The sequence below is a fragment of the Caballeronia calidae genome (assembly GCF_900044055.2).
GTDB lineage: Bacteria > Pseudomonadota > Gammaproteobacteria > Burkholderiales > Burkholderiaceae > Caballeronia > Caballeronia calidae.
On the sequence record NZ_FCOX02000009.1, the window covers coordinates 1 to 187,586 of the forward strand.

At 61.3% G+C, this 187,586-nt stretch carries 157 protein-coding genes, 2 pseudogenes and 1 riboswitch; of the genes and pseudogenes, 85 read left to right on the forward strand and 74 right to left on the reverse strand.

What is annotated here, in order from left to right; translation table 11 throughout:
• A partial coding sequence (locus AWB78_RS11105) for a Re/Si-specific NAD(P)(+) transhydrogenase subunit alpha (protein WP_062604631.1) occupies window positions 1–1,069 on the reverse strand: 1,069 nt, incomplete at its 3' end.
• A 224-nt stretch (window positions 1,070–1,293) separates the two neighbouring features.
• Here AWB78_RS11105 and AWB78_RS11110 point away from each other — a divergent pair.
• The 4 genes from AWB78_RS11110 (at window position 1,294) to AWB78_RS11125 (ending at window position 4,978) form a co-directional block, all read left to right on the forward strand.
• Complete coding sequence (locus AWB78_RS11110) at window positions 1,294–1,776, forward strand: NUDIX hydrolase (RefSeq protein WP_062604632.1); 483 nt, start codon at window positions 1,294–1,296, stop codon at window positions 1,774–1,776.
• A gap of 42 nt (window positions 1,777–1,818) precedes the next feature.
• Complete coding sequence (gene mnmA / locus AWB78_RS11115) at window positions 1,819–2,949, forward strand: tRNA 2-thiouridine(34) synthase MnmA (RefSeq protein WP_062604633.1); 1,131 nt, start codon at window positions 1,819–1,821, stop codon at window positions 2,947–2,949.
• A 157-nt stretch (window positions 2,950–3,106) separates the two neighbouring features.
• Entirely contained in the window at window positions 3,107–3,664 is a 558-nt protein-coding gene (locus AWB78_RS11120; RefSeq protein ID WP_062604634.1) for a TetR/AcrR family transcriptional regulator, read from the forward strand.
• Window positions 3,665–3,943: 279 nt separating this feature from the next.
• Window positions 3,944–4,978 carry an alpha/beta hydrolase gene (locus tag AWB78_RS11125; protein ID WP_062604635.1) on the forward strand — a complete coding sequence of 345 codons (1,035 nt, stop codon included), beginning with the start codon at window positions 3,944–3,946 and terminating at the stop codon, window positions 4,976–4,978.
• Window positions 4,979–5,021: 43 nt separating this feature from the next.
• Here the strand turns inward: AWB78_RS11125 and AWB78_RS11130 are convergent, their stop codons facing one another.
• The 5 genes from AWB78_RS11130 to AWB78_RS11150 all read right to left on the reverse strand — a co-directional run bounded on the left by AWB78_RS11130 (window position 5,022) and on the right by AWB78_RS11150 (window position 9,514).
• Entirely contained in the window at window positions 5,022–5,633 is a 612-nt protein-coding gene (locus tag AWB78_RS11130; protein WP_198399250.1) for a glutathione S-transferase C-terminal domain-containing protein, read from the reverse strand.
• Window positions 5,634–5,777: 144 nt separating this feature from the next.
• A complete protein-coding gene (locus tag AWB78_RS11135; protein ID WP_062604636.1) occupies window positions 5,778–6,494 on the reverse strand; it encodes a PqiC family protein in 717 nt (238 codons plus the stop codon).
• Window positions 6,491–8,164 carry a PqiB family protein gene (locus tag AWB78_RS11140; protein ID WP_062604637.1) on the reverse strand — a complete coding sequence of 558 codons (1,674 nt, stop codon included), beginning with the start codon at window positions 8,162–8,164 and terminating at the stop codon, window positions 6,491–6,493. Before AWB78_RS11140 ends, AWB78_RS11135 begins: the two co-directional genes overlap by 4 nt.
• Complete coding sequence (locus tag AWB78_RS11145) at window positions 8,157–8,837, reverse strand: paraquat-inducible protein A (protein ID WP_082883287.1); 681 nt, start codon at window positions 8,835–8,837, stop codon at window positions 8,157–8,159. The genes AWB78_RS11140 and AWB78_RS11145 overlap by 8 nt, the downstream gene beginning before the upstream one ends.
• Window positions 8,834–9,514 carry a paraquat-inducible protein A gene (locus AWB78_RS11150; protein WP_062604638.1) on the reverse strand — a complete coding sequence of 227 codons (681 nt, stop codon included), beginning with the start codon at window positions 9,512–9,514 and terminating at the stop codon, window positions 8,834–8,836. Before AWB78_RS11150 ends, AWB78_RS11145 begins: the two co-directional genes overlap by 4 nt.
• A 457-nt stretch (window positions 9,515–9,971) precedes the next feature.
• On the opposite strand from AWB78_RS11150, the gene AWB78_RS11155 reads away from it, so the two are divergent.
• The 3 genes from AWB78_RS11155 to AWB78_RS11165 all read left to right on the forward strand — a co-directional run bounded on the left by AWB78_RS11155 (window position 9,972) and on the right by AWB78_RS11165 (window position 11,853).
• Window positions 9,972–10,541, forward strand: a complete 570-nt coding sequence (locus AWB78_RS11155) for a cytochrome b (protein ID WP_062604639.1) — start codon at window positions 9,972–9,974, stop codon at window positions 10,539–10,541.
• A 116-nt stretch (window positions 10,542–10,657) separates the two neighbouring features.
• Window positions 10,658–11,215, forward strand: coding sequence for a YceI family protein (locus AWB78_RS11160; RefSeq protein ID WP_062604640.1), 558 nt, complete (start codon window positions 10,658–10,660; stop codon window positions 11,213–11,215).
• 59 nt (window positions 11,216–11,274) lie between these two features.
• Window positions 11,275–11,853, forward strand: coding sequence for a YceI family protein (locus tag AWB78_RS11165; protein WP_062604641.1), 579 nt, complete (start codon window positions 11,275–11,277; stop codon window positions 11,851–11,853).
• Window positions 11,854–11,930: 77 nt separating this feature from the next.
• On the opposite strand, the gene secF is transcribed toward AWB78_RS11165, so the two are convergent.
• The 5 genes from secF to queA form a co-directional block, all read right to left on the reverse strand.
• Window positions 11,931–12,881 carry a protein translocase subunit SecF gene (gene secF / locus AWB78_RS11170; RefSeq protein WP_062604642.1) on the reverse strand — a complete coding sequence of 317 codons (951 nt, stop codon included), beginning with the start codon at window positions 12,879–12,881 and terminating at the stop codon, window positions 11,931–11,933.
• A 26-nt stretch (window positions 12,882–12,907) separates the two neighbouring features.
• Window positions 12,908–14,974: a protein translocase subunit SecD gene (gene secD / locus AWB78_RS11175; RefSeq protein ID WP_062604643.1), complete on the reverse strand. Its 2,067-nt coding sequence runs from the start codon at window positions 14,972–14,974 to the stop codon at window positions 12,908–12,910.
• A 127-nt stretch (window positions 14,975–15,101) separates the two neighbouring features.
• Window positions 15,102–15,431, reverse strand: coding sequence for a preprotein translocase subunit YajC (gene yajC, locus AWB78_RS11180; RefSeq protein WP_062604644.1), 330 nt, complete (start codon window positions 15,429–15,431; stop codon window positions 15,102–15,104).
• A 182-nt stretch (window positions 15,432–15,613) separates the two neighbouring features.
• The gene (tgt, locus tag AWB78_RS11185; protein ID WP_062604645.1) at window positions 15,614–16,777 is read right to left on the reverse strand and encodes a tRNA guanosine(34) transglycosylase Tgt; all 1,164 of its coding nucleotides are present in this window, start codon (window positions 16,775–16,777) and stop codon (window positions 15,614–15,616) included.
• 56 nt (window positions 16,778–16,833) lie between these two features.
• Window positions 16,834–17,880: a tRNA preQ1(34) S-adenosylmethionine ribosyltransferase-isomerase QueA gene (gene queA / locus AWB78_RS11190; protein WP_062604765.1), complete on the reverse strand. Its 1,047-nt coding sequence runs from the start codon at window positions 17,878–17,880 to the stop codon at window positions 16,834–16,836.
• A gap of 83 nt (window positions 17,881–17,963) precedes the next feature.
• Between queA and recG the strand changes: the two genes are divergently transcribed.
• The 6 genes and pseudogenes from recG to ubiA all read left to right on the forward strand — a co-directional run bounded on the left by recG (window position 17,964) and on the right by ubiA (window position 24,746).
• The gene (recG, locus tag AWB78_RS11195) at window positions 17,964–20,150 is read left to right on the forward strand and encodes an ATP-dependent DNA helicase RecG (protein WP_062604646.1); all 2,187 of its coding nucleotides are present in this window, start codon (window positions 17,964–17,966) and stop codon (window positions 20,148–20,150) included.
• 121 nt (window positions 20,151–20,271) lie between these two features.
• Entirely contained in the window at window positions 20,272–21,231 is a 960-nt protein-coding gene (locus tag AWB78_RS11200; RefSeq protein ID WP_062604647.1) for a hydrogen peroxide-inducible genes activator, read from the forward strand.
• A 218-nt stretch (window positions 21,232–21,449) separates the two neighbouring features.
• A pseudogene (locus tag AWB78_RS11205) lies at window positions 21,450–22,921 on the forward strand (catalase).
• Window positions 22,922–22,954: 33 nt separating this feature from the next.
• Complete coding sequence (locus AWB78_RS46440) at window positions 22,955–23,107, forward strand: hypothetical protein (RefSeq protein WP_157697457.1); 153 nt, start codon at window positions 22,955–22,957, stop codon at window positions 23,105–23,107.
• 179 nt (window positions 23,108–23,286) lie between these two features.
• Complete coding sequence (locus tag AWB78_RS11210) at window positions 23,287–23,775, forward strand: Dps family protein (protein ID WP_062604766.1); 489 nt, start codon at window positions 23,287–23,289, stop codon at window positions 23,773–23,775.
• Between the two features lie 113 nt (window positions 23,776–23,888).
• On the forward strand, window positions 23,889–24,746 hold the full coding sequence (gene ubiA / locus AWB78_RS11215; protein ID WP_062604648.1) for a 4-hydroxybenzoate octaprenyltransferase: 858 nt from the start codon (window positions 23,889–23,891) through the stop codon (window positions 24,744–24,746).
• Between the two features lie 73 nt (window positions 24,747–24,819).
• On the opposite strand, the gene proC is transcribed toward ubiA, so the two are convergent.
• The 6 genes from proC to AWB78_RS11245 form a co-directional block, all read right to left on the reverse strand.
• A complete protein-coding gene (gene proC / locus AWB78_RS11220) occupies window positions 24,820–25,632 on the reverse strand; it encodes a pyrroline-5-carboxylate reductase (protein WP_062604649.1) in 813 nt (270 codons plus the stop codon).
• 13 nt (window positions 25,633–25,645) lie between these two features.
• Window positions 25,646–26,341, reverse strand: coding sequence for a YggS family pyridoxal phosphate-dependent enzyme (locus AWB78_RS11225; RefSeq protein ID WP_062604650.1), 696 nt, complete (start codon window positions 26,339–26,341; stop codon window positions 25,646–25,648).
• 46 nt (window positions 26,342–26,387) lie between these two features.
• Window positions 26,388–27,614 (reverse strand): glycolate oxidase subunit GlcF, encoded by a 1,227-nt coding sequence (gene glcF, locus AWB78_RS11230; RefSeq protein WP_062604651.1) that lies wholly within the window; start codon window positions 27,612–27,614, stop codon window positions 26,388–26,390.
• A gap of 23 nt (window positions 27,615–27,637) precedes the next feature.
• Window positions 27,638–28,726: a glycolate oxidase subunit GlcE gene (gene glcE / locus AWB78_RS11235; protein WP_062604652.1), complete on the reverse strand. Its 1,089-nt coding sequence runs from the start codon at window positions 28,724–28,726 to the stop codon at window positions 27,638–27,640.
• 109 nt (window positions 28,727–28,835) lie between these two features.
• The gene (locus tag AWB78_RS11240) at window positions 28,836–30,380 is read right to left on the reverse strand and encodes an FAD-linked oxidase C-terminal domain-containing protein (protein WP_062604653.1); all 1,545 of its coding nucleotides are present in this window, start codon (window positions 30,378–30,380) and stop codon (window positions 28,836–28,838) included.
• Between the two features lie 67 nt (window positions 30,381–30,447).
• On the reverse strand, window positions 30,448–31,866 hold the full coding sequence (locus tag AWB78_RS11245) for an FAD-binding oxidoreductase (protein WP_062604654.1): 1,419 nt from the start codon (window positions 31,864–31,866) through the stop codon (window positions 30,448–30,450).
• A 245-nt stretch (window positions 31,867–32,111) separates the two neighbouring features.
• On the opposite strand from AWB78_RS11245, the gene AWB78_RS11250 reads away from it, so the two are divergent.
• The 3 genes from AWB78_RS11250 (at window position 32,112) to AWB78_RS46445 (ending at window position 33,559) form a co-directional block, all read left to right on the forward strand.
• Entirely contained in the window at window positions 32,112–32,675 is a 564-nt protein-coding gene (locus AWB78_RS11250; protein WP_062604655.1) for a cob(I)yrinic acid a,c-diamide adenosyltransferase, read from the forward strand.
• Window positions 32,676–32,756: 81 nt separating this feature from the next.
• Window positions 32,757–33,119 carry a hypothetical protein gene (locus tag AWB78_RS11255; RefSeq protein WP_157697458.1) on the forward strand — a complete coding sequence of 121 codons (363 nt, stop codon included), beginning with the start codon at window positions 32,757–32,759 and terminating at the stop codon, window positions 33,117–33,119.
• Window positions 33,101–33,559, forward strand: a complete 459-nt coding sequence (locus AWB78_RS46445; RefSeq protein WP_157697459.1) for a hypothetical protein — start codon at window positions 33,101–33,103, stop codon at window positions 33,557–33,559. Before AWB78_RS11255 ends, AWB78_RS46445 begins: the two co-directional genes overlap by 19 nt.
• A gap of 103 nt (window positions 33,560–33,662) precedes the next feature.
• Here the strand turns inward: AWB78_RS46445 and aroG are convergent, their stop codons facing one another.
• From aroG to AWB78_RS11275, 4 genes are all read right to left on the reverse strand, one after another.
• Entirely contained in the window at window positions 33,663–34,736 is a 1,074-nt protein-coding gene (aroG, locus tag AWB78_RS11260) for a 3-deoxy-7-phosphoheptulonate synthase AroG (protein WP_062604657.1), read from the reverse strand.
• Between the two features lie 335 nt (window positions 34,737–35,071).
• On the reverse strand, window positions 35,072–36,538 hold the full coding sequence (gene tldD / locus AWB78_RS11265) for a metalloprotease TldD (RefSeq protein ID WP_062604658.1): 1,467 nt from the start codon (window positions 36,536–36,538) through the stop codon (window positions 35,072–35,074).
• Window positions 36,539–36,680: 142 nt separating this feature from the next.
• Window positions 36,681–37,511: a carbon-nitrogen hydrolase family protein gene (locus AWB78_RS11270; protein WP_062604659.1), complete on the reverse strand. Its 831-nt coding sequence runs from the start codon at window positions 37,509–37,511 to the stop codon at window positions 36,681–36,683.
• Window positions 37,512–37,579: 68 nt separating this feature from the next.
• The gene (locus AWB78_RS11275) at window positions 37,580–41,869 is read right to left on the reverse strand and encodes a YhdP family protein (RefSeq protein ID WP_062604660.1); all 4,290 of its coding nucleotides are present in this window, start codon (window positions 41,867–41,869) and stop codon (window positions 37,580–37,582) included.
• A gap of 183 nt (window positions 41,870–42,052) precedes the next feature.
• Between AWB78_RS11275 and glnE the strand changes: the two genes are divergently transcribed.
• On the forward strand, window positions 42,053–44,848 hold the full coding sequence (glnE, locus tag AWB78_RS11280) for a bifunctional [glutamate--ammonia ligase]-adenylyl-L-tyrosine phosphorylase/[glutamate--ammonia-ligase] adenylyltransferase (RefSeq protein ID WP_062604661.1): 2,796 nt from the start codon (window positions 42,053–42,055) through the stop codon (window positions 44,846–44,848).
• 3 nt (window positions 44,849–44,851) lie between these two features.
• Here glnE and recN read toward each other — a convergent pair whose 3' ends face one another.
• Window positions 44,852–46,504, reverse strand: a complete 1,653-nt coding sequence (gene recN, locus AWB78_RS11285) for a DNA repair protein RecN (protein WP_062604662.1) — start codon at window positions 46,502–46,504, stop codon at window positions 44,852–44,854.
• Window positions 46,505–46,540: 36 nt separating this feature from the next.
• Entirely contained in the window at window positions 46,541–47,437 is an 897-nt protein-coding gene (locus AWB78_RS11290; protein ID WP_062604663.1) for an NAD kinase, read from the reverse strand.
• 174 nt (window positions 47,438–47,611) lie between these two features.
• Between AWB78_RS11290 and hrcA the strand changes: the two genes are divergently transcribed.
• The 3 genes from hrcA to AWB78_RS11305 all read left to right on the forward strand — a co-directional run bounded on the left by hrcA (window position 47,612) and on the right by AWB78_RS11305 (window position 50,262).
• Window positions 47,612–48,628: a heat-inducible transcriptional repressor HrcA gene (gene hrcA, locus AWB78_RS11295; RefSeq protein WP_062604664.1), complete on the forward strand. Its 1,017-nt coding sequence runs from the start codon at window positions 47,612–47,614 to the stop codon at window positions 48,626–48,628.
• Window positions 48,629–48,761: 133 nt separating this feature from the next.
• Window positions 48,762–49,829 (forward strand): ferrochelatase, encoded by a 1,068-nt coding sequence (gene hemH, locus AWB78_RS11300; protein ID WP_062604665.1) that lies wholly within the window; start codon window positions 48,762–48,764, stop codon window positions 49,827–49,829.
• Window positions 49,830–49,854: 25 nt separating this feature from the next.
• Complete coding sequence (locus AWB78_RS11305; protein WP_062604666.1) at window positions 49,855–50,262, forward strand: Hsp15 family ribosome-associated heat shock protein; 408 nt, start codon at window positions 49,855–49,857, stop codon at window positions 50,260–50,262.
• Here AWB78_RS11305 and AWB78_RS47605 read toward each other — a convergent pair.
• Window positions 50,234–50,395 carry a hypothetical protein gene (locus tag AWB78_RS47605; protein WP_198399251.1) on the reverse strand — a complete coding sequence of 54 codons (162 nt, stop codon included), beginning with the start codon at window positions 50,393–50,395 and terminating at the stop codon, window positions 50,234–50,236. The genes AWB78_RS11305 and AWB78_RS47605 overlap by 29 nt on opposite strands.
• 370 nt (window positions 50,396–50,765) lie before the next feature.
• Here AWB78_RS47605 and grpE point away from each other — a divergent pair, with 370 nt between their 5' ends.
• The 5 genes from grpE to pabB all read left to right on the forward strand — a co-directional run bounded on the left by grpE (window position 50,766) and on the right by pabB (window position 57,108).
• The gene (grpE, locus tag AWB78_RS11310; RefSeq protein WP_062604667.1) at window positions 50,766–51,368 is read left to right on the forward strand and encodes a nucleotide exchange factor GrpE; all 603 of its coding nucleotides are present in this window, start codon (window positions 50,766–50,768) and stop codon (window positions 51,366–51,368) included.
• Window positions 51,369–51,384: 16 nt separating this feature from the next.
• Window positions 51,385–51,792 carry a thioredoxin family protein gene (locus tag AWB78_RS11315; RefSeq protein WP_062604668.1) on the forward strand — a complete coding sequence of 136 codons (408 nt, stop codon included), beginning with the start codon at window positions 51,385–51,387 and terminating at the stop codon, window positions 51,790–51,792.
• A 163-nt stretch (window positions 51,793–51,955) separates the two neighbouring features.
• Window positions 51,956–53,911 (forward strand): molecular chaperone DnaK, encoded by a 1,956-nt coding sequence (dnaK, locus tag AWB78_RS11320; protein ID WP_062604669.1) that lies wholly within the window; start codon window positions 51,956–51,958, stop codon window positions 53,909–53,911.
• 238 nt (window positions 53,912–54,149) lie between these two features.
• Window positions 54,150–55,283, forward strand: a complete 1,134-nt coding sequence (dnaJ, locus tag AWB78_RS11325) for a molecular chaperone DnaJ (RefSeq protein WP_062604670.1) — start codon at window positions 54,150–54,152, stop codon at window positions 55,281–55,283.
• Between the two features lie 37 nt (window positions 55,284–55,320).
• Window positions 55,321–57,108, forward strand: a complete 1,788-nt coding sequence (pabB, locus tag AWB78_RS11330) for an aminodeoxychorismate synthase component I (protein WP_062604767.1) — start codon at window positions 55,321–55,323, stop codon at window positions 57,106–57,108.
• Window positions 57,109–57,114: 6 nt separating this feature from the next.
• Here pabB and dgoD read toward each other — a convergent pair whose 3' ends face one another.
• Window positions 57,115–58,263 (reverse strand): galactonate dehydratase, encoded by a 1,149-nt coding sequence (gene dgoD / locus AWB78_RS11335; protein WP_062604671.1) that lies wholly within the window; start codon window positions 58,261–58,263, stop codon window positions 57,115–57,117.
• Window positions 58,264–58,366: 103 nt separating this feature from the next.
• On the opposite strand from dgoD, the gene AWB78_RS11340 reads away from it, so the two are divergent.
• Complete coding sequence (locus AWB78_RS11340; protein WP_062604672.1) at window positions 58,367–59,083, forward strand: FadR/GntR family transcriptional regulator; 717 nt, start codon at window positions 58,367–58,369, stop codon at window positions 59,081–59,083.
• Here the strand turns inward: AWB78_RS11340 and AWB78_RS11345 are convergent.
• The 15 genes from AWB78_RS11345 to AWB78_RS11415 form a co-directional block, all read right to left on the reverse strand.
• Window positions 59,080–59,940: an MBL fold metallo-hydrolase gene (locus AWB78_RS11345; RefSeq protein ID WP_062604673.1), complete on the reverse strand. Its 861-nt coding sequence runs from the start codon at window positions 59,938–59,940 to the stop codon at window positions 59,080–59,082. The two genes, AWB78_RS11340 and AWB78_RS11345, sit on opposite strands and share 4 nt — an antisense overlap.
• A 136-nt stretch (window positions 59,941–60,076) precedes the next feature.
• Window positions 60,077–61,006, reverse strand: coding sequence for a DMT family transporter (locus AWB78_RS11350; protein WP_062604674.1), 930 nt, complete (start codon window positions 61,004–61,006; stop codon window positions 60,077–60,079).
• Window positions 61,007–61,181: 175 nt separating this feature from the next.
• The gene (gene gloA, locus AWB78_RS11355) at window positions 61,182–61,568 is read right to left on the reverse strand and encodes a lactoylglutathione lyase (RefSeq protein WP_008351454.1); all 387 of its coding nucleotides are present in this window, start codon (window positions 61,566–61,568) and stop codon (window positions 61,182–61,184) included.
• A 77-nt stretch (window positions 61,569–61,645) separates the two neighbouring features.
• Window positions 61,646–62,566, reverse strand: coding sequence for a M48 family metallopeptidase (locus tag AWB78_RS11360; protein WP_062604768.1), 921 nt, complete (start codon window positions 62,564–62,566; stop codon window positions 61,646–61,648).
• Window positions 62,567–62,650: 84 nt separating this feature from the next.
• Window positions 62,651–63,424 carry a lysophospholipid acyltransferase family protein gene (locus AWB78_RS11365; protein ID WP_062604675.1) on the reverse strand — a complete coding sequence of 258 codons (774 nt, stop codon included), beginning with the start codon at window positions 63,422–63,424 and terminating at the stop codon, window positions 62,651–62,653.
• A 12-nt stretch (window positions 63,425–63,436) separates the two neighbouring features.
• Window positions 63,437–64,009: a D-glycero-beta-D-manno-heptose 1,7-bisphosphate 7-phosphatase gene (gene gmhB / locus AWB78_RS11370; RefSeq protein ID WP_062604676.1), complete on the reverse strand. Its 573-nt coding sequence runs from the start codon at window positions 64,007–64,009 to the stop codon at window positions 63,437–63,439.
• Window positions 64,010–64,018: 9 nt separating this feature from the next.
• Complete coding sequence (glyS, locus tag AWB78_RS11375) at window positions 64,019–66,118, reverse strand: glycine--tRNA ligase subunit beta (protein ID WP_062604677.1); 2,100 nt, start codon at window positions 66,116–66,118, stop codon at window positions 64,019–64,021.
• A gap of 17 nt (window positions 66,119–66,135) precedes the next feature.
• Window positions 66,136–67,155 (reverse strand): glycine--tRNA ligase subunit alpha, encoded by a 1,020-nt coding sequence (glyQ, locus tag AWB78_RS11380; RefSeq protein WP_074173424.1) that lies wholly within the window; start codon window positions 67,153–67,155, stop codon window positions 66,136–66,138.
• Window positions 67,156–67,342: 187 nt separating this feature from the next.
• The gene (lnt, locus tag AWB78_RS11385) at window positions 67,343–69,016 is read right to left on the reverse strand and encodes an apolipoprotein N-acyltransferase (protein ID WP_062604678.1); all 1,674 of its coding nucleotides are present in this window, start codon (window positions 69,014–69,016) and stop codon (window positions 67,343–67,345) included.
• Window positions 69,017–69,093: 77 nt separating this feature from the next.
• The gene (locus AWB78_RS11390; protein WP_062604679.1) at window positions 69,094–69,999 is read right to left on the reverse strand and encodes a CorC family transporter; all 906 of its coding nucleotides are present in this window, start codon (window positions 69,997–69,999) and stop codon (window positions 69,094–69,096) included.
• Window positions 70,000–70,199: 200 nt separating this feature from the next.
• Window positions 70,200–70,838, reverse strand: a complete 639-nt coding sequence (locus AWB78_RS11395; protein ID WP_062604680.1) for a gamma-glutamylcyclotransferase — start codon at window positions 70,836–70,838, stop codon at window positions 70,200–70,202.
• A gap of 94 nt (window positions 70,839–70,932) precedes the next feature.
• Window positions 70,933–71,397, reverse strand: a complete 465-nt coding sequence (ybeY, locus tag AWB78_RS11400) for an rRNA maturation RNase YbeY (protein ID WP_062604681.1) — start codon at window positions 71,395–71,397, stop codon at window positions 70,933–70,935.
• Window positions 71,394–72,509 carry a PhoH family protein gene (locus tag AWB78_RS11405; protein WP_062604682.1) on the reverse strand — a complete coding sequence of 372 codons (1,116 nt, stop codon included), beginning with the start codon at window positions 72,507–72,509 and terminating at the stop codon, window positions 71,394–71,396. Before AWB78_RS11405 ends, ybeY begins: the two co-directional genes overlap by 4 nt.
• A gap of 21 nt (window positions 72,510–72,530) precedes the next feature.
• Window positions 72,531–73,892 carry a tRNA (N6-isopentenyl adenosine(37)-C2)-methylthiotransferase MiaB gene (gene miaB, locus AWB78_RS11410; protein WP_062604683.1) on the reverse strand — a complete coding sequence of 454 codons (1,362 nt, stop codon included), beginning with the start codon at window positions 73,890–73,892 and terminating at the stop codon, window positions 72,531–72,533.
• Window positions 73,893–74,005: 113 nt separating this feature from the next.
• Complete coding sequence (locus AWB78_RS11415) at window positions 74,006–74,977, reverse strand: LysR family transcriptional regulator (protein WP_062604684.1); 972 nt, start codon at window positions 74,975–74,977, stop codon at window positions 74,006–74,008.
• 110 nt (window positions 74,978–75,087) lie between these two features.
• On the opposite strand from AWB78_RS11415, the gene AWB78_RS11420 reads away from it, so the two are divergent.
• The 3 genes from AWB78_RS11420 to AWB78_RS11430 are packed head-to-tail and all read left to right on the forward strand — an operon-like array spanning window position 75,088 to window position 77,407.
• Window positions 75,088–75,492: a VOC family protein gene (locus AWB78_RS11420; RefSeq protein ID WP_062604685.1), complete on the forward strand. Its 405-nt coding sequence runs from the start codon at window positions 75,088–75,090 to the stop codon at window positions 75,490–75,492.
• Window positions 75,493–75,504: 12 nt separating this feature from the next.
• Window positions 75,505–76,683, forward strand: coding sequence for an MFS transporter (locus tag AWB78_RS11425; protein ID WP_062604686.1), 1,179 nt, complete (start codon window positions 75,505–75,507; stop codon window positions 76,681–76,683).
• 37 nt (window positions 76,684–76,720) lie between these two features.
• Window positions 76,721–77,407 (forward strand): HAD family hydrolase, encoded by a 687-nt coding sequence (locus AWB78_RS11430; RefSeq protein WP_062604687.1) that lies wholly within the window; start codon window positions 76,721–76,723, stop codon window positions 77,405–77,407.
• Between the two features lie 13 nt (window positions 77,408–77,420).
• On the opposite strand, the gene ribB is transcribed toward AWB78_RS11430, so the two are convergent.
• Window positions 77,421–78,158 carry a 3,4-dihydroxy-2-butanone-4-phosphate synthase gene (ribB, locus tag AWB78_RS11435; RefSeq protein ID WP_062604688.1) on the reverse strand — a complete coding sequence of 246 codons (738 nt, stop codon included), beginning with the start codon at window positions 78,156–78,158 and terminating at the stop codon, window positions 77,421–77,423.
• A 150-nt stretch (window positions 78,159–78,308) separates the two neighbouring features.
• Window positions 78,309–78,474, reverse strand: a riboswitch (FMN riboswitch).
• Window positions 78,475–78,591: 117 nt separating this feature from the next.
• Window positions 78,592–80,088, reverse strand: a complete 1,497-nt coding sequence (gene glpK, locus AWB78_RS11440) for a glycerol kinase GlpK (RefSeq protein WP_062604689.1) — start codon at window positions 80,086–80,088, stop codon at window positions 78,592–78,594.
• A 211-nt stretch (window positions 80,089–80,299) separates the two neighbouring features.
• On the opposite strand from glpK, the gene AWB78_RS11445 reads away from it, so the two are divergent.
• A complete protein-coding gene (locus AWB78_RS11445) occupies window positions 80,300–80,680 on the forward strand; it encodes a hypothetical protein (protein ID WP_062604690.1) in 381 nt (126 codons plus the stop codon).
• A gap of 72 nt (window positions 80,681–80,752) precedes the next feature.
• On the opposite strand, the gene AWB78_RS11450 is transcribed toward AWB78_RS11445, so the two are convergent.
• On the reverse strand, window positions 80,753–80,950 hold the full coding sequence (locus AWB78_RS11450) for a hypothetical protein (RefSeq protein ID WP_008351420.1): 198 nt from the start codon (window positions 80,948–80,950) through the stop codon (window positions 80,753–80,755).
• 461 nt (window positions 80,951–81,411) lie between these two features.
• Here AWB78_RS11450 and ggt point away from each other — a divergent pair, with 461 nt between their 5' ends.
• From ggt to AWB78_RS11470, 4 genes are all read left to right on the forward strand, one after another.
• Entirely contained in the window at window positions 81,412–83,049 is a 1,638-nt protein-coding gene (gene ggt / locus AWB78_RS11455; RefSeq protein ID WP_062604691.1) for a gamma-glutamyltransferase, read from the forward strand.
• A gap of 122 nt (window positions 83,050–83,171) precedes the next feature.
• Window positions 83,172–84,521 carry an MFS transporter gene (locus AWB78_RS11460; protein WP_062604692.1) on the forward strand — a complete coding sequence of 450 codons (1,350 nt, stop codon included), beginning with the start codon at window positions 83,172–83,174 and terminating at the stop codon, window positions 84,519–84,521.
• 351 nt (window positions 84,522–84,872) lie between these two features.
• On the forward strand, window positions 84,873–85,697 hold the full coding sequence (locus AWB78_RS11465; protein ID WP_062604693.1) for a ferritin-like domain-containing protein: 825 nt from the start codon (window positions 84,873–84,875) through the stop codon (window positions 85,695–85,697).
• A gap of 15 nt (window positions 85,698–85,712) precedes the next feature.
• Window positions 85,713–86,222, forward strand: coding sequence for a hypothetical protein (locus AWB78_RS11470; protein WP_062604769.1), 510 nt, complete (start codon window positions 85,713–85,715; stop codon window positions 86,220–86,222).
• A 47-nt stretch (window positions 86,223–86,269) separates the two neighbouring features.
• On the opposite strand, the gene AWB78_RS11475 is transcribed toward AWB78_RS11470, so the two are convergent.
• The 4 genes from AWB78_RS11475 to AWB78_RS11495 all read right to left on the reverse strand — a co-directional run bounded on the left by AWB78_RS11475 (window position 86,270) and on the right by AWB78_RS11495 (window position 90,866).
• Window positions 86,270–87,820, reverse strand: coding sequence for a DEAD/DEAH box helicase (locus AWB78_RS11475; protein ID WP_062604694.1), 1,551 nt, complete (start codon window positions 87,818–87,820; stop codon window positions 86,270–86,272).
• Between the two features lie 235 nt (window positions 87,821–88,055).
• Window positions 88,056–88,676 (reverse strand): PAQR family membrane homeostasis protein TrhA, encoded by a 621-nt coding sequence (gene trhA, locus AWB78_RS11485; protein WP_062604696.1) that lies wholly within the window; start codon window positions 88,674–88,676, stop codon window positions 88,056–88,058.
• Window positions 88,677–88,799: 123 nt separating this feature from the next.
• A complete protein-coding gene (locus AWB78_RS11490) occupies window positions 88,800–90,098 on the reverse strand; it encodes a c-type cytochrome (RefSeq protein WP_062604697.1) in 1,299 nt (432 codons plus the stop codon).
• A 21-nt stretch (window positions 90,099–90,119) separates the two neighbouring features.
• Complete coding sequence (locus tag AWB78_RS11495; RefSeq protein WP_062604698.1) at window positions 90,120–90,866, reverse strand: c-type cytochrome; 747 nt, start codon at window positions 90,864–90,866, stop codon at window positions 90,120–90,122.
• A 462-nt stretch (window positions 90,867–91,328) separates the two neighbouring features.
• Between AWB78_RS11495 and AWB78_RS11500 the strand changes: the two genes are divergently transcribed.
• Window positions 91,329–92,261, forward strand: a complete 933-nt coding sequence (locus tag AWB78_RS11500) for a CopD family protein (RefSeq protein WP_062604770.1) — start codon at window positions 91,329–91,331, stop codon at window positions 92,259–92,261.
• Between the two features lie 49 nt (window positions 92,262–92,310).
• Here AWB78_RS11500 and AWB78_RS11505 read toward each other — a convergent pair whose 3' ends face one another.
• From AWB78_RS11505 to hda, 7 genes are all read right to left on the reverse strand, one after another.
• Window positions 92,311–92,610 carry a hypothetical protein gene (locus AWB78_RS11505; RefSeq protein ID WP_062604771.1) on the reverse strand — a complete coding sequence of 100 codons (300 nt, stop codon included), beginning with the start codon at window positions 92,608–92,610 and terminating at the stop codon, window positions 92,311–92,313.
• A gap of 91 nt (window positions 92,611–92,701) precedes the next feature.
• Window positions 92,702–93,517: a 3-methyl-2-oxobutanoate hydroxymethyltransferase gene (panB, locus tag AWB78_RS11510; RefSeq protein ID WP_062604699.1), complete on the reverse strand. Its 816-nt coding sequence runs from the start codon at window positions 93,515–93,517 to the stop codon at window positions 92,702–92,704.
• A 36-nt stretch (window positions 93,518–93,553) separates the two neighbouring features.
• Window positions 93,554–94,234 (reverse strand): deoxynucleoside kinase, encoded by a 681-nt coding sequence (locus AWB78_RS11515; protein WP_062604700.1) that lies wholly within the window; start codon window positions 94,232–94,234, stop codon window positions 93,554–93,556.
• Window positions 94,231–94,800: a 2-amino-4-hydroxy-6-hydroxymethyldihydropteridine diphosphokinase gene (gene folK, locus AWB78_RS11520; protein WP_062604701.1), complete on the reverse strand. Its 570-nt coding sequence runs from the start codon at window positions 94,798–94,800 to the stop codon at window positions 94,231–94,233. Before folK ends, AWB78_RS11515 begins: the two co-directional genes overlap by 4 nt.
• A 78-nt stretch (window positions 94,801–94,878) precedes the next feature.
• Window positions 94,879–96,447, reverse strand: coding sequence for a polynucleotide adenylyltransferase PcnB (gene pcnB / locus AWB78_RS11525; RefSeq protein ID WP_062604702.1), 1,569 nt, complete (start codon window positions 96,445–96,447; stop codon window positions 94,879–94,881).
• Entirely contained in the window at window positions 96,440–97,126 is a 687-nt protein-coding gene (locus AWB78_RS11530) for a histidinol-phosphatase (protein ID WP_062604703.1), read from the reverse strand. Before AWB78_RS11530 ends, pcnB begins: the two co-directional genes overlap by 8 nt.
• Before the next feature lie 11 nt (window positions 97,127–97,137).
• A complete protein-coding gene (gene hda / locus AWB78_RS11535) occupies window positions 97,138–97,965 on the reverse strand; it encodes a DnaA regulatory inactivator Hda (RefSeq protein WP_062604704.1) in 828 nt (275 codons plus the stop codon).
• Between the two features lie 240 nt (window positions 97,966–98,205).
• Here hda and purM point away from each other — a divergent pair, with 240 nt between their 5' ends.
• Complete coding sequence (gene purM / locus AWB78_RS11540; RefSeq protein WP_062604705.1) at window positions 98,206–99,261, forward strand: phosphoribosylformylglycinamidine cyclo-ligase; 1,056 nt, start codon at window positions 98,206–98,208, stop codon at window positions 99,259–99,261.
• A gap of 61 nt (window positions 99,262–99,322) precedes the next feature.
• On the opposite strand, the gene miaA is transcribed toward purM, so the two are convergent.
• Together miaA and mutL are read right to left on the reverse strand one after the other, a co-directional pair.
• The gene (gene miaA, locus AWB78_RS11545; RefSeq protein ID WP_062604706.1) at window positions 99,323–100,270 is read right to left on the reverse strand and encodes a tRNA (adenosine(37)-N6)-dimethylallyltransferase MiaA; all 948 of its coding nucleotides are present in this window, start codon (window positions 100,268–100,270) and stop codon (window positions 99,323–99,325) included.
• Window positions 100,267–102,219 (reverse strand): DNA mismatch repair endonuclease MutL, encoded by a 1,953-nt coding sequence (gene mutL / locus AWB78_RS11550; RefSeq protein WP_062604772.1) that lies wholly within the window; start codon window positions 102,217–102,219, stop codon window positions 100,267–100,269. Before mutL ends, miaA begins: the two co-directional genes overlap by 4 nt.
• A 203-nt stretch (window positions 102,220–102,422) precedes the next feature.
• Here mutL and AWB78_RS11555 point away from each other — a divergent pair, with 203 nt between their 5' ends.
• Window positions 102,423–103,082: a DedA family protein gene (locus AWB78_RS11555; RefSeq protein WP_062604773.1), complete on the forward strand. Its 660-nt coding sequence runs from the start codon at window positions 102,423–102,425 to the stop codon at window positions 103,080–103,082.
• A gap of 59 nt (window positions 103,083–103,141) precedes the next feature.
• On the opposite strand, the gene AWB78_RS11560 is transcribed toward AWB78_RS11555, so the two are convergent.
• Window positions 103,142–103,393: a GlsB/YeaQ/YmgE family stress response membrane protein gene (locus tag AWB78_RS11560; protein ID WP_062604774.1), complete on the reverse strand. Its 252-nt coding sequence runs from the start codon at window positions 103,391–103,393 to the stop codon at window positions 103,142–103,144.
• Between the two features lie 379 nt (window positions 103,394–103,772).
• Between AWB78_RS11560 and AWB78_RS11565 the strand changes: the two genes are divergently transcribed.
• The 3 genes from AWB78_RS11565 to AWB78_RS11575 are packed head-to-tail and all read left to right on the forward strand — an operon-like array spanning window position 103,773 to window position 105,703.
• Window positions 103,773–104,708, forward strand: coding sequence for a peptidoglycan DD-metalloendopeptidase family protein (locus tag AWB78_RS11565; protein WP_062604775.1), 936 nt, complete (start codon window positions 103,773–103,775; stop codon window positions 104,706–104,708).
• A 29-nt stretch (window positions 104,709–104,737) separates the two neighbouring features.
• Window positions 104,738–105,298 (forward strand): hypothetical protein, encoded by a 561-nt coding sequence (locus tag AWB78_RS11570; protein ID WP_062604707.1) that lies wholly within the window; start codon window positions 104,738–104,740, stop codon window positions 105,296–105,298.
• Between the two features lie 18 nt (window positions 105,299–105,316).
• A complete protein-coding gene (locus AWB78_RS11575; RefSeq protein WP_062604708.1) occupies window positions 105,317–105,703 on the forward strand; it encodes a hypothetical protein in 387 nt (128 codons plus the stop codon).
• Window positions 105,704–106,077: 374 nt separating this feature from the next.
• On the opposite strand, the gene AWB78_RS11580 is transcribed toward AWB78_RS11575, so the two are convergent.
• Together AWB78_RS11580 and AWB78_RS11585 are read right to left on the reverse strand one after the other, a co-directional pair.
• Window positions 106,078–106,566 (reverse strand): hypothetical protein, encoded by a 489-nt coding sequence (locus tag AWB78_RS11580; protein WP_082883288.1) that lies wholly within the window; start codon window positions 106,564–106,566, stop codon window positions 106,078–106,080.
• Window positions 106,567–106,690: 124 nt separating this feature from the next.
• On the reverse strand, window positions 106,691–107,407 hold the full coding sequence (locus tag AWB78_RS11585) for a glycine zipper 2TM domain-containing protein (protein ID WP_062604710.1): 717 nt from the start codon (window positions 107,405–107,407) through the stop codon (window positions 106,691–106,693).
• 178 nt (window positions 107,408–107,585) lie between these two features.
• On the opposite strand from AWB78_RS11585, the gene AWB78_RS11590 reads away from it, so the two are divergent.
• Window positions 107,586–108,488 (forward strand): glutamate/aspartate ABC transporter substrate-binding protein, encoded by a 903-nt coding sequence (locus AWB78_RS11590; RefSeq protein WP_062604711.1) that lies wholly within the window; start codon window positions 107,586–107,588, stop codon window positions 108,486–108,488.
• Between the two features lie 36 nt (window positions 108,489–108,524).
• On the opposite strand, the gene AWB78_RS11595 is transcribed toward AWB78_RS11590, so the two are convergent.
• The 3 genes from AWB78_RS11595 to AWB78_RS11605 form a co-directional block, all read right to left on the reverse strand.
• The gene (locus tag AWB78_RS11595) at window positions 108,525–109,079 is read right to left on the reverse strand and encodes a carboxymuconolactone decarboxylase family protein (RefSeq protein WP_062604712.1); all 555 of its coding nucleotides are present in this window, start codon (window positions 109,077–109,079) and stop codon (window positions 108,525–108,527) included.
• Between the two features lie 37 nt (window positions 109,080–109,116).
• On the reverse strand, window positions 109,117–110,460 hold the full coding sequence (locus AWB78_RS11600; RefSeq protein ID WP_062604713.1) for an aspartate aminotransferase family protein: 1,344 nt from the start codon (window positions 110,458–110,460) through the stop codon (window positions 109,117–109,119).
• A gap of 128 nt (window positions 110,461–110,588) precedes the next feature.
• On the reverse strand, window positions 110,589–111,449 hold the full coding sequence (locus tag AWB78_RS11605) for a MurR/RpiR family transcriptional regulator (RefSeq protein WP_062604714.1): 861 nt from the start codon (window positions 111,447–111,449) through the stop codon (window positions 110,589–110,591).
• A 779-nt stretch (window positions 111,450–112,228) separates the two neighbouring features.
• Here AWB78_RS11605 and AWB78_RS43395 point away from each other — a divergent pair.
• From AWB78_RS43395 to AWB78_RS11615, 3 genes are all read left to right on the forward strand, one after another.
• Window positions 112,229–113,674 (forward strand): S8 family serine peptidase, encoded by a 1,446-nt coding sequence (locus AWB78_RS43395; protein WP_157697460.1) that lies wholly within the window; start codon window positions 112,229–112,231, stop codon window positions 113,672–113,674.
• A 78-nt stretch (window positions 113,675–113,752) separates the two neighbouring features.
• Window positions 113,753–114,052, forward strand: a complete 300-nt coding sequence (locus AWB78_RS11610) for a hypothetical protein (protein ID WP_062604715.1) — start codon at window positions 113,753–113,755, stop codon at window positions 114,050–114,052.
• Between the two features lie 233 nt (window positions 114,053–114,285).
• Window positions 114,286–115,479, forward strand: coding sequence for a hypothetical protein (locus AWB78_RS11615; RefSeq protein WP_062604716.1), 1,194 nt, complete (start codon window positions 114,286–114,288; stop codon window positions 115,477–115,479).
• Window positions 115,480–117,143: 1,664 nt separating this feature from the next.
• Here the strand turns inward: AWB78_RS11615 and AWB78_RS11625 are convergent.
• The 3 genes from AWB78_RS11625 to AWB78_RS46455 all read right to left on the reverse strand — a co-directional run bounded on the left by AWB78_RS11625 (window position 117,144) and on the right by AWB78_RS46455 (window position 119,280).
• Window positions 117,144–117,479 carry a DUF7673 family protein gene (locus tag AWB78_RS11625; RefSeq protein WP_157697462.1) on the reverse strand — a complete coding sequence of 112 codons (336 nt, stop codon included), beginning with the start codon at window positions 117,477–117,479 and terminating at the stop codon, window positions 117,144–117,146.
• A gap of 170 nt (window positions 117,480–117,649) precedes the next feature.
• The gene (locus tag AWB78_RS11630; protein ID WP_062604719.1) at window positions 117,650–117,973 is read right to left on the reverse strand and encodes a single stranded DNA-binding domain-containing protein; all 324 of its coding nucleotides are present in this window, start codon (window positions 117,971–117,973) and stop codon (window positions 117,650–117,652) included.
• 68 nt (window positions 117,974–118,041) lie between these two features.
• Window positions 118,042–119,280 (reverse strand): hypothetical protein, encoded by a 1,239-nt coding sequence (locus AWB78_RS46455; protein WP_157697464.1) that lies wholly within the window; start codon window positions 119,278–119,280, stop codon window positions 118,042–118,044.
• An 831-nt stretch (window positions 119,281–120,111) separates the two neighbouring features.
• Between AWB78_RS46455 and AWB78_RS11640 the strand changes: the two genes are divergently transcribed.
• Window positions 120,112–120,741, forward strand: a complete 630-nt coding sequence (locus AWB78_RS11640) for a hypothetical protein (protein ID WP_157697466.1) — start codon at window positions 120,112–120,114, stop codon at window positions 120,739–120,741.
• A 283-nt stretch (window positions 120,742–121,024) separates the two neighbouring features.
• Here AWB78_RS11640 and AWB78_RS11645 read toward each other — a convergent pair whose 3' ends face one another.
• The gene (locus tag AWB78_RS11645; protein ID WP_062604722.1) at window positions 121,025–122,512 is read right to left on the reverse strand and encodes a hypothetical protein; all 1,488 of its coding nucleotides are present in this window, start codon (window positions 122,510–122,512) and stop codon (window positions 121,025–121,027) included.
• 666 nt (window positions 122,513–123,178) lie between these two features.
• Between AWB78_RS11645 and AWB78_RS11650 the strand changes: the two genes are divergently transcribed.
• Window positions 123,179–123,562, forward strand: coding sequence for a nuclear transport factor 2 family protein (locus AWB78_RS11650; protein ID WP_062604723.1), 384 nt, complete (start codon window positions 123,179–123,181; stop codon window positions 123,560–123,562).
• 494 nt (window positions 123,563–124,056) lie between these two features.
• On the opposite strand, the gene AWB78_RS11655 is transcribed toward AWB78_RS11650, so the two are convergent.
• A complete protein-coding gene (locus AWB78_RS11655) occupies window positions 124,057–124,311 on the reverse strand; it encodes a hypothetical protein (protein ID WP_062604724.1) in 255 nt (84 codons plus the stop codon).
• Between the two features lie 1,188 nt (window positions 124,312–125,499).
• Between AWB78_RS11655 and AWB78_RS11660 the strand changes: the two genes are divergently transcribed.
• A complete protein-coding gene (locus tag AWB78_RS11660) occupies window positions 125,500–126,147 on the forward strand; it encodes a glycoside hydrolase family 75 protein (RefSeq protein WP_062604725.1) in 648 nt (215 codons plus the stop codon).
• A gap of 133 nt (window positions 126,148–126,280) precedes the next feature.
• On the opposite strand, the gene AWB78_RS46460 is transcribed toward AWB78_RS11660, so the two are convergent.
• Window positions 126,281–127,012, reverse strand: coding sequence for a hypothetical protein (locus tag AWB78_RS46460; protein ID WP_157697468.1), 732 nt, complete (start codon window positions 127,010–127,012; stop codon window positions 126,281–126,283).
• Between the two features lie 699 nt (window positions 127,013–127,711).
• On the opposite strand from AWB78_RS46460, the gene AWB78_RS11665 reads away from it, so the two are divergent.
• Window positions 127,712–130,111 (forward strand): hypothetical protein, encoded by a 2,400-nt coding sequence (locus AWB78_RS11665; protein ID WP_062604726.1) that lies wholly within the window; start codon window positions 127,712–127,714, stop codon window positions 130,109–130,111.
• 646 nt (window positions 130,112–130,757) lie between these two features.
• Here AWB78_RS11665 and AWB78_RS46465 read toward each other — a convergent pair.
• From AWB78_RS46465 to AWB78_RS11680, 4 genes are all read right to left on the reverse strand, one after another.
• On the reverse strand, window positions 130,758–131,498 hold the full coding sequence (locus tag AWB78_RS46465) for a hypothetical protein (RefSeq protein WP_157697470.1): 741 nt from the start codon (window positions 131,496–131,498) through the stop codon (window positions 130,758–130,760).
• Window positions 131,499–132,810: 1,312 nt separating this feature from the next.
• A complete protein-coding gene (locus AWB78_RS11670; protein WP_062604727.1) occupies window positions 132,811–133,338 on the reverse strand; it encodes a hypothetical protein in 528 nt (175 codons plus the stop codon).
• 143 nt (window positions 133,339–133,481) lie between these two features.
• Entirely contained in the window at window positions 133,482–134,513 is a 1,032-nt protein-coding gene (locus tag AWB78_RS11675; RefSeq protein WP_198399252.1) for an HNH endonuclease, read from the reverse strand.
• A gap of 337 nt (window positions 134,514–134,850) precedes the next feature.
• Window positions 134,851–136,401: a DUF2779 domain-containing protein gene (locus AWB78_RS11680; RefSeq protein WP_062604729.1), complete on the reverse strand. Its 1,551-nt coding sequence runs from the start codon at window positions 136,399–136,401 to the stop codon at window positions 134,851–134,853.
• 204 nt (window positions 136,402–136,605) lie between these two features.
• On the opposite strand from AWB78_RS11680, the gene AWB78_RS46470 reads away from it, so the two are divergent.
• From AWB78_RS46470 to AWB78_RS11725, 9 genes are all read left to right on the forward strand, one after another.
• Entirely contained in the window at window positions 136,606–136,857 is a 252-nt protein-coding gene (locus AWB78_RS46470; protein ID WP_157697472.1) for a hypothetical protein, read from the forward strand.
• Window positions 136,858–137,275: 418 nt separating this feature from the next.
• Window positions 137,276–138,202, forward strand: coding sequence for a helicase RepA family protein (locus AWB78_RS11690; protein WP_063958959.1), 927 nt, complete (start codon window positions 137,276–137,278; stop codon window positions 138,200–138,202).
• Complete coding sequence (gene repC, locus AWB78_RS11695; protein WP_062604732.1) at window positions 138,199–139,194, forward strand: replication protein C, IncQ-type; 996 nt, start codon at window positions 138,199–138,201, stop codon at window positions 139,192–139,194. Before AWB78_RS11690 ends, repC begins: the two co-directional genes overlap by 4 nt.
• A 1,926-nt stretch (window positions 139,195–141,120) precedes the next feature.
• Window positions 141,121–142,788 (forward strand): recombinase family protein, encoded by a 1,668-nt coding sequence (locus AWB78_RS11700; RefSeq protein WP_062604733.1) that lies wholly within the window; start codon window positions 141,121–141,123, stop codon window positions 142,786–142,788.
• A gap of 283 nt (window positions 142,789–143,071) precedes the next feature.
• Complete coding sequence (locus AWB78_RS11705; RefSeq protein ID WP_062604734.1) at window positions 143,072–143,368, forward strand: hypothetical protein; 297 nt, start codon at window positions 143,072–143,074, stop codon at window positions 143,366–143,368.
• 56 nt (window positions 143,369–143,424) lie between these two features.
• Window positions 143,425–144,480 (forward strand): BPSL0761 family protein, encoded by a 1,056-nt coding sequence (locus AWB78_RS11710; RefSeq protein ID WP_157697474.1) that lies wholly within the window; start codon window positions 143,425–143,427, stop codon window positions 144,478–144,480.
• A 117-nt stretch (window positions 144,481–144,597) separates the two neighbouring features.
• Window positions 144,598–145,065 (forward strand): hypothetical protein, encoded by a 468-nt coding sequence (locus AWB78_RS46475; RefSeq protein WP_157697476.1) that lies wholly within the window; start codon window positions 144,598–144,600, stop codon window positions 145,063–145,065.
• Between the two features lie 522 nt (window positions 145,066–145,587).
• Entirely contained in the window at window positions 145,588–146,907 is a 1,320-nt protein-coding gene (locus tag AWB78_RS11720; protein ID WP_062604737.1) for a type II toxin-antitoxin system HipA family toxin, read from the forward strand.
• A 196-nt stretch (window positions 146,908–147,103) separates the two neighbouring features.
• Complete coding sequence (locus AWB78_RS11725) at window positions 147,104–147,445, forward strand: hypothetical protein (RefSeq protein WP_062604738.1); 342 nt, start codon at window positions 147,104–147,106, stop codon at window positions 147,443–147,445.
• Window positions 147,446–148,063: 618 nt separating this feature from the next.
• Here the strand turns inward: AWB78_RS11725 and AWB78_RS11730 are convergent.
• Window positions 148,064–148,639 (reverse strand): LexA family protein, encoded by a 576-nt coding sequence (locus AWB78_RS11730; protein ID WP_232477669.1) that lies wholly within the window; start codon window positions 148,637–148,639, stop codon window positions 148,064–148,066.
• A gap of 337 nt (window positions 148,640–148,976) precedes the next feature.
• Here AWB78_RS11730 and AWB78_RS11735 point away from each other — a divergent pair, with 337 nt between their 5' ends.
• The 12 genes from AWB78_RS11735 to AWB78_RS11790 all read left to right on the forward strand — a co-directional run bounded on the left by AWB78_RS11735 (window position 148,977) and on the right by AWB78_RS11790 (window position 164,287).
• Window positions 148,977–149,993 carry a helix-turn-helix domain-containing protein gene (locus AWB78_RS11735; RefSeq protein ID WP_232477670.1) on the forward strand — a complete coding sequence of 339 codons (1,017 nt, stop codon included), beginning with the start codon at window positions 148,977–148,979 and terminating at the stop codon, window positions 149,991–149,993.
• Between the two features lie 415 nt (window positions 149,994–150,408).
• Window positions 150,409–151,302, forward strand: coding sequence for a dihydrodipicolinate synthase family protein (locus tag AWB78_RS11740; RefSeq protein ID WP_062604740.1), 894 nt, complete (start codon window positions 150,409–150,411; stop codon window positions 151,300–151,302).
• A gap of 14 nt (window positions 151,303–151,316) precedes the next feature.
• Window positions 151,317–152,642: an NAD(P)/FAD-dependent oxidoreductase gene (locus AWB78_RS11745; protein WP_062604741.1), complete on the forward strand. Its 1,326-nt coding sequence runs from the start codon at window positions 151,317–151,319 to the stop codon at window positions 152,640–152,642.
• 509 nt (window positions 152,643–153,151) lie between these two features.
• Window positions 153,152–154,441 carry a quaternary amine ABC transporter ATP-binding protein gene (locus AWB78_RS11750; protein ID WP_062604742.1) on the forward strand — a complete coding sequence of 430 codons (1,290 nt, stop codon included), beginning with the start codon at window positions 153,152–153,154 and terminating at the stop codon, window positions 154,439–154,441.
• Window positions 154,438–155,328 (forward strand): ABC transporter permease, encoded by an 891-nt coding sequence (locus AWB78_RS11755; protein WP_061170530.1) that lies wholly within the window; start codon window positions 154,438–154,440, stop codon window positions 155,326–155,328. The genes AWB78_RS11750 and AWB78_RS11755 overlap by 4 nt, the downstream gene beginning before the upstream one ends.
• Window positions 155,329–155,393: 65 nt before the next feature.
• On the forward strand, window positions 155,394–156,275 hold the full coding sequence (locus AWB78_RS11760; RefSeq protein ID WP_062604743.1) for a glycine betaine ABC transporter substrate-binding protein: 882 nt from the start codon (window positions 155,394–155,396) through the stop codon (window positions 156,273–156,275).
• A 169-nt stretch (window positions 156,276–156,444) separates the two neighbouring features.
• Complete coding sequence (locus tag AWB78_RS11765) at window positions 156,445–157,215, forward strand: NAD(P)-binding domain-containing protein (RefSeq protein ID WP_062604744.1); 771 nt, start codon at window positions 156,445–156,447, stop codon at window positions 157,213–157,215.
• Between the two features lie 134 nt (window positions 157,216–157,349).
• Complete coding sequence (locus AWB78_RS11770) at window positions 157,350–158,351, forward strand: 4-hydroxyproline epimerase (RefSeq protein ID WP_062604745.1); 1,002 nt, start codon at window positions 157,350–157,352, stop codon at window positions 158,349–158,351.
• Window positions 158,352–158,538: 187 nt separating this feature from the next.
• Complete coding sequence (locus AWB78_RS43405; RefSeq protein ID WP_074173427.1) at window positions 158,539–159,129, forward strand: dimethylsulfonioproprionate lyase family protein; 591 nt, start codon at window positions 158,539–158,541, stop codon at window positions 159,127–159,129.
• Window positions 159,130–159,200: 71 nt separating this feature from the next.
• A complete protein-coding gene (locus tag AWB78_RS11780) occupies window positions 159,201–159,926 on the forward strand; it encodes a GntR family transcriptional regulator (RefSeq protein WP_062604747.1) in 726 nt (241 codons plus the stop codon).
• 60 nt (window positions 159,927–159,986) lie between these two features.
• Entirely contained in the window at window positions 159,987–161,486 is a 1,500-nt protein-coding gene (locus AWB78_RS11785) for an aldehyde dehydrogenase (protein WP_062604748.1), read from the forward strand.
• Window positions 161,487–163,156: 1,670 nt separating this feature from the next.
• Window positions 163,157–164,287 (forward strand): NHL repeat-containing protein, encoded by a 1,131-nt coding sequence (locus AWB78_RS11790; protein ID WP_062604749.1) that lies wholly within the window; start codon window positions 163,157–163,159, stop codon window positions 164,285–164,287.
• Between the two features lie 65 nt (window positions 164,288–164,352).
• Here AWB78_RS11790 and AWB78_RS46480 read toward each other — a convergent pair whose 3' ends face one another.
• Window positions 164,353–164,559 (reverse strand): hypothetical protein, encoded by a 207-nt coding sequence (locus AWB78_RS46480; protein WP_074173428.1) that lies wholly within the window; start codon window positions 164,557–164,559, stop codon window positions 164,353–164,355.
• A 120-nt stretch (window positions 164,560–164,679) separates the two neighbouring features.
• Here AWB78_RS46480 and AWB78_RS11795 point away from each other — a divergent pair, with 120 nt between their 5' ends.
• The 16 genes and pseudogenes from AWB78_RS11795 to AWB78_RS11860 all read left to right on the forward strand — a co-directional run.
• Window positions 164,680–166,566: an RDD family protein gene (locus AWB78_RS11795; RefSeq protein ID WP_062604750.1), complete on the forward strand. Its 1,887-nt coding sequence runs from the start codon at window positions 164,680–164,682 to the stop codon at window positions 166,564–166,566.
• A 323-nt stretch (window positions 166,567–166,889) separates the two neighbouring features.
• Window positions 166,890–167,882 carry an alpha/beta hydrolase family protein gene (locus AWB78_RS11800; RefSeq protein WP_157697477.1) on the forward strand — a complete coding sequence of 331 codons (993 nt, stop codon included), beginning with the start codon at window positions 166,890–166,892 and terminating at the stop codon, window positions 167,880–167,882.
• Between the two features lie 1,104 nt (window positions 167,883–168,986).
• A complete protein-coding gene (locus tag AWB78_RS11805) occupies window positions 168,987–169,478 on the forward strand; it encodes a hypothetical protein (RefSeq protein WP_062604752.1) in 492 nt (163 codons plus the stop codon).
• A 49-nt stretch (window positions 169,479–169,527) separates the two neighbouring features.
• On the forward strand, window positions 169,528–171,051 hold the full coding sequence (locus AWB78_RS11810; protein ID WP_062604753.1) for a competence protein CoiA family protein: 1,524 nt from the start codon (window positions 169,528–169,530) through the stop codon (window positions 171,049–171,051).
• 358 nt (window positions 171,052–171,409) lie between these two features.
• Window positions 171,410–171,772: a helix-turn-helix domain-containing protein gene (locus tag AWB78_RS11815; protein ID WP_063958960.1), complete on the forward strand. Its 363-nt coding sequence runs from the start codon at window positions 171,410–171,412 to the stop codon at window positions 171,770–171,772.
• Window positions 171,773–171,801: 29 nt separating this feature from the next.
• A complete protein-coding gene (locus tag AWB78_RS11820; RefSeq protein WP_063958964.1) occupies window positions 171,802–172,797 on the forward strand; it encodes a hypothetical protein in 996 nt (331 codons plus the stop codon).
• Window positions 172,798–173,183: 386 nt separating this feature from the next.
• Entirely contained in the window at window positions 173,184–173,366 is a 183-nt protein-coding gene (locus AWB78_RS46485; RefSeq protein ID WP_157697479.1) for a hypothetical protein, read from the forward strand.
• A gap of 20 nt (window positions 173,367–173,386) precedes the next feature.
• Window positions 173,387–175,729, forward strand: a complete 2,343-nt coding sequence (gene zorA / locus AWB78_RS11825; RefSeq protein WP_062604756.1) for an anti-phage ZorAB system protein ZorA — start codon at window positions 173,387–173,389, stop codon at window positions 175,727–175,729.
• Entirely contained in the window at window positions 175,726–176,451 is a 726-nt protein-coding gene (locus AWB78_RS11830) for a flagellar motor protein MotB (RefSeq protein WP_062604757.1), read from the forward strand. The genes zorA and AWB78_RS11830 overlap by 4 nt, the downstream gene beginning before the upstream one ends.
• Window positions 176,451–178,343 (forward strand): EH signature domain-containing protein, encoded by a 1,893-nt coding sequence (locus AWB78_RS11835; RefSeq protein WP_062604758.1) that lies wholly within the window; start codon window positions 176,451–176,453, stop codon window positions 178,341–178,343. The genes AWB78_RS11830 and AWB78_RS11835 overlap by 1 nt, the downstream gene beginning before the upstream one ends.
• A 23-nt stretch (window positions 178,344–178,366) precedes the next feature.
• Complete coding sequence (locus AWB78_RS11840) at window positions 178,367–182,161, forward strand: SNF2-related protein (RefSeq protein WP_062604759.1); 3,795 nt, start codon at window positions 178,367–178,369, stop codon at window positions 182,159–182,161.
• 284 nt (window positions 182,162–182,445) lie between these two features.
• Window positions 182,446–182,614, forward strand: a pseudogene (locus AWB78_RS43415) (transposase); the annotation flags it as partial.
• Between the two features lie 309 nt (window positions 182,615–182,923).
• Window positions 182,924–183,382, forward strand: coding sequence for a hypothetical protein (locus tag AWB78_RS11845; protein WP_157697481.1), 459 nt, complete (start codon window positions 182,924–182,926; stop codon window positions 183,380–183,382).
• A gap of 33 nt (window positions 183,383–183,415) precedes the next feature.
• On the forward strand, window positions 183,416–184,333 hold the full coding sequence (locus tag AWB78_RS11850) for a glycoside hydrolase family 75 protein (protein ID WP_062604761.1): 918 nt from the start codon (window positions 183,416–183,418) through the stop codon (window positions 184,331–184,333).
• 466 nt (window positions 184,334–184,799) lie between these two features.
• Window positions 184,800–185,189, forward strand: a complete 390-nt coding sequence (locus AWB78_RS11855) for a hypothetical protein (protein WP_157697483.1) — start codon at window positions 184,800–184,802, stop codon at window positions 185,187–185,189.
• A 1,858-nt stretch (window positions 185,190–187,047) separates the two neighbouring features.
• On the forward strand, window positions 187,048–187,586 hold a 539-nt coding region (locus AWB78_RS11860), incomplete at its 3' end, for a transposase (RefSeq protein WP_198399248.1).

Sequence of the window (187,586 nt, forward strand, 5' to 3'; positions counted from 1 at the left end):
TGAGCGTGCCTTCCTTCGTCAGGATCAGTTTCAGGAAGTCCAGAAGGTTGCGGGCGTAGAGCGCGGAGGCATCGGCGCCGACCATCGAAGCGAGATTCGTGTGGCCGACGATATGCACGCCATGCTTCATCACCACCGTGTCGACTTCGGTGAGCGGACAGTTGCCGCCTTTCTTGCCCTCGAACTCGGGACCGCGACCGGCGGCGAGATCGACGATCACGGAGCCCGGCTTCATGTGCTTGACCGTTTCGACGGAAATCAGCGTCGGAGCGGGACGGCCGGGAATCAGCGCCGTCGAGATGACGATGTCCGCCGCCTTCGCACGCTCGTGCACTTGCGCCGCCTGCCGCGCGAGCCAGCTCGGCGGCATCGGGCGCGCATAGCCGCCGACGCCTTCGGCCGCCTCGCGTTCTTCATCGGTCTCGAACGGCACGTCGACGAACTTCCCGCCGAGCGATTCGATCTGCTCCTTCACGGCCGGACGCACATCGGACGCTTCGACGACCGCGCCGAGACGCTTGGCCGTCGCGATCGCCTGCAGACCGGCCACGCCCGCGCCGAGCACGAGCACGCGCGCCGCTTTCACGGTGCCCGCGGCGGTCATCAGCATGGGCATGAAGCGCTGGTAGTACTGGCAGGCCATCAGCACCGCCTTGTACCCGGCGATGTTCGCCTGCGACGAGAGCACGTCGAGGCTCTGCGCGCGCGTCGTGCGCGGCGCGGCTTCGAGCGCGAACGCGGTGACGTTCGCGGACGCGAGCCGCGCCGTGTTCTCGGTGTTGAAGGGATCGAGCATGCCGACGAGCACGGTGCCCGGTTTGAGCATCGCCAGTTCGCTTTCGCTCGGCGATTGCACTTTGAGGACGATCTCGGCGGAAAAGGCCGTGGCCGCATCGACGATATCCGCGCCCGCCTGAGCGAACGCATCGTCGATATAACTTGCCGGCAAGCCCGCGCCGCTCTGGACAGAAACGCGATGTCCTTGCGTAACGAGCTTTTTGACCGTTTCGGGCGTAGCGGCGACGCGCGCCTCATTCGCCCGCGTTTCAGCAGGCACTCCGATGTGCATCTTCAAATCCTCCTGTCTTTGTTGCCACCGTCGCCTGGGAAGGCTTAGGAAGGCTTAAGGCTGAGTTTTTATTTCAAATGCTGGAACTTACGGCTATCGCAACTGTAACCGAAGATTGCGCGCGCAAGAATCCGATCCGGCACTCGTTCCGTTTTGCCCACACTCGGCGCTTACCCTTAGGGCGGGTGCGCGGGATCTGTGCGGGGACGGTAAAATATCTCACCATGAAATCAGACACTTGGGCCCCCCACGTTACGGTGGCTGCCATCGTCGAGCGCGAAGGGCGCTTTCTCGTCATCGAGGAGCACACGTCGGCAGGGCTGCGAATCAACCAACCGGCCGGTCATCTGGAAGCGGGCGAGACGCTCGTCGAAGCGGTGATCCGCGAGACGCTCGAGGAAACGGCGCATCGCTTCGAGCCCGAGGCGCTCGTCGGCGCGTACATGACGCACTTCGCGCGGCCGGGGCGCGATGTCACGTATCTGCGCTTCACGTTCTGCGGCAAGTCGGCGGGCGAAGAGACCGGTCGTTCGCTCGATGACGGCATCGTGCGCGCGATGTGGCTCACCGCCGACGAGCTGCGCGCGTCGGCGCAAAGGCATCGGACGCCGCTCGTGATGAAGTGTGTCGAGGATTATTTATCCGGGCGGCGGGTGCCGCTCGATTTCATTCATACGCATTCGGTCGCGCCGGTGGTGCGGGCCTGAGGCTCGGGGCTTTGATCGGCCTTCAGCAAACGCGGTATCCCTATGAGCAAGCGAAGAGTAGTGGTGGGCATGTCGGGCGGCGTCGATTCGTCGGTCACGGCATGGCTTCTGAAGGAGCAAGGCTACGACGTGGTCGGCCTCTTCATGAAGAACTGGGAAGATGACGACGACGGCGAATACTGTTCGACGCGTCAGGACTGGATCGACGTGGTGTCGGTCGCGGATCTGCTCGGCATCGACGTCGAGGCGGTCAACTTCGCCGCGGAGTACAAGGACCGCGTGTTCGCCGAGTTCCTGCGCGAATATTCGGCGGGCCGCACGCCCAATCCGGACGTGCTCTGCAACGCCGAGATCAAGTTCAAGGCGTTTCTCGATCACGCGATGTCGCTCGGCGCGGAAACCATCGCGACGGGTCACTACGCGCGCGTGCGCGAGCACGACGGTCTCTTTCAACTGCTCAAGGCCACCGATTCGACGAAGGATCAGTCGTACTTTTTGCATCGGCTGAATCAGGCGCAACTGTCGAAGACGCTGTTCCCGCTCGGCGAGATCCCGAAGACGAAAGTGCGCGAGATCGCCGCACAGATCGATTTGCCGAACGCGAAGAAGAAGGATTCGACCGGCATCTGCTTCATCGGCGAACGGCCGTTCCGCGAATTCCTGAACCGCTATCTGCCGACCAAACCCGGCCCGATGAAAACGGCCGACGGCAAGATCGTCGGCGAGCATATCGGGCTCGCGTTCTATACGTTCGGGCAGCGAAAGGGCATCGGCATCGGTGGCGCGAAGGACGGCAGCGGCGAGCCGTGGTTCGTCGCCGGCAAGGACATGGCCAGCAACACGCTGTATGTCGTGCAGGGGCACGATCATCCGTGGCTGTTGTCGCCGACGCTCGTCGCCGGCAACACGAGCTGGGTCGCGGGCTTCGCGCCGCAAGAGGGCGCGGCGTGCGGAGCCAAGACGCGCTATCGCCAGCAGGACGCGGCGTGCCGCTTCGCCCGCGCGGACGATGGCCGCTTCGCGCTGCATTTCGACGACGCGCAATGGGCCGTGACGCCAGGCCAGTCCGCCGTGCTGTATCAGGGGGATATATGCCTGGGCGGCGGCATCATCGAGCAGGCGGCGGCCGGGCAGGATGCGCCGCAGGCCGCGGCGCTTGCCGCCGCGCGCTGATCCCGGCGACGAGCCCTGGCTTCGGCTGGGGCTTTTTTTCTCGCTGCGCGCAGGCCGCCCCCTATCGATCCGATAAAAACTTTTTTGATACAAGCGCTTGACTGTCTATCTAGTGATAGATAAATTAAGCGCACCGAATGCAGGGACATAGACGAAAATGGACAGGAACACGGTACGCGAAGCGCTGCTGGACCACGCTCAGACGCTCCTGATGACGCGCGGATACAACGGTTTCAGCTACCGCGACCTGTCCGATCTCGTCGGCGTGAAGACGTCCAGCATCCACTATTACTTTCCGACCAAGGAAGATCTCGCGCTCGAGGCGGTGAACGCGTACAGCGCGGACGTGATGTCGACGATCTACGCGATCGACAGCTCCGCCCCGGCCGACAAGAAGCTCGATCGCTACACGAAGCTGTTCGGGCGGATCATCGGCGGCGGCAACCAGATTTGCCTGTGCGGCATGCTCGCCGCGGATATCGAATCGCTGCCGGAGAAGGTGCGGCACGCGGTGCAGTCGTTCTACAAGGCCAACGAGAACTGGCTGGCGAAAGTGCTCGCCGAAGGCGAAGCTCAGGACACACTCGATGCGGGTGGACGTCCGGAAGCGGCGGCGCGCACGCTGTACGCGGCGTTTCAGGGAAGCTTGCTCGCGTGCCGCCTGTTCCAGACGCGGGCGCGGCTGGACGAAGTCGCGAACGCTTTCCGCCGGTAGATAAACCTGTGGATAACCATGTGAAAAACGTTTTGTTCATCGCCACGATGTCTATCTTTACATAGATAGATTTTGGCGAGAAAAAGCATGGGTTTGGTCAGCATCGCCAATCCATCCGTTGATATGGCCATATGACGGAGTGGCATCGAAGAAAAGCTGGAATTGCCAAGGCTCATATGATCTTGCCGTAACCAGTTATCTATCTAGCGGTAGATAAATTCATTAAACCAATATCGCTCACGTTTTCAAGTCGCCTGATCGAATCGAAAGGAGTACCTCATGAAGAAACTCGGAGCTGCCGTCCTCGCTACTGCCGTTGCAAGCGCCGTTCTGGCGCAGCCAGCCGCGCATGCGCAATCCGCTGCGCCCGTCCTGGAGCCCGCGACGCAGCGGTTCATCGACACCCTCGCGGCGAACAACGCGCCGCCGATCTACACGCTGTCGCCCGCCGACGCGCGCAACGTGCTCGCCGGAGCGCAGGCTCAGCCGGTCCAAAAGCAGCCGGCGAAGATCGAGGATCTCGTGATCGAAGCGGGGCCGACCGGCAAGATCGCGCTGCGTATCGTGCGGCCCGAGCGCGCGATCGGCGCGCTGCCGGTCATCATGTATTTCCACGGCGGCGGCTGGGTGCTCGGCGACAGGAACACGCACGACCGTCTCGTGCGCGAAATCGCCAATGGTGCGCAGGCGGAAGTCGTGTTCGTCGACTACGACCGCTCGCCCGAAGCGAAGTATCCGGTGCCGATCGAACAGGCGTACGCGGCAACGCGCTACGTCGCGGATCACGCACGCGAATTCAACATCGATGCGTCGCGTATGGCGGTCGCGGGCGACAGCGTCGGCGGCAACATGGCGGCGGCTGTGACCCTGCTCGCGAAGGAGCGCGGCGGGCCGAAGTTGCGGGTGCAAGTGCTTTTCTATCCGGTGACCGACGCGAATTTCGACGACGCCTCGTACACGCAGTTCGCGAACGGCCCGTGGCTGACCCGCGACGCGATGAAATGGTTCTGGGACGCCTACGCGCCGAACGCAGCGGATCGCGCGAAGATCACCGCATCGCCGCTGCGCGCGAGTATCGAGGATTTGAAGGGCTTGCCGCCGGCGCTCGTCATCACCGATGAAAACGACGTGCTGCGCGACGAAGGCGAAGCGTATGCGCGCAAGCTGACGCAGGCGGGCGTGCCGGTCACGTCGACGCGCTACAACGGCACGATCCACGACTTCGTGATGCTCAACGCGCTGGCCGATACGCCCGCGACACGCGCGGCTGTCGCCCAGGCGAACGAGACGCTCAAAGCCGCGTTGAAGAAATGAGGGAAGGACGCTCCCGCCGCGCGCGGGAGCGCTGTCGCGCGAATCAGACCGGCGCGGTATCGACGAACGACTGGCGCTGCGAAAGGCGCGCGAAGTATTTGTCGAGGTTCGGATGCGCTTCGCGCCAGTTCAGATCGGGCATGCGGAAATCCAGATAACCGAGCGCGCAGCCGCACGCGATATCCGCGAGCGTGAAGCGGTTCGCCGAGCACCACTGCTTCGAGCCGAGCCCGCGCGCCATCGCGCGCAAGCCGTTTTCCACTTTTTGACGCTGGCGCGCGACCCACTTCTCGCTGCGATGCGCTTCCTCGCGCACCACGCCTTCGAGACGGATCAGCACGGCGGCGTCGAGCATGCCGTCGGCGAGCGCTTCCCAGCAACGCACTTCGGTGCGCTCGCGCCGCTCCTGCGGCAACAGCTTGCCGACGGGCGTCAGTGTGTCGACGTACTCGCAGATGACGCGCGAATCGAACACCGCTTCGCCGTCGTCCAGGATGAGGCAGGGCACCTTGCCGAGCGGGTTGTAGTCATGGATCTTCGAATCGGATGCCCAAACGTCCTCGAGCACCAGTTCGCAGTCGATCTTCTTTTCCGCCATGACGATCCGCACTTTGCGGACAAACGGGCTGGGGTGCGAACCGATCAGTTTCATCATCAATTTTTTGCGTTTATTCGGAATGCAGGCGACGACGATCTTAACCGGGCGCGCACGGCCATCGGCAAATTCGAGACGGCGGCGCCCGACAATGTCGCCTGCGGACAACATGAAGCGCGCCCGGTGCGATGCCGGGCGCAAGGATCATTGCGCGTTGGCAGTCGCCGCCGCGCTCGCGGACGGGCACGGCAGGAGCGGCACGGTGGCCGGCGCGGAAGCGGGCTTCGCGGCCGCGCCGCCCTTGCCCTTCGCGGGCGCGACCGGCGCGTTCGCCGTCACGCGCGGCAGCGAACCCAGGCTGCGCACGCCGGCCGAGATCGCTGTGGCGAGTTCGCCGACCGCCTTGCGATGGCCATCGACGAGCGCGTCGTAACCGGTGCCCACGCGCTCCTCCGCGACGGTCCGGCATGTCAGCACGGTGTCCGAACCGGCGGCGCGCACGCTCCACACGGCGTCGATCAGCGCCTGCGAGTCCGGCCACGATTCGAAGCGCTTAACGTTCACCTTGACGCGATACACCGGCACCGATTCCGGATGCGGCGTGCCGTAGACATCGATCGCGCCCAACTGCTGCGTGAGATCGGAAGAAAGCGCGCGCCGCACTTCGTCGCCGGGCAGCGACGCCCAGCGCTCCTCTTCGAGCACGCGCACCTGCGCGGGACTCGTCTGCACGACCAACTGATTCTTCGCGACCTGCTGCGGCATGTCGACGGGCGCGAGCTCGAAATAGAACGAAGCGGGCGCGGAGGACACGGGGCGCGCGTCGCCTCCGCCGAGCGTGTAGAAACGGCTCGTCGGCGAAGCGCAGGCGGCGAGCATCGCGGCCGCGCCCAGAGTCGATATCAACGAGCCGAACTTCATGGTTTGTCTCCCGATTTTCCGCGCAAGAGCGATTCCGGATGGCGTTCCAGATAATCCGCGAGCGAGTTGAGCGATTGAAGCGTGCGCGTGAGTTCCTGCAGCGCCTGATGCACGTCCGACTGAAGCGGCGAGTCCGACTGCAGCGTGGATTGCGCCTGTCCGAAGGTCTTCCGCGCCTCCGTGAGCGTGTCGCGCATTTCCGGCATGACTTCCTTGTCGAGCCGGCCGAAGAGCGCATTCGCGTTCTTGAGCGAGCCGTTCAGGTTGTCGCCGATCTGGTCGAACGGAATCTTGTCGATCTTGCGCGCGATGTCCGCGATCTGCAGTTGCAGTTCGTCGAGCGTGTTCGGCACGGTCGGCAGTTCGAGCGGATCGTTGTGGAAGTTCACCTTCGCGGGCGCCGCCTTCGGGAAGAAGTCGAGCGCGATATACAACTGGCTCGTCAGCAGGTTGCCGGTGCGCAGTTGTCCGCGCAGGCCGCGTGTCACGAGCAGTTGCAGCATGTCCTGGCTTGCCGGCGACCCTTGCTCGGGCAGCACCTGCTTCGCGCGGCGGCCGAGGCGATCGGGATAGAGATCGATCGTGACCGGCATCATGAAGGAATGCGACTTCTGATCGTATTGCACACCGATGCCCGTGACCTGGCCGAGCACGATCCCGCGGAAATCGACCGGCGCGCCGACCGACAGCCCGCGCAGCGACTGATTGAAGTTCATCACGACGTGCACGGCCTGTCCGTCGGGATCGCGCATGGCGTCGGCCTGATCGGAGGCGAGGCGGAACGTCGCGCTGTTCTGCGCCTGCGGCCCGGCTTGTTGGTTCGGAGGCGTCTGGAACGCGATGCCGCCCAGCACGACCGTCGCGAGCGATTGCGTGTTGAGCGTGAAGCCGCTCGAGTCGAGCCGCAGGTCGACGCCGCTCGCATGCCACCAGCGCGAGTTGGTGCCGACATACTGATCGTACGGCGCGTTGACGAACACCTGCAGCGTGACGCCGGTGCCGTCCTTGTCGAGCGAGAACGCGACGACCTGCCCGACCTGCACGCGCCGGTAATACACCGGCGAGCCGATATCGAGCGAGCCGAGCGATTCGCCGTGCAGCGTGAAGGTGTGGCCCTTCTGATCGCCGGTGACCGCGGGCGGCGTTTCCATGCCGACGAAGTAGGTCTCGTCCTCGGTCGACTTGCCCGCATCGACACCGATATACGCGCCGGACAGGAGCGTCGAAAGCCCGGTCACGCCGCTCGCCGCGACGCGCGGACGCACGACCCAGAAGCGCGTGTCCTTCACCGCGAAATCGGTGGCTTCCTTGGTGAGCAGCACGTCGACGAGCACGCGCGAATGATCCTTCGACAGCGTGATGGTCTTGACCGTGCCGATATCCACGTCCTTGAATTTCACCTTCGTCTTGCCCGGCTCGAGGCCTTCCGCGGAGACGAAGCTGATGGTCACGGTCGGCCCGCGGCTCGACACCGTCTTCACGACGAGAATCACGCCGATCAGCGCCGCGACGAGCGGAATGACCCACACGAGCGAAGGCAGCCAGCGGCTGCGCGGCTCGATCACGGGTTCGGGGAGATTCGGCGGCAGGCCGCCGCCTTTGCCGTTGCCGCTGCCGGCGGACGGCGGTGCCGGCTGCTTCGGGTCGTTCGGACCTTGGGCACTAGTCATAAGTCTTTCCTGACGGTTCGATGTTGTCCCACATGAGGCGCGGGTCGAATTGCATGGACGCGATCATCGTCAGCACGACGACCGACGCGAACGCGAGCGCGCCCGGTCCCGGCGTGATGACGGCGAGCGACTTGAAGCGCACGAGCGCGATGGTCAGCGTGATCACGAAGACGTCGAGCATCGACCAGCGCCCGATGCCCTCGACGATGCGAAAGAGCGTCGTGCGCTGGCGCGGTTCCCACGTCGAGCGCCGCTGCACGCTGATGGTGAGAAACGCGAGCGTGACGAGCTTGAGCATCGGCACGAGAATGCTGGCGATGAAAATCACCGCGGAGAGCGGATAGTCGCCGTCGTTCCAGAAGAGCGCGACGCCGCTCATGATGGTGTCGTCCTCGGAGCCGAGAATCGACGACGTGTGCATGATCGGAAAGAGATTCGCGGGAATATAGAGAATCGCCGCGCTGATGAGCAACGCCCACGTGCGCGCGATGCTGTCCGGATGGCGCCGGTGCACGACCGCGTTGCAGCGCGTGCAGCGCTGCTTCTCGACGGTGTGCGCGAGCGGCTGCACGAGGCCGCACGCGTGACAGGACACGACGTTCGCGCGCGACGCCGTGGTGTACTGCGTCGTGCTCGCCCGCTCGCCAGCGGCCGGATCGATGGATTCGTTCACGATTTCTGCCTCGCTTCGGAAGTAGTGCGCTCGCTGCCGTTCGCCTGCTTCGTCTCGCCGCGCGGGCCGAGCCCGCTCGCGATATCCCACAGCGCGCGCGGATCGAAGCTCACGACGACCGCGAACATCAAGGTCAGCGCGCCGAAGGCGAAGAGCGCCGCTTCGGGAATCACGCGCGCGATGCTCACCATCTTCACGAGCGTGACGAGCACGCCGAGCATGAAGACTTCGATCATTCCCCACGGGCGCACGAACTGGATGCCGCGCAGAAGCGCGTTGAAGCCCGGCGGCACATGGCCCGAGCGCAGCGGAATCAGCACGTAAAGCAGCGCGAGCAGTTCGCACAACGGAAAGAGAATGGTCGAGCAGAAGACGAGCACCGCCATGATCTCCATCTGCTCGTTCCACAATGCGACGATCGCGCCGATGAGCGTCGTCTGCGACGTGAGCCCGTTGGCGTCCAGTTCGACGATGGGAAACCCCTGCGCGATCACGAACGTGACGAGCGCGGCGAGCGTCATTGCGCAGATTTTGTCGAGGTTCGATGAAATGCTGCGATAAAGCAGCGATCCGCAGCGGGGGCACTTCGCCGAAGTGCGCTGGGGCAGCACACGTTTGTGGAAGAGCGCGTCGCATTCGTGACACGCGATCAGATCGTCCGGTTCGTTCGCGTTCATGTTTCGAGGCCCGAAAATGTCGAGCGTATTTGTCGGGCCGCGAGGACCGGCTCCGACGGAAGTGAGCAAGCAGCGGGCCAGCGCGAATGGTAACAAATGCTGAGTGGCAGACGAACTGCGGGCGAATTGGAGAGGCACGTCGAGCGCGCGGAATGAAACCGCTTGTCCGCCCGTTATTACTTTGATGCCGCAATCCGTGGCGGTTCGCGCCGCTGTGTCGCGCCTGCGATCGACCGTTGCATGCGTGGAATAGTTCGTTGCATGCGCGGCACGTAAGGACGCGGCATGATGACGGGAAAGCCCGCCAAGCCGCGCCAGTCCTGGCTGTGCGTGCTCGCGGCGGGCCGTTTTGCTTGCTCTGGCAAATCGGTAGTGTTGATGTAGCATGGCGGCCTTGGATACCTGCCGTCGGCCGATGACAGGCCGGAGAACATCGAACACATTGGGTGAAAGCATGATGGAAAGCAGCGCACGCATCGCGACGACGGCGCCGGCGCAACGATACAGCGCCACGGCGATCGGTCTGCACTGGCTGATTGCGTTGTTGATCGTGGGCGGCTTCTGGCTCGGCTGGATCATGACCGACATTCCGGGCATCACGCCGACGAAGCTCAAATACTTCTCCTGGCACAAGTGGATCGGCGTGACGGTGTTCGCGCTCGCGCTCGTGCGCCTCGTCTGGCGCGCGACGCACCCGACGCCGCCGATGCCCGACGGCATGCCGCGCTGGCAGCAAAGCGCGGCCAATCTCACGCACTTCCTGCTCTATCTGCTGATGCTCGTGATTCCCGCGTCAGGTTATCTGTACAGCTCGGCCGCGGGCATTCAGGTGGTGTACCTCGGCGTGCTGCCGCTGCCGACGATCATCGGCCCGGACAAGGCGCTGAAGGCGACGCTGCGCATCGTGCATGTCGCGTTGAACTACACGCTGCTGTTCTTCGTCGTGATGCATGTGCTCGCTGCGCTGAAGCATCATTTCATCGACCGCGATGGCTTGCTCGCACGCATGCTGCCGTTTCTCAGATAAGCGCATCGTATTGTTTCCTCGCCGTTGGCAGGCCGTTTCCCGGCGGCTGATTGTTCTCGCGTTCTTTTGATTTCCAATACCGGTTTGCTGTTGCGAACCGTTTGAATAGGGCACACATGAAAGTGAAACTCAATCGTTGGATGCTGGCTGCGGCGGCTTCGCTCGCTTTGGTCGCCGGCGCGCATGCGCAGGTGGACATGAGCAAGAGCACGGTGATCGCCACCTCGAAGCAGATGAACGTGCCCACCGACGGCAAGTTCAACAAGTTCACCGCGCAGATCGCGTTCGATCCGGCAAAGCCGACGGCGGGCTCGGCGAACATCACCATCGACACCGGCAGCTACGATCTCGGCGACGACGAGTACAACAAGCAGGTGCGCGGCGCGGAATGGTTCGACGCAGCCAAGTATCCGACCGCGACCTTCGCCTCCAGCGCGATCGCACCGGCGGGCGGCAACAAGTACAACGTGACGGGCAAGATCACGATCAAGGGCAAGTCGCAGACGGTCACGGTGCCCGTGACGGTCACGCAACAGGGCGCGACGGAAACCTTCGACGGCGCGCTGCCGATCAAGCGCACCCAGTTCGATGTCGGAACGGGCGAATGGAAGGACACGTCGATCGTCGCGGATGACGTCGTCATCAAGTTTCACATCGTCGCCGCGAAGAAGTAAGCGGCGCTTCAGTCACACACGACGCATATTCAGCGTATCTGGTTAGTCAGGAGAAGAACTTGAAAAAGCTTTCGATCATCGCAGCGGGTGCGCTCGCACTGGGTCTGTCGGCAGGCGCGATGGCCGCCGACACGTATCAGCTCGACCCGAACCATACCTATCCGAGCTTCGAGGCGGACCACTTCGGCGGCGTGTCGACGTGGCGCGGCAAGTTCAACAAGAGCAGCGGCACGGTGGTGCTCGATCGCGCGGCGAAGACCGGCACGGTCGACGTGACGATCGACGTCGCCTCGGTCAACACCGGCAACGTGAAGCTGGACGAGCATCTGCAGAAGGCGGAATTCTTCGATGTCGCGAAGTACCCGACGGCGGTGTACAAGGGCACGTCGATCAAGTTCGACGGCGACAAGCCTTCGGAAGTGATCGGCACGCTGACGATGCACGGCGTGACGAAGCCGATCAACCTGAAGGTCGAGAGCTTCAAGTGCTTTATGAACCCGATGATGAAGAAGGAAGTGTGCGGCGTCGAAGCGACGACGACCTTCGATCGCGGCGACTTCGGGATGGACTACGGCAAGGCGTATGGTTTCAGCCTGAAGACGGTGCTGCATATCCAGGCTGAGGGCGTGAAGCAGTAAGTCGGGTGCCTCGAAAAAAAGCGGCCGGTCTGTGAAGACCGGCCGCTTTTTTTACGCCCTGACGAAACGCTGGAGACTCAAACCTGCGCCCCCGCGTTCGGATCGTTCGGATCGAACTTGTCCTTCTTGTCCTTCACGAGATCCTCGCGCTTCACGCCGAACCACATCGCGAGCGCCGCCGCGACGAACACCGACGAATAGATACCGAAAAGAATACCGACGGTAAGCGCCAGCGCGAAGTAGTGCAGCGTCGGGCCGCCGAAGAAGAACATCGACAGCACCATCATTTCCGTACAGCCGTGGGTGATGATCGTGCGCGACATCGTGCTCGTGATCGCGTGGTCGATCACTTCCTTCACGGTCATCTTGCGCTGCTTGCGGAAGGTCTCGCGAATCCGGTCGAAGATAACCACCGATTCGTTCACCGAGTAGCCGAGCACCGCGAGAATCGCCGCCAGCACCGACAGCGAGAACTCCCACTGGAAGAACGCGAAGAAGCCGAGAATGATCACCACGTCGTGAAGGTTCGCGATGATGCCCGCCACCGCGTACTTCCACTCGAAGCGGAACGACAGATAGATCACGATGCCGATCACCACGCACGCGAGCGCGAGCAGCCCGTTGGTGACCAGCTCCTTGCCGACCTGCGGACCGACGAACTCGACGCGCTGCAGCTTCACCTGCGCGTTGTCGGCCTTGAGCGCGTTCATCACCTGATCGCTCTGCTGGGCGGACGTCAGCCCCTGCTTGAGCGGCAGACGGATCAGCACGTCCTGCGAGGTGCCGAAGTTCTGCACCTGCGCATCGGCATAGCCGAGCTTCGCCATGGCCGCGCGCACGGGTTCGGGCGACGCGGCTTGCGGATACTGCACCTCGACGACCGTGCCGCCGGTGAACTCCACCGACAGATGCAGGCCGCGATGCACGAGGAAGAACACGGCCACGAGGAACGTCACGAGCGAGATCACGTTGAAGATCAACGCGCGCTCCATGAACGGCAAATCGCGGCGAATGCGGAAGAATTCCATTGTCTATTTCTCCGGACTCAGCGGAATCAGCGGGACTCGCCCGGTTTCTGTTGATCGACGCCCGGGCCCGAGCGGCGGCGTACCGTCGGTTTGCCGGAGCGTGCTTGCGCCTGGCCCGTCGCGCGCGGCGCGGCTACCGCCGTCTTGGTCTTGCCCTTCGCGGTCTTCACGATTTCGTCGACCGGCGATTCGTCGCCGCGCTGTGCGGCGAGATAAGCCGCCGCGGCCGCTTCGGCATTCGTGCCTTCCGGCCGCCACACCTGGCCGATCGCGAGCGTCTTCAGCTTCTTCTTGCCGCCGTACCACAGGTTCACGAGGCCGCGCGAGAAGAACACCGCCGAGAACATCGACGTGAGAATGCCGATACAGTGCACGACCGCGAAGCCGCGCACCGGGCCCGAGCCGAACGCGAGCAGCGCGAGACCGGCGATCAGCGTGGTGACGTTCGAGTCGAGGATCGTGGCCCACGCGTGCTTGAAGCCTTCCTGGATCGCGGTTTGCGGCGGCGCGCCGTTGCGCAGTTCCTCGCGGATACGCTCGTTGATCAGCACGTTAGCGTCGATGGCCATACCGAGCGCGAGCGCGATAGCCGCGATGCCCGGCAAGGTCAGCGTCGCCTGCAGCAGCGAGAGGATCGCGACGAGCAGGAGCAGGTTGACCGACAGCGCGAGCATGGAGAACAGGCCGAACAGCAGGTAGTACGCGACCATGAAGATGGCGATCGCGGCGAAACCGTACTGCACCGAATCGAAGCCCTTCTTGATGTTGTCCGCGCCGAGGCTCGGGCCGACCGTGCGTTCCTCGATGATGTCCATCGGCGCCGCGAGCGAGCCCGCGCGCAGCAGCAGCGCGAGATCGGCGGCGGCTTGCGGCGTCGGCTGGCCGGTGATCTGGAAGCGGTCGCCGAGTTCCGACTGGATGGTCGCGACCGTCAGCACTTCGCCCTTGCCCTTTTCGAACAGGACCATCGCCATCGGCTTGCCGATGTTGTCGCGCGACACCGCCGACACTGCGCGGCCGCCGGCGGAATCGAGACGGATGTTGACGGAGGGGCGCTGATGATCGTCGAAGCCCGCCGATGCATCCACGATGCGGTCGCCGGTGAAGATCACCTGCTTGCGCAGCAGCACGGTGCGGTCGCCCTGCTTGAACGCTTCGTCGCCGGCCGGCACCGCTTCGTTCGGGCCGATATACGTGTTGACCGGATCGGCGAGGCGCGCTTCGAGCGTCGCCGTGCGGCCGATGATGTCCTTCGCCTTCGCCGTGTCCTGCACGCCCGGCAGTTCGACCACGATGCGGTCCGAGCCCTGCTGCTGGATGACCGGCTCCGCGACGCCCAGTTCGTTCACGCGGTTATGCAGCGTCGTGATGTTCTGCTTGAGCGCGCCGTCTTCGACCGCCTTCTGCGTGTCCGGCGAGAAGGTGCCGACCACCTGGAAGCCGTCGCCGCCCTGGCGCGTGGTCCATTGCAGTTCGGACACGCCGGTCTGGAGCAGGGTGCGCGCGTTGTCGGCGGTCGCCTGTTCGGAGAAGCTCACGACGACCGACTGCCCGACGCGGTTCACGCCGCCATCGCGGACATTGCGGTCGCGCAGATAGGTGCGCGCGTCGGCGGCGTCGGAGTCGAGCTTCTTGTTGAGCGCGCCGGCCATGTCCACTTGCAGCAGGAAGTGCACGCCGCCGCGCAGGTCGAGACCGAGGTACATCGGCAGCGCGTGCAGGGCCGTCAGCCAGCGCGGCGAGGCGCTCTGCAGGTTCAGCGCGACGATGTACTGCGGGTCGCTCGGATCGGTGTTCAGCGACTTGCTGAGCAGGTCCTTCACGCGCAATTGCGTGTCGGTGTCCTTCAGGCGCACGCGGATGTTCGCGTTCATCTGCGAGTTGTCGAACGTGACTTCGTCAGCCTTGATGCTGTTCGCGGCGAGCGCGGCTTCGACATTCGAAAGCGTCGCCGAATCGAGCTTGACGGTCGCCTTGCCGCTCGATACCTGAACTGCGGGCGCCTCGCCGAAGAAATTGGGCAGCGTGTACACGAGGCCGATGACGAGCGCCACCAGCATCACGACATACTTCCAGAGGGGATAACGATTCATGGGGATGGGCCGACCGTAAAGTTGGCTTCGGAGGAGAGGGCGTCCGGCGATATGCGCGACGAGCCGGTCGGATGACTCGGATGGCTCGGTGAGCGAGGCCGCGCCGGACGCGGAAGAACGAGTGGCCTTACAGCGACTTGATCGTGCCCTTCGGGAGAATGGTCGTCACGGCCGCCTTCTGGATGGTGATTTCGGTGCCTTCGGCGATTTCCACGCCGACGTAGGCATCCGACACCTTCGTGATCTTGCCGACGATGCCGCCGTTCGTCACCACTTCGTCGCCCTTCGCCATGGCGGAGAGCATGTTGCGATGCTCCTTCTGACGCTTCATCTGCGGACGGATCATGATGAAGTACAGCACCGCGAACATCAGGATGAGCGGCAGGAAGCTCATCAGCTGGGATTCCGCGCCACCACCGGTTGCGCCTTGTGCGAAGGCATTGGAAATGAACGACACGTTGGTCTCTCCGTTGTTACATCGAAATAATGACTGGAAGTCAGCCCGGCATTCTACCACCCGCACTTGTCCTTAAATGCCCGAATGCGCTTTGTCATCAAGCCGTTACGGGCGGTTCGCGGGATTTTCCGCAAGCGGTAGAAAGCAGATTGTAAAGCTTGGCGAAACGAAGCCGCGCGTTTTCAGTCCACGCCGCGCGCGCGGTTCTTCGCGAACGTCTTGCGAAACGCCTCGAACGTATGATTTTCGATCGATTCCCGCACTTCGCCAATGAGCTGGAGGTAATAGTGCAGGTTGTGAATCGTGTTCAATTGCGCGCCCAGAATCTCGCCGACGCGGTGCAAATGATGCAGATACCCGCGCGTGAAGTTCTGGCACGTGTAGCAGGTGCAGCTTTCGTCGAGCGGCTTCATCGAGTTCTTGTGTGTCGCGTTCTTGATCTTGAGATCGCCGAAACGCGTGAAGAGCCAGCCGTTGCGCGCGTTGCGCGTGGGCATCACGCAGTCGAACATGTCGACGCCCGCCGCGACGCCCGCGACGAGATCCTCCGGCGTGCCGACGCCCATCAGGTAGTGCGGCTTGTCGGCGGGCAGCTTCGGGCCGATGTGATTCAGCACGCGCATCATGTCTTCCTTCGGCTCGCCGACCGAGAGACCGCCGATAGCGAGGCCGTGGAAACCGATGTCCGACAGACCCGCGAGCGATTCGTCGCGCAGATCCTCGAACATGCCGCCCTGGACGATGCCGAAGAGCGCGTTCGGATTGCCGAGGCGGCCGAACTCGTCGATGGAGCGCTTCGCCCAGCGCATCGACATGCGCATGGAATCCGCGGCGTCCTTGTGCGAGGTCGGGATGCCGTTGGTCGCGTAGGGCGTGCACTCGTCGAACTGCATGACGATGTCGGAGTTCAGCACCTTCTGGATCTGCATCGACACTTCGGGCGAGAGGAAGAGCTTGTCGCCGTTGATCGGGGAAGCGAACGTGACGCCATCTTCGGTGATCTTGCGCAGATCGCCGAGCGAAAAGACCTGAAAGCCGCCGGAGTCCGTGAGAATCGGACGGTTCCAGCCCATGAACTTGTGCAAGCCGCCGTGCGCGCCGATGACTTCCAGCCCGGGACGCAGCCACAGGTGAAACGTGTTGCCGAGGATGATCTGTGCGCGAATTTCTTCGAGCTCGCGCGGCTGGATTGCCTTGACGGTGCCGTAGGTGCCGACCGGCATGAAGATCGGCGTCTCGACGACACCGTGATTGAGCGTGAGACGGCCGCGGCGCGCCTGGCCATCGGTCGTCAGCAATTCGAACTTGAGCCCGTTTTCGGGCGGGGTAAATTGACCAGCGGTCATCAATGAAGCTCCGATGCAACCGGAAAACAGTCCGGCGCAAAAGTTGTTGAAGAAACTTATTTCTGGCGAGTCAGCAGCATCGCGTCGCCATAGCTGAAAAAGCGGTAGCGCTCGTCGATCGCGTGACGATACGCAGCGCGGATCGTCTCCATGCCCGCGAACGCGGAAACGAGCATCAGCAGCGTGGACTTGGGCAGATGGAAATTCGTCACGAGACGGTCGACGACGCGGAATTCGTAGCCCGGCGTGATGAAGATATCGGTTTCGGCCTGCGTCGCGGCGAGCGGGCGGCCCGCCACGGCGGCGTCGCGCGCGGCGGCTTCGAGCGCGCGCATCGACGTGGTGCCGACGGCGATCACCTTGTTGCCGCGCGCCTTCACCGCCGCGATGCGGTCGACGAGCGATTGCGGCAGGTCGTACCACTCGCTGTGCATCTTGTGTTCGGCGATGTTTTCCACGCGCACCGGCTGGAACGTGCCCGCGCCGACGTGCAACGTGAGCGTCGCGCGCTCGACGCCGCGCGCATCGAGCTCGGCGAAGAGCGCGTCGTCGAAATGCAGGCCGGCGGTCGGCGCGGCCACCGCGCCGGGATTGGCCGCATAAACGGTCTGATAACGCGTTTCGTCGTAGGCGTCGGCGTCGTGCTCGATGTACGGCGGCAGCGGCAAGCGCCCGTGCTGCTCGATGAGCGTCAGGCATTCAGCCGGAAAATGCAGCGTGTAGAACGGCTCGACGCGCTCGCCGACGGTCACGTCGAACGCATCGGCGAGGCGGATCGTGCTGCCTTGCGTCGGGCTCTTGCTCGCGCGGATCTGCGCGAGCGCCGTGGTCGCGCCGGTCAGGCGCTCGACGAGCACTTCCACGCGCCCGCCGCTGGCTTTCTGGCCGAGGAAGCGCGCCTTGAGGACTTTGGTATCGTTGAAGACCAGCAGATCGCCGGACTCGATCAGATCCGGCAGTTCGGAGAAACGCCGGTCGACGAGCGCGGCCGGAGTCGTGCCGTTGTCGACTTCGAGCAGACGGCTCGCGCTGCGCTCGGCGAGCGCACTCTGCGCGATCAGCTCGGGCGGCAGATTAAAATCGAAATCGGAAAGCGTGAACATGGCGTGAATGAAGCGCGAACAGGACGCGAACACGGCGCAAACGCGCCGAACAAACCTCATATTGTACTTTGCGAAGAGAGTCGATGCCCTTGTCCGACCGCCGCCCGGCTTCCCAGACCGATCCGCTGACCGTGGAGGAAAGCGAACCGCCGCGTGCCGCCGCGCCGGCGCGCAAGAAGGCGAAAGCGGAGGAAAAGCCCAAGCCCGTCGTGAAGACCGCGGACAAGCTCGCCAAGCTCGGCCTCAAATCCGACATCGATCTCGTCCTGCATCTGCCGATGCGCTACGAGGACGAAACCTCGCTCACGCCCATCGGTGAGCTGATTCCCGGCGATATCGCGCAGACCGAAGGCGTCGTGTTCGACAACGAGATCGCGTATCGGCCGCGCCGCCAGTTGCTCGTCAAGATCCACGACGACGCCGGCGACGAGCTCACGCTGCGTTTTCTCAACTTCTACGGCTCGCAGGTCAAGCAGATGGCGATCGGCACGCGTTTGCGTGTGCGCGGCGACGTGCGCGGCGGCTTCTTCGGGCTGGAAATGGTGCACCCGGCGGTGCGCCCCGTCGATGACGGCACGCCGCTGCCGCAGGCGCTCACGCCCGTTTATCCGTCGACGGCGGGCATCTCGCAGGCCTACTTGCGCAAGGCGATCGACAACGCGATCACGCGCGTCGATCTGCCGGAACTGCTGCCGGAGCCGATCGCGCGCGCGCATCTCGCGCCGCTGAACGTGCCCGGCCTGCTCGATGCCGTCAGGACGCTGCATCATCCGCGCGCGGATTCGGACGAAACCGCGCTCATCGACGGCACGCATCCGGCGTGGACGCGCATCAAGTTCGAGGAACTGCTCGCGCAGCAACTGTCGCTGAAGCGCGCGCACGAGGAGCGGCGCACGCGCGCCGCGCCCGCGATGCCGCGACGCCTTCCCGACGACGACGCCTCGCTCGTCGTGCGTCTGCTGCGCGCGCTGCCGTTCGCGCTGACCGGCGCGCAGCAACGCGTGGTCGCGGAAATCGCGGGTGAACTGACGCTCGCGCATCCGATGCAGCGTCTCCTTCAGGGCGATGTCGGCAGCGGCAAGACGATCGTCGCGGCGCTGGCGGCGGCGCAGGCCATCGACGCGGGTTATCAGGCCGCGCTCATGGCGCCCACCGAAATTCTCGCGGAGCAGCACGCGCGCAAGCTGCGCGGCTGGCTCGAGCCGCTCGGCATCACGGTCGCGTGGCTCGCGGGCAGTCTCAAGGCGAAGGAAAAGCGCGCCGCGCTCGAAGCGGCGGCGCTCGGCACGGCGCAACTGATCATCGGCACGCACGCGATCATTCAGGATGCGGTGGAGTTCGCGCGCCTCGGGCTCGTGATCGTCGACGAGCAGCATCGCTTCGGCGTCGCGCAGCGGCTCGCATTGCGCGCCAAGGCGCTGAACGCGGCGGACGGCCGTGCCGACTTCCAGCCGCATCAGCTGATGATGTCCGCCACGCCGATCCCGCGCACGCTCGCGATGACCTACTACGCGGATCTCGACGTCTCGACCATCGACGAATTGCCGCCCGGCCGCACGCCGATCCTGACCAAAGTGGTCTCGGACGGCAGGCGCGACGAGATCATCGGCCGCGTGCGCGAGGCGGCGCTGACCGGGCGCCAGGTCTATTGGGTGTGTCCGCTGATCGAGGAGAGCGAGACGCTGCAACTTCAGACGGCCGTCGAGACGTACGAAACGCTCGTCGCCGCGCTGCCGGAATTGCGCGTCGGGCTGGTGCACGGACGCCTCGCGCCCGCCGAGAAGGCCGCGGTGATGGATGCGTTCTCGCGAAACGAAGTGCAACTGCTCGTCGCGACGACGGTGATCGAAGTCGGCGTCGACGTGCCCAACGCGTCGCTGATGGTGATCGAGCACGCGGAGCGCTTCGGGCTCGCGCAGTTGCATCAGTTGCGCGGGCGCGTGGGGCGGGGCAGCGCGGCGTCCGTCTGCGTGCTGATGTACTCGAATCCGCTTTCGCAGACGGCCCGCGCGCGCCTGCAAACCATGCGCGAAACCACCGACGGCTTCGAGATCGCGCGGCGGGACCTCGAAATCCGCGGCCCCGGCGAGTTTCTCGGCGCGCGGCAATCGGGCGAGGCGATGCTGCGTTTCGCGAGCCTCGAAAACGACGGCTGGCTGATCGAGCCCGCGCGCGAAGCCGCCGACCAGATGCTCAGGTCGTTCCCCGACGCCGTCACGCGCCATCTCGCGCGCTGGCTCGGTGCGCGCGAGCATTATTTAAAGGCGTGATGGCTGAACTTGCGCGGGTCTCGTCGGTCCCTATTTGGGCTCACGCGGCCCGCTGTTGTCTAGTACGGGCGGCGGGTGTATAAGTCAAACCTATCGAATCAATGTATTTCATTGGCCTCCAATGACGCTCACTGAACTGAAGTACATCGTCGCGGTGGCGCGCGAACGGCATTTTGGCCGCGCGGCCGAGGCGTGCTTCGTGAGCCAGCCGACGCTGTCGGTGGCGATCAAGAAGCTCGAAGACGAACTCAACGTGCAGATCTTCGAGCGCGGCACGAGCGAAGTCAGCGTGACGCCGATCGGCGAGCAGATCGTCACGCAAGCGCAGCGCGTGCTTGAACAGACGCTCGCCATCAAGGAAATCGCCAAGCAGGGCAAGGATCCGCTCGTCGGACCGCTGCGTCTCGGCGTCATCTACACGATCGGACCGTATCTGCTGCCGACGCTCGTCAAGCAGATGATCAAGGCGGTCCCGCAGATGCCGCTAATGCTCCAGGAGAATTACACGCTCAAGCTGATCGAGCTCCTGAAGCAGGGCGAGATCGATGTCGCGATCATGGCGCTGCCGTTCCCCGAAACCGGCCTCATGGTGCGCGCGCTGTACGACGAGCCGTTCGTCGTCGCGATGCCGTCCGGCCACGCGTGGGAAAACCGCCCGAAGATCGATCCCGACGATCTCAAGCAGGAAACCATGCTTTTGCTCGGCAGCGGTCACTGCTTCCGCGATCATGTGCTCGGCGTGTGTCCGGAACTCATGCGCTTCTCGCAGAACGCGGACGGCATCCAGAAGACTTTCGAAGGTTCGTCGCTGGAGACGATTCGCCATATGGTCGCGAGCGGCGTCGGCATCACGGTGCTTCCGCGTATGTCGGTGAGCGAGGTGAAGCCGCATGCGCCGGGCATCGATTCCGGCCTGCTCAGCTACGTGCCGTTCGATGAACCGGTGCCGGATCGCCGCGTCGTGCTCGCGTGGCGCAAGAGCTTCACGCGCCTGCCCGCCATCGACGCCATCTGCGAGGCGATCGCCAATTGCGATTTGCCGGGCGTCAAAAAGCTCGATATGCCCGTCGCGGTGAACTGAGTTTTCCTTTGCAGACGCGCGGCCCCCGGTTTCCGGGGCGCCGCGCGTTTTTATTTCCCTACGCGAAACTCCGCCTATCGTATAGATAAAATTTATTGAATTAAAAATATCGATAGTTATAGTTAAGCTTTCCTCCATCGGTCGACGAGACCAGGACGCCTGAGCGCGTTCCCACCCGGATTCATCTCAAGCCATACCTCAAAAACAGGAGCATCACGATGACGACCCAACGACTCACGACCGCCGCCGGCGCACCCGTCGGTGACAACCAGAACGCGCAGACCGCGGGACCGCGCGGCCCCGTCACGCTGCAGGACTTCTGGCTCGTGGAGAAGCTCGCGCATTTCGACCGCGAAGTGATTCCGGAGCGACGCGTCCACGCGAAGGGCTCGGGCGCGTTCGGCACGTTCCGCGTGACGCATGACATCACGCGCTACACCAAGGCGAAGCTCTTCGCCGAAATCGGCAAGGAAACGCCGATCTTCATGCGCTCTCGACCGTCGCGGGCGAGCGCGGCGCGGCCGATGCCGAGCGCGACGTGCGCGGCTTCTCGATCAAGTTGTATACGGAAGAGGGCAACTGGGATGTCGTCGGCAACAACACGCCGGTGTTCTTCATCCGCGATCCGTTGAAATTCCTCGACTTCATCCACACGCAAAAGCGCGATCCGTACACGAACCTGCGCAGCAACGTCGCGGCGTGGGACTTCTGGTCGCGTCATCCGGAATCGCTGCATCAGGTGACGATTCTCATGAGCGATCGCGGCATCCCGAAGAATTATCGGCAGATGCATGGCTTCGGCTCGCACACGTTCTCGTTCATCAACGCGGACGGCGAGCGCTTCTACGTGAAGTTCCACTTCAAGTCGCAGCAGCCGCTCGAGCATTACACCGATGCGCAAGCCGCCGCCGTCATCGCGAATGACCGGGAAAGCGCGCAGCGCGATCTGGTCGGAAACATCGACGAGGGCAATTTCCCGCGCTGGCATTTCCGCATTCAGGTGATGACCGAAGAGCAGGCCGCGAAGTCGACGGACAATCCGTTCGACATCACGAAAGTGTGGCCGCACAAGGACTATCCGCTGATCGATGTCGGCGTGATCGAGCTGAATCGCAATGCGCAGAACTACTTCGCGGACGTGGAGCAGGCCGCGTTCACGCCGGCGAACGTGGTGCCGGGCATCGGCTTCTCGCCGGACCGGCTGCTGCAGGGGCGTCTCTTCTCGTATGGCGACGCGCAGCGCTATCGCCTCGGCATCAACCATCACCAGGTTCCGGTGAACGCGCCGCGTGCGCCGATTGCGAATTCGTTTCACCGCGATGGCGCGATGCGCACCGACGGCAATCTCGGCGGCCGCGTGAACTACGAGCCGAACCGCTACGGCGAATTCGCGCAGGACGCGAACGCGAACGAGCCGCCGCTCGCGGGCGGCACGGTGTATCGCTACGACCATCGCGAGGACGACGATTACTACAGCCAGCCGGCCGCGCTTTTCAGGCTCTTCGACGATGCGCAGCGCGAGCGCTTCTTCGGCAATATCGCGCGGCACATCCACGGCGTGCCGAACGAGATCGTCGCGCGGCAGATCGGGCACTTCCGCCGCGTCGATCCGGCTTATGCGGAAGGCGTCATCGATGCGCTCGCGCAGCTCGGCCAGCACGTCGACGAGCAAAGCATCGCCGCTCTCTGACAGCGGCGCTTCGAAACACACGGAGAAAACATCATGTCTCAGGCGTTGAACCACATTGCAGAGGCCGTCGAGCATATCGAAGCGACGAGCCTTCAGGCTTCACGCGGCGTGCGTGTCGCGATTGCGTTCGGGATCGTCGCGGCGGGGTATGGGCTCGTCGTGGCGAGCGGTGTCGTCGGCGCGTGAGCGTGAACCGGCGGCGCGCGGAAGGAGGCAGCGAGGCGCAGCGGCGAGCGTCCGGAAGGCCCGTGCCGCAAATGAATCGTCCCCGTTTCTACGATAAACTGTCGAGCGCTCGAAACGCCCGCGGCAACACGATGCACGCGGCGTTCGCACCGTTCGAATCACTCTCTCACGGAGTCATCATGGCGAAGAAAGGCACTGCACCTGCCGTCAATATCGGCATCAGCGACAAGGACCGCAAGAAGATCGCCGAGGGCCTGTCCCGGCTGCTGGCCGATACATACACGCTGTATCTGAAGACCCATAACTTTCACTGGAACGTCACCGGCCCGATGTTCAACACGCTGCATCTGATGTTCGAGACGCAGTACACCGAGCTTGCGCTCGCCGTCGATTCGATCGCGGAACGTATCCGCGCGCTGGGCGTGCATGCGCCGGGCAGCTACAAGGAATTCGCGAAGCTCTCGTCGATTCCGGAAGCGGACGGCGTGCCGGCCGCCGAAGACATGATCCGCCAGCTGGTGGAAGGTCAGGAAGCGGTGGTGCGCACGGCGCGCGAAATCTTCCCGGCGACGGAAGCCGCGAACGACGAGCCGACCGCCGACCTGCTCACGCAACGTATGCAGACGCACGAGAAGACCGCGTGGATGCTGCGCGCGATGCTGGCTTAAGCATCGGCTTGAATCGAAGAAGCCCCGCTTTGAAGCGGGGCTTTTGCTTTTCAGGACGTACGCGCGCGCTGTTCTAAAATACCCGCATCGCGTTTTTTCGCCTGCCTGCCTCCATGTTCGCCCGACTCCCGCTCTACATGCGCCTCGTGCGCCTCGACAAGCCCATCGGCAGCCTGCTGCTTCTATGGCCGACGCTCAACGCGTTGTGGATCGCGTCGGACGGCCATCCGTCGCCGATGCTGCTCGTCATCTTCATCGTCGGCACGATTCTCATGCGCTCGGCGGGCTGCGCGATCAACGATTACGCCGACCGCGACTTCGATCGCCATGTGAAGCGCACCGCCGAGCGGCCCATCACATCGGGCAGGATCAAGGCGTGGGAAGCCGTCGCGCTGGCCGCGGCGCTCTCGCTCGTCGCGTTCCTGCTGATCCTGCCGCTCAACACGCTCACGAAGGAACTGTCGGTGTTCGCGCTTTTCGTCGCGGGCACGTATCCGTTCACCAAGCGTTTCTTCGCGATTCCGCAGGCGTATCTCGGCATCGCGTTCGGCTTCGGCATTCCGATGGCCTTCGCCGCTATTCAGGACCATGTGCCGATGCTCGCGTGGATCATGCTGATCGCGAACGTGTTCTGGTCGGTCGCCTACGACACCGAATACGCGATGGTCGATCGCGACGACGACATCAAGATCGGCATCCGCACATCGGCGCTTACTTTCGGCCGCTACGACGTGTTCGCCGTGATGCTCTGCTACGCGGTGACGCTCGCGATCTACGTGGGAATCGGCATCGCGCTCGGCTTCGGCTGGTTGTACTGGCTCGGCTGGCTCGCGGCGGCGGGCTGCGCGGTGTATCACTACGGGCTGATCCGAAACCGCGAGCGGATGGCGTGCTTCGCCGCGTTCAAGCACAACAACTGGCTCGGCGGCATGCTGTTCGCGGGCATCGCGCTGCATTACGCGGTCCACTGAAAGTTTGCGCCTGAAAAGACAAACGGCAGTTCACAATGAACTGCCGTTTTTACATGGCGAGGCGATTCGCGCGTCAGGCCGCGCCCAGTTCATCGCCCATTTCTTTCGCACGCGCCTCTGCCGCCAGCGCGCCGCGCACGATCGCGTCCTTCACGCCTTGCGCGTCGAACGCGGCGAGCGCCGCCGCCGTCGTGCCGCCCTTCGACGTCACGCGCTCGCGCAGCACGCTCGCGGGCTCGCCCGATTGCGCCGCCAGTTGCGCGGCGCCCGTGAACGTCGCGACGGCGAGCGCGCGGCCTTGCGCTTCATCCATGCCGAGCTGGCGCGCCGCTTCCTGCATCGCTTCGATGAAATAGAACACGTAGGCCGGGCCGCTGCCGGAGATCGCGGTGACGGCGTCGAGCTTCGCTTCGTCGTCGAACCAGACGGCCGTGCCGACCGCTTCCAGCACCTGCGATGCGAGTGACTTCGCGGCATCGGTCACGCCGGGCAGCGCGGCGAGGCCCGTCACGCCCATGCCGATCAGCGCGGGCGTGTTCGGCATCGTCCGCACGATCTGCGTGTAGCCGTTCAGCCAGCGCGAGAGGTCCGTCGCGCGGATGCCCGCCGCGATGCTGATGACCGTCTGCTTCGACAGATGCGGCGCGAGCGCTTCGGCCACGCCCTTGAGCACTTGCGGCTTCACGGCGAGCACGATGGCGTCGTAGCCGGCGAGCGTCGCGTCGACGGCCGCGCCCGTCGCGATGCCGAACTGCTGCGCGGTGCGCTCGCGCGCTTCGTCGTTGATGTCGATGGCATAAATGTCGGCGGGCGCCGTGCCGCGCTTGATGAGACCGCCGATGAGCGCCGCGGCCATGTTGCCGCCGCCGATGAATGCAATTTTCATGATGAAGGTCAGGTCAGGTGGTGTAGTTGCGCGCGCCGAATATCGCGGTGCCGATGCGCACCATCGTCGCGCCTTCGAGCACGGCGGCTTCGAGATCGGCGGACATGCCCATCGAGAGCGTGTCGAGATCGAGGCCGTCCGCGCGCAGGGTGTTCATCAGTTCGCGCAGACGCGCGTGCGGCGCGCGCTGCGCATCGAGCGTGTCGGCGGGCTCGGGAATCGCCATCAGACCGCGTAGCGCCAGGCCGGGCAGGGCGGCAACCGCATGCGCGAGCGCGACGGCTTCGTCCGGTTCGACGCCGCTCTTCGACGCCTCGCCGCTCACGTTCACCTGCACGCACACATTGAGCGCGGGCGCGCCTTCGGGACGCTGCGCGGAGAGACGCTCGGCGATCTTCAGGCGATCGATGGAATGCACCCAGTCGAACTGCTCGGCGACGACCTTCGTCTTGTTCGATTGCAGCGGCCCGATGAAATGCCATTCGATCTGGCCGCGCAGATCCGCGAGTTCCGCGATCTTCGCGATGCCTTCCTGCACGTAGTTCTCGCCGAACGCGCGCTGGCCGGCGTCGAAGGCGGCGCGCACGTCGCTGGCGGGAAAGGTTTTCGACACGGCGAGCAACTTCACGGACGACGCATCGCGCGACGCGTCGTGCGCGGCCTTCGCGATGCGTTGCCGGACTTCTTCGAGATGTTGGGCGATGGACATGCGTAAGCTTCAAGGGCGTTCGAGCCACTCATTATACGAAGCGGCTTCACCCGTACAGGAGATGCTCCAGAAGTTGAATCCAGTGCGTGACGGGCGTCGAGGTGCCGCTTTGCAGATGCGCGATGCAGCCGACATTCGCCGACACGATCATCTGCGGCTCCAGCTTCTCCAGCCGGTCGAGCTTCTGGTTGCGCAGCGTGTACGAGAGCTTCGGCTGCAAGACCGAATACGTGCCCGCCGAGCCGCAGCAGAGATGACTATCGACGGGCAGGCGCACTTCGAGGCCGAGCGCGGTCAGCAGATGCTCGACGCGTCCGCGAATCTGCTGACCGTGCTGCAACGTGCACGGCGGATGAAACGCGACCGTATGCACGCCGCGCCGCCGCGCGAGCGCGACGAGCTCTTCCTCGTACATCGGCAGGATTTCGGCGAGATCGCGCGTCAGATCGACGATCTTCTGCGCCTTCTCCGAGTACTTCGGATCGTTGCGCAACAGGTGCGCGTATTCCTTCACGGTCGCGCCGCAGCCGGACGCGTTCATCACGATCGCCTCGACGCCGCTTTCCACATACGGCCACCAGGCGTCGATGTTGTTGCGCACGTCATCGAGCGCGTCGTCGTTGTAGCCGAGATGCAGGCGGATCGCGCCGCAGCAGCCCGCGCTGGGCGCCGTGACGATTTCGATGCCGAGCGCATCGAAGACGCGCGCTGTTGCCGTGTTGACGTTCGGCATCATCGCGGGCTGCACGCAGCCGGCGAGCATCAGCATCTTGCGTTCGTGCTTGTTAGTGGGCGCGACGAGCGGCCGCTCGGGCACCGGAATCTTCGCGCGCAGCTTGCGCGGAAGGATGCCGCGAAACTGCTGGCCGAGCTTCATCGCGGGCGTGAAGAGCGTGCTGTTCGGCAGGAAGCTCGCGAGAAAGCGGCGCTGCAGCCGATGCCGCATCGGCCGCTCGACTTTCTCCTCGACGATCTTGCGTCCGATCTCGACGAGCCGCCCGTATTGCACGCCCGACGGGCACGTGCTTTCGCAATTGCGGCAGGTGAGGCAGCGGTCCAGATGCAGTTGCGTGCTGCGCGAGACGGGCGCGCCTTCGAGCATCTGCTTCATCAGATAGATGCGCCCGCGCGGCCCGTCGAGCTCGTCGCCGAGCAACTGATAGGTGGGGCAGGTCGCCGTGCAGAAGCCGCAGTGCACGCACTTGCGCAGGATGGCGTCGGCTTCGTCGCCATCGGCTGTGCCGCGGATGAATTCGGCGAGATTGGTTTGCATCGAAGCGCCTGGAAGTCGGGAATCTAAAAGTCGGGATACAAACGCGCGCGGTTGAAGATGCGCGCCGGATCGAATGCGGCTTTCAATCCACGATGAATCTTCATCAGCGGCGCGGGCAGCGGCGTGAACACGCCCGCGTTGCGATCGTAGACAGAGCCCGCGCGGAAGATCGTCGCGTGGCCGCCGGCCTGCTTCGCGCTGATGCGCACGGTCTGCGGATCGGTGTCGGTGATCCACCAGCGCTGCGCGCCGCCCCATTCCATCAGCTGCGCGCCCGGCAGATGCAGCGGCTCCGCGATCGACGGCAACGCGAGCCGCCAGAGCGCCGAGCGCGGCTCGATCACCGCGAAGAACGGGTCGGTCTGTTCGCGCATGCCGATCCAGAAGCGGTCGGCTTCGACGGCATCCACCACTTCGCCGCCGAGCGTGTTGCGCGCGGTCTTCACGGCGGCTTCCGCGCCCGCGAGACGCAGCGCGAGCGTGCCGTCGCGCCATGCGCTGCCGCAGATCGGCAACGGATGGCCGCCCCATTCGTTGAGCTTGCGCACGCCATCGGTGGCGTGCATGTCGAATTTCAGCGTGGCTTCCGCGACGGGGCGCGGCAGCACCTTGATCGAGAGTTCGAGAATCAGCCCGAGTGTGCCGAGCGAACCGGCGAGAAGACGCGACACGTCGTAGCCCGCGACGTTCTTCACGACTTGCCCGCCGAAATGCAGCACTTGCCCGTGTCCGTTCATTACGACCGCGCCGAGCACGAAATCGCGCGGCGCGCCGGTCCAGGCGCGGCGCGGCCCGGCGAGCCCCGCGGCGATGCAGCCGCCGAGCGTGGCGTTGCGCCCGAAGTGCGGCGGCTCGAACGGCAGCATCTGGTTGTGCTCCCGCAGCGCCGCTTCGACTTCGGCAAGCGGTGTGCCGGCGCGCGCGGTGATGACCAGCTCGGCCGGATCGTAGGCGATGATGCCGCGATACGCGCGCGTGTCGAGGATCTCCCCCTGGAGCGTCTGACCGTACCAGTCCTTCGTGCCGCCGCCGCGGATGCGCAGCAGCGTGCCGGTTTCGGTGGCCCGGGCGATCCTCTCCGACCAGCCGGCGACGATGTCGTCCTGTTCCATTCGTGTCCCGCTCGTATTTCGATTTCTGGTGGACTATCCGGTCGATTGTACCGGCCGCTTAAGGGCGCAATACTCGGTGAAACGTGGATAGCGGAACGCGATCCGTCGCTCAGAAGCGCGGCAGTTCGGGATGCGGCAACAGCCCGCCCCGGATATGCATCTTGCCGTACTCGGCGCAGCGCGCGCGCGTCGGGATGCCCTTGTCGGGGTTGAGCAGACCGGGCGGATCGAACGCGCGCTTCACGGCAAAGAATGCGTCGCGCTCTTCCGGCGAGAATTGCACGCACATCGAGTTGATTTTTTCGATGCCCACGCCATGTTCGCCCGTCACCGTGCCGCCCAGCTCGACGCAGCATTCCAGGATGTCGCAGCCGAACGCCTCCGCGCGATGCCATTCGTCGAGATCGTTGCCGTTGAAGAGAATCAGCGGATGCATGTTGCCGTCGCCGGCATGGAACACGTTGATACAGCGCAGCGCGTACTTCTTCTCCATCTCTTCGATGCGCGCGAGCAGCGGCCCGATCGAGCGCCGCGGCACGGTGCCGTCCATGCAGTAGTAATCGGGCGAGATGCGGCCCGCCGCCGGAAACGCATTCTTGCGGCCCGACCAGAACTTCAGCCGCTCGGCTTCGGAGCGCGAAATCTGGATGCGCGATGCGCCGTGCTCACGCAAGACCGCCGTCATGCGGACGATTTCCTCGGCCACTTCGTCATGCGTGCCGTCGGATTCGCACAGCAGGATCGCGGCGGCGTCGAGGTCGTAGCCCGCCTTGACGAATTCCTCGACGGCGCGCGTCGCGGGTTTGTCCATCATTTCGAGGCCGGCGGGGATGATGCCCGCCGCGATGATCGCCGCGACCGCGTTGCCGCCTTTCACGACATCGTCGAAGCTCGCCATGATCACTTGCGCCGTCTGCGGCTTCGGGATCAGCTTGACGGTGATCTCGGTGACGATCGCGAACATGCCTTCGCTGCCGATCAGCACCGCGAGGAGATCGAGACCGGGCGCGTCGGGGCCGAGCGAGCCGAACTCGACGACATCGCCGTCCATCGTCACCGCGCGCACGCGCAGGACGTTGTGCACGGTGAGGCCGTATTTCAGGCAGTGCACGCCGCCGGAGTTTTCCGACACATTGCCGCCGATGGTGCACGCGATCTGCGACGACGGATCGGGCGCGTAGTAGAGGCCGTAAGGCGCGGCCGCTTCCGAAATGGAGATGTTGCGTACGCCGGGCTGCACGGTCGCGGTCCGCGCGTACGGATCGACTTCGATGATCTTGCGAAAGCGCGCGAGCGACAGCACGATGCCGTGGCGAATCGGCATCGCACCGCCGGAGAGGCCGGTGCCCGCGCCGCGCGGCACGATCGGAATGGCGAGGCGCGCGCAGATCTGCACGACGCGCTGCACCTGCGCCTCGGTTTCCGGCAACGCGACCGCGAGCGGCAGACGGCGATACGCGGCGAGGCCGTCGCACTCATAGGCGGCCGTATCTTCCTCGCGAAAGAGCAGGCAATGCGTCGGCAGCACGGCCATCAATGCCTGCACCACTTCACGCTGACGCGCGGCGAGTTGCTCTTCGCTCAGCTCGGGTGCCTCTTCGTGCGGCAGATTGGGCGACCGTTGCTCGGATTTGAGCTCGTCGGGTGCGTTCATGTCTTCTCCTCTTGATGCCTGCGCTGTTCGTGGCGCCTGTTTCCTGCGTCCATCTTGCGCGACTTCGTCAGCCTTCGAAAGTGAAGATTTTCCCCGGGTTCATCAGGTTCTTCGGATCGAGCGCGTGCTTGATCGCGCGCATCGTGGCGACTGCGTCCTCGCCGTGCTCGTCGATCAGAAAACCCATCTTGTGCAGTCCGATGCCGTGCTCGCCGGTGCAGGTGCCGCCCATCTTCAGCGCGCGGCCGACGATGAGCCGGTTGATGCGCTCGGCTTCTTCCAGCTCTTCGGGCTTGGCCGGATCGAGGAGCATCGCGACATGGAAGTTGCCGTCGCCGACGTGTCCGACGATCGGGCTCGGCAAGTACGAGCCTTGCAGATCCTTTTCCGTTTCCTCGACGCATTCGGCGAGGCGCGAGATCGGCACGCAGACATCGGTCGTGACGGCGCGGCAGCCGGGCTTCAGTTGCAGCATCGCGAAGTAGGCCGAATGGCGCGCGTTCCAGAGGCGGCTGCGGTCTTCGGGGCGCGTCGCCCATTCGAAGTCCTCGCCCTTGTTCTCCGCGACGATGTCCTGCACGGTTTGCGCCTGTTCCTTGACGCCGGATTCGGTGCCGTGGAATTCGAAGAACAACATCGGCGATTCGCGCAGCGTCAGGTTCGAGTGACGGTTGATGGCGCGCACGGCGAGCTTGTCGACGAATTCGACGCGCGCGATCGGCACGCCCATCTGGATCGTTTCGATGACGGCGCGCACGGCGTCGCCCATCGACGGAAACGCACACACGGCCGCCGAGATCGCTTCGGGCTGCGGATAGAGCCGCACGGTGATTTCGGTGATGACGCCGAGCGTGCCTTCCGAGCCGACGAAGAGGCGCGTGAGGTCATAGCCCGCCGACGACTTGCGCGCGCGCGTGCCGGTCTTGATGACGCGGCCATCGGCGGTGACGACCGTGAGGCCGAGGACGTTTTCGCGCATCGTGCCGTAGCGCACGGCGTTGGTGCCGGAGGCGCGCGTCGCGGACATGCCGCCGATGCTGGCGTCCGCGCCGGGGTCGATCGGGAAGAAGAGGCCGGTGTCTTTCAGCGCTTCGTTGAGCTGCTTGCGGGAGATGCCGGGCTGCACCGTCACCGTGAGGTCTTCGGGGTTGATCGAGACGATCTGGTTCATCTCGGACAGGTCGATGGAGACGCCGCCTTGCACCGCGAGCAGGTGGCCTTCGAGCGACGAGCCGTTGCCGTAGGGGATGATCGGGACGTCGTGTTCGGCGCAGAGCTTGACGATCGTCTGGACTTCCTCGGTGCTGCGCGCGAAGACGACGGCGTCGGGAAGCTGCGGGTCGAACGGGGACTCGTCGCGGCCGTGGTGTTCGCGAACCGCCTGCGATGCCGTCGCGCGGTCGCCGAATGCTTTTTTCAGCGCTTCGAAAAGGGACGCGGGGAAGGGGCGTTTTTGGAGCGCCTGGTGTTCGGTGGGGTGGTTCACGTGCTTGTCTCCGGGCCGTGCGGCTTTGTGTTGTTGGCTTTCGCGTTTGGTATGGGTGTTGCGGGTTTTGCTTACGGTTTCGCTCGTTCTGGCGATCGTTCTGCCGATTTGCGATGCGTGTGAAATCCGTACGGTGTTCATCTCATTTTACGCCGTCAGGGCGATGGCAGGCGGGGCCTGGGTTTGAGGCCAGTCGGCGTGCCTATAATGGGGCGGACTATGGTTGGTATATCAGGGAGTCAGCGATGGGAAACCGCTTGAGCAAAATCGCCACGCGTACGGGGGATGATGGGACGACCGGGCTTGGTGATGGCAGTCGTGTATCGAAGGACGATGCGCGGATCGCCGCGATCGGGGATGTGGATGAGTTGAATTCGTGTATCGGCGTTTTGCTTTGTGAACCGATGCCTTCTGATGTTCGCGATGCGTTGACGCAGATTCAGAATGATTTGTTTGATCTTGGTGGGGAGTTGTCGATTCCGGGGCATTCGATGATTCAGAATTCTCATCTCGCGCAATTGGATGCGTGGCTGGAAGAGTACAACGCGACGCTTCCGCCGCTTAAAGAGTTTATTTTGCCGGGTGGGTCGAGGGCGGCGGCGTTGGCGCATGTGGCAAGGACGGTTTGTCGACGGGCGGAGAGGGCGATTGTGGCGTTGGGGCGTGTTCAAACTGCTGGAGTTAATGAGGCGCCGCGCAGGTATGTGAATCGGTTGTCGGATTTGATGTTTGTGCTTGCGCGTGTGTTAAATCGCGCCGACGGCGGCAAGGATATGTTGTGGGAGAGCCGGCGAGGTTCTAATGGCTAACGATTCGATTCCGTTCTCTTAAGGCACTCGGTCCACGTGATAACAGACATCCCCACACAGCACGACTTTGAGGTCGTTGGAATGCAATTGCTCAATGTCGCGTGGGACACTGCAGCGACGCTGGTCTGCGACCTAAATTTGCTTGATTACAGAGGGGCAGAGGAAGATCAGCAGAATATCGCCTATTGGAGATCTGCACGGATCCAGTTGAATACTGGACTTGCCATCGCGCAGCAAGGCAGTGAATTCTTGCTTAAGGCTCGGATCGCGCGAGAAGATCCTTATATGCTGCTTGGCGACGAAGGGAGGGAGTGGTCAAAAAAACTGAATTCAAAACCAAAATCATTTCTCGAATTCAGGACCGTCGATGCGCAAGATCTTGTGAGAATCCATGATTCCGTTTGTAGGTTGATAGCCGTTTATCGATGCTCGCATCGGATTTAATTCGTATAGTGCTGTTCATCAACAGCTATCTGGGGAAAGATAAGAATTGGGTGAAAGCTCGATACAGCTATCTTTGTTCGACTCCAGTTTCTATTATTGATCCAGAAACTTACGCTGATCACAGATTGATTGGCGAATTCGGCGCCGTTCGAGATTTGCCGACACCAACCGAAATGAAAGTGTATTTCGGGTTTGATAAAAAGCGTCGAAACTTCATGTGCCCGCGCTGTGTGTTTGGTGGGGTGTACGGTTATGACGACCGCGAGCCGAAAACCGCAATGCTTGAGCCGAACAAACATGACCCGGACGCGGTATGGTGCTTTGTCTGCGGGGAGATTCAACCCGTGGAACGTGTTCTCTGCACTTCTGCCGAGTGCAAAGGAAACGTTATTTCATTCGAATGGGGGCGCTGCCTCAACTGCGGTGCGGAAACGCCCTGAACAACTCCAGATTCCTTCGAGATAGAAGTCAAACACATGCCTTCGTCGTCATTTCGGACGGAAGTTGAAAGCGGTCGCAAGCACTGTGCGACCGCTTGTTCAATTAGTTCCCTCCGCCTCGCACCACTCGGCGCTGTTTGACGGATTCCGCCAATCCCTCAAGCACTTTCACGCTTTCATCCCAACCGATGCACGCGTCCGTAATGCTTTGGCCGTAGGTCAATTCGCATCCTTCCTTCAAATCCTGCCGCCCGGCGACAAGATGCGACTCCACCATCACGCCGACGATTCGTTCATCGCCAGCAGCAAGCTGTTTGCCGATATCCTCACAAACCGGAATCTGATTCTCATGCTTCTTCGAGCTATTCGCATGGCTCGCATCGATCATCAGTCGCGCGGCAAGGCCAGCCTTCCCGATATCGCTACAAGCAGCATTAACTGAATCAGCATCGTAATTAGGCGTCTTCCCACCGCGCAGAATGATGTGGCAATCCTCATTACCCGCGGTCGAAACGATCGCCGAATGCCCACCCTTAGTAACAGAGAGGAAATGATGCGGTTGCGATGCCGCCTTGATCGCATCGACAGCAATCTTCACGTTGCCGTCAGTGCCGTTCTTGAACCCGACGGGACAAGACAGCCCGGAAGCCAACTCCCGATGCACTTGCGACTCAGTAGTCCGCGCCCCAATCGCCCCCCACGAAATCAGATCCGCGATGTACTGCGGGCTGATCATATCGAGGTACTCGGTGCCCGCAGGCAAACCAAGCTCATTGATATGCATGAGCAGTTCCCGCGCGGCTCTCAACCCATCATTGATCTTGAAGCTGTTATCCATATACGGATCATTGATGAGCCCCTTCCACCCGACCGTCGTCCGCGGTTTTTCGAAGTACACGCGCATCACGATCTCCAACTCACCGGCGAATCGACGACGCTGCTCGATCAACCGCCCCGCATACTCCATCGCGGCCTTGGGATCATGAATCGAGCAAGGCCCGATGATGACGATCAGCCGGTCATCCATCCCATGAAGAATGCGATGCATCGACTGTCGCGCATTGAAGATCAGCTCGGAAACAGGCTCGGCGCAAGGAAACTCGCGGATCAGATGCGCGGGCGGGGTCAGCTCTTTCAGCTCACGGATACGGACGTCATCGGTATTGTGCGGGGGCATTTCTGTTCTCCTACAGCGGCGTGTGATTCGAACTAAAAAGGGCGAAAAAAAAACCGCCAGACTCGCTGGCGGTTTTTCGGGAATTCGGTCTGTTCAACCTGTGTACGACTCACCCCTCTCGATCCGCCAGCGGCTTGAGATGCCAAAAGAAATAAAAATAAAACTTGGCGGACATGATGGATGGAACGTCGGTCGAAAAAGAGTGTGACTGCCTTTATAACCTCAAACGCGCGGCGCTGACAACCCGCCTCGCATCAAAACGCGGACAATCCGCATCGAACGGCGCGGCAACGCCGCAATCAACCGCAATCGATGCGGAAAACCCGCATGAAAAATCAAACCGTGCCGCCGACCGTCATCTTCTCGATGCGCAACGTCGGCTGCCCGACGCCCACCGGCACGCTCTGACCTTCCTTCCCGCACACGCCGACGCCGCTGTCCAGCGACATATCGTTGCCGATCATCGTCACGTACTTGAGCGATTCCGGCCCGCTGCCGATCAGCGTCGCGCCCTTGACCGGATACGTGATCTTGCCGTTCTCGATCATGTACGCCTCGGACGCCGAGAACACGAACTTGCCGTTGGTGATATCGACCTGACCGCCGCCGAAATTCACCGCGTACAAGCCGTTCTTCACGGAAGCCAGAATCTCCTTCGGATCCTTGTCGCCATTGAGCATGTACGTGTTGGTCATGCGCGGCATCGGCAGAGCGGCGTACGATTCGCGGCGCGCGTTGCCCGTCACCGGCATCTTCATCAGGCGCGCGTTCAGCGAATCCTGGATGTAGCCCTTCAGGATGCCGTCCTCGATCAGCGTCGTGCACTGCGTCGGGTTGCCTTCGTCGTCGATGTTGAGCGAGCCGCGCCGATTCGGCAGCGTGCCGTCATCGACGACCGTGACGCCCTTCGCCGCCACCTGCTCGCCGATACGTCCCGCGAACGCCGACGATCCCTTGCGGTTGAAATCGCCCTCGAGCCCGTGTCCGACCGCCTCGTGCAGCAGCACGCCCGGCCAGCCCGGCCCGAGCACGACGGTCATCGCGCCGGCCGGAGCGGGGCGCGCTTCGAGATTGACGAGCGCGGCATGCACGGCGTCGTCGACGTACTTCTGCAGGATCGCATCGGTGAAATAGGCGTAGTCGTAGCGCCCGCCGCCGCCGCCCGTGCCGATCTCGCGCCGGCCGTTCTGCTCGGCGATCACCGTCACCGACACGCGCACGAGCGGACGCACATCCGCCGCGAGCGCGCCGTCGCTGCGCGCGACGAGCACGACATCGTATTCACCGGCCATGCCGGCCATGACCTGCGTGATGCGCGGGTCTTTCGCGCGCGCCATCTGCTCGACGCGCTCCAGCAGCTTCACCTTGGCCGTGGCATCGAGCGAATGGAGCGGATCGGCGGCGAGGTACAGATCGCGCCCCGATACGCCCGTCAGCGTGCTCGCCGGCTTGACCTTGTGCTTGCCGCCGCCCGCCTTGGCGATCGCGCGCGTGGCGATCGCGGCCTGGCGAATGGATTCGGGCGACAGGTCATCCGAATAGGCGAATGCCGTGCGCTCGCCGGACACGGCGCGCACGCCGACGCCCTGATCGATGCTGAAGCTGCCCGATTTGACGATGCCTTCCTCCAGACTCCACGCCTCGCTGCGCGTGGACTGGAAATAGAGGTCGGCGTAATCGACGCGATGCGTGAAGATCTCCGCGAGCGTGCGCGTGATCAGCCCTTCGTCGAGGCCATACGGCGTGAGCAAAACGTCCTTCGCCGTGACCAGGTTGCGAATGCCGGGTTCGATGATGTTCATTCGGTGCCTATTGCGTGTTCTGTGACGTGTTCGGTGATATTTCAGACAAATTTCAGACGATTCTAAGGTCTGTTTCAGTCCGATGATGTGCGGGGAGAAACCCGCGTCTTCAAATCGAGTGTTCCAGCCGATGAACGCGCGATCACCCGATCACGCGATGCCGGTATGCCGGCAAGCTCTGCCGCACGGCCGCGATGCGTTCCAGATCGATGCCGCCCGCCACGACGCCCATGCCTTCATCCTTTACGGCGACGATCTCGCCCCACGGATCGACCAGCATGCTGTGCCCCCACGTGCGCCGGCCGTTCTCGTGCTTGCCGCCTTGCGCCGCGGCCAGCACATAGCATTGATTCTCGACCGCGCGCGCCTTCAGCAATGTTTCCCAATGCGCGTTGCCGGTCGTGTACGTGAACGCGGACGGCACGACCATCAGCGCGCAATCGCCGAGCTTGCGATACAGCTCCGGAAAGCGCAGGTCATAGCACACCGACAAGCCCACGCGCCCGAACGGCGCTTCGAACGTGCGCACTTCGCTGCCAGGGCAAATGGTCCGCGCTTCGTCGAACTTGTCCTCGCCCTTTTCGAAATTGAACAGATGAATCTTGTCGTAGCGCGCGACCTGCTTGCCCGCCGGATCGAAGACGAGCGTCGTGTTCAGCACGCGATCCGGTTCCGGCGATTGCAGCGGCAACGTGCCGCCGATGATCCACACGCGATGCTCGCGCGCCGCATCGGAGAGAAACTGCTGGATCGGGCCCGAACCCGGCGTTTCGCGGATCGCGAGCTTGTCGGTGTCCTTGAGGCCCATGTAGCAGAAATATTCGGGCAGGAGTACCAGTTGCGCGCCGCCGCGCACGGCCTCGGCGATGAGGTGTCCGGCGTCGGCCAGATTGCGTTCGCGGTCCGGCGTGCTGACCATCTGCAGCGCGGCGACCTGAAACGGGGCCGCGCTTTCGCTCGATCTTTCGCTCATGTCTCGATTGCGCTGGTAGAAATTGGGGACGATAACGGCGTTGCCGGCGCCAGCGCGAACGCCCGTTTTCAGCGGGCAGCCGACGGAACCACGGCGGCGGCGGGTGTTTCGATCTTACCCTGATCGCCACCCAGCCGCTGGATGACAGGTTTGCTCCACGATCCGGTGATCGAATAGTCGAGCGCGAAGGCTTTCTGAATCGATGCCGACAGCGCGAGATCCGCCGCGAGCGCGCCGAGGCCGAGCAGCGGATTGATCACCGCCGCGCCCAGCGCGACCGCGCCCGCGCCGACGGTCGGAATCACTTTCACGCGGAGGTCTTGCGTCTGCTTCGGCATGTCGACGGTTCCCTGCATCTGCACGCGCGCGGGCGACGTCACCATGAGGAAGTCGTCCGTATGGCTGATGCCGTCGACGATCTTCGCATTGCCCGTGATCTTCTCGAACGGCAGCCCCTTGCCGACGACATCATCGAAATGCAGCGTCAGCAGGTTCGCGAGGCTGCGCAGGCTGAAGATGCCGAGCCACTTCGCCGCGTTCGGCGCGCGCAGGATCTGACCGTGACGCAGATCGACGGCGACGTTGCCATCGAGCGTGTTCACATCGACGGCAGTCGGACCGCCGTTCCAGCCCGCGTGACCCGAAATCGTGCCGCTGCCCGCGTTCACGACACGCGGCGCGCCGAAGCGGTCGATCAACTGGCCGCCGTTCTTCACGTCGAGCTTGAAATCAAGCGACGTGCGGCGCGGGATGCCGTCGTCGGTGCTATCGCGCGCGGTGTTCACGGCGCCGCCCGGCAGCCTGCGCCACGTCGCGTTCGCCAGGAGCGTCGCGTCGGGGTTGGCGAGCTCGAGCTTGTCGAGCGTCCAGATCGGCTCGTCGGCGATGACTTCGTTATGCGCGTCGACTTTGAGACGCCCGAGACTGTGCCCGCGTAACACGAGATCGTCGATGGCGAGATCGATCGTCGGCATGTTGCGCGGCGGCTTGTTCATTACCTTGGCGGCAGGACCGCTATCCGTCCTATCCGGAATCACGAGCCGCGCGAAATGCGCCTGCAACGCGCCGGGGCTTTCCTTCGTCGCGCCCGGCGTCCACGCGACATCGCCGGAAATCTGATTCGACGCGATGTTCGCCTGCCACTTCTGATCCGTCCCGTTCGCGTCGATGGCCACGTTGTCCCAGCGCCGGTCGAGCAGCTTGAGCGTCGTGAAGCGAAGGGCGGCGCGCGTCGGGATGAACTGTTTGACGTTCTCGCTCATCGGCGGGCGCGGCACGTTCGCGGCTTCGGAACCGGGCGGGCTGGACGCGGTTATATCGGCGAAGGTCTTGCGCCAGGCATCGGCGTCGAGCTCGTCGAGATCGGCGGCGGCGCTCACGCCGTCGGCGGGCAGGTCCGCGGGCTTGTTCACGCCGATCGCGCCGCGCACGACTTTGAGTTGCGCGTGCATGTTCATCGGCTCGGCGGGGTTTTGCGGATCGATCTTGACGTGCGCCTTCCCGATCTGCTGAAACACGTAATGCGCGGCCACCGGTCCGAAGCTCAGCTTCGCGTCATGCAGATCCGACGCGCCGCCCGGCGCAGGCTGGAAGCTGAACGAGAGGGGCATCGGCGTGCCCTGCGCCTTGCCGAACGGCGCGGGCAGATCGATGCCGAGGCCCGTCAGATCCGAGCTCGCCTGCACGTTCGGCAGCGCGTTCTTCGCGCCGCGCACGTGCAGCTCGTAAGGCGCGCTGCCGTCGATGCGCTTCATGAACTGCACGGCTTGCGGGCTCATGTGCGCGTTGAGCCGCTGGGCCGCGTCCGCGCCGATGCGTCCGTTCACGTCGATCGCATAGCTGCCGTCCGGCTGCACGCCGCCCTTGGCGCGCACGTCGCCGCCGAGCAGTTGCGCGGAGATGCCGTCGAGCGTGACGGTCTTCGCGGCGAAGTCGGCGCGGCCGCGCAGATGCGTGAGCGGCGGCAGATTGCCGTACGCGACCACGTCGTCGGCGAACGTGACCGAGCCTTTGTATTCGGGCTTGATCGGCGGCAGCGGCGCGGGCGGACGATAGCGCGGAATGCCGAGCGTGAGCGCGAGCACGGCGTCGCCCTTCGCGTCGATCTTGCGCGTCGCGTGCTTCGCCATCAGGCCGAGCGAGCTGTCGTCGACATAGCGCAGCATGTCGGCGAGCGGGCCGCGCGCCTTCCCGTCGATCCACAGCTTGGTTTCGCGATTGCCCGTATCGTCGATGCGCCCGATGACCTTCGATACCTTCACGCCGCGGTAATGCCCCTTGTCGATATCGAAGCCGAGCTTGTTCTGCGCGAGCGTGAACGTGCCGTCGATGCCCTCGAATGCCGGCCAGAAGTTCGGCATGCCGTTGGCCATCTTGCGCGGCGGGAACGGCGTCGGATCGAACTTGCCGTCGGTGAAGGGCGCGTTGATGCGGAAGATGCCCGCGTCGGGAAACTTCGCGTAGGGAAAGCGCGTGAGATCGCCGTGCACTTCGATCGTCCCGTTCCTCGAGACGCCCGCCTGCAACGCATGGCCGAGATAGACGCGCACGCGCTCGTTGAGGCTCGTCGGCAGATAGCGCACGAGGCTCGTCACCTTCAGATGCGCGACCTTCGCCTTCAGATCGAGATTGCCGCGTCCGTGGCCCTGGTTCCAGTAGTCGGCGGTGACTTCGCCTTCGGCATCGGCGTTCTTCACGCGCAGCGTTTCGAGGTGAATCGTGAACGCGCGGCGCAGCTCGCCCGGCGCGATGGCATCGGCGACCGTCCAGCGCGCACTGCCTTTCAGCGAATCGAAGGTGAGGCGCGGATCGTCGAACGCGCCGGGAATGATGACGGCCGCATGCTTCGTGTCGATGGTGATCCGGCCTTCCTTCTCGTTCGCGTCGACGCGGCCCCACAAATTGTCGATGCCCGGAATGCCCGCGCGCGGATGATTGTTGATCGTGAGGCCCGGCGGCGGCTCCTGCGCCTGAATGCTCAGGCCTTCGAGATCGCCCTTGAACGCGTAGCGCAAAAGGGGCGCGTCGCCTTTCTTGCGCTGCTGCTCGGCTTCTTCCTCGGTCTTCGGCGCGCCGCGCTCGGTGAAGATCATGTAGTTCGACACCTGGCCGCGCGGATTGAAGCGCACGAGCTCGTTGAGCACCTTCGCCGGCACCGGCAGCGCGCGCACGAATTCCGCGAGGATGCCGATATCGACGGTATCGCCCGTCAGCCGCACCAGTTGCCCCTTGCCGATGCTCGGCGCCCGATACGTGCCCGTGAGCGTGCGCGAGACGAGCAGGCGCGTGACCGGCGTGCCGTCTTCGAGCGCCGGCTGGCCGAACTCAGCGTGCAGGTTCTTGAGGTTCAGCGTGTATTCGGTGTCTTTCCTGTCGATGCTCCAGCCGAAGCGCGCGATCGGCATATCGAGGCGCGGCTGCGTCGCGTGCACGCGCAGCGCGACGTCCGCGCCGGTCAGCTCGCCGCCGGCATCCTGCAACTGTCCGCCCGCGAAGTTCAGCCAGATCTGGTTGTTGATGCGGCCGGTGTACATCTGGAACGGCAGCTTCACGTAGCGCCCGAGCGTCGGCAGATCGACCGGGCCCGTCGACATGTAGAGGCGGCCGGTCCAATTCGCCGGCGCGCCCATCGCGGAAAACGGCTGATGCCGGAAGTCCGCGCGGAAGTCGAGCGGGCCGTGCAGCAAGTCGCCGTCGGCGGGCGCCTTGAGCGCGAGCCGATGGCGCGAGCCGTCGTTGACGATCGCGAGATGCAGCCGCTTGAACGCGATCTCCGGCGCGGTGCGTTGCGCGTCGCGCCAGCGCAGCGTGCCGTCGCGCAGAACGATGTGGTCCTGGCCGAGCAGCCAGGTCGTGAACGCGTTCGAGCCGGTGCGATGCGTGGGAAGTGGCACGCCCGCGACCGAGAGCGCGCCGTCGGCATTGCGCGCGATGATCACGTCGGGACCATCGACGGTCAGGTCCGCGAGCTTCGGCTGCAGATGCAGCAGCGACGACCACGCGATGCTCGCGCTCGCGTGCGGCACGGCGAGTCCGGGCGAGCCGTCGGCGGCGTCGATGCGCAGGTTGTCGATATCGAGTGTGGGCGTAAGCCCCGACCATCGCGCGGAAATCCTGCCGATATGAAGCTGCGCGTGAATCTTCGACGAGACCAGTTCTTCGATGCGCGGCCGGAACGAATCGACCTGCGGCATGACGAGATAGCGCAGGCCGACATACACGCCCGCCACCGCGAAATACGCGATGACCGCGATGACCAGAAGGGTTTTGAAGACGCGCGAAAGCACGCGCTCGGCGTTGCCGCTGGGCTTGGCTTGTCCAACTTCGGTCGGGTCGACGGATTGTCTGCTGTCGGACATGCTGCGGCTGTTCGGCGATATGGTAGTTTTGCGTGTTTGACGCTGAAATGTAACACGGGCATAGCGGGGACGGCCGCGGCCTGCGCACTCGTGGATGCTCGCAAAGCCGCGCCCGGCAAGACTCGCGGCGCGATGTCCGATGCGCTATGTCTTTCCGGAAGCAATGAGCGAACCCAATCTTTCATGACCGACGCGACTCTTCTCAGTTCCGACTATTCCAACTATGCGGCGCGCGCGTATGCGGCGCGACCCGAACTGGCGTCGAATGTTGCGCAGTGGGCGCAGTCGCGCATCACGCGCGGCTGGATCGAAGCACGGCTCGATGCGCACTGTGCGCCGTGCACCGCCAACGGCGTGCTCGACGAAGCCGCGCTCAAGACCGCGCTGCGGCGTCTGCGCACCGACGTGTTCTGCACGGTGATGGAGCGCGATCTCGCGGGCCACGCGGATGTGGCCGAAGTCACCGGCGCGATGACCGATCTCGCCGAAGTCACCGTGCAGCGCGCGCTCGCGGTGCTCTCGGCGGATCTCGAAGCGCTCTTCGGCGAGCCGCGCGGGCCGAACGGCGAGCGGCTGACGCTCGGTGTCGTCGGCATGGGCAAGCTGGGCGGACGTGAGCTCAACGCATCGTCGGACATCGACCTGATCTTCGTTTATGAAGAAGATGGCGAAACCTCGGGCGGCACGCGCTCGCCGCTCACGACGCAGGAATTCTTCACACGGCTCGGCAAGCGGCTGATCGGCGCGCTCGCCGAGATCACGCAGGACGGCTATGTGTTTCGCGTCGACATGCGGCTGCGGCCCAACGGCGATTCGGGTCCGCTCGTGTGCAGCCTCGGCATGCTCGAAGAGTATTTCTACGTGCAGGGCCGCGAATGGGAGCGCTACGCGTGGATCAAGGGACGGCTCGTCTCGGAGACGCAAAGCGAGTCCGCGAAGCGCCTCGTGAAGCAGCTCGAAGCGATCGCCACACCGTTCATCTACCGGCGCTATCTCGACTACGGCGTGATCGCCGCCATCCGCTCGCTGCATCAGCAGATTCGGCAGGAAGCGCGGCGGCGCGCGTCGATGCGCCCCGACAAGGCCGACGACATCAAGCTCGGCCGCGGCGGCATCCGCGAGATCGAGTTCAGTGCGCAGGTCTTTCAGTTGATTCGCGGCGGCCAGGCAGCGGATTTCCGCATCCGGCCGACGCTCGCGGTGCTGGAACGCGCTTCTGCGCACGGCTTGCTCGCGCCCAACGTGTGCAACGCGCTGTCCGAGGCGTATCTGTTTTTGCGCACGGTGGAGCATCGGCTGCAGTATCGCAACGATGCGCAGACGCACGCGATGCCCGTCGCCGATGACGAACGCGCGCGGCTCGCGACATCGCTCGGCTTCGCGGACTATGCCGCGCTGATGGAGAAGCTCGACGCGCATCGCGAACTCGTCGAGCAGCAGTTCGACGCGATCTTCGCCGACAAGGTGAGCGGGCAGGGCGGCTGCGGCGTCGCGGAGGATTCGGCGGCGTCGTGGATCTGGAGCAGCGCGCTCGCCGACGACTCCGCGCAGGAAGAGCTCGCCGCGCGCCTGTCGGAACTCGGCTTCGCGGACCCCGCGCCGGTGCTGTCGCGTCTGACCGGCGTATGGAATTCGGCGCGCTATGCGGGCTTGCCGTCGCAGAGCCGGGAGCGCTTCGATATCGTCGCGCAACGCGGGCTCGAAGCGGTGCAGTCGATCGATGCGGCGCGGCGCGGCGACACCATCACGCGCCTCTTCGATCTGCTCGAAGCCATTGGCAGGCGCGGCGCGTATCTCGCGCTGCTGACGGAATATCCGGCGGCGCTGGAGCGCGTGCTGTCGGTGCTGTCCGGCTCGCGCTGGGCGGCGGGCTATCTGATCCGCCATCCACAACTGCTCGACGAACTGCTCGACGACGAAGCCATCGCGAGCCCGTTCGACTGGACCGCGTTCAAGCGCTCGCTGATCACGCGGCTCGACGCCGCCGAGGATGCGGAGCATCAGATGGATCTGCTGCGCCACGCGCATCAGGCCGAAGTGTTCCGCATTCTGCTGATCGATCTCGCCGGACATCTGACTGTCGAGCACGTGAGCGACCGTCTCTCCGAACTCGCCGACGCCGTGCTCGACGTCACGGTGCAAACCGTGTGGAAGCAGTTCCCGAAGCGGCATCGCGAGACGCCGCGCTTTTCCGCCATCGCGTACGGGAAGCTCGGCGGCAAGGAGCTGGGTTACGCGTCGGATCTCGATCTCATCTTCCTCTACGACGATCCGCACGAATCCGCCTCCGACCTCTACGCGATGTTCACGCGCCGCCTCATCACCTGGCTCACGGCGGCGACGGGCGCGGGCACGCTCTTCGATGTCGATTTGCGCCTGCGTCCGAATGGCGAATCCGGCCTGCTCGTGACCGACCTCGATTCCTTCCGGCGTTATCAGATCCGCGAAGGCGATGCCGCGAACACCGCGTGGGTCTGGGAGCATCAGGCGCTTTCGCGTGCGCGTTACAGCGCGGGCGATGCCGAGATCGGCGCGGCGTTCGAGAAGATCCGCGCGGACGTGCTCGTCATGGAACGCGACGCCGCCGCGCTCGCCCGCGAGATCGTGTCGATGCGTCAGCGTGTCGCCGAGGGGCATCCGAACCGCAGCGACCTGTTCGATCTGAAGCACGATCGCGGCGGCATGGTCGATATCGAGTTCATCGTGCAGTACTGGGTGCTGCTGCACGCGCGCGAGCATCGCGAGTTTCTGCGCAACGCGGGCAATATCACGCTGCTGAAGATCGCCGCGAAAAGCGGTTTGATCGCCGAAGACGAAGCGGATGTGATCGGCGCGGCATACCGGCATTACCGCAAACTCCAGCACACGCTGCGGCTCGACGGCATGGAGAAGGCGCGCGTCGATCCGGCCGAAGTTCAGGCCGAACGCGACGCGGTGACGGCGTTGTGGGAGCGGGTGTTCGCGATAGCGGCCGGCTGACGCTCAGGCGGCCAGCATTTCCTTCGCGTGCTTGCGGGTGGTCGCGGTGATTTCGATGCCGCCCAGCATGCGCGCGACTTCCTCGATGCGCCGGCTCTTGTCGAGCGGCGTCACCGTGCTGACGGTGCCGCCGGCATCGTCCGACGACTTCGCGACCTGGAAATGCTGATCGCCGCGCGCGGCCACTTGCGGCAAGTGCGTGACGCACAGCACCTGACGGTCGCGCCCGAGCTGATGCAAAAGACGCCCGACCACTTCCGCGACGCCGCCGCCGATGCCCGTGTCCACTTCGTCGAAGATGAGCGTGGGCGTGGGGCTCGCGGTGCTCGCGATCACGGCGAGCGCGAGGCTGATACGGGCGAGCTCGCCGCCCGACGCGACTTTCGCGAGCGGCCTCAACGCGACGCCCGCGTGACCGGCGACGCGGAATTCGATCTGCTCCAGCCCGTTCGCGCCGCCCTCGGCGAGCGGCACGAGCGCGACTTCGAAGCTGCCGCCGGCCATCGACAATTCCTGCATGCCTTCGGTGACGGCTTTCGACAAGCTCTTCGCCGCTTTGGCGCGCGCTTTCGACAGCACCTTGGCCTGCGCGAGATAGTCGTTCTTGGCTTTGTCGGCGGCGGCGTTGAGCGCGTCGAGATCGGCGGCGGCGTCGAGTTCGGCGAGCTGACGGCGGCGCGCGTCGTGTTCCTCCGGCAGCGTTTCCGGCTGAAGGCGGAATTTGCGCGCGGTCGAGTGCAACTGGTCCATGCGCTTTTCGACTTGCGCGAGGCGGTCCGGGTCGAGCTCCAGCCGCTGCGCGTAATGCGACAGCGAGTACGACGCTTCCTGCAACTGGATCTCGGCGGGTTCGAGCGACGCGAGCACGTCGTTCAGCGCCGGATCGATGTCGGCGAGGCCGCGCAGCTTCGAGATGATGGTGCCGAGCTGCGAGATCATCGCTTCGTCGGATTCGGAGAGTGCGCCGAGTGCGCCCTGCACGCCGTCGATGAGACTTGCCGAATGCGACAGCCGATGATGCTCCGCGCTCACTTCCTCCCACTCGCCGGGCTGCGGCGCGAGCTTGTCGAACTCGCTCAGTTGCCACGCGAGGCGCTCGCGTTCGAGTTGCAGCTCGCGGTCGCGGCTTTGCGCGGTTTCGACGGCCTGCTGCGCGTCACGCCATGCGCGCCACGCGCGATTCACCGCACTCGCGGCGTCGAGCAACTGCGCGTGGGTGTCGAAGAGTTCGCGCTGCGCGTCCGGCCGCATCAACAATTGATGCGCGTGCTGTCCATGAATATCGACGAGCATCTCGCCCACTTCGCGCAGTTGCGCGAGCGTCGCGGGCGTGCCGTTGATGAACGCCCGCGAGCGGCCGCCCGAATCGATGACCCGGCGCAACATCACTGAATCGCCGTCTTGCGACAACGCGTGCTCGTCCAGCCATTGCACGACGAGCGGATGCGTCGAAAACTCGGCGGTGATGTCCGCGCGCGCCTGGCCCGCGCGCACCACGCTCGCGTCGCCGCGTGAGCCGAGCGTGAGCGCGAGGGCGTCGATCAGGATCGACTTGCCCGCGCCGGTTTCACCCGAAAAGACCGTGAAGCCTGGATCGAAATCGATATCCAGCGTGGCGACGATGACGAAATCTCGAATGGACAGATGACGGAGCATGGACGCTTCGGAAGAGGAATTCGGGATTCGTGCGGTTCAGAGAGCGGACGAGTCCTGCGACGGATGCTCGTTCCAGTGCAGCTTCTTGCGCAGCGTCGCGTAGGTGCTGTAACCGACCGGATGCAGCACCGGCACCGTATGCTTCGAGCGCCGCACTTCGATCGCGTCGTTCAGCTCGACGGCGGTGAACGACTGCATGTCGAAGTTCACGTTCACATCCCGCCCGCCGATGATCTGAATGGTGACCTTCGAATCGTCGGCCAGCACGATCGGTCGGTTCGACAGTGAATGCGGCGCGATCGGCACGAGCACGAAGCCTTGCAACTGCGGATGCAGGATCGGCCCCGCCGAGGACAGCGCGTACGCGGTCGAGCCGGTGGGCGTCGCGACGATGAGGCCGTCCGAGCGCTGGTTGTACATGAAGTGGCCATCCACCGACACGCGCAGTTCCGCCATGCCGGAGAAGCCGCTGCGGTTCACCACGACGTCGTTGAATGCGAGTGCGTGGTAGATCGGCTTGTCGTCGCGCACGATGCGCGCTTCGAGCAGGCTGCGCTCCTCGCGCTCGAACTGGCCGGCGAGCATCTGCGGCACGAGTTCGCGCATCGCCTTGAGCGGAATGTCCGTGATGAAGCCGAGCCGCCCGTGATTCACGCCGATGAGCGGCGTCTTGTACGGCGCGAGCTGCCGGCCGATGCCGAGCATGGTGCCGTCGCCGCCGATCACGATCGCGACGTCCGCGCGCGCGCCCATCTCGGCGATGGAGAGCGCCGGAAATTCCGTCACGCCGACGTCCTTCGCGGTGCCCGCCTCGAACACGACCTCGAAGCCCTGCTGCACGAGGAGATCGGCGAGCGATCTCAGCGGCGCCTCGATGCCCGGCGTGTTGGTGCGCCCCACGAGCGCGACGGTCTTGAATTGGCCAATTTCCATGCCGGCATTACACCATAGTCAGAGAGCGAAAAGAACCGTGGCCGACGCCGTGAAGCCTGACGGCAAGCATGCTCCGGGCAGGGCGATCGTTTCTCGCTAGAATGGAGCGGACGTTGAACGCAGCCCGGGCGGCGCGGTTCGCCGCTACCCGACACGTTGAGCTAAAATTTCCCCATGCTAGACCCACGTGCACAAACCCTCCTCAAAACGTTGATCGAGCGCTACATCGCCGAAGGTCAGCCGGTCGGTTCGCGCACGTTATCACGTCATTCCGGTCTCGAACTGAGCCCCGCGACGATCCGCAATGTCATGTCGGATCTCGAGGAACTCGGTTTGGTCGCGAGCCCGCACACCTCCGCGGGCCGCATTCCCACGCCGCGCGGCTACCGCCTCTTCGTCGACACGATGCTGACTGTAGAAGCGCCGCAAGACGAAGCCATGACCACCGCGGTCAAGACCCGCCTGCAAGGCGAGGAGCCGCAGAAGATCGTCGCGGCGGCGGCGAGCGTGCTCTCCAATCTGTCGTCGTTCGCGGGCGTGGTGCTGACGCCGCGCCGCAGCCATATGTTCAGGCAGATCGAGTTCATGCGGCTGTCGGACAAGCGCATCCTGCTCATCATCGTGACGCCGGAAGGCGACGTCCAGAACCGCATGATGGCGACGCAGCGCGACTACTCGCCCTCGCAGCTCACGGAAGCCTCCAACTACATCAACGCACACTTCGCGGGCCTGTCGTTCGACGAGGTGCGCCGGCGTCTGCGCGAGGAAATCGACCAGTTGCGCGGCGACATGACCGCGCTCATGCAGGCCGCCGTGGTCGCGAGCACCGCCGAGACGGACCCCACGGACACCGTGCTCATATCCGGCGAGCGCAACCTGCTCGAAGTGGCGGACCTTTCCTCCGACATGGCGCGGCTGCGCAAGCTTTTCGACTTGTTCGACCAAAAGACGAGCCTCCTGCAATTGCTGGATGTATCGAGTCACGCGCAGGGCGTGCAGATCTTCATCGGCGGCGAGTCGAATCTCGTGCCGATCGAGGAAATGAGCGTCGTGACGGCGCCGTACGAAGTGAACGGGAAGATCGTCGGCACGCTCGGCGTGATCGGCCCGACGCGCATGGCGTACAACCGCGTGATTCCGATCGTGGACATCACTGCGCGCCTCCTCTCGATGTCGCTCAGCCACCAGTAACGCTGTTTTCACGTCCATCTTGACGCGCCTGCGCAGGCCGCGCCACTAGGCCATTCGGCCAATGATGCGCGCGAAAGGCCGCCGCTATAATGAACTTCACCTTTTTCGACGGCTTTCCCGGCCCGCTTCCTCTATGCGTTTCGACCTCGAGTTGCCCTCGCAGCCTAGCGCTTCGCATCGCGTCGCGGTGCTGCTGATCAATCTCGGCACGCCGGACGCGCCCACGCCGCGGGCGGTGCGCAAGTATCTGGCGCAATTCCTGTCCGATCCGCGTGTCGTCGAAATTCCGTCGTTCGTGTGGCAAGTCATTCTGCGTGGCCTGATTCTTCCGCTGCGCGGGCGCGCGTCGGCGAAGAAGTACGCGCAGGTGTGGATGCCCGAAGGCTCGCCGCTGCGCGTGCACACGGAAAAGCAGGTCGACGGTTTGCGGCGCCTGTTCGCGGCGAACGACTATCACGTGATCGTCGACTACGCGATGCGCTACGGCACGCCCGGCATCGGTGCCATGCTCAATCAGCTGAAGCTCGAAGGCGCCGATCGCATCCTGCTCCTGCCGATGTATCCGCAATACTCGTCGTCCACGACAGCCACCGCTTTCGACGATGCCTTCGCGGCGCTCAGGCGCGTGCGCAATCAGCCGGAAATTCGCACGATCCGCCATTACGCGGATCATCCGGCGTATATCGCTGCGCTCGCGGAGCAGGTGCGCGACTACTGGCGGCATCACGGCCAGCCGGATTTCGCCGCCGGGGACAAGCTGGTCTTGAGTTTCCACGGCGTGCCCAAACGTACGATGGACCTGGGCGATCCGTATCACGACCAGTGCCAGCTGACCGGCTCGCTGCTCACAGCGGCGCTCGGGCTCACGCCGGTGGAATGCCGCGTGACGTTCCAGTCGCGCTTCGGCAAAGCCGAATGGCTTCAACCCTATACGGCGCCGACGGTCGCGGAACTGGGCGCGGGCGGCGTCGGGCGGGTGGACGTGTTCTGTCCTGGCTTCACGGCGGATTGCCTCGAGACGATCGAGGAAATCGGCATCGAGGTGCGCGACGAATTCCTGAAGGCCGGCGGCAAGCAGTTCCATCGCATTGCCTGCCTGAACTCGGCGCCCGCGTGGATCAAGGCACTGGGCGAAATCGCCGCGCAACATTTGCAGGGATGGCCCGTGCAGACCGTGCAGCCGCTCACGGCAGTGGCCTGAGCACGGCTTTATCGAGCATTCACTGATGAACTACAAGATTTCGACGGAACCCGGCGCGCGTTTGCGCATCGATAAATGGTTGTGGGCGGCGCGTTTCTTCAAGACGCGTTCGCTCGCGAGCGACGCGGTGGAGAAAGGCCGCGTGAAGGTCGGCGGCGCGAACGTGAAGCCGTCGAAGGACGTGCGTGTGGGCGATATCGTCGAGATCGATATCGAACGGCTCGTGTGGCAGGTCGAGGTGCTGGGCCTGTGCGACGTGCGCGGCCCCGCGACGGTCGCGCAGACGCTCTATGCGGAAACCGAGGAAGGGCGCACGAAGCGCATCGCCGAAGCCGAGCGCCGCAAGACGTTCCGCGAGCCCGCGGCCGGCATGCAGGGAAGGCCGACGAAGCGCGACCGGCGCGTCATCGACAAATTTTCAGGTTCGGACTAAGAAGCTCTTCCAGCGTCGCGTGAACGCCGCCGTACTCGGTGGTACGGTCGGTCACGGCGCCGGACATGCAGATGGTGGTCGTTCCCGCGACGAGTACCAGGGCGACCACCGCGATAGCAAAGGTCAGTTTCATGGTACCCCCGAAGAGCGGGTTGCCCGGTTACGAAACGGCCGGGTCAGGAAACGGGCATGGGCTGAAAGCGGATTGAAGCATTCGTAGGATTAGGGTTAACGTGCGTCCTGCGGTGCTTGATCGAAGTGTAGGCGAGGCAGTGCTTTCCCTCAATCTGAAAATTGCGCGATGCGGCGAACTCGCGTTACGGCTTGTTTCACGGTTCCCGGCATCGTCGCCAAGCGCGCAAAAAGTTCAGAAAAAATCGCCCGCGAAGGCTTGAAAACGCCCTCGATGCCCCAATTTCCGCCGCTAGTGCGAAAAATGCGTGCTCGATGTGAGAGGCCGCTTTCGCATCCGATTCAACTCACAGCAATACACATTCAGCGACATGGAAAACACGCAAGAGAATTCAGCGAGCCAGAACCCGACGCCCGCCGACGATAACGCGCGCCAGGCCGCCGACACGACCAACGCAGCCGCGCAGGCGCCTCAGGCCGCTCCGGCGGACGGCGCCGCAGCGCCGCAAGCGGCGCCGAACGGGGCCGAAGCCGCGCTGGCCGAGGCGCAGGCGACGATAGTCGCGCTCAAGGAAGACTTCCTCCGCGCCAAGGCCGAAACGGAAAACGTGCGCCGCCGCAGCCAGGAAGATGTTGCCAAGGCACATAAATTCGCCATCGAGAACTTCGCGGAAAACCTTTTGCCTGTCCTCGACAGCCTCGAAGCCGCGCTCGCCGACCAGTCGTCGGATCTCGCCAAGGTGCGCGAAGGCGTCGAGCTGACGCTGCGTCAGCTCACCGGCGCGCTGGAGAAGGGGCGCGTCGTCGCGGTGAATCCGGTCGGAGAGAAATTCGATCCGCATCGCCATCAGGCTATCTCGATGGTTCCGGCCGATCAGGACCCGAACACCGTCGTCACGGTGCTGCAGAAAGGCTACGTGATCGCCGACCGCGTGCTGCGTCCGGCGCTCGTGACCGTCGCCGCGCCGAAGTAACGCGCCCGAAGCGATCATGGCCAGCGTGCCCGTCGATACGACCGCCTTCGCGGTGTTCGACATGCGCGAGCTCGACGAAGCCGGCTTCGATGCCGGCCTCGCATCGGCGGGCGACGAACTGGCCGTGGTGTTCTTCTGGGGCCTCGACTGCTTCAACTGCGAGATTGCCAAGAAGGCGATGCTCGCGAAACCCGATGAAATCCGCGCGCTCGGCCTGGCGTGGTTCCACAGCGATGTGTACGCGCATCGCGGGCTGGGCCGCCGCTTCATGCTGCACGGCGTGCCGACGTGGTTCTTTTTTCATCGGGGCAAGCGGCTCGGCCGGGCAACCGGCTGGCACCGCCTCGCGCAGTTCGAAGCGGCAGTGAAGGCGGCGCGCGAAAAGATCGGCGCCGGCGCGGGCAACCGCGAAAAAAAGTTATAGACCGCATCGCTTGCAGGGTCTTGAAATCGAAACCTGCGCTCTTATCTTGTGTACAGGTATGAATTTTGGGCGTTCGGCCCGGTAAATCGGCACAAGCCGGCGTCAGGCAAGACACACCGCCGCCGCAACGCCACTGCGATCAAAGCTAGGAGAGTGATAAAAAATGGGCAAAATCATCGGTATCGACCTCGGCACCACGAACTCGTGCGTGGCGCTGATGGAAGGCAATCAGGTCAAGGTCATCGAGAACTCGGAAGGCGCGCGCACCACGCCGTCGATCATCGCGTACATGGATGACAACGAGATCCTCGTCGGCGCGCCCGCGAAGCGCCAGTCGGTCACCAATCCGAGAAACACGCTGTACGCCGTCAAGCGCCTGATCGGCCGCCGCTTCGAAGAGAAGGAAGTGCAAAAGGACATCGGCCTGATGCCCTATAAGATCGTCAAGCACGACAACGGCGACGCATGGGTCGAGGCGCACGGCAAGAACCTCGCGCCGTCGCAGGTGTCGGCCGAAGTGCTCCGCAAGATGAAGAAGACCGCTGAAGATTACCTCGGCGAGCCGGTGACGGAAGCCGTCATCACGGTTCCGGCGTACTTCAACGACAGCCAGCGTCAGGCCACCAAGGACGCGGGCCGCATCGCGGGTCTGGAAGTGAAGCGCATCATCAACGAGCCGACGGCAGCCGCGCTCGCGTTCGGTCTGGACAAAGCCGAAAAGGGCGACCGCAAGATCGCCGTGTTCGACCTGGGCGGCGGCACGTTCGATATCTCGATCATCGAAATCGCGGACGTCGACGGCGAAATGCAGTTCGAAGTGCTCTCGACCAACGGCGACACGTTCCTCGGCGGTGAAGACTTCGACCAGCGCATCATCGATTACATCATCGGCGAGTTCAAGAAGGAGCAGGGCGTCGACCTGTCGAAGGACGTGCTCGCGCTGCAACGTCTGAAGGAAGCCGCTGAAAAGGCGAAGATCGAACTGTCGTCCACGCAGCAGACCGAAATCAACCTGCCGTACATCACGGCGGATGCCTCCGGTCCGAAGCACCTGAACCTCAAGATCACCCGTGCGAAGCTCGAAGCGCTCGTGGAAGACCTGATCGAGCGCACGATCGAACCGTGCCGCATCGCGATCAAGGACGCGGGCGTGAAGGTCGGCGAAATCGACGACGTGATTCTCGTCGGCGGCATGACCCGTATGCCGAAGGTGCAGGAAAAGGTGAAGGAGTTCTTCGGCAAGGACCCGCGCCGTGACGTGAACCCGGACGAAGCCGTCGCCGTTGGCGCCGCGATTCAAGGTCAGGTTCTGTCGGGCGACCGCAAGGACGTTCTGCTGCTCGACGTGACTCCGCTTTCGCTCGGCATCGAGACGCTCGGCGGCGTGATGACGAAGATGATCAACAAGAACACGACGATCCCGACGAAGCACGCACAAGTGTATTCGACGGCGGACGACAACCAGGGCGCCGTGACGATCAAGGTGTTCCAGGGCGAGCGCGAAATGGCCGTGGGCAACAAGCTGCTCGGCGAGTTCAACCTCGAAGGCATTCCGCCCGCACCGCGCGGCGTGCCGCAGATCGAAGTGACCTTCGACATCGACGCGAACGGCATTCTGCACGTGGGCGCGAAGGACAAGGCGACGGGCAAGGAAAACAAGATCACCATCAAAGCGAACTCGGGTCTGACGGACGCGGAAATCGACAAGATGGTGAAGGACGCCGAAGCCAACGCCGAGGAAGATCACAAGCTGCGTGAACTGGCCGACGCGCGCAATCAGGGCGATGCGCTGGTCCACAGCACGAAGAAGGCCGTCGCCGAGTATGGCGACAAGGTCGACGCTTCGGAGAAGGAAAAGATCGAAGCGGCGCTGAAGGACCTCGAAGACACGCTGAAGAGCAGCGCGAGCGACAAGGCCACGATCGACGCCAAGGTCGAGGCGCTGGCTCAGGCGTCGCAGAAGCTCGGCGAGAAGATGTACGCCGACATGCAGGCGCAGCAAGGCGCGGCGGGTGCGGCTGCCGGCGCGGCGGGCGCGGGTGCGTCGGCGGATGCGGGCGCGAGCCAGCATCACGACGATGTCGTCGACGCCGATTTCAAGGAAGTGAAGAAGGACTAACGCCGGAATCAGGCGCGTGAGTGGCGACATTCACGCGCCTCTTCGGTGGGATCACCGGGACGCGTCGGCGTCTTACGTGGAGCGCGCCTGGCGAGCCTTTTCGGCTCTCCGGGCACGTTGTTTTTAGAGGCGCGTTGCTTCAGGCGAGGCGCAAAAGGTTTACGCGCGGGTTTGCAGCACGAAACCCGCAGCATCTGACAGGAACCGTCGCGGGCAAGCGCGGCGGCATCGAACCGACATGGCGAAACGGGACTACTACGACGTTCTGGGCGTCGCGAAAAACGCGAGCGACGACGAGATCAAGAAGGCGTATCGCAAGCTCGCGATGAAGTATCACCCTGACCGCAATCCGGACAACAAGAAGGCGGAAGAGAATTTCAAGGAGGCGAAGGAAGCCTACGAAATGCTCTCCGACCAGCAGAAGCGGGCCGCGTACGATCAGTACGGCCACGCGGGCGTCGATCCGAACATGGCGGGCCCGGGCGCGCAGGGCTTCGGCGGTTTCGCCGATGCCTTCGGCGATATCTTCGGCGACATCTTCGGCCAGGCGGGAGGCGGCGGCGCTCGCGGGCGCGGCGGTCCGCAGGTCTATCGCGGCGCGGACCTGCGCTACAGCATGGAGATCACGCTGGAGCAGGCGGCGCACGGCTACGACACGCAAATTCGCGTGCCGAGCTGGGTGAACTGCAATGTCTGTCACGGCTCGGGCGCGAAGCCGGGCACCAAGCCGGAAACCTGCCCGACCTGTCACGGTCAGGGCCAGGTGCGCATGTCGCAGGGATTTTTCAGCATCCAGCAGACGTGCCCGAAGTGTCACGGCAGCGGCAGCTACATTCCCGATCCGTGCGCGAACTGCCACGGCGCGGGCAAGGTGAAGGAAACGAAGACGCTGGAAGTGAAGATTCCGGCGGGCATCGACGACGGCATGCGTATCCGCTCGGCGGGCAACGGCGAGCCGGGCATCAACGGCGGGCCGAACGGCGACCTGTATGTGGAAATCCACATCAAGCAGCATTCGGTGTTCGAGCGCGACGGCGACGACCTGCATTGCCAGATGCCGATCCCGTTCACGACGGCGGCGCTGGGCGGCGAGATCGAAGTGCCGACGCTGGCCGGCCGCGCGAGCTTCACGGTGCCGGAAGGCACGCAGTCGGGCAAGACGTTCCGCCTGCGCGGCAAGGGCATCAAGGGCTTGCGTTCGAGCATCGCGGGCGATCTTTACGTGCACGTACAGGTCGAAACGCCGGTCAAGCTCACCGAGCAGCAGCGCGATCTGCTGAAGCAGTTCGAGAAGTCGCTGGAGCAGGGCGGCGCGCGGCATAGTCCGCAAAGCAAGAGCTGGTTCGACCGCGTGAAGAGCTTCTTTGACTGATGCGGTCGAGTGCGTGGTACGTCGTGCGGGCATGACGATGAAAACCGAAGAGCGCGGCGCGATATTCGCGCTGCTCGACGATTGCGATGCGACCGCCGAAAGGCGGTCGAGTCGTTTGTACACGGACTTTGCGCACGAACGCGTGTGCGTGGACGGTCATGCGCTCGAAGCGGTGTGCGGCGACATCGAGCGTGATTTGCGAGGCGGCCTGCATGCGGTCGTCGTCGCGGATTACGAGTTCGGTCGCAATCTCCAGTTCGGCGCGATCGGGCGCGGCGACGATCACGCTTTGCGCGTGCTGATGTTCCGCGATTGCGCGCATCTGTCGCGCGATGGAGTCGATGCGTGGCTCGCGTCCCAGGGCGATGACACGACCGCCGGCGTCGCGGGCATCGAGCCGAGCGTCACACGCGACGAGTTCGATGCCGCCATCGCCGCGGTGCAGGATGCCTTGCGCGAAGGCGAGTCGTATCAGATCAACTACACGTATCGGCTGAACTTCGATGTGTTCGGCGCGCCGCTCGCGCTTTATCGGCGCTTGCGCGAGCGTCAGGCCGTGCATTACGGCGCGTTCATCGCGCTACCGGACGGGCGCTCGGTCGTGTCGTGCTCGCCGGAACTGTTCGTCGAGAAGCACGGCGATCTGCTGCGCGCGCGGCCGATGAAAGGCACCGCGCCCCGCGACGCCGATCCCGAAACGCTTCGCCGCGACCCGAAGAATCGCGCGGAAAACGTGATGATCGTCGATTTGCTGCGCAACGACATGTCGCGCGTGGCCGTCACGGGTTCGGTGAACGTGCCGGCGCTCTTTTCGGTCGAGCCGTACGCGTCGGTGTGGCAAATGACATCGACCATCGAGGCGCGCGTGATTCCGGGCACGTCGTTCGCCGGCATCGTCCGCGCGTTGTTTCCGTGCGGCTCGATCACCGGTGCGCCGAAGTATCGGACGATGCAACTCATCGACGAGATCGAGAGCACGCCGCGCGGTTTGTACACCGGCGCGATCGGCTGGCTCGATGCGAACGGCGACTTCTGCATGTCGGTGGCGATACGCACGCTCGTCGTCGATGCGGCGCGTAAGCGCGGCGTGCTCGGCATCGGCGCGGGCATCGTGCTCGATAGCATTGCCGCCGACGAATACGAGGAGTGTCTTTTGAAAGCGCGCTTTCTGACTGGCGCTGATCCGGGCTTCGAGCTCTTCGAGACGACTTACGCGACGCGCGAGGAAGGCGTTCGACATTACGCGCGGCACGTCGCGCGGTTGAAGGCAAGCGCCGCGTATCTCGGCTTCGCATTCGATGAGCGCGAGCTCTCGACGCTAATGCAAGAACACTGCGCGTCGTTCGAAGCGGGCAAGCCGTATCGCCTGCGCATCGCGCTGGACAAGAGCGGGCGCATCGCGATCACGAGTGCGCAACTCGCGCCGTTGCCATCGGATACGGTGAACGTTCTGCTCGCGTGCGATCGAGGCTTCGCGCCGCAATCGTCCGTTGATCCGCTGCTTCGGCACAAGACGACGCGCCGCGCCGACTACGATCGCGCATGGAAAGCCGCCGAAGCCGAAGGCACGTTCGACATGCTGTTTTTCAACGAACGCGGCGAGCTCACCGAAGGCGGCCGATCGAGCGTCTTCGTGCAACTCGACGGCAAGTGGTGGACGCCGCCTATCGACGCCGGCGTGCTGCCCGGCGTGATGCGCGCGGTGCTGATGGAAGACCTCGGGGCGGCAGAGCGTGCTCTGACGCTCGAAGACTTGCACAAGGCCGAACATCTGCTCATCAGCAACGCGCTACGCGGGGCGGTGAAGGCCCATCTCAAGCGCTGACGGACATCACCACTCGGCCACGCTTCCATCCGCGTGACGCCACACCGGATTGCGCCAGCGATGGCCGACCTGGGCCATCTCGCGCACCTTCTCCTCGTTCACTTCGATGCCAAGGCCCGGCCCTTGCGGAATCGTCACCATGCCGTCTTCATATTTGAAGACTTCCGGATTCCTGATGTAATCGAGCAGGTCGTTGCCCCTGTTGTAGTGAATCCCGAGGCTCTGCTCCTGAATGAACGCGTTGTAGCTCACCGCATCGATCTGCAGGCAGGTCGCGAGCGCAATCGGCCCGAGCGGGCAATGCAGCGCGAGCGCGACATCGTAGGCTTCGGCCATCGTCGCGATCTTGCGGCATTCGGTCAGTCCGCCCGCATGCGACGCGTCCGGCTGAATGATATCGACGTAACCGCCCGCGAGAATGTGCTTGAAGTCCCAGCGTGAGTAGAGCCGCTCGCCGAGCGCGATCGGCGTGCTCGTCTGGCTGACGATATCGCGCAGCGCCTCGACGTTCTCCGAGAGCACCGGCTCCTCGATGAACATCAGCTTGAACGGATCGAGTTCCTTCGCGAGCACCTTCGCCATCGGCTTGTGCACGCGCCCATGGAAGTCCACGCCGATGCCCACGTTCGGGCCGACCGCCTCGCGCACCGCGCGCACGTTGTCGATGACGCCCTGAACCTTGTCGAAGGTATCGATGATCTGCAGCTCTTCCGAGCCGTTCATCTTCACGGCCTTGAAGCCGCGCTCGACCACCGCGCGCGCGTTGTTCGCGACATCGCTCGGACGGTCGCCGCCGATCCACGAATACACCTTGATCCTGTCGCGCACCTGCCCGCCGAGCAGCGCGTGGACCGGCACGCCGTGGAACTTGCCGAGAATGTCCCACAGCGCCTGATCGACGCCCGCGATCGCGCTCATGCCGATCGGCCCGCCGCGATAGAAGCCCGAGCGATACATCACCTGCCACAGGTCTTCGATATGACGCGGATCCTTGCCGACCAGATAGTCGGCGAGTTCATCGACGGCGGCGGCGACGGTATGCGCGCGGCCTTCGACGACCGGCTCACCCCAGCCGGTGATGCCTTCGTCGGTTTCGATCTTGAGGAAGCACCAGCGCGGCGGAACGATGAAGGTCTCGAGTTTCGTGATTTTCATGAGGCGTCTCCCGATAAGGATTCACATGGTAGCAAAAACTCGCTGCGTGGGCATATTAATAGTATTATTTGGAAGTAAATGGGACTTACGAAACATCGGATGAATACCCGATAATCGTGGGCAAACCGAGAAGGAGACCATCATTCACAGGGACCTGCATGGCCGTGTAGCCCATGAACTGGGCACGGCGATTCTGCGAGGCGACTACCAGCCTGGCTTGGCCTTGCCGCGCGAAGCGGAATTGATGGAGCGTTTCGGCGTGAGCCGCACGGTGCTTCGCGAGGCGTTGCGCACGCTTACGTCGAAAGGGCTGATCGAGTCGCGGCCGAAGGTCGGCACGCGTGTGCGCGCGAAGGCTGCGTGGAATCTGCTCGACGCCGACATGCTCGACTGGTATTCGCGCGTCGCGCCGCCGCTGCAGTTCGCGCTCAAGCTTCAGGAAATGCGCGAGATGATCGAGCCGTACGCCGCCGCGCTCGCCGCCGACAACCACGAGGAAGCTGCGCGCGAGCGTCTCACGCGCGCGCATCTGGCGATGGCCGGCGCGCAGAATGTCGATGAATGGGTGCGCGCCGATCTCGACTTCCACCTCGGCGTGCTCGCCGCGTGCAGCAACGAATTGCTGATCCCGCTCGGCGCGCTGATCGAACGCACGCTCGAAGGCCAGTTGCGCCTGAACGCGAAGCGCGCGGAAGTCTACAACGCGTCGCTCGCAGAGCATACGGCCGTGTTCGATGCGATCATCGCCCGCGATGTGAACGGCGCGCGCCGCGCGATGGCCGATCTGCTCGGCGTGACGCGCGGAAGAATCGAAGCTTAAAGCGCGTTGAGCGGAATCTTCAGATAGGTCGTGCCGTTGTCCGCGGGCTGGGGAAATCGGCCCGCGCGGATGTTGACCTGGATCGCGGGCAGGATGAGCGTCGGCATGCCGAGCGTCGCGTCGCGGGCTTCGCGCATCGCGACGAATTCGTCTTCGGTCTTGCCGCCGCCGACGTGAATGTTGTGGTCGCGCTGATCGCGCACCGTGCATTGCCACTGCGGCGCGCGCGTGTCCGGCGGATAGTCGTGACAGACGAAAAGACGCGTATCGGGATCGAGCGCGAGCAGGCGTTGAATCGAGCGATACAGCGTGCGCGCGCTGCCGCCCGGAAAGTCGCAGCGCGCGGTGCCGACATCCGGCATGAAAAGCGTGTCGCCGACGAACACCGCATCGCCGACCCGGTAAGCCATGTCGGCGGGTGTATGGCCCGGCACGAAGAGCGCACATGCTTCGATCGCGCCGATCATGAAGCGCTCGCCATCCGTGAAGAGGTGATCGAACTGGGAGCCGTCGAGCTGAAACTCCGGCTCGAGATCGAAGATCTTCTTGAACACGCCCTGCACCGTGCGGATCGACTCCCCGATGGCGATCTTTCCGCCGAGCTCGCGCTTCAGATACGGCGCCGCCGAGAGATGGTCCGCGTGCGCGTGCGTCTCCAGAATCCACTCGACGGTCAGATGCTTTTCGCGCACGAACGCGATGACCGCATCGGCGGAGCGCGTCGATGTGCGCGCGGCTTTCGGGTCGTAGTCGAGAACCGGGTCGACGATCGCCGCGGATGAGCCGGCCGCCTCATGGACGACATACGTCATCGTGCCGGTGTTGACATCGAAGAAAGGCTGGATGATCGGTTGCACGCTGATTCCCCCGGCTACGGCGCGTTGCCTCGCGTGGTCTCTGCTCTTGTCGTCCGCCAGGAAGGGACGCGTTCGGCAGGGTCGCGATACAGTGTAACGCTTTGCGTATCGCGCGGCAGTTGCTACCGCAGTACTGCTACGCGCGTCGCGCCGGCCGGTTCACGAGCGCGATGCCCGCGAGCACCATCACCGCGGCGATCATGAAGCGCGCGGTGAAATGCTCGCCGAGCAGGAGCACGCCGAAGGTGACGCCGAAAATCGGCGTGAGAAACGAGAACACCGAAAGCCGCGACGCCATATAGCGCGTGAGCAGCCAGAACCACGTCAGATAGCTGACGAATGCGACGACGATCGCCTGATAGGCGAGGCTCGCGATCACGAGCGGCGGCACGGCTTCGACATGCGTCTGCCCGATGCCCGCGGCGAGCACGAGCAGCAGCACCGCCGATACCGCCAGCTGATAGAACAAGGTCTTGCTCGCGCTCGCCTGCGCGAGCGTGGACGCGCGCACTACAACGGTCGTCGCGGCCCAGAAGATGCCCGCCATGATGCCGAGCCCATCGCCCGCGATGCCGCGCATCGTCGACGTGCTGTTTGGATCGCCATGCAGGAAGCCGTCGGCGAACGCGAGCGCGATGCCGCAGAACGCGAGCACGATGCCGCTCCACTGCGTGCGCGACAGCCGCTCGCCCGCGACGAAAAAGTGCAGGCCGAGCGCGGTGAAGCAGGGCGCGGTGTAGAGGAACACGGCCATGCGCGTTGCCGTGGTCAGGCTCAGGCCGAAGAAAATGCAGACGAACTCGCCGCCGAACAGCAGTCCCGCGAGCAGGCCAGCCGGCAGCGTGTCGTCGCGTTGAAAGAGCGGCACGCCGCGCGTGCGCGTCCAGATCCACACGAGCAGGGTCGCGATCAGCGAGCGGATGCCGGCTTGCAGCATCGGCGGAATCGATGCGTTCGCTTCCTTGATCGCGACCTGCTGGAATCCCCACGCGCCGCACAACGCGATCATCACGATGATGGCGGTAGCGTCCGGGGCGCGGCGCAAGGCGAGGGAAGACGTGCTCATCGGCTGGCTCTGTCAGGCGTGGCGGGAGAAGGCCGACGTGACGCGCACATCGGCCATGCACTGATATGGAGCGTCGATTGTGCCAGCGAACGGCCGGCGAGAGGGAAAGGTCGGGTCGAGCCCGTGGGAATGCGGAGGGTGCGCGCCGCATCGAGCGTGCGGCGCGCGAGATGCATCAGGAATGCTTTTCGATCAGCTCGACCTTGTAGCCGTCCGGATCTTCGACGAACGCGATCACCGTCGTGCCGCCCTTCACGGGACCGGCTTCGCGCGTGACCTTGCCGCCCGCCTGACGAATGCGCTCGCACGCGTCGGCGGCGTTGTCGACTTCGAGCGCGATATGGCCGTACGCCGTGCCCAGGTCGTACTTGTCGGTGCCCCAGTTGTAGGTCAGTTCGAGCACGCTGTTCTCGCTTTCGGGACCGTAGCCGACAAACGCGAGCGTGTACTTGTACTCGGTGTTTTCACTTTGACGCAGCACGTGCATGCCGAGAATGCGCGTGTAGAAATCGATGGAACGCTGCAGGTCGCCGACGCGCAGCATCGTATGGAGGAGTCGCATGATGGGGTTCCTGTTTGTAGTTGCGAGGGACAGGAAAGAAATTGTACCGTCGACGCTTTACGCGCGCTGACGACGCCTCAAAGCGCCGGCAGCAAGTCTGGCGGATGATGCTTGAGCGTATGCCGCGCTTCGCGGAACTCGGGAAAGATCGATTCGACGGTCTGCCAGAAGCGCGGGCTATGGTTCATTTCGCGCAGATGCGCGAGTTCGTGCGCGACCACGTAATCGATGATCGACATCGGGAAATGGATGAGCCGCCAGTTGAGGCGGATCTTGCCGTCGCTCGAGCAACTGCCCCAGCGCGTCGCCGCCGACGACAGCGCATACGCGCGATATTCGACGCCGAGCTTCGCCGCATACACCGCGAGCCGCTCGCCGAAGATGCGCTTCGCTTCCGATTGCAGCCAGCCCTGCACGCGATCCTTGATCTGCTGCGCGTCGGAGAGCGCGGGCATCGCGAGCGAGAGCACGTTGGTCTTGTCGTCGAAAGACAGCACGCTCGCGCTCGATCCGAGCGACACGCTGATCGTCTTGCCGAGATACGGAAACTGCGCGCCGTCCTTCCATTCGATGCGCGGCAGCGCGCGCTGCTCGACGCGCGTCTGCCATTCGGTGAGCTTCTTGACGATCCAGTTCTGCTTGTCGAGGATCGCGCTCTCGATGTCGGCGACCGTCACCCAGCGCGGCGCGGTGATCGCGAGCCCGGTGCCGTCGATGCAAAAGCCGATCGTGCGCCGCGACGAGCGCTTCAGCCGATACTCGAGCGCGCCCGCCTTGAGCGCGATGCGGCGCAGGCGCACGCCATCGGGAAGCGGAGCCGCCGGCGTTGCGGGCGTGAGCACGGGAACGGGATCGGCGGCCGGAACGTCGCCGCGCAGCGGAGCGGGGCCGCTCGCGGGCGGTGCGCCGGAGTAAGCCGGCGCATGCTCGAACGGAAGATCGAGTTGCAGGGTATCGAGCGCGACGGCGGGGCGCTGTCGCGATGGGGCTTTCTGCATCGGCTCGGCTTTGCGCTCACGGCGCAGGAATGACGAGAAGAACGAGTAAGGCACGCCGCGGCTCGATATGAATGCGAGAACCGCTTAGCGGCCCGCGCCCGCGGCGCCGGCTTCACCCGGCTGCGCGTTCGGCGCGGCGTAAGCGTGCGGATCGATGCGGCGCATTTCCGTCTCGATCCAGCTTTCGACACGCGTGTTCACTTCCTCGGGCGTGAGGCCGGCCGTATCGATCGGCTTGCCGATCGACACCGTGACTATACCCGGATATTTGATGAACGAATTACGCGGCCACACGTGCCCCGCGTTGTGCGCGATCGGCACGACGGGCGCGCCGGTCGCGACAGCGAAGCGCGCGCCGCCCGTCTTGTACTTGCCCTGACTGCCCACTTTGGTGCGCGTGCCTTCCGGAAACATGATGACCCATGCGCCTTCGTCCATGCGCGCGCGGCCCTGGCGCGTGACGGACACGAACGCGTCGCGGCCCTGCTTGCGGTCGATATGCACCATCTTCAGGAGTCCGAGCGCCCAGCCGAAGAACGGCACGTAGAGCAGCTCGCGCTTGAACACGTAGCAGAGCGGACGTGGCATCAGCGCGGGGAACGCGAGCGTTTCCCATGCGGACTGATGCTTCGACAGCAGCACGGCGGGGCCATTCGGCAGGTTCTCCATGCCTTCGATCGTGTAGCGGATGCCGATCAGATACCGCAGTACGACGATCGTCGACTTGCACCAGCCGGCCGCCATCCAGTAGCGCCTGTCGGCGCGCATGAACGGAAACGCGATGAAGCAGGCGATCGCGTACGGCATCGTGTACACGATGAAGTAGAGCATCAACAGCAACGAACGGATGAAGCGCATGGAGTGTCGGTGTTACTGGGCCGCGTTGCGGTCCTGATGCCTTGCCAGGAAGTCGAGCGCGAAGGCGCGCAAATCCTTGTGAACGACGGTGCCTTCGGGCAACTGGCCTTCCTTGAGCGTCTTTTCGCCCTTGCCGGTGAGCACGAGATGCACGGGAAAGCCGAGCGCCGCGCCCGCCTGCAGATCGCGCAGCGAGTCGCCGACGACCGGCGTGTCCTCCGGATCGATCTCGAAGCGGTCGATGATCTGCTGCAACATGCCCGGCCGCGGCTTTCTGCAATCGCACTGGTCTTCCGCCGTGTGCGGGCAGAAGAACACCGCGTCGATGCGCCCGCCGACAGCCGCCGCCGCGCGATTCATCTTCTCATGCATCGCGTTCAGCGCGGCCATGTCGAAGAGACCGCGCCCGATGCCCGACTGATTCGATGCGATCGCCACGCGATAGCCCGCCTGATTCAGGCGCGCGATCGCTTCGAGGCTGCCGGGAATGGCGACCCATTCGTCCGGCGACTTGATGAAGGCATCGGAATCGACGTTGATGACGCCATCGCGATCGAGGATGACCAGTTTTCGGTTCATGACCATGGCGTTGCTTTAAGCGGCGAGCTTCGAAATGTCGGCGACGCAGTTCATCTGCTGATGCAATGCACTGAGCAACGCGAGACGATTGTTGCGCAGCGCGGCGTCTTCCGCGTTCACCATCACATCGTTGAAGAACGTGTCGACGCTCTCGCGCAACGCGGCGAGCGCGGTCAGCGCTTCCGTGTAGTTGCGCGCGGCGAGCTGGCTTTGCACGCGCGGCGTCACTTGCTCGATCTGCGCGTACAGGTTCTTCTCCGCCGCTTCGACGAGCAGCTCCTTGTTCACCGACGACGGCGCGCCCTGTTCCGACTTCTTCAGGATGTTCGAGATGCGCTTGTTGGCCGCGGCGAGCGCAGCGGCTTCCGGCAGCGCGGCGAACTCGCGGACCGCATCGAGGCGCGCGACGATGTCGTCGAGACGCGTCGGGTTCAGGCTCAGCACCGCTTCGATATCGTTGGCCTCGAAGCCGCGTTCGCGCAACAGGCCGCGCAGGCGGTCGATGAAGAACGCGTACACCGCTTCCTGCGAATCCGCGACTTGCGGCACGTTGGCGAACTGGCGCTGCGCGGCCGCGACGAGATCGCGCAAGTCGATCGGCAGCTTCTTTTCCAGCAGGATGCGCAAGACGCCCAACGCGTGACGGCGCAGCGCGAACGGATCTTTCTCGCCGGTGGGCGCGAGACCGATGCCCCAGATACCGACGATCGTTTCCAGCTTGTCCGCGAGCGCGACCGCCGCGCCGACACCCGTGGACGGCGTTTCGTCGCCCGAGAAGCGCGGCTGATAGTGCTCCGAGCACGCGAGCGCGACTTCTTCCGGCTCGCCGTCGTGACGCGCGTAGTACGTGCCCATCGTGCCTTGCAGCTCGGGGAACTCGCCGACCATGTCGGTCAGCAGGTCCGCCTTCGCGAGACGCGCGGCGCGGCGCGTCAACGCGGCATCGACGCCGACCATCGGCGCGATTTCGCCCGCGAGGGCTTCGAGACGTTCGATGCGTTGCAGCGTCGAGCCGAGCTTGTTGTGATAGACCACGTTCGCGAGCAGCGGCACGCGGTCTTCGAGACGCTTCTTCTTGTCCTGCGTGAAGAAGAATTTCGCATCGGCGAGACGCGGGCGCACGACGCGCTCATTGCCTTCGACGATCTCGCCGGGCGTCTTCGTATCGATGTTCGACACGATCAGAAAGCGCGAGCGCAGCTTGCCGTGCTGGTCGGTGAGCGCGAAATACTTCTGGTTCGTCTGCATCGTGAGAATCAGACATTCCTGCGGCACTTGCAGGAACTCTTCGTCGAAGCGGCATTCGTAGACGACCGGCCATTCGACGAGCGCGTTCACTTCATCCAGCAGCGCTTCGGGCATCACGACGCGGTCTTCGCCCGCAAAGGCCTGCAACTGCGTGCGGATCGATTCACGGCGATCGTCGAAGTTCGCGACCACGTGACCTCGGCTGCGCAGCGTCGCGGCGTACTCGTCGGCATGCGGAATGGCGACGAAGCCTTCCGACATGAAGCGATGGCCGACGGTCGTATCGCCCGAATCGACGCCGAGCGCGCTGACCGGCACGACCTTGCGGCCATGCATCGCGATCAGGCGCTGCACCGGACGCACGAACTGCACGCTGGTGCCGTCCGGGCGCTGATAGGTCATGACCTTCGGAATGGGCAGCTTGCCGAGCGTTTCGTCGAGCGCGGCCTGCAGGCCATCGGCGAGCGTCGCGCCCGGCGCGGCATAGCGCAGGAAGAACGCTTCGGCCTTGCCGTCCTGCGCGCGTTCGAGTTCGGCGATGGGGAAATCGGGGAAGCCGAGCGCCGCGAGCTTCTTCGCGAGCGGCGGCGTGGGATTGCCTTCCTTGTCGAGCGCGACCGTCACCGGCAGCACTTTCTCGCGCACCTGCCTTTCCGGCGCGACATCGCGCACGTTCCGAATGAGCACGGCGAGGCGGCGCGGCGTCGCGAATTTTTCGAACGAAGGCGCGCCGTCGATCAGATCGCGCGCGGCCAGGCGCTCGACGATGCCATCGGCAAACGCGGTGCCGAGACGCGCGAGCGCTTTCGGCGGCAGTTCTTCAGTCAGCAGCTCGACGAGCAGAGAAGCGTTGTTGGATTGCGTCATTGTTCTGTCGAGCCTCGTCAAACCTGTTCGTTATTGCCCGTGGGCGAGCTTTCCACCTTCAGCGGCGGCGCCCATGCGGGACGCTGCGCTTCCTGCTCGTCGGTGATGAGATCGCGATCGCCCTTGACCGGATTGCCGAGCATCGGGAAGCCGAGCGCTTCACGCGAGTCGTAGTAGGCCTGCGCCACGAGACGCGACAACGCGCGGATGCGGCCGATATACGCCGCGCGCTCCGTCACGGAAATGGCGCCGCGCGCATCGAGCAGATTGAACGTGTGGCCTGCCTTCAGCACGAGTTCGTAGGCGGGCAGCGCGAGCTTCGCGTCGATCATCTTCTTCGCTTCTTCTTCGTAGCTCTTGAAGAAGGTGAAAAGCAGATCGACGTTCGCGTGTTCGAAGTTGTACGTGGACTGTTCGACTTCGTTCTGGTGGTACACGTCGCCGTAGGACAGCTGACGCAGCACCTTACCGTTCGGGCCGTCTTCTTCCCACTCGGTCCAGACGAGGTCGTACACGTTCTCGACCTTCTGCAGATACATCGCGAGGCGTTCGAGACCGTAGGTGATTTCGCCGAGCACCGGCTTGCAGTCGATGCCGCCCGCCTGCTGGAAGTACGTGAACTGCGTCACTTCCATGCCGTTCAGCCACACTTCCCAGCCGAGGCCCCACGCGCCGAGCGTGGGATTTTCCCAGTCGTCTTCGACGAAGCGCACGTCGTTCTGCTTCAGGTCGAAGCCGAGCGCTTCGAGCGAGCCGAGGTACAGATCGAGGATGTTCTCAGGCGCGGGCTTCAGCACGACCTGATACTGATAGTAGTGCTGCAGGCGGTTCGGGTTCTCGCCGTAGCGGCCGTCCTTCGGGCGGCGCGACGGTTGGACATAGGCGGCGCGCCACGGCTCGGGGCCGATCGCGCGCAGGAACGTGTGGACGTGCGAGGTGCCCGCGCCGACTTCCATGTCGATCGGCTGGAGCAGTGCACAGCCCTTCTCGTTCCAGTAGGACTGCAGCGTCAGAATGATTTGCTGGAAAGTGAGCATGATTGCCTTATGCGGGGCGCGGCCATCGTCGTGACGACGCGACTCGGAGGCTCGGCCGAAGTGCTAAAACCTTGAATTTTAGCCGAATGGAAGGGTGGGTGCGGCTTTTTGGGAAGCCGGGCACGCGGAAAGAGCGGATGCGCGAGCCGCCCCGCAGCGCGCGGCGCGGCTTTGTTTCAATCGATATTCAACGTGTGCCCGACCGTTTCCGGTTCGGCGCGAACGCAAATCCGAACGCCAGCAGAACCAGCGACACCACGATCACCGTCATGTTCCCGCTCGTCACATAAGGCGTGCGTCCCGTCGTTCCTTGCACGCGCGCTTCGAGCACGCCTGTCGTGAACGTCGGCAGCCTGGACACAACATCGCCGTTCGCCGCGATCACTGCCGTCATGCCGGTGTTGGTCGCGCGCAGCATCGGCCGGCCGGTTTCGATCGAACGCATGCGCGCGATCTGAAGATGCTGATCGAGCGCGATCGTGTTGCCGAACCACGCGAGGTTCGTCGAATTGACGAGAATGCCCGCGGGCGTTTCCTGCTCGCGGATCGTGCGCGCGATCTCTTCACCGAAGATGTCCTCGTAGCAGATATCGACGGCGATCGGCTGGTTGTGCACGAGGAACGCCTTCTGCGCGATCGGGCCGCGCGCGAGATCGCCGAGCGGAATGCCCATCATCCGCACGAACCAGTGAAAGCCGAGCGGCACGAATTCGCCGAACGGCACGAGATGATGCTTGTCGTAGCGGTAGACGCCATTCACGTGCGGCGTGACGCCGAAGAGGCTGTTGGTGAAATCGGTCGCCCGGCCGTCCGGGAGGATCGTGACGCCGACCACGCCGAAGAGAATCGACGAGTTCGTGTCGTCCGCGAAGTTGCGGATGGCGAGCGCGAAGTCCTGCGGAATCTGCACCGACAGCACCGGCAACGCGGTCTCCGGCGTGACGATCAGATCGGCGGGCTTCTCGGTGATGAGCCGCCTGTAGAGCGCGAGCGATTCATCGATGCCCGCCTGCTCGAACTTCATCTCCTGCTTCACGTTGCCTTGCAGGAGGCGAACGTCGAGCGGCGCGTTGGCGGGCGTCGTCCATTGCACGAGCGACAGCAGCATGCCCGCGACGATCAGCGCAATCGCGACGATGCCCGGCGCGAAGCGCGCTCCGAAACCCTGCGCACGCCGCAGGTTATAGAGCGTCTGCACGATCAGCGCGGCGACGAGCGCGAGCACCCAGCCGACGCCATACACGCCGACGATCGCGCCGAAGCCCTTGAGCGGTCCGTCGACCTGCGCATAGCCGCTCGCGAGCCACGGGAAGCCGGTGAACACGAGACCGCGCAACCATTCGCCGAGCGCCCACGCGCTCGCGAAGGCGAACGCGCCGTGCCATGTCGGCGCATGGCGCGGCGAGGCTTCGATATCGCGCGCGGTCGCGGCGTCTTCATCGCCGAAACGGGCGCGGCCCGCGACGAACGACCAGACCACGCTCGCCAACGCCGGATAGATCGCGAGATACAGCGAGAACAACGCGACGGCGGCCGCGGCGAGCGCCGGAGCCATGCCGCCATAGACGTGCATGCTGACATAGAGCCACCACACGCCTGTCACGAAGTTGCCGAAGCCGAAGGCCCAGCCGGTCGCGGCGGCGCTCTTCCAGCCGTTCGTGCGCGACAGCCACGCGAAGAACAGCGCGAAGACGACGAGCTCGATCCAGCCGCCGTGCGGCGTCGGCGCGAACGAAAGCGTGTTGACGGCGCCGAGCACGGCGGCGACGAGGTAATGCCAGAAGGGCAGCGCACGCGGCGTCGTGGCGATCACCGAGGTGTCGCGTTGACGGGAGAGAAAGGGAAACGATGAATCGGCCATTGACGACGGTCGAGTTGGAACGGAAGCAGGCAAGCAATGACGACGGGCGTCGCTCGATGGCGACGCCCGCGAAGCGCTCAATCGCGCAGTTCGTCTTCGTCGTCGCCCGCGTGATGATGTTGCTGCGCGAAGTTCGGCACGCGCCGCACGAGGAGAACGTGAATCTGGCGGGCGTCGCCGCGCAGGATCTCGAACACGAAATCGTCGATGCGCACCTTCTCGCCGCGATGCGGCACGCGCCCGAAGCGATGCGTGACGAGACCGCCGATGGTATCGACTTCGTCGTCGGAGAATTCGGTGCCGAATTCCTCGTTGAACTGTTCGATGCCGGTGAGCGCGCGCACGCGGAACTTGCCGTCCGGCGTCGCGATGATATTGCCGGCTTCCTCGTCGAAATCGTATTCGTCCTCGATGTCGCCGACGATCTGCTCCAGCACGTCCTCGATCGTGATGAGGCCGGCGACGCCGCCGTATTCATCGACGACGATCGCGATGTGATTGCGGTTCACGCGAAAGTCGTGCAGCAGCACGTTCAGACGCTTCGATTCGGGGATGAAGACGGCGGGGCGCAGCATGCCGCGCACGTCGAACTCTTCCTCGGCGTAATAGCGCAGCAGGTCTTTCGCGAGCAGCACGCCGATGACGTTGTCGCGATTGCCTTCGTAGACGGGATAGCGCGAGTGTGCTTTTTCGAGCACGAAGGGGATGAACTCGGCGGGCGTGTCCGCGATGTTGATGGCGTCCATCTGCGCGCGCGGAATCATGATGTCGCGAGCGCAGAGATCGGACACCTGGAAGACGCCTTCGATCATCGAGAGCGAATCGGCGTCGAGCAGGTTGCGCTCGTGTGCGTCCTGGAGCACTTCGAGAAGTTCGTCGCGCGATTCGGGCTCGTGCGAGATGAAATCGGTCAGGCGTTCGAGAAGCGAGCGCTTTTCCTGCGGTTTGTCGGTATGGCGTCGACTGGGATAGGGTTCGTTCATAGCGGAGCGCCCGGGAGTTCCCGGGCGCGGGTTAGCGGAGAGTTAAGCATACACCAAGGCAAAACGCGGGCAGCGTGGCGCGGCGCGCATGTCATGAGCCATGCTAGCCGATAAATATGCGAGAAGTATGTCGCCCCGTGATCCTTGGCCGAACGGACGATAGCCGGACGCAAAATTCATACGGAACGAAGTGCCGCGCGTCACTTCCCGGCCTGCGCCTGACAGCGCTTCAACAGCGCTTCGAGCGCGCGATCCGGCATGCCGCTTTCGCGCAATGCATCGACCGTCCGGCTGACGTAATCGAGCGTCGTGCCGTAGCGGCCGCTCGCACAGCCGAGCACGGTGCGCACGATCGGATCGGCGAGCTTGCCGGTATAGGACGTCGCCTCGCGGCGCATGACGAACGCGAGGGCTTCGACGCGCCGTCCGTCCGCGAGCGTGCAAGGCAGCCACGCGGGCCGATACGATGCCATCGCCATTTCGCGACGCCACAGCACATCCAGATGCTCGATCGCATCGGCGCCGGCGAGCCGGAACGCCATGCCGGTGCACGAGCCGCCGCGATCGAGCGCGAGCACGAGGCCCGGCTGCTCCGGCGTGCCGCGATTCACGCGCGACCACAGATACAGCCCGCGATGATAGCCGTGCACCTTGCCGCGCACGGCTTCGAGCGTCGGCAGGCCGGGGTTCCAGATCAGCGAGCCGTAGCCGAAGAGCCACAGGTCCGACTTGCGGTCCCACTTCACGAGCGTCGCCTCGCGCGAGGCGGCGAGCTCCTCATCGGTCAGAAGCGCCGATTCGCCGAGCGCGGGCGGATAGTCCGGGCACGGCGCGGACATCGGTTCGGCGGGGAGCGTTGCGGGTTGCGCGGGTTCGGGCGTTTTATCGTTCACGGCGTTCAGAACATCGGACCGGATTCAGGCCAAAGTCACGTCAAGTCAAAGGCACATAAGGATCGGAAAATCCCAGAGACTGCATGATATCCGTCTCGATGGATTCCATCTCTTGCGCCTCGCTTTCGACTTCGTGGTCGTAGCCCTGCGCATGCAGCGTGCCGTGGACGATCAGATGCGCATAGTGCGCGGCGAGCGGCTTGCCCTGCTCGGCGGCCTCGCGCCCGACGACCGGGCAGCACAGGATCAGATCGCCCGCGACGGGGTCGTCCTCCGATTCCGCGTAGGCGAACGTCAGAACGTTGGTCGCGTAGTCCTTCTGCCGATACGTCCGGTTGAGCAGGCGGCCTTCGTCCTCGTCGACGAAACGCACGGTCAGTTCGGCGTCCGCGAAAAGCGATGCCTTGATCCAGCGCACGACCGTCGCGCGCGGCAGGATCGCCTTGTGCGACGGAAACGCCTTCGCGGCGGGGAACTGCAAGGTCAAAGTGAGGCGCGGCTTCATTCGGGCTTTTGCGCCTGCTGTGCCGCACGCGCGGCTTCGGCGAGCGCGGCGTCCTTCTGCGCCTGCGCGTCGTAGGCCTCGACGATGCGCGCGACGAGCGGATGCCGCACCACGTCCGCCGACGTGAAGTGCGTAATGGCGATGCCGCGCACTTCCGACAGCACGTGCTGCGCCTCGATCAGCCCGCTCTTCTGGCCGCGCGGCAAGTCGACCTGCGTCGTATCGCCGGTGACGACCGCCTTCGAGCCGAAGCCGATACGCGTGAGGAACATCTTCATCTGCTCGGGCGTGGTGTTCTGCGCCTCGTCGAGAATGATGAACGCGTGGTTCAGCGTGCGCCCGCGCATGTACGCGAGCGGCGCGATCTCGATCATCTGGCGCTCGAACATCTTCGCAGTCTTGTCGAAGCCGAGCAGATCGTAGAGCGCGTCGTAGAGCGGACGCAGATACGGATCGACCTTCTGCGCGAGATCGCCCGGCAGGAAGCCGAGCCGCTCGCCCGCCTCGACGGCCGGACGCGTGAGCACGATGCGCTTCACCTGATCGCGCTCGAGCGCATCGACCGCGCACGCGACCGCGAGATACGTCTTGCCCGTGCCCGCCGGCCCGATGCCGAAGGTCACGTCGTGCTGCAGGATCTGCTTCAGATACTCGCGCTGGGCCGGCGTGCGGCCGCGCAGATCGGCGCGGCGCGTGTAGAGCTTCGGCCCGTGGTCCTCGTCTTCGCCGAGATCGATCGTCGCGCTGGGTTCATCGAACGGATGATCCAGGTCGCCGCGAAAACGCGGATCGGCCTCGGCCTCTTCGCCGTTGGCCTCGCGCGCGTCTTTCGCGCGGCGCGTCGCATGGCTGGCTTCGACGAGCGCGAGCTGGATGTCATCGACGGAAATCGGATCGCGCGCGCGGTTGTAGAAGTTTTCGAGCGCCGCGAGCGCGACTTTCGCGCCACGGCCGCGAATCGAAATCTTGTGGCCGCGCCGCGAGAGCGTCACGTCGAGCGCCTGCTCGATCTGCCGCAGGTTTTCGTCGAGCGGCCCGCAGAGGTTGGCGAGCCGCGCGTTGTCCTCGCGCGGTGCGGTGAATTCCAGATGCTGCGTAGGAGCGTTCTTCAAAGTGACGTTGAATTCCTGTCTTTAATGCGTCAGCTCGGGCGCCATCACCAGCTCGCCGCGCAGCGAGTGCGGATACGCGTGCACGATCTTCACGTCGATCATCTGGCCGATCAGGCGCGCGTGCGATGCCACCGGCGCGGGGAAGTTGACGACACGGTTGTTCTGCGTGCGTCCGGCGAGCTCGTTCGGATCCTTGCGCGCCGGGCGCTCGACCAGAATGCGCTCGACCTTGCCGACCATCGACTCGCTGATGCGCTGCACGTTCTGCTCGATCGTCGCCTGCAAATGTTGCAGACGTTCGAGCTTCACTTCGCGCGGCGTGTCGTCGTGCAGGTTCGCGGCGGGCGTGCCGGGGCGCGGGCTGTAGATGAACGAGAAGCTCGTGTCGTAGCTCATCTCGTCGACGAGCGCCATCATCTTGTGGAAATCGTCCTCGGTCTCGCCGGGGAAGCCGACGATGAAGTCCGTCGACAGCGACAAGTCCGGGCGGATCGCGCGCAATTTGCGGATGACTGACTTGTATTCGAGCACGGTGTAGCCGCGCTTCATCGCCATCAGGATGCGGTCCGAGCCGTGCTGCACCGGCAAATGCAGATGCGAGACGAGCTTCGGCACCTTCGCGTAAGTGTCGATGAGGCGCTGCGTGAATTCCTTCGGATGCGACGTGGTGTAGCGAATGCGCTCGATGCCCGGCACGTCCGCGACATACTCGATGAGCGTCGCGAAATCCGCGATCTCGCTCGAACCGAGCGTCAGCGCGCCACGATAGGCGTTCACGTTCTGGCCGAGCAGCGTGACTTCGCGCACGCCCTGATCGGCGAGGCCGGCGATTTCGGTCAGCACGTCATCCAGCGGGCGTGACACTTCTTCACCGCGCGTGTAGGGCACGACGCAATAGCTGCAATATTTCGAGCAGCCTTCCATGATCGACACGAACGCGCTCGGGCCGTCGACGCGCGCGGGCGGCAGGTGATCGAACTTCTCGATTTCCGGGAACGTGATGTCGACCTGCGCGCGGCCGGTGGCGCGGCGTCGATCGATCATCGCGGGCAGGCGATGCAGCGTCTGCGGACCGAACACGAGATCGACATACGGCGCGCGCGCGACGATCGAAGCGCCTTCCTGGCTCGCGACACAACCGCCGACGCCGATCAGCAGATTCGGGTTCGCTTCCTTGAGCTCGCGCACGCGGCCGAGATCGGAGAACACTTTCTCCTGGGCCTTCTCGCGCACCGAGCACGTGTTGAACAGAATGACGTCCGCGTCTTCGGGCGTGTCCGTCTTGACGAGTCCTTCTGCCGCGCCGAGCACGTCGACCATCTTGTCGGAGTCGTACTCGTTCATCTGGCAGCCGAAGGTCTTTACATAAACTTTCTTGGTCATGAATCGTCGCCGGTCGCAGTGGTTAACCTGGGGGCGCTATATAAGAGATTGATCGGGAGTTTCGCGGACTTCTACAGTGATCTGCCCGCTTTTTACTGTAATTTAGCCCGATATTATAGCTCCGGCGGCAATTCCTGACGCCGCGGCCTGCGATCCGGCGGATAGGCGAGATCGCCGAGCAGTTCCTCCGTCGTTTTCTCGAAGCGCCCGACCAGGAAGTCCAGCAGCACGCGCACGCGCGGCGCCATGTAGCGGTTCGCATGAAAGAGCGCGTGCACGGCGGCCTCGTGCGTGCACCAGTCGGGCAGCACCATCCGCAGCGTGCCGGCGCGCACGTCGGCGGCGATATCCCAGATCGATTTATGCGCGATGCCGTGGCCCGCAAGCGCCCACTCGCGCAACAGCGCGCCGTCGTTGGTTTCCCACGCGTCCGCGAGCGGGATCGTGTACGCATAGCGCTCGTCGCCGCGCACGAAGCTCAGCTCGTTGAGCGGCCCGTTCGCCGTGACCACGACGACGAAATCGTGCCCGACCAGATCCGCGGGCGTCTTCGGCACGCCATGCTTCGCGAGATAGTCCGGCGACGCGCACAGCACCCGGCGGTTCGGCGCAAGCGCGCGCGCGGCGAGTCCGCTTTCGGGCGGCGCGCCGAAGCGGATCGCGAGATCGATTTCCTCCAGCAGCAGATTCGACACCGAGTCCGACAGCGTGAGCGCGAACCGCACGTCCGGATGCAGCGCGCTGAATTCATCGAGCCAGCCGCGCAGCAGCGAGCGCCCGAAATTCGACGTCGCCGAAATGCGCACCTTGCCGCGCACCACGTTCTGACCGGCCTGCAGGGCGGCTTCGGCGTCGTCGATCGCCTGCAACGCGACGCGGCAATGCTGCAGATACATGCGACCTTCGTCCGTGACGCGCAGCTGGCGCGTGGTGCGCTCGAAGAGCCGCGTGCGCAGCGCCTTTTCCAGCTTGATGAGTCGCGCACTCGCCGCCGCCGGCGACAGTCCGAGCTTGCGCCCCGCCGCCGACAGGCTGCCCGCGGTCGCAGCTTCCACGAAAAGGCGCATGTCGCCCAGCCGGTCCATCGTTATTTTCAAATCCGCTTTGATAATGATTCAAAGCGTAGACCAATTCTCAAAACAATGCCCGTCTCGCACAATGCGCCTAAGCGTAAACCCTTGCGGGGCATCCACGTATGCAACTCGACCACGTCACGATCGTCGCGCCCGACTGCGATGCGCTCATGCGCTTTTTCGTCGATATCGCCGGGATGCGGGTCGGGCCGCGTCCGCCTTTCGGCGTCGGCGGCTACTGGCTGTATCTCGGCTCGCGGCCGGCGGTGCATCTGATCGCATCGGGCGCGGCGTCGGCATCGGCATCGGCATCGGCGGAGCGGCCGGGCGCGACGCGCATCGACCATCTGGCGCTGCGCGTCGGCGACGAAGCCGAATGGCGCGCATTGCTCGAACGTCTCGATTGCCACGGCTACGCGTATCAGCTTGCCGACGTGCCGGTCGCGCGCGAGTTGCAGCTGTTCGTGCGGCTGGCGCCGGGCGTCGTCGTCGAATTCGTGGTTGCTCAAACTCGCGCTCAATCCTGATCTGGAGTCACCATGCCTCTTCCGCTTCTCGCGCTGGCGATCAGCGCCTTCGCCATCGGCACGACGGAGTTCGTCATCATGGGCTTGCTGCCCAACGTCGCGCGCGATCTTTCCGTGTCGATTCCGTCGGCGGGCCTGCTCGTCACCGGCTACGCGCTCGGCGTCGCGGTCGGCGCGCCGCTGCTCGCCGTGCTGACGAGCAAGCTGCCGCGCAAGCTCGCGCTGCAATTGCTGATGCTCGTGTTCATCGTCGGCAACGTGCTGTGCGCGGTCGCGCCCACCTATGGCCTGCTGATGATCGCGCGCGTCGTGACCTCGTTCGCGCACGGCTCGTTCTTCGGTATCGGCGCGGTCGTGGCCGCGTCGCTCGTGCCGGCGGAAAAGCGTGCGAGCGCCATCGCGCTGATGTTCACCGGGCTCACGCTCGCGAACGTGCTGGGCGTGCCGTTCGGCACCTTCATCGGCCAGGAGCTCGGCTGGCGCGCCACGTTCTGGATCGTCGCGGGTCTCGGCGTGCTGTCCGCGCTCGGCGTGACGGCGCTCGTGCCGAATCGTCACGATGTCGCGCAAAGCCGCCTCGGCCAGGAAGTGCGCGTGCTCCGCGACGGCCAGGTCTGGCTCGCGCTCACGATGACCGTGCTCGGCTTCGGCGGCGTGTTCGTCGTGTTCACGTACATCGCGCCGATTCTCGAACAGGTGGGCGGCTTCTCGCCGCGCGCCGTCACGCTGATTCTGGTGCTGTTCGGCATCGGCCTCACGATCGGCAATACCATCGGCGGCAAGCTCGCCGATCGCGCGCTGATGCCGTCGTTGATGGGCATTCTGGTCGCGCTCGCGATCGTCATGGCGGTGTTCGCGAAGACGAGCCACAGCCAGATCGGTGCGATCGTGACGATTTTCGTATGGGGCATCGCGGCGTTCGCGACGGTGCCGCCGTTGCAGACGCGCGTCGTCGAGAAGGCGAAAGATGCGCCGAATCTCGCGTCGACGCTGAATATCGGCGCGTTCAACGTCGGCAATGCGGGCGGCGCGTGGCTCGGCGGCGCGGTGCTGACGCACGGCTACGGGCTCGATGCGCTGCCGTGGGCCGCCGCCGCGGTCGCACTCGCCGCGCTGGCCGTGACGTGGTTCGCCGCGCGACTGGATGCGCCACGGGTTACATCGGAAGTAAATGCGGCCGACGCTTGCTGAGCGCTTATCATGTTGGCTCAACGTAATCCGAGACAACATGATCGATCATCTCATCTGCGATTGCGACGGCGTGCTCGTCGACAGCGAAGTCATCGCGGATCGCGTCATGCTGGACGTTCTCACCGAGACGTTTCCCGGCATCGACTTCAAACCGGCCGTCAAGACGGCTTTCGGGCAGCAGACCTCGCGCTTTCTGGCCCATCTGGAGACGAAGTTCGGCATTCTGATGCCGCCCAATTTCGTCGATACGATCGAGGCGCGCGTCTCGGTGGAACTCGCGCGCTCGGTCGGACCGATCGCCGGCGTGCGTGCCGCGCTGGAAAGTTGCGGCCTGCCGGTTGCGGTGGTGTCGAACAGCCGCATGGAGCGTGTGCGTGCATCGGTGCGGCGCGCGGGGCTCGACGAGATCGTCGGCGCGCGCGTGTTCAGCGCGCAGCAGGTCGAGCGGCCGAAGCCTTTTCCGGACGTTTATCTGCTTGCGGCGCGCACGCTGGAAATCGACCCGGCGCGCTGCCTCGTCGTGGAAGACAGCATCGCCGGACTCACGGCGGCGCGCGCGGCGGGGATGAAGACCATCGCGTTCGTCGGCGCGAGCCATATTCCGTCCGGCTACGCGCAAGTGCTGCGCGAAACCGGCATCACCCGGATCATGGAGCACATGGACGAATTGCCCGCGCTCGTCGCTGCCGGCGTTCGCGGGGATTTCGGCGACGTGCTGTCCTGAAGGCGCTTCCGGCTTAAGCCGCTTCCTCGACGGCTTCGCGCGCGGCTGCCAGCGCCGCGCGGAATTCGACCAGTTCCGCGATGGTGAGCATCGGCAGCGCGTGTTCCTTCGCGAAGCGCTCGACCTGCGCGCCGCGCGTCATCGTGCCGTCGGCGTTCATCAGTTCGCACAGCACGCCCGCCGGCTTGAGGCCCGCGAGAATCGCCAGATCGACCGTGCCTTCCGTATGGCCGCGCCGCGCGAGCACGCCGCCCGGCATCGCGCGCAGCGGGAACACGTGGCCGGGCCGCACGATGTCGGCCGGCTTCGCTTGATCGGCAATGGCCGCGCGGATCGTCGTCACGCGATCGGCCGCCGACACACCCGTGGTCACGCCTTCCCGCGCCTCGATCGACACCGTGAACGCGGTGCCGTAGCGGCTGCCGTTCGCGGCGGCCATCGGCGGAAGTTCGAGCGCGCGCACTTTTTCGTCCGGCAGGCACAGGCAGACGATGCCGCTGCATTCGCGGATCAGAAGCGCCATCGTGGCATCGGTGAGTTTTTCGGCGGCGACGATCAGATCGGCTTCGTTTTCGCGATCGTCGTCGTCCTGGAGAACGACGGGGCGGCCTGCGCGCATGGCGTCGAGCGCGGCAGCGATGCGCGGGGGAATCTCGAACGAAGCGAGTTGCGGGAGATCGGCAGTGGCGTCATCGGCGATGACGGCGGGGGCGGCGAACGACAGGCTGCTGGTGAACTGAATCTGGGACATGTGAAACGCTCTCGCGAAAAATTGGGCGAAAAACGTTTCAGGGCATTGCAAACAGACAGAACGGCACCCCGCGGCGACGCACCAAAAGGCGCGGCGTCGTCCGGTTCGGCGCGATGCATGAATCGCCAAGGGGAACGGACATGACCATCTGCACATCTTCTCTCATCCGGACTGTGACCGTCGGCTCTGGCTTCGCACCAGATCTGCTGACCCCGCGCATGAATTGATCGCGCGGGCGCTCGCGGGCTCGTGGTCCGGCCTCGAAGCCTCGCCACATACCGCCGGTGGGGAATTACACCCCGCCCTGAAGACGTACTGAACGCCGGCAAGCTCAACACTCGACGGCTTTTTTAGGATACCGCACGCGATCATTTTTTGCACTGCCGCATGCGTCGCGGCCTTTCCGGAAAACGACATATGCTGCTCGCGCGCCCTAGCTGTCCGCCCAGGTTTTTGCCGCGTCGACCGCGCGTCGCCATCCGGCGAGACACGATTCGATCTCGGGCGCGGGCATCGAAGGCGTGAAACGTCGCTCCAGTTGCCATTGAGCCTTGAGTTCGTCGACATCCTTCCAGTAGCCGACTGCGAGCCCCGCCAGATAGGCCGCGCCGAGCGCCGTGGTTTCCGCGATGCGCGGGCGCGCGACATCGACGCCGAGGATGTCCGCCTGGAACTGCATCAGCAGGTCATTCGCGCAGGCTCCGCCATCGACCCGCAATTCGCCGATGCGTATGCCGGAATCCGCTTCCATCGCCTTCAGCACGTCGAGCGATTGATACGCGATGGAGTCCAACGCCGCCCGCGCGATATGCCCCGACGTCGTGCCCCGTGTCACACCGAAGAGCGTGCCGCGTGCGCGCGCGTTCCAGTGCGGCGCGCCGAGACCGGCGAAGGCCGGCACGAGATAGACGCCGTCACTATGCGGCACGCCGCGCGCGAGCGTTTCGACCTCGCTGGCGCGGCGGATGAGCCCGAGCCCGTCGCGCAGCCATTGCACGACCGCGCCGGCGATGAAGATGCTGCCTTCGAGCGCGTAGCTGACCTGATCGCCGATTTGCCAGGCGATCGTCGTCACGAGGTTGTTGCGCGATTCGATCGGCTTGTCGCCCGTGTTCATGACGAGAAAGCAGCCGGTGCCGTAGGTGTTCTTCACCATGCCGGAATCCGTGCACATTTGTCCGAAGAGCGCGGCGTGCTGATCGCCGGCGAGCGATGCGAGCGGGAGGTCCGCGGCGAACACGGCGCCTTGCGTCGTGCCGTACACCTCCGACGACGTGCGCACTTCGGGCAGCATGCTGCGCGGAATGTCGAGCGCGTCGAGGAGTTCGTCGTCCCAGCGCCGCTCGTGAATGTTGAAGAGCATCGTGCGCGAGGCGTTCGTGATGTCGGTGACATGCATGCCGTGCCGCGTGAAATTCCACATGAGCCAGCTGTCGACGGTGCCGAACGCGAGCTGTCCCTGCTTCGCCTTGTCGCGCGCGCCTTCGACGTTATCGAGGATCCAGCGGATTTTCGTCGCGGAGAAATATGCGTCGATGGGCAGGCCGGTTTTCGCGCGCACCATCGCTTCGAGGCCGCGCGATTTCAGTTCGTCGCAAAACGCGGCGGTGCGGCGGTCCTGCCAGACGATCGCGTTATAGACGGGCTTGCCCGTCTCGCGGTCCCAGACGATCGTGGTTTCGCGCTGATTCGTGATGCCGACCGCCGCGATCGACGAGGCGCTCGCGCCGGCGCGCGTGACGGCTTCCGCGGCGACGCCCGCCTGCGTCGACCAGATTTCCTGCGGGTCGTGCTCGACCCAGCCCGCTTCCGGATAAATCTGCTGGAATTCCTTCTGCGCCACGGACACGACGTTGCCTTTTCTGTCGAAAAGCATGGCGCGCGAGCTGGTGGTGCCCTGGTCGAGCGCGAGAACGTACTGATCCTGCATGGTCTTCTCCGGGTCTGGGTGGACGTCGATGTCCGCCGATGTTCGTTCGGGCAATCTATCGGACCGGGCCGCCGCGGACAACTCGGCCGAACGGCATAAGCCGATCAACACCTTTTGCGTCGAGTGCAAAATGCCTATGCCATTCGGCCGAGTGGCGCGACCGTTCCGTTCGTCCGATACTGGCTGCACGAATTCGAACGAGGGGGCTGCGATGCGAATGCTGATGGCTTCAGGCGTGCTGGGCGCGGCGATTCTGGCGGGCTGCGTGGGCACGCCGAACCTGGATGGCACGAGAGGCGCGCCGTCGTTCAGTGCGCTGCAAGAGATGTGCGGAACGTCCCCGGTCGATTACGGCGCGGACGCGCAATCGGTCTACTCGGCTTTTTTCGATGCCTATGTGGCCCAGCGGCGCGGCGGGCTGTCGAAGGAGCGCTACTGCGCGTTCCAGGCGGGGATCGCCGAGCGCTATCGCGCTTATCGCGCGAATCCCGGCCCCGAGGCGCAAAGCGCATGGGCGAATTTCTTCCTCGATCAGCGAGCGCAGGCGCTGAGCTGGCGAGCAGCGGTCGATCCGACGCTACGCGCCGGATGAAGCGGCTTGATCCGAGATGCGAAGGAGGGTGAGACGGACGCAGCCGCCGGCCGCGCCCCGAGTCCTGCCGCGCTACGAGTAACGCTTGAAAGCCTTGACGGTGGAATCACCGGTGGCGGTGAGGCGCCATTGCTGGCGTCCTGATGCGAGATTTTCGAGTTGAACGAGCTGGCGTTCGAGCAGGGCGTCGAGCTCCTCGCGTTCCATGTCGACCTGATTGGGTGCTTCCTGAACCAATAGCAGCGTGGCAAATTCGTGCGGACTCAGCATTGTGTTCTCCATGACGACCGAACGGCATAAGCAGCCGGCTTTGTAAGCCGGATCTTTTTGCATCGAAACGTTGTGCGGGGAAAACTGAAAAGCCGGGCAAGCGCGTTGATTTTGTGCTGCGGTTGCCGGGAATTGGGATTGTAGGCAAGCGTCTGACAAGTGCCAAATTCGAAACGAAAATTTTCGCTTTGACTTTTTGCCACGAGGGAGGCGGTCCATGGCTGCCGGAAATTCGAAGAATCGACATGAACTTCGTGCCGCAGTGCACACAAGCATGGTGCATCGCTGAATCGCTTTCAGCAGCCGCAACGGCGCGAGCGACCCATGCGCGTTATTCATTAATTTATACGATAAATGAATTTGTTTCGGATTAAGCGGACAATGCAATATTCGTCTTTTGCCCGGCCTTCCCTCAAAATCGCCAGGGTAGTTCTGCCCGCTGGTATTTCGGACTTCATTCAATGACTCGCTTCAACTGGCAAAACCCGTATCCCACGCCGCGCTTGCCGGTGTTCGCCCGCAATATCGTTTCGACCTCCCATCCGCTCGCCGCGCAAGCGGGCCTGCGCATGCTGTGGAAAGGCGGCAATGCCGTCGATGCAGCCATTGCCGCCGCAGCGGCCATCACTGTGGTCGAGCCGGTGTCCTGCGGCCTGGGCGGCGACGCCTTCGCGCTCGTCTGGGACGGCAGGAAGCTTCACGGTTTGAACGCGTCGGGCGTGTCGCCGGCGGCCTGGAACGTCGATTATTTCCGCCACAAGTACGGCGAGGAAAACGGCCTCGCGCGCCAGCCCAAGCGCGGCTGGGACGCGGTGACCGTGCCGGGCGTCATCGCCGGATGGGAGGCGCTGCATACGAAGTTCGGCTCGCTGCCGTTCGCGGACCTGATGGAGCCGGCCATCGAGATCGCCGAGCGCGGTCATGCGGTGGCGAGCATCGTCGCGTACAAGTGGGCGGCGGCGGTGCCCGAGCTGAAGAATCAGCCGGGTTTCGCGGATGTGTTCATGCCGCACGGCCGCGCTCCTGAAGTAAGTGAGCTCGTGCGCTTTCCGGGCCACGCGAAGACGCTGCGCCTGCTCGCGCAGCACGGTCCGCGCGCCTTCTACGAAGGCGAGATCGCGGAGCGCATCGCCGCGTTCGCGCGAGAGGGCGGCGCCGCGTTGACCATGAACGACCTGCGCGGCTATCGCGCGGACTGGGTCGAGCCGATCAGCAAGGACTATCGCGGCTACACGGTGCACGAGATTCCGCCGAACGGGCAGGGCATTGCCGCGTTGATCGCGCTCGGCATTCTCGACAAGTTCGATGTCAGTGCGCTGTCGGTGGACCGCATCGAGTCGCAGCACTTGCAGATCGAGGCGATGAAGCTCGCCTTCGCCGACGTCTATCGCTACGTCGCCGATCCGCGCTCCATGGAAGTGACGCCCGAGCAGATGCTCGACGACGCCTACCTGACGGAACGCGCGAAACTCATCGATCCGGTCAAGGCCACGCAGTTCGATTTCGGCATGCCGAAGGCGGGCGGCACCATCTATATGTCCGTCGCCGACGAGCGCGGCATGATGGTGAGCTTCATCCAGTCGAACTACATGGGCTTCGGCTCGGGCGTGGTCGTGCCGGAAACCGGCATCGCGTTGCAGAACCGCGGTTGTGGCTTCTCGATGGACCCGAAGTCCGCAAATGTGGTCGAGGGCGGCAAGCGCCCGTTCCATACGATCATTCCCGCTTTCCTGACGCAGGAAGTCGACGGCGCCCGCGAAGCCGTCATGAGCTTTGGCGTGATGGGCGGCGACATGCAGCCCCAAGGCCACCTGCAATCGATCGTGCGCATGCTCGACTACGGCCAGCAGCCGCAGGCCGCATGCGACGCGCCGCGCTGGAAGGTGAACCGCGACTTCACGATCGACATCGAAGCCACGCTCGATCTCGACACCGCGCGTGCGCTCGAAGGGCTCGGCCACACGATCAAGTCCATCGACGATCCGTACATGGACTTCGGCTCCGGCCAGTACATCTGGAAGCTGGATCGCAACGATCCCGAGCGTGGCTACGTCGCGGCGAGCGACAGCCGGCGCGACGGACTCGCTGCCGGGTTCTGACTTCACCGTCGGAGGCCGCGTCATGTGACCGGCCTCCATCCAACGAGACATAGCGTCCATTCGCCGCTCCCGGGCCGGCGAAGGGGACCGCGCGCCCGCGCCGGGCGCAAGAGAGGGACATCATGAACGAACAGGTGTATGAGACGCCGAATGCTCGAGAGGCCGCGGCGGCGAATAGCGAAACGTTCACGCCGAAAGCACCGCCGTCGAAGGCGATGATTCGTCGCATCGTATTTTCATCGTCGGTGGGCAATGCGCTCGAGTGGTTCGACTTTCTCGTCTACGGCTACTTCGCGACGGTCATCGCGAAGGCGTTCTTTCCGACGAACGACGAGTGGCTCTCGACGATGCTGGCTATCGGCACGTTCGGCATCTCGTTCCTGATGCGCCCGCTCGGCGCGATCGTGCTGGGCGTCTACGGCGACCGCAAAGGGCGCAAGGCCGCGCTCACGCTCGCCATTCTGCTGATGATGGTCGGCACCCTGACGATGGCCGTGATGCCGTCGTATCAGCACATCGGCGTGGCGGCGCCGCTGTTGATCCTGCTCGCGCGTCTCGTGCAAGGCTTCGCGGTCGGCGGGGAGTTCGGCAGCGCGACCGCGTTCATGGTCGAGCACAGCGAGGCGCGGCGCGGCTATTACGCGAGCTGGCAGTTCGCGAGCCAGGGCCTTGCCGCGATCATGGCCGCGGCGTTCGGCTCGGTTCTGAGCGCGTGGCTGCCGCAGCCGCAACTCGAAAGCTGGGGCTGGCGCATTCCTTTCGTTTTCGGGCTGCTCGTCGGGCCGGTCGGCTACTACATTCGCTCGCATCTGGACGAAACGCCGGAATTTCTCGCGACGCGTCCCGCGAAGAAGGCGAGCTCACCGGGCGTCTCGTTCTCGAACCAGTGGCTGAATCTGCTGCTCGCCGTCGGCATCGTCGCGCAATCGACGGTCGGCGTGTATGTGCTGCAGCTCTATATGCCGATGTACGCCGTGAAGCAACTGCATCTGCCGGCCACGGCGTCGTTCGCCGTCGTGGTGCTCAACGGCGGACTGCAGTTCATGTTTTCGCCATTGATGGGCGCGCTGTCCGACCGGGTCGGGCGCATCCGCATCATGCTCGGCACGTCGATCTTCATGGGCGTGACGATTTATCCGATGTTTGCGTGGCTGCAGGCGCATCCGACGGTCGCGTCGCTCGTCGTGTTGCAAGCGGTCGCCGGCATTCTCAAGGCGGCGTATTCCGGCCCGATGCCCGCGCTCATGTCGGAAATCTTCCCGACGCGCGTGCGTTCCACCGGCCTCTCGATCGGCTACGCGCTCGGCGTCACGCTGTTCGGCGGATTCGCGCCGACGATCGTCGAGGCGTTCATCCATGCCACCGGCGACAAGCTCGCGCCGAGTTACTACGTGCTGTTCGCCGCGGTGTTGTCGGGCGTATCGCTCGCGATCGTCGCGTGGCGCATGCGCAGCGCGCGGCGTGGCACCTGACGTCGCAGGTCGGGTATTCCTCATTCCAATCAAAGGGGCGGCTTCGGCCGCCTTCGTGCTTTTTGGGGCTTTTCAAACTTCCCGTGGACGCCCGATCGGCATGTTTCATGCAGCACTGCATCGATGGCCGCTCGCTACGACTCGTAAGAATTTGGCATCAAAGGAACCGGCACGCCGCGAGCGAGTCTGTCCCCATGCCTGCAAACTCGTTGCAGGGCGGCTAAGATGGAAAAACAAGCCGTCAAGACTTGAAGTTGAGGACGCTGCGACCGAACCGTTCACGGCGTCGCCTGACATCGGCCGTCTCTTGCTGGCCGATGGCGCGTTCAGTTCAGCCTGGGAGCGCGATATATGCACGCAGAAAGTAGCCACGTGATGCCGTGGCGCATCGAAGACATCGATCTCGCCCGGATCGATCGTCAGAAGGCGGTATCGAACGAACATCTTCTCTTGTTGCTGTGCGCCTGCTCATTCATCGAGAGCGGCACCGATCTCTACACGAGCAATCTCAGCAAGTATTTTCACGACGACCCCGAGATCTCGGCGTGGCTCAACAATGAATGGGAGCCCGAAGAGATGCAGCACGGCAGGGCACTCAAGACATATATCAATCACGTGTGGCCCGAGTTCGACTGGGACACTGCGTTCAGGAATTTCTTCGACGAATACTCGCTCACGTGTTCCTATGAGGAATTCGAGAAGAAGCGCGCCCTCGAAATGGTGGCGCGCTGCGTCGTCGAGACGGGAACGGCCACGCTCTATCGCGCGATTGGCGAATGCTCGGATGAACCGGTGCTCAAGGAGATCACCGACAACATCCGCACCGACGAAGTGCGGCACTACAAGCACTTTTTCCATTTCTTCAAGAAGTGGAACAAGATCGAAGGCAATGGCCGCATGGCCGTGCTCGGCGCCCTCGTGCGGCGCGTGATGGAGCTGAAAAGCGAGGATTCCGAGATTGCACTGCGGCATGTCTTCGCCATTCGTTATCCTGAGCGTGCGCAGGACGCGGAGTACAACCGCGACCTTTCGGCGCGCGTGAACGCGCTCGTGCGGCGCAATCTGTCAGCGGATCAGGCCATCAAGATGCTGCTCAAGCCGCTCGACTTGCCCGCGCGCATTCAGCCCGGCGTGCACTATCCGCTCTCGAAGATGACGCAGCTGTTCTTCCGATAAAACTTGCTCGACGCGATGACCGATTCCAACGCGCCAAATCCGCTTTCATCGCATTCCGTCTTCGACGAATGGCCGCCCGAGTTGCGTGCGCTCTTCGACGGCACGCTCGCCATTGCGGATCGCGGTTTCACCGCATCGCTGTGCGCGGCCGATCACGCGCATCGGGTGCGCACAGCGCTTTTGAGCGTAGGCGAACTGCTCGCGCCCGATGCGCGCACGCTCGCCTTCGCGCTGTGGCCCGCGTCGCGGACCGCGCAGGCCGTCGCCGCAACCGGACGCGCGACGCTCGCCTTCGTGTTCGATGAGGCGTTCTATCAGGTGCATCTCGATGCGCGCCGCGTACCGCTCAACGACGTGCCGCTCGCGTGCTTCGTCGGCACGATCGAGAGCGGAGAAATTCAGCGGGTGGGATATGCGCGACTCCGGAATGGAATCGCGTTCGAACTGACTGAAGCGCAACCGGTGCTCGCGCGCTGGCGCGAGCAGCTCGAATGGCTGAAGCGGGCGGCGAGCGCCGCCGCCTGAAGCACCGATGCGGCGCGCTCGCGCCGCATCGAATCACATCGAATGGCTCAACGGCCGCGATCGCCCGAGCGCAACGCGTCGCGCCGGCCGCCCAGCAGCGCGCCGGGATTGGCCGCCGGCTTGCGCGCATTGGCGACATGGCCCGCCTGCGCCGGTTCCGAACGCCGCGGCGCCGAGCCCGTACCCGCGTTCGGCTTGTTGTGATTGCGCGCTTCGCGTGAAGGCTGCGCGCCGGACTTGCCGCTATTGTTTCCGTTCGACGGACGTGCGCCGCGCGCCTCGCCGTTCGGACGACCGCCGTCGCGGCGCGGCTCGCCATTGCCAGTGCCATTGCCAGTGCGTCGCGCTTCGCCGTTCGGACGGGCCTCACCGTTGCGCGGACTTTGACGCCCTTGGCCGCCCTGACCCTGAGGGCGCCCCTGGCTGCGACGCTGGATCGGCTCCGGCTTCGCGTTCGGGTCCGGCTCGAAGCCGGCGATCACTTCGCGCGGAATCGGCCGCTTGATGAGGCGTTCGATGTCCTTCAGCAGTTGATGCTCGTCCACGCACACGAGCGACACCGCTTCGCCTTCCGCGCCCGCGCGCCCCGTGCGGCCGATACGATGCACGTAGTCTTCCGGCACGTTCGGCAGATCGAAGTTGACGACGTGCGGCAGTTGATCGATGTCGATGCCGCGTGCCGCGATATCGGTCGCGACCAGCACCTGCAGCGTCTCGGCCTTGAATTCGCTGAGCGCGCGGGTGCGTGCCGACTGGCTCTTGTTGCCGTGAATCGCGAGCGCGCTGATGCCGTCCTTCGTCAATTGCTCGGCGAGGCGGTTCGCGCCGTGCTTCGTGCGCGTGAAAACGAGCACCTGGAACCAGTTGTTGCCGCGGATGAGATGCGTGAGCAGTTCGCGCTTGCGATCGCGATCGACCGGATGGATCTTCTGGTCGACCGTCTCCGCCGTGGTATTGCGGCGCGCGACTTCGATGAGCGCGGGCGAATCGAGCAGGCTGTCGGCGAGCGCCTTGATCTCGTCGGAGAACGTGGCCGAGAACAGCAGGTTCTGGCGCTTGGCGGGCAGGCGCGCGAGCACGCGCTTGATGTCGTGGATGAAGCCCATGTCGAGCATGCGATCGGCTTCGTCGAGCACGAGAATTTCGAGCTGCGAAACGTCGATCGTCTTTTGTTGCATGTGATCGAGCAGACGTCCGGGCGTAGCCACGACGATATCGACGCCGCGGCGCAGCGCGTCGATCTGCGGATTGATGCCGACGCCGCCGAACATCACCGTCGACTTGAGCTTCAGATATTTGCCGTACGCGCGCACGCTTTCCTCGACTTGCGCCGCGAGTTCGCGCGTCGGCGTGAGGATCAGCGCGCGCACCGGGCGCTTGGCGCCGCCCGTGGCGGGCGCGAGTTGCGACAGGCGTTGGAGGATCGGCAGCGTGAAGCCGGCGGTCTTGCCCGTGCCGGTCTGCGCGCCCGCGAGCAGGTCGCCGCCTTTCAGAACGGCGGGAATCGCCTGAAGCTGGATCGGAGTGGGACTGGAATAGCCGAGTTCGTTGACGGCGCGAAGCAAAGGTTCAGACAGGCCAAGTGAATCAAAAGACATAAATTGGTGTTCGTTGTGTCGAACGGCGCGCATGCGAATCGAGGCTGCGGCGAATCATGGTTCGGCCGGCAGAGCGCATGTGCGACGCTCGGAAATGAATCGGGCGGCGGGCCAGTCGGCGATCAGCGATCGCCCGGCGTTGCCGCGAGGTTCGACGTGCTATCAAGACACGTCATCTGGCGGTAAGTTGCATCGATGACACTGCGACGCAGCGGCGCCCGTTTCTGTCCGGCGCTCACGCGACATAGCGCGCGACGCTCACGAACTGGCACAGGCTGCCTGCGAGCACGAACAGATGCCAGATTCCGTGTCCGTGCCGGATGCGCTCGTCGTTGATGAAAAAATAAATGCCGGCGCTGTAAATCACGCCGCCCGCCACCAGCCACGCGGTCCCCGCGGTTGGCAGCGCCGTCACGAGCGGATGAATGGCAACGAGCGCGAGCCATCCCATCAGCACGTACAGCATCATCGATACGCTGCGGGTTCGGCGCCCGAGCGTGAGTTCCTGCGTGATGCCGAGCACGGCAAGCCCCCAGCTCACGCCGAAGAGCGACCAGCCCCAGGGACCACGCAAGGTCACTAGTGTATACGGCGTGTAGCTGCCCGCGATCAACAAGTAGATGGCCGAGTGATCGCACTTCTGCAGCACCGCTTTCATGCGCGGCGTACGCGCGCAGTGATACAGCGTGGAGACGATGTAGAGCGCGCAGAGCATCGCGCCATACACCGAGAAGCTGACGACCTTGTACGCGTCGCCGTCGAGCGCGCCCATGATCACGAGGGCGGTCAGTCCCGCCACCGAGAGCAGCGCGCCGATCAAATGGCTGATGCTGTTGAAACGCTCACCTGCATGCATGACACCCTGCCGCAAAAACGAATGCGCAAAAAAGCAAAGGGCGCGGCCCCAACTACGAAGGCTGCGCCCCAGAGCGTATTGTACGCTGTCGATGCGATGAACGTCGGCAGTGGCCGTCGGACCTCAGTCGAGCGGTGCCGAACGCAGGTTGCTCACCTGCTGCGGCGACACCGGCGTGCCGTGGTTGCCCCACGACATCCGGATGTACGTCACGACCGCGGCGACATCCGTATCCGACAGCGACTGCGCGAAAGGCGGCATGCCGTGCGGCATGGGGTTGCCTTCCGTACTCGGCGGATAGCCGCCGTTCAGCGTCATGCGGATCGGATTGACGGCCGATTGCATCTGGATCGACGGGTTGTTCGCGAGCGGCGGGTAAGCAGGCGGCTTGCCGAGACCGTTCTCCGCGTGGCACTTCGCGCAGTTCTCGGTGTACACCTTCTTGCCCAGCGTGAGCAGCTCGCCGCCGAATTTGTCGGAGGTCTCGAGCTGCATGACTTCCGGCGCTTCCTTCTTCTGCGGGATCGACTTGAGATACGTCGACATCGCGTTGATGTCCGCGTCGGTCATGTACTGCAGGCTGTTATGGACCACTTCGGCCATCGGACCGAACACCGCGCCGCGCTGCGACACGCCGGTCTTCAGCAGATCGTTGATGTCCTTGATGTCCCAGTCGCCGAGACCCGCTTCCTTGTTCGACGTGAGCGACGGCGCATACCAGTTCTGCAGCGGGATCAGGCCGCCGGCGAAGGCCGCCGAGTTGACCGGGCCGCCCATCGCGTTGATCGACGTGTGGCACATGCCGCAGTGGCCGAGGCCTTCGACGAGATACGCGCCGCGGTTCCATTCGACCGACTTGGTCGGATCCGGCTTGTACTCGCCTTCGCTGAAGAACAGCGTGCGCCAGCCGATCAGCAGGTTGCGGTTGTTGAACGGGAAGCGCAGTTCATGCGGACGGCTCGGCTCGGAAACCGGCGGGACCGAGCGCAGGTACGCGTAGATCGCGTCGGAGTCGGCGCGCGTGACCTTCGTGTAGCTCGTGAACGGGAAGCCCGGATACAGCAGCGAACCGTCCTTCGAGCGGCCGGTGTGCATCGCGCGATAGAAGTCGTCGGAGGTCCACTTGCCGATGCCGTATTGATCGTCCGGCGTGATGTTCGGCGTGAACATCGTGCCGAACGGCGTGGCCATCGGCAGGCCGCCCGCGAACTGCTTGCCGCCGCGCACCGTGTGGCACGCGATACAGTCGCCGGCGCGCGCGAGGTACTCGCCTTGCTTGACGAGCGCGGCTTTGTCGGCAGGCGTTGCCGCGATGGCGCCGCCCGAATGCAGATTGTCGCCGCCCGACCAGAGGACGGCGCCGGCTGCGACGGCTGCCACCACGACAGCCGAGGAAAGTGCGAACAGGGACTTGCGTTTCATTATGTTGTCGCTCCAGACGCCTTATTGCGGTTCGCTGCCGCACTTGAGCGGCATCTTCAACGAGCCAGCGGGCGCGGGCACCGGGTTGGCGGGTGCTTGTTGCGTGGACAGCCAGGCGGCGACGGCGGTCACGTCGTCGTCCGTCAGGCGCGAGGCGATCTGCTGCATGCAGTCGGGCGCCTTCGCGTGACGCGTGCCCGACTTCCATGCGCCGACTTGCGCGCTGATGTAGTCCGAATGCAGGCCGACGAGACCCGGGATGGCCGGCTGCATGCCGGTCAGACCCTTGCCGTGGCAGGCCGCGCACGCGGGAATGTTCTTCGAGCTATCGCCGTTCAGCACGATCTGCTGGCCGCGCGCGAGCGCCGTGGCCGAGACATTCGACTTGGCCGGCTGCGGATACGGCGGACGCTGGTTCGAGAAGTACGTCGCGATCTGATGAAGGTAATCGTCCGAGAGATACGTGACGAGGTAGTTCATCGGCGGGTACTTGCGCCGGCCTTCGCGGAAGTTCTGGAGCTGGTTGTACAGGTAGTCGGCAGGTTTGCCGGCAAGACGCGGGAAGTAGTCGTTGTCCGTGCCTTCACCGTGAACGCCGTGGCACGCGGTGCAGCCTTGCACGCGAGCGGCCATCGTATCCGGTGCGATCGGCTGGTTTTGCGCCTGCGCGGCGGAGCTGAAAACGCCAGCGCTGCCTACCAGAGCCGAGGCAAAAGCCATAGCGAGCAGCGGACGAAAAATGCGTCTTGAAAACACGCGACACTCCATGAAATTCGGGGACCTGCCGAGCTTCGTGCGGCTCGGTGCGAAGGTGGCGAACCACGGCCACGCAAGGGGCGGTGGGTGGCGGACCACGGCCACAGCGGCTCGACGAGCCTCTGATGCGACGCGGCATTCTATCATCGAAGCATGATGATGACTATTTGACACAATCTGGCTCTAAGTCCCACTGCAGCGCATTCGCGACAATATGCCGCGCGGCTATTGACCGCCCGCGACGAACCCGGGATGCACGCACGCTTCATTGCGTTTCGACAAATCATCGACCCGAATGAGCCGCGTCATTCCGACGTGCTTCATGCAGTTTCGGAAGCGTCCGGCAAAAATTCAAGGCGTTTCGCGCGCGTTCGATGTTGTGCTGCACCGTGGAGGTTCGTTTAGACTCCGCACGTTCTCCTCGATGACCCCCGTTTCCGCAAGCGGCATTCACGCCGCGACCCGTTCCGCATGATGAACGACGATCCTCTCTGGTTGGCTCAAACCGCGTTCGCGGCGCTTGCCGACATCGCCTTTGCAACTGCGCTCGGCGCGTTGCTCCTGAACGCGTGGCTGTCCCGCGAACAGGCGTTCGCTCCCGTGTCGCCCGCGCGGCTCGGCTGGCGGCGCGCGGCGCGAGGCGGCCTGGCCGCTGCGGCGGCTCTGATGCTGTGCAATTTAGTTTCGTTGTGGCTGCAGTCGGCGGCGATGAGCGGCGCGCCGCTCGCCGACGCGGGCGCGTCGCTGTGGCTCGTCGCGACGGGCACGCATGCGGGCATCGGCTGGTCGGTCGCGCTGGCGGGCAGCGTGCTGTTGTCGTTGGCGGCGGCGGGCGGCGGTCCGCTATCGGCTTCGCGGATCGGATGGGCGGGGCTCGCCGCGCTGATCGTCGCGGCGGGCAAGTCGGCGATCGGCCATGCCGCCGATGCGGGCACGTTCTCCGTTGCCGAAGCGGTCCAGACGCTTCATCTGCTCGCGACGGGCGTATGGGGCGGCATCGTGATCGCGGGGGCGTTCGTGTTGCCGGCGCTCGATACGTCGGTGGCGCGCGCGTTCCTGATCCGCACGGTCGCGCGGATGTCGCGCACGGCGACGATCGCCGTTGCGTTCGTCGTCCTGACGGGCATCTTCAATGCGTGGCGCGGCATCGGCGGCTCGCCTTCGGTGCTGACCGCGAGCGCATGGGGTCACGCGCTGATCGTGAAAATCGTGCTGATTGCGGCGGCGCTCGCGTTCGGCGCGCTCAATCGATGGTCGGGGCTGCCGCGCCTGCAACGCTCGGCATCGACGATGGACGCCCACACGGTCATCAACGTGATCCGGATCGAAGCGGTGACGATGGCGGGTGTTTTCGTGGCAGCGGCGGTGCTGTCGCACAGCGTGCCGGGGGCGGCGCTCGTGAATTGATGCGCGAGCCGCCGTGCTGATCTGGATGGCGAAACAAGTGGCAGCGCGCTTATTCGTACCCGAGTCTGTGACTGACGATCGGCGCGCAAAAAAGCGCCACCGCGCAGCCGACGATCTTGCCCTGCAGCTCGACGAACGCCGTATGCGAATCGGCGATGAAGATCACTTCGAGCAACTGCGGCAGGCAGAAAACAACCGCCGCGCCGATGAACCAGCGCGTCACCGACGAGATGCGCCAGCCTTGCTGAGCGCCGATGCCGGCGGCCACCACGCGCGCGACGCCCAGCGCGACGAGCGAGCCGACCGCCAGTTGCGCCCGGACGTATTCATCGGGGAGGGCGTGCCACATGATCATTCTCGCTTTTGCCGGTGACTATTGGCAAGCCTATGCGCAAGAAGCTCGCCAGTATGTACGAGAAAACGCAGAGCGCGCCCGGCGCTCAGAACGTGTGCTCGGGACCGGGAAAGCTGCCTTCCTTCACCGCGCGCACATACGCTTCGACGGCTGCGAAGATGCTCGGCTGGCCCTGCATGAAATCCTTGACGAAGCGCGGCCGCTTGCCGTGGAAGATGCCGAGCATGTCGTGCAGCACGAGCACTTGCCCGGAACAGTCGATGCCCGCGCCGATGCCGATCGTCGGAATCGCGAGCGCTTGCGTGACTTCGCGTGCGAGCAACGTCGGCACCGCTTCGATCACGAGCAGTTGCGCGCCCGCTTCCTGCAGCGCGATGGCGTCGCGCTTCATCTGCTCGGCGGCCGCTTCGGACTTGCCCTGCACCTTGAAGCCGCCGAACGCATGCACCGATTGCGGCGTGAGCCCCACGTGACCGCACACCGGAATCGAGCGCTCGACCAGAAAGCGCACCGTCTCCGCGAGCCATTCGCCGCCTTCGATCTTGACCATCTGCGCGCCCGCGCGCATCAGCGCAACGGCGTTCGCGTAGGCATCTTCCTTCGAGCCGATGGTGCCGAACGGCATGTCCGCGACGATGAGCGCGCTCTTGTTGCCGCGCGCGACCGACGCCGTGTGATACGCGATGTCGGCGAGCGTGACGGGCAGCGTCGTGCCGTGACCTTGCAGCACGTTGCCGAGCGAGTCGCCGATCAGCATGACGTCGACGCCCGCGCGCTCGAGCAGCGCGGCGAAGCTCGCGTCGTAGCATGTCAGCATCACGATGCGTTCGCCCGCCTCGCGCATGGCCTGGAGCTTGGGGACGGTGATCGTCGAGCGATTCGTTTCCTGCAGATACGTCATGATCGTTTCACTAGAGAGAGTAGCCGGGAGACGAGTTCAGACCGATACGCCTTTGACGAAGAATTCCTTGCGTCCGCGCATGGTCTCGATGCGCTCGACCAGCAGCGCAAGATCTTCATCCGATGCAAGCGGGTTCAGGTGCTCGGCGTTCACCGTGAGCAACGGCGTTGCGTCGTAGTGATAGAAGAACTCGTTATAAGCATCGCAGAGCGCGCGCAGATACGAATCCGAAATCTGCAATTCCATGGGCAGCGCGCGTTTCTGAATGCGCGAGAACAGCACTTCCGGGCTCGCCTGCAGATAGATGACGAGATCGGGCGCGGGCCCGCTCGAACGAATGTGCGAGGCGATGTCCCTGTACAACTGGAACTCGTCGTCCGGCAGTGTGAGGCGCGCGAAAAGCTCGCTCTTTTGCGTGAGGAAGTCCGTCATCAACGTGGCGCCGCTCGTGACGATATCGGCGGCTTCCTTCGTCTGCGATGCGCGCTGCAACGCGAAGCTCAACTGCGTGGCGAGTGCGTGCCGCGTGGTGTCGCGGTAAAAGCGCTCGAGAAACGGATTGTCCTGCGGGCGCTCGAAGAGCGTGCGCATCGACCAGCGTTCGGCGAGCAGCGTCGCGAGCGTGGTCTTGCCGACGCCGATCGGACCTTCGATCGCGATATAGCGGTGCGGCGGCCGCAACTGCGGCGCGGTGACGGTGAGTGGCGGAACGCTCATCGGCAGTCTGTCTTGTTGGAAGAGGCGGGGGGAGTCGGGTTCGCGTCGGCGCTCGTGCCGCGCGCCTGCGTACCGACCATGCACTGACACGTGGCAACCTTCTCGATGCGCTGATCGGCAACGCCCGCGATGAACGCATCCGCGCGGCCGCGTTGAGGAAGGATGAGATCGGGCTCGAGCTCGACGAGCGGCACGAGCACGAAGGCGCGCTCGGTCATGCGCGGATGCGGCACGACGAGATCCGCTTCGTCGATGCTCGATGCGCCGTACAGCAGGATATCGAGATCGAGCGTGCGCGGCGCATTGCGATACGGCCGCTCGCGCCCGAACTGCAACTCGATGTGATGACACAGACGCAGCAGCGATCGGGCGGGCAGGCTCGTCTCGAGCTTGACGACGCAATTGAAATAATCGTCGCCCGATGCATCGATCGGCGCGGTGCGATAGAGGCTCGATTTCGCGAGCACGGTGATCGTGTGCTGCTGGGCGAGACACACGACTGCGTCTTTCAGGGTCTGGCGCGCATCGCCGAGATTCGCTCCCAGGCCCAGATAAGCAATCGTCATGGCAGAAGTCCTACGCGTGGGTCACAGCGAAAAGCGGGAAAGCGAAATCGCTCTTCGCTACTGTAACCAAAACCGGCGTTATTCGTTGTCGGCGCCTTCGCGCTTGTTCGCCGCACTGGATTCCGCGTCGCCCTGGTCTGCTTGCGCGGTCTGCTCCGCCGGCTCGCCCGTGCGACGCTTCGCGTTGCTGCGACGGCGCCGCTTCTTTGGCGCGCTGCGGTCCTTGCCGCCTTGCGACAACATCGCTTCGCGCGCGGCGTGATCGCCGTCGATGAAATCGCCCCACCATTGACCGATGGCCGCATCGAGCTCGCCCGATTCGCAACGCAGTAGCAGGAAATCATACCCCGCTCTGAATCTTTGGTGTTCGAGCAGCTTCAGCGCGCTGCGGCCACGCTTTTCCAGCCGATGCTGAAGACCCCAGATCTCGCGCATGTCCGACGAGTAGCGCTTGTGGATCGCAAGCTTTTCGGTCTGCATGTCGAGCACGTCGTCCATCGCGCGATGCAACGCGGGCACCGGATATTCGCCGTTCGCCGTGAATTGCTGCCAGCGCGTCTGCACGTCGTGCCACAAGAGCGTGGCGAACAGGAAGCCCGGCGACACCGGCTTGTTCGCGCGCACGCGTTCATCGGTGCTGGTCAGCGCGAGCGTCACGAACTTCTCGCCGTGCGGCTGCTCGAGCACGACATCGAGCAAGGGCAGCACGCCGTGATGCAGGCCTTCCTGACGCAGACGCGTGAGACACGCGAGCGCATGGCCGGACAGCAGCAGCTTCAGCATCTCGTCGAAGAGGCGCGCAGCCGGCACGTTGTTCATCAGGTCGGCGAGATCCTGGATGGGCGCGCGCGTGGCTTCGTCGATCTCGAAGCCGAGCTTCGCCGCGAAGCGCACGACGCGCAGCATGCGCACCGGATCTTCGCGATAGCGCGTTGTCGGATCGCCGATCATGCGCAACAGGCGCGCGCGGATGTCGGCCATGCCGTCGTGATAGTCCAGCACGGTTTGCGTGGCCGGATCGTAGTACATCGCGTTGATGGTGAAATCGCGGCGCGTGGCGTCTTCGTGCTGCTCGCCCCAGACGTTGTCGCGCAGGACGCGCCCGCTCGCATCGACGGCATGCGTGCGGCCGTCGAGCTCGCCGCGCTTGAGCCGTCGCGGCGGTTCGGCGGAAGGCTCGGGCGGGACATCCATGAGCGCGCGGAACGTGGAGGTCTCGATGATCTCCTGCCCGAACTGCACGTGCACGATCTGAAAGCGCCGTCCGATGATGCGCGCGCGGCGAAAGAGCTTCTGCACCTGATCCGGCGTGGCGTCGGTGGCGACGTCGAAATCCTTCGGCGCGACGCCGAGCAGGAGATCGCGCACCGCGCCGCCGACGATGAACGCGCGGTGCCCGGCCTGCTGCAAGCCTTCGGTCACGCGAATCGCGTTCTTCGAGATCAGCGACGGATCGATGCCATGAATGTCCGACGACAAGATGACCGGCACGTTCGGGTCGCGCCTCATAGTCGCGGCGGCTTTCTTGCGCGGGCTTTTGCGGGCGGGTTTGGCTTCGGAGGAAGCAGTCGGATTGTCGTTGGCCGCGCCTTCGATCGAATCGGCGCTGTCTTGCCCGAACAGCTTGCGGATGAGTTTTTTAATCACGTGTGTCGAAGAGATTCAGGATGCGCCAGCCTTTGGCTTGCGCATGCGCGCGCAGGGTGTCGTCGGGATTGGTGGCGACGGGGTCGGTGACGCGCTCGAGCAGCGGAATGTCGTTGTGCGAGTCGCTGTAGAAATAGCTGTGCTTGAAGTCGTCGAGCGTCTTGCCGAGCGACGCGAGCCATGCTTCGACGCGCACGATCTTGCCTTCGCGATAGCTCGGCGTGCCGCTCGGCCGCCCGGTGAGCGCGCCATGCGGATGATCGTCGACGGTCTCCACTTCGCACGCGATCAGGGTTTCGATGCCGAAGGCTTCCGCGATCGGCGCGGTGATGAACGCGTTGGTCGCGGTGACGAGGCAGCAGAGATCGCCGTTGTCCTGATGCTCGCGCACCAGCGTGACGGCCGCCGGCACGATGCGCGGATTGATCACCTCGCGCATGAACTGCGCGTGCCAGTCGGTGAGCTGCTCGCGCGAGTATTTCGCGAGCGGCGCGAGCATCGCGTGCAGATACGCGTTGATGTCGAGCACGCCTGCCTTGTAGTCGGCGTAGAAGGCGTCGTTCTGACGCGCGAAGGATTCCGCCTCGACGATGCCGAGCTTCACCATGAAGCGGCCCCATTCGTGGTCGCTGTCGGTGGGAATGAGCGTGTGATCGAGATCAAAGAGGGCGAGGTTCATGGGTGCGCATTTTACTTGAAGCGGGTCGGAGCGTTGTCCGGCGTGGCCGGGCTGGATTCGGGGCCGGGCGGATCGCCGAGGAGGTCGGCCGGTGTATCGGTCGGCGCATCGGTTGCGTGCTCCGGCGAGGTCACGGGGACGAGCGGCGCCGCGCGGCCGGTCTGCTGCAGCATCGCGCGCAGGAGCGGGCGCGTCACCGCGCGCTTTTGCTCCAGCGAGAAGCGGTCGAGCTCGTCGAGCAGGGCCATCAGGCTCGGCATGTCGCGGCGGAAGTGCGTGAGCAGATAGCCCGGCACGTCGTCGGCGAGCACGATGCCGCGCTCGCGCGCCGCGTGCTTCAGCACCGACGCCTTCGCGTCGTCCGAAAGCGGCTGCAGATGGAACACGAGACCCCAGCCGAGCCGGGTGCGCAGGTCCTCGCGCACGGTGAGCGCGAGCGGCGCGTCGTTGCCGGTCGCGACGAGCGCGCTCGTCGGATACGCGCGGACTTCGTTGAAGAGATTGAAGAGCGCGATCTGCTGCGCCGGCGACAGGCGGTCGCAATCGTCGACGGCGTAGAGCGTCACGCGCGGATCGAAGCCGAATGCGTTGAGCGCGCTTTGCGGGCTCAGATAGCGCGCGTGGCCGTTCGCCTCGTGCGTGAGCGCCTGCAGCAAGTGGCTGCGGCCGCTGCCCGGCTCGCCCCACACGTAGAACGTGCGGTCCGCGACCGGCCCGGCCGCGAGCGCGCCTTCGAGCTCGCGCAGCCGCGCGACCAGTTCATGGTTGCCGGCGGCAAAAAAATTGTCGAAGGTGGCGGGCGGCGGCGTGCCCAGATCGAGCGTCAGTTGGCGTTGCACGGGAGATCGATTTCGTCGGGGCTTCGAGCCGGGTAATATCTTGAAAATGAACGGATCAGCCGGGCCGTGGCGCGCGAAGCTGCCTTCGGCCGCTTCTTGCCCTCGTCACGCGGTCGGCCGCTCGATCCGTCTTTATCCCGAAAAGGGCGCCTTCACGGTGTTTCCCGCGCGCGGGAAATCCGGTTGGCCGGTCATCATCGGGTAAAATCGCATTTTACCGACCTTCGAGCACTCCCCTCCATGAATCAACCGAAATCCGCCTCTGACGCCCAAGGTTTGTCGTATCGCGACGCGGGCGTGGACATCGACGCGGGCGACGCGCTCGTCGATCGCATCAAGCCGTTTGCCAAGAAGACGTTGCGCGACGGCGTGCTGGGCGGCATCGGCGGATTCGGCGCGCTCTTCGAGGTGCCGAAGAAGTACAAGGAGCCGGTGCTGGTGTCGGGTACGGACGGCGTCGGCACGAAGCTGCGTCTGGCGTTCACGCTGAACAAACATGACACCGTCGGCCAGGATCTCGTCGCGATGAGCGTGAACGATATCCTCGTGCAGGGCGCCGAGCCGCTCTTCTTCCTGGATTATTTCGCGTGCGGCAAGCTGGATGTCGACACGGCCGCGGACGTCGTGAAGGGCATCGCGCAGGGTTGCGAGCTGGCCGGTTGCGCGCTGATCGGCGGCGAAACGGCGGAAATGCCGGGCATGTACCCGGACGGCGAGTACGATCTCGCGGGCTTCGCGGTCGGCGCGGTGGAAAAGAGCAAGATCATCGACGGCAGCACGATCAAGCCGGGCGATGTCGTGCTGGGTCTCGCGTCGAGCGGCATTCATTCGAACGGCTATTCGCTCGTGCGCAAGATCATCGAGCGCGCGAATCCGGATCTGAACGCCGATTTCGATGGCCGCACGCTGGCGGACGCGCTGATGGCACCCACGCGCATCTACGTGAAGCCGCTGCTTTCGGCGATGCAGAGCGTGACGGTGAAGGGCATGGCGCACATCACGGGCGGCGGTCTGGTCGAGAACATTCCGCGCGTGCTGCGCGAAGGCCTGACGGCCGAGCTGGATCATCGCGCGTGGCCGCTGCCGCCGCTTTTTGCGTGGCTGCAGAAGCATGGCGGCGTCGCGGACGCGGAGATGCATCGCGTGTTCAACTGCGGCATCGGGATGGCGGTGATCGTGGCGGCGGAAGATGCCGATGCGGCTACCGGATTGCTGTCCGGCGCGGGCGAGCAGGTGTGGAAGATCGGCGTCGTGCGCGAGAGCAAGGAAGGCGAAGCGCAGACGGTAGTGGTCTGATATTGCCGGGCCGTACAGTAAAAAACCCTCGCCGAGTGCGAGGGTTTTTTGTTTTGGGGGGCTATGGACGCGTTATCCGCTCCACCGCCTCCACCGCCCGCTCCGTCGCGTCCCCCGCGCAGCAATCCACCACGATTCTCTCCGGCATCGCCCGCAACCACGTCAACTGCCGCTTGCACAACTGCCGCGTCGCGAACACGCCCTTGTCGCGCATGTCGTCGTAGTTCGTCGCGCCGTCGAGGTATTCCCACGCTTGCCGATAGCCCACGCAACGCATCGACGGCATCGACAGATTCAGATCGCCGCGAGCACGCAACGCGCGAACTTCGTCGATGAAACCGTGCGCGAGCATCGCATCGAAGCGCGCGGCGATGCGCGCATGCAGCACCGCGCGATCCGAAGGCTCCAGCGCGACCGGCACGAAGCGATACGGCGCATCCGCGTCCTGGGAACGCGGCGCCGCGAGCAACGCGGACATCGGCTGCCCGCTCAGCATGAAGATTTCGAGCGCGCGCTGGATGCGCTGCGAATCGTTCGGCGCGAGACGCGCGGCCGTCGCCGGATCGACCGCCGCGAGCCGCGCATGCAGCGCGGGCCAGCCGTCGCGGGCGGCGTCGGCGTCGAGCGCGGCGCGCACATCGGCATCGGCGCCGGGGAGATCGTTCAGCCCTTGCGTGAGCGCCTTGTAGTACAGCATCGTGCCGCCGACGAGCAAGGGCACGTTGCCGCGCGCGACGATCTCGCCGACGAGCCGCAACGCATCCGCGCGAAACTGCGCGGCGGAATACGTGTCGGCCGGATCGATGATGTCGATCAGATGATGCGGTGCCGCCGCGCGCTCCGCGGCGCTCGGCTTGGCCGTGCCGATATCCATCTCGCGATAGACGAGCGCCGAATCCACGCTGACGATCTCGACCGGATGCCGCGCCGCGAACGCGAGCGCCGCCGCCGTCTTTCCCGATGCGGTCGGCCCGAGGAGACAGGCCACAGGCAAGGCGGAATCGCTCATTGTCCGCGCATGAAAAGGCGGTCGAGATCGGCGAGCGTGAGCTGATACCACGTCGGACGGCCGTGATTGCACTGATCGGCGCGCTCGGTCGCTTCCATCTGGCGCAACAGCGCGTTCATCTCGTCGAGCGTGAGCCGGCGGTTCGCGCGCACCGCGTTGTGGCAGGCGAGCGTGCCGAGCAGTTCGTGCTGGCGCTCGGTGAGCACGCGCGAGCCGCCGTATGCGTGCAGATCGGCCAGCACGGCGCGCGCGAGCGATTGCAGATCGGCGTCCTTCAGCAGCGCGGGCACGGCGCGGATCGCGATGGAAGTCGGCGAAAGCACGGCGAGATCGAAGCCGAGCGCATCGAGCGTGTCGCGCTCTTCCTCGACTATGCCGATCTCGACCGGCTCCGCCGTCATCGACACGGGAATCAGAAGCGGCTGCACGGCGATCGCGCGATCGGCTAGGGCGTGCTTGAACTGCTCGTAGAGAATGCGCTCGTGCGCGGCGTGCATGTCGACGATCACGAGCCCGCGCGCGTTCTGCGCCAGCACGTAGATGCCGTGAATCTGGCCGACGGCAAAGCCGAGCGGTTGTTCATCGGCGTGATCGAGCGCGCTGTCGTTCGCCATGAGCGGCGCCGATGGTTTCTCGTCGAATGTCGGATAAGGCGCGTCGATAGTCGTCGTCGCGCTTTGCGTGCCCGCGCCGACATCCTTGCGGCCGAAGAGCGCGTCATACAGCGCGAGCGGCTGCGCGACCGGCAGCGTGCCTTGCGTCATGCGCGACTGGCGCATCCACGAGGTGCCGTTCTCGCTCTTCAGCGTGAGCGTGTCCGGCGCGCCGACGAACGGCTTCGCACTGAACGACGCCGGCCCGGTGGGCTGCAACTGCGCCGCGTGCCCGCCCGATGTCGTCTCCGGCGAAGCGCCCGCGTGCCGCGCGAGCGCGCGCTGCACCGCATGGAAGACGTACTGGTGAATCGAGCGCGAATCGCGAAAGCGCACTTCGATCTTCGACGGATGCACGTTCACATCGACCGACTCGGGCGGCAGATCGAGAAACAGCACGTAGGCCGGATAGCGATTGCCGTGCAGCACGTCTTCATAGGCGGCGCGCACGGCGTGCGTGAGCAGCTTGTCGCGCACGAAGCGGCCGTTCACGAAGAAATACTGCTGATCCGCGCGGCCGCGGCTGGCGGTCGGCAAGCCCGCGCAGCCATACACGGCGAGCGGCCCGGCGCGCTCGTCGAGCGGCAGATGCGAGGTTTCGAACACCTCGCCGAGAATCTTCGCGACGCGCGTCTGCGGGTCGCTCGCGTTCCAGTGCTCGACGGCCTTGCCGTTGTGCATCACCGAAATCGCGACATCCGGCCGCGCGAGCGCGGTGCGGCGAATCACTTCGAGGCAATGCCCGAGCTCGGTCTGCTCGCTTTTCAGGAACTTGCGGCGCGCGGGCGTGTTGAAGTACAGCTCGCGCACTTCCATCGTCGTGCCGACGGTGCCCGCGGCGGGCGAGAGCGCGCCCGTCTGCGCGTCGATGCGCGTCGCGTGCGGGCAGCTTTCGGTGCGGCTCGTGATGAACAGCTCGGCTACGGACGCGATCGAGGCGATCGCCTCGCCGCGAAACCCGAGCGTGGCGACGGCTTCGAGATCGGCGAGGGAGCGAATCTTGCTGGTTGCATGGCGCATCAGCGCGAGCGCGAGTTCGTTCGGCGGGATGCCGCAGCCGTCGTCGGCGACCACGATGCGCTTCACGCCGCCTTCGTCGAGCGTGATGCGCAGGGTCGTCGCGCCCGCGTCGAGCGCATTTTCCAGCAGTTCCTTGACGACCGACGCCGGCCGCTCGACCACTTCGCCCGCGGCGATCTGGCTGATGAGCTGGTCGGGCAGCGGGGCAATGACGCGCGAACGGCGCGCGCCGTCGGCTGTCAAAGCGCCGGCGGAGGGTTCGTTGAGATCGGCCATGGCGAAATTATAGCGATTCGCAAGCCGCCGTCCGTCGCGCGCCCGCCATCCGTCCATGTCCGCCAACGCGGCGCGCAACGGCGCCTCGATGCGGGTTTTTAACCGGTGCGACGCGTCACTTCGGTATCATGGCGCGACTCCCATATTTCATGCCGCGCGCCGGTTTTCCCGGCGTCGGCGCAATTTTTTTCGAGGAAAGCTTTTTGGACACGCTGCTGCAATTCCTGGGACTCATCCTTCACATAGACAAGTCGCTCGGGGTCTTCATCCAGCATTACGGCGCCTGGGTCTACGCGGTATTGTTCCTGATCGTGTTCTGCGAAACCGGGCTCGTCGTGTTTCCGTTTCTGCCGGGCGATTCGCTGCTTTTCATCGGCGGCGCGTTTGCCGCATCGCACGAGATGGATCTGTTCGCGCTGATCGCGCTGCTGCTCATCGCGGCGATATCCGGCAACACGGTGAATTACTGGATCGGCCGCGCGATCGGGCCGAAGGTCTTCGACACGAACATTCCCGTGCTCGAGCGCTTTCTCGACCGCGCCGCGTTGCAAAAGACGCATAACTTCTATGAGAAGCACGGCGGCAAGACCATCGTGATCGCGCGTTTCGTGCCGGTGGTGCGCACGTTTGCGCCGTTCGTCGCGGGGGTGTCGTCGATGAGCCACACGCGCTTTCAGCTCTTCAACATCATGGGCGCGCTGATCTGGGTGCTGCTGCTGGTGCTGCTCGGCTATTTCTTCGGCAACATTCCGTTCATCAAGCAGTATCTGAACGTGATCGTGCTGGTGGGGATCGGTGCGGCGGTCGTGCCGATCGCGATCGGCGCGTTGTGGAAGATGAGCCGTCGCAATTCGAAGGCTTGAGGATGAGCCGATGCTCGCGCGGTCGCCGTGCGGCGCCGCGCGGGCGTCCTGAAGCGACCTTAGCCGCGGCGGAACAGGCGGATGATGAACAGCAGCAGCACCGCGCCGATCACGGCGGTGATCAGCGTGCCGAGGATGCCGCCGCCGAACGAGATGCCGAGGGTGCCGAAGAGCCATCCGCCGATCACGCCGCCGACGATGCCGACGATGATGTCGACGATCACGCCGAAGCCGCTGCCGTTCATGATGAGGCCGGCGAGCCAGCCGGCTACGCCGCCGATGATCAGGCTGAGGATGATGCCGTGTTGCATGAGGTGCATACGATGAGACTCCTGTGAGATGTTGAGTTGCGGGATGCAGGCGGAACCTTCATCCGGGCGCGGGGAATGTAGCGGAAATGACCGTCGGACGGGCGCGGCAACCGTCAAGGATTGTCGATGCCGGGAGGCATCCGTCCGTCGCGCGATCGGCGGCGCATGGGCGCCGCGGTGTACGTCAAAAATTTAGAATGCCAAAGGGTTTCCTCGGCAATGTCCGAAGTGTGTCGTTTAGGTCACTCGGACGAATTTGCGTCTGTAATGTTTTATGCTGGCGGGGTGGTGTTTTCTTAGAAATTGGGTGTTTCGCAGGACGAGCGGAAACGCGGCGCAAGACGCAGCCGACAGAGTGAAAAAGTTCAAGACGACAAGCATGAGAGAGCGGGTGGTGATGCACAAGAAAGGTTTCGGATCCAAGGGGACGGTCGCCTGCGCGGCGATCGTGGCGGGGGTAGTCGCGGGATTGGCGGGATGCACATCGACGCCGCGCACGCCGGCGCCGATCGTCGAGAATTCGGCGCTGAATGCGCCGCCGGTCGCGCAGGTCACGCCGCCGGACGTCACGCCGGCGCCGCTGATCGCGCCCGGCCCGACGGCCGCCGCGCCTGTCGCGCCGGGGTTTTATCGTGTGAAACCGGGCGATACGCTCTACGGCATCGCGCGCACCTTCAACCAGAAGCCCGCCGATCTGGCCAAGTGGAACAATCTGCCGGAAAGCAAGCAGGTGAACATCGGGCAGACGTTGCGCGTCGTGCCGCCGGGCGCATCGGCGGCGAGCACCGCCGCCGTGGCCCCCGCGACATCGAAGATGGCGCAGCCGCCGCTTTTGCCTACGCCGGAGAAATCGGCGGCCCAGAAACCCGTGGCGGAGAAACCCGTGGCGGAGAAGCCCGCGGCGGCCGAAGAGCGTCAACCCGCGGTCGCCGCCACCGCGCCCAAGGGCACCTTCGTCTGGCCCGCGCACGGAGAAGTCGTGCGCAAGTTCGGCACGAGCGGCAACAAGGGCATCGATATCGAGGGCAAGGTCGGACAGCCGGTCAAGGCGGCGGCGTCGGGCAAGGTGGTGTACGCCGGCAGCGGCTTGCGTTCCTACGGGCGCATGATCATCGTCAGGCACAGCAACGACTATCTGACCGCCTACGCGTACAACGAAAAGCTGCTCGTGAAGGAAGGCGACACCGTCAAGCAGGGCGCGACGATCGCGGACATGGGCACCGGCCCGAGCGGCACGCCGGCATTGCATTTCGAAGTGAGAAAATCCGGCGCGGCCGTCGATCCGGTGCCGCTGCTCAGCGCGGCGGGCGGCTGATTCGTCCGCCGGCACGAAGGGAGTCCAAGGTGAGGAAGATCGTGTTCGCCGCGCTGGCCGCGGCGTCGCTGGCGCTGCCGTTAACCGGCTGCGATCAGCAGCAGAGCGAGGAAGGCTTGAACAAGCTCAAGGCATTTTTCAATGCGGTGAAGCCGGACAACCTGCTGCTGAAGAATCTGCAGCCGGGCGTGACGACCGAGGCGCAGATCCGCGAACAGATGGGCGAGCCGGAAATGGAGCGCAAGTTCACGGACGGATCGAAGCGCCTCGAATATCCGCGCGGCCCGGCCGGAACGAACACCTACATGGTCGATATCGACTCCGACGGTCTCTTCGTTTCCGTGACGCAAGTGCTCACCGCCGAGAATTTCGCGAAGGTGCGGCCTGGCATGACGATGGACGAAGCCCGCCGCCTGCTCGGCAAGCCGACCGAGGTCGCGGAATATCGCCTGAAGAAGGAGCGCGTCTGGAGCTGGCATTGGCTGGAGGATGGCGTGAATCAGGACGCGATGTTCAACGCGCACTTCGGGCCCGACGGCACGGTCGTGACCACATCGCGTTCCGAAGCGATCCGCGGCGGCCAGCGCTGATTCATCCGCTCACGAACCATGAACGATTCTGTCATCTGCGATACGCGTCTCCGTCTGATGGACGAAGCGTCGCGCTATCGCGATCAGGCGTTCGAGGATGGCGGCGAGCCTCTGTCGATACGCTGGGAGTGCGGCCGCGGTCATAGCTGGGACAAAGCGCTCGACGTCGAGCACAACGTGCGCTGTATGAACTGCACGGCGGAGCGGCGCGAGAGAGAGACGAGGCGCCTGCGCGAACTGGCGGAGGTGCGCGGCGGCGCGCTGCTTTCGCGCCGCTACGTGGACGCCGCGACGCCGCTCACCTGGCGATGCGCATACGGCCACGAGTGGGACGCCCGTCCCGGCACGGTATCGCGTCACTGGTGCGCGCAATGCGCGCGTACGTTGTTCGCCTGTATCCGCTGATCCGTTCAGCCGCCATTCAGCGCCGCGACCGGTTCACTCGCCGAACCGTGCAACGCGTTCCGGCGAGGCAAAAGAAAAAGCCGGCGAATGCCGGCTTTTGAACTTCGTTGTCGGGACGCCGGCTTCCTTCGCCTGCGACTCGCCGCGCCGTTGGCAAAAGCTCGCGCTGTGTTTTTATTGTTGCGCTCTGCTTTTACCCACGACCCGGCCGAGTGCCGCCCATCCTGTTTTTCGGTCTCTCAGCGCGTTTTGCTGCTTCCCCCCGTGCGCTGGAATAAGTATTGCCAACGTCGATTTCTCGGAATGTACGCTCGCAAACACATTCGCAGAATGATAAGCGTATTAGGGGAAAGCCCTGATCTCAGGCGTGGCTTTTAGCCAACGGACGACACCGCTTGCGTCCCGACGCCCGAGCGCATGTTCGCCGCGACGAGCGATTGCGTGACCATGCGCGCTTCCGCCTCTGCGATGTGTTCGAGCGTCGCGTCTTGCAGTTGCGCCGCGAGGACGGCGAGCGCCGTGCAGAGCCGCGCGTGCTCGCCTTCATCGAGCGTCCAGGCGCCTTCGGCCGAGTGGCGCGCATCCAGCTCGACCAGCGCTTCGTGCGCGAGCGTGATGTCGTTCTCGTCATCCGGCGCATGACCGAGCTGGCACAACTCCTCCGCGACCAGCATGTGACGGCACAGCGCCATGAAGAGCGCGTGCGAGCCGTGCCCGCGATGAAACGCGTCGAGCGCCACGTAGCATCGCAGCAACATCGCGTCGATCATCGGTTCGCGCGCCGTGCGGTTGTACGTCAGCGCGCGCAGCAGCGGCGACATCGCGGGACGGGCGGATTTCATGTTCGTCGATTTCCTCTTCACGACAGTGCTCCCAAAGAAGGTTCTCGCGTACGCGGCGGCGGTTCGCCGCGCCGCCGGATGCGTGTTGATGCGTTTGACGTCGCAAGCATCATCGCAGCGGAAAATGAGCGGTGAATTAGGGCGCTCACGCGGGCGTCAGCGTCTCGCCGGACACGTGCACCTTCTGGCCGACCGCCACGCCGGGCGCGGCCTCATAGTTGAAGTTGCGCACGCTGCCGTCGTTCATGCGGACCTGCACCTGATAGGTCGTCGCCTTGTGAACCACGTGTTCGATCTGATTGCCCGCGAGCCCGCCGCCGATCGCACCGATGATCGTCGCCGCCGTGCGTCCGCGGCCATTGCCGATCTGCGTGCCCGCGAGGCCGCCGACCACCGCGCCGCCGATCGCGCCGAGGCCGGTCGTCGGCTGCGCGGTCTGCACGGCGTTGACGGCCGTCACTTCGCCGGCGTAGGGATCGTAGGCGGGCGCGGGAGGCGGCGTGTACGAAGCGTTTTCCTGAACGGGCGCGGGGCGGCGCACCGGCGTCGGATGATGCCCACGCACGGCGCGCGGCAAGGATGCAGCCGGTTGCGTCGCGGCCGCGGGCTGCGATGCCTGCGAGACGGGCTGCGACGCTTGCGTCACGGGCTGCGAAGCCTGCGTCACCGCTTGCGTCTTCACGACCTGCGCATCGACGAGCGGCGAAGCGGTGACCGTCGTGGCCGTCGCTTTCGACGACGGCAGCAGACCTGTCATGGCCGCGACGCCCGTGCCGCACGCGAGGATGACCGATACGGCGGCCGCCGCGACGAGCGGATGAATGCGGGACGGCTTCGTTTGAATCTCGGGAACGGCGTTCATGGCAGCGACTCCTGTGGATGCCTGCTAGCTATAACGCCGCGCAACGTGCGCGGTGGACGCGGTTGCTGTGACATTTGTAAGCAAAAATCGCAAGACGGCCGGCCTAGGGTGAATACACATGTTGCGTTAATTTTTTCGATGGCAACATATGTATCATTCCACACGAAAAGAGGAAGCCATGAAATTCAAGCCGCTCGCATCCACTCTGGCGCTTGCCGCGCTTTCGCTCGTCACGGGGGCGAGCTACGGCCAGGACGGTCAGTCGACGCTGGCGAAGGTGCAGAACGTCAATCTGATCGCGATCGGCCATCGCGAGACGTCGGTGCCGTTCTCGTATGTCGATGCGAGCAACAACGTCGTCGGTTTTTCGCAGGACCTGTGCAACAAGGTGATCGACGCAGTCAAGGCGAAGACGAAGCATCCTGATCTACGCGTGCGCTTCATTCCGGTGACGTCGCAGAATCGCATTTCGCTCGTGCAGAACGGCACGGTCGATCTCGAATGCGGTGTGACGACCAATCTCACGTCGCGGCAGAATCAGGTCGCGTTCTCCGATACGTTCTTCGTCGCGACGACGCGCCTGCTCACGAAGAAGGATTCCGGCATCAAGGACTTTCCGGATCTCGCGGGCAAGACCGTCGTGACGAATCAGGGCACGACGTCGGAGCGCATCCTGCGCAAGATGAACGAAGAGAAGAAGATGAACATGAGCATCATCAGCGCGAAGGACTACGGCGAAGGGCGCGCGACGCTCGAAACCGGCCGCGCGGTGGCCTACATGATGGACGACGTGCTGCTTGCGGGCACGCGCTCGCTGACGGCGAAGCCTTCGGACTGGGTGCTGGTCGGCACGCCGCAGTCGTCGGAGGCGTACGGCTTCATGATGAGGAAGGACGATCCGGAGTTCAAGAAGCTCGTCGACGACGCGCTGAGCCAGGTGATGAAGAGCCCCGAGATCAACACGATGTACGACAAGTGGTTCACGAAACCCGTGCCGCCGAAGAACATCAACTTTGATTTCCCGATGAGCGACACGATGAAGAAGCTCTACGCGGAACCGAACGACAAGGCGTTCGAATGACGAACGGGCCGGGCGCGAAGCTGCGCCCGGTTTTTTTCATTCGGCGAAAGGCAGATCCGTTTGTCCTTCGGCGCGCATCCCGAAGGTATTGAGCGTCATCGCGACGAGCGCGTAATAGCCCAGCAGGCCGACGAGATTCACCACGACCGTATGGCCGAAGCGCGCGACGGCGGCGTCGTAGGTTGCATCGCTCACGCGCTTCGTTTCGTAGAGCTCGGTCGCGAAATCGAAGACGAGCTTGTCGTCGGCGTCGGCGAAGGTCGGCGTCTTGTTCGTGCGCAGCGCTTCGGCGATATCGGCGGGCAGGCCCGCATCGAGCGCGATCGGATGATGGATATGCCATTCCGCCTGCGAGCGCCAGCGCGCCGCCGTCACGAGAATCGCGAGTTCGGAAAGGCGCAGCGGCAGGCCTGTCTTGTAGCGGCAGAACGCACCGAGTTGCTGCGCGTTCTGTGCGAGCTCCGGACTGAAGATCCAGCCGAGGAACGGACCGTTGAGATTGCCGCGCGGCCCGCTCAATATGTCCTGCAGCACGGCCTTCTGTTCTTCCGAGGCGGTGGCGATGTCGAAATCGGGAAGTCTCTTGTTCATGGTTCGATCGATGTTCGTTGGTTCAGGCGCGTGACGATCAGGCCGTCTTCGCGCCGATGACCGAAAGCGCGCCGTCGATGGCATCCGAAAGCCGCGCGACGATCGTTTCGATCTGCTCGCTCGTCGTGATGAACGGCGGCGCGATGAGCACGTGATCGCCGATCCGGCCATCGACGGTGCCGCCCATCGGATAGACCATGAGGCCGCGCTTCATCGCCTCGCTCTTGATGACCGCGTGCAGCTTGAGCTTCGGATCGAACGGCGCCTTGCTCGCGCGATCCTGCACCAGCTCGACGCCGGTGAAGAGACCGCGCCCGCGCACATCGCCGATGAAAGGATGATTCGCGTGCCGCTCGCGCAACGACGCGCGCAGTTGCTCGCCGCGCGCCTTCACGTTGTCGAGCAGTTTGTCTTCGGCGATGACCTTCTGTACTTCGAGCGCAGCGGCGCAGGCCGTCGCGTGACCGATGTAGGTATGACCGTGCTGGAAAAAGCCCGAGCCGCCGACGATCGTATCGAAGATTTCGTTGCTCACGAGCGTCGCGCCGATCGGCTGGTAGCCCGCGCCGAGTCCCTTCGCGATCGCGAGAATATCGGGCGATACGCCGTCTTCCTCGCACGCGAAGAGATAGCCCGTGCGGCCCATGCCTGACATCACTTCGTCGAGGATCAGCAGCACGCCGTATTTGTCGCAGACCGCGCGGATCTTGCGGAAGTACTCGCGCACGGGCGGCACCGCGCCCGCCGTCGCGCCGACGACCGTCTCCGCGACGAATGCCGCGACCGACTCCGGACCGAGTTCGAGGATCTTCGCTTCGAGTTCGTCGGCGAGACGTTGCGCGAAGGCTTCGTCGGTTTCGCCCGCTTGCTGCTCGCGATACGCGAAGCAGGGCGAGACGTGATGCGCTTCGATCAGGATCGGCAGGAACGGCTCGCGGCGCCACGCGTTGCCGCCGATCGCGAGCGCGCCGAGCGTGTTGCCGTGATAGCTCTGCCGGCGCGCGATGAAATGCCGGCGCTCGGGCTGGCCCTTCTCGACGAAATACTGGCGCGCGAGCTTGAGCGCGGCTTCCATCGCCTCGGAGCCGCCCGACACGAAGTACACGTGGCCGAGATTCTTCGGCGCCGCTTCGACGAGCCGGTCCGCGAGTTCCTCGGCCGGTTCCGTCGTGAAGAAGGACGTGTGCGCGTAAGGCAATTGCTGCACCTGGCGCTGAATGGCTTCGATCACGCGCGGATGGCTGTGACCGAGGCACGACACGGCCGCGCCGCCGCACGCGTCCATATAGCGCTTGCCGTTCGAATCGATGATTTCGATGCCGTCCCCGCGCACGGCGACGGGAAGCGTGGCGCGCGGCGCGCGATGAAATACCGTGGTCATGGTGTCTGCCCTTTTAAGTGCGTGCGCAACACGCGATGTATTATTCTAACTCCATTGCAACATATGTTGTCAATGGGGCTATGCACATCGCAGCGGCGACGGCGGGCGGCGTCGCGTACCGGGTTCGCTCAGTTCGCCGCGTAGGCGCCTTGTGAATGCAGCGCGGCTTCGGCCTGCTCGAGATTGGCGATGGCTTCCTTGCCTTCGAGCGCGAGCAGTTGCGCGACGAGCATTTCCGCCAGCGCCGACGCCGCCACGAGCGACGGAAAGAACGACGGCGATTCGTGCGAGAAGATGAGCGTGTGATCCGCGTTCAACGCGATGGGCGACACGGCGCTGTCGGTGAGCGCGATGAGCTTCGCGCCGCGCTCGATGGTCGCCTGCGCGACGCGCACCGCTTCGACGGAATACGGCGCGAAGCTGACGACGACCGTCGCGTGCCGCTTCTCGATGCCGCGCAATTGCATCTCGAGCGTGCCGGCTTCGCCCGAGATGAGGCTCACGGACGGGCGAAACAGCCGATAGCCGTAGAGCAGGCCGAACGCGACGGGATAGCACGAGCGAAAGCCCGCGACGTGGACGTGCGGCGCCTTCTTCAGCGTCTTGGCCGCGTCGATGACGCTTTCGGCGTTTTGCGCGAGCGTGAGTTCGAGATTGTGCGATTGTGCCTGCGCGAGATCGCGGCCCAGGTGATTGTCGGCGCCGCCTTTCACGAGCGAGCGCGCTCGTGACGTCAGCGGTTCGGGGCGCGTGCGCACGCGGCTCACGAAGATCTCGCGCAGTTCGTTCCAGCCGGGAAAGCCGAGTTGCTGAGACAGACGGACCATCGCGGCGGGCTGCACCTTCGCGCGCTCGGCGACCTTGCGCATCGAGAGGACGGCGACTTCGTCGGGGTAGTCGAGAAGGAAAGCGGCGCCCGCCTGGAATTGCGGGCTCAGGTCGGGGAAGCGGTCGCGGATGGTCGCGGCGAGTTGGTCGAAGGTGGGCACGTTCAGGTCGAGTGAGGCGGACGTGCTATTTAAGCATGAGCGAGACGGGGAGGGCGTGCGCGGAGGAGAAAGCAAAAAGCCGCTGTCCTTTTGGAACAGCGGCTTTTTGATGAAGCTGGTGGCGAATCAGGGAAGCGCATTCCGGAGAAGCACCCGACGCTATCCTGCTCAAAAATCAACACCTTAGCAAAACTGACCGCGCCACGCTTTGTTCCAGCCTTTTGTACCAAAATTGCGCGGAGCGCACAAGCTGAAAAGAACCGTAAGGCGCAACTTTCGAGCAGATTCGGGCAGTCGGACTTAACTTTCCGATGACGACGTTAGAACCGAAAGACTCGTCCGAGGCAGATGCGACCCAACGACTTGCGGACGATATTGACCAACGATTTTTCGTTAATCCGGTAACCGAAGAGGCGTATTCGCAAAGCATTATTCAGGCGATGAACAGCAGGTGCCTGAACTGTGGCAGGGTCCCGCAGCTACAGTCGTTTTCGAACTTGGGTCCGGCAGCAATTCTTCGTCCGTCGGTTCGGAAGCGAACAGACCGAGGGTAAGTCAACCCGGCACGCTTTTAGCACTTGCGCGGGTTTTTTGTCTCAAGTGCTCGTGCCGTACCGAATCACCGACCACCTCACGAAGAGGGTGTTATGACGAAAATTCGGCAGCTCCATTCGTCACGTAGGTTCTGGTGGCCCGAGGATGGTCGAAGGGAATCTCTGCCGCTTGAATGGCGGCGGTCAGATGGCACGGCATTGCTGACTCAGTTAGAAGCACGGGGCGTGAAAGTTCCTGGCCCGTTGAAAACCGTTCTCACGCGCCAGATTGGAGCGACGGTTCGAGCGTTAGGGCTCGCAGACCGCCTATTTGTCACCTTTGCGCTACCTTCTGGTGGCTGCCCGGGCCAGACTGCCAACCAGCTTAATTATTCTTCTGGACGCGCGGCCGCTTCCGATGCGATTGATGCCGCCGTCGGCCACCTCGAAAATCTTGGATTTACTCGAGTTTTGCGCCTTGCGTCTGCTATTTCGGCTGCAGGGAGTGTCGAACTGGTCACGAACTTTCTGAATGTTAGTCTTTCGCTCCAATATGCTGGTACGGTGAGCTCAAAGTCGGAGACGCTGGACGAGGATGAACCGCTCGACGAGCACCGATTGTTCATTGCCCCGCCCGAACTGGTCGTGCACTGCCCCGAAGATTCTGGGCTTGAATTCGCTGCGTTTTCGCCGCCTGCCCAGTTAGCGCACGAGATGCGAAGCCCACCATCAGTCAGCTACTACAGTCCGGCGCCGACGGAGATTGCGAAGTTGCTCAAGGTGCCCAGCGGACTTACGGGGGAGGGCGTAACAGTCGCTATCGTTGATACGGGCTTTTACCGCCATCGATGTTTTAAAGGCTATAGTTACCACCCAGTGCCGACTTCTGACGAACCGGACGCGGATATTGATGACCGTGGGCACGGCACCGCCATGGCTTGGAACATATTCGCTGTGGCCCCAAAAGCCAAAATCCTAGGTTACAAGTTCGGTGTCTGGACACCTGAATACCGACCATTTCAGGCTGCGGTTGACTCTGGAGCGCATGTCATCTGTTGCTCGTGGGGCTATCTCGAAGCGAATGAGAACGCATACGAAACGTCGCTTAAACCCGAAATACGACGTGCAATCGAGAAAGGCATTATCGTGATTTTTGCCGCTGGTAACCGGTCACGAGCCAGCGTTCTTCATAATGTTGCGACCGAAAATTCGTGGCCAGCTTCAATGCCAGAGGTGATATCGGTGGGTGGTATCCACGCCGATACAAAAGGTAATCTTCACAAAAGTGACTTATCACACGAATTCAACAGTATAAATTACCCGGGGCGAGCCGTGCCAGACGTGTGCGGCCTGTGCGGAACAGCACCGTACGGGATTTATTTTGTATTACCAACACAGCCACGAAGCGAAAGAGATAAGGCACGTCCGGGGCGTCCGCACCCCGATTATGATGAGACTAAGAAAGACGATGGTTGGTGGGGCGGCAGCGGAACAAGTTCTGCTACCGCTCAAATTGCGGGGGCTGCGGCTTTGCTCATTCAAGCCGCGCGACAAAAGGGTTGTCGGCATTTAGTGAACCAGCAATACATAAAGCAAGTCCTTTGCGCATCGAAGCGCATAGTGCCTCAGACGTTAACGGGAATTTCCCATCTGTTAGCAGATGTCGAGGCATCTGTCAACAACATACCTTAATTTAGGTGACTCTCAGTAACGGATGGCTTGCGGAAATTTAGTCTACTTATAATTCCCGCATCGCCAAAGGAGGTCCGCATGACAATCAGTGCCGTCGTGAGAGTCGTGCCAGACAAGAATACGGGGACCGCTCTGCCCGAGCCGTCCACGGACAAGCTTCAGGCGGCCGCGAATGTGCTTGTACGCCTCGGATTCGTTCGTGTACGAACACTATCTTTCGGCGTTTCGTTTTTGGGACAACCCGACGACTTCAAGCGAGTCTTCGATGTTGAACTTCGTGAGGGGCAAGCTTTCGCCGAGGAGATTCGCCCCATGGGCGAGTTGGCAGACTTGGTCGACCGCCTCGAAGTGACGCCGCCCGCCATCTTATACGCATAATCTCAACGCCTTGCGCCGTTCAGCGTGAAACAAAGACAGCATCGATGAGCGCGTACAAGGCGTTGATTTCCCGCGCTTCAAACGTTGGTCTCCGAGGCATCTTCCCGCACCGGATTTCACCACCAGCCGCTCTCCGAACTGTCGGCTAGCAAGGAAGGGAGCCGGAGTGCCACGATTGTCCGCAGTGGCACTATTGCTCCCGAGGTACCCATGAAAGCACATAAGGGGCTCACATGGCCTTCGCACTCTACGTTGTTTCGCTCATAGCGATTGCAGTTGTATCCGTGCTTCTTGCACTGCATCTAACAACGAAAGCCGAGTTGCTCGCCAGGGAATGGGAGAAACCTCGTTCAGAGTCTATATTGGCCTCTGACTCATTGCCAGAGGTGGGCAAAGCGGGGTTCCTCAAACCTTCGTCTTGGACATCTGTCGTCTCGTCCGTGTTGACCATCGCTGTTGTGCTTGCGTATGCGGGCACCGTTCAGTGGATGCTAGGTCCGTTGGAAGAAGCTCGAAACGATGTCCTCACGCATCTGCCGTTTTGTACCCCTGCGCAAGCGAAACCCCGCAGTGCCCAAGCAGTGCCGACATGTGCAGATGAAGTGGCGCATATCACAGGACGATTCGCTGAAGGCAGAGCAAGGCTGGCCGAGAATCAATGGCTTGTCCTGGGTTTTGCGTTCGTTGCTGTGATGGCCCTTCTGTTCGTCCCACATGGAGCCTACTGGTTTCATACGAAGTGGTTCCATAATGACAGGCACGTTCTCACTCCTAAGGCGTTTATTCATCAAACTCATCTAGCGACGATAACGGGGCTTTTGTTTTGTTCTGTTTTGGCATTCGTGGTAACGCACTATGGGAAGTCGTTGCAGGAGGCGGGTAATGGAGTGGCCGACATTGGCTCAAATGTCATCAGTCCGCTGACTTTTGATGCGGAACAGTATATAAAAACACTGACCACCTACGGCCCAATGTCTCAAAGTAAAAAGGTCGTTGATGATATCGTCCATATTCGAAGTGCCTTACATATAGTGTCGGCGCAAAGCTTTATACTTTTGTTGATACTGTTTGAAATCCTGAAAGAGTCCTTTATCAAGCCTATTCTGAAAGAAGGTGTTAGCGAATTTCGCCATACCCCAGAGAAGAAAGGGGAGAATAAAAACGACGATTCTTCGCCACGTGACAAGGCGTCTTGCCCCCTCTCTACGGTTGCAAATTTCGCTTCAACTGGAGCGACCGGCGCCGCGAAACCGCCAATCGATGCAATGGTCTCAGAGAACGCCGCGCCGGTGGTCGACCAGGGAAGTTTGCCCCCTCTTGCATCAAAACTTGACTTCGCCGCAACGGAGGGGACGCCGGATAACGTTGAGAATCCACTAGCTCCAGGGCGCGCAAAGGCCTCCCAAAACGGAGACACCGATAAGTAGCACCCGCAGCCTGCATACCTCGGTTATGCGCCTCGTTGCTGGATTGCTTCTGAAGCGCGTTGACGGCCGAAATCGCGCCGATGCATCAACTGTAGTCGGGGTCTGTCGGCCCTAGACTTCGGCGGCCCGAAAGTCAATGGCTCGCCGAGTTGCTGATAATCGAGACTGCTCGGTTGACGACGCGAATCGCACAAACTTGTTTTGAACGCGGCGTGTGGGTACTGGATGCTGGTTTGCTTGATGGCGACTCTCGCGGCGGAGAAGGACCGCCCGATAGTCCGTGGGCGGGGAGAGATGACTGTAAATGCCCTCTTGCGCCCGCAAATCCTGACTTTGGACCTGCTTACTCAAAAGGCTCAACGGGAATCGCTGGCCAGGTTCGCATTATGTTTGATGGAGCTGAGCCGAATGGAGGCGCACAAATGAGCCAGAGTGTGCAGGTCGACCAGAATGCGGTGCGGGAGCTCCTCAAGCTCACGCCTTTTCAGGAGCCGTGTAACGTTCCCGAAGCGCTCTTAATGCAAAAAGCAGATTTTGCGCCTGGGGGACAAGACCTTCGAATTCGGCACGATGCTTGAATAGGCTTGGGCTCACTTCCGGAGCAGAATCGCCAAAGTCAGTGACAGTTGTAGGCTTCGGCTTTCGACTAGCAATTCGACTCAGTTCGCGTATTCGTGCCGCCGTTGAGTCGACAGCGCGTCTCTCCGTGTTGGCGCCCAAAGTGCCAACTGAGCTTAGAGCGAGAAAAAACCCTAGCGCGTATGGGGGCTAGGCTAAAAAGCGCTGCTACACTCCCAGAATCGTACTGATTCCCGACGGGGAGGGGTAGACCACCGCGACCGCTGTGAAAAGCATTCCAGCGGGCAGCCAAGAGTGCGGCCCGGTGCTGAATCGAGGGGCGGCTGGCGTGAGATGATTCACGTATACGCTTGACTAACGTGAGCGTATCAATCGCGACTTAACATGCCCGATGGTGCGAACTGGCTCCGACGCTGCATAGGGCGGCACGCTCACTCACGCTTTCGCTTGGGGGTGCTTCGCCCAAAAGTGCTTGACCTCACCAACACCGCAGAAAGTACTCTAAAATAAAAGTACTTTAAAAATGCTTTTTGAGGAAGAAAATCTTCAGTTGAAGATATTGACGAACGGACTGTCTTCCTGCGCACGGACAAAACGGGATAACGAAGATGTCGCACATCTCGCATCGTTGCTAACTCTCCGTATCGTTCGACAGGTAGCTGTGACGCCGGTTAGTTGGTTCCGGTCCACAAACGTCTTCTCTGCAAGGCCGTTGCTTCTTAGAAGATGCTCGTTTTCGGTACCGTCCCGTATCGGCAGCGACGACGCGCTGGTTAGATGACTGCCTAGCTGTGAAAGCCCTGCGAGCCGTTACATGCCGCCAATGAAGAGTCTAGTCGGGCGCCTTGAAATTCGGAGGTACGCGCAATTGAAGCTCTTGGACTGCCGCTCATCAATTCACTTCAAATGCTTCGCCACGAGACTCAGGACGTGCTCGTAAGCTATGGCTCAGTACTACTTTAGCGTGCTGATTTCAGCACCTCGTGCCGATTGTGTTCCCACGTCGTCAAGGACGTCGGCTAGCTGCTAGCCAAATTTGGCCCCCCAACGGAGGAGGGCTGCCTAAGCAGCCCTGTTAATCAAAGTTACTTGTCGTAACCCGTTCTAAATTTCTGCATCAGAGCTCGCATTAACGCCGTGCCTCGCTCGTAACCGAAAACGTGATGAATGTCGAAGCCATTCTCCGCGAACCGGAACCACCTCATTACAAACAACACGTCCTCAAAATGTTCTGCTTCGATGCAACGGCAGAGAATGTAGGCGTCCAGCTTGGCGACCCGTGCGTCATAGAGCGACAGCAGGAAGTCTGCTAACGACGCTGCGGCTTGGCCGTCGCGCTCAAGGCAATTGGCCAAGAGGCGATGCGTGGCAAGCGCGCCCATGTCGCGTTCAAATTTTGGTAGTAACCCAGGAAGTTCCATCTCATGTGGCCTCTATGTATTCGTGTGTCTTGTGTAGCGAACTAATCGCTAGAGCAAAAAGGTCTTCCCGCGACCTACAAAACAGTCTTCGACTCGCAAGACGAAAAAAAGCCACCCGTGTACGGGTGGCTGAATAAGAAGGTAGCGATTGTTTCGCTCGGGACTGAACGTTACGCCGCCATTTGTTGCTCTGACGAAGTCGCTGCAACGGGCTTCGCAATCTTTGTGGACTCGAAGGCAATGATTAGCAACGTTCCGGTGGGCTTACCCTCGCGGGACAAATAGAAGTCCGCCTTAAGCTTTCCTGTCGTTTTTACGAAATCCCCTTTCTTAAGCTCAGGGCTCACGTCCTTCATAATCCGTACCGTGTACCAGGTGGGGTCCGCATCGGTACCCCGCTGACTCTCGCACATCCGAAATTCATAGTAAGCGCGTCCCGATGTTTTCGAGATTTTGCGCACGGGCTCCGTGGCAACATTGCCAAACGCTTGCATTTTCTTCCCTCTTCGAAGTTAGGTCCTAGTGTCCAACAACACGTATAGTCACCAGACCTCCTCAACTTTCACGGAGTTATGAACGGGGAGTTGGGGCGCTTACCCCACGAGCTGCCCCGAGGGCGTCGGTAGGGCAAGTAATTCTCATCAAACCAGCCCAGGAATATGTTGTCGCTTTGGGTTCCCGAGCGATAACTCGGCAACCAAACCGGTAACTGCTGCACAATCACGTGACCCACGCAAATGTCGAAATATTGCGCTTTAGCTTCCGAGTACCTCATGGCCCAAACCTCGAACATTCCTTCCTCAACCTCGACAAAGCGCCGTGCTGATTCGGTGGTAAGAGATGCTTGAGTCGTGTCTCGTACTCGATTTCGAAGGACCGTCAGCGCGTCTCTTAGCCGTTGTTCGCCACGGGCTAAAACAACGACGCGGCGCAAATAGGCCCGGTTCTCTAATGGAGCACCGACGCGACCGGCCAGCAGACGCAATGAAACACGCCTGTCGCTTCCGCGTTTCGTATTGTCAATCTCAAACCAGGTAAGTCCGTCGCGTTCGATTGCAATCGCGTCGGGGCGTAGACGTCTTTGCTCATCGCCCGCGTGTACGGTTAGCAGACCTTGGGGTGCATTTCCGCTGATGAGGTTTTCCTGACTCAACTGTTCGAGGAGTTCAGATTCGGTGCTGGCTTGCAGCCCACGTACTTCGCAGCATGCAACAATGAAGTTCATCCACAGACGATGCTCGGGATTTGACATCGATGCAACGCGCCGCCCCGACGCCGAGACGTTATTCACGCCTTGTTCGTCAAGCCATCGTGCGCCGCGCACTGTCAGCCCGTTGATTGTCTGGTGCCTATCTGTCTTTTTAGTGTTGATGAAGCCAGCCTTTCGAAGACTGCGCATTGTCCGTTGGGCGGCAGAGAGAGCAGTCTTGAATGGTCGCTCGGGATAGCAGATGGCAGCGATGTCAAGCGCCCGTATTACACGAAAACGGTTGAGAGCGATAAGCGCGCGTTCCCATTCAATCCCCCTGAGTTCTTTCGGACTTATCTCAGCGGTCAAGCCTCGGCTGACTCTGCGCGACGGCGTTGTGTTTCCTGTGCTGCGAGCTTGGGTGTCACTGAAGGAGTCGGTAGCATCGACAGTGGGTCCGTGGCTGAATGTCTCTGCTTCACTGGTCAAGGTGTCGACGTGACACTCCGGAGGTATTTCTGTTTGACGGCTTGCGTGCCTCTGTGATGCTTCTGCTTCTTGATTGAATGTCTTTTCCATCGGTTGTAACTGTTCAGGTGTTTTCGAGGCCACGCGTTTTCGAGGCGCGATTCAACACGCGTGGTGCGTATCTCCTATAGAGATTGCGCATGCAATTCGAAAAGGGTGAACACCTCGCAAACGCAAAAGGCGCGTCTTTTCGAGTGACGGTGCACGGCGAGACACGGGCAATGGGGCAACTGTCTGTCCCCCGCGTCTAGCCTCGCGCGCACGGCGCGCGTCACCGCGTCTTCGTCGCGAAATTCGCCGAGGCCACTGTTCTTCCTCCGACGTTGCCGTCGGGGCGACCCCCCCCCGCCGCTGCCTGGACCTTTGCGCAACGCCACCGTGTTTTCTGGGCTGCGGCGGCGACTGTTTTCCCGGCACGCCGTTCGACTTAGCTGCCCCAAGCAGCGGAGCTGCTCGGGGACCCCGCGCCAAGAGGATTTGCGCTTTGCGCAACGAGTGACGATGAGGCGTGCGCTGCAGCGGCGGGGGGGGGTCGCCCCGACAACGCCGAATGTTCGCGAGCAACTCTTCTTCCGAAACTGTCCGGCCAGAGGAAGATGTGACCCGCGCACGCTGCCGGTCGTGTCCAAAAGGCACGCGGCTGAACGCCGCGCAGTCCGTCGGCTGGTCCGTCGAGTGCAAATCTTTTTGTCGCTTCAAGGAGGGCGTATCAAATGACGTACGGACCGATGGTGAGGGTCCCGTCGATAGTCGTGGAGCAGAGTCACTCGGTTTGTCGACACGTGTTCCGTGGTCACGTGTCACTTAGACAGTGTTCGCTATACCTGTTGGGGAGCGATTCGGTGCCGCAGACCGACCAAGTCGGCCGGTGGCAACGGCTGCTTATCGTTCATGCACAACGACGGGAAGAAATTTATGCATCTGAAGAAAAAGAATCGCCGAGGATACCTCTACCGAAGCGTTTGGGTACGGAAGGACCTCAAGAACGGAATTCCGCACGGTTACAGTAAGCCGATATTGGTTGGAGCAATTTCATTGGACGCGGAAAGCATACCTCCGAAGCTTGATGCAGAGCTTACGGACGACGAGCGGCGGTATATTTTGATGAAGGTAATTGAACCGGCCCGGCAACGCGTGGAGGCGAAACGACAAGAAGAGGCGCGCCGACGCGTGGACCCGAATTGGCGAATCGCAGATGCGGTTCGGTTGCTGAACGAAGCGCATCAGCTTATTGATGCAATGTCTCCGAAGGAGGTTCAGCCGCAAGTTTTGGACGACCTGCAGAATTCCTTCGATTTCTTCGCCGACATGCGACTTGCGAGCAGCATGAATAGCCCCGGGCCGAACTCACTCGAGGTAGCTCTCGAAGCAATCATTCGCGCCGCTCAATCGGTGAGAGAAGGGGAATTCGGGGCTGCGAAGACGTATGTTAAAAGCACGGAACCGAATCGCCTATGGCTGCAATTACGTTCGGCCTTGCTAGGCGACAACGCAGAGAGTCTCATGAGGGCCTTGCAGGACAAGCGCTTCGTCGCAACGAGGTAAGGAGCAGGACGGGTCTGTCATTCGATGATATCCGCACATGAAGCTAAGCTCGGTGCCTGTTTCCGCAGCGAACCGGCTACGGTGACCGTTTCATTGGTAAACCTCGAGGAGAGCGCCTGGCAGGTGTCTCGTCAAGCTTATGCATAACAAGCCCGCTTGCTGCGGGCTTGTTGCTTGACGTTGAGTAGTTCTTTGATGTTACCCGCCCGAACCATTTTAGTTACTGACTCGGGCGCCACGCTGGGAAGCGGTCCAGGCGGCGCGGCGTCGTAGTGGCAGCTTCTTACTGCGCAGTGGCATTAGGAGGTGGCGCGGCGACCGCCTGGGCAAGCTTGAACGCCATTTTGATGCCTTCGGGCGGTCGCAGGCCGGCTTTCTGAATCATCTGCTCGGCTTGGGTCACGATGGACTGCGTGATGGCACAGTCAGCAGAATTGCAGTCGTTACCGGTGCTGGAGTAATCCGAGTCCAGGTCGCTCACGAACTTCCAGTCGTCCGCTGTCACCGGATGCGAGAGGAGGGTCGCGATGCGGGTCATGTCGTCCTGTGTGATTTCAGACGTGGACTTCGAGTCGTGCAGCTTCTTCATCGCTGCGTCGTAGGCCGCCGTCAAGCCTCCTTCGCCAACATCTGCGACTGCCTGCGGCGCCTCGGGCGCGGGAACCGGGGTGCTCAAGGGACCGGTAATCATCGCGATGGAAATCTGTTGCAACGCTGTCACTACTTCGGCGGAGGAGGCTTGCAGTTGCACGAGTTGTTGAGCTTCGCCCGCGTCCGCGACTTCAAACTGGAGGGTCCACAGGTTTTCCGGGTCGCGAACGATTTCGCTTGACGAGTATTCGCTCTCTCGGACCCATGCGGAGTAAACGCCCGGGCGAGTGACGCCCGAGCCGTCCGGCGCGTGCACCAGTACGCGCGAACGTTGCGGGTACCGAGGCATATAGGCGAGGAAATATTGTCCACGGGAGGCTACAACGTGAATCGGCGCGCCTACGAAAAGGTCGACCTTCTCGAAACGGCCCAAGTCTTTGTTGTCAATGAAGGGCTTGAACGCATCATTTGCCGTCTGCAAAAGTTTGCTGGCTTCGCCAAGCCGAAGGACGCTGATTCCCGCGCCCGCCTGGGCGAGCGAGGACAGCAAGGTCGCCGTCTTGAGCTTTTCGTTCGCGTCCGACAGAGTTTCTGCGTATTTGGCGGAGTCGTGAGGCAAACGTAGGGAACCGAGAAGCTTGACGTCCTGAACTAGGGCATTTCGTTGGAGATAGTAATCTCTCGCTATCTCGGCGGTGTAGCGTTGAGCGAAAAGTTTTTGGTTCGCAGGCGTCGCTTTGGCGGCGTCCGATGCAACTTCGAGCACAAGTTTGTCGTCAAGCTTGGCTAGGGCTCCGCCACCTTTTGCGAGTAATCGCGGACCGAACTGATGGCTCTCGTCCTTCATCTTGCCGAAGATGGAGACCAGTGTGTCCAAGGATTCATTCGGCGAGAACGTGTCGAACGCGGCGACGAGCAGGTTTTCGTCCGTCCGCTTAATCGAACACGTGTCCGCGATTTTGAGCAGCAGCTTGGAGTGCTCGGGTTCGTTCATTTCGGGGGACCCGAAGAACCCACCGCCCAGCTTACCGTAGAAATAATCGTCATCGGCGGGGTTGCAGGTCGAGGTCGCGTGTAACCTGTCCAGCCATGTTGCTTTGTTGTGGTGCATGAGCGCGCCGATTGCGCAAACGATGGTCGCTGCTCCAATAAACCCCCAAGCGATGTTTTTGCGTTGCATCCGGCTGTTCTCCCTCGAAGCCTGTCGCACAACTGTTCGTTTTTTATGGACGTTGCACCCATTACAGCTTGTCGCTGAGAGGGTGCGTTAAATTTCGCCCGATTATAAAGGCATCGCTTGGAATCTTGAACGGTACTATCCTCGCGTTCGCCACCGACGAACTGCGCGCATCTATTGAAATTAACAACTTGGTCGTAGGCACGATTCCGGCAGCAGGGGAGCTATTCGACCGAGGACACCACAGGCGAATCGCCGAAGGGCAGTGACGCTAGCAATTTCTCTAGAAGACTGCTCCTTTTCTGCTGTTCTTCCGGATTTGCTCGCCGGGTGCGGGCTCCCGTGATGCGGAGTTTGCAACGGGCTGTGCCTATCCGACCGATGGGCCGGAAGCGAGAGACTTTCTGGCGGAGAGTGGTGAGTCACTTCAACGCTTGCGTGCTTGAATATTTCCTGCGTGATTTATGAGCTGACACCCGGTGTCGTTTTTTCTGTAGACGTCGGTGCTAAGAGAACTATTGCTATTGGACTTTCACTTACGCTTACGTGCACTAGAATGACCTTGTGCGATTTCGCATCCGACGTAGGCTGGGAGATAGCTGAAACGAGCCCCGCCAAGAAGCCGCACATCTTAACCGGGGAGGGGCGGTCATCTTTGGGAGAACACTAATGCTTGACGAAGCTGGTGCAATACAAGCCACTCTAAACCTCATCGAAGCCGAGAACCTAAGCAGTACAAGCGGTCCAAAAGCGGTGGAAGACGCAACGCCGTTGCTGTGCGAGGGCTTGGTCTTCACGTCTAGCAAAGGCGATGAGTTGGGCAAGTTGAAGTATCTAGAGGTACTTCGCGAGGGAAAGCCGGGCGTCCGTAAGCCGCAACTACCGTTCGACAAGGTCTGGGTACAACAGAAACTTGCGGTCGTCAGAGGCGTGATTGAATGGGAAGGCAAAACGTTTCGGAACTTGTGGGTCTTCGAGGCGGCCGACGGGCGCTGGTGTTGCGTTGCGTGGCAAGTGACTGCACACCCGGAGGCAGGGTACCCCAAGCCCTAGCGGCGCGTCAGTTAGACGCGCAAGCAAAGAAAAGTGGTAGCCGAAACTAACATCGTCTGTTGTAGACGCAGGACCGCATCCGTTGCGCCTGCTAGGCACTCCGCCTTTACCCCCTGGGCGAAGGCCGTCGAGCGAAACTGCGTGGCAAATCGTCCGCTCGCTAGGTGTTTGGCTTTGTCGAATTACTGGTCGAACGCCTCGTCACTTCTGCTCGAGCGCGTCGTTGGTCGCGAGCGGGGCCAATTGGGTGTAGCTCCCGCAGTGCATGCAGCAACTGCCCTGCTCCGGGGCGTTCTTCGCTAGAACGCCGTCAGGTCGCGTTCATGCCCGATGCTCTCGTCTGCTTAAGCCACGGCCGAATCCGTTTGCTGCGGCACGAGAGCGGGAAGCGTCCCCGTAAAGGTCGAACTCCGATGGGACAGTCGACGGGTTCGGGACGGGTCGCGCGCTGCAGGGACACGACTCGTCCGCGCATGGCTGCCGGCCTGAACGCGTTACTGGCCCTCGACGACCATAGCGACGCCCTTCTGTACGGCCTCGTAGTTGGCTGCGAGAGCCTGAGCTTGCTGGAGCATTGACTCTAAGGCAGCGGCAATAAGCTTGTACTCGGCCGGCGTGGTGAATCCCTTCTTGTAGAAATAGTTCACAATGTCCTCTCGCTTGTTGGAACGGACAAACGTCTCCAACAATGTGAGAAGGCCGTCAACGTTCTTTTCGAGATGAGCGACGTCGTGGCTGAATTCAGACATAAAGCCTCCAATGAAGGTGTTGGCTGCGCGCCGGCCATGAAGGGCGCGCAGAGGGAGCGATAGCTCCGCCGTTGCGGAGTCTCGTTTGCCGGACGAAGTGTTGCCGGCGAAAGTGACGCATACTTCTTGTGATATCGCTGTTGTGAGACAACTTCCCGCGCTAGTTGCTAGCTAGACCGATTGTTGTGCTGGGGCACTTCCGGAAGGGCTTTGCGCTCCTTCTGCCGCGCGGCGCTGAACGATAAGCCGTTGGTTGCGGCACCGAGGGCGTGGGGGCCGCGACCGCAGAGCGCGAAAGCGCGTGCGTGTGGAACCGTTTCGTACTTTCTGAGGCAACAACGCTCCCTCAAGGCGAAGCCCAACTTTCTCTGCGGCGTCCATCAACGCTGAGTATCGATTTGAGACTCCCCGTGCTTGCTCGAGGATGCCATCTAATGTTTGCGATATCAGTGTGTACTCGGCAGAACTCGGGCACCACAACGGATTGAAGATGGTGCTAATAAGGCGTCGTTCTTGATGACCGCCTGAAAATTTCAGTAGGATATCTTGGATGGCTTCAACCTTCTTTTCGAGGACCGCAATGTTGGTTGACGTTGACATGGGAACCTCCCTGTTTGCGACATACATGGAGAGGGCGAGGCGAGACAGTTATCGAGGCGACACGGACGTTTCTTTCGTGAGTCGCTCTCGGGCCTCAACGATATTGCGCTAGCGAATCCAGTAAAGCTGAAGGAGGGCGCATGCCTAAGACGATAGACCTTCGGCGGAATTGAAAAGGCCCTAATCGATGGGTCTGGGACCCAGCAAAAGTAGGGGCTGACGGCAAGAGGTGCGGCGGCGGCCGTTCGACGGCTTTTGTGGTGCGCGAAAGCTTGTCGACCCGTGGGGGTCCTCGGACTTCAGGCATCAAGATGAGTCGTTTATTTCAAATGGGAGCTGGAGTGCTGGAGTACCTCCTCTTTTGATGGATTTTTTTTTTATTGAACTAACCTTTCACCTTATGGCGGGCTTGTAGGTCTCGGCTCAAAACGAAATCGTCAATACGAGGGATATCGGATGCGCAACGCTTTCTCTGCCACTATCGCGGTTATCGCTCTTCTGTCGACCTCGCTCTCCTATGCAGAGAGATATGAGCCTCCTCAGTCTTCTGCAGACGCTCTGAAACACATAGACCTCTCAGGAAGGCCAATGGCAGACAGTTTCCGGCAGGCATTCGCCGCTTGCGACAAGGGAAATGGCAAGCCGCAGTGCGACGGCAACGACCTGAATCGAAACACGACCATCCTGGAACTCAACAGCGGTGCCATCCTGTTCGACGCTAAGATGGCTGTCGACAACGACGGGTCACCGTTTGCAGGCAAATGGCCAAGCCAACCTCAAACCTCCCTCTTCTACTCGGACGGGCGAACCAGTATCAACGCGGACAAAATCCGCTACATCGCAGTGCCCGGCGGGTTCGACGCAAAAGCCGGCTTCGTTTTGGGAGACGTCGCGGCCGTCATCTACAGGGATAAAGTCGCGTTCGCACTGGTGGCCGACCACAGCAAGTCTTACCGTGTCGGAGAGGGTTCCGTCGCGCTGCACACCGCACTTGGACACGACGGATGTAGGCAGTTGGCGCCGGACGGTAACTGCAAAAGACCACGGAACGATAGCATCGGCTCTGGTGTGACCTACATTGTGTTTCCTGGCACCAAGGCGAAAATCTGCGGCGACGCACCGCTGCCTCGCAGCCCTTCCAAGCTATGTAACGGACTGAATGCAGACAATCTCAATCAAAAGGTTGACGAGGTTGGCAAGGAGGCGTTCGACGCACTCAAGAGTGCTTCGAAATAGGGAGTCTGCCTCTTTAGAGAACTCCGGGGGAGCTAGGTGAGGCTGTCCCATCATGGCAGCTGGCAGCACCAGCAGCCTGTATACCGAAACATGTAAGCATATAGAAGTCGTGCCGCTGACGTAAGGCCCTTGTTCATTCCGGAGAAGCTCCGAAGGTTCGGGTTCCATCAGCTTGATAGGCATAGTCGAAACCAATGCGGTCTTCGTCGATGGCGTCGACCCTTAACACCGCGTAATGCTTGCCATCGTGAGTTACCACACAGTACAGGCCGTTTGGCAGTGGTTTGAACCAATGGTATGAGTAACCGTCGCTTGGACATTCTTTGACATCCTTCAACGACGCGCCGTCCATTGATTGAATTCCTGAATATGCACCTTTATCGAGTTCTGGATGTTTATAATCCCCCGTCTCGTGAGACAGAAAGAATTGAGGCTTAGCTTCGCCTGGTGGTTTTGCGACGAGGATGTCTGGCGGCTTGCCGTTAACATTTCCGTTCCAAGGAACGATTTTTCGCATCGCAAAGTTGAAGCCACTTTCGTCGTAGTGAGAAAATCCGTCTAAGACAACTGTGCTTCCCGTTATTGGGGGTGGCGGTGGCTGCGAAACAAGTTCGGCTGGGGACTTGAATAACACTGCCGCAAACACCCCCAGCGCCCCTCCGGCTTTTAGCCATGAAGCGAGATGTAAATCAAAGGAACCGGGAAGCATAGCCGCAACTCCTGCGGCTGCAAGTGCAAGCACGACTCGGAAAATGGCATACTGGAAAGTAGTCGGCTTCGGGAAGAATACCGCAACGATGAGCATTGCTACGACGAACACGACGCCAAATATAAAGACCGCAACGCGCTCATGAGATTTAACCACGAAATCCCTCGTCATGTTTCTAGCATTTCGGTCGGCTTGCGCTTCCGCCGCTACGAGTGCGTGACAACCTAACAACATGCCATCGTCCGATAACAATGGGCGAAGCAAATATGAAGTCAGCTGCGCTTTGTGAACTGTGCGCAATCGCACACATCTGCATTTGAAAAATAGAATGTTGTGCTTGATTTTCGCGGGTTGCGCACTAAGCAGGTCGTCTGAGGGAGGCACGGGCGTTTGAAGGCCGATACATCATCGTGTCGTCCGAACGCACTTGCATTGCTGTTCCTCAGAGATTGTCCCATTCTGTTTAGGACCTGAGCCTAAGCTGTTCGTCTGGCGCGTCGGAGGGGAAAGGAGAGGCGCAAGGGACATCTATCACGTTTGTGCACTTGCTTTTGCCGACGCTCGGCGAACAAGGCCGCCTAGCGCTGCTCGACCGCTCGTTTTATTTTCAGAGACTCGCAGCCAACTCCACGCACTCATTCTCGCGTTGAGTTACGTAATCCGAATGACGACTTCCGAGCGCGTAGAGAGCGGCGGCCCCCTGTACGCAGGGGGGCCAGAACCGCAGCGGGAAAACCCTGATACGGCTTGCGTGGTCGGCTTCCTACTATCTGTCATGCGAGCCCGCCGCGCCGAAAGGCACTGTCGAATGGTCTAACTGTTTCGACTAAAAGCAATCAAGAAAAGGAGCAGGCCGTGAAAAAGGCAATCCTAGTGATGCTCCTTGCTTCTCCGTTTCTATTTGGGTGTGTCGTCGGCGGAGTTCGCTCGGACATCTCCGACGCGCTTCCTTTCTGCGAGGACACCCCGGACCATCTCGACTGCGTCTTAAACACCAACTCTGGCGTGGTGAAGGAGCTCAAGCCGACAGAAGACGCCGTTCCCACATTGGGGCTGGCTCTTTCAGGAGGGGGCTCTAAAGCTGCACCTTTTGCGATGGGTGTTGTTAAGCGGTTTGTCGATGAAGGCTGGCTTTTCAAGACCGACTACCTTTCGTCAGTGTCCGGCGGGTCATACACGGCTTTCTATCTCTACTATAAGGCGTACAGGACGATTCTCGACGATAAGCCGCCAATCAAAGCCTACCCAGGACTTACGAGGTACTTCCTCGACACAAGAAGACAGAACGACTTGACGAAGAAGGAGCCATTCGTTGAGTTTCTGTCTCCGGATGAGGTAAGGCACGGCTGGTACAGCCTTGCCGAGTTGCCGGCACGTCTGACTCCCAATAATAGGACTGCCTGCTACGAGCTTCCGCCATACCCCGTCGATGACCCAAACCAGGCGGACCTTTCAGCGCCGGTATGGAAGTACGTCCAGCAGGCCTCTTACCAGGGTTGGGTAGAGTGCTATCAGGATTTGCTGCGCACTGGCCACGCTCATATGTCGAAGTTCGTGGACGGCGCTGGGAACCGATTGGCATACGCGCACCAACTGGGGAATACATTTTCTGTGATGTTCGCAGAATCCTTGATTACTGCGCCTGTCAATTGGTTCGCAAACGTCGCGTTCGATTGGAAGTGGCGCGTTTCTCCGACGCAGTATGACTATCTCTACGGCATCCTGCGCACGTATGCGTACATGCCAGAAGAGGGGGATGTGTTGCCCGTCTCGCCCTACGACGACTACTTCTATCAGATGACAAAGTGTTTGGACTTTAGTGACCTTTCCATCATCTACACTCGCGACCCTGTGAGCACCGAAGAGAAACTCGGCGGCTACATGCCGAAATGGATACTCCAGGCAACGGCCAATACCGGGAATGTTGGCTTGGACCTCTCCCCGCGTCACTATGACCTGGGCACGGATGTCTTCGAAATTTCGTTCGACTTCTTCGGTTCTGGTCGCTTTGGTTACGTACAGGGTTCGCCCTTTCTTGTGGGTTTGACCGTGCCCATGGCCGTGTTGTCGTCTGCGGCTTTTGCCGACACGGCGCAAAGGAGCATTCACGTGCCACGCGGCGTGGTCAATTTCGGGCTTCAAACAATCAATCTTCGGTGGGGCTTTGACATCCCCAACTATCGCGAGCCCGACAGCAGCCGCAGGCTCCATTCGGTTCTAATCTGGCCGTTCTACTACCTTGATTCGCCGGTAACAACCGAGAAGGGCCCGACAATTCACCTCTCCGATGGAGGGCAGACCGGAGACAATCTCGGGCTCGTTTCGCTCATGCGTCGAGGCGTGAAGAACATTGTTGCCGTCGCGGGCGAGAACGACTATGACACCAAGAGCGGGGCGCTCGTTTTGGCGTCACTTTGTTCGGCGAATTATTACCTGAACGTGCGCGGGTACACCATGGATTTTGACGGAGACCCAATGGAACCAGACAGTGGCGCCCATCAAAATTACCACCTCGCTGAACGGTGCACGTGGGACAAGAACCGGTCGATATACGTACACCCCGATAACCCGGGGAGCTTCAAGAAGCTAACGCCTTTCGCCTGGAAACGACGTGTTTGGGTGGGGCACGTGGTTCCGTACACGCCTGGAGTCGGTGGGCAACCCCCGCTACTTCCGAAAGAACAAATGGCGGACCCGTCAACGGTGCCGAAGCACCTTAAAGACATCACGGTCTACTACATCAACTCGGCCATGGACCAGGAGGAATGGCAACAGGTGGTCGACGAGTGGTATCCGGTCGAATCGGCCGGTTCCGAGGAGCCCCTGAAGTATCAGGCAGTGGGGCAGCTTGGCTCACCGAAGGTCTGCAAGGGTGTGTATCCCGACAAGAATGCGCGGGTACAGTACAGTTGCCCACTGATTGAGTACTTCCACGACACGCGCACGGCGACAGAGGACGGCGGCCACAAATGGGTGTTTCCGCAAACGAGCACGGCTTTCACCACGTACTCCAACAGCGTGAATCTTTTTAGAGCTTACCGAGACCTGGGCTGGCTGTATGCCGGATATCTGCCAAATGCTTCCGACGACTTGCGCAAAGTTCTGCTAGGCGATGCGAAGAATCCGCAACCGGCCGGCTTAAGCCAGTTGTACAACGAGCAGAAGCCGCGATACCCGAAGGACACCTATGCCTGTCGCGGGTGGAATGGCGGGCGCTCGGTGCAAGTGGCCGAGCCGATTCCCGTCGCGCCCTAACAAAACGCAGAGGCGCGCAGTCGCTCACCTCCTCCCATTTTTTCTAAAGCTCTGACGCGTCCTTAGGGTAGGCCTCGTATCATTCCATTTCTTGCTGTCGTCCCCATTCGGTCGCAATAGGCCCACTGTACCCTTCAAGCATCCGCTAGATGAAGTATTTGAAGAAATAAAACATCGCGGCAACGAGCAATACCGCACCACGGGATTTCCGGGCTTGATGGTTGACATCAGGAAGGTGGCGCTCGGTGCGTTAGCATGCACGACCACGGGCAACTTGACGTGGGCGGATGAGGCGAATGTTCACGCTAGATTCGATTTCGGCCCGTGAGGCCCCATGGCAGGGTCCAGCGCCTGAACCAGCGCTTATGTGTCGGCGCGGACGGGCGCCTGCAACCGGACTGCGCCTGTTGCAGCGATGCCGGCTTGGACGCTGCGTGGGTTCATGGTCACGGAGTCGAGAGCGTGCCGACAAACGGCACCGCCGTGACGTTCCGCAAGAACGACCGTGTCAGTCCGGCATACTTCACATCGACCTTGACCTGCCGCAGCGTCCCTCCGTCGGAGGGACGGTTGCAAAATTGGGGAGTCGGGGAAAACAATGTTGCCGTTCGTGCGGTCGACGACTACATACAGAGCCGCAACCACGCTACTCCGCTACGACGAGGTCATAGGTAACGTCTACCGTAAAAGACAAGCTCGGAATCTCGCCGTGGAAATGAAGCGTATGGTGGCCGGGCGCAAGAGGTTTTAGCATTAGCCAGTATCCGTCCGATACGGATAACCCGGTGCCAGCGGCCCCCGTCGGGTCCAAAATATTGTTTTTGGGAATTTCAAACTTGAACGGCGCTGACGTGAAGCGGAAATGCTCTAGCCCCGTCACATCATGCCCGTCCACCGTAGCCGTCAAGCTGGTCGTGGTGACCAGTCCGCCCCAATATTGCGCACAATTCTTACAGCTATCACCATCGGTACAGTAAAAGCCATTCGGATAAGTCAACTGTGGCACGTCCTGCGTTGAGCATTCAACGTTGATGATAGGAAAGAAAATTGGCTTGTCTTGTGCGTATATTGTGCAACGACGCGTTACCGGTCCGTTTGGGCCCCCTGCCAGAAACCATACCGGTCCTCTTTGCGCAACGTCACAGTAAGCCCCTGTGGTGTCGATGGTCGGATTAGACTTGTAGGGGATTGGAAAAACGTATTGCCACCACTTCGCGGACCATTCGGCGTACGTTTTCCCTGCAATAGTAGATGACGGGGGATACACAAGGGCACCATTCCCGTCCGTGGCCAGCGCCGTCCCGCTAGGGACGAACACGGCTGCGCATGCGCTCGCGATTATCGCCAGCGCAACGGTTCCCTTTCGAGCCTTTCGATTGCTTTTCATTGCTCCCTCCACCTTGTTTTGCGACGGGCAAGTCGGTCGTAGTGGCGGCTATCGCGTCGCGCCCTCAGGTCAATCACAAAGTCTCCCGTCATAAACACACAGCGTCGCTTTCCGACTACTGGTTGCCAACAACAGCGACGGACGCGGATGGGCCCGGTCAATAACTCAGGGTGCAGGCCTTGGCATTGCCAGCCCAGTCTTAACCCGCTCATTCGCAGTCTTCTTAAAATCTTATGTTCGACTCCTAAATAATAGGTGAGGCTTTCGGCAAAGCCAATGCATTCGAAGTTCGCGGTAGTGTGATGTAGGAGCCCGCTTATCATGCAAAGGGAGAGCGTCCGTTCGTGTTGTAGGGCAATTGAAGGGGCGGAGAAAGCTATGGAAGCGCTTTTTTGCAAGGCACGACTGCGCCAGGCTAGCCAGCCGGATGCGGGGCATTGGCATCGATGTACTGGTGACGCACACATGGATAGCTTTCATTGCCGCTCCGTCGGGTTTTTAGGTGATGCACTATGTCTTTGGAAAGTAGGGGTACCGTTTTCCGACTTAGGGGTGGAACGCCATCCTGAGGGAGCGGAGCTCTATAAGGGAACGGCTCCGTCGTTGGTACCGAAGGGCTTGGCATTAAGCGTCTCTGCGGACGGTCGAGTGCCTTGTGAACGGCCTTGCACGCTGTCTTTGCGGAGGCCGCAAGCGATGTAGGCGGCTGTAAGCAACGGTCGACGATGACTTTACGCTGGTCTAGCGGAGTGCACGAATGTTCGTCCAGTGGAGACATGCTTCGCGTCCATTGAAGGGCCGCTGAGCAGTCGCGTCTCTGACGGGTCAAGCGCAGTGAGAAGGTCGCTACGGCAACGCGTGCCGTGAACTGCGCCTGTAGGATGAAGCAAAGTGCATGACAGACGGAAATGAACAGAGAGGTCGGTTGCTTACCCGCATGCCGCAACTGGCACTACCCTGTCCTGAGACACTTCCTCTTTGCTATCACGAGCGCAGCGTTGGAGCGAACCCGCTTTCTAGCGACCAAAATTCGGACAAAAGCCAGTCCGTTTGGGTTCTGTGAACACGGCTAAATGCCACGATGTGGCACCTGACGCGACGACCTTTTGCCCATTTCCTGGCCGAGCACGGGTTTTTCGTTTGAACACGAACTCAGTTGAGTTCGCACGGAATTGGCGTCGAGAGTCCCCTATGGGCCGGCTGCTGGACGCTGAATTCGTCCATAGCGAAACTTGCGGCCGCGACTATCGCGGAGAGAGGCCCATGACTGGACCGCTGCTCTCCATTGAATGGTCGACCTTCTCGGGAAGTCTCAATCAGCGCCGAGTTCCCCCGGCTCTTGCGCAGCGTAGTTGCCGGCGACGCACACCGCTGGCGTCGACTCATTTCCCGCCGACGAAGTATCAATGGGCGGTTCTTCATCCCAAAACGGCGACGCTAGTGGGCCGACCACCCGCAACTCATCCTTGAGGTCGTTCAACTGCATCGCGAGTTCCAAGCGCTTGCGCCACAGTGCCTCGACATAAGGCGGCACCAACTTCGCGAATTGGTCTGACGTCAGGCAAAGAAACGCTTTGCGCGCATCGGCCAACACATGCTCGCGTGCCGTCGCACCGATGGTTCCGAGTTGAAGCGTCAATGCGTTCATCACGTGCGCGTATAGCCCCGGCGTTACCTTGACCACTCGCGTGTTCAAGCCCTCGGGGCGCTCGTCGGGCAACTTGGTTACTGCCTTATACATCGTAAGCACCTTGTAGAAAGCGCCGTCTGGGACTTCCTCGGGCTCCAGCGCTGGCAACGGCGGCGCCACGAAGGCAATGTAAAGGTCTAAGTCATCCATGGCTTACTCACAGTTGGAAGATGCGCTTATAAGATGCCAGAAGCCCGAGCGCGAACACGCCAAAAGAAACACTTCGCTCTCTCGTCCAGGTCACGTCTGCAGACTCGTAAACTTTTTGAGTCATGTCAAAGGGGAGGCCTTCCTCAGCAAAACCCGTGTTGCTGTCGGTGAGCCTTGAGATAGGGCAGGTGACGCCCTTTCAATTTTGGGTTCGGGCGCAAGCGCATGTCGCCGGTAAGACCCAGTGTCTCGCGGTCTTTCCGGCAAAGCTTCGAAGAGCGAAGAAGTCGGCCATCTTCCGCGAATGAGATAAGACCGGCGTCGAAAAGTTTGTCGAGCGTCCCGGTTAGCAGAAGACCGTTAAACTGATTGACCTTTTCGCTTTCGTTTGAGTCCTTCCATGCTTTTGCATGAGATGCAACCAGGACTTCCTTGACGGCGCAACCGGTCACTGAGCACTGGTTGTTCCAAAGTTTGCGCATGTTAAGACGATATAAGCCTTGTCCTCTTCGCTCCGCGCGAAGTGCAATTACGTTTGTCCCGGCCGCAGCTTTGTCGTCCGGCCAGTCGTCGAGCCCATCAAGAATAGTCCGTCGCAGTGCGCTTAGCGCCTCACGTTTTAGAGTCCAACCGGCCTTCGCCTTCCACGTGGCCAGTACGGTCATCCCCGGCGCTTTGAGTTCAAGGCATTTTGCGACGTCGTTGGCGAAAGTGACGTAGGCGGACTCAAGCTTATTCAGACTTGATGGCTCTGCGTTTGCATCAATGCTATGTGCAAGCGCATCGAGCGTTGCGCCCAATTCGGGAGCGTGTGCCTGCGCGGCAAGCATCGCCATGACCCCCAGATTAAGCGAGGCGCTCAGCTCGGTGAAGACATCCACGAAATCTTCTTCGTCGACGCTTAGCCCATGGGCGACCACATCAAACCAGCGCTTTTCAACAGCGTCCACGGTGTACGGCCCCAACAAGTTCTCGGGGTTGTATGTCGTCGGAGGTGAGCCTTTCTTCAGGTGGTTGCTGCCTAAATACGTCACCGTGCCCGCTGACGTTTGAATCTGATAGTTTGGACGGACTCCGTTTCCCGTATCTCCAAAATAGAGGAGCGCTGTTTGTCTCTCGTCAGCGGGGATGTGGGCTAACACTGCCTGAAAGTACTCGGCGTTCAGGTTCTTCAAGTGCTCTGGAGTTGCCATTTCTGTCCTTTTGTTTGCAAGCCAGACGTCGCGCCAATGCCCGCCTCAGCCGAATGCAGTTGCGGCCTCGCTTCTGAAGCAGGATATCGACATGAAGCTTAAGCGCAGGCTGAATTACGCTGTGTGGTCAAGAGAACATTGAGTCGTCGCTGGTAAGGGCCGTCGAGTCCTACCCGCGTCCTTTGAGGCAGCAGCGAGGGAAGCGCCGAAGCACGTTTCGTTCGGCATGGGGCGCCCCGGGCAATTACGAAGCGTTCCGCAGCGTGTGGCAAATTAAAGGTGCGAAACCCCCGGTACCAGTTCATCGGCTCGGCGGAAATCAAACATGACGTGTCGCAGAAAAGATGACGTTCGAGGTGTGCGTCGGGCGCTCCCCGAGTTCCACGAGCGTCACGGCTCTCCCGTGTTCCATGGCGCGATACACCGCAGCGAGCGAGAGGGTGTCGACATGACAGTAGCGCAGTAAGTCATCAACGAGTTGGCGGTGGCGCGCGGGCGGCGTGTCAGGAGACGAGAGTTCCCACCAGGCACGTTGCGCGGCGCCTCCGTCCATGACTGCGTTCAGGTCGGAATAGTTGAGGTCGGGGCACGCCGTTGGCGCGAGTCGCTCAAGCGAATAGGACCCTTGCAACGTCGGGTGATAGTAGGCTCGGCGCACAACGGGAAGCAGGTCAAAGAGGCGAGACGCGATGTCGCGCAATTCCTGCCGATATTCAGGGACAAGCTTGCACAGGTCCTCAATACGCCCTTGCTCAAAGGACGAATAGACCACGATGACGCCCTTGGTGCCGACCGTTTCAATGAGGCGGCGCGCAAACTCTTTCGCCGGCGAGTTGCCCGATACGTCCATGAATTCGTTATGGACCAAGATGCCCGGCTCGGTCTCGGTCTCGGTGTGGCAGGAGAACTGGAAAGGAACTGATTGGTACGGTCGCGTGCCCGCCCACATTGGAACGGGGGACGACACTGTCTCGAAGTCGAGAAAGTGTCTTGGATAAGGCATCGCCCTCAACAGCGACCGGTCGACAGCATCAACGCTCACCGCTGGCGCATCCAGCGACCGCAGGACCCGCTGCTCCCGGGCGTCCTTAAGATACATCTCGGGCACTCCGCGCGCGTCGCGGTAACCGATTTGCCGGAGCAATCTGGCAAGCGGCTGGCGAAACACTTCGACCGGAAATTCGGGGTTGGGCGGTTCGTTGCTGCGGCAATAAGCAATGAACGGGCATTCGTACGGCTTTGAGCACTGTTCACCCGTACGAATTCGGGGCTCCGGCTGGGCCAGCATCGCGCGCAGTTCTTCGACGAGCCCGTCGAGAGAGACTTTCAAGTCCGAAACTTTGCCGGTGACGTCCTCCGTTTGCAGCAGCCCGCTGTATGCGCCGTTGCCCGGATAGATGAAGGCGTTGTTGATGTAGGCTAGCGTCACTTTGGTCACAGGATATCCGGCTCCTTCAGCAACCCAAGTCTGGATGGCACAGTCCAGATAGAAATATTCTTTGCTCGTTGTGGACGCCTTGAACTCCGTCATATGCCATCCGCCGAGATACGGCGAGAACGCGTCCGCGCGCGAGACAACGTCCTGATAAGAGAAGGCTGCTTCGTAGACGGTCGTTCCGGCTGTCGAGGCGCGCTCAAGCGCGGCCGGCGTATCCGCGAGCGACCGGCGGATATCGCGCTCGTGGCGGATAAGTTCGCCCGGCCCCATCAGCTCTCGCGCTTTGGCGCCGAAGAGATGCCCCATGCGGAAGATGTGCTGGCTCGCAGGAGATACCACGGCCAAGTCGCGTCGGTGCGTCTCGAGCCAGAGTCGCTTGTGGCATTGAATGCCAGACAAGATTTTCGACTTGGAAAGGCGGTTGTTATCCATCTGCGCACACCCGAGGGAGGAGGTGAACCGATTTTATTGCTGAATCGAGACAAAAATCGTCTCTTCAAGCGCACGCTGTGGAGCGGAAATACGCCCGCAACAGACGCTTGCGCTGAGCGCGCCACGTCCTTCCTGTCGGCCTGTCAGGTGATGCACTATGTCTTCGGACCGTAGCCATTTTGCCCTGTGAACAGTGACTGAAGCATGGAGGCGGTCGACAGCCAACTGCTCGTCCAGACGGCGACAGAGTTCGGACGAAAACAGATAAGTGAGACGGCGCGGCCGCAGAGCCGTTTGGATGAAGTAGGTAGGAAGAAATCGGGGCGAAATCATCAAGTCTTTTTTCCGCCCGAAATTCATGCCTTGCTGCCGCAACCGACCGGCAAGCTAGTCGCTTCGTTCCTGCCGTTAGCCGCGCAAACAACGGTAGCTCGAGGCGTCGCCCTTCGTCGATGAGCTGAGCCTTCGGCCGGCTACTGACGGTCTCTTCAAGTCGCGTCCAGCCAGTACTCCAACGCCCGTTAGGACGATACCGTTCATCAGCGACCCAAAGTCGGTGGCCGAAGCCAGCGCGTTTAAATCCCGTAGATACACCTGAAGTCACGTCGTGGCACCTGGAGACGCGAGAAACCTTCTCTTTCCCTCGCGCTCAGGAGAACCCGTCTCTTGGAGTGTATTTCATGTCGTCTTACTTGCTGGACATTCACGAACTCGGCGAACTGCTTGCTCGAAGCCCAGAAACTATCAAAAAGGACCTCAAGCGAAATCCGCGCGCCGTGCCGCCTCGTCTTCAAATCCCCGGGACGCGTTTGCTCCGCTGGAGACGCGTCGATGTTGAAACCTGGCTCGCTGAGCATGTTGTGGGAGGCGCGCAGTGACTACTCTCGCCGACCTCAGGCTCGATATTCGCCATACCTTACTCACAACGCCACCTGCTCTGGACCATGTCTTGCCAGGACTGCTGGCTGGCACTTTGGGTGTCTTGGTCGCCCCCGGGGGCGCCGGTAAAACGATGCTGCTAACTCAAATCGGCTGTGCCATCGCATCCGGGCAGCCCATTCTCGGTGGAGCGTTGAATGGCTCAAAGTCTTCGCCGGCTAGGGTCGTGTTGTTCCTTGCGGAGGAGACGGCGGTCATTATGCATCACAGGCTGCATGGGGCGGCACAGCAGCTACAGGAGGACATGGCTTGTCGAAGCCGGGAATGCCGGCAGGCACTCCTTGAGGGGTTGAGCAGCCAGATGAACATTTATCCGTTGGGCGGACACGGTTCGCTCGCAAACTTTGCGGGCGGTTCGAAGGAATATCGCGCACTGCTCGAACTGTGTATTGGCGCGCGATTAGTCATTGTCGACCCACTGCGACGGTTTCACGAAGGTGACGAGAACGATTCGGCTGCGATGACTGCGATTGTCACGACCTTCCAACGCTTTGCCCACGAATCGGGCGCAGCCGTCCTTATCGCCCATCATGCCAATCGTGTTTCGATGACAAGCGGTGGAGGGGAGCAGGCATATGCATCGCGAGGGTCGACCGCGCTGACGGATGGCGTGCGTTGGCAAGCCAATCTTTCTCCGGTGTCGGGACCGCTTGCCAGCGAACGTGGTATCGACAAATCCGAGCTGCGGCAATTCGTACGTCTCGACCTGCCTAAGAGTAACTACGTCCGCTCCCTCGACACAATCGTATTGCGTAAAGACCCACAATCGGGAGCGATGGCCCTGTGGTTGCCGGAAGCGCTGTCAAAGCGCACGCCTGCGACACGCACGAAGCGCGCGGGAACGCCGGGGGAAAAGCGATGACGCCGCCGCTATCAGACAAACGCGTCGTGCGCTACGACCCGATGCTGCCGGGCACCGGGTTGTTCGGTTCTCTTGGGAACGGCGTCCGTCCTAAGTTAGACGCTGAATATAAGTTTGGGGGAGTTGTTTGGCGGCTGCGCGGACCTGACCGACTTGGCATTCCTGAGCAGACGCTGCTGTTAGTTCTTCTTGAACTGGCCGAGGAACAGTATGGCCGGCCGCACGAGAGCCCGGAGGACTGGACGCCACTTGAAGCTGCCCTGTACAGCGACCCTGAGGCACGACCGCTGGCAGACTTCTGCGAGGGCGGCCGGCCGGTATTGGCGACTCTCTCCGTTAGCTATTCCGAATTGTCACAACGCTGTGGTCGAACGGCCGAGGGCGGCAGCGCATCGAAACAGATACGCCGCGAATTGATGCGATTGTGCGAGGTCACGATTTGGACGGTCGTTGGGCGGGAAGAATTTAGCTCGCGGTTGCTTCATTGGCGGCGTGGCGATGGATGCGGCGTGCGAGTGGTGCTGAACTCACGTCTTACTGAAATTCTCATCGGCAAACAATATTCACCCGTCTCGCTCCAAGAGCGTCTGTCTCTAAAATCAGATGTCGCGCGGGCATTGCATTGTGCATTGTCAGTAAGTATCAGACCGGGCGGGACGATGTTTTTCAACTTGGATACGTTGGCCCGACACGTGTGGTGCGAACCAGACGTAGCAGACGCGACGGTCCGTCGGCGCAGGCAACAGTTGCGCGCTGCACTGTGCGAAATTAATGGGATGAAATCGTGGACGATTAGAGACAGGTCCGGACTCAAACTGGAGCGGGCGGAGCGTGTGGAAATCTGGCGAATGTCGCCTAATCGTGGGGGCGAACGCGTAGCATCGCCGGCGCGCACTCTCAAGCGCACCATCGAAGGGCCGGAAAGACCCGTTATCAATACGGCGGCTAGAACGGCCGAGGTCATTGTCGACGTCTCATCGTTGTTTGCCTGAGAGGAAACTTTCGAATTCTGCTCGCGAGCGCTCTTCGCATTACCCAGCGAACCGCAGGAAGCAAATATTGAGGTGGCTCAGTTACCGGGTATTCGCCCCGCGCTCGCGCGGCATACAACGTGTCCAAGGAGTTCTCCAGCACTCTGAGATGTCAAACACCCTTGACGTCGATTGCTATCTTGGCGGTCGGCATGAAGCGGCATAACGGACGTCCAGCGTTCACATGATGCCCCCCGGTCGCCAGACGAGATTGGCGCTATCACGTTTGTCGAGAGCTTCCTCGGGGTACAGTGACAATGTCCGCTCGCATGTAGCGCTTCAGCACGGAGGGCATGCACGCCGGGCACGCGACTAGACCGGCCAAACTGAAGAGGAGGGCGCCACTGCGACACCGGTATGTCGTTTCACCTACGGTGCTAGGAATAAGCCGGCGTCAACGTGCGGCACATCTGCGGGTCCGCCGCAGAAAGTTGCGTACTTAAAAAGCGACGGTTGACGCACAGAGAGGGCGAAACTTCCGCGTTCATATGATGCCCCCGGCACCAAGCGCACAAAACCCCGGCTTCAGGTGAACGCCGTACAACTAGGAAACAATTATTTTCTCAGGAGATTCGGGCCAATCAAAGAGGCGCTCTATCTTTCTCTAGAAAGAAGTCTCGCAAGGGCAGAGTGCGGCCGGCGGGACTTTGGTCCCCGCCTTCCATGGTAGCGGTCTTTGGACCGCGCCATGCCATGAACGCCAGAAGCGTACAGAGCTCCGCTGGGAAACTAGTCCCATGGCGTACCTCTGGCAATGAAGAATTTCCGCGATTGGCCTTCTCTTGCAGTTCAGTCTGTTTTGGAAGCCGCTTCTCGGCGTTAAAAAGCTCGCTTCTTGATGTTCCATGGAAGCTAACCTGGCCATCACCATGAAAGAATGTTCGAATGAGCCTAGGACGAAGTTGAGCGGTGGCCTCTTGTTCTGATGTGCCTATGGTCCGACTTGCCGGGCCATGTAACCCTCGGGTTTAGAGCTTTGAATGACGATGCCTTATACAATACGAAGTCTTGGCAAACCCGGTGCAGCCCTTTGCGCGACGTCATCAAACATTCGTCGCCCGTCGACACCCAATGTTCCGTCGATGCAGCGTATAGCGCTCAAAGCCTCGGTCGAGCAGGTGAAAAGCTAAAGTGGAACGGCGAACGCGCCTGCGGCGTGGACGGTCTGCCCGATGTTCGATTGGATAAGAGTGCACGCTGTGAAAGGGAGAGCGATACTCGGAATACCCGGGGCGATAACTGTCGCTTTCTTCAATGCCAAGAATGCGTTCGTTCAGTTCCTCCGGCTCGCTGACATCGTTGCGTTCTCGCGCGATTGACCGATTGATACAGCAGGATGCCATGGCAGAGACCGGATGCGCCCGCCAACACGGCGCCTGACCTAACTCGTTTCGCGAGGACCGGTTCTTTTTAGTGATGCGGGACCGAAGGGCATCACCTGGGTACGGGCGGAACTCTCACCCAAGGGGCCAACGAGCGCCTGTGGCTTTCTCGACCCACCACTGCCCAACGTCCCGTGCTGCGCAGGATGGAGCTACGGCTGCATTCTTATAGCGCCGGCAGTCCAGACTTTGATGCGCTTCGAGGACGTCCGCGACCCTAGTGCCTTATCTCGTCGCGCCAACGACAACTCTCATTCACCGTGCTCGATAGTCTTTCAAAGGTCTCGCGTACACACCTTGCAAGAAAAATACCGAAACTTGTTTCAAGGCCTCTTCCCTAATGTTGGCGTGTCGTTTACATCAGACGCGCCATCAAGTCGCGTTCGCTATACGTCTGGCTGAGGCAAAAAGAGGACAGTTTTATGGATATTCCAAGCCCAATTTCTGAGCTTATTGACCTCCTCGTAGACTTCGCCGCAGCAGCGATTAATCTACAAGGAACAACATGCGACGAGCATCAATCTATGCAAGATACTCAGACCAAGAGCAGCGGCCAACATCAATCGACGACCAGCTCCGACGAACGAAGCAGAAGGCGGAAGAGCTAGGATTTACGGTCGCAGACGAACACATATACGTCGATGCCGCAATAACAGGACAAGGCAGAGAGCTCGCGAAGCGAGCAGCATATAGCAGGCTTATCCACGCGTGGGAAAAGGGCGAGTTTGAAGCAATCATCGTCGACGAAGTGGCTCGCCTCGCACGCGCTAGCCTCGAGTTCGCCCACTTGGAACAGCGCATTGAAAGAACGCGTGTTCGCCTCGTTTCATGCGACGGAGTTGACACTTTAAATCCGGGATGGCAGCTTCAATTCGGCATCTTTGGCCTAATGGCCGCCCATTTCGTACGGGAAACAAGTCATCGCGTCGTACGGGGCATGCAAGGGCAACTCGAACGCGGCTTCATGATTGCCAAGGCTCCCTTTGGCTATCGCGCGATGAAGATGGGGGATAAGGATAACGAAGGTGGGACGGTCTGGGAAGTCGACCAAGAAAGGGCAAAATGGGTTAAAGAGATTTTTCAAATGCGTTTTCAAGGACGGTCGCTGAACACCATCGCGGAACGGCTGAATCGCGAGGGCGTGGCATGTCCACGGAGCCCGCGTGGTGAGGGGAAGGGGTACTGGCGGCCAGCGACTGTTCATCAGATGCTAGCCAATACGATTTATCGTGGAGTGTTCGTCTACCACGGCAGCGCGTATAGCACGGCGAAAGCAAAGAGAGAGAAGCGGACGCTCAAGCCCGTCGAGTATCAGCGGCCGGAACTTCGAATTGTCGAGGATAGAGTTTGGCATTCATGTAACACGCCAACGGGTTCTCGGCCATTTTGCGGCGGAGGCCGGCATGTCCTCGCGGGTCTCGCCACCTGCGGTGTGTGTGGTGGGACGATGAGTTTCAGAACTGGAGGTTCTTCGCCCGCCCTACATTGTTCGAAGTGTGCACAACAGCGGCGGGTTGGCAAACCTAATGCGCCGACACAGGTCAGTTATGTCGCCGCTGAAGCGCTGCAACGGGCACTTTTGCAGATACTTCGCCGTTTCCTCTTCGACGATGAGCGTGTGCAGGAATTTAGGCGGCGGCTCGAAGTTAGCTTATTTGGCCGACACGAATTGAGAATCGAGGAGTTAAGGTCGGCCGTTGGGCATGCAGAGAGGCAACTTGACAGTCTTGCACAGCGAATGCGACGACTGGAGCCAGGAAACGAAGAGTTCCTCGAAAGGGCGTATCGCGAGCAGCAGGAAGAGCGAAAGCACCTTCTAGATGAACTGACACAGTTGACCGCGTACTCAGCATCTCTTAATGGGGAACGCATCAGGCAGCCAGTGGAGGTCAATCCGCTCGATTTCGTGTCGATGCTCTTTACGGGCGGCGCGCCTGCGGAGCTGACGCGAGCTGTATTGTCCCGCGTATTTCCGAGCATTGTTCTTTCGAAGCGCCCGGCCCGTTTCATATCAGTATGGAAAATAGTCGCATGTGCTGGGGCAACTGTGGCGCGTCTCGATGGCGCGTTCGCTGGGTTAGAAGGGAAGGTGGCTTTCACCGTTCAGGTAGAAACGGGAGCCGCACGACCCACGGCGTGGCACGTCACTGTGTTGGAAGCGAGCGTTCAATAGCATGATTCGCGGGGCGATAAGCCCCGCTTTTTTTGCATTGCGAATAGTAATTACTTTCGTTCGCGGGGAGAACATGATGCTTTACTAATCGCGCACTAGGTGCGGTGCGTGTACGATTCGTGTCGTATCGGGTCGAGACTAGGTATCCAGTGCAAAAGCCTTAGCCCGTGCTCAAAACCTTCCTAAGGAAAAGGGCGCCGGCGACCCGCGCGCGTCGGGGCGCACGGTAGATGTTGGCTCACCAGAGCTACCGCAGGAAGTATCCGATTTGTGGAGCAACGGAATGACTGTGCGTGAACTTATGGATGCATTGAGAGGCGCTGACCCGGAAAGCATCGTGTTGTTCTTAGAGGCGTACGCAGACGTCGGTGAGTCCGACGAAGTTTCACATCTGCTCATTCCGGAATTAGCTTGGGTTCATGAAACGGGAGCATTTTTTGGAGAGCGATATGAATTTCGCCTTCCAAAAAGTGAACGCGGCGAAGTCGAAGCCGGACGCATGGATGTCGTTCAGCGACTCGAACGAGTTGTCGTGCTGTCGAACGGGCCCACGAATCTTCGTTACCTCGTAGACGAGTGAAGTCTGGCACTTCGGTGCCTGCGGTCAATTCAGCGTCGACCAGTAAGAGAAACCACATGACCACGCCTCGGGAACGAACAATCGCGCTTCTGCGAGCACGTGAGTTGCTCCAGCACATGTCCGTGCTTCAGGATACTGTCAACACTGCCGCTCTTCGCTCGAAAGCAGCAGGCGTGTTGCGCCACTATCCCGACGACGGGATGATAAAGGCTATTGCTGGCGAGTCAAAATGGCTTGAAACCAGGGATGATGCAGCCGGCCTTTCGCCACTGACGAAGAAGGTGTCGCTGCCTGCGATTCCATCGTCCATCGACGACCCGCATCCGTCGTTTCTGGACGACTTCCGTCAGCGCGAGATTGAGAGTCTAAGAGCAAGGATTCGGGCGGGGAAACTTGTTACCGACGCTGAGTTTCAGCGACGCCTGGGACTGTCCGAAGCAAGGCTTCGACGACTCGTCGTTAATGGAAGCGTGTTTGCAATCGACGTCGATGGTCTTCGGTATTTTCCGGCCCTGCTTGCTGAGGGCCACTACAACAGGAAGAGGCTGTTTTCTGTTTGCCGACTCCTCGTTCCCGCACCGACCGTAGTCCGCCTCCACTACCTCACGAGTCGGCGCGGCAATCTAGGCGGCCTGACTCCACTCGAGTGCCTAAACGACGACGAGCGTTACAAGTTGTTGAGACGCATGAGTTGGGCAGAGGCCATAGAGTGGCATCGAACGACGATAACGGCATATGCCGGACAACATAACTTCGAGCCGGCCAACGTAGCGCCTGCCTACCGGGGCGCTGAAGAGCTCGACCCGCGAGAGAACGTTTGGCAAAGGAGTCTCGCCACGCTTCGACATCACGGATTCACTGGCGTAGCTGCCCCTTACGAACGACTCAATGAAGCCACGATTTTCGTAGCTCAATCAAAAGCTGGGTTGGGCGAACCTATTGACGGTGCGAGATTGTACTTCACCCTTGACGGTGGCTATGCGACGGTGACCGTCGAGCGCTTCCAGTCTGAAGCAAACGACAACATAAAGGTGAAGGTCGACGGAAACGAGACCGTAGAAGAGGCGATGCGCGCAATATTTTCGGATTTGTTGAACCGTGGGCTCCGTTAGCCTCAAGCGAATGGCGCGAGCCGCCGAGACCACGCACGGAGCTTCGGATGAGTGATGCACTCGTCGGTCCTAAAGACCAGATGTCAAACGCGATAATTCGGACAAGAGGGAGCGACGATGAGCGAAGGCTTTGACGACGTCTTCCTCTACTGGGAAGCCTGTGCTTATTCCGGCAAATGCGAGGTAGTTGACGATTCTCAGCCGCTTTCCGTTGCACACGGCTGCATTAGCGCCGATATGCGAAGAGTCTATGCATCTAGAGGCAGATGCCTGCTCGCAGCGATGCTCGCAAACCTCAGTGCACTGTCTCGGTGGTATTACCCCATGGAACCACGGGCGAAAACCAGCAGGACTATGACGATTTATGTCGGCAGGGCCCCATACCCGAATGAGCCAGCAGGCGAATTTGTAGCCAAGATGGACATCCATTACGAATGTCGGCGGGCTTCTGGAGCAATACTGATGCTAGGCGAAGATTCCGGCCGTGAGTCTGATTACGTCGACAACGTTACATGCCGGGAAACGGACGGCGTGTGGGATATCGTGCTCAATTTATTACGCGCGATGTTCTTCAGCTCTCGATGAGCGAGAAGTTGCCGCCCAGCTAGCTCTACGCGAAGCCGGCTTCGCTGCTGGTATACAACAATTCGGAGGGGCACTTCCGCGAGCGAATCGGAGCAAGCGATGAACGAATTCTCCCAGCCAAGTATCGCAGCTCGGCTCAGGCTTCGTTATCACCTAGGCGATGCGATTCGAGATGTTGTTTTGTTTGGTTCCAAGTTCGACGAGGCGGTAGAGCATGTTGCGGTGCCAGAGGCCGATGCCGCCTTATTCAGGAGTCTACTGAGGTCGGAACTGGAGCATCTGCAGATATACAACTGCGCCCGGTTTCGTCTTCCGATGGGTGAGGTCCAGGCGTGGATTGGGAAGGGGCGCCCGAGTTAGCATCGTCATTGTCGTCGTAGGCGTGCATTTGCTAGGACTACTTAGAGGCTTCGAAGGGGTCAGTCCGTCCGAACTGGCGCTAGTGCTTCGATAGAAAGAGTCCCGGCGGCGCGTCCGCGTCCCGATGCCAGCGTGAAGACCTCTGGAAAAGGCAAATAGCTCATGGCCGTACTCGACATGTACTGCAACACCACATTGGTGGGGACGCTCTCAGAAGAGGCTCAAACTTGCGTCTTCACCTATCTGCCCGAGACTTCGACGGCCGATGTCGTCTCGCTACTCATGCCGGTACGAAGCGACTCGTACACGTGCGTCGGCGGCATCATGCCTTCGTTCCAGATGAATTTGCCGGAAGGCTACAAGAAGGACATCATCCGCCAGAAGTTCGGGCTGCGCGCGGACTTGGGCGAAATGAATCTTCTCGCGCTAACGGGCGCAAACACAGTCGGACGAGTGAGAGCAATCCCGCACGGGGCCGCGCTTGACAGGACAGAGTCGAACTTCGACATGGCTAGGCTTCTGGCGAGTACGGACTCCAGAGACCACCTGCTCAAACACCTTGAGGCTAGAATCACCGAGGGAGTTTCGGGCGTCATGCCTAAAGCGCTGGCGTCATGCGAGGTGAGCTCGACCAAGGAGACCGGCGAGTACATCTTGAAGACGGGTCCCCTTGACCTGCCGGGCCTCAGCATTAATGAGTACCTGTGTCTGGAGGTAGCGAGAAACACGGGCCTAGATGTCCCGGAAACTCGCCTTTCAGACGATGGTCAGGTGCTTGCGATACGGCGTTTCGATGTTAGCGCGGATGACACACGTCTTGGAGTCGAAGACCTGTGCGCCCTGAAGGGGCTCGACCCTGCGCGCAAATACCAAGGGACGGTCGAAGACCTGGCAAAACTCTGCAATCGGTTTCTTGGCGTCGATTACAAGGAAGACGGTAAGCGAAAGCTCTTCTTGCTATTGCTGCTGAATTACGCGTTGCGTAACGCTGATGCGCATCTCAAGAATTACGCGCTGACGTACAGGACCGGTCGAGACGCGCGTTTGGCTCCCGTATACGACATCGTGACGGTCACCGCGTACCCACGTTATCGCGACGACACGCCCGCATTGCCTCTCAAAGGCAAAAAAGTATGGCGCGTTGGTCGAGCGCTGTTTGAATACGGCGGCGTCCGATTGGGTCTTTCGGGCAGCGAGATGACAGCAGCGCTCGAACAGGTAGAAAGCGCGGTGCTCAAGGTGCTTCCGCTGGTTAAGGAATATGCCGACCGATATCTTGAGTTCAGGGACGTCGGCCAGCGAATGCTGGACGCTTGGGTGCAAGGCGTCGAGGACATCAAGCCTGATACGAAGCCAATAAAAGGCAACGCTGCGCCTTTGCAAGAGCAGGCGGCGCCGTCCCGTTCGCGTTCGGGTAAAAGACGAAAGGCCGTTAATCCCTACGTCGCCTCGGACGGACCATTCGGGCACAAAGCTCGATAGCTGAGTGTGGCGCTTTCGGTCCAGTGCCTACGTCGGGGGGGCGCTACGTATATTTCGATACTGCAGCAGTTTCCGATGCGTTAGCTGCAATGGAACTGAATGTCGTGAAGAGGAGCTACGATGTGACTCGCCAAATGTCTCTCCGACTGGCGCGTTACTTCGCTGGAGCTTGCGGCCCTCCCGGACTAGAACCGAAATGAAGACATCACCGTCTGAGCTGCTGTCTGTTCATGAGCTAGCGCAACTGCTGTTCGTATCCCCTCGCTACGCGCGCAGGCTCATGCAGCGGCATGCTCTTCGACCCGTGACCGTCATCCGTGGTCAGAAATTTGTGAAGCGGCAGAAGGCGGCAACCTACCGCAGAAAAATGAAGAGAAGGCAGCACGCCGCATTGGGGCGGATGATAGCGGCCAGCGACCATGCGGGACTTTATGACATCGAGGCGTACCCCAAAACATTGTCGATTGTTGACATGGCCGGCTCTCTAAAGCCACAAAAGCGCGTCGACATTGAGGACATGAACCCGTGGAAAAGCTGACAGCGCGCACGACTGCTAGAAAATGCCACTGCCTCATTCAGAGGTGACGACTATGGCGCACCAAACACAGCACGTTATCCGCAGTAGCGAAGTTGGCGAAGAGACGCATCGCGTCATTTCAAGGCGGAGTGGCAAGGTACAAGGCAATTCGTTCGCGGGCTCGCTACATCTCCGACGCCCATCGAGCCAACTCTTCGGCTCTTCGCTCGTGCGTCGGCTTGCCGCCATGTCAGGCTCCGACGCGGCACGAGTTGTGGAACCATTGGTCGAAATCCCGGTGCCGCTCGGAAAGCACGCCCGTTACAGGCTTTGCAGCTTTGGAAGCCAGTGGCTCTTTATCGGAAGCGCTTGATAGCAGTTTCCAAGCTTCGGCGCATGGTGGTCGCTTTGGTAGTGGAAGGGCCTCGCCGGGTCGGTTCGCCGCGAGTCAAGCTCACTGATGCGACTTGTCGCAGCGGCCTTCAGGCTGAGGAGCAATGGTGCATGGAGCACGGTTCCTCTCGGCCCGTTCCAGCAATAAAGGCATCCATTCCACAATGCCTGCGAATGCTTTGATGTCTTCATCGCGTCGACGCATGGTACCAACACTTGCCCGAAGCGCGGCGGCGCGAACGGCAGCTATCTCCCGTACTTCCGCACCGAGCCAGTAACAACACCAACAATCTCCAGCGAGCCTTGAGGCCGAATCGCCGCGAAGTCTGGGTTGGCCGGCTCAAGATAGAAGGCCCCATCTTTGTCAAGCCGTAACGTCTTGACAGTCAAGTCGCCATCAACGAGCGCAACGACGATGTCTCCGTGTTTTGTCGGCCGATTCTTCTCGACAACAACGAGGTCTCCGTCCAGAAGGCCGACATCTCGCATGGATTCTCCCCGCACCCGGCACAGAACGGTACGGTTTGGGTCGTCGACGAGATAGTCGTCAATCGTAAGCAACTCGGCTTGGTCTTGGCCCTCCGGTTCCGGGAGTCCAGCTCGAACGGTGCCTATAACCGGCCGGCCAAAGAATCGGCGATTCGGAGCGATGCGGCCGTCGACGCGTTCGAGATAGCCCGCTTCCGAAAGGCGCTTAATAAGGGCGAATACACTGCTCGAGCTCGACAATCCAACAACGTCGCAAAGTTTCGACATGCTGGGAAATGCTTGGTTGCGCTTCCAGTAGGTGCGCAAAGCCGCTAGATAGCCGTCATCGCCCATTTGTTCGCCTCGTCGAATGAACATTCGATGAGATTGTAGCTTATTGTGATGCGGCTTGTTCTGCTGAGGTGGACAGTACCTTCAGTAAGCAGCGCGGGAAGTGCCGACTTGACAATCTCCGCATTACGGCGGATACAATTTGTAGACAAGGGATTCAGCCCGTGAGGGCGGTCGATTGCGCTTCTGTGCGAAACAGGGTCGTGTTGACGCTGACAAACGTGGCCGCGAACGAAGGCACGCCAGGAAGGCGGAACTGCAGTAGTCTGGGTATTGGCCGTCGCTTTTCGACGTCCCTTATGAAGTCGAGGTCGTAGTTTTACAGTTTCGGCGGCTCCACATGAACGCGCAAATTGCTGATTCGATGTCCATCCTCGGAATGCATGGAATGTCGTTGCCCGCAGAGCAGGTGGCGTTTTCCACATTCAAGGACGTCCATGAGCAAGCGCGTGGAATCGACGGCTGGAAGCTCGATTACACCCAGATTTCTTGTGGCCGGTTTGAGGGTACGGTGAAGGTCACCTGGATTGGCGGTGTGCGACTGGTCCTCGAACAGCGTAACAAAGTCATCCTCTCTCGTGGGTCGACTCCTTCAAATCGGCTTGTTGTGACCGTGCCGCTCGAGCTGGAGGGCCACTCGTGCATGTGCGGTGAGAAGAGCGACCGCGATAGTCTCCACGTCTTCTCCAGTGCGCCGAACTTCGAGTTCTACTCGCCCGAGAGGCACGTCCTCGTAAACGTGGAAATTGATATCGACCAACTCTCGAATCCGTTGCTGAGGCCCCAGGCTGAAAAGCTTCGGCAAGAGGCTCACATGCCTGTGGTCCCGATGAGCGGGGACGTTGCCGAAAGCCTCCGGGAGCTCGTCAAACTTGGCCTCGCGAGTTCGACCGCCGCGTCCGCGAGCGCCTTCGAAAACTCGTCTCGTTCGAAGCTCATGGAGCAGACGATACTTTTTGGACTATCGGAAGCAATCGAAGCCAACACCTTGAGCGAGAGCGCCAGCCGTGCAATCAAGCATTGGGCGACTGTGAACCTCGTGAGAGAAAGATTGGAGAACCCGGCCACATGTCCTCTTTCGATAGCCGAACTTTGCGTACAGCTTCAGCTCAGCCGTCGCACCGTCCAAAATGCTTTCCAACTGGCGCTAGACATCAACCCGACCGCATATTTGCGCGCTGTACGTCTCAACTACGTTAGACGAGACCTGCGACTTGGACAGACTGTCACCGAGGCGGCGCTTCGATGGGGATTTTTTCAGCTCGGCGCGTTCGCCCAAGACTACAAAAAAATGTTCGGTGAGCTGCCATCGGAAACCGCGCGAAAGCTAAGACAGCTGTCAGCGGTATCCCGCTAGCCGCCAACTCCGCCTCCCTCCCATGCGACCTGACCTTCCAGGTCGAATTGCTGCTGGCTTTGAAGTCGTTAGATTTCGACCATCCTCAGCGGACCAGCGGAACTCTCTGCCTTGCTTTGACGATGCAATCTGCGAGTCGACGCGAGAGCAGACGAGCGCGTTTCTTCGCCGCGTGGTCCCGCAATGCGAGCTGTACCCCGTATAAACCCCTAGATGCCGAAATCCAATAGTCGGCCGGACTCTGGACAACTACTGTAGGCGCTAAGGGGCAGTTGCATGTCGTTTGCGATGAGACAGACGAAACGACGTCTTCTGCCGGGGTCCGGAGTTTAGGCCCATTTACTGTGCTACGCGTCGCATCCCGCAATACGGCGCAGGTCAGGTCAACGTGAACGAAATCGAAAAGGTGTAGCGAATGAGCGAGTTTAAATTCCCCGGAGTGAACCTGGCTGTTACCACGCCGTTCAATGCCGACGGCAGCATCGACTTCAGTCGTTTTGAAGACCTGCTCGAGCGATACGTCGAAACTGGCGTCGATGGGTTTGTATTGAGCTCGGGGACGGGTATGCATGTCTATCTCTCCCAAGACGAGTCGATGGAGCTGGTTGAGCGGGGCTCTAAGGTAATTCGTGGGCGAGCAAAACTTATCGCTCAGGCGTCTGCGCTGCTGGTCGACGACGTCGTTGCGCGAGCCCGGCATGCTGCCGCGCAGGGCGCTGACGGCATCATGGTTCTTCCGCCATTCTTCGAGGGTCCTACAGACGACGATGGCGTATTCGACTTTTATTCTGCTGTCGGCGAAGCAGGCATTCCGATTATTGGCTACAACGTCCCGCATGCGGTCGGCGTGGAGATTACGCCGTCGTTGTTCCGTCGCTTGAGCGAGATTCCTCAATTCCACACGGTCAAGGACAGCAGTGGTGACTTGGCAAAACAGGCTTCGCTAACGAGAACGGGACTTCCGGTGATGAACGGTGCCGACCCGCTTGTTCCTTACGCGCTCTACGCCGGCGCCAAGGGTCTGATTTGGGGCGGTGCAAACTTTGCGCCGAGAACGTGCGTTGCACTCGTACGCGCGGCGAAGGAACGTAAATGGGATGAAGTGCGAGAACTGTGGCGGACACTTGAACCCTCGATGTCGCTCATTTGGGAAGGCGAATACGTTCAGTCCGTGTACGCCGCTGCCGAGATGACCGGATACGGTGCAGGCGCTCCGCGTCGACCGCTCAGGCGCCTCGATTCCAGCAAGGTCGACGCACTGCAAGCTTCGTTGAAGGACTTGGTCAAGCGCGAGAAGGTCGTTTCTTAAGGTCGGATGGCATCATGTTTGTAGCTACCAAATTACCGGAAAACACTAAGGTGTCTGGGTGGGTCCAGATGTTGCCCAAGCGGACGCCGAATCCATCGCTTAGCAAATCCATCAACGTCGATGTCGCAATCATCGGTGCGGGCTTTGCTGGGCTGTCCGCTGCGCGTCGCCTGTCTCAGTGCAACCCGAAACTGCGTGTGGCGGTCCTTGAAGCGGGTGAAATCGCTGCTGGAGCCGCCGGCCGCAACTCGGGCTTTATCATCGATTTGCCCCATGAAGTGTCTTCCGACGAATATGCTGGAAGCGATGCGGGCCCGACTCGGCGCCACATCATGATTAACCGTACTGCCATCAAGCTTGCGAGCGACGTGGCTCAGGAGCGAGGATGGGGAAAGGACGTTTTTGACCCTTGCGGAAAGTACAACATCGCGATGAGCGCGCAGGGTGACGAACATATCTCCTCTTATGCGAAGCAACTTGATGCCTTGAAAGAGCCGTATCGGCTTCTGGACTCGCGTCAGGTTGCGGATGTGACTGGCACGACTGCATTCACCTCGGCGATATTTACGCCTGGTACCGTCATCGTCCAACCTGCGGCTTATGTTCGCGGGCTGGCGGATTCTCTCAAGGGTGGAGTCAACATCTACGAGAAGACGCCGGCGCTCTCCTTAGAGGCGGTCGGGAAAGAGTGGCGCATCAAAACTCCTGAAGGAGCGGTGACAGCAGGCAAGGTCATCATGGCGAACAACGGGCACGCCGAGAGCTTCGGCATCTATCGGGGCTTGTTGATGCACGTCTTTACATATGCTTCGATGACCGAGGAGTTCAGTCCGTCCAGGCTCGGCGGCGACCGCAGTTGGGCCGCTACGCCCGCATTCCCAATGGGTACCACTGTTCGGCGAGTCCGGGGAGAGCGAGGAGACCGCATCTTGATTCGGTCACGGTACACCTACAACCCACGCCTGAAAATCAGCGAAAACGACGTCGAACGTGCCGGCCGTGTACACGACCGCAAGTTCGACGCGAGATTCCCGACCCTCAAAGGCGTGCAAATGGAGCATCGTTGGGGCGGAGCTATGGCTCTCACATGGAATGGTGTACCCGCTTATGGTGAAATTGAACCGGGACTGTTCGCGGCATGTGCTTGCAACGGCGTCGGGGCGACGAAGGCGACAGCGTTGGGCATTGCCGCTGCGGATTCAATCCTTGGCATTAAGAGCGAGCTCCTTGCTGCGTTTGGCCAGTTCGAAGCACCGAAAAGCCTTCCACCACAGCCCTTCCTCACCATCGGCGCGAAGGCGAACCTCGGATTTCGTGAGTGGCGAGCAGGGAAAGAGTAAGCCAGAGCCTAGGGACAACGGGTAGAACCGCGCAAAGCCGTCGATGGTCGTCGACGGCTTTGCGCATTTCTTGACTGCAACTCGGCAGCAAAAACTCCGCATGCACCCGGACCATGTCTGGCGACCGCATTTGCTCGGCGGTCGTACGCTCGATACGCCCAGCTCGCGCGCACTGAACAGACCCGGACAAACCCTATGATGCCGAAATCCAATAGTCCGCGCGTTAATGGCTGCGTACCTTTGCATCAACGGAACGGATGACATAGCGAGTTTCGGAGCCCGACCAACTGCAGGGACACGCGCTTGACTCGGTGACAAGGAGCGCAGGTCATTGCCCAGTCCTTAGATGACGGGAGTTGGACGGTCACCAAACAATCTTAACGCTGGCTGGAATTGCATCTGATATGTACTCCTACGGACATTACAGCTGTACTGCATCGTGCATGCAGAGCGTCGTGACCAGTCGTCCGTGGGCTTTCGGAATTCAAACTTGCTGGATGGAACACCCGATGATATCGAATCTCAGTATCGCAGCGGATGCGCTAGCGAACCCCGACGACCTCCACGGCAGCGCCAAGTCAAAGGCACGCTCGGTCGCAGCCTCGGCGACCGAAATCCTGACGGTCAAAAATCTGTCAAAGATTTTTGGAGCCAAGCCGGAACGCGCGGCGCAAATGCTGAAGCAAGGGCTCGGGCGCAACGAAATCTTCGCGCAGACCGGCAATATGGTGGCTGTTGATGATGTGAGCCTGTCGGTGAACTCGGGCGAAATCTTCGTGATTATGGGTCTCTCGGGCTCCGGCAAGTCGACCCTGGTCCGCCTGCTCAACCGTCTCATTGAGCCGACATCCGGTCAAGTGATTCTCGAGGGCCGCGACATCGCCCCGATGAGCACGCCAGAACTGCGCGCGGTGCGCCGTCAGAAAATGGCCATGGTATTTCAGTCGTTCGCTCTTCTGCCGAACCGTACCGTTATCGACAACATCGCCTACGGGTTGGAAGTTGCAGGGCAGAAGAAGTCTCAACGTTACGAAACAGCCCGGGCGGCGCTCACGCGGGTGGGTCTTGGCTCCTACGAGAAGCTCCTTCCGAGTGAGCTTTCGGGCGGCATGCAGCAGCGGGTCGGTCTTGCGCGCGCATTGGCTGTAAATCCTTCAGTGCTCTTGATGGACGAAGCCTTCTCCGCGCTCGACCCTCTCATCCGTTTTGAGATGCAGAACGAGTTGCTTCGCCTTCAGAAGGAAGAGCAGCGCACCATTGTCTTCATCTCGCACGATATCGAAGAAGCCGTGAAAATCGGCGGGCGCATCGGAATTATGAAGGACGGCCGTCTGATTCAGGTGGGAACGCCTGCTGAGCTCATTCAGTCGCCCATCGACGACTACGTGCGTGACTTCTTCCGCAATGTCGACGTATCTCGGTTCTTGGAGGCTTCCGGCCTGATGACAAAGGTGAACCGAGGACTCATCAAGTGCGATTCGGCGGCGCCGGCTGACCGATTCTTAAACGAATTGATTGATAGCGGCGTTGATTGCGGATTCGTCTGCGATGAGGCAGGCCGCTTCCAGGGTTGCGTAACGCCTGCCACGGTGCACAAGAACGGGAAGCGCCCGATTCGAGACGCAATCCTGAACGACGTCGCGGCCGTCCCTCTCACGGCCGATTTGCATCAGCTTTCCGCAATCGCACTGGCGCAAGAGCATGACGTCCCCGTTGTCGACGAGCAAGGCCGCCTGGCCGGTGTCGTTTCGTGCCGAACCATTCTCAAGCAAGTAATGCAACGGAGGGCAGCAGAATGAATTCCTCTCTTATCGGACAGTTCGCCGAAAATTTCGTCAATTTCCTATTCGACCACTTCCGTGGCGGCTTCGACGGGTTCTCCGCCGCGCTTGGTGCTGTCGTAAAAGTCCTGGAAGGCGGTCTCGCGGCAGTGCCCTTTCTCGCAATGCTCATCTTCCTGATGGCACTCGCGCTGTGGCGCCGGGGCGTTATCTTTTCTGCTTTCGTTGGGGCCGCCCTGTGGGTCATTCAGTACATGAACCTTTGGCCGCAAACCGTCTCTTCGCTCGCGCTCGTCATCGCCGCTACTGTAATCAGCCTGCTCGTTGGTGTGCCGCTGGGCATCTGGGGTGCGCGCAATAAGCGGGTCGAGGTCGTGCTCCGTTCAGTGCTTGACTTCATGCAGACGATGCCGCCTTTCGTATATCTCATCCCCGCAGTGGTTCTGTTCGGGCTGGGGCGCGTTCCCGCAGTCATCGCAACCATCGTGTTTTCGATGCCCCCCGTCGTGCGACTGACGACCCTCGGCATCCGTCAGGTGCGCGAGGAACTCATCGAAGCAGGCCGGTCTTTCGGAAGCACAGATGCACAGCTCCTCTGGAAAATCCAGTTGCCTAACGCGTTGCCTTCCATCATGGCTGGCGTGAACCAAACAATCATGATGGCTCTGTCGATGGTTGTAATTGCCTCGATGATTGGGGCCGGTGGGCTGGGCGAATACGTTCTCAGCGGCATCCAGCGACTCGACATCGGTATCGGTTTCGAAGGCGGCTTGGGCGTCGTGCTTCTCGCCATCATCCTGGACCGCCTCACTGAGAGCTTCGGTGTAAAGGCGAAGAAGGCAAAGAAGAAGGTGGCAAGCAGCTCGACGAAGGCGGCTACTGCCAGCAAGACAGTAGGAACCTGAGGCGCGGGGCATTGCGGCGCAAATAGTCTGAAATCCAAACCACACGTTTGAAAGAGGAACCCTCGATGAAAGCTAGTACCTTCAGGAATATTGCGGCGAAATTTCTCGCGCCTGTCGCACTTGCGATGTCCGTCGGCGCAACGTCTGCGGTCGCAGCGGACCCGGTCAAAATCACTGTTGCAAACTTCGCCGACGTTCAGGCGGTAGCAAACGTGGCGAAGTATGTCCTGGAAACGAAGCTCAACATTCCCGTTCAGTTCGTGAATGCCGACCTCGGAGTCCAGTACCAAGGCCTCGCCCGAAACGACGTCGACATCATGGTCGGCGGCTGGATGCCCATCACGCACCACAACTACTACGAGAAGTACAAAGACAACTTGGACGACGTACGCGTCATCTACACGGGTGGAAAAATCGGCTGGGCAGTTCCCGACTACGTGCCCGCCTCGGAGCTGGACTCATTCGCCGATTTAAACAAGCCAGATGTGAAGTCGAAGCTTCATTCGACTATCACGGGCGTTGAGCCCGGCACCGGCGAAATGCAAACGTCGGAGAAGGCGATGAAGGCTTACAACCTCGACGGCTACAACCTTCAGTCTTCAAGCGAAGCGGGCATGCTGGCCTCTCTCCAGCGCGCATATGCCAGCAAGCAGTGGATTGTGGCTACCGTCTTCAGCCCGCATTGGCTGTTTCAGAAGTACAAGATGCGCTACCTGAAAGACCCGAAGGGCGCCATGGGCGGCGACGAGCAAATTCACGCTTTCGCATCGAAGCAGTTTGCCAGCAAGAACCCGCGCGCTTATGCGTTCTTCAAGCATTACGACATCAATCTTCAAGAAGTCGAGGCAGTTCAGTTCGATGGTGTCAACTCCAACAATTTCCCGGCTGCCGCGAAGAAATGGGTGGACGCCCATCCGGACCGTGTGAAGGCCTGGTTGGCGCAATAAGTGTGACGCCCTAGTTCGACGGGGGCCGTGGCCGAGGTCGCGCCCGCCCTAACAGGGAGCCCTAAAGCAGCTGGTCAAGTATCAAAGGCCGGGGACATGCGAGTTCGTACAAGGTCGAGCGGCCTCGTCGACGCCGCCCCTGCCTTCCATAAACGCGGCGAGGTTAGCGATGAAACTCGGTGTGCTGGGAGTTGGTGACCTGACAGAGAAGATGGTTCGGGGACTGTATCGGAGCAAGAGTGGCATCGAACTTCTTCTTGCTCCGCGCAATCGTGAGCGAGCTGAAGCTCTGGCGAAGGATGTGGGATGCACGCTGCTCGCGAGCAACCAGGATGTTGTGGATACAGCGGACGTTGTCCTGATTGGGGTGCGACCGAGCCAGGTTGCTGAACTCGCAGCGCAGGTTTCTTTCAAGCCTTATCAAGCGCTCGTCTCAGTCGTGACAGGCGTGCCGGTGAGTGAACTGAAGAAGCTATTCGGAACCGAGAACTGCAGTCGCGCGATGCTGTCGGCAGCGTCGGAAATCAACCGGTCGACGGTGGCGGTTTATCCCCCTGACTCTCCTGCCGAGACATTACTTTCATCGCTCGGGAATGTTGTATCGCTCAACACCGAAGTGCATTTCGAGCTTGCCACAGTCGGAGCATGCATGAACGGATGGTTCTATTTCTTATTCCACGAACTCGAGCAGTGGTTTGTGAAGAAAGGGTTGACCGCACAGCAAGCTCGGGAACTTGCGTTCAGTAGTGTCGAGGATTGCGTAGCTTATTCCCGGCACAAGCAGCCGACTGAGCTTCGGGAAATTGGCGCAGCAATAGCGCTGCCCGGCACCTACACGGCACAAGGACTGGAGGTCTTGAATGGCCTCGGAGCGAATGCTGCCTGGAAGACTGCCAGCGAAGCTGTATTCGAATTGCTGACTGAGAAGGAGCCTGGCTAGCGCAACAAACGCTCGAATGACACTCCTCTTCTAGGCTGAGACGAGTGGCTCAGCTGGGAACTACAGACAGACACCCTAACGCAAGAAGTTGCGGTCGATGCCGCAGCGATTTACCTAATCTGTAAGGACGCAAAATGGCTCGCAATACATTCTTCATCGTTGACTCGCATGCGTGCGCCAACCCGGTTCGTGTCGTGGCTGGCGGTGCTCCGATGTTGCCGAACGTGTCGATGGCGGAAAAGCGCATCATCTTCCAGGAAAAGTTCGACTGGGTCCGTCGAGGTCTTATGTTTGAACCGCGTGGTCACGACGCGATGTCGGGCTCGATTCTCTACCCCTCGTCGCGCGACGATTGTGACGTCGGTGTGCTTTTCATCGAAGTAAGCGGCTGCCTGCCGATGTGTGGCGCGGGCACCATCGGCACGGTAACTGTGGCCATCGAAGAAGGCCTTGTGGTTCCGAAGGAAGAAGGACGCATCGCGCTTGAAACGCCGGCCGGCCGGGTCGATATCGAGTACGTTCGCAACGGCGCGTACGTCGACGAGGTTCGGTTCTTCAATGTGGCGAGCTATCTCCACGCCAAGGATATCGTCCTTGACGTGCCCCAGATTGGGAAGCTGAAAATCGACGTGTCATATGGCGGCAACTACTACGCCATCGTCGAGCCGCAAGAAAACTATCAAGGGCTGGACGGTCTGAAGACCGACGACCTGGTTCGGATGAGCAATCTGGTCCGGGACGCCGCACGCAAGGCAATCACGCCGGTGCACCCGGAAGATGACCGCATCAGCGGAATTCATCATGTGATGTGGTGCGACAAGCCGAAGTCGGCGTCCGCATCCGCTCGTAACGCTGTGTTCTATGGTGACAAGGCAATCGACCGTTCGCCCTGCGGCACGGGCTCATCCGCGCGCGTCGCTCAGCTCGTTGCTCGCGGGCAACTCGCAATCGGCGAGACCTTCGTTCACGAGAGCTTCACGGGCACGACGTTCAACTGTCGAGCAGAACAGCGAATGAGCGTAGGAAGCTTCGACGGCGTTCGTCCCAGTGTCGCGGGCTGGGCGCGCGTCTACGGCTACAACACGATTTTCATCGACGACCGCGACCCGCTCGCACACGGATTCCAACTTCCGTAAGCGTCACCAACTTTGCTTTCGCGAATAGAAGCAGACGGCGCGAGGCTAAGGGTTGGTTGCTTTGGCGAGGGTGCTTCCCTGCTGTGCCTCAAGCTAGACAGGCGCGTCACGCCCCGGTCTGCGCTTGGGGCCAGTCGACGAGCGCACCTCCTCGCTTCCTAAGTCCGAACCGCTGAAATCATCGACCATGGTCACTCGACCTGAAGACGTGGAAGTGTTTGTCCGCATCGCTGAAAAGCTGTTTCAGTCAGAAATGCTTCCGGCTGAAGGACGTCTCGTTGCGGCCCGTGTATTCGAACGGCTTCGAGGCCCGTCCGACGACGGACATCGACTGCACGCTCACTTCCCGGCTGCTGCGTGGATAGATGAGGCGCTCGCTCCGGTGGTTGAGCGCCAGACGGACCTCGGGGTCGCTGCGCGTGCAATTCAAGCGTTGGTCCCCGTCGTAGGTTGGAATCGTCGTACCTCAGGTGAGAACGGAAGTCCGGGGTATGTCGATAGCCACGTCCACGGGATTATTTGTGGACCTGGCGGTGCAGAGAGCCGCTACGACGTGCAGCTCGGATTCACAGTGATGGCGCCGCGCGTTCGATATCCCGACCACAACCACCCACCACAGGAAGCGTACGTGCTTTTTACGGAGGGCGAATTCCTCCAGGAAGGTGGCGACTGGTTCTCGCCCGGGTTGGGAGGTGGAATCCACAACAGCCCGTTCAGTATCCACGCGATGCGCTCAGGCGAAGTGCCATTTCTCGCAGTGTGGTGTTTGCTGGTGTGACGAGTGTTCCGTAGCAGCCAGCGTCTTGTTCGAACTTGGATTGCGCACATCGGCGGCCGACGGGGGATTGAATGAAGGGTGTTTCAACTGTCATTGAGTGGCACGACGAGCAGGCCTCGCCTCGCGACCGCAAAGCTGCTCTTGGACAGGTCTTGCGGCACCGGATTCTCACTATGAAGTTGGCGCCGGGCTCGACCTTGGACGAACTCGCACTCACTGAGGAGTTCGGTCTTTCGCGGCCTCCAGTGCGGGAGTTGATGCACCAGATGTCTGCAGAGGGGTACATCGAACTTCAGGCGAATCGTGCTCCTCGTGTCGCATCGATGGACTACAAGCGATTGCGCGATTACTTCCTGGCTGCACCGCTCGTTTTCATATCCACGGTCAAGCTGGCAGCTGAGCATGCGACGCGAGCGGGCGTCGAACATTTGAAAGCAATTCACGAACAGTTTCGAACGGCTGTGAATGACAAAAACGCTGACGACTCTTTGTTGCGAAACGTGGAGTTCCTGTCGTCAATCGGAGAGATGGCACAAAACCCTTACCTCGCTCCAAGTTTGCGCCGTTTGCTGATTGACCATGCCAGGCTCGGAAGAGCGTTCTTCCGGCCACGCAACGAGCAGATGGTCCGCAACCTTTCGGAGGCGGTGCAGCGGCATGAAGCAATCATCGAAGCTATTGAACAGCGTGATTCTGAACGGGCCTCAGAAGCGGTGAACGAGCTTCTTCAGACGTCGCGTCAACACTTGGCTTCGTATGTAGCTCCTGAAGGAATCAGCGTGCCGTTGGAGTTCTAGTCAGCAGGCCAAGTCAGCGACTTGTTTTGAACCGAGATTCCTTATCAAAGAGAGATTGAAATGAGCGATTTGCTTTCCAAGAGCGCGTACCAGAAAGTTGCGCGAGAGCTGAGGCTCCCGACCTCCGCCGTTATCAACGGAGAGTTGCGTGGCGCTGCATCGGGCGAGACGTTCGCGACCCTGAACCCGGCAACTGGCGAGCATCTGGCTGACATCCCGGCCTGTTCGAAAGAAGACGTCGACGCGGCTGTGAGTAGCGCACGGGCAGCATTCAACGACGGGCGCTGGTCTAAGCTCCATCCGGCTGAGCGCAAGCGCGCAATTCTCCGCCTGGCCGACCTCATCGAGCAGAACACGGTCGAGCTTTCGGTGATGGAGAGCCTCGATGCAGGCAAGACGATATTCGATTGCCAGACGGTCGACGTGCCTGAGACGGTTAACGTGCTTCGCTGGCACGCCGAAGCTATCGACAAGATTTACGACCAGGTCTCTCCGGCCTCGGACAATCACATTTCGATGATTGTCCGCGAGCCCGTTGGTGTCGTAGGACTTGTCTTGCCTTGGAACTTCCCTCTCCTCATGTTGGCGTGGAAGATTGGCCCATCGCTCGCGGCCGGTTGCTCGCTGGTTGTGAAGCCGGCGGTGGAGACTTCGCTCACCGCGATGCGCGTCGCTGAGCTCGCTCTTGAGGCGGGCATTCCTGCAGGTGTTTTCAATGTCGTGACCGGCAGCGGCCGTGCGGTGGGCGAGCCGATTGGGCGTCACCCGGACATCGACATGGTGTCCTTCACCGGGTCGACAGCGACCGGTCGGAAGTTCCTCGCTTATTCCTCGGATAGCAACCTCAAGGAAGTCGTGCTCGAGATGGGCGGGAAGAATCCGTGCGTTGTCATGTCTGACATCACGGACGTCGACGACGTCGCCGCTCATATCGTTAACGGCGCTCTCTGGAACATGGGCGAAAACTGCTCCGCCATCTCGCGGCTCGTCGTCCATCGTGACATCAAAGCGCAGTTGCTTTCCAAGATTTCGGAGCTCGCTGCCGAGTGGCGAGTTGGCGACCCGTTGGACCCCGAGAACCGAGTTGGGCCTTTGGTCTCGAAGCAGCACTTCGAGAAGGTCCAATCGTATCTTTCCAGTGATGGAAAGGTTATCTACGGTGGTGAGACGAGCGAAGGTCGTTTCGTGCATCCGACCATCATCGAGGTTGAAAGCAATGACACGAAGCTTGCTCGCGAAGAAATCTTCGGGCCAGTCCTCGTGGTTATCACGGTCGATAGCCTGAAGGAAGCCGTCGACGTCGCCAACGACACCGAGTATGGACTCGCAGCGTCCGTTTTCGCCGGGAATGGGAAACGCGCCCTGCGCGCCGCGCGGGCAATTCGCGCGGGCACGGTTACCGTGAACTCGTTTGGGGAAGGCGATATCACGACGCCCTTCGGTGGCTACAAGCAATCGGGCTTTGGCGGGCGCGATAACTCGTTGTATGCGCACGACCAATACACGCAGCTCAAAACCATCTGGCTCGACCTCAACGATAGCGACTCGGACGAAGTCTGACCGTCAAAACACTCCGGTGCTCCTCGCTCGCGGGAGCCCGGGGCGCGGGCTTAAACTGTCAACAGAGGGAGCGAAGGGCTATATCGACGCCTTATACCTTCGCTAGGCATCGACTATCGTGCCGTATGTGCTCGGGACGCTATCTTGCAATCGAGCGGAGCATCGCGCGTTCGGTTCGGCCTCGTATGCATGGTGGCCGAGATGCTCGAGGCGTTTCTCAAGACCCATCGAAGCGCCGTCGACTTGAACTCGCACCGGCCGACGGCGCTTTCGTATTCGCGTAGAAAGGCACTGACTCGCTGCAGCGAAGTCATTGCCGATTCGCGCTTTACTCGCTCATAGATTAATGCCGCGCCCGGCTGATAAGGCCGCGCTTCTTCGAACCTTGGTTCCATTCGCGCCGCCTCGCTTCTCGCGAATTTGCGAGTTGATTAGCCCGCAGCTTGCGGAGGCCGCCCGAGAGACGTAAGACGCCAATTGTCTCAATAGATATCATGCTCTCCGGAAGCCTTCGTCCCACGACATCGTGCTCGACCTCACTACGCGGTAACTGCAGGCTCCGCAAGAGCGATTTCCTCAGCAGAAGCTAGCGGTCGTGCTTAACGTATCCAACGTTGAGAGTTGAAACCACTAGGAAGGTTTCGCTTTGCAATGGGTGAGGAGAAGATAGGGCCTTTCCCATTTGTCAGCGCCGCCGGAGTTTTTCCAATGCGTTTGTGCGCACTCAAACGGACTTATCGCGCTCGCGAATAGAAGCTGCCGAGGGCAGCGATGTTGCGCCTTCGTCCAGCGGACGCAGGCACCGCGAACAACAAGCTAACGAGACAACGGAAAATGCCGAACCCAGCATGGACTTTGAGCACTCTACCCGACAGTTTTGTCACGGAAGTTCAAGCTCGCATGGACGAGCACGGAGGGCAGACGACCAGCGTCCGCTTTGGCACGCTTGGTACAGACATTGGTGCATAAATGGTACGACAAGTAAGAAATAAGTCGTACGATTAGATGCGTCACGATTTTTAACTGAGTCATTCCAACCGGGAGCCATACGTCGTGTAAATCGGTTGAAATTTGGGCTCTTCGAAACCCGGTTTTTGAAGAAATATTCTGACGGCGCGCGAACCGCCAGCCAAAAAATTGAATAAGAAACGTTTCTGTCGGTCAAGATTATTTTACCTTGACGGGCGCCGACTCGATTTATACATTTAAGGACGCTGAAAACAGATGGCAAATGCAAGGTCCTCGGGCAGTATTAGAGCCTAAACTTCGTTATGTTCATTAGGAATACAAAGGAGGCGCTCGAGTGACTGTCTTGTTGAGCAGTCGGGGAAGATTAATGGGACCAGTCGCGCTGTATACGAGACACCGCAAGGCTTATGGCCTCGTATGTCGGACAAGTGCATGTTTTTTGCGTCTCTTAGGAGCTTGATATGAAATATTTTGGCCTCACGGTTAAGAAGACACTGGGGACATTTACGTTCGCGCTTTTTGTCGCCGCGACGTTGACCGCATGTGGCGGAGACAACTCAGGGTCTGCCAGTCCGGTCGACCACTCAAAGTCGACCACGTTAAGTGAAGGGTAGAGTCCTTTTGCGTCCCCGCGTCGCTGGTCGGCTCGACCTGACGCGCTTGTTGCCACACCAAGTAATAAATACGAATGGAGGCATCAAATGATTGCATGTTTCGTCGGCTCTTCGACCCTTGACGCTTCACAAGCAAAGCGCCGTTCCAGCAAAGGCACCTTGCGCTCAGTAATTTTGCCAGCAGCGGTGGCACTGAGTGCGTTGATGCTTAGCCAGGCGTCGAACGCACAGGCACTCTTCATTGGCGACAATGGAGATAGTTCAGTCAAGCAGTATGATGTGTCGAGTGGGAACTACGCAGGCGCCTTCGTCCCGTCCAAAGCGCATGGGCTAAACGGACCCATGGGGATGATTTTCACGAATGGCCAATTCCTGGTGGTCAGTCAGAACCCGGCTCCAGAGGGCAGCACTGGTACCACCGGCGAGGTTCTCCGGTTTGACGGAACGACGGGCACGTATATCAACAAGCTTGTGTCCTCCGGTGACCGAAACGCACCCTTCGCACCTCGCGGCATCGTTCGAGGCGGCCCGGGCAATCAATATTACGTAGCCGATACCGTCTCCGATTCGAAGTGCGCTAATGGCAACGTGAAGCGGTATAACGATAACGGTGCCTATCTGGGCAACCTCGACCTACAAGGGTTTCCGGACCCGGACAACGTGTTCCATCCGCGCGGGTTAGTTTTTGGCCCCGACGGCTACTTGTACGTTTCGTCAACGGGGTGCCTCGACTCCAAGCTCGGCGCATTTGACCCATTGAAGGGATACATTCTGCGCTTCAATGCGAACACCGGAAAATTCATGAACGTCGTTGCCTCCGACCAAACGGTCGCGAGCTTGCATCGGCCTGAGGGTTTGGTCTTCGACAGCGCTGGGAACCTATGGGTGACGAGCTTCCAGGCGGACCGGACCGACGCCGACAGAATACTCAAGCTCGACGGAAACACTGGCAAACTCCTCGATGAACTGGTGTTGGCACCGCCCAATTCCATAAACAGGTCTTACGCTCAAGCTATTATCTTCGGGCCAGGCGGCAAGTTATACATTCCAATCGCAGGCAATGATGCGAAAACCACAGGTGAAGTACGCCGGTGTGACACGGCGACAAAGAAATGCGATGTCATTGTTCCATCCGCCAAAGCCGGCGGTGCGGTAGGGCAAGCGTGGTATTTAATCTTTAAGAACAGCGACCCCGCGACGCTCAACTACCGCAATTAGAAGGGGGCAGCGGAGGAAGAGGTCGGTCTAGCTGCGAGGCCGGCCTTGCTCTATTGCTTGCCGATTCAAAGATGCGTCGATAGCATCGTACCGAATCGCAATCGCAGACGGCCCGGATGCTCGGGGTGCCATTGGTCGAGTGCGGCCTGAAGACGGTCGCGCTCAGTCAGTAGCCCGCAATTCTCGGGCGCCAAGTCGCAAACGATTGACGCAAAACCGTGCGAGAAGTTTTCGGCATCGATGCAAGTGCCGGGCAATGTTTTGGTTTTCATAAAGCATGCGAGATTCTCAGCGACGCGTAGGCTGTAGCGCAGGATGGGGGGCAGCGGGCTGTAGCGAACATTGTTGGAGAAGCCTCGCCACTACCATCTCTGGAAAAAAGCGAGGAAAGCATGTCCCAATCCCTGCCCCGGCGAGTCCGAGTCGGTGTCGTCCTTTCGGCGCTCTGGGCCTGCGTCGTGTATACCGCACTGGCGGGCGAGTACGCGCGCCTATCGGGTCCAAAATTTGTGGCGTTCGGCGTGGTGCCGCTATTGTTGGCGTGGGGGCTCGGCTGGATTCTCGCTGGCGGAGTTGTTGCCGACAACCTCCAACCGACGCAAGGGACGAGCCCGCCTTTGGAAGCATCGACGCCTCAAACGGCGCGGGCCTCGGCCACAAGCCGGGCATGCGCCCGCTGGTTCGACATCATGCTGTGCTCGAGCATCGTCGGGTATCCGCTTGGCTACGCTCTCGCGGAAATCCTGCCGAAGCTCATGCCTCCGTGGCCGGGACGTGCTCTCCTATGGACGTCGCTGTTCGCGATGATTTTTCTGATTCTGTCGCTGCCTTTGTCGTTGCTCTTGGATGCGCTCCTTTATCGGCTGTTCGGCAATACGCCCGGTAAAGCGCTTCTCAGCCTGTCCGTGCGCACACGGACTGACAGCGCGCTTACGGCGGAGCAATACCTCAATCGAAACTTTGCGATGTGGGGACCGGGATTCGCGTTCGGGCTGCCTGGCGTCCAGTTCATCACGCTGTTCATGAGCGAAAGTACGCTCAGAAAGACTGGTAGCACTCGGTGGGATTGGACGTGGGGATACACTGTTGTCGGCGCAAGGAGGAGTGCACTGCGCTTGGCGCTTTTCGGGACGCTCGGCTTTTCTATGTTGGTGTTATCGAAGCTTGACGCGCAGTCGTTCAGCGCCGCGCTGCGACAGGTCGCAATCTCGGAGGCATCGCGTCCAGCGGGCGCATCAGCGACTGGCACATCTCCGGTGGACGGCCCGTCGAAGGCCCAAATTTCAGCGTCGAGGACGTTTGCCAGCGCGTGGGTTAATCCGCTGTCTGGGATGCCGTCGAATCTGGCCAGCCGTTGGCATGAGTATCCGGCGCTTGAGTCGGAGGACTATCGTTGGGTATTCAGGTCCGAAAGCGGTGAATTCGCAGCCGTCGACGGAAGCTCTATTGGCTTGTCGTTCACGGGCGATGATGCCCGGACCGACGACTATCTGCCGATTACTCAATTCACGAAAATCAACGAAGGCGGACGGGCTGTTTGGGAGGGAAACGCAACCGGTCTTGTGCTTAAGGGTAAACGCGATTTCGGATATTTTCGCGGGTTGTCGAACTTCCTAAATGCCCCCGACGAAAAATTCGCACGCGCGTGGTTTTTTGAAGGCAGCGGTAGTAACTGGCGCGTCCTCTACCTGGCTCCCGCTGCCAGTCCAGCGGCCGAGCGAAATGCGCAAGAGTTTTTCGAATCTATTCTCGCATCGACTCGGGGCGACGAACCGTTTATATATGCCCCCACAGGGAGGTCCAACTTCCCGATTGACTGGCGCAATCCGGTAAGTGGTGAGACGGTTCAACTCAGTGGTCGATGGGATGTCAACCCATTTCTTCCAAACAAGGCGAACCCCTGGGCATACACGGCAGCTTGCCTGTCGCCCGGTGACGGTTGCGCATTCACGCGTGAGGCAGTCGGCGTTCGGTTCATTCCAGATGCGGACGCCGCTTCACCTGTTCCGTACGCGGACGCGCTTCGGTCAGTCAACGACCCAATCTATCGAATGCTGGGTACCGCCCAGGAGATGCTCGAGGACGGACGGCCAGTGCTGGCCGGACAAGGGCGTGGGTACGTGCTTTTATACCCGGGTCAGCCCGAGGTCAGGTATTGGCTATTTCGAGCAAATGGCGGAGTATGGCGCGTAATCTATGCGGCAGAAAGTGGACACCTGAACGAGAACACAGGCTACCAGTTCTTCAAAGAGGTATTGAGCACAACGTCCGGCTCTTGAGCTCAATGGCAAGCCCATCGTGACGTTTTTTTAGAGGGCGTGTCCTGTATTAGCTGGTCTAGGGTCGCGCCGTCGGCCATGCTCAGCCGAACTCTGCGACCAGCACGGCTTGTGCGACACCTGCTGAGAACAAACGGGCGATTGCCGCATCTTTCGATGAGGCCAATGGACTTCCACGATATGGACGGTGGTTTTCGTAAGAATTTTAATCATTGTCGGCCGCGTGGTAGCGGCACCCGCAGAAGACGGTACCCCTGGCGTTCTTAAATTCCCGCCCTAGAATTTCGTCTTAAAAGAGGCTGAATTAGGTTGTGGAGGCTATCGTGAGCGTGACGACTCCGACTAAAGAGAACTCGTTCGCCGCAGACTGCCGGCGCTATCTGCGGAACTTGAAACAGACGCAGGAGGAGGTGCTCGTACGGGCGCCGGGCGACAGAACCTTCGGAGAGCCGGAAGCGGCCTTCGATGAGGCTAAAAAGCATTGGGAGTTTGCACTCTTGAGTCAGGTCGCTTACGCAAAGGCTGCCTCCATCAAGAAAGCCCTACGGAAGAAGGTTTCGGTGTCCAGCGCGGAATTTCCGCGCGAAGCAGCACCGGAGTATGCCCACCACAAGTTCAATCCAGAAGTGGAACTGGCGAGGGCGGGATGGACATCCTGTGACGCATTCGTGGACAACACTCTGGACAAGGCATTCAAGTCCGTTCACCTTCGACTCGAGGTCTGGAAGAAGTCAGATAACTCCGCGCTCGCCGTGGCCTTTGGAGGCACGGTAGCTACTTCCTGGCGTGATTGGCAGGCCAACCTTCGCTGGTTTCTCCCGAAATGGCCAGATGAGTACAGCGTGTTAGTGACTAAATTTGTCCCCGCCTTCCTAGACAGCATCAGCCGAGAGTTTCCGCAGTTGCCGCCCGTCGTCTATTCGACAGGTCACTCGCTAGGCGGGGGCCTTGCGCAGCAATTTGCCTACGCGTTGCCGGACAAACTCTTGGAGGAAGGCAAGAAGCTTCCCCGGGTCATCCAGGTATACGCTTTCGACCCATCGCCGGTCACGGGCTTCTACACCCTAGCGCGGGCCCTTCGGACCCAGAATGCAACAGGCCTGAAGACCGACCGCGTCTTCGAACGGGGCGAGATTCTCGCTTTTTTTCGGTCAGCCTTGGCGCTCGCTGTTCCGCCATCGAAGGAAAACCCGGCGGTGCGCGCCGTGCGCTACAACTTCATGGGCCATGTCTGGCCCGTTCATTCGCACAACATGAGCCGGCTTGCCCGCTCGCTGTATGACGCAACGCATCCGGACTCCACGTTCCCACGTTGAGCCGCTGCCAAAGGCGGCACAGTCAGAGAAACGCCGTAACTTCCTTCTGAACGGTGCCGTCTTCTCAGGTCGTGGTCATCGTCATCTGCCCGCATCTGCACGCAAGCCAATCGGTCAAGCGCGCGGCGAAGCCGTTCGCGCATCTCGTCTCGCACGCCCAGTTCTCTCGCGACCAGCCCGACGTCAGTTATCGCGTCGGCAAATAGAAATTCCAGAAACCGGATGACCTTGTGGCTCAATCGGTCTGCTGGGATGCGGTCGGTGCCATTGTAGGTAGGGTGCTCAATCATGCTTCAATATAAAACGCCGTTTTATCCCGAGTTCGCCACTGCAGGCTTTACGCCATGACACGGGGCCCCATTTCCCGCCGCAGATGAATTCGAGACACGATATGTCCCGAGTGGTCGCTAAACTTCACCCAGTAACATGTCACGGTTGCATAACAAGAAATACAGCGCGAACGCTACGCATGGCACAATCTCAAAGGTCGATGCCGCGAAGTCTGGCAGGGTATGGCCTACACGCGGGGCGGGGGCAGGCGACCCCCTCAACCGTGTTATTCCAATAATTAGAACGAGAATAAGACTTTATGAATGTGACCGCTACGGCATGCGAGTGTTTCGAAGCGACTGGTCGCCTGATAAATCCCGAGGTACTCTTTGACGGCGTCGATACAACGAACAGCAGCTACGGGGACGTGACATTGTTCAGGTGCCACGGCTGTTCGACCGCTTGGCTGCGGTTCGCAATAGAGTACGAATCGTTCAGTCGGTCCGGTCGGTGGTACCGCGCACCTGTGCCTCCGGAGCGCGAGGCTGAAGTGACAGCAGAGAACGCCATAGAAATGCTGAATTCATTAAAGCCGTTGTTCGCTGGCGGGAGCCGCTTTGACTCTCCCGGATTTGAGACCCACGGTCGGGTGAATTTGCATCCTTAAGCGACGAGGGAAGGCGTTTCAATTTGAGGGCTGTATTGCGCTAAGTTCGGCGGGACATTTCTACGGATGCTACGCGATGGCGTCGAGGTGAGTCGGAGGGAGCGAGGCAAGAAAAGCGTGCGGCATGTGGCCCGCATTCGAAACTAGGACTGAAAAGAGAGACTGCGATGGAATTGGGTCATTGCCAAGTGTGCGAGGTGAAGCTCGGCTCACGTATGCACAATTTCTACAGCCGTACTCAAAAAGTCAACTTCGACGGCGAAAGCAAAATCATCACTGTCGTGCACGAGCTACATGAAATGTGCTTCTGTTCGAAGGAGTGCTGGGAGGCAATGGAAGAGCCGATTACAGAGGGACTCCATCCGTTATACCAGGCCCTGCATGCAGTCGCGACATGCTGCGAGTGTCAGAGGCCGGTGGACCGAGTTCAGCCGCACTACACGCTATATATCGGCGAGATGGAAGACGTCTCCCAGCCTTGGCTGGCATCAATGCGAATAATGGACGAGAAGGAAATTGCGGTTTTCTGTCCCGAGTGCCGAATTCCTGACGGGGACTTGGCGGCATCATTGGGCATACTAGAGCCGGAGAATGCGAATGGGGCTGTGGTTGAAACGATAGACTCCCCGTTGAACTCGGTGCTGGCTTGCGCGGACTGAAAACTGGTTCTTTCGGCAGCCCGGTGTAGCGAGCCCTCACACGAACCTCATGCCCAATCACATAGCTTTTGCGCGCGACCGGGAAGGGCGACTTGTTGACGTTCATTCTGTGCCTCGGGGTCTGGCGTGTGGCTGCGTCTGCCCGGAATGCGGTGGGCGTATTGTCGCCAACCAGGGTCACGTCAACTCCTGGTACTTTTCGCACGCCTCCGGGTCCGAGTGTGCTGGCGGCGCGGAGACCGCGCTTCATCTGGCAGCGAAGCAACTGATTCTGAGGCAGCGCAGGGTCGCACTTCCGCCGTTCGTCATTCAGTTCAGGCGAGAGCACCCGAGCTTCGGCCTCTATGAGCGCTCGAGGGATGTGACGCTGCCGGAGAAAATCTGGCAACTGGTTCAGGCGCGGGATGAATCGCGCATTGGGACTGGACCGTACATCGCCGACATCGGAGGACGTCTGGGCGACGTATCGGACGTCGTGGTCGAAGTGAAGGTCCGTCACGAGGTTGAACACGAGAAAGCGCACTACCTTCGGGCGAACCGGCTGCCCTGTATCGAAATTGACCTGTTGCCCTTGGTGGGCAAACAGCTGACTCTGGAGGAACTGGCGTGGCACGTCCTCGATTGCGACACCAACCGCACGTGGGTGAACCACAACGAATACACGAGCATCAAAGCGGAGATGCTTGCGGAGTATGAAGCCTGGGTCGCATGCAGGACCCGTGACGCGGCCGAGGCGGCACGTCCCAGAACGGCACCGCCACCCCCTCAGCCCAGCAAGACCGACCTGGCCAATGCGCGGTACCGGGAACTGCCCAATGAGATGAAGCGGCTGGAGCTACGCACCGTGCTCGGGCTGAAGCCGGCCGCAACGTGGCCCAGACATCTCCAGGTTCCCGTCCGAGAAGGAGCAGGCGCTATTCCCGCACCGCTTGACATCTGGCAAGGCGCGGTTTTCGTGCAGTTCATCTATGACCCGATAGGCGACGGCCCGGCGCGCAGACCGTTTTCGCTTCCCCAGGTGTTCCAGTGGGCCCGAAGTCGGTTCGGGGTGTCCGAGGAGGTAAAGTACGATGCAGGGACTGCGCTCAGACTTTTTCTCGGCTACCTGACGAGTTGCGGCTTTCTCGAGCGCGACAGGGGCGGATACGGGAGCGACACCTATACGGTCCTACACGGAGCACTTCAACCGCCGGCGCGCCGCGAACCCAAGCCGCCACCCCGCACCACTTACCCGTTAAGTGTGCCCCGTACGACCGGTGCGCGCCGTACGTCAGCCGCACCAGCCCGCCGTGGTTGGACCTGGCGGGAAAAATGGCCGCCGGAAGACGTGGCTCTGGTGCGAGCGTCTGAGGCGTCAACCAGATATGAGGGGGCAACATTCGACGCCCGCCGATTCATTGATGCGCTCTACCGAATGACGTCCGAGCCGTCCCCCTCCGCCATCGAGACTCTACTGACTCACTGCGACGGCAATCCGAGAAGGACCTTCGAGCTGTTGAAAGATATCGGTGTCGTCGAGGAATCTTGGCGAACCTTGCGGGACGGGATTGACCCTCCGTGGCGGAGGGCATGATTGCGGCGATATAGAAGGTCGGGGAGAGCTTGAACATGAACGAGGTTGACACAAAGCTTCCTCGTTGAATGGGGTCACGGGAGGACCAGCAGAGAAGAACTGGCATGTCACTGGAGGGGCGAAAGTGCTGTGTATCCGGCGATGTTCAAACTGACGGTGGAAGCGGTCGCTGCAGAAGTAGCTTAGCTGCCGCTCTCTTTCGCACCAGCCGGAAGCGACCAAGGTTCCCAGCGAGGCCTCTGCAAAGCTCGCCTAGCGGCAACGTTGGCTTCCCCACAAATTTCTTTCTCTCACCCATTGCTTACGCCGAAGAAGGTGTGTCAATATTTGTACACAGCATCGCAAACTGGCAGCTCTGATGGATTTTGGAACGTACATTCGTGGTCGACGGGAAGCGCTTTTAGCGGAAAGCTCGCAGGCTGGCGCACCTGAATTCTCGCTGCGAGGGGTCGCCCGCAAGCTCGAAGTCGAAGCGTCCCACCTATCCAAGATTGAGCTTGGAAAGGTTCAAGCGAGTGATGAAATGGTCGCAAAGCTCGCGGAGATTCTCGGCGAGGACTTCGATACTCTGATGTTGCTGGCTGGGCGCGTATCGCCTCAGCTTAAACAGATTGTGAGCGCGCGCCCAAAGCTGTTCGCGGAACTGATACGGCAGTTGCGAAACGCGCCGGATAAGGCGATTTTGAGGTTAGTCCGGGAAGTTCGTGACGGCCAGTGGTAGTTCAACTACAAGACGGGAGCTTCAGCCACATGCTTACTCTGAATCAACACGAACTGGTCTTCGCATTTCCTGAAGTACACACGCGGGCCAGGCTTATCATCAGTTTCCACCGAACGCTCCGGCTTCCGGACGACAATCGCGAGTATCCACTTCCGCCTGGCCTTGGGAGCTTTCCGCTGTCACACGTCGACGACTACGCGAATCGGCTCCCACCAAAATGGGTCGAGCACGGCGGCATCCTGTTCCCGATGGCGCAAGCGGAGGCTATGTGGATTAGCTTTTCTTCGACCTACCCATTCGCCGTCAAGGTTGCGGCGGGCAAAGTCAACGCTGTCTCGGGGCAGCCGTGGACTGCAGAGTTGCAGGAGCGTAAGGCCGGCTCCGAGCAGGACTATGTCACTACGCCGAAGCAGCCTTGGCTTGATGGCTTCAATGTCGGAAAGGATGTTGTTCGCCAGTTCGTCGCCATGCCACTGGGTGCCGGCTACACCGCTGAAGCGCAAGTCACAGGTGAAGAAGTGCACGGCGGTCTGCAGATTATCGCGATGCCGCTTAAAGCAGAGTTCTATGAAGACCCAGATGATATTCTGCGCTACGCGTCGTATGCGTCCTCCGCCGTGTTCTCTTTGGAGCGAGCTCCCGCACTTGACATGGGCCTCGCTCCGGGCGGGCTCATGAAGCAGAAAATCTACAGGGACGATTTCGGTGTAGAGAAATGGGACCAGCAGCACAGCTCACGCTGCTTCGTCCACCTTCTCAACTCAGCACAATACGAGGCGGTGACGGGACAGCAACCGCCGCGCGACGTACCAACCGCCGCCGACTACGCAAAGGCGGGTCTGCCTTGGTTCGAAATCTACGACGAGGACAAGGCTTCGGTGCCTGCATCGGCCGCATTGAGCGGACTCGATAGCGTGGCGGCACTCGGCGTCAAGAAAGGCGCAGACCCTCTGCCAGAAAACGCACCGCTTTCGGGAGCACCTGCTGTCAAAAAGATTGCAGCGGTTCGGGAAGGAACTTTCTAACAGATGTGCGCTTGCAAACCCAGGTTGATTTTGCCTCGGGTTTGCAGTCAGAGTCGTATTTGACAAATTTTGTTCGCACACGGGGTAAGCCGAACCCATTCGCGAACCGCAGAAAACAAAACCAGCAAGTCGGCCCGCTTCGCTTTACCTGCTTCGCAAACTACGCCGGAAACTGAGCATCGGCTAACGGCGAATCGCCTCAAAACTTTAATGCGCCTTGCCGATTCATGCAGCAATTGCTCTACTGGACGCCCCGGCAAAAGCACGATTGTGTGGTGGCAAACAAAGAATCTTGTTCGGTTCAATCTAGTGAGCGTTTCGGATTGCATTCTTCCCCGCAATACAACTACTATACAAAAAAGAAAAGCAGCTATCGGGGAAGCTGAATGAAACAACGAAAAGAAACGTCAATGAGTTTTCGGGCGTCCGCACGCTTCAAGCTCGCGCTGGCGCTTGCGGCTCAACACGAGAACAGAAGTCAATCCAACCTGCTGGAGACCCTCATCTTCGAGTTCTGCCGGCAGAAGGGCATTGAAGTGCCGGCGGACGCGGTCGTTCGCCAAGAATAAGACCAGACCACTCTAAGAAAATGAACATTCTTAATACGCTTTCCCACGCACCGTGGGTCTCGCAAACGTGCGCTTTTGTTCTTCTGGTTCTCGTGGCTGCGTTCTTCGGCCACTTCGTGCTGAAATGCTTTCGCAGGCGCGCAACCCTGCTGAAGCTGGTTAACGGTCTAAAAACGCTCAGGAAAGACGAGAGCCCTGACGCGCTTTTTGGAAAAGCCGGCGACCTGGAGCATCTCTGGAAAGAATTCGGCGAGACGCTCCTAGACGAGACGGAATTCAATTCTATAACCGGGCAATACGACCTGAAGGCGAAGCGCGCCTCAATGCCATCAGAGCAGTTCTTCAGCCAACATGCGGTGGTCGACTCCTTCGTCTGGACGGAGTTCTACAAGCACCTTCCGGGGATACTAACTGGCATCGGCATCATCGGGACCTTCTTTGGCGTGCTTCACGGCCTTCAGGCGTTCAACATCAGTGACAACGCAGCACTCGTACGCACCAGTCTGAGTAACCTACTGGGCAGTGTGTCCGAAGCGTTCCTCGTGTCGGCCTTCGCGATTTTCTTCGCGATGGTCATTACGTTCGTCGAGAAACTGCTGCTCGCCCGCCTATACAAACAGGCGGAGACGCTGACGGCCGAAATCGACCGGCGCTATGTCGCCGGAGCGGGTGAAGCGATGTTGCAGGAACTTGTGCATTCGACGAACCGATACGTCACCAACAGCGAAACGCTCAAGGACGCACTAGTTTCCGACCTGAAGGGAATTCTCGTGTCGCTCTCCGAAAGTCAAATTGCTGCTCAGGAGAAAATCGTCGAGGCGCTCAAGGCTAACGAGAAGAGCACTTCCTCATTGGGCGAAAAAATTGGAGACCATATCGCGAAAGGCGTATCAGAGGCCGTCGCTGAACCCATGGCGGCGCTTAAGAAAGCGGTCGAGACCGCAACTGGGACGCAGACAACGGCGGTAGGCACGCTGTTGACAGACACTATCATCGCGCTCAAGGACTCTCTTAGGGACCTTTTCGGCGAGCAGCTAACCGGCATCAATGAGATGCAACAAAAGACAATTGAGACGTTGCAGGGCGCTGTCGCCCGTATGGAGCATCTCACTCAGTCTCTTGAGACGACGGGCGCGCGCACTACCGAAACGATGGCCGGCGCCATCGCGAAGGCGATTGAAGGTATGGACGCGCGGCAGGATTTGATGGCGCGCAAGATGTCGGAGGTAGTCGATGAAATGAAAAAGACGTCCGAAGGCGCGCAGACAGCGGTCAACGAAAAGTTGGAATCCGCCATTTCAGGCTTGAGCTGCAAAATGACGGACCTCGTCGCCAAACTCACGGAATCGGTGAGTGCCTCGACCGATTCCACCAATCAGAAGCTTGGGGCAGCGTTAAATGGTGTCTCTCAGACGGTCGAGACGCTTGTGTCGACGCTGTCGCAATTGGTAGCGAAGTCCCAGGACGCAACCAATGAGAAGCTCACCAAGGCAGTGGGGGATGTCAGCGCCAATGTAGAGAAACTGGTCAACGGACTGTCGCAGTCGGTGGTCAACGCGCAAGAGAAGAGCAACGCAACCCTTGAAGGCGCAGTCTCGACCGTAAACGACAAGGTGGGTGGTTTTCTGAGAGGCATCACGGAGCAGGCCGCCCGCGCCGAAGCTGAGAATATCGAACGTCAGAAGTGGCTTAGCGAGCAGGCAGAAGCCAACGCAACTGCGATGCGAGCCGCGCTTGAGGGCACGACCACTGAAATGAAAGCGCTTGTAGCTGGCACGCGCGCGGCCGTTGATACGATGAGACAGAGCGTCGACTCGATGCGTAACGCGACTTCTGACACGGTTGCCAAGATGAATTCAGGCGCTGAGACGATGTTTGGTGCGGCAAATGAGTTTTCGAAGGCGGGAAGCTCCTTGTCGGGCGTTTTACAGCAGTCGGAGGCCACAACGGCCAAACTGGCCATTGCCGCAGGTTCGGTCGAGACGGCCGCACAAGCTATGCGACGCGTGGTCGACGATTACAGCACAACGCGCGACCAACTGCTTCAGACGGTTATCGAAGCGCGCAAAATCGTCGACGACGCAAAAAACAACAGCTTATCGTCGGGCAAGGTGTTGGCTGAAATTAGGGATGCCACGGACGCACTGAGCGCAGCCCACACCGAAATCGACTCGTTCATGACCAAGGTTGCCGAAGTTATGGGCAAGTCGACTCTTGCTTTTCAAGCCGAACTCAAAGAGTCCATTATCACGGCCAATCGAGGCCTTGTGGACACCACCGCTGAGGTCACTAGCCTGCTCGCGCGTAGTATTGCGCGACTGGCCAACGCGACCAGGCCGGTCCTCGCGGAGCGAGTGCAATGATTGGCGCTCGCATAGTTGTAAAACGGGGCTCCAAGTCCGAAGCTGAAAAGCCGTTTTGGATTAGCTACGCGGACCTCATGACCGCCCTGATGGTGCTGTTTCTTGTCACGATGTCAGTCACGTTGCTTGCCGTGACCAAGCGCGTCGACGAGGCAGAGCGCGCTAAGGCAGAACGGGACAAAGAAATCACCGAGTTGCTGCACCGCGTTCAGGTCGCCGCGCAAAAATACCCCGGCATCAAAGTTGATACCGCGCGCAACGTCATCGATTTCGGCGACAAGGCACACTTCGACAAGAACAGTTCGGGGCTCAAGCCCGAACAACAACGGTTGCTTCGCGCATTCGTGCCGGAGGTGCTGCGCATCGCCCGCGACCCGCTCGGCAAGAAGTGGCTCAAGCAAATTGTCGTCGAGGGCTTTTCCAGTCCGGAAGGCGATTACCTCTACAACTTGAATCTGAGCCTGCAGCGTAGCCAACGCGTGCTATGCGTTCTGCTTGCGAAGCCGTTCACGGATGAGTCCGCGATGACTAACGGCGAACTGGAACAGATTCGCGACCTGTTTCTCGTGGGTGGCTACTCGTTCAATGGTGCGAAGGCGACCTACGAGGACAGCCGGCGCGTTGAACTGCGCCTCGAATTTCTTGGTATTGGCGAGCACCGCACTTTGACAGCAGGTATTGCGCGAGGCAACTTCGGAATCTGCGCGCTGGGAGCGAACTGATGCTCCAGACCCTCGCCCACATCTTGCAAATGCGCGACCGCACCGGTGCGCCCGACGACCTACTTTCGCCTCTAACCGGTTGGGTAGAGAAACTTCGAGTTGAGCTCAAAGGGCACAAACCTGTGGCCGAAGAAGATGACATTCGCGCGGCAGTGGTCAAGTTCAGGCAAGACCTGCGAATGCACGATTCTCGCCAAGCCGTCTACGTGAGCCTCGGTTGTCTTTTGCCAATTGGACCCAAGAAGCAGAAGCTCATTGAAGACACAACAGTCTTTCCGGTCGTCCTTTCGAACGTTGAGCGCTACCGGAAGCATCTGATGGTGTTCCAGGACTGTTATAAGGGTCTACTCGACGCGTACCTCGGTTATCACCCGGAAGGGAAGCGCGGCTCCAGAATAGCGTGGCCAAACTGGAACCAGTTGCGCGACTGGCTCGCCAAGACGTCTGCGGACATTTACGACCCGACGTTCCAAGAGGACTGGGTGAACGCGGTTCGCTCGCATCCTGAGCTTTTTTCCGCACAGCCGCTGCGCGCTTTTGGCTCGGAGATGCTCACGGGCGAGTGTGGGGCCTACGACAAGTTCGCCAGCGATTTGGGTGTTTCGAAGGCGTCGTGGCTTGAAGAGGAGATGGTGCGCGCCATGATTCAGGGAGCGGCCAACTCCAAAGCTGGAATTGTTCCGCATCTTCCACAGCTAATTGCCGCGTTACGAAGAGTCGAGGGAGAGAACAAGCACCTTTTCAATCACGGCCTCGCGGAAGTCTTCACACACTACTACGAACAGTCGGACGGAGAAGTGCATGAAGACCTGCGCAAAGTTGCGCTGGACATCTGGCGTAACCCGATGCAAGACAGCGATAACAAGTACGCTTGGGAAAAGTCGGGATGGGCGTTGCTCGACGACGGCCCGCTCGCTATGGCGAAGGCATGGTTCGCGTCTCACATCATCGAGAAATTCTTCAGCGTGCTTGCGAAGAAAAGTGAGCGCGAGGAGCGCGACAAGCGAGAGAAGCGCATCCGGCGGATGAAATTTTGGGTGCAATATGCCGGCGCTCTGACCGACGTAAAGTTCGCGCTGGGTCCGTACGCTAGTAGTGACAACGACCCTCGGATGCGAGAAGTGCTGGACCTGATGCGAGGCATGACGCTTGAGCTTTGGGGTGGGGGCGACAAACAGAACAACGCATTCATTCTCCGATTCGGCGACTGGGTGGTCGTCGAGTTCGGGCTTGAGAGCAACGCAACGTTTATCTACCGCGCCTCGGACCTCCCGTTTGAGCGCGGCCAGAAAGCCGTCTCGACGCAGGTCATCAAGGACTACATCAAGCATACGCCGCCTACAAAGAACGGACCGATTCGAAAAGAGCACCGTGACTCGGGCGCGCAGACTTGGGAGGACGACTACAGGGATGCGCTCAAGAAGCGCGGCATCTTACCCAGCCGCGTTCCGGTATTTAGCTCGACGCAGTCGGCTTCGGGAAAACAGGCGGCGACTCAAACCGCACAATCGGGCGAAACCGCAGCGAAATCCATGACGATGACGCAAGTCGAGACTCGTCGTTTGGTCCAGATTGAGATGCTACCCGGGCTCACGCAAATAGAGACTCAAAATCCGCGACCGAATGAAATACCCGCGCGCGACACGCCGGTGGAGTTAAGCCTCGTGACACAGAAAGCGACACCGGCGTTTAGCGAGAAGGAACAACGCGAACTTGAAACTTTCTGCAGGCGCTTCTCGATTCCGATTCGCGACATGCGCCGTCAGGGAGGCAATTTCTGGGTGATGCACGACAGCGACGCCGAAAACCCTATGACTGCATTGTTGAACAAACTCGGATTCACCTACCGCGCAGGCAAGGGTTGGTGGTATCCGAGTCAAAAAGACGCCTGACGTAGTCGAAGGAGTTGAAGACCATGTTGAAATGGCTGAAACGGGCCGCCGGGATGACGTCAGCAACCGACAACACCGCCGTAAGCCCGACGCTCACCGGGGTCTGGCGTGCGTTTATGCCGGAAGGGTTGGACCTTGGCACTTTCGAAGCCGTCGGCACGCGAGCAGGCGCCACGTTGCTTTCCGCCCCGACGCTACCAGCGTTTATCACGCAATTGCACGACGAGGGGTATGCCTCCGGCACGGAGGACACTGCGCATCTGCCGTGGGCAAGCCTCTATAGTCTGCTCGACGAACCTGTTTTTCAGCGAAGTCTGCCGCAACTGGAGCTTCCGCCCTTCTGCAACGCGGTGCCGGAACTCAAAAGCCATCATTCGCTGACGGACGCGGATTTTTCAATTCACGTCGCGAGTTGGCGGGACGAAGCTGGCAGAAGCCTGGCAGGCGCAGAGCAATCGGGTGGCGTCATCATGATTGACGGCAAAGCGCACTTGCTTTCGCTGGCCGGCTGGAAGACGGCTCAGCAGGTGATGCAATTCCAAGCGCGCCCGGCCACTGAGCGCAACGAAAGCGCGCATCGTCTCGCTTGGGGCCAAATTCGGCGTTCAGCGCTCGCAGCCAACGCCCGCCTCGATTTGTTTCTGTATCAGAGCGTCGTACTCACTCCTGAGACCCTCGCCATTACGATGCGTAAGAGCGACGTGGGTGGCACGCGCGTTGTTGAGATTATGCCGGGATTTAAGGGCGCGCCGCCGAACTGGCTTGACATCTTCGACTCGTACCGCAACATCCCGCCGCGTTACGACATCAATACTCCTGAAGGCGTGGTACAAGTGGTGATTACAGCTGAGATGCGCGCCGCGCTCCAGACCATCCGTAACATGGAAGGCCGCCGGGTGGCAGGAAGTCGCGCGGAAGCATTTCTCGTGAATCCTCGCGCGACGCTCGGGGTGGATGTGGCCAGCGTCATCGACGAGACGCAGTTCGAGCAGGCGCGCATCGACGCAAACATCTTCTTCGACCATTTCACTGCGATTGTCCGCCGTGACGCGTTCGGATATCCGGAGACCGTCGGACTTTCGGTCGAGTCGCCGGGCACGGCCGGACAGGTCACTGCTGAGGAGCGGCTCTTTTCAGACGACGAGCAACTGGACGGCTTCATCACGGGCCTTAATGGCGCAATTGTCAAGCAACGCCAACTCTACGCCTGGGCAGGTTTTGAGTTCGAGCTCCTCGGAGATAGTCCGGACCAGCTCCAGGCGCTCAACGACGCCCTCGAAGAACGGCGTCAGCCGCGCATCCTTGTGCGATACACGGAAATCTACGACCTGAACGCTTACACTTCGCGCGTCGAGGACATAGGCGTCGATAGGCCCTACTACTCACCATATATTGCCAAGAAGGGCGATGAATGGTGGCCCGAGAACCTGGTCAACATGGTCGTGTACACACCCGATGGGGACACGGAGCCCGTCGCCGTACCGCTCAGTGACGACGTCCAGAATCTGCTGCGAACAAAGGTCGAAGAAGCGCAGGCGACAGGAAAGACCTCAGTCGAATTGCCCGGACTACCCAAGCCGATTCCGATTAACGACGCCAAGGACCTGCTCGATGTCTACCGCAAAGTGCGCAGTGATGCGCAAAAGAACCGTGACGACGGTGTAACAGGCGGCGAGAAAGAGAATACGGTGAAGGCGGGCAAGGGCAAGCAGCTCCTCATCAAATCGAACATCGACACCGTCGATTATGAGGAAATCCGGCGCGACATCCTGACAACATACTCTAAGGAGCCGAGGCTCCCGACGGGGTTCAAGTCCACCACCAACCTGTTGCAGCACCAGAACGAAGGCGTTGCGTGGCTTCAACACCTGTTCAGCCATGCACCGAATCACTGCCGGGGCGCCATCTTTGCCGACGACATGGGGCTCGGCAAGACGCTGCAGCTGCTGACATTCATCGCGCGTGCCTTCGAGGAGGACCCGAACCTGCCGCCTGCGCTGATTGTGGCGCCCGTGTCCTTGTTGGAGAATTGGGCGGAGGAGATTGCGAAGTTCTTCTCCGAGGGAACATTTCGGCCGCTCATCGCGTACGGGGACAATTTGAGCAACCTCCGCGTGCCGCGTTCCGCGATTGACGCGCAGCTGCGTGACGAGAATCTCCTGCGATTTCTGAAGCCGGGCTGGGTTGGCGACGCCAACATCGTGCTGACGAACTACGAGACACTCCGCGACCTCGAATTCTCGTTCGCCGCGCAGAAGTGGTCGATTATGGCCTGCGACGAGTCGCAGAAAATCAAGAACCCGAACGCGATGATGACGCGGGCGGCGAAAAAGCAAAACGTGCTGTTCAAGGTCGTGTGTACCGGGACTCCCGTGGAAAATACGCTCATCGACCTTTGGTGCCTCTTCGACCTGGTCCAGGCCGGGCTGCTGGGCGCATTGAACGAGTTCGGCAAACGCTATCGCAAGCCTATCGAAGCGGAAACCAAAGAGGAAGAGGCTCGGGTCAAGGAGCTTCAGCAGCTCATTGACCCGCAAATCTTGCGTCGGATGAAGACGAAGGTCGCGAAGCTTCCCCTCAAGCACGTGAAGCCCTGCCTGATTCCGATGTCCAACCTCCAGCGAACGTACTACACGAACGCGGTCAACAGCTTCAAACAGAGCCAAGACAAGTCGCGCGAGACGCCTATGCCGTCTCCGTTCAAAAACCATCTGGGCCTGCTTCAGTACCTTCGCTCCATCTGCACAACGCCACATGCGCCGGGGCAGGGCCGGTTCAAGCCCGTGCCGCTAGCGCAGTTTCGCATTGAAGCGCCGAAAGCCGGGTGGCTGCTCGATACGCTTGAGCAGGTGCGGATGCAGGACGAGAAAGCCATCGTGTTCGCGGAATTTCGCGACACACAGCAGATGCTTGCCTACTTCATCAACGAGCAGTTCGGTTTCTCACCCGATATTATAAATGGCGACGTCGAAGCATCCTCCAAGCACATTGCTAGCCGCCAGAAGCGCATCAAGGCGTTCCAGGCAAAGCCCGGATTCGGGGTCATCATCCTGTCGCCGGTCGCAGTCGGGTACGGCGTGAACGTGCAGGAAGCCAACCACGTCATCCATTACACCCGTACCTGGAACCCGGCCAAGGAAGACCAGGCGACGGACCGCGCCTACCGCATCGGCCAGAAGCGCGAGGTCCACGTCTATCTCCCCATCACGTCAGCGGCCGACTTCAAGACGTTCGACGTACGCCTTCACGAGTTGCTCGAGGAAAAGCGCGAACTGGCTGACAACATGCTCAACGGCTCAGGTTCGGTTACGCCGGCGGACTGGAACGTTCAGGACATCGTTCCCGACGGCAGTAACGACCCCGTGTTCGCCAGCAAGGTTACGCTGGACGAGGTCGTTCGAATGGAATGGGACTGGTTTGAGGCCTTGATAGCCGCTATCTGGCAGAAGAAGGGCTACAAGACTGTTTACCGTACGCCCCGGCAGGATGAAGGCGTTGACGTTGTCGCATTCACCGGGACGAAAGGCGACCTCGTGCAGTGCAAGAGTTCCGGAGCCGACAACGCTTCGCTCGACTCTCAAGGCGTCAAAGACGTGCTGCTCGGCCGGGCGCAGTACGAGGCGCGCCACCCACAGGTTGATTTTTCGCTATGGGCTGTGACCAATCAATTTTTCAACGACAGCACCTGCGAGCGGGCGCGGAACAGCAAGGTGTCCCTTGTCAATCAGCGAGACATCGAAGAGCTGCTTGAGAAATATCCAGTCACCAACGCGGACTTGCAGCGGTTCCTCTACGTATTCTGGGAAGAGGCTGCGTGACCGGTATTATCTGTGCCTAGCGCCCTTGACCTGCCCCCGGTATTAGTACGAAGCGCTGTTAGAGTCCGAGGTCAGAAACTGCTTCGCTTAACGTGCCTGAGCAGTTCGCACAGGCACATTAAGGTCTTGATTGACCACGGTCTTCGACTCGGGAGGCAGTGCCAACTCGCCCGGGACTCATGTGTTCATCGTCGGTGGGTGCGTATCCGTACCTGCTTGAGGGCGACCCAGCGTGACTCATCGACGAGCCGATGGAGCTCGGGGCAGTTGAGTTCGCCCCGCCTGTCTTACCCAGACATTGGGTAGTGGAGCGCAGTTTTCGCTGGCTTAACCGATTTCGAAGACTTGCGCGTGACTACGAGCGATTGCCCGACACTCTCGCTGGCCTTCATTTTGCGGTCTTCGCGGATGCTCATGCTGGTTCACGCAGTGCCAGTAGTGCTAGGTTCCTAAGACAGTCTAAGCATCTCAAATACGGCAAAAACTGCTTCTGCGTGGCGGGGACAATCGCAAATTTCCATGCTGCCTCCGATTTTGTCGCCGCCATTTCACCATCGGCGGCAGAGGGCTCTGAACAAGCTTCAGCGTGGAAGGCAAATCAGACTTGAGGCGGGTCGAGGGGGCAACGGAGACGAGGCTAATCGATGAGCTTGCACCTTGCTTACGAGGACGCGAAGTTCTATAACTGGTCGAAGACTTCGCGTGCCTGGCGCGCATGCAGCAAGTCGCGATTCCGCCAAACGGAGGTATGGCTCGAGCGCGTTGTCCCTGTCGAAAGGCGCCGCCGTGGTCCGGCTGCGCGTATCAGCTCTGGTAGGACTCCAATCAGACAACGAAGAGGTTTTCACGATGGCTGAAGCGCACGTCGAGAACTACGTTCGAATGATGTCGATTTGGATAGACGCTTCGAAGAGCTGCATCCAGATGGCGTTGGCTGCGCTTGTGCTTCCTGTGTTCTTCTTGCGAAAAGTCCTTGGCGTTCCCGAGACAGCGGCGCTGCGCCCTTACCTTGACTCGTGGCTCTTGCTGTCATGGGCGTTTCTGTGCGTATCCATCGGAAGCGGGTTGTTGTACCAAATCACAGCGTCGCGTCTGGTCGGAGATGCCCTCGTCGGCACGCAATCGCGCCGGCAGTACCCGCACCAACTTTTTTGGCTAATGAGTGCGTCGTTCTTCGCTGGAATCGTTGCATTCATGGCGGGAGTTGTTCTGAGGCGTTGAGGCGATTTTGCTAACAGGACCATGCGCGCTCGCATGAAAACAAAACTGGGTGTGGAGGCGGCGATGCTTTCGATTTCTAGAGTCGGGCTTTGCGTGGTTTTCATGGTCGGCGCTTCTGTAGCGCGAGGCGAGACTTACACCGCACCGGCTTCATCTGCGGAAGTACTCGGTCGCGCGCCTCTGTCCGGGGTGCCGGTCGCGAACGACTGGAAGGCGGAGATTGCAGAGTGTGGCTCGAAAGGAACCGTTGGCGGTCAGCTTGTCCAAGGTTGCGGACGGTGGTGCGATGACCAACTACGGGTGAACGGGAAGGCCAATTCCAAGTGCACCCGGGCAGGACAACTACTCTCGAAGCCGCACCCGAGGAAAAACACTGCGATTTTGAAGCTCCGAGACGGGACAATATTGTTCGATGCAAAGTTGTCGCTCGACACTGACGGCCCGGGAACGATTCAAGGAGACAGCACGCGACAACTCACGACATCGCTGACGTACTCGGACAGTAAATACCGTAAATACGATAAATACTTGAATGCCGGCGCGATACCGTTCATCGTCGTCCCTCCGACGCTTAGAACAAGAGCCCAAATTGAAATTGGCGACTTGGCTGCTGTGGTGTCCGGAAATCGTATTGCCTATGCGGTAGTCGGAGACAGTGGACCCGCTTACAACTTGGGCGAGGGCTCCCTGAAACTGCATCAAGAGCTTGGGCACAACGTCTGTACTGAGACGGACCCGCTTACCGGTGGCTGCACGAAGGTGGACGACGTCGACTTCCCGACCGCAGTTATCTATCTGGTTTTCCCAGGCAGCTTTCGGGTTCTATGCAAGGACAGCGTGCCGGGGAAGCTCTGCCCCGCGCTGACTCCCGACAATCTGGCGGCGCAAATTGGAGCTAAAGGGAAGGAGGCGTTTGAACGGTTCAAAGGGAACGTGCTAGCCGGACATTGAACGGTCAGGGGCGAGCCTCGAAGTTCATTCGTCGACGCAAATTCAAAAGGAAACTTCGCCTCGCCGACTTTAGTGGAAACATATCGCGCTTTCGAAAGTTTGGTACTGCTGGCCTCCCATAGGTGCCGCGCGAACATCAGGAAGTGCCGCGTTGTAAACGGGCAGCACCAGCGGGCAACGGTCCCCGACGCGTCAACTGTTCGAGCGGCGAACGGGTCGGTGACGCCGTGCGAAAGCTCCCCGAGAGCAGCAAAAAAATTCCGCTTGCGGCAAGGCTGAAATCTCGTTCAACCGATTCAAAACGAACGAGTCGTCGCATTTTTCTGCCAGCTCCCGCCCAGCATTTCGAGCACCGCAAATACCGCATCGGCATTTTCTGGATTGCCGCGCTCGGCCATTTCGTCCCTGTCGTTTAGGGGCCCATTGCACAGGGTGAGCGGCAGCGTCCAATTCTGCGGAGAACGGTTTGGGGGAGCGTCGCCGACGCCTTTCGTCGATTTTTGCCGCCGCATTCGTTCGAACCTCCCAAAATGCTGACGAAGCTTTCTTCATACGGTTTAATGAGCCGCCGATGGTCGCGTTTACGACCGAGGAAATTCGATGGGACTTTGAAGCCGACAACTTCGCACTGATTTGCTGCAAGTACGGGAGTGTGTTCGACCTTGACCGCGAATTTTGGTACAGCCCAGAAGAAGCTGCGCATAAAGCATCTAGAGTCGAGAGCCAAACGACGACTCTCATGGGAGTCGGAATCCCCTTCGCCATGCTGGCCAGCTGGGCGGCGTTCGCCTGGAAACGACACTTCAAGACGAGCACCGTCCGAAACCTCCCGTCTTCGTTGCCGGTCAAGGTTTAGCAGGCTCCGCCTAGTCCGGGAGCGCGGGTGCGCGGCATCACACCGCGTCCGCCCCTTTCTATCTCGCAATTTGTCCCCAAGCATCAAAGCAACTCGACTTTGTAACCTCTGCTCAACGCGCCCCGTTCCGCGCGTTCGCCGCTTTTTTCTATACGAGTCAGGACAACTCGAAGGAAGAAACACGATGGCACACGCACGATTCGTATTCGAAGAGGGCGAGGAGTCTGGGTACCTGGACTGGCGGTTGAAAAAGCATCCTGCTTTCAACTCGATTGACGCCACGGGCGTAGCACACGACATTCTGGGCACTGCCCGGGCGACCGGGTCACCGTGCTGGAAGAAGTCCTCGCGACAGGCGCGTTCATCTTCGCGCAGGTGGATAGCGGCTGTTTCCACGAGCGGTATCGCGGCAATCGCGACGTACCCGAACTTGTCGCTTCGACGATTATATCGACGCTGCGTAACATCTATCGGTCATAAGGACGCTTGCGGGATGTTCCGGCCAGTTGCCATCTCAGTTTGCCGGTCGGAGAAGAGCACGTCGACGAAATCTTCGATGCGGCCTATCTCGAGCTTGCACATGTGTGGGATACCGAGACGGCCGACGATTTACCACGTTCTCGAGCGTCTCGACGCAGAGTATGCTCGGATGAGCTCAGTGTCTCTCGGGTGGCGCGAGGCCGCCTAACGCTCCGAAGGGTGTCGGTCGTGCGAACTGGCGCACGCACTGACCAGTCGAGCCGATAATGGCTATAGCGAAAGCTGAACGCTATAGCCACGTAGAACTTGGGCTTTATGGGCTTTTGCGGGCAAATCTCAAACGTTGCCGGAGGCTCGCTGAGGCGGCGGGGCACCACGTCGCAGGCATGATGGCTGATAGCAATTGCGCGGCTCGATGATTAGGCATCGTGTCGCCGTAATTGTAGGCGACGATATTCGACGTCAGCGTTGGTTGAAGAATAAAAAGTTATATTGGCGTTCGACGAGGAGGAAAATTCGATTTTAAACCTTGACTTGAAGACGTGCGGCGAATATTGTGAATCCTTGTCAAGAACAGAAACTAATTACCAGCCCCTGGTAGCGCTTGAAAATCTGCATTGGTTTCGTTTCTACACAGAATTGCAGCGACGAAAGTCGAACTTAACGATAACGAATTTTGATTAAAAAATGGCACGTTCGAAGAAATTTGACGCATCGGTTGGCCCGGCTTGCGAATTGGTCCGATATAACGACACCCAGCTATGGATGACTAGTCGCTCGGGCCGTGCGCAGCGAAAAGTGGAAATTACTCGTGAAGAATTCGACGTCCTTGAGCATTGGAACGTGTATGGTGAAGCGCTGCGAGCCGCGAAATTCTACGAAAGAAAGCTTGCACAATGAGCCAGCGACACTTTGAACATTGTGACAGCTCAACTCAGTCAGCTTCAGTGAAAGCGTCGGACACAATCACCCGCATCGCGCCGCTTGGTGTTCGTGGAACGGCGTCGGCATCGAAGGGTTCGAGCACGTACTGACCGATTCTAAAGGCGCTATATTAAGCTTCCAAATTTTCCGCGAGGGCGTCCAATGGGTAATCAAGAATACCCGTATATCTGCTACGACGCTCTGCGAGACCATATTGTTGAGGTCACCAACAACTCCGACCGCGCGTCCGAACTGAGTACGTGCGATGACTTGAAGATGCTTCAGATGGTCGTACCCACGTTGGAAAAGTTGAAGCACTGCTATGTCGAGGAGTGCGAGGGCACTTTGTGTGTGAGAGCCGGAAGAAAGCTCACTCTGACTTCGCCGCGACCTAGGAGCGTGCGCGGCAGAAATCTGATGTCATCCGGCCGAGCGGAGAAGACGTTGTTAGCAGATGCCAACAAGTTATCTCCCATACGAGCCGCAGCAGCAGATGTTGCTGCCCCACGCGCTGCAAGACTGGCTGCCGGAAGGGCACCTGGCTTATTACATCAGCGACACGGTGGATTCGCTCGACCTGTCAAGCTTCCATGCGCGGTATGCGGGCGGCGGCCCGCGCAATCAACCCTTTCATCCGGCGATGATGGTGAAGGTGCTCGTCTACGGCTATGCGACCGGGGTGTTTTCGTCGCGCAAGCTGGCCAGGAAGCTGCATGAAGATATCGCGTTCCGGGTCCTCGCCGCGGGCAACTATCCGGCGCATCGCACGCTTTGCGACTTTCGCGCCTTTCACTTGAAGGAACTGTCGGAGCTGTTTGTGCAAGTGGTGAAGCTGGCCAAGGAATGCGGACTGGTCAAGCTCGGGACGATTGCCGTTGACGGCACGAAGATCAAGGCCAATGCGTCGCGTCATAAGGCGATGAGTTACGAGCGGATGAAGAAAGCCGAGCTGGAACTCAAAGAACAGATCGATGCGCTGCTGGCCAAGGCGAA

Bases quoted from the DNA above. Each gene is read 5' to 3' on its own strand.
- AWB78_RS11110 (WP_062604632.1), top strand. From the start codon at position 1,294: ATGAAATCAGACACTTGGGCCCCCCACGTTACGGTGGCTGCCATCGTC.
- mnmA (WP_062604633.1), top strand. From the start codon at position 1,819: ATGAGCAAGCGAAGAGTAGTGGTGGGCATGTCGGGCGGCGTCGATTCG.
- AWB78_RS11120 (WP_062604634.1), top strand. From the start codon at position 3,107: ATGGACAGGAACACGGTACGCGAAGCGCTGCTGGACCACGCTCAGACG.
- AWB78_RS11125 (WP_062604635.1), top strand. From the start codon at position 3,944: ATGAAGAAACTCGGAGCTGCCGTCCTCGCTACTGCCGTTGCAAGCGCC.
- AWB78_RS11130 (WP_198399250.1), bottom strand. From the start codon at position 5,633: ATGATGAAACTGATCGGTTCGCACCCCAGCCCGTTTGTCCGCAAAGTG.
- AWB78_RS11135 (WP_062604636.1), bottom strand. From the start codon at position 6,494: ATGAAGTTCGGCTCGTTGATATCGACTCTGGGCGCGGCCGCGATGCTC.
- AWB78_RS11140 (WP_062604637.1), bottom strand. From the start codon at position 8,164: ATGACTAGTGCCCAAGGTCCGAACGACCCGAAGCAGCCGGCACCGCCG.
- AWB78_RS11150 (WP_062604638.1), bottom strand. From the start codon at position 9,514: ATGAACGCGAACGAACCGGACGATCTGATCGCGTGTCACGAATGCGAC.
- AWB78_RS11155 (WP_062604639.1), top strand. From the start codon at position 9,972: ATGGAAAGCAGCGCACGCATCGCGACGACGGCGCCGGCGCAACGATAC.
- AWB78_RS11160 (WP_062604640.1), top strand. From the start codon at position 10,658: ATGAAAGTGAAACTCAATCGTTGGATGCTGGCTGCGGCGGCTTCGCTC.
- secF (WP_062604642.1), bottom strand. From the start codon at position 12,881: ATGGAATTCTTCCGCATTCGCCGCGATTTGCCGTTCATGGAGCGCGCG.
- secD (WP_062604643.1), bottom strand. From the start codon at position 14,974: ATGAATCGTTATCCCCTCTGGAAGTATGTCGTGATGCTGGTGGCGCTC.
- tgt (WP_062604645.1), bottom strand. From the start codon at position 16,777: ATGACCGCTGGTCAATTTACCCCGCCCGAAAACGGGCTCAAGTTCGAA.
- queA (WP_062604765.1), bottom strand. From the start codon at position 17,880: ATGTTCACGCTTTCCGATTTCGATTTTAATCTGCCGCCCGAGCTGATC.
- recG (WP_062604646.1), top strand. From the start codon at position 17,964: ATGCCCTTGTCCGACCGCCGCCCGGCTTCCCAGACCGATCCGCTGACC.
- AWB78_RS11200 (WP_062604647.1), top strand. From the start codon at position 20,272: ATGACGCTCACTGAACTGAAGTACATCGTCGCGGTGGCGCGCGAACGG.
- AWB78_RS46440 (WP_157697457.1), top strand. From the start codon at position 22,955: ATGTCTCAGGCGTTGAACCACATTGCAGAGGCCGTCGAGCATATCGAA.
- AWB78_RS11210 (WP_062604766.1), top strand. From the start codon at position 23,287: ATGGCGAAGAAAGGCACTGCACCTGCCGTCAATATCGGCATCAGCGAC.
- ubiA (WP_062604648.1), top strand. From the start codon at position 23,889: ATGTTCGCCCGACTCCCGCTCTACATGCGCCTCGTGCGCCTCGACAAG.
- proC (WP_062604649.1), bottom strand. From the start codon at position 25,632: ATGAAAATTGCATTCATCGGCGGCGGCAACATGGCCGCGGCGCTCATC.
- AWB78_RS11225 (WP_062604650.1), bottom strand. From the start codon at position 26,341: ATGTCCATCGCCCAACATCTCGAAGAAGTCCGGCAACGCATCGCGAAG.
- glcF (WP_062604651.1), bottom strand. From the start codon at position 27,614: ATGCAAACCAATCTCGCCGAATTCATCCGCGGCACAGCCGATGGCGAC.
- glcE (WP_062604652.1), bottom strand. From the start codon at position 28,726: ATGGAACAGGACGACATCGTCGCCGGCTGGTCGGAGAGGATCGCCCGG.
- AWB78_RS11240 (WP_062604653.1), bottom strand. From the start codon at position 30,380: ATGAACGCACCCGACGAGCTCAAATCCGAGCAACGGTCGCCCAATCTG.
- AWB78_RS11250 (WP_062604655.1), top strand. From the start codon at position 32,112: ATGGGAAACCGCTTGAGCAAAATCGCCACGCGTACGGGGGATGATGGG.
- AWB78_RS11255 (WP_157697458.1), top strand. From the start codon at position 32,757: ATGCAATTGCTCAATGTCGCGTGGGACACTGCAGCGACGCTGGTCTGC.
- AWB78_RS46445 (WP_157697459.1), top strand. From the start codon at position 33,101: ATGCTCGCATCGGATTTAATTCGTATAGTGCTGTTCATCAACAGCTAT.
- aroG (WP_062604657.1), bottom strand. From the start codon at position 34,736: ATGCCCCCGCACAATACCGATGACGTCCGTATCCGTGAGCTGAAAGAG.
- tldD (WP_062604658.1), bottom strand. From the start codon at position 36,538: ATGAACATCATCGAACCCGGCATTCGCAACCTGGTCACGGCGAAGGAC.
- AWB78_RS11270 (WP_062604659.1), bottom strand. From the start codon at position 37,511: ATGAGCGAAAGATCGAGCGAAAGCGCGGCCCCGTTTCAGGTCGCCGCG.
- AWB78_RS11275 (WP_062604660.1), bottom strand. From the start codon at position 41,869: ATGTCCGACAGCAGACAATCCGTCGACCCGACCGAAGTTGGACAAGCC.
- glnE (WP_062604661.1), top strand. From the start codon at position 42,053: ATGACCGACGCGACTCTTCTCAGTTCCGACTATTCCAACTATGCGGCG.
- recN (WP_062604662.1), bottom strand. From the start codon at position 46,504: ATGCTCCGTCATCTGTCCATTCGAGATTTCGTCATCGTCGCCACGCTG.
- AWB78_RS11290 (WP_062604663.1), bottom strand. From the start codon at position 47,437: ATGGAAATTGGCCAATTCAAGACCGTCGCGCTCGTGGGGCGCACCAAC.
- hrcA (WP_062604664.1), top strand. From the start codon at position 47,612: ATGCTAGACCCACGTGCACAAACCCTCCTCAAAACGTTGATCGAGCGC.
- hemH (WP_062604665.1), top strand. From the start codon at position 48,762: ATGCGTTTCGACCTCGAGTTGCCCTCGCAGCCTAGCGCTTCGCATCGC.
- AWB78_RS11305 (WP_062604666.1), top strand. From the start codon at position 49,855: ATGAACTACAAGATTTCGACGGAACCCGGCGCGCGTTTGCGCATCGAT.
- AWB78_RS47605 (WP_198399251.1), bottom strand. From the start codon at position 50,395: ATGAAACTGACCTTTGCTATCGCGGTGGTCGCCCTGGTACTCGTCGCG.
- grpE (WP_062604667.1), top strand. From the start codon at position 50,766: ATGGAAAACACGCAAGAGAATTCAGCGAGCCAGAACCCGACGCCCGCC.
- AWB78_RS11315 (WP_062604668.1), top strand. From the start codon at position 51,385: ATGGCCAGCGTGCCCGTCGATACGACCGCCTTCGCGGTGTTCGACATG.
- dnaK (WP_062604669.1), top strand. From the start codon at position 51,956: ATGGGCAAAATCATCGGTATCGACCTCGGCACCACGAACTCGTGCGTG.
- dnaJ (WP_062604670.1), top strand. From the start codon at position 54,150: ATGGCGAAACGGGACTACTACGACGTTCTGGGCGTCGCGAAAAACGCG.
- pabB (WP_062604767.1), top strand. From the start codon at position 55,321: ATGAAAACCGAAGAGCGCGGCGCGATATTCGCGCTGCTCGACGATTGC.
- dgoD (WP_062604671.1), bottom strand. From the start codon at position 58,263: ATGAAAATCACGAAACTCGAGACCTTCATCGTTCCGCCGCGCTGGTGC.
- AWB78_RS11350 (WP_062604674.1), bottom strand. From the start codon at position 61,006: ATGAGCACGTCTTCCCTCGCCTTGCGCCGCGCCCCGGACGCTACCGCC.
- gloA (WP_008351454.1), bottom strand. From the start codon at position 61,568: ATGCGACTCCTCCATACGATGCTGCGCGTCGGCGACCTGCAGCGTTCC.
- AWB78_RS11360 (WP_062604768.1), bottom strand. From the start codon at position 62,566: ATGCAGAAAGCCCCATCGCGACAGCGCCCCGCCGTCGCGCTCGATACC.
- AWB78_RS11365 (WP_062604675.1), bottom strand. From the start codon at position 63,424: ATGCGCTTCATCCGTTCGTTGCTGTTGATGCTCTACTTCATCGTGTAC.
- gmhB (WP_062604676.1), bottom strand. From the start codon at position 64,009: ATGGTCATGAACCGAAAACTGGTCATCCTCGATCGCGATGGCGTCATC.
- glyS (WP_062604677.1), bottom strand. From the start codon at position 66,118: ATGACGCAATCCAACAACGCTTCTCTGCTCGTCGAGCTGCTGACTGAA.
- glyQ (WP_074173424.1), bottom strand. From the start codon at position 67,155: ATGCTCACTTTCCAGCAAATCATTCTGACGCTGCAGTCCTACTGGAAC.
- lnt (WP_062604678.1), bottom strand. From the start codon at position 69,016: ATGGCCGATTCATCGTTTCCCTTTCTCTCCCGTCAACGCGACACCTCG.
- AWB78_RS11390 (WP_062604679.1), bottom strand. From the start codon at position 69,999: ATGAACGAACCCTATCCCAGTCGACGCCATACCGACAAACCGCAGGAA.
- AWB78_RS11395 (WP_062604680.1), bottom strand. From the start codon at position 70,838: ATGTCCGCGCCGTGCCCGGACTATCCGCCCGCGCTCGGCGAATCGGCG.
- ybeY (WP_062604681.1), bottom strand. From the start codon at position 71,397: ATGAAGCCGCGCCTCACTTTGACCTTGCAGTTCCCCGCCGCGAAGGCG.
- miaB (WP_062604683.1), bottom strand. From the start codon at position 73,892: ATGACCAAGAAAGTTTATGTAAAGACCTTCGGCTGCCAGATGAACGAG.
- AWB78_RS11415 (WP_062604684.1), bottom strand. From the start codon at position 74,977: ATGGACCGGCTGGGCGACATGCGCCTTTTCGTGGAAGCTGCGACCGCG.
- AWB78_RS11420 (WP_062604685.1), top strand. From the start codon at position 75,088: ATGCAACTCGACCACGTCACGATCGTCGCGCCCGACTGCGATGCGCTC.
- AWB78_RS11425 (WP_062604686.1), top strand. From the start codon at position 75,505: ATGCCTCTTCCGCTTCTCGCGCTGGCGATCAGCGCCTTCGCCATCGGC.
- AWB78_RS11430 (WP_062604687.1), top strand. From the start codon at position 76,721: ATGATCGATCATCTCATCTGCGATTGCGACGGCGTGCTCGTCGACAGC.
- ribB (WP_062604688.1), bottom strand. From the start codon at position 78,158: ATGTCCCAGATTCAGTTCACCAGCAGCCTGTCGTTCGCCGCCCCCGCC.
- glpK (WP_062604689.1), bottom strand. From the start codon at position 80,088: ATGCAGGATCAGTACGTTCTCGCGCTCGACCAGGGCACCACCAGCTCG.
- AWB78_RS11445 (WP_062604690.1), top strand. From the start codon at position 80,300: ATGCGAATGCTGATGGCTTCAGGCGTGCTGGGCGCGGCGATTCTGGCG.
- AWB78_RS11450 (WP_008351420.1), bottom strand. From the start codon at position 80,950: ATGCTGAGTCCGCACGAATTTGCCACGCTGCTATTGGTTCAGGAAGCA.
- ggt (WP_062604691.1), top strand. From the start codon at position 81,412: ATGACTCGCTTCAACTGGCAAAACCCGTATCCCACGCCGCGCTTGCCG.
- AWB78_RS11460 (WP_062604692.1), top strand. From the start codon at position 83,172: ATGAACGAACAGGTGTATGAGACGCCGAATGCTCGAGAGGCCGCGGCG.
- AWB78_RS11465 (WP_062604693.1), top strand. From the start codon at position 84,873: ATGCACGCAGAAAGTAGCCACGTGATGCCGTGGCGCATCGAAGACATC.
- AWB78_RS11470 (WP_062604769.1), top strand. From the start codon at position 85,713: ATGACCGATTCCAACGCGCCAAATCCGCTTTCATCGCATTCCGTCTTC.
- AWB78_RS11475 (WP_062604694.1), bottom strand. From the start codon at position 87,820: ATGTCTTTTGATTCACTTGGCCTGTCTGAACCTTTGCTTCGCGCCGTC.
- trhA (WP_062604696.1), bottom strand. From the start codon at position 88,676: ATGCATGCAGGTGAGCGTTTCAACAGCATCAGCCATTTGATCGGCGCG.
- AWB78_RS11490 (WP_062604697.1), bottom strand. From the start codon at position 90,098: ATGAAACGCAAGTCCCTGTTCGCACTTTCCTCGGCTGTCGTGGTGGCA.
- AWB78_RS11495 (WP_062604698.1), bottom strand. From the start codon at position 90,866: ATGGAGTGTCGCGTGTTTTCAAGACGCATTTTTCGTCCGCTGCTCGCT.
- AWB78_RS11500 (WP_062604770.1), top strand. From the start codon at position 91,329: ATGAACGACGATCCTCTCTGGTTGGCTCAAACCGCGTTCGCGGCGCTT.
- AWB78_RS11505 (WP_062604771.1), bottom strand. From the start codon at position 92,610: ATGTGGCACGCCCTCCCCGATGAATACGTCCGGGCGCAACTGGCGGTC.
- panB (WP_062604699.1), bottom strand. From the start codon at position 93,517: ATGACGTATCTGCAGGAAACGAATCGCTCGACGATCACCGTCCCCAAG.
- AWB78_RS11515 (WP_062604700.1), bottom strand. From the start codon at position 94,234: ATGAGCGTTCCGCCACTCACCGTCACCGCGCCGCAGTTGCGGCCGCCG.
- folK (WP_062604701.1), bottom strand. From the start codon at position 94,800: ATGACGATTGCTTATCTGGGCCTGGGAGCGAATCTCGGCGATGCGCGC.
- AWB78_RS11530 (WP_062604703.1), bottom strand. From the start codon at position 97,126: ATGAACCTCGCCCTCTTTGATCTCGATCACACGCTCATTCCCACCGAC.
- purM (WP_062604705.1), top strand. From the start codon at position 98,206: ATGAATCAACCGAAATCCGCCTCTGACGCCCAAGGTTTGTCGTATCGC.
- miaA (WP_062604706.1), bottom strand. From the start codon at position 100,270: ATGAGCGATTCCGCCTTGCCTGTGGCCTGTCTCCTCGGGCCGACCGCA.
- mutL (WP_062604772.1), bottom strand. From the start codon at position 102,219: ATGGCCGATCTCAACGAACCCTCCGCCGGCGCTTTGACAGCCGACGGC.
- AWB78_RS11560 (WP_062604774.1), bottom strand. From the start codon at position 103,393: ATGCAACACGGCATCATCCTCAGCCTGATCATCGGCGGCGTAGCCGGC.
- AWB78_RS11565 (WP_062604775.1), top strand. From the start codon at position 103,773: ATGAGAGAGCGGGTGGTGATGCACAAGAAAGGTTTCGGATCCAAGGGG.
- AWB78_RS11575 (WP_062604708.1), top strand. From the start codon at position 105,317: ATGAACGATTCTGTCATCTGCGATACGCGTCTCCGTCTGATGGACGAA.
- AWB78_RS11585 (WP_062604710.1), bottom strand. From the start codon at position 107,407: ATGAACGCCGTTCCCGAGATTCAAACGAAGCCGTCCCGCATTCATCCG.
- AWB78_RS11590 (WP_062604711.1), top strand. From the start codon at position 107,586: ATGAAATTCAAGCCGCTCGCATCCACTCTGGCGCTTGCCGCGCTTTCG.
- AWB78_RS11595 (WP_062604712.1), bottom strand. From the start codon at position 109,079: ATGAACAAGAGACTTCCCGATTTCGACATCGCCACCGCCTCGGAAGAA.
- AWB78_RS11600 (WP_062604713.1), bottom strand. From the start codon at position 110,460: ATGACCACGGTATTTCATCGCGCGCCGCGCGCCACGCTTCCCGTCGCC.
- AWB78_RS11610 (WP_062604715.1), top strand. From the start codon at position 113,753: ATGACAATCAGTGCCGTCGTGAGAGTCGTGCCAGACAAGAATACGGGG.
- AWB78_RS11615 (WP_062604716.1), top strand. From the start codon at position 114,286: ATGGCCTTCGCACTCTACGTTGTTTCGCTCATAGCGATTGCAGTTGTA.
- AWB78_RS11625 (WP_157697462.1), bottom strand. From the start codon at position 117,479: ATGGAACTTCCTGGGTTACTACCAAAATTTGAACGCGACATGGGCGCG.
- AWB78_RS11630 (WP_062604719.1), bottom strand. From the start codon at position 117,973: ATGCAAGCGTTTGGCAATGTTGCCACGGAGCCCGTGCGCAAAATCTCG.
- AWB78_RS11640 (WP_157697466.1), top strand. From the start codon at position 120,112: ATGCATCTGAAGAAAAAGAATCGCCGAGGATACCTCTACCGAAGCGTT.
- AWB78_RS11645 (WP_062604722.1), bottom strand. From the start codon at position 122,512: ATGCAACGCAAAAACATCGCTTGGGGGTTTATTGGAGCAGCGACCATC.
- AWB78_RS11650 (WP_062604723.1), top strand. From the start codon at position 123,179: ATGCTTGACGAAGCTGGTGCAATACAAGCCACTCTAAACCTCATCGAA.
- AWB78_RS11655 (WP_062604724.1), bottom strand. From the start codon at position 124,311: ATGTCTGAATTCAGCCACGACGTCGCTCATCTCGAAAAGAACGTTGAC.
- AWB78_RS11660 (WP_062604725.1), top strand. From the start codon at position 125,500: ATGGCAGACAGTTTCCGGCAGGCATTCGCCGCTTGCGACAAGGGAAAT.
- AWB78_RS46465 (WP_157697470.1), bottom strand. From the start codon at position 131,498: ATGAAAAGCAATCGAAAGGCTCGAAAGGGAACCGTTGCGCTGGCGATA.
- AWB78_RS11670 (WP_062604727.1), bottom strand. From the start codon at position 133,338: ATGGATGACTTAGACCTTTACATTGCCTTCGTGGCGCCGCCGTTGCCA.
- AWB78_RS11680 (WP_062604729.1), bottom strand. From the start codon at position 136,401: ATGGATAACAACCGCCTTTCCAAGTCGAAAATCTTGTCTGGCATTCAA.
- AWB78_RS46470 (WP_157697472.1), top strand. From the start codon at position 136,606: ATGGAGGCGGTCGACAGCCAACTGCTCGTCCAGACGGCGACAGAGTTC.
- repC (WP_062604732.1), top strand. From the start codon at position 138,199: ATGACGCCGCCGCTATCAGACAAACGCGTCGTGCGCTACGACCCGATG.
- AWB78_RS11700 (WP_062604733.1), top strand. From the start codon at position 141,121: ATGCGACGAGCATCAATCTATGCAAGATACTCAGACCAAGAGCAGCGG.
- AWB78_RS11705 (WP_062604734.1), top strand. From the start codon at position 143,072: ATGACTGTGCGTGAACTTATGGATGCATTGAGAGGCGCTGACCCGGAA.
- AWB78_RS11710 (WP_157697474.1), top strand. From the start codon at position 143,425: ATGACCACGCCTCGGGAACGAACAATCGCGCTTCTGCGAGCACGTGAG.
- AWB78_RS46475 (WP_157697476.1), top strand. From the start codon at position 144,598: ATGAGCGAAGGCTTTGACGACGTCTTCCTCTACTGGGAAGCCTGTGCT.
- AWB78_RS11720 (WP_062604737.1), top strand. From the start codon at position 145,588: ATGGCCGTACTCGACATGTACTGCAACACCACATTGGTGGGGACGCTC.
- AWB78_RS11725 (WP_062604738.1), top strand. From the start codon at position 147,104: ATGAAGACATCACCGTCTGAGCTGCTGTCTGTTCATGAGCTAGCGCAA.
- AWB78_RS11730 (WP_232477669.1), bottom strand. From the start codon at position 148,639: ATGGGCGATGACGGCTATCTAGCGGCTTTGCGCACCTACTGGAAGCGC.
- AWB78_RS11735 (WP_232477670.1), top strand. From the start codon at position 148,977: ATGAACGCGCAAATTGCTGATTCGATGTCCATCCTCGGAATGCATGGA.
- AWB78_RS11740 (WP_062604740.1), top strand. From the start codon at position 150,409: ATGAGCGAGTTTAAATTCCCCGGAGTGAACCTGGCTGTTACCACGCCG.
- AWB78_RS11745 (WP_062604741.1), top strand. From the start codon at position 151,317: ATGTTTGTAGCTACCAAATTACCGGAAAACACTAAGGTGTCTGGGTGG.
- AWB78_RS11750 (WP_062604742.1), top strand. From the start codon at position 153,152: ATGATATCGAATCTCAGTATCGCAGCGGATGCGCTAGCGAACCCCGAC.
- AWB78_RS11755 (WP_061170530.1), top strand. From the start codon at position 154,438: ATGAATTCCTCTCTTATCGGACAGTTCGCCGAAAATTTCGTCAATTTC.
- AWB78_RS11760 (WP_062604743.1), top strand. From the start codon at position 155,394: ATGAAAGCTAGTACCTTCAGGAATATTGCGGCGAAATTTCTCGCGCCT.
- AWB78_RS11765 (WP_062604744.1), top strand. From the start codon at position 156,445: ATGAAACTCGGTGTGCTGGGAGTTGGTGACCTGACAGAGAAGATGGTT.
- AWB78_RS11770 (WP_062604745.1), top strand. From the start codon at position 157,350: ATGGCTCGCAATACATTCTTCATCGTTGACTCGCATGCGTGCGCCAAC.
- AWB78_RS43405 (WP_074173427.1), top strand. From the start codon at position 158,539: ATGGTCACTCGACCTGAAGACGTGGAAGTGTTTGTCCGCATCGCTGAA.
- AWB78_RS11780 (WP_062604747.1), top strand. From the start codon at position 159,201: ATGAAGGGTGTTTCAACTGTCATTGAGTGGCACGACGAGCAGGCCTCG.
- AWB78_RS11785 (WP_062604748.1), top strand. From the start codon at position 159,987: ATGAGCGATTTGCTTTCCAAGAGCGCGTACCAGAAAGTTGCGCGAGAG.
- AWB78_RS11790 (WP_062604749.1), top strand. From the start codon at position 163,157: ATGATTGCATGTTTCGTCGGCTCTTCGACCCTTGACGCTTCACAAGCA.
- AWB78_RS46480 (WP_074173428.1), bottom strand. From the start codon at position 164,559: ATGAAAACCAAAACATTGCCCGGCACTTGCATCGATGCCGAAAACTTC.
- AWB78_RS11795 (WP_062604750.1), top strand. From the start codon at position 164,680: ATGTCCCAATCCCTGCCCCGGCGAGTCCGAGTCGGTGTCGTCCTTTCG.
- AWB78_RS11805 (WP_062604752.1), top strand. From the start codon at position 168,987: ATGGAATTGGGTCATTGCCAAGTGTGCGAGGTGAAGCTCGGCTCACGT.
- AWB78_RS11810 (WP_062604753.1), top strand. From the start codon at position 169,528: ATGCCCAATCACATAGCTTTTGCGCGCGACCGGGAAGGGCGACTTGTT.
- AWB78_RS11815 (WP_063958960.1), top strand. From the start codon at position 171,410: ATGGATTTTGGAACGTACATTCGTGGTCGACGGGAAGCGCTTTTAGCG.
- AWB78_RS11820 (WP_063958964.1), top strand. From the start codon at position 171,802: ATGCTTACTCTGAATCAACACGAACTGGTCTTCGCATTTCCTGAAGTA.
- AWB78_RS46485 (WP_157697479.1), top strand. From the start codon at position 173,184: ATGAAACAACGAAAAGAAACGTCAATGAGTTTTCGGGCGTCCGCACGC.
- zorA (WP_062604756.1), top strand. From the start codon at position 173,387: ATGAACATTCTTAATACGCTTTCCCACGCACCGTGGGTCTCGCAAACG.
- AWB78_RS11830 (WP_062604757.1), top strand. From the start codon at position 175,726: ATGATTGGCGCTCGCATAGTTGTAAAACGGGGCTCCAAGTCCGAAGCT.
- AWB78_RS11835 (WP_062604758.1), top strand. From the start codon at position 176,451: ATGCTCCAGACCCTCGCCCACATCTTGCAAATGCGCGACCGCACCGGT.
- AWB78_RS11840 (WP_062604759.1), top strand. From the start codon at position 178,367: ATGTTGAAATGGCTGAAACGGGCCGCCGGGATGACGTCAGCAACCGAC.
- AWB78_RS11850 (WP_062604761.1), top strand. From the start codon at position 183,416: ATGAAAACAAAACTGGGTGTGGAGGCGGCGATGCTTTCGATTTCTAGA.